This window comes from Litoreibacter albidus (assembly GCF_900107015.1).
Taxonomy (GTDB): Bacteria; Pseudomonadota; Alphaproteobacteria; order Rhodobacterales; family Rhodobacteraceae; genus Litoreibacter; species Litoreibacter albidus.
In genome coordinates this window covers 1-193,542 of record NZ_FNOI01000006.1, presented here as the reverse complement: position 1 = coordinate 193,542, position 193,542 = coordinate 1, and the positions used below count along the sequence as shown (strand labels likewise).

Annotated in this window: 198 protein-coding genes, 5 tRNA genes, 1 other RNA gene, 2 pseudogenes and 1 riboswitch; of the genes and pseudogenes, 78 read left to right on the top strand and 128 right to left on the bottom strand. The window is 60.2% G+C overall.

All coding sequences use genetic code 11. The features are described from left to right. Positions 1–154 precede the first annotated feature (154 nt). Positions 155–847 (top strand): M48 family metallopeptidase, encoded by a 693-nt coding sequence (locus BLW66_RS14320; protein WP_089947836.1) that lies wholly within the window; start codon positions 155–157, stop codon positions 845–847. Here the strand turns inward: BLW66_RS14320 and BLW66_RS14315 are convergent. From BLW66_RS14315 to BLW66_RS14300, 5 genes are all read right to left on the bottom strand, one after another. Next, positions 844–1,383: an RSP_2648 family PIN domain-containing protein gene (locus BLW66_RS14315; protein WP_089947835.1), complete on the bottom strand. Its 540-nt coding sequence runs from the start codon at positions 1,381–1,383 to the stop codon at positions 844–846. The genes BLW66_RS14320 and BLW66_RS14315 overlap by 4 nt on opposite strands. Further along, positions 1,383–2,594 carry an RSP_2647 family RNA methyltransferase gene (locus BLW66_RS14310; RefSeq protein WP_089947834.1) on the bottom strand — a complete coding sequence of 404 codons (1,212 nt, stop codon included), beginning with the start codon at positions 2,592–2,594 and terminating at the stop codon, positions 1,383–1,385. The genes BLW66_RS14315 and BLW66_RS14310 overlap by 1 nt, the downstream gene beginning before the upstream one ends. A gap of 58 nt (positions 2,595–2,652) precedes the next feature. Further along, positions 2,653–3,324 carry a DUF6778 family protein gene (locus tag BLW66_RS14305; RefSeq protein ID WP_089947833.1) on the bottom strand — a complete coding sequence of 224 codons (672 nt, stop codon included), beginning with the start codon at positions 3,322–3,324 and terminating at the stop codon, positions 2,653–2,655. A 166-nt stretch (positions 3,325–3,490) separates the two neighbouring features. After that, entirely contained in the window at positions 3,491–3,649 is a 159-nt protein-coding gene (locus tag BLW66_RS17970) for an RSP_7527 family protein (RefSeq protein ID WP_170833487.1), read from the bottom strand. A gap of 129 nt (positions 3,650–3,778) precedes the next feature. After that, positions 3,779–4,540, bottom strand: coding sequence for an HpcH/HpaI aldolase family protein (locus BLW66_RS14300; protein ID WP_089947832.1), 762 nt, complete (start codon positions 4,538–4,540; stop codon positions 3,779–3,781). A gap of 167 nt (positions 4,541–4,707) precedes the next feature. Between BLW66_RS14300 and BLW66_RS14295 the strand changes: the two genes are divergently transcribed. Beyond that, positions 4,708–5,004: an SCP2 sterol-binding domain-containing protein gene (locus tag BLW66_RS14295; RefSeq protein ID WP_089947831.1), complete on the top strand. Its 297-nt coding sequence runs from the start codon at positions 4,708–4,710 to the stop codon at positions 5,002–5,004. Positions 5,005–5,013: 9 nt separating this feature from the next. Here BLW66_RS14295 and BLW66_RS14290 read toward each other — a convergent pair whose 3' ends face one another. The 4 genes from BLW66_RS14290 to BLW66_RS14275 form a co-directional block, all read right to left on the bottom strand. After that, positions 5,014–5,790 (bottom strand): gamma-glutamyl-gamma-aminobutyrate hydrolase family protein, encoded by a 777-nt coding sequence (locus BLW66_RS14290; RefSeq protein WP_089947830.1) that lies wholly within the window; start codon positions 5,788–5,790, stop codon positions 5,014–5,016. A 122-nt stretch (positions 5,791–5,912) separates the two neighbouring features. After that, positions 5,913–6,341: a GlcG/HbpS family heme-binding protein gene (locus BLW66_RS14285; protein WP_089947829.1), complete on the bottom strand. Its 429-nt coding sequence runs from the start codon at positions 6,339–6,341 to the stop codon at positions 5,913–5,915. A 78-nt stretch (positions 6,342–6,419) separates the two neighbouring features. Further along, positions 6,420–8,576: a malate synthase G gene (locus BLW66_RS14280; protein ID WP_089947828.1), complete on the bottom strand. Its 2,157-nt coding sequence runs from the start codon at positions 8,574–8,576 to the stop codon at positions 6,420–6,422. 365 nt (positions 8,577–8,941) lie between these two features. Beyond that, positions 8,942–9,145, bottom strand: coding sequence for a hypothetical protein (locus BLW66_RS14275; protein ID WP_089947827.1), 204 nt, complete (start codon positions 9,143–9,145; stop codon positions 8,942–8,944). Positions 9,146–9,262: 117 nt separating this feature from the next. On the opposite strand from BLW66_RS14275, the gene pepN reads away from it, so the two are divergent. The 3 genes from pepN (at position 9,263) to BLW66_RS14260 (ending at position 13,555) form a co-directional block, all read left to right on the top strand. Further along, the gene (gene pepN / locus BLW66_RS14270) at positions 9,263–11,812 is read left to right on the top strand and encodes an aminopeptidase N (RefSeq protein WP_089947826.1); all 2,550 of its coding nucleotides are present in this window, start codon (positions 9,263–9,265) and stop codon (positions 11,810–11,812) included. A gap of 81 nt (positions 11,813–11,893) precedes the next feature. After that, positions 11,894–12,649 carry an SDR family oxidoreductase gene (locus BLW66_RS14265; protein ID WP_089947825.1) on the top strand — a complete coding sequence of 252 codons (756 nt, stop codon included), beginning with the start codon at positions 11,894–11,896 and terminating at the stop codon, positions 12,647–12,649. A gap of 27 nt (positions 12,650–12,676) precedes the next feature. Continuing rightward, entirely contained in the window at positions 12,677–13,555 is an 879-nt protein-coding gene (locus BLW66_RS14260; protein ID WP_244508654.1) for a DMT family transporter, read from the top strand. Positions 13,556–13,558: 3 nt separating this feature from the next. Here BLW66_RS14260 and BLW66_RS14255 read toward each other — a convergent pair whose 3' ends face one another. Together BLW66_RS14255 and BLW66_RS14250 are read right to left on the bottom strand one after the other, a co-directional pair. Continuing rightward, entirely contained in the window at positions 13,559–13,945 is a 387-nt protein-coding gene (locus BLW66_RS14255; RefSeq protein ID WP_089947824.1) for an MAPEG family protein, read from the bottom strand. Positions 13,946–14,077: 132 nt separating this feature from the next. Then, positions 14,078–14,872 (bottom strand): transglycosylase SLT domain-containing protein, encoded by a 795-nt coding sequence (locus BLW66_RS14250; RefSeq protein ID WP_244508653.1) that lies wholly within the window; start codon positions 14,870–14,872, stop codon positions 14,078–14,080. Positions 14,873–15,100: 228 nt separating this feature from the next. On the opposite strand from BLW66_RS14250, the gene gatB reads away from it, so the two are divergent. From gatB to BLW66_RS14235, 3 genes are all read left to right on the top strand, one after another. Then, positions 15,101–16,615 carry an Asp-tRNA(Asn)/Glu-tRNA(Gln) amidotransferase subunit GatB gene (gatB, locus tag BLW66_RS14245; RefSeq protein WP_089947822.1) on the top strand — a complete coding sequence of 505 codons (1,515 nt, stop codon included), beginning with the start codon at positions 15,101–15,103 and terminating at the stop codon, positions 16,613–16,615. A gap of 94 nt (positions 16,616–16,709) precedes the next feature. Continuing rightward, positions 16,710–17,357: a hypothetical protein gene (locus tag BLW66_RS14240; RefSeq protein WP_211664275.1), complete on the top strand. Its 648-nt coding sequence runs from the start codon at positions 16,710–16,712 to the stop codon at positions 17,355–17,357. Positions 17,358–17,832: 475 nt separating this feature from the next. Next, entirely contained in the window at positions 17,833–18,282 is a 450-nt protein-coding gene (locus BLW66_RS14235; protein WP_089947820.1) for a DUF4177 domain-containing protein, read from the top strand. 30 nt (positions 18,283–18,312) lie between these two features. Here the strand turns inward: BLW66_RS14235 and BLW66_RS14230 are convergent, their stop codons facing one another. Next, positions 18,313–18,570 carry a BolA family protein gene (locus tag BLW66_RS14230; RefSeq protein WP_089947819.1) on the bottom strand — a complete coding sequence of 86 codons (258 nt, stop codon included), beginning with the start codon at positions 18,568–18,570 and terminating at the stop codon, positions 18,313–18,315. A 75-nt stretch (positions 18,571–18,645) separates the two neighbouring features. Between BLW66_RS14230 and BLW66_RS14225 the strand changes: the two genes are divergently transcribed. From BLW66_RS14225 to BLW66_RS14200, 6 genes are all read left to right on the top strand, one after another. Further along, positions 18,646–19,284, top strand: coding sequence for a J domain-containing protein (locus BLW66_RS14225; protein WP_089947818.1), 639 nt, complete (start codon positions 18,646–18,648; stop codon positions 19,282–19,284). Positions 19,285–19,431: 147 nt separating this feature from the next. Next, positions 19,432–20,418 (top strand): cobaltochelatase subunit CobS, encoded by a 987-nt coding sequence (gene cobS, locus BLW66_RS14220; RefSeq protein WP_089947817.1) that lies wholly within the window; start codon positions 19,432–19,434, stop codon positions 20,416–20,418. Positions 20,419–20,480: 62 nt separating this feature from the next. Beyond that, positions 20,481–20,822: a hypothetical protein gene (locus BLW66_RS14215; RefSeq protein ID WP_089947816.1), complete on the top strand. Its 342-nt coding sequence runs from the start codon at positions 20,481–20,483 to the stop codon at positions 20,820–20,822. Continuing rightward, positions 20,819–22,699 carry a cobaltochelatase subunit CobT gene (cobT, locus tag BLW66_RS14210; protein ID WP_089947815.1) on the top strand — a complete coding sequence of 627 codons (1,881 nt, stop codon included), beginning with the start codon at positions 20,819–20,821 and terminating at the stop codon, positions 22,697–22,699. The genes BLW66_RS14215 and cobT overlap by 4 nt, the downstream gene beginning before the upstream one ends. 221 nt (positions 22,700–22,920) lie before the next feature. After that, complete coding sequence (locus BLW66_RS14205) at positions 22,921–24,684, top strand: aminopeptidase P family protein (protein WP_089947814.1); 1,764 nt, start codon at positions 22,921–22,923, stop codon at positions 24,682–24,684. An 82-nt stretch (positions 24,685–24,766) separates the two neighbouring features. After that, positions 24,767–25,108 carry a DUF427 domain-containing protein gene (locus BLW66_RS14200; RefSeq protein ID WP_089947813.1) on the top strand — a complete coding sequence of 114 codons (342 nt, stop codon included), beginning with the start codon at positions 24,767–24,769 and terminating at the stop codon, positions 25,106–25,108. Positions 25,109–25,145: 37 nt separating this feature from the next. On the opposite strand, the gene BLW66_RS14195 is transcribed toward BLW66_RS14200, so the two are convergent. From BLW66_RS14195 to murB, 10 genes are all read right to left on the bottom strand, one after another. After that, positions 25,146–26,852 (bottom strand): chloride channel protein, encoded by a 1,707-nt coding sequence (locus tag BLW66_RS14195; RefSeq protein ID WP_425283334.1) that lies wholly within the window; start codon positions 26,850–26,852, stop codon positions 25,146–25,148. 63 nt (positions 26,853–26,915) lie between these two features. Further along, positions 26,916–28,559: a DNA repair protein RecN gene (recN, locus tag BLW66_RS14190; RefSeq protein WP_089947812.1), complete on the bottom strand. Its 1,644-nt coding sequence runs from the start codon at positions 28,557–28,559 to the stop codon at positions 26,916–26,918. Positions 28,560–28,597: 38 nt separating this feature from the next. Beyond that, positions 28,598–29,473 carry an outer membrane protein assembly factor BamD gene (locus BLW66_RS14185; RefSeq protein ID WP_089947811.1) on the bottom strand — a complete coding sequence of 292 codons (876 nt, stop codon included), beginning with the start codon at positions 29,471–29,473 and terminating at the stop codon, positions 28,598–28,600. A 102-nt stretch (positions 29,474–29,575) separates the two neighbouring features. Continuing rightward, positions 29,576–30,496: a UDP-3-O-acyl-N-acetylglucosamine deacetylase gene (gene lpxC / locus BLW66_RS14180; RefSeq protein ID WP_089947810.1), complete on the bottom strand. Its 921-nt coding sequence runs from the start codon at positions 30,494–30,496 to the stop codon at positions 29,576–29,578. A gap of 244 nt (positions 30,497–30,740) precedes the next feature. Beyond that, entirely contained in the window at positions 30,741–32,345 is a 1,605-nt protein-coding gene (gene ftsZ / locus BLW66_RS14175; RefSeq protein ID WP_089947809.1) for a cell division protein FtsZ, read from the bottom strand. 356 nt (positions 32,346–32,701) lie between these two features. Beyond that, on the bottom strand, positions 32,702–33,112 hold the full coding sequence (locus BLW66_RS14170; RefSeq protein ID WP_089947808.1) for a hypothetical protein: 411 nt from the start codon (positions 33,110–33,112) through the stop codon (positions 32,702–32,704). A gap of 11 nt (positions 33,113–33,123) precedes the next feature. Then, on the bottom strand, positions 33,124–34,458 hold the full coding sequence (ftsA, locus tag BLW66_RS14165) for a cell division protein FtsA (protein WP_089947807.1): 1,335 nt from the start codon (positions 34,456–34,458) through the stop codon (positions 33,124–33,126). A 17-nt stretch (positions 34,459–34,475) separates the two neighbouring features. Further along, the gene (locus BLW66_RS14160; RefSeq protein WP_089947806.1) at positions 34,476–35,366 is read right to left on the bottom strand and encodes a cell division protein FtsQ/DivIB; all 891 of its coding nucleotides are present in this window, start codon (positions 35,364–35,366) and stop codon (positions 34,476–34,478) included. After that, a complete protein-coding gene (locus tag BLW66_RS14155; RefSeq protein WP_170833486.1) occupies positions 35,354–36,268 on the bottom strand; it encodes a D-alanine--D-alanine ligase in 915 nt (304 codons plus the stop codon). The genes BLW66_RS14160 and BLW66_RS14155 overlap by 13 nt, the downstream gene beginning before the upstream one ends. A gap of 83 nt (positions 36,269–36,351) precedes the next feature. Further along, on the bottom strand, positions 36,352–37,269 hold the full coding sequence (gene murB, locus BLW66_RS14150; protein ID WP_089947805.1) for a UDP-N-acetylmuramate dehydrogenase: 918 nt from the start codon (positions 37,267–37,269) through the stop codon (positions 36,352–36,354). A 245-nt stretch (positions 37,270–37,514) separates the two neighbouring features. Between murB and BLW66_RS14145 the strand changes: the two genes are divergently transcribed. Beyond that, positions 37,515–38,060, top strand: coding sequence for an SMI1/KNR4 family protein (locus BLW66_RS14145; RefSeq protein ID WP_089947804.1), 546 nt, complete (start codon positions 37,515–37,517; stop codon positions 38,058–38,060). Positions 38,061–38,152: 92 nt separating this feature from the next. Here the strand turns inward: BLW66_RS14145 and BLW66_RS14140 are convergent, their stop codons facing one another. After that, entirely contained in the window at positions 38,153–38,698 is a 546-nt protein-coding gene (locus BLW66_RS14140) for a winged helix-turn-helix transcriptional regulator (protein ID WP_089947803.1), read from the bottom strand. A 39-nt stretch (positions 38,699–38,737) separates the two neighbouring features. On the opposite strand from BLW66_RS14140, the gene BLW66_RS14135 reads away from it, so the two are divergent. Next, a complete protein-coding gene (locus BLW66_RS14135; protein WP_089947802.1) occupies positions 38,738–39,115 on the top strand; it encodes a VOC family protein in 378 nt (125 codons plus the stop codon). Between the two features lie 262 nt (positions 39,116–39,377). On the opposite strand, the gene BLW66_RS14130 is transcribed toward BLW66_RS14135, so the two are convergent. Genes BLW66_RS14130 through BLW66_RS14115 form a run of 4 tightly spaced genes read right to left on the bottom strand, consistent with a single transcriptional unit; the run spans position 39,378 to position 43,380 of the window. Then, positions 39,378–39,638 carry a DUF2484 family protein gene (locus BLW66_RS14130; RefSeq protein WP_089947850.1) on the bottom strand — a complete coding sequence of 87 codons (261 nt, stop codon included), beginning with the start codon at positions 39,636–39,638 and terminating at the stop codon, positions 39,378–39,380. Positions 39,639–39,693: 55 nt separating this feature from the next. Continuing rightward, positions 39,694–41,106 carry a UDP-N-acetylmuramate--L-alanine ligase gene (gene murC / locus BLW66_RS14125; RefSeq protein ID WP_089947801.1) on the bottom strand — a complete coding sequence of 471 codons (1,413 nt, stop codon included), beginning with the start codon at positions 41,104–41,106 and terminating at the stop codon, positions 39,694–39,696. A gap of 1 nt (position 41,107) precedes the next feature. Next, positions 41,108–42,211: an undecaprenyldiphospho-muramoylpentapeptide beta-N-acetylglucosaminyltransferase gene (gene murG, locus BLW66_RS14120; protein ID WP_089947800.1), complete on the bottom strand. Its 1,104-nt coding sequence runs from the start codon at positions 42,209–42,211 to the stop codon at positions 41,108–41,110. Beyond that, on the bottom strand, positions 42,211–43,380 hold the full coding sequence (locus BLW66_RS14115; protein ID WP_089947799.1) for an FtsW/RodA/SpoVE family cell cycle protein: 1,170 nt from the start codon (positions 43,378–43,380) through the stop codon (positions 42,211–42,213). Before BLW66_RS14115 ends, murG begins: the two co-directional genes overlap by 1 nt. A gap of 155 nt (positions 43,381–43,535) precedes the next feature. Here BLW66_RS14115 and BLW66_RS14110 point away from each other — a divergent pair, with 155 nt between their 5' ends. Then, on the top strand, positions 43,536–44,129 hold the full coding sequence (locus BLW66_RS14110; RefSeq protein WP_089947798.1) for a DUF6151 family protein: 594 nt from the start codon (positions 43,536–43,538) through the stop codon (positions 44,127–44,129). On the opposite strand, the gene merF is transcribed toward BLW66_RS14110, so the two are convergent. Next, the gene (gene merF / locus BLW66_RS14105) at positions 44,126–44,338 is read right to left on the bottom strand and encodes a mercury resistance system transport protein MerF (protein ID WP_089947797.1); all 213 of its coding nucleotides are present in this window, start codon (positions 44,336–44,338) and stop codon (positions 44,126–44,128) included. The two genes, BLW66_RS14110 and merF, sit on opposite strands and share 4 nt — an antisense overlap. A gap of 265 nt (positions 44,339–44,603) precedes the next feature. Between merF and BLW66_RS14100 the strand changes: the two genes are divergently transcribed. Beyond that, complete coding sequence (locus tag BLW66_RS14100) at positions 44,604–45,635, top strand: Hint domain-containing protein (protein WP_170833485.1); 1,032 nt, start codon at positions 44,604–44,606, stop codon at positions 45,633–45,635. 7 nt (positions 45,636–45,642) lie between these two features. Here the strand turns inward: BLW66_RS14100 and BLW66_RS14095 are convergent, their stop codons facing one another. The 12 genes from BLW66_RS14095 to BLW66_RS14040 all read right to left on the bottom strand — a co-directional run bounded on the left by BLW66_RS14095 (position 45,643) and on the right by BLW66_RS14040 (position 57,898). After that, positions 45,643–46,011: a VOC family protein gene (locus BLW66_RS14095; RefSeq protein WP_089947795.1), complete on the bottom strand. Its 369-nt coding sequence runs from the start codon at positions 46,009–46,011 to the stop codon at positions 45,643–45,645. A 173-nt stretch (positions 46,012–46,184) separates the two neighbouring features. Beyond that, positions 46,185–47,588, bottom strand: coding sequence for a UDP-N-acetylmuramoyl-L-alanine--D-glutamate ligase (gene murD, locus BLW66_RS14090; RefSeq protein WP_089947794.1), 1,404 nt, complete (start codon positions 47,586–47,588; stop codon positions 46,185–46,187). Then, on the bottom strand, positions 47,585–47,920 hold the full coding sequence (locus BLW66_RS14085; protein ID WP_089947793.1) for a hypothetical protein: 336 nt from the start codon (positions 47,918–47,920) through the stop codon (positions 47,585–47,587). The genes murD and BLW66_RS14085 overlap by 4 nt, the downstream gene beginning before the upstream one ends. 15 nt (positions 47,921–47,935) lie before the next feature. Then, the gene (gene mraY, locus BLW66_RS14080; protein ID WP_089947792.1) at positions 47,936–49,021 is read right to left on the bottom strand and encodes a phospho-N-acetylmuramoyl-pentapeptide-transferase; all 1,086 of its coding nucleotides are present in this window, start codon (positions 49,019–49,021) and stop codon (positions 47,936–47,938) included. A 15-nt stretch (positions 49,022–49,036) separates the two neighbouring features. After that, on the bottom strand, positions 49,037–50,443 hold the full coding sequence (locus tag BLW66_RS14075) for a UDP-N-acetylmuramoyl-tripeptide--D-alanyl-D-alanine ligase (protein ID WP_089947791.1): 1,407 nt from the start codon (positions 50,441–50,443) through the stop codon (positions 49,037–49,039). After that, the gene (locus BLW66_RS14070; RefSeq protein WP_089947790.1) at positions 50,440–51,921 is read right to left on the bottom strand and encodes a UDP-N-acetylmuramoyl-L-alanyl-D-glutamate--2,6-diaminopimelate ligase; all 1,482 of its coding nucleotides are present in this window, start codon (positions 51,919–51,921) and stop codon (positions 50,440–50,442) included. The genes BLW66_RS14075 and BLW66_RS14070 overlap by 4 nt, the downstream gene beginning before the upstream one ends. A 39-nt stretch (positions 51,922–51,960) precedes the next feature. After that, a complete protein-coding gene (locus BLW66_RS14065; protein ID WP_089947789.1) occupies positions 51,961–53,745 on the bottom strand; it encodes a peptidoglycan D,D-transpeptidase FtsI family protein in 1,785 nt (594 codons plus the stop codon). Next, complete coding sequence (gene ftsL / locus BLW66_RS14060) at positions 53,742–54,116, bottom strand: cell division protein FtsL (protein WP_089947788.1); 375 nt, start codon at positions 54,114–54,116, stop codon at positions 53,742–53,744. Before ftsL ends, BLW66_RS14065 begins: the two co-directional genes overlap by 4 nt. After that, the gene (gene rsmH / locus BLW66_RS14055) at positions 54,116–55,105 is read right to left on the bottom strand and encodes a 16S rRNA (cytosine(1402)-N(4))-methyltransferase RsmH (RefSeq protein WP_089947787.1); all 990 of its coding nucleotides are present in this window, start codon (positions 55,103–55,105) and stop codon (positions 54,116–54,118) included. Before rsmH ends, ftsL begins: the two co-directional genes overlap by 1 nt. 4 nt (positions 55,106–55,109) lie before the next feature. After that, positions 55,110–55,622 carry a division/cell wall cluster transcriptional repressor MraZ gene (gene mraZ, locus BLW66_RS14050; protein ID WP_089947786.1) on the bottom strand — a complete coding sequence of 171 codons (513 nt, stop codon included), beginning with the start codon at positions 55,620–55,622 and terminating at the stop codon, positions 55,110–55,112. 597 nt (positions 55,623–56,219) lie between these two features. After that, positions 56,220–56,660, bottom strand: coding sequence for a glyoxalase superfamily protein (locus tag BLW66_RS14045; protein ID WP_170833484.1), 441 nt, complete (start codon positions 56,658–56,660; stop codon positions 56,220–56,222). 179 nt (positions 56,661–56,839) lie between these two features. Further along, on the bottom strand, positions 56,840–57,898 hold the full coding sequence (locus tag BLW66_RS14040) for an Mrp/NBP35 family ATP-binding protein (protein WP_089947785.1): 1,059 nt from the start codon (positions 57,896–57,898) through the stop codon (positions 56,840–56,842). A gap of 337 nt (positions 57,899–58,235) precedes the next feature. On the opposite strand from BLW66_RS14040, the gene BLW66_RS14035 reads away from it, so the two are divergent. Then, positions 58,236–58,448 carry a DUF1127 domain-containing protein gene (locus BLW66_RS14035; protein ID WP_089947784.1) on the top strand — a complete coding sequence of 71 codons (213 nt, stop codon included), beginning with the start codon at positions 58,236–58,238 and terminating at the stop codon, positions 58,446–58,448. Positions 58,449–58,814: 366 nt separating this feature from the next. Here BLW66_RS14035 and BLW66_RS14030 read toward each other — a convergent pair whose 3' ends face one another. From BLW66_RS14030 to BLW66_RS14020, 3 genes are all read right to left on the bottom strand, one after another. Further along, the gene (locus BLW66_RS14030) at positions 58,815–61,205 is read right to left on the bottom strand and encodes an ATP-dependent helicase (RefSeq protein ID WP_089947783.1); all 2,391 of its coding nucleotides are present in this window, start codon (positions 61,203–61,205) and stop codon (positions 58,815–58,817) included. Positions 61,206–61,291: 86 nt separating this feature from the next. Further along, positions 61,292–61,828: a peptide-methionine (R)-S-oxide reductase gene (locus tag BLW66_RS14025; protein ID WP_089947782.1), complete on the bottom strand. Its 537-nt coding sequence runs from the start codon at positions 61,826–61,828 to the stop codon at positions 61,292–61,294. Between the two features lie 74 nt (positions 61,829–61,902). After that, on the bottom strand, positions 61,903–62,223 hold the full coding sequence (locus tag BLW66_RS14020) for a hypothetical protein (protein ID WP_139254571.1): 321 nt from the start codon (positions 62,221–62,223) through the stop codon (positions 61,903–61,905). Between the two features lie 300 nt (positions 62,224–62,523). Between BLW66_RS14020 and BLW66_RS14015 the strand changes: the two genes are divergently transcribed. Continuing rightward, positions 62,524–63,375 carry a helix-turn-helix domain-containing protein gene (locus BLW66_RS14015; protein ID WP_089947780.1) on the top strand — a complete coding sequence of 284 codons (852 nt, stop codon included), beginning with the start codon at positions 62,524–62,526 and terminating at the stop codon, positions 63,373–63,375. A gap of 11 nt (positions 63,376–63,386) precedes the next feature. Here BLW66_RS14015 and betA read toward each other — a convergent pair whose 3' ends face one another. Genes betA through betI form a run of 4 tightly spaced genes read right to left on the bottom strand, consistent with a single transcriptional unit; the run spans position 63,387 to position 68,684 of the window. After that, complete coding sequence (gene betA / locus BLW66_RS14010; RefSeq protein ID WP_089947779.1) at positions 63,387–65,054, bottom strand: choline dehydrogenase; 1,668 nt, start codon at positions 65,052–65,054, stop codon at positions 63,387–63,389. A gap of 58 nt (positions 65,055–65,112) precedes the next feature. Next, the gene (betB, locus tag BLW66_RS14005) at positions 65,113–66,567 is read right to left on the bottom strand and encodes a betaine-aldehyde dehydrogenase (RefSeq protein ID WP_089947778.1); all 1,455 of its coding nucleotides are present in this window, start codon (positions 66,565–66,567) and stop codon (positions 65,113–65,115) included. A 39-nt stretch (positions 66,568–66,606) separates the two neighbouring features. Then, positions 66,607–68,115 (bottom strand): choline-sulfatase, encoded by a 1,509-nt coding sequence (gene betC, locus BLW66_RS14000; protein WP_089947777.1) that lies wholly within the window; start codon positions 68,113–68,115, stop codon positions 66,607–66,609. Next, positions 68,115–68,684: a choline-binding transcriptional repressor BetI gene (gene betI / locus BLW66_RS13995; protein WP_089947848.1), complete on the bottom strand. Its 570-nt coding sequence runs from the start codon at positions 68,682–68,684 to the stop codon at positions 68,115–68,117. The genes betC and betI overlap by 1 nt, the downstream gene beginning before the upstream one ends. Positions 68,685–68,790: 106 nt before the next feature. On the opposite strand from betI, the gene BLW66_RS13990 reads away from it, so the two are divergent. Further along, positions 68,791–69,360 (top strand): exopolysaccharide biosynthesis protein, encoded by a 570-nt coding sequence (locus BLW66_RS13990; protein WP_089947776.1) that lies wholly within the window; start codon positions 68,791–68,793, stop codon positions 69,358–69,360. Here BLW66_RS13990 and BLW66_RS13985 read toward each other — a convergent pair. Together BLW66_RS13985 and BLW66_RS13980 are read right to left on the bottom strand one after the other, a co-directional pair. Continuing rightward, entirely contained in the window at positions 69,357–70,256 is a 900-nt protein-coding gene (locus tag BLW66_RS13985; protein ID WP_089947775.1) for a DMT family transporter, read from the bottom strand. The genes BLW66_RS13990 and BLW66_RS13985 overlap by 4 nt on opposite strands. 38 nt (positions 70,257–70,294) lie before the next feature. Then, positions 70,295–70,897: a LysE/ArgO family amino acid transporter gene (locus BLW66_RS13980; protein ID WP_089947774.1), complete on the bottom strand. Its 603-nt coding sequence runs from the start codon at positions 70,895–70,897 to the stop codon at positions 70,295–70,297. A gap of 92 nt (positions 70,898–70,989) precedes the next feature. Between BLW66_RS13980 and BLW66_RS13975 the strand changes: the two genes are divergently transcribed. Next, complete coding sequence (locus BLW66_RS13975; RefSeq protein ID WP_089947773.1) at positions 70,990–71,868, top strand: LysR family transcriptional regulator ArgP; 879 nt, start codon at positions 70,990–70,992, stop codon at positions 71,866–71,868. 93 nt (positions 71,869–71,961) lie between these two features. On the opposite strand, the gene BLW66_RS13970 is transcribed toward BLW66_RS13975, so the two are convergent. Further along, positions 71,962–72,702 (bottom strand): YebC/PmpR family DNA-binding transcriptional regulator, encoded by a 741-nt coding sequence (locus tag BLW66_RS13970; RefSeq protein WP_089947772.1) that lies wholly within the window; start codon positions 72,700–72,702, stop codon positions 71,962–71,964. Positions 72,703–72,821: 119 nt separating this feature from the next. On the opposite strand from BLW66_RS13970, the gene BLW66_RS13965 reads away from it, so the two are divergent. Further along, positions 72,822–74,603: an SLC13 family permease gene (locus BLW66_RS13965; RefSeq protein WP_089947847.1), complete on the top strand. Its 1,782-nt coding sequence runs from the start codon at positions 72,822–72,824 to the stop codon at positions 74,601–74,603. On the opposite strand, the gene BLW66_RS13960 is transcribed toward BLW66_RS13965, so the two are convergent. From BLW66_RS13960 to BLW66_RS13945, 4 genes are all read right to left on the bottom strand, one after another. Beyond that, a complete protein-coding gene (locus BLW66_RS13960; protein ID WP_089947771.1) occupies positions 74,600–75,043 on the bottom strand; it encodes a hypothetical protein in 444 nt (147 codons plus the stop codon). The two genes, BLW66_RS13965 and BLW66_RS13960, sit on opposite strands and share 4 nt — an antisense overlap. A 79-nt stretch (positions 75,044–75,122) precedes the next feature. Beyond that, on the bottom strand, positions 75,123–76,910 hold the full coding sequence (locus tag BLW66_RS13955; protein WP_089947770.1) for an SLC13 family permease: 1,788 nt from the start codon (positions 76,908–76,910) through the stop codon (positions 75,123–75,125). A 110-nt stretch (positions 76,911–77,020) separates the two neighbouring features. Continuing rightward, a complete protein-coding gene (locus tag BLW66_RS13950; RefSeq protein ID WP_089947769.1) occupies positions 77,021–77,839 on the bottom strand; it encodes a TIGR00282 family metallophosphoesterase in 819 nt (272 codons plus the stop codon). Beyond that, the gene (locus tag BLW66_RS13945) at positions 77,836–78,423 is read right to left on the bottom strand and encodes a 5-formyltetrahydrofolate cyclo-ligase (RefSeq protein ID WP_089947846.1); all 588 of its coding nucleotides are present in this window, start codon (positions 78,421–78,423) and stop codon (positions 77,836–77,838) included. Before BLW66_RS13945 ends, BLW66_RS13950 begins: the two co-directional genes overlap by 4 nt. A gap of 64 nt (positions 78,424–78,487) precedes the next feature. Between BLW66_RS13945 and BLW66_RS13940 the strand changes: the two genes are divergently transcribed. The 8 genes from BLW66_RS13940 to hisH all read left to right on the top strand — a co-directional run bounded on the left by BLW66_RS13940 (position 78,488) and on the right by hisH (position 83,305). Next, entirely contained in the window at positions 78,488–79,111 is a 624-nt protein-coding gene (locus BLW66_RS13940; protein WP_089947768.1) for a VOC family protein, read from the top strand. Further along, complete coding sequence (locus BLW66_RS13935) at positions 79,108–79,599, top strand: GNAT family N-acetyltransferase (RefSeq protein WP_089947767.1); 492 nt, start codon at positions 79,108–79,110, stop codon at positions 79,597–79,599. Before BLW66_RS13940 ends, BLW66_RS13935 begins: the two co-directional genes overlap by 4 nt. A gap of 31 nt (positions 79,600–79,630) precedes the next feature. Further along, entirely contained in the window at positions 79,631–80,320 is a 690-nt protein-coding gene (locus BLW66_RS13930) for a molecular chaperone DjiA (protein WP_089947766.1), read from the top strand. Between the two features lie 7 nt (positions 80,321–80,327). Further along, positions 80,328–81,338 carry an endonuclease/exonuclease/phosphatase family protein gene (locus tag BLW66_RS13925; RefSeq protein WP_089947765.1) on the top strand — a complete coding sequence of 337 codons (1,011 nt, stop codon included), beginning with the start codon at positions 80,328–80,330 and terminating at the stop codon, positions 81,336–81,338. Between the two features lie 36 nt (positions 81,339–81,374). Further along, positions 81,375–81,686 (top strand): hypothetical protein, encoded by a 312-nt coding sequence (locus BLW66_RS13920; RefSeq protein ID WP_211664274.1) that lies wholly within the window; start codon positions 81,375–81,377, stop codon positions 81,684–81,686. A gap of 78 nt (positions 81,687–81,764) precedes the next feature. Then, positions 81,765–81,839: transfer RNA gene (locus BLW66_RS13915), tRNA-Gly, on the top strand. Positions 81,840–82,012: 173 nt separating this feature from the next. Further along, a complete protein-coding gene (gene hisB / locus BLW66_RS13910) occupies positions 82,013–82,600 on the top strand; it encodes an imidazoleglycerol-phosphate dehydratase HisB (protein ID WP_089947764.1) in 588 nt (195 codons plus the stop codon). 54 nt (positions 82,601–82,654) lie between these two features. After that, positions 82,655–83,305 carry an imidazole glycerol phosphate synthase subunit HisH gene (gene hisH / locus BLW66_RS13905; protein ID WP_089947763.1) on the top strand — a complete coding sequence of 217 codons (651 nt, stop codon included), beginning with the start codon at positions 82,655–82,657 and terminating at the stop codon, positions 83,303–83,305. 4 nt (positions 83,306–83,309) lie between these two features. Here hisH and BLW66_RS17965 read toward each other — a convergent pair whose 3' ends face one another. Together BLW66_RS17965 and BLW66_RS13900 are read right to left on the bottom strand one after the other, a co-directional pair. After that, positions 83,310–83,465, bottom strand: a complete 156-nt coding sequence (locus BLW66_RS17965; RefSeq protein WP_170833483.1) for a hypothetical protein — start codon at positions 83,463–83,465, stop codon at positions 83,310–83,312. Between the two features lie 132 nt (positions 83,466–83,597). Beyond that, a complete protein-coding gene (locus BLW66_RS13900; RefSeq protein WP_089947762.1) occupies positions 83,598–83,984 on the bottom strand; it encodes a DUF2147 domain-containing protein in 387 nt (128 codons plus the stop codon). A 118-nt stretch (positions 83,985–84,102) separates the two neighbouring features. Between BLW66_RS13900 and hisA the strand changes: the two genes are divergently transcribed. Then, a complete protein-coding gene (gene hisA / locus BLW66_RS13895; RefSeq protein ID WP_089947761.1) occupies positions 84,103–84,825 on the top strand; it encodes a 1-(5-phosphoribosyl)-5-[(5-phosphoribosylamino)methylideneamino]imidazole-4-carboxamide isomerase in 723 nt (240 codons plus the stop codon). Between the two features lie 70 nt (positions 84,826–84,895). Here hisA and BLW66_RS13890 read toward each other — a convergent pair whose 3' ends face one another. After that, positions 84,896–85,336 carry a DUF302 domain-containing protein gene (locus BLW66_RS13890; RefSeq protein WP_170833482.1) on the bottom strand — a complete coding sequence of 147 codons (441 nt, stop codon included), beginning with the start codon at positions 85,334–85,336 and terminating at the stop codon, positions 84,896–84,898. A gap of 123 nt (positions 85,337–85,459) precedes the next feature. Here BLW66_RS13890 and hisF point away from each other — a divergent pair, with 123 nt between their 5' ends. After that, positions 85,460–86,224, top strand: a complete 765-nt coding sequence (hisF, locus tag BLW66_RS13885; RefSeq protein WP_089947759.1) for an imidazole glycerol phosphate synthase subunit HisF — start codon at positions 85,460–85,462, stop codon at positions 86,222–86,224. Next, on the top strand, positions 86,221–86,529 hold the full coding sequence (locus BLW66_RS13880; RefSeq protein WP_089947758.1) for a phosphoribosyl-ATP diphosphatase: 309 nt from the start codon (positions 86,221–86,223) through the stop codon (positions 86,527–86,529). Before hisF ends, BLW66_RS13880 begins: the two co-directional genes overlap by 4 nt. Before the next feature lie 4 nt (positions 86,530–86,533). On the opposite strand, the gene BLW66_RS13875 is transcribed toward BLW66_RS13880, so the two are convergent. Continuing rightward, on the bottom strand, positions 86,534–87,499 hold the full coding sequence (locus BLW66_RS13875) for a hypothetical protein (RefSeq protein WP_089947845.1): 966 nt from the start codon (positions 87,497–87,499) through the stop codon (positions 86,534–86,536). A gap of 237 nt (positions 87,500–87,736) precedes the next feature. Between BLW66_RS13875 and BLW66_RS13870 the strand changes: the two genes are divergently transcribed. Continuing rightward, a complete protein-coding gene (locus BLW66_RS13870) occupies positions 87,737–88,150 on the top strand; it encodes a hypothetical protein (RefSeq protein ID WP_089947757.1) in 414 nt (137 codons plus the stop codon). Positions 88,151–88,204: 54 nt separating this feature from the next. Here BLW66_RS13870 and BLW66_RS17960 read toward each other — a convergent pair. After that, positions 88,205–88,288: transfer RNA gene (locus BLW66_RS17960), tRNA-Tyr, on the bottom strand. Between the two features lie 94 nt (positions 88,289–88,382). Between BLW66_RS17960 and rlmB the strand changes: the two genes are divergently transcribed. From rlmB to BLW66_RS13855, 3 genes are all read left to right on the top strand, one after another. Next, on the top strand, positions 88,383–89,159 hold the full coding sequence (rlmB, locus tag BLW66_RS13865; RefSeq protein ID WP_089947756.1) for a 23S rRNA (guanosine(2251)-2'-O)-methyltransferase RlmB: 777 nt from the start codon (positions 88,383–88,385) through the stop codon (positions 89,157–89,159). A gap of 60 nt (positions 89,160–89,219) precedes the next feature. Then, positions 89,220–89,441 (top strand): hypothetical protein, encoded by a 222-nt coding sequence (locus BLW66_RS13860; protein ID WP_244508652.1) that lies wholly within the window; start codon positions 89,220–89,222, stop codon positions 89,439–89,441. A gap of 185 nt (positions 89,442–89,626) precedes the next feature. Next, positions 89,627–90,100: a CoA-binding protein gene (locus BLW66_RS13855; RefSeq protein ID WP_089947754.1), complete on the top strand. Its 474-nt coding sequence runs from the start codon at positions 89,627–89,629 to the stop codon at positions 90,098–90,100. Positions 90,101–90,105: 5 nt separating this feature from the next. Here BLW66_RS13855 and BLW66_RS13850 read toward each other — a convergent pair whose 3' ends face one another. After that, positions 90,106–90,519: a VOC family protein gene (locus BLW66_RS13850; RefSeq protein WP_089947844.1), complete on the bottom strand. Its 414-nt coding sequence runs from the start codon at positions 90,517–90,519 to the stop codon at positions 90,106–90,108. A gap of 80 nt (positions 90,520–90,599) precedes the next feature. On the opposite strand from BLW66_RS13850, the gene BLW66_RS13845 reads away from it, so the two are divergent. Then, positions 90,600–91,892: an O-acetylhomoserine aminocarboxypropyltransferase/cysteine synthase family protein gene (locus BLW66_RS13845; RefSeq protein ID WP_089947753.1), complete on the top strand. Its 1,293-nt coding sequence runs from the start codon at positions 90,600–90,602 to the stop codon at positions 91,890–91,892. A gap of 132 nt (positions 91,893–92,024) precedes the next feature. Continuing rightward, entirely contained in the window at positions 92,025–94,565 is a 2,541-nt protein-coding gene (locus BLW66_RS13840) for a hypothetical protein (RefSeq protein ID WP_089947752.1), read from the top strand. Here BLW66_RS13840 and mgtE read toward each other — a convergent pair. Beyond that, entirely contained in the window at positions 94,562–95,947 is a 1,386-nt protein-coding gene (mgtE, locus tag BLW66_RS13835) for a magnesium transporter (protein WP_089947751.1), read from the bottom strand. The genes BLW66_RS13840 and mgtE overlap by 4 nt on opposite strands. A 118-nt stretch (positions 95,948–96,065) precedes the next feature. On the opposite strand from mgtE, the gene guaD reads away from it, so the two are divergent. Next, the gene (gene guaD, locus BLW66_RS13830; protein WP_089947750.1) at positions 96,066–97,361 is read left to right on the top strand and encodes a guanine deaminase; all 1,296 of its coding nucleotides are present in this window, start codon (positions 96,066–96,068) and stop codon (positions 97,359–97,361) included. 6 nt (positions 97,362–97,367) lie between these two features. Here guaD and BLW66_RS13825 read toward each other — a convergent pair whose 3' ends face one another. The 4 genes from BLW66_RS13825 to BLW66_RS13810 all read right to left on the bottom strand — a co-directional run bounded on the left by BLW66_RS13825 (position 97,368) and on the right by BLW66_RS13810 (position 100,415). Then, entirely contained in the window at positions 97,368–97,844 is a 477-nt protein-coding gene (locus BLW66_RS13825) for a CAP domain-containing protein (RefSeq protein ID WP_244508651.1), read from the bottom strand. A 15-nt stretch (positions 97,845–97,859) separates the two neighbouring features. Next, positions 97,860–99,203, bottom strand: a complete 1,344-nt coding sequence (locus BLW66_RS13820; protein ID WP_089947749.1) for an 8-oxoguanine deaminase — start codon at positions 99,201–99,203, stop codon at positions 97,860–97,862. Beyond that, complete coding sequence (gene hisN, locus BLW66_RS13815; RefSeq protein ID WP_089947748.1) at positions 99,196–99,993, bottom strand: histidinol-phosphatase; 798 nt, start codon at positions 99,991–99,993, stop codon at positions 99,196–99,198. The genes BLW66_RS13820 and hisN overlap by 8 nt, the downstream gene beginning before the upstream one ends. A 65-nt stretch (positions 99,994–100,058) precedes the next feature. Further along, positions 100,059–100,415 (bottom strand): helix-turn-helix domain-containing protein, encoded by a 357-nt coding sequence (locus tag BLW66_RS13810; protein ID WP_089947747.1) that lies wholly within the window; start codon positions 100,413–100,415, stop codon positions 100,059–100,061. A 150-nt stretch (positions 100,416–100,565) separates the two neighbouring features. On the opposite strand from BLW66_RS13810, the gene BLW66_RS13805 reads away from it, so the two are divergent. Beyond that, entirely contained in the window at positions 100,566–101,525 is a 960-nt protein-coding gene (locus BLW66_RS13805; protein WP_089947746.1) for an NADPH:quinone oxidoreductase family protein, read from the top strand. Here the strand turns inward: BLW66_RS13805 and BLW66_RS13800 are convergent. Next, entirely contained in the window at positions 101,515–102,399 is an 885-nt protein-coding gene (locus BLW66_RS13800; RefSeq protein WP_089947745.1) for a LysR family transcriptional regulator, read from the bottom strand. The genes BLW66_RS13805 and BLW66_RS13800 overlap by 11 nt on opposite strands. Positions 102,400–102,522: 123 nt before the next feature. Here BLW66_RS13800 and BLW66_RS13795 point away from each other — a divergent pair, with 123 nt between their 5' ends. Next, entirely contained in the window at positions 102,523–102,726 is a 204-nt protein-coding gene (locus tag BLW66_RS13795) for a DUF1127 domain-containing protein (protein WP_089947744.1), read from the top strand. Positions 102,727–102,979: 253 nt separating this feature from the next. Then, positions 102,980–103,702, top strand: a complete 723-nt coding sequence (locus BLW66_RS13790; RefSeq protein ID WP_089947743.1) for a Bax inhibitor-1/YccA family protein — start codon at positions 102,980–102,982, stop codon at positions 103,700–103,702. Between the two features lie 76 nt (positions 103,703–103,778). Here the strand turns inward: BLW66_RS13790 and BLW66_RS13785 are convergent, their stop codons facing one another. Both BLW66_RS13785 and rpmG read right to left on the bottom strand, forming a co-directional pair. Next, a complete protein-coding gene (locus tag BLW66_RS13785; protein WP_089947742.1) occupies positions 103,779–104,348 on the bottom strand; it encodes a hypothetical protein in 570 nt (189 codons plus the stop codon). Positions 104,349–104,521: 173 nt separating this feature from the next. Continuing rightward, positions 104,522–104,689 carry a 50S ribosomal protein L33 gene (gene rpmG, locus BLW66_RS13780; RefSeq protein WP_011454349.1) on the bottom strand — a complete coding sequence of 56 codons (168 nt, stop codon included), beginning with the start codon at positions 104,687–104,689 and terminating at the stop codon, positions 104,522–104,524. A 176-nt stretch (positions 104,690–104,865) separates the two neighbouring features. On the opposite strand from rpmG, the gene ggt reads away from it, so the two are divergent. After that, on the top strand, positions 104,866–106,614 hold the full coding sequence (gene ggt, locus BLW66_RS13775) for a gamma-glutamyltransferase (RefSeq protein ID WP_089947741.1): 1,749 nt from the start codon (positions 104,866–104,868) through the stop codon (positions 106,612–106,614). A gap of 74 nt (positions 106,615–106,688) precedes the next feature. On the opposite strand, the gene rnpB is transcribed toward ggt, so the two are convergent. From rnpB to BLW66_RS13745, 6 genes are all read right to left on the bottom strand, one after another. After that, positions 106,689–107,068: RNase P RNA component class A (gene rnpB, locus BLW66_RS13770), an RNA gene on the bottom strand. Positions 107,069–107,080: 12 nt separating this feature from the next. Continuing rightward, on the bottom strand, positions 107,081–107,770 hold the full coding sequence (locus tag BLW66_RS13765) for an N-acetylmuramoyl-L-alanine amidase (protein WP_089947740.1): 690 nt from the start codon (positions 107,768–107,770) through the stop codon (positions 107,081–107,083). A gap of 4 nt (positions 107,771–107,774) precedes the next feature. Continuing rightward, complete coding sequence (locus tag BLW66_RS13760) at positions 107,775–108,494, bottom strand: hypothetical protein (protein WP_089947739.1); 720 nt, start codon at positions 108,492–108,494, stop codon at positions 107,775–107,777. A 34-nt stretch (positions 108,495–108,528) separates the two neighbouring features. Continuing rightward, positions 108,529–110,010, bottom strand: a complete 1,482-nt coding sequence (gene gatA, locus BLW66_RS13755) for an Asp-tRNA(Asn)/Glu-tRNA(Gln) amidotransferase subunit GatA (protein ID WP_089947738.1) — start codon at positions 110,008–110,010, stop codon at positions 108,529–108,531. After that, positions 110,010–110,297 carry an Asp-tRNA(Asn)/Glu-tRNA(Gln) amidotransferase subunit GatC gene (gene gatC / locus BLW66_RS13750; RefSeq protein WP_089947737.1) on the bottom strand — a complete coding sequence of 96 codons (288 nt, stop codon included), beginning with the start codon at positions 110,295–110,297 and terminating at the stop codon, positions 110,010–110,012. Before gatC ends, gatA begins: the two co-directional genes overlap by 1 nt. A 128-nt stretch (positions 110,298–110,425) precedes the next feature. Further along, positions 110,426–110,875, bottom strand: coding sequence for a nucleoside deaminase (locus BLW66_RS13745; protein WP_089947736.1), 450 nt, complete (start codon positions 110,873–110,875; stop codon positions 110,426–110,428). 53 nt (positions 110,876–110,928) lie between these two features. On the opposite strand from BLW66_RS13745, the gene BLW66_RS13740 reads away from it, so the two are divergent. Next, the gene (locus BLW66_RS13740) at positions 110,929–111,717 is read left to right on the top strand and encodes a pseudouridine synthase (RefSeq protein ID WP_089947735.1); all 789 of its coding nucleotides are present in this window, start codon (positions 110,929–110,931) and stop codon (positions 111,715–111,717) included. 24 nt (positions 111,718–111,741) lie between these two features. Here BLW66_RS13740 and BLW66_RS13735 read toward each other — a convergent pair whose 3' ends face one another. Then, positions 111,742–112,689, bottom strand: coding sequence for a hypothetical protein (locus BLW66_RS13735; protein ID WP_089947734.1), 948 nt, complete (start codon positions 112,687–112,689; stop codon positions 111,742–111,744). 214 nt (positions 112,690–112,903) lie between these two features. Here BLW66_RS13735 and BLW66_RS13730 point away from each other — a divergent pair, with 214 nt between their 5' ends. The 9 genes from BLW66_RS13730 (at position 112,904) to BLW66_RS13690 (ending at position 122,276) form a co-directional block, all read left to right on the top strand. Further along, positions 112,904–113,728 (top strand): TerC family protein, encoded by an 825-nt coding sequence (locus BLW66_RS13730; RefSeq protein WP_089947842.1) that lies wholly within the window; start codon positions 112,904–112,906, stop codon positions 113,726–113,728. A 153-nt stretch (positions 113,729–113,881) separates the two neighbouring features. Then, complete coding sequence (locus BLW66_RS13725) at positions 113,882–114,766, top strand: 5-bromo-4-chloroindolyl phosphate hydrolysis family protein (protein WP_089947733.1); 885 nt, start codon at positions 113,882–113,884, stop codon at positions 114,764–114,766. A 3-nt stretch (positions 114,767–114,769) separates the two neighbouring features. After that, entirely contained in the window at positions 114,770–115,957 is a 1,188-nt protein-coding gene (locus BLW66_RS13720; RefSeq protein ID WP_089947732.1) for a toxic anion resistance protein, read from the top strand. Between the two features lie 3 nt (positions 115,958–115,960). After that, the gene (locus tag BLW66_RS13715) at positions 115,961–116,908 is read left to right on the top strand and encodes a DUF2927 domain-containing protein (RefSeq protein ID WP_089947731.1); all 948 of its coding nucleotides are present in this window, start codon (positions 115,961–115,963) and stop codon (positions 116,906–116,908) included. Positions 116,909–116,936: 28 nt separating this feature from the next. Continuing rightward, the gene (locus tag BLW66_RS13710; protein ID WP_089947730.1) at positions 116,937–118,052 is read left to right on the top strand and encodes an SPFH domain-containing protein; all 1,116 of its coding nucleotides are present in this window, start codon (positions 116,937–116,939) and stop codon (positions 118,050–118,052) included. Positions 118,053–118,096: 44 nt separating this feature from the next. Next, positions 118,097–119,206, top strand: a complete 1,110-nt coding sequence (locus BLW66_RS13705) for a TFIIB-type zinc ribbon-containing protein (RefSeq protein ID WP_089947729.1) — start codon at positions 118,097–118,099, stop codon at positions 119,204–119,206. Between the two features lie 17 nt (positions 119,207–119,223). Beyond that, complete coding sequence (locus BLW66_RS13700; protein ID WP_089947728.1) at positions 119,224–120,144, top strand: carbohydrate kinase family protein; 921 nt, start codon at positions 119,224–119,226, stop codon at positions 120,142–120,144. Next, entirely contained in the window at positions 120,141–120,584 is a 444-nt protein-coding gene (gene dtd / locus BLW66_RS13695; RefSeq protein ID WP_089947727.1) for a D-aminoacyl-tRNA deacylase, read from the top strand. Before BLW66_RS13700 ends, dtd begins: the two co-directional genes overlap by 4 nt. Positions 120,585–120,641: 57 nt before the next feature. Continuing rightward, the gene (locus BLW66_RS13690; RefSeq protein ID WP_089947726.1) at positions 120,642–122,276 is read left to right on the top strand and encodes an AMP-binding protein; all 1,635 of its coding nucleotides are present in this window, start codon (positions 120,642–120,644) and stop codon (positions 122,274–122,276) included. A 77-nt stretch (positions 122,277–122,353) separates the two neighbouring features. Here the strand turns inward: BLW66_RS13690 and BLW66_RS13685 are convergent, their stop codons facing one another. Both BLW66_RS13685 and BLW66_RS13680 read right to left on the bottom strand, forming a co-directional pair. Then, positions 122,354–123,841 carry an inorganic phosphate transporter gene (locus BLW66_RS13685; RefSeq protein WP_089947725.1) on the bottom strand — a complete coding sequence of 496 codons (1,488 nt, stop codon included), beginning with the start codon at positions 123,839–123,841 and terminating at the stop codon, positions 122,354–122,356. Positions 123,842–123,933: 92 nt separating this feature from the next. Beyond that, on the bottom strand, positions 123,934–124,392 hold the full coding sequence (locus BLW66_RS13680) for an NUDIX hydrolase (RefSeq protein WP_089947724.1): 459 nt from the start codon (positions 124,390–124,392) through the stop codon (positions 123,934–123,936). Positions 124,393–124,604: 212 nt separating this feature from the next. Between BLW66_RS13680 and BLW66_RS13675 the strand changes: the two genes are divergently transcribed. After that, entirely contained in the window at positions 124,605–125,855 is a 1,251-nt protein-coding gene (locus BLW66_RS13675; RefSeq protein ID WP_089947723.1) for an Hsp70 family protein, read from the top strand. 3 nt (positions 125,856–125,858) lie between these two features. Here the strand turns inward: BLW66_RS13675 and BLW66_RS13670 are convergent, their stop codons facing one another. Both BLW66_RS13670 and BLW66_RS13665 read right to left on the bottom strand, forming a co-directional pair. Then, positions 125,859–126,527 carry a dioxygenase family protein gene (locus BLW66_RS13670; RefSeq protein WP_089947722.1) on the bottom strand — a complete coding sequence of 223 codons (669 nt, stop codon included), beginning with the start codon at positions 126,525–126,527 and terminating at the stop codon, positions 125,859–125,861. 3 nt (positions 126,528–126,530) lie between these two features. Next, positions 126,531–127,130 (bottom strand): dioxygenase family protein, encoded by a 600-nt coding sequence (locus BLW66_RS13665; RefSeq protein ID WP_089947721.1) that lies wholly within the window; start codon positions 127,128–127,130, stop codon positions 126,531–126,533. A gap of 74 nt (positions 127,131–127,204) precedes the next feature. On the opposite strand from BLW66_RS13665, the gene BLW66_RS13660 reads away from it, so the two are divergent. After that, positions 127,205–127,993 (top strand): IclR family transcriptional regulator, encoded by a 789-nt coding sequence (locus tag BLW66_RS13660; RefSeq protein WP_089947720.1) that lies wholly within the window; start codon positions 127,205–127,207, stop codon positions 127,991–127,993. A 44-nt stretch (positions 127,994–128,037) separates the two neighbouring features. On the opposite strand, the gene BLW66_RS13655 is transcribed toward BLW66_RS13660, so the two are convergent. After that, positions 128,038–128,922 carry a beta-keto acid cleavage family enzyme gene (locus BLW66_RS13655; protein WP_089947719.1) on the bottom strand — a complete coding sequence of 295 codons (885 nt, stop codon included), beginning with the start codon at positions 128,920–128,922 and terminating at the stop codon, positions 128,038–128,040. Between the two features lies 1 nt (position 128,923). Beyond that, a complete protein-coding gene (locus BLW66_RS13650; RefSeq protein ID WP_089947718.1) occupies positions 128,924–130,255 on the bottom strand; it encodes an aspartate aminotransferase family protein in 1,332 nt (443 codons plus the stop codon). A gap of 75 nt (positions 130,256–130,330) precedes the next feature. Between BLW66_RS13650 and BLW66_RS13645 the strand changes: the two genes are divergently transcribed. The 15 genes from BLW66_RS13645 (at position 130,331) to BLW66_RS13575 (ending at position 145,530) form a co-directional block, all read left to right on the top strand. Next, entirely contained in the window at positions 130,331–131,497 is a 1,167-nt protein-coding gene (locus BLW66_RS13645) for a CaiB/BaiF CoA transferase family protein (protein ID WP_089947717.1), read from the top strand. Then, positions 131,494–132,372, top strand: a complete 879-nt coding sequence (locus BLW66_RS13640; protein WP_089947716.1) for an SMP-30/gluconolactonase/LRE family protein — start codon at positions 131,494–131,496, stop codon at positions 132,370–132,372. Before BLW66_RS13645 ends, BLW66_RS13640 begins: the two co-directional genes overlap by 4 nt. A 4-nt stretch (positions 132,373–132,376) precedes the next feature. Continuing rightward, complete coding sequence (locus BLW66_RS13635) at positions 132,377–133,276, top strand: dihydrodipicolinate synthase family protein (protein ID WP_089947715.1); 900 nt, start codon at positions 132,377–132,379, stop codon at positions 133,274–133,276. After that, a complete protein-coding gene (locus BLW66_RS13630) occupies positions 133,273–133,563 on the top strand; it encodes a (2Fe-2S)-binding protein (RefSeq protein ID WP_089947714.1) in 291 nt (96 codons plus the stop codon). The genes BLW66_RS13635 and BLW66_RS13630 overlap by 4 nt, the downstream gene beginning before the upstream one ends. Next, positions 133,560–134,978 carry an FAD/NAD(P)-dependent oxidoreductase gene (locus BLW66_RS13625; RefSeq protein WP_089947713.1) on the top strand — a complete coding sequence of 473 codons (1,419 nt, stop codon included), beginning with the start codon at positions 133,560–133,562 and terminating at the stop codon, positions 134,976–134,978. The genes BLW66_RS13630 and BLW66_RS13625 overlap by 4 nt, the downstream gene beginning before the upstream one ends. Then, positions 134,975–136,066 carry an NAD(P)/FAD-dependent oxidoreductase gene (locus tag BLW66_RS13620; protein ID WP_089947712.1) on the top strand — a complete coding sequence of 364 codons (1,092 nt, stop codon included), beginning with the start codon at positions 134,975–134,977 and terminating at the stop codon, positions 136,064–136,066. The genes BLW66_RS13625 and BLW66_RS13620 overlap by 4 nt, the downstream gene beginning before the upstream one ends. After that, positions 136,063–136,839, top strand: a complete 777-nt coding sequence (locus BLW66_RS13615; RefSeq protein WP_089947711.1) for an SDR family NAD(P)-dependent oxidoreductase — start codon at positions 136,063–136,065, stop codon at positions 136,837–136,839. The genes BLW66_RS13620 and BLW66_RS13615 overlap by 4 nt, the downstream gene beginning before the upstream one ends. Positions 136,840–136,859: 20 nt before the next feature. After that, the gene (locus BLW66_RS13610; RefSeq protein ID WP_089947710.1) at positions 136,860–137,819 is read left to right on the top strand and encodes a hypothetical protein; all 960 of its coding nucleotides are present in this window, start codon (positions 136,860–136,862) and stop codon (positions 137,817–137,819) included. Positions 137,820–138,114: 295 nt separating this feature from the next. Further along, positions 138,115–139,416 (top strand): cytochrome c, encoded by a 1,302-nt coding sequence (locus BLW66_RS13605; RefSeq protein WP_089947709.1) that lies wholly within the window; start codon positions 138,115–138,117, stop codon positions 139,414–139,416. A 19-nt stretch (positions 139,417–139,435) separates the two neighbouring features. Further along, positions 139,436–139,909 (top strand): (2Fe-2S)-binding protein, encoded by a 474-nt coding sequence (locus BLW66_RS13600; RefSeq protein WP_089947708.1) that lies wholly within the window; start codon positions 139,436–139,438, stop codon positions 139,907–139,909. Further along, positions 139,902–142,223, top strand: a complete 2,322-nt coding sequence (locus BLW66_RS13595; RefSeq protein ID WP_089947707.1) for a xanthine dehydrogenase family protein molybdopterin-binding subunit — start codon at positions 139,902–139,904, stop codon at positions 142,221–142,223. Before BLW66_RS13600 ends, BLW66_RS13595 begins: the two co-directional genes overlap by 8 nt. A gap of 98 nt (positions 142,224–142,321) precedes the next feature. Then, positions 142,322–142,411: riboswitch (TPP riboswitch) on the top strand. 41 nt (positions 142,412–142,452) lie between these two features. Next, the gene (locus BLW66_RS13590) at positions 142,453–143,391 is read left to right on the top strand and encodes an ABC transporter substrate-binding protein (RefSeq protein WP_089947706.1); all 939 of its coding nucleotides are present in this window, start codon (positions 142,453–142,455) and stop codon (positions 143,389–143,391) included. Beyond that, positions 143,388–144,074: a thiaminase II gene (gene tenA / locus BLW66_RS13585; protein WP_089947705.1), complete on the top strand. Its 687-nt coding sequence runs from the start codon at positions 143,388–143,390 to the stop codon at positions 144,072–144,074. Before BLW66_RS13590 ends, tenA begins: the two co-directional genes overlap by 4 nt. Next, on the top strand, positions 144,071–144,796 hold the full coding sequence (locus BLW66_RS13580; protein ID WP_089947841.1) for an ABC transporter ATP-binding protein: 726 nt from the start codon (positions 144,071–144,073) through the stop codon (positions 144,794–144,796). The genes tenA and BLW66_RS13580 overlap by 4 nt, the downstream gene beginning before the upstream one ends. Beyond that, positions 144,796–145,530, top strand: a complete 735-nt coding sequence (locus BLW66_RS13575; RefSeq protein ID WP_089947704.1) for an ABC transporter permease — start codon at positions 144,796–144,798, stop codon at positions 145,528–145,530. The genes BLW66_RS13580 and BLW66_RS13575 overlap by 1 nt, the downstream gene beginning before the upstream one ends. Here the strand turns inward: BLW66_RS13575 and BLW66_RS13570 are convergent. From BLW66_RS13570 to BLW66_RS13540, 7 genes are all read right to left on the bottom strand, one after another. Then, positions 145,527–146,273 carry an amino acid ABC transporter ATP-binding protein gene (locus BLW66_RS13570; RefSeq protein ID WP_089947703.1) on the bottom strand — a complete coding sequence of 249 codons (747 nt, stop codon included), beginning with the start codon at positions 146,271–146,273 and terminating at the stop codon, positions 145,527–145,529. The genes BLW66_RS13575 and BLW66_RS13570 overlap by 4 nt on opposite strands. Continuing rightward, positions 146,270–146,944, bottom strand: a complete 675-nt coding sequence (locus BLW66_RS13565; RefSeq protein ID WP_089947702.1) for an amino acid ABC transporter permease — start codon at positions 146,942–146,944, stop codon at positions 146,270–146,272. The genes BLW66_RS13570 and BLW66_RS13565 overlap by 4 nt, the downstream gene beginning before the upstream one ends. 6 nt (positions 146,945–146,950) lie before the next feature. After that, a complete protein-coding gene (locus BLW66_RS13560; RefSeq protein ID WP_089947840.1) occupies positions 146,951–147,703 on the bottom strand; it encodes an amino acid ABC transporter substrate-binding protein in 753 nt (250 codons plus the stop codon). A 168-nt stretch (positions 147,704–147,871) separates the two neighbouring features. Beyond that, entirely contained in the window at positions 147,872–148,729 is an 858-nt protein-coding gene (locus BLW66_RS13555) for an SDR family oxidoreductase (protein ID WP_089947701.1), read from the bottom strand. 12 nt (positions 148,730–148,741) lie between these two features. Continuing rightward, positions 148,742–149,341 (bottom strand): TetR/AcrR family transcriptional regulator, encoded by a 600-nt coding sequence (locus BLW66_RS13550; RefSeq protein ID WP_089947700.1) that lies wholly within the window; start codon positions 149,339–149,341, stop codon positions 148,742–148,744. 131 nt (positions 149,342–149,472) lie between these two features. Beyond that, positions 149,473–150,075 carry a class I SAM-dependent methyltransferase gene (locus BLW66_RS13545; protein WP_089947699.1) on the bottom strand — a complete coding sequence of 201 codons (603 nt, stop codon included), beginning with the start codon at positions 150,073–150,075 and terminating at the stop codon, positions 149,473–149,475. Between the two features lie 88 nt (positions 150,076–150,163). Beyond that, positions 150,164–151,081 carry a LysR family transcriptional regulator gene (locus BLW66_RS13540; RefSeq protein ID WP_089947698.1) on the bottom strand — a complete coding sequence of 306 codons (918 nt, stop codon included), beginning with the start codon at positions 151,079–151,081 and terminating at the stop codon, positions 150,164–150,166. A gap of 101 nt (positions 151,082–151,182) precedes the next feature. Between BLW66_RS13540 and BLW66_RS13535 the strand changes: the two genes are divergently transcribed. Continuing rightward, complete coding sequence (locus BLW66_RS13535) at positions 151,183–153,618, top strand: GcvT family protein (protein WP_089947697.1); 2,436 nt, start codon at positions 151,183–151,185, stop codon at positions 153,616–153,618. Positions 153,619–153,659: 41 nt separating this feature from the next. Here the strand turns inward: BLW66_RS13535 and BLW66_RS13530 are convergent. The 12 genes from BLW66_RS13530 to BLW66_RS17955 all read right to left on the bottom strand — a co-directional run bounded on the left by BLW66_RS13530 (position 153,660) and on the right by BLW66_RS17955 (position 160,911). Continuing rightward, a tRNA-Phe gene (locus BLW66_RS13530) sits at positions 153,660–153,734 on the bottom strand. Between the two features lie 112 nt (positions 153,735–153,846). After that, on the bottom strand, positions 153,847–154,065 hold the full coding sequence (locus tag BLW66_RS13525) for a DNA gyrase inhibitor YacG (protein ID WP_089947696.1): 219 nt from the start codon (positions 154,063–154,065) through the stop codon (positions 153,847–153,849). Further along, the gene (locus tag BLW66_RS13520) at positions 154,062–155,090 is read right to left on the bottom strand and encodes a ribonuclease E/G (RefSeq protein WP_089947695.1); all 1,029 of its coding nucleotides are present in this window, start codon (positions 155,088–155,090) and stop codon (positions 154,062–154,064) included. The genes BLW66_RS13525 and BLW66_RS13520 overlap by 4 nt, the downstream gene beginning before the upstream one ends. Continuing rightward, positions 155,087–155,656 carry a Maf family protein gene (locus tag BLW66_RS13515; RefSeq protein ID WP_089947839.1) on the bottom strand — a complete coding sequence of 190 codons (570 nt, stop codon included), beginning with the start codon at positions 155,654–155,656 and terminating at the stop codon, positions 155,087–155,089. Before BLW66_RS13515 ends, BLW66_RS13520 begins: the two co-directional genes overlap by 4 nt. 23 nt (positions 155,657–155,679) lie before the next feature. Beyond that, on the bottom strand, positions 155,680–155,898 hold the full coding sequence (infA, locus tag BLW66_RS13510) for a translation initiation factor IF-1 (protein ID WP_008186030.1): 219 nt from the start codon (positions 155,896–155,898) through the stop codon (positions 155,680–155,682). Positions 155,899–156,096: 198 nt separating this feature from the next. After that, the gene (locus BLW66_RS13505) at positions 156,097–156,555 is read right to left on the bottom strand and encodes an arsenate-mycothiol transferase ArsC (RefSeq protein ID WP_089947694.1); all 459 of its coding nucleotides are present in this window, start codon (positions 156,553–156,555) and stop codon (positions 156,097–156,099) included. A 4-nt stretch (positions 156,556–156,559) separates the two neighbouring features. Continuing rightward, on the bottom strand, positions 156,560–157,030 hold the full coding sequence (locus tag BLW66_RS13500; RefSeq protein WP_089947693.1) for a UPF0262 family protein: 471 nt from the start codon (positions 157,028–157,030) through the stop codon (positions 156,560–156,562). 138 nt (positions 157,031–157,168) lie between these two features. After that, positions 157,169–158,473: a histidinol dehydrogenase gene (hisD, locus tag BLW66_RS13495; RefSeq protein ID WP_089947692.1), complete on the bottom strand. Its 1,305-nt coding sequence runs from the start codon at positions 158,471–158,473 to the stop codon at positions 157,169–157,171. A gap of 31 nt (positions 158,474–158,504) precedes the next feature. After that, on the bottom strand, positions 158,505–158,999 hold the full coding sequence (locus tag BLW66_RS13490) for a GNAT family N-acetyltransferase (RefSeq protein ID WP_089947691.1): 495 nt from the start codon (positions 158,997–158,999) through the stop codon (positions 158,505–158,507). Beyond that, positions 158,996–159,475 carry a DUF2948 family protein gene (locus tag BLW66_RS13485; protein WP_089947690.1) on the bottom strand — a complete coding sequence of 160 codons (480 nt, stop codon included), beginning with the start codon at positions 159,473–159,475 and terminating at the stop codon, positions 158,996–158,998. The genes BLW66_RS13490 and BLW66_RS13485 overlap by 4 nt, the downstream gene beginning before the upstream one ends. Further along, complete coding sequence (gene murA, locus BLW66_RS13480) at positions 159,472–160,737, bottom strand: UDP-N-acetylglucosamine 1-carboxyvinyltransferase (protein ID WP_089947689.1); 1,266 nt, start codon at positions 160,735–160,737, stop codon at positions 159,472–159,474. The genes BLW66_RS13485 and murA overlap by 4 nt, the downstream gene beginning before the upstream one ends. Positions 160,738–160,740: 3 nt before the next feature. After that, positions 160,741–160,911, bottom strand: a complete 171-nt coding sequence (locus BLW66_RS17955) for a hypothetical protein (protein ID WP_170833481.1) — start codon at positions 160,909–160,911, stop codon at positions 160,741–160,743. Between the two features lie 95 nt (positions 160,912–161,006). On the opposite strand from BLW66_RS17955, the gene BLW66_RS13475 reads away from it, so the two are divergent. Beyond that, positions 161,007–161,081 (top strand) — tRNA-Thr (locus BLW66_RS13475). Positions 161,082–161,112: 31 nt separating this feature from the next. Here BLW66_RS13475 and BLW66_RS13470 read toward each other — a convergent pair. The 7 genes from BLW66_RS13470 to BLW66_RS13435 all read right to left on the bottom strand — a co-directional run bounded on the left by BLW66_RS13470 (position 161,113) and on the right by BLW66_RS13435 (position 169,016). Then, positions 161,113–162,183 (bottom strand): OmpA family protein, encoded by a 1,071-nt coding sequence (locus BLW66_RS13470; RefSeq protein WP_089947688.1) that lies wholly within the window; start codon positions 162,181–162,183, stop codon positions 161,113–161,115. 41 nt (positions 162,184–162,224) lie between these two features. Then, the gene (locus BLW66_RS13465; RefSeq protein ID WP_089947687.1) at positions 162,225–162,761 is read right to left on the bottom strand and encodes a hypothetical protein; all 537 of its coding nucleotides are present in this window, start codon (positions 162,759–162,761) and stop codon (positions 162,225–162,227) included. 180 nt (positions 162,762–162,941) lie between these two features. Further along, positions 162,942–164,822, bottom strand: a complete 1,881-nt coding sequence (locus BLW66_RS13460; RefSeq protein WP_089947686.1) for an acyl-CoA synthetase — start codon at positions 164,820–164,822, stop codon at positions 162,942–162,944. A 148-nt stretch (positions 164,823–164,970) separates the two neighbouring features. Further along, positions 164,971–165,396 (bottom strand): peptidoglycan-binding protein LysM, encoded by a 426-nt coding sequence (lysM, locus tag BLW66_RS13455; RefSeq protein WP_089947685.1) that lies wholly within the window; start codon positions 165,394–165,396, stop codon positions 164,971–164,973. A gap of 403 nt (positions 165,397–165,799) precedes the next feature. Next, a complete protein-coding gene (locus tag BLW66_RS13445; RefSeq protein WP_089947683.1) occupies positions 165,800–167,587 on the bottom strand; it encodes an ABC transporter transmembrane domain-containing protein in 1,788 nt (595 codons plus the stop codon). An 83-nt stretch (positions 167,588–167,670) separates the two neighbouring features. Then, positions 167,671–168,699 carry a GlxA family transcriptional regulator gene (locus tag BLW66_RS13440; protein ID WP_089947682.1) on the bottom strand — a complete coding sequence of 343 codons (1,029 nt, stop codon included), beginning with the start codon at positions 168,697–168,699 and terminating at the stop codon, positions 167,671–167,673. A 242-nt stretch (positions 168,700–168,941) separates the two neighbouring features. Next, positions 168,942–169,016, bottom strand: a tRNA-Gly gene (locus BLW66_RS13435). A gap of 392 nt (positions 169,017–169,408) precedes the next feature. On the opposite strand from BLW66_RS13435, the gene BLW66_RS13430 reads away from it, so the two are divergent. Then, positions 169,409–170,806, top strand: coding sequence for an FRG domain-containing protein (locus BLW66_RS13430; RefSeq protein ID WP_211664273.1), 1,398 nt, complete (start codon positions 169,409–169,411; stop codon positions 170,804–170,806). A gap of 200 nt (positions 170,807–171,006) precedes the next feature. On the opposite strand, the gene BLW66_RS13425 is transcribed toward BLW66_RS13430, so the two are convergent. The 15 genes from BLW66_RS13425 to BLW66_RS13355 form a co-directional block, all read right to left on the bottom strand. Further along, positions 171,007–172,065: a hypothetical protein gene (locus BLW66_RS13425; protein WP_089947681.1), complete on the bottom strand. Its 1,059-nt coding sequence runs from the start codon at positions 172,063–172,065 to the stop codon at positions 171,007–171,009. A gap of 130 nt (positions 172,066–172,195) precedes the next feature. Next, entirely contained in the window at positions 172,196–173,521 is a 1,326-nt protein-coding gene (locus BLW66_RS13420; RefSeq protein WP_089947680.1) for an ATP-binding domain-containing protein, read from the bottom strand. Then, entirely contained in the window at positions 173,511–175,352 is a 1,842-nt protein-coding gene (locus BLW66_RS13415) for an ATP-dependent nuclease (protein ID WP_089947679.1), read from the bottom strand. Before BLW66_RS13415 ends, BLW66_RS13420 begins: the two co-directional genes overlap by 11 nt. A gap of 436 nt (positions 175,353–175,788) precedes the next feature. Beyond that, positions 175,789–176,667, bottom strand: a complete 879-nt coding sequence (locus tag BLW66_RS13410) for a MurR/RpiR family transcriptional regulator (protein WP_089947678.1) — start codon at positions 176,665–176,667, stop codon at positions 175,789–175,791. 25 nt (positions 176,668–176,692) lie between these two features. Next, on the bottom strand, positions 176,693–177,772 hold the full coding sequence (locus BLW66_RS18235) for an ABC transporter ATP-binding protein (RefSeq protein WP_089947677.1): 1,080 nt from the start codon (positions 177,770–177,772) through the stop codon (positions 176,693–176,695). Then, positions 177,769–178,518, bottom strand: coding sequence for a glycerophosphodiester phosphodiesterase family protein (locus BLW66_RS13400; protein WP_089947676.1), 750 nt, complete (start codon positions 178,516–178,518; stop codon positions 177,769–177,771). The genes BLW66_RS18235 and BLW66_RS13400 overlap by 4 nt, the downstream gene beginning before the upstream one ends. A gap of 20 nt (positions 178,519–178,538) precedes the next feature. Then, positions 178,539–179,348: a carbohydrate ABC transporter permease gene (locus BLW66_RS13395; RefSeq protein ID WP_089947675.1), complete on the bottom strand. Its 810-nt coding sequence runs from the start codon at positions 179,346–179,348 to the stop codon at positions 178,539–178,541. Next, the gene (locus BLW66_RS13390) at positions 179,338–180,195 is read right to left on the bottom strand and encodes a carbohydrate ABC transporter permease (RefSeq protein WP_211664272.1); all 858 of its coding nucleotides are present in this window, start codon (positions 180,193–180,195) and stop codon (positions 179,338–179,340) included. The genes BLW66_RS13395 and BLW66_RS13390 overlap by 11 nt, the downstream gene beginning before the upstream one ends. Before the next feature lie 81 nt (positions 180,196–180,276). Further along, on the bottom strand, positions 180,277–181,548 hold the full coding sequence (locus BLW66_RS13385; protein ID WP_211664271.1) for an ABC transporter substrate-binding protein: 1,272 nt from the start codon (positions 181,546–181,548) through the stop codon (positions 180,277–180,279). 564 nt (positions 181,549–182,112) lie between these two features. After that, positions 182,113–182,922, bottom strand: a complete 810-nt coding sequence (locus BLW66_RS13380; RefSeq protein ID WP_089947673.1) for a sugar phosphate isomerase/epimerase family protein — start codon at positions 182,920–182,922, stop codon at positions 182,113–182,115. Then, positions 182,919–183,878 carry a sugar phosphate isomerase/epimerase family protein gene (locus tag BLW66_RS13375; RefSeq protein ID WP_089947672.1) on the bottom strand — a complete coding sequence of 320 codons (960 nt, stop codon included), beginning with the start codon at positions 183,876–183,878 and terminating at the stop codon, positions 182,919–182,921. Before BLW66_RS13375 ends, BLW66_RS13380 begins: the two co-directional genes overlap by 4 nt. A 14-nt stretch (positions 183,879–183,892) precedes the next feature. Beyond that, the gene (locus tag BLW66_RS13370; RefSeq protein ID WP_089947671.1) at positions 183,893–185,182 is read right to left on the bottom strand and encodes a TRAP transporter large permease; all 1,290 of its coding nucleotides are present in this window, start codon (positions 185,180–185,182) and stop codon (positions 183,893–183,895) included. Then, complete coding sequence (locus BLW66_RS13365; RefSeq protein ID WP_089947670.1) at positions 185,179–185,766, bottom strand: TRAP transporter small permease; 588 nt, start codon at positions 185,764–185,766, stop codon at positions 185,179–185,181. Before BLW66_RS13365 ends, BLW66_RS13370 begins: the two co-directional genes overlap by 4 nt. A gap of 1 nt (position 185,767) precedes the next feature. Further along, positions 185,768–186,757 (bottom strand): sialic acid TRAP transporter substrate-binding protein SiaP, encoded by a 990-nt coding sequence (locus BLW66_RS13360; protein WP_089947669.1) that lies wholly within the window; start codon positions 186,755–186,757, stop codon positions 185,768–185,770. Next, positions 186,754–187,473 carry a GntR family transcriptional regulator gene (locus BLW66_RS13355; RefSeq protein ID WP_089947668.1) on the bottom strand — a complete coding sequence of 240 codons (720 nt, stop codon included), beginning with the start codon at positions 187,471–187,473 and terminating at the stop codon, positions 186,754–186,756. The genes BLW66_RS13360 and BLW66_RS13355 overlap by 4 nt, the downstream gene beginning before the upstream one ends. A gap of 299 nt (positions 187,474–187,772) precedes the next feature. Between BLW66_RS13355 and BLW66_RS13350 the strand changes: the two genes are divergently transcribed. Further along, entirely contained in the window at positions 187,773–188,768 is a 996-nt protein-coding gene (locus BLW66_RS13350; RefSeq protein ID WP_089947667.1) for an aldose epimerase family protein, read from the top strand. 12 nt (positions 188,769–188,780) lie between these two features. Here BLW66_RS13350 and BLW66_RS17805 read toward each other — a convergent pair. The 4 genes and pseudogenes from BLW66_RS17805 to BLW66_RS13335 form a co-directional block, all read right to left on the bottom strand. After that, positions 188,781–188,915, bottom strand: a pseudogene (locus BLW66_RS17805) (IS481 family transposase); the annotation flags it as partial. Positions 188,916–188,949: 34 nt separating this feature from the next. After that, positions 188,950–189,519, bottom strand: coding sequence for a carboxymuconolactone decarboxylase family protein (locus tag BLW66_RS13345; RefSeq protein ID WP_089947666.1), 570 nt, complete (start codon positions 189,517–189,519; stop codon positions 188,950–188,952). 177 nt (positions 189,520–189,696) lie between these two features. Further along, positions 189,697–190,182: a YHS domain-containing (seleno)protein gene (locus BLW66_RS13340; RefSeq protein WP_089947665.1), complete on the bottom strand. Its 486-nt coding sequence runs from the start codon at positions 190,180–190,182 to the stop codon at positions 189,697–189,699. A gap of 26 nt (positions 190,183–190,208) precedes the next feature. Beyond that, the gene (locus tag BLW66_RS13335) at positions 190,209–191,066 is read right to left on the bottom strand and encodes a cysteine hydrolase family protein (RefSeq protein ID WP_089947664.1); all 858 of its coding nucleotides are present in this window, start codon (positions 191,064–191,066) and stop codon (positions 190,209–190,211) included. On the opposite strand from BLW66_RS13335, the gene BLW66_RS17950 reads away from it, so the two are divergent. Beyond that, positions 191,065–191,247: a hypothetical protein gene (locus BLW66_RS17950; protein ID WP_089947663.1), complete on the top strand. Its 183-nt coding sequence runs from the start codon at positions 191,065–191,067 to the stop codon at positions 191,245–191,247. The genes BLW66_RS13335 and BLW66_RS17950 overlap by 2 nt on opposite strands. Before the next feature lies 1 nt (position 191,248). Here BLW66_RS17950 and BLW66_RS13325 read toward each other — a convergent pair whose 3' ends face one another. Beyond that, a complete protein-coding gene (locus tag BLW66_RS13325; RefSeq protein ID WP_089947662.1) occupies positions 191,249–191,713 on the bottom strand; it encodes a nuclear transport factor 2 family protein in 465 nt (154 codons plus the stop codon). A 553-nt stretch (positions 191,714–192,266) separates the two neighbouring features. After that, the gene (locus BLW66_RS13320) at positions 192,267–193,160 is read right to left on the bottom strand and encodes a helix-turn-helix transcriptional regulator (RefSeq protein ID WP_244508650.1); all 894 of its coding nucleotides are present in this window, start codon (positions 193,158–193,160) and stop codon (positions 192,267–192,269) included. A gap of 92 nt (positions 193,161–193,252) precedes the next feature. Here BLW66_RS13320 and BLW66_RS13315 point away from each other — a divergent pair. Further along, positions 193,253–193,542 (top strand): annotated as a pseudogene (locus BLW66_RS13315) (transposase); the annotation flags it as partial.

The window sequence follows — 193,542 nt, the reverse complement described above, 5'->3', positions numbered from 1 at the left end:
GCATTGATGCACAGCAAAACATCCCCTCTCGCGCACGCGATCACGCCGCCGTGAGAACCGGATCACGGACCGTGAGACCGGTGAAATACGCCCCCGAATCCGCCCGACTCGATAAAGCTTGCCTGCGCCCTGCCAGCGGCCCATATCTATAGGTATGTTGAAATTTACCCCGATCCTGATCGCCATCATCTACGCGCTGGTGATGTATAAATTCTCCGCATGGAACACCGCACGCACGCTGGATCAGCAGTCGACGCTGCTCAATGACCCCGATCTGGATCTCTTGAATCTCGATATGGCGCGCGCTCTGGACCTGCCCAAGATCAAGGTCCACATCTATGAGATAGAGCCGATCAACGGCCTTGCCGCCCCCGACGGGCGCATCTTCATCACGCGCGGGTTTTTCAACAAGTATAAATCGGGCGAAGTCAGCGCGGCTGAAATGGCCTCCGTCATCGCGCATGAGCTGGGCCACGTGGCCCTTGGTCACTCCCGCCGCCGGATGATCGACTTTTCCGGCCAGAACGCCATTCGCGTGGCCTTGGCCACCGTGTTGGGCCGCATCATCCCCGGGGTCGGCGTCTGGATCGCCAATATGCTGACCTCCATGCTGGCCGCCCGCCTGTCGCGCAGCGATGAATACGAGGCGGACGCCTATGCCTCCGCCCTGCTCACCAAAGCGGGCATTGGCACCGCGCCGCAAAAGTCACTGTTCAAGAAACTGGACACGCTGACAGGCAGTCTGGGGGCGGGCACACCGGCATGGTTGCTGAGCCATCCGAAAACCGCCGAACGCATCGCCGCGATCGAGGCGCGCGAGGCCAAATGGGGCGTCACAGACGCCTAGCCGATTGCCTTGCCCAAGCGCGGCAAACGCGCGCGTTTCATCAAGGCGCGTAAATCCAACGCCTCCCCCGACATCTCGCAGGCCACTTTATGGACGCCGCGCACGACCTGCTCGACCGCCTCGGGGGTGTCTAACCATAAATCCATTAAGAACTCGTCAGGGCTGAGCCGCTTTAGCCCCTCAAACGCTAAGGTCTGGCGCGGGAAGTCCTTCGCGTTCATCGTCACGATCACATCCGCCGATCCGGCAATCGCCGCCGCCAGCACGTGGATGTCGTTCACATCCGGCAAATGCAGCCGCGCCATGTCGCCCTCGCGCGGGCGCACACTGGCATTGGGGAACTGCGCTTTCAGCACGGCCACCTCGCCGCGCGCCTGCACCTCGGCCTCCGGCCCCAGTTTGACCGTGGCCCGTGCCCATTCCTCTAGAATGCGCTCGGACCACAAGGCGTCATAGAGGCCCAACCCCGCGCATCCCACCAGCACTTCACGCAGCACGGTGGGATAGATCACGCAGGCGTCAAGCAACGCCCGCATCAGTCAAGCCGCAGGAAGATGGCCTTCAGGTAGCCGCTTTCGGCCAAGGCCGGATGCAGCGGGTGATCCGCACCGGCAGAGCCCGTGTGGATGATCTGCGCCTGACGCCCTGCCCGACCGACACCGCGTAAGCTGGCTTGGCGAAACTTCGTCAGGTCCGCCGCGTGCGAGCACGAGCACAGCACCAGATAGCCGCCCGGCTTCACCAGCTTCGCCGCCATGGAGCCCACGCGGCTATACGCCGTCAGCCCGTTAGACAGCGCCTGCTTGTTCGGCGCGAAGGCGGGCGGGTCCGCAACCACCACGTCGAACAATTCGCCCTCGCTCGCCAAGGCTTCCATCACCTTGAAGGCGTCGCCCTTGCGGGTGGTGAGCTTATCCGCCACGCCGGACGCGTCCGCGCCCTTTTCCGCCAAGGCCAGCGCGGCCTCGGATCCGTCAACCGCGACTGCGGCCTCTGCCCCCGACGCCAAAGCCGCCAGCGAGAAGCCCCCCACGTGGGAGAACACGTCCAGCACGCGCCCGCCTTTGTGCAGCTTCGCCGCCCATGCGTGGTTGTCGCGTTGGTCAAAGAACAGGCCGGTCTTCTGGCCCTCAACGACGTCCGCCATATAGGTTGCGCCGTTCATCGGGACTTCGATCAGCCCCTCGTGATTGCCGATCAGGAAGGACGACACATCGTCCAAGCCTTCCAAGCCACGGGCACGGCCCGCCGCGTTCTTGTACACCGTCTTTGCACCGGTCACTTCGACCAATGCGGCGGCCAAACCTTCGCAGGCAGTTTCCGCCCAAGCCGCGTTCGGTTGCATCACCAGAACGTCGCCAAAGCGGTCAACGATCACGCCCGGCAGGCCGTCGGCCTCCGCATGGATTAGACGGTAGAACGGCGCATCATATAGATGTTCGCGCAGTGCCAAGGCGCGGCGCACACGCGCCAGCAGCCAATCCTGATCCAGAACGGCGGCAGGATCTCGGTCCATGACGCGGCAAATGATCTTCGATTCATTGTTGATGGTAACCACGGCGATTGGCTCGCGGTCGCTATCCTCCAAGACGGCCAAGGAGCCTGGCTCAAGACGCCGCGCACGGCGGTCCGTGACCAGTTCGTCGGCATAGACCCAAGGGGCGCCGCCACGGATGGTCAGGGCGTTGGCCTTAGGCTTCAGTCGGATTACAGGATAGGGCGAAACGGAAAAAGGGAGGGATGTCATATCCCTCCCTTAGTCTTTATTTTCATCGGGCGAAAGCCCGTGTGTGAGGCTTATCCGCTTATTGGATAACGCCTGTGTAGGCACCTTGTGGGGCCACAGCGGCCTTCGCCACCACGCGCATTTCCTGCCCGCCATTGAAGGCTTGGCGCATCAAGCTGGCCAAGTGGCTCTGAATGCGCACTTTTTGGGTCTCGCCGCGACGCTCCGCAGCAACCGCTTGGTCGCCGCCAAAGGCTTTCAACGCAACTTTCATCTCAATCGGGCCGTGCAGCGCCACGCCAGTGGCCGCATCTACAACAGTCAGGGTGTAGACGATGTTGTGCACCCCACCGACAGAATAGCGCGTCTTTTCGGTCAAGGAGTGGAAGCGCTTCACCGTCAGGTCAAAGTAGACAGGGCGGTCGCCGTTCAGGTGCGTCAGGCCACTGGTGATGCCATCGTCAATGATCTTCGCAACCTGCGCGTGGCGGTCGCCATACGGGTCTTCACGCCAAACGATGTCGGCAATCGGGTAATACCGGTTCGCCTCGGAAACCTTCAGATCCCCCGGCACCAGCACCCGCACGTCTTCCAAACGCCAGTCAACACTGCGCAGCGTCAACTCTGAGGCCACGATAGGTGTCAGGTCTTGCGCGTTCCGGCTGGCGGTCTCGGTCACGGGGCCGGACGCGGCGCAGGCACTCAGTCCCACGGCAACGGCAAATCCGGCGATAAATCTGGTCAATTTCATCTTCTCAACCTTTCCAGCGCACGGAGTTGAGCGCATTTTGTTTAAGATTGAGCTGAATTTGACGGTTGAATCAGGCAGAAATGAGAAAATCCCGGACCGCTTTAAAGGCGGAACCGGGATTTGTTCAGTCATTGCGGGCCACTATTGGGGCCGTTTTGCAATGAGATTAGGCGGTTTTGGAGCCGACCCAACCAGAGACAGTGAACTTGGAGGCGATCCATGCGCCGGCAGAGGACAGCAGCTGTGCTGTGTACTCAGCGCGCATTTTGCGGGCTTCAAGTTCGATAGCTTCGATATTGATGGATTTTGTGTCGTCGAAGTTCATTTCAACAGTCCTTGTTAATCTGTGCGTTGAAACAAACATAGGTCACCACTCGAAATGCTGCACCTGCCAAAAGAGGAATTTCCGCTATGCTGCAGATGCATAACTCCTCCGTAACCCCCTGACGTTAGGTCATTCGCTGTTCATGCTGGCAACGGCGGCCCGCGCCCCCGCCAGCATCCACGCGTGCTCCGACCCGATCACAAACAGCGTAAACCCGTAGCTCCCCACCGCCTTCGCCGTCTGCGCGTCGGGCACCCATGTGCAATAAGCCACACCAGCCCCGCAGGCCGCATCCCCCACGCGGGTCATTGCCTGTCTCAAGTGGTCATTGTCTGTGGAGGTCTCTCCGTATGAGACCGACAGATCAGCAGGTCCGATAAACACCCCGTCCACACCTGCAGCACCTGCGATGTCGTCAATCGCCTCCACGGCCTCGGGCTCCTCGATCTGCACGATCACCACCGTCTCCGACTTGGATTGCGCCAGAACCTCCGCCATAGACCGCGTCGCATAGCCCGCCCATCGGGTGGAGCCCGCAAAGCCGCGCCCGCCATGCCCGAAGCGCGCCGCCTTCGACACCGCCCGCGCCTTCTCGGCCGTATCCACATGCGGCACCACAATGCCCACCGCCCCCGCGTCCATGACCTTCAGGATGTCATCAGGGTTGCCCGACGGCACCCGCACCAATGTGGGCAGGTCCAGCGCCCGCGCCACCGCAAGGCAGGCGTCTAGGCGCATCCGGTCAAACGGCGCGTGCTCCGCGTCAAGGCAGATAAAGTCCAACCCCGCCAGCGCCAGCAACTCCACCATCTCGACCGAGGGCGTTTTGACGAACGTGCCCAGCAACCGCTCGCCGGACAACATCCGAACCTTAAAATCTGCAAACCCCATGACCCGTCGCTCCTTGATATGGCTCACCGCATAAAAGGCCCAAACTCCGCCACTGGCAACCGCTGAGCGCCGCAAAGACGCACACACCATGACGCAACGTCCCGCTTGCCCCAGCCCGTAAACCATCGCCAGATTGACGCGAACGTCACTTCGCCGGAGCACACTTCATGTCCACCCACCTAGACGCCCTGACCGCCCTGCTGGACGCCAAAGCCAAAGGCGCCATCAAAGGCACCGCCAAACTGGTGATCACCGATCAGGGCACAGTCCTTTTGTCCGAGACAGGCGCCGCCCCCTCTGACGCCGACGCAGAGGCCGACGTTACCTTGAAGGCTAGCGAAGCGGTGTTTCGCGCCATCCTCGACGGCTCGCAAAACCCGATCACCGCGGTGATGACGGGAAAGCTCAAAGTCGACGGCAACCAGATGCGCGCGCTGAAAGTCAGTGAAGTTCTGACGACCTAGGTCAAAGGCCTAAGCCGATTTCAGTATCTGCGGCCGCGCGCCCTCGGCCCAAGCCTGCGCCGCAGCCCCGAACGCCTCGAACAACGGGCGCGACACGGGGTCCTCTGCCGCGCGGTATTCCGGATGCCACTGCACCGACAGACAAAAGCCCGGTGCGTCCTTGATGTAGATCGCCTCCGGCGTCCCGTCAGGGGCCAGCCCGTCGATGACAACCCGCTCGCCCGCCTGCTTGATGCCTTGGCCGTGCAGCGTGTTGGTCATCACTTCGCGCGCGCCCATCAACTCGTGAAACGGCCCGCCCTCGGTGAAGGTCACGCTGTGGCGCAGCTCGAATTTTTCCTCGACCGTACCGTCGGGCGGCATCCGGTGGTTCATCCGCCCAGGAAGGTCGCGGATCTCGGGGTAGAGCGAGCCACCCATCGCCACATTCACCTCTTGAAAGCCGCGACAAATCCCCAAAATCGGCAAGCCGCGCTCAACGCAGGCGCGGATCAGCGGCAAGGCCAGACGGTCCCGTGCGCGATCAAACGCGCCATGCGCCTCGGTCTCCGCCTCGCCGTATTCCTCTGGGTGCACATTCGGGCGCCCGCCGGTGAACAAAAAGCCGTCGCACCGCGCCATCAATTCATCAACGTCAATCAGGGACGGACAAGACGGCACAATTACCGGCAAGGCCCGCGACACCTGTGCCACCGCCTCGCAATTCATGCTGCCCGCCGCATGGGCGGGAAATGTGTCGTTGATCAGATAGGAGTTGCCAATAATTCCAACAACAGGGCGCGCCATACCACTCATACTCCGTTAAACCAGTCTGACTGATCTAACCCATGGCGCGCCGCAGGTATAGACGCGCCCGCGCACAGACCCTCTGCGCGCGGGCGCACAGCCCGTTATTTGGGCAGCTGTGCTTAAACCTCGCCCGTAAGCCCCGCAGCCTCGATCCCTGCCGTGGCCGCAATCGCGTCATTGGCCGATGTGTCGCCCGTCACGCCCACAGCGCCGATCACCGCACCCTTGGCGTCGCGCAGCAGCACGCCCCCCGGCACAGGCACCACCGCGCCGCCAAAGACGCCGTTAACCGCGTTCATGAAATACGCCTGTTGCTCGGCGCGCTCCATCTGCGCCGTGCCCGACATGCCCAGCATCACCGCGCCGTAAGCCTTGCCGCGCGCAATGTCGAACCGTCCGGGCGATGCGCCGTCCTCGCGCTCGAACGCTTGCACGTGCCCGCCCGCGTCCAGCACCACCACGGACAGTGGCTTCAACTCCAACTCCCGCCCCTTGGCAATCGTCTTGCGCACAATCGTGCGCGCCTTGTTCAAAGAAACTCCAGCCATCCTGTCTGGCCTCCCATCATTGCTTCAGAAATACCTCGGGGTGTGGGGCAGCGCCCCACGCAGGCCAGCGCCATACGCTCAGCTGGCTTTCAGCTCCAAACGCCGCGCATGCAGCACCGGCTCGGTGTAGCCCGACGGCTGGACACGCCCTTTGAACACCAGATCACAGCACGCTTGGAACGCGATCCCGTCAAAGCCCGGCGCCATCGGCGTGTAGCTCGCGTCCTGCGCGTTTTGTGCATCCACCACGGCGGCCATCTTCTGCATCGCCCCCATCACCGCATCCTCCGACACCACGCCGTGGTGCAGCCAGTTGGCCAAGGCTTGGCTCGAAATCCGGCAGGTCGCGCGGTCTTCCATCAGGCCCACGTTGTTCATATCCGGCACTTTGGAGCAGCCAACCCCCTGATCAATCCAGCGCACCACATAGCCCAAAATCCCTTGGGCGTTGTTTTCGACTTCGCGCATGATCTGCTCTTCGGACCACATGCGGTAGGTCGCCAACGGGATGTCCAGAATTGTCTCGACATGGGCGCGCCGCCCCCCTGCCTTCAGCTTGTCCTGCACCGCAAAGACATCAATCTTGTGGTAATGCAGCGCGTGCAGCGTCGCGGCGGTGGGCGACGGCACCCATGCGCAGTTGGCCCCCGACTTGGGGTGCTCGATCTTTTGCTCGATCATCGCTGCCATCAGATCCGGCATGGCCCACATGCCCTTGCCGATCTGTGCGCGACCCGACAGGCCGCACTCCAGCCCGATATCCACGTTGCGGTTCTCATAGCCGCCGATCCACGCCTTGCGCTTGATGAAGTCCTTGCGCGAAAACGGCCCCGCCTCCATGGAGGTGTGGATTTCGTCGCCCGTGCGGTCGAGAAAGCCTGTGTTAATAAAGGCCACGCGCGATTTGGCGGCAAAAATACATTGCTTCAGGTTCACCGTCGTGCGGCGCTCCTCATCCATGATGCCCAGCTTCACGGTGTTGGCAGGCAGGCCCAAGATGCGCTCAACGCGGGTGAATATCTCATCCGTGAACGCCACCTCTTCCGGCCCGTGCATCTTCGGCTTCACCACATAGACGGAGCCGTGGTGTGAATTGCGCAAGCCTTCGGATTTTTGCAGGTCATGCATGGCGATCAGCGTGGTGATCATTGCATCCATCAGCCCCTCGAACACCTCGCCGCCGTCGCGGGTCAGCACGGCGGGGTTGGTCATCAGGTGCCCCACATTGCGCACCAACATCAAGGCGCGGCCTTTGACCACCAATTCGCCGCCATCCGGCGCGGTAAACGTCAGATCGTTCGACAGCTTACGGGTGATGGTCTTGCCGCCTTTTTCCAGCTCTTCTTGCAAGTCGCCGCGCATCAGCCCCAGCCAGTTGGAATACGCCTGCACCTTGTCCTCGGCGTCAACGCAGGCCACCGAATCCTCGCAGTCCATAATCGCGGAGACCGCGCTTTCCATCCGCACATCGGCCAAGCCCGCTTGGTCGTGGCTGCCGATCGCGTGGGTGCGGTCAAACACCAGTTCCACATGCAAACCGTTGTTGCGCAGCAGCACCGCGCTTGGCGCTTTGGGGTGGCCTTTATAGCCGACAAATTTCGACGGGTCCGCCAATGGCATGTCATCAACCAACAGTGCCCCCCCGCGCACATGGTAGCGCCGCGCGTCGGCGTGGCTGGTGCCGTCCAGCGCGAAGGCTTCATCCAAGAACACCCGCGCACGGGCGACAACCCTCGCCCCGCGCCCCTTGTCGTAGCCGCCTTTCGGTGCTGGCGTGCCCATGGCGTCGGTGCCGTAGAAGCCATCGTAAAGGCTGCCCCAGCGCGCGTTCGCCGCGTTCAGCGCGTAGCGCGCGTTGGTGATGGGCACCACCAGTTGCGGCCCTGCGATCGTTGCTATTTCGGGGTCCACATTGGCGGTATCGATCTCGAAGTCCCCGCCCTCCGGCAGCAAATATCCGATCTCGGTCAGAAACGCCTTATAGGCCGCGTGGTCATGCACCTGATTGCGCCGCGCCGCGTGCCACGCGTCAATCTGGCTTTGTAGGCTCTCGCGCTTCTCCAACAGTGATTTGTTCTTTGGCCCCAGATCATGCGCAAGCGCGGAGAACCCTTTCCAGAAGTCATCCGCCGCCACGCCCGTCCCCGGCAACGCCCGCGTTTCGACAAAGTCAGCCAGAAGGCTGTCCACCTGTAGGCCATGTTTCTCTACACGTGTTGCGGTGCCGTTCGTCATTGTGAAATTCCCTTCGCTGGGCGGCGCTTGCCGGATGCTGTCATTTGCTATCTAGGAAATAAGTTTCCGATAGGCAACAAGAATGGTAAAATTACCTTACCAATCTGCAGATTTCAGCCCGCCCTATAGCACCGCCCCAACAGGAGGGCCCCCATCGCGGAGCAGACCGTTCCCAAGAACAGCAGAAACATGAACGAGGCGAAGGCTGCGGTGTTACGACTTGGCATGGCCTTCAAGCTCCGCCGTGGACGTCGGGCAGAGCTTGGTCACATGGCCGCGCGTGTCAATTGAATTTGGACATAAAAAAGGGCCAGCCTGTGCGTGACAGGCTAGCCCTCAGGTGCTGTGGGAGGCGGGAGGGGCAGCTACTCCGTCTCGACCACAGAGGCTTGACCGGTGCGACCGTCAACTTGGACGTCTGCGCCCTCGGGCTCTCCGCCCATGGACACGACCCAAATAATCAGGGCAACCAAAAGGGCACCGGCAAAGGTCAGGACGCCCGCGATGCCGACCAGCGGCGCCTTGTGTTCTCGGGCTTGCTTATCGACGTTGGTATCGGGGGCGGACATAGTATCACTCCTCTTAAACGTTCCAGTTATCACGGCGCATTGCGGTTGCGCGCCTCGCTTCACAGACCTAACGTGCCCGCGCGACATTAGTTCCCTGATTTGTCGAACGGAGCCCCCATGAAAGACGCCAGCCCTGCCGCCCCTTTGGAAATCTTCCTCAGCGATTACACCCCGCCCGCCTATCTGGTGGACACTGTCGAGCTGACGTTCAAGCTGCACCCCACCGCCACGCGGGTGCTCTCGCGCATCGCCTTCCGCCCCAATCCCGACACCGCCGACCGCACGTTTTATCTGCACGGCGAACAGCTGAAACTGATCTCCGCCACCATCGACGGCCAAGACGCGAACGCCAAGGTCACGGACCTAGGTTTGACCGCGATTGCCCCAGATGCGCCGTTTATCTTCGAGGCAGAGGTGGAGATCAGCCCCTCCACCAACACCGCGCTGGAGGGGCTTTATATGTCGAACGGCATGTACTGCACCCAATGCGAGGCGGAGGGCTTTCGCAAGATCACCTACTATCCGGACCGCCCCGACGTGATGGCCGTCTTCTCTGTCACGATTGAGGGCGAAGAGACGGTGAAACTGTCGAACGGCAACGACCTTGGCGACGGCAAGTGGCACGACCCGTGGCCCAAGCCCGCGTATCTGTTCGCGTTGGTGGCCGGTGATCTGGTCAACCACCCTGACACCTTCACCACCATGTCCGGCAAAGAGGTAGAGCTGAACATCTGGGTCCGCCCCGGTGACCTGAACAAATGCGCCTTTGGCATGGACGCGCTAAAGCGCAGCATGGCGTGGGACGAAAAAGTTTACGGGCGTGAATACGATCTGGACCTGTTCAACATCGTCGCCGTGGATGACTTCAACATGGGGGCGATGGAAAACAAGGGTCTGAACATTTTCAACTCGTCCGCCGTTCTGGCCTCCCCCGAGACCTCCACCGATGCCAACTTCGAGCGGATCGAAGCCATCATCGCGCATGAGTATTTCCACAACTGGACCGGCAACCGCATCACCTGCCGCGACTGGTTCCAGCTATGCCTGAAGGAAGGCCTGACGGTCTACCGCGACAGCCAGTTCACCTCTGACGAGCGCTCGCCCGCTGTGAAGCGCATCGAAGACGTGATTGCCCTGCGCGCGCGCCAGTTCCGCGAAGACAACGGCCCGCTGGCGCACCCCGTGCGCCCGACCAGCTTCGTGGAGATTAACAACTTCTACACCGCCACGGTCTACGAGAAGGGTGCCGAAGTCATCGGCATGCTGAAGACGCTGATCGGCGACGACGCCTATTACAAAGGGTGCGATCTGTACTTCACCCGCCACGACGGCCAAGCCTGCACCATTGAGGATTGGCAGGCCTGCTTCGAGGAGGTCACAGGCCGCGACCTTGCGCAGTTCAAGCTGTGGTACACGCAGGCCGGCACGCCGCGCGTATCGGTGAAAGAGGCTTGGAAAGATGGCACTTACACGCTGACCTTCACGCAGCACACACCACCCACACCGGGCCAAGACGTGAAAGACCCGAAGGTCATCCCGATTGCCGTGGGGCTACTGAACGAGGCGGGCGAGGAAATCCAAGCGACCCGCATCTGCGAGGTCACCGATGACGTGCACGCCTTCCGCTTCACAGGGCTGGATGCGCTGCCCATCGCGTCGATCAACCGCGGCTTCTCCGCGCCGATCATCTTGCAGCAAGACCAAGACAACCTGACCCGCGCCTTCCTGCTGGCCAATGACACCGACCCGTTCAACAAGTGGGAAGCAGGCCGCGCCTTGGCGCGCGACGTGATGATCCGCATGGTGACAGAGGACGCGGCCCCTGATCAGGCCTACCTTGACGCGCTGCTGGCGGTCGCCCGCGACGACACGCTGGACCCAGCGTTCAAAGCGCTGGTCTTCTCCCTACCCTCCGGCGACGACATCGCGCAGGCGCTGTTTGACGGCGGCGTGACGCCGGATCCGACCAAGATATACCTGACCGCCCAAACGCTCAGCCAATCCATCGCACAGGCCATGCAAGACACCCTGCCCCGCATCTACGCGCAGATGCAGGTGGACGGGCCGTTCTCCCCCGACGCGGACGCCGCTGGCAAACGCGCGTGGGGCAATGTCGCCTTGTCGCTGCTGACCCGTCTGGACGGCGGCGCACAGGCCCGCACCCAGTTTGAGGGCGCGGACAACATGACCCAGCAACTCTCCGCGCTCGGTGCGCTGCTGCGCGCCGAAGTGGGCGAGGACGCCAGCAAAGCCTTCTACGCGCAGTGGAAAGAGGATCGTTTGGTCATCGACAAATGGTTCGCCATGCAGGTGAGCTTTGCCAAGCTGGACGCCGCCCCAGCGGTGGCCGAAGCGCTGACCGCGCATCCTGACTTTACCCTGACCAACCCAAACCGCTTCCGCGCAGTGTTCGGGGCGCTCGCGGGCAACACGGCCGGTTTCCATTCGCCCGACGGCTCCGGCTACGCGCTGTTGGCGGACTGGCTGATCAAGCTGGACGCCAAGAACCCGCAAACCGCCGCGCGCATGTCCACCGCCTTCGAGACGTGGACGCGTTACGACGCCGACCGCCAAGGCATGATGCGCGACGCGCTGGAGCGGATCAAAGCCGCCCCGAACCTCAGCGGCGACCTGTCGGAAATGGTGACCCGAATTTTGAACGCATAGGAGTCATAGTTCGGCCCCTTTGAAGCCCCACTCCGTGCTATAATTCCCGCGAAACCGACCTACTGAAGAAAGAGCCTCAAGATGGCGCGTAAAACCAAAACAGTTCTGATCACTGGCGCAAGCTCCGGCATCGGGGCGGCGACTGCCGTTCTGGCCTCCAAAAGCGGCTATGACGTGGGCATCCATTACAACAGCGACCTGAAGGGCGCCCAACTGGTCGCCCAGATGTGCGAGCAGGAAGGTGCCATCACCCACATGTTCCAAGGTGACGTGTCCAACCCCGAAGATGTGGAACGCATCTTTGAGGAGTTTGACGCCGCCTTCCCGCAGATGGACGCTTTGGTCAACAACGCGGGTATCGTGGATCAGCCGCAACGTGTGGAGGAGATGTCCTACAAGCGCTTGCGCCGCATGGTTGACGTGAACCTGATCGGCGCGATGCTGGTGGCGCAACAAGGCGTGCTGCGCATGTCGCGCGCCTTTGGTGGCGACGGCGGCGTGATCGTCAACACAAGCTCCGCCGCGGCGCGACTGGGGTCGGCCAACCAATATGTGGATTACGCCGCGACCAAAGCCGGTTTGGACATCTTTACCAAAGGCTTAAGCGACGAGGTTGCACCGGACGGTGTGCGCGTCACCGCGATCCGCCCCGGCTTGATCGAGACCGCAATCCACGGCAAAGGCGGCCTGCCCGACCGTTGCGACGATCTGGCGGACACGGTGCCGATGAAACGTGCAGGCGACGCGGAAGAATGTGCCCACGCCATCTTGTTTCTGATGGGCGAAGGTGCAAGCTACGTCACAGGTACCACGTTGGACGTGACTGGCGGGCGGTAACACCCCTTCGTCAGAACTGGACAGCCCATGACCCTCCGCAGCGCAAACTTGACCGGCAGCTTGCTGATGGTCACCGCCATGGCAATTTTCGCGGTGGAGGACGCCTTTGTGAAGGCCGCCGCCACCGTCCTGCCTGTGGGCCAGACGATGGTTATCTTCGGGCTGGGCGGCGCGGCGATTTTCGCCGCCGTGGCGCTGATCACCAAAGAACGCCTCTACACCGCCGACGTCATTTCCCGCCCCATGCGCATCCGCGTGGTGTTCGAGATCTTCGGGCGGTTGTTCTACGTGCTGGCCCTTGCGCTAACACCGTTGTCCTCCGCCACGGTTATTCTGCAAGCCACCCCGCTGGTGGTGGTTGCGGGGGCCGCGTTGATCTTTGGTGAGCAGGTCGGCTGGCGCAGGTGGCTGGCGATTGCCGTCGGGCTGATCGGCGTGCTGGTGATCATCCGGCCCGGTGCGGACAGCTTTTCCGCGCTGTCCATTCTGGCAGTGATCGGGATGCTGGGGTTTGCGGGGCGCGATCTTGCGAGCCGCGCCGCCCCCGCCGCGTTAAGCACGTCGATCCTTGGACTTTACGGCTTTCTGGCGTTGGCCTTTTCCGGCGGCCTTTACGCGGTTTGGCAGGGGCAGGCCTTCGTGGCCCCCGACCCGCAAACCTGCCTCTACCTGCTCGGCGCAATCGGCGCGGGCGTTGCGGCCTACGCCTGCCTGATGAAGGCGATGCGCACGGGCGAAGTCTCCGCCGTGACGCCGTTTCGCTACACGCGGTTGCTGTTCGGCATCGCCATCGGCCTCGCCGTGTTTGGCGAGACCCTGACCGCCCCGATGATCATAGGCTCCGGCCTGATCGTGCTATCGGGGCTATTTATCATGTGGCGCGGCAAGCAGGTCGCGCAGGATTAACCGCTAGTTAACCAGAGCAAGCACCGCGCCCAGAAGGGCCATGATCAGCAACACGGCGATTGGCCCCAAGGACAGCATAAAGCCAAGTCCACGGGTCGATGGATCGGTCGCATAGGCGCGACAGAAGATTATGCGCCCCACCAAGTAAATCGCGCCAATCGGGGCCACCACGACCGCCGGCCAGTATTGCCCCGCCAGCATCAGCGCGGGCAGAAAGGCGATCATTAGCTCCAGCGTGTTCATCTGCACGCGGTACATGCGCTCGAACCCGTCGTGTCCAGTCATTGCAGGCGCCTTCAGCCCGCTGATGCCGCGCTGTTTGCCGACCAGATAGCCGAAGTAGAGGTATTGGAAGACAGCCAGAACGGCGATGAGTTCGATAATTGGCATAGATCAGGTCCTGTGAGTTGAATGGGAGCAGCTTGTGCTGTGCCCATGTCTACAATCCATCCCATAACTGCAAGGCCAGACACGCGCGGGGGGCTGACGGCATAGATACAAGTTTGCGGCAGGTCGCGGAACTCACTGCCCCGTTGTGTCAGGGGTTTTCGCGATATCCACGGGCCGCTTTTGGGGCTGGCTTTTCGCAACGGATCGCGGTTCAGCGGCCAGTTGCACAATCTGCTTTGGCCGCGGGATCGGCTTGGTCGCGCTCAGCGGCTTGCAGTATTTCTGGCGGCGCAGCCAGCCCGCCATTTCCTTGCGTTTGCCCGATTTGGTCATCGGGCCCCAATCTGCCGCAACACCGCCCAAACGGCCGTTCGCCTTGCGCGCCACCGCGTTATCGCGCGGCACCGTGTGGGCCAGAATACGCACCGCGCAGCTCAGGTTGTCGGAGCCGTCTTTCAACGCCTCCCCCGACCCCACGCGGCATTTGTAGCCGCGCGCGGTCCCCGGCAAAATCTGCGTCAGCCCGTACCACAAACCGCCCCCGCCCACGGCGCGGGGCTTCCATGTGCTTTCATGTTTCGCCAGCGCGCTCAGCAGCCCGTTCCAGAACGCCGCCCGCTTGTCCAAACCGTTGCTGGCATAGGCCGGACACCAATCCGCGATGTCATGCGGCACTGTGCTCAGCAGCGGCAGGCCGTGCCCCTTGAGCGCCTGTAGCGTGGTGCGCGTCCACAACCGTCCCTCGGGCCGGAAATCCCAACGGGCGCGCGGGATGTGGTCATTGCGCGGGATCGGGCGGATCGTTTTGGGCGTGGCTATGGGGAGCGACGCCGCCACAGCCGCAGGCGCGGCGCTGACGGTCGGGGCCTGCGCGAAGGCAGTCCCTGCCGCAAGCAAAGCGGCAAATATGAGTGCGTGGCAGCGCATGGCGATCATCCAGACCAGAGAATGGCCAAGCTGACAACAAATATGTCCATCCGCGCCCAAGACTGTCGCCAATCACGCAACAATTCGCCTGTATGAACATGATTGCCAGCGGCAAGGCGCGCAACCGGCCCCGCAATCCGCGCAAACAATCCGGCACCCCAAGCCTTTGTCTGCTTGCCGCAGGCTTGGAATTTAACTAGAACGCGCACGACCTAGTGGAGATCCCCCATGCTTGATTTGACCTATGAGACCCCGAAGCCCAAAGTGATTGCTGGCGCAAAGCAAGATTGGGAGCTGGTGATTGGCCTTGAGGTTCACGCGCAGGTGTCCTCCAACGCCAAACTGTTCTCCGGCGCGTCGACCAAATTCGGCGCGGAGCCGAACTCCAACGTGGCCTTTGTGGACGCGGGCATGCCGGGCATGTTGCCAGTGATCAACGAGGAATGCGTCGCACAGGCCGTGCGCACGGGGCTGGGGCTGAAGGCCGAGATCAATCTTTATTCCGCCTTCGACCGCAAAAACTACTTCTACCCCGATTTGCCGCAGGGCTACCAAATCTCCCAGCTTTACCACCCCATCGTGGGCGAAGGTGAAGTGCTGGTCGAGCTAGGGTCCGGCGTGGCGCGCACCGTGCGCATCGAGCGTATCCACCTAGAGCAGGACGCGGGCAAATCCATCCATGACATGGACCCGACGATGTCCTTCGTGGACCTGAACCGCACAGGCGTGGCGCTGATGGAAATCGTCTCCATGCCCGACATTCGTGGCCCCGAAGAGGCCGCCGCCTATGTGTCCAAGCTGCGCCAGATCATGCGCTATCTGGGGACGTGTGACGGCAACATGCAAAACGGCTCCATGCGCGCCGATGTGAACGTGTCGATCTGCGCGCCGGGTCAGTACGAGAAGTACCAAGCCACGGGCGACTTCTCCCATCTGGGGACGCGCTGCGAGATCAAGAACATGAACTCCCTGCGGTTTATCCAGCAGGCGATTGAGGTTGAAGCCAAGCGCCAGATCGCCATCGTCGAGGCTGGCGGCAAGGTCGATCAAGAGACCCGCCTTTATGATCCGGACAAGGGCGAAACCCGCTCCATGCGGTCCAAGGAAGAGGCGCACGACTACCGCTACTTCCCCGACCCCGACCTGTTGCCGCTGGAAATTGAACAAGCGTGGGTCGACGATCTGGCCGCGCATTTGCCAGAGCTGCCAGACGAGAAACGCCTGCGTTTCATGGAAGACTTCGGCCTGTCGGATTACGACAGCTCCGTGCTGACGGCGGACACGGCGGATGCGGCGTATTTTGAAGAAGTGGCCAAGGGCCGCGACGGCAAGATGGCGGCGAACTGGGTGATCAACGAGCTGTTTGGCCGTCTGAAGAAAGACGACGACAAGGCCATCACCGAGTCCCCCGTCTCCCCAGCCCAACTGGGCGGGATCATCGACCTGATCGCGTCGGATGCGATCTCCGGCAAGATCGCCAAAGACCTGTTCGAGATCGTCTACACCGAAGGCGGCGACCCCGCCGAGATCGTGGAAGCCCGCGGCATGAAGCAGGTCACCGACACAGGCGCCATCGAGGCCGCATTGGACGAGATCATCGCCGCCAACCCCGCACAGGTGGAAAAGGCGCAAGCCAACCCCAAGCTGGCTGGCTGGTTCGTGGGTCAGGTGATGAAAGCCACAGGCGGCAAGGCCAACCCGAAAGCGGTGAACGAACTGGTGGCGAAGAAGCTGGGGGGGTAATCCTTCGAGGTTTAGGAAGCGGTCATCGACTAGCACGTTAGATGACCGCTTTGAGCCGAAAGGGGCGGATGCGAACGAATGGCCGCATTGAGATGTGAAGTATGATTTACAGGCGCTGCACGGTTGCAGTGAAGGTCCTCGCGAAATGGGAAATTATGATGCCGAAGCGTTACCGGAAAATAGTGCCGAAGTAGTTAAAGAAATTATATCACTAAATGCTAAGTTGTCCGCTTTTTGGACCTCTGCTCATGGCTGGGCACCCGACGATGCTGCAAACTTGCTCTCCAAATCACGCTTGGACTGGCAGGTCTCACTTTCAGAAACGCTTCATTTGTGGATCGATCGCGACCCAATGACCGATGGGGAATTGATCTTGGCTTGGGCTAATCTAGGGGCGCTACTTGAAGGAACTCTGAAGCTCTTCTTTTCAATTTACTATTCGGATTTTCAGGCGGACACTGAGGCGCTCGTGTATGCGAATGCTTACGACAAGAAGAAGAAGACCCATAAAGAGCCTGATGGGCTAACACTCGATATCCTGCGTAAATTTGTTGTTAAAGAGGAACTTTTCAACGAGGCACATCGAGAGATGTTTCAACTTGTCCAAAGCCGTCGAAATGCGATTCATGCCTACGAGGATCGTGAGCTGGGCACCGTAAACGAGTTTAGAGACTCTGTCCGCGGCTACAGGAAGTTTCTAACCGACGTTGATCTCACAGTTCCTTACCCAGATTATCCGTGAGGCTCGCGCCTGAAAGCCGCCATCTGCGCAACCACACCGAAAATCACTTCGCCCCGCTTAGCTGGTATTTGAACCTTGGAAACGCCATCTTTCGGTATATGCCACATAAAACACCCCCACCCGCTGACGGCTGTTGGGCCATCGCGGGGGGAAGCGTCTCGCATCTTATTAGCGAAAGGGTGGCGCCACCTGAGGCAGACGGCAGATCCATGCGGTTCCCCCGACGGGTTTCCCCGCCAGCGGCCGTTGTTTCGCGAAACTTTGGCAGCCCGAACGGACTGCCGCATGTTTCCTGTGTCTTGATCGCGAAGGGCGTCACCCCGCCGCGCGGTACCGGTGTCAGGGTCTAGCGCCAAGAGGTTAGCGAGTGGCAAAGCCACCGTCCGCCGATCCGGCCTGCGCGCGGCGGCTTTCGCTGGACACGCCTGCGGGGCTTTTGTAACAGGATGGCTTCCGGTGCAGGGGGATACGTGCCATGCCAAATTATGAATACCAAGTCGTTCCATCGCCGCGCAAAGGCAAGTCCGTGCGCAAGATCAAAGGCGTTGAAGCCAAGTTTGCCAACACCATCAGCGTGCTGATGAACGAGATGGCCGCCGACGGCTGGGAATACCAGCGCGCGGAAACCCTGCCCTGCGAGGAACGCCAAGGGCTGACCGGCAAGACGATCAAATACCACACGCTGCTGGTCTTCCGCCGCGAAATCGTCTCTGAGGACGCGGCTCACGAAACCGTGACCACCCCTGTGGTCGCAGCCCCCGTTGTGCCCGCCCCAAGCGCGGAGCGCCCCGTGGCCGACAGCCGTCCGGAGCCTGTGTTCACCCGCACCGACGGCCCCGCGTCCGAAGGGTTCATGGGCGACGACAGTGCATCCGACGAGACCGCTGGCGACACGCCGAAGTCCGGCGATGTCGCCGCGCAGTAACCCCTGCCAAAGCGCCACAGCCTTGCTGTGCTAGGCTGAGATCTCCAAAGCCAGCGCGTGAATGCGCCCGATCAGGTCGGGCCCAATCGCCGCATGCACCGCACGGTGGCGCTGGATACGGGACATATCCGCAAAAACCGGCGCGCTGATGGCCACGTTAAAGTGGCTCTCCCCGCCCTCTTGATAGCCGCCGTGACCGCGATGGCTTTCACTATCATCGACCACCTCAAGACGGCTGGGCGCGAAGGCCTCGCGCAGTTTATTCTCAATCTCTTGTGTAATGCTCATATTTTTTTCCAAACTGCCCTTCACCTCGCTGCTCAAAACTCTAAGGTGTCTTCTCCGAGTCTAAAAGGTTAAGTCATGGCGCGTCCTCCGTTTGATCCATTTGAGTTCGATATTTCAGCGAAAACCGACAAGGCACGTCGCGCCAAAGGGCGCCGTGGGATGTCGGGTGCCGTTGAAACATCCCAACGCACCTGCGAAGCCCCTGGCTGCGAAGAGCCGGGCAAATACCGTGCGCCCAAATCGCCCGACGTGCTGGATGACTTCTACTGGTTCTGCCAAGCCCACGTGCGCGAGTACAACCTGAAGTGGAACTTCTTCGAGACGCACACCCAAGAAGAGATGGAGCGCCAGATGTCCTCGGACAAAGTCTGGGAGCGCCCCACCAAGCCGTTGAAAAAGGGCGAGGAGCAGCGCGCGTGGTCGCGCCTTGGCGTGGACGACCCGATGGCGGTTCTGGGCGAAAACGCCACCCGCAACCCGGGCCGCAACCCCAACGGCGCCGGACGCAAGCTGCCCGCCATGGAGCGCAAGGCGCTGGAAATTCTGGAAGGCACCGTGCACATGAGCAAGCCGGACCTGCGTAAGAAGTACAAGGCGCTGATCAAGGAACTGCACCCCGACATGAACGGCGGCAACCGCACCGATGAGGAGCAGTTGCAGCAGGTCGTCTGGGCATGGGACCAGCTGAAAGACAGCCGCAACTTCTCGGGCTAATCCAAAGCACAAAGAACTTTCGGCGCGGGCGATGGTCAAACACGCCCCCGCCTCCACCTCGCGAAATCATTTCAGTGTCGGGCCTAGTGCTTGCCCTTGCCCAGAATTTGATGCATCCCGTGAGTGTTATTCTGAGGGAACGTAGATATGGCTGACGACACAATTGATTTGACCGCGAAACCCACTGAGGACATCTCGGTCCGCGAAGTTTTCGGGATCGACAGCGACATGAAGGTCAAAGGCTTCTCTGACCGCACCGACCGCGTTCCAGAAATCGACAGCACCTACAAGTTTGACCGCGACACCACGCTGGCGATCTTGGCAGGCTTCACCCACAACCGCCGCGTGATGATCCAAGGCTACCACGGCACGGGCAAATCCACGCACATTGAACAGGTGGCCTCGCGGCTGAACTGGCCGTGCGTGCGCGTGAACCTCGACAGCCACATCTCCCGCATCGACCTGATCGGCAAGGACGCCATCAAGCTGAAAGACGGCGTGCAAGTCACCGAATTCCAAGAAGGCATCCTGCCGTGGGCGCTGCGCAACCCGACCGCGATCGTGTTTGACGAATACGACGCCGGCCGCGCCGACGTTATGTTCGTGATCCAGCGCGTGCTGGAAATCGACGGCAAGCTGACGTTGCTGGACCAGAACAAAGTCCTGACCCCGCACCCCAACTTCCGCATCTTTGCCACGGCCAACACCGTTGGCTTGGGCGACACCACGGGGCTCTACCACGGCACGCAGCAAATCAACCAAGGCCAGATGGACCGCTGGTCGCTGGTCACCACGCTGAACTACCTGTCCCACGACGCGGAGGCCGCCATCGTGCTGGCCAAGAACCCGTTCTACAACACCGAGGAGCGCCGCAAGACGGTCTCCCAGATGGTCACCGTCGCCGACCTGACCCGCACCGCCTTCATGAACGGCGATCTGTCCACGCTGATGTCGCCACGGACCGTCATCGCATGGGCGCAAAACGCGTTGATCTTCAATGACGTAGGCTACGCCTTCCGCCTTTCGTTCCTGAACAAATGCGATGAGTTGGAGCGCGAAACAGTCGCCGAATTCTACCAGCGCTGCTTTGACGAAGAACTGCCGGAAAGCGCTGCGAGTGTGAGCTTGGGGTGACGCGTTACTAGCCATCCCAGCCGTCAAGGTGACAGTTTGGGCCTGAACCTTTGGAGACCCGCATGAAAATTTCAATGACCCTCGGCACAGACGTTGAGTTGGACCATGAAATGTTGATGACCTTCGCTCCGACGCTTCTGGCGCTGAACCTGTTGCAGAAAACAGGCGACAAAGAGCAAGACGAGGAAGACGCAGAGGCGCTGACCCACGACGTCTCGCGCGTCTTTGATCGTTGCGCGGTGGAGCTGAACGGCAAGACGTTCAGGCCCAAAATTTGCTGGGTGGACGAGTCGGGCCAAATCCTTTCCGGTGCCGAAGACTATGTTGATCTTCAGGATGGCGCATATGGCTCCTTGGAAGATCTCCACGAGGTCAAAATAGATCCAGGTTATAAAGCGCCATGAGCAAACCATCCGACAACCCCGCCGACCCGTTCAAAAAGGCGCTGGCTGAGGCCACCAAAACCCTCGCCAATGACCCTGATCTGGGCGTCGCCTTCTCCGTTGACCCTCCGGGGATGACCAACGACCAAGTGCGCCTGCCGCAAGTCACGCGGCGCATGACCAAGGCCGAGGTGTTGCTGGCCCGCGGCACGGCGGACGCCTTCGCGTTGCGCCGCCGCTTCCACAGCCCGACCACCGCCAACCGCTATTTGCCCCAAGGCAACATGGCGCGCGAACTCTACGACGCGATGGAAACCGCGCGCTGCGAAGCCATGGGCGCCCGCGTCATGCCGGGCACCGCAGGCAACATCGACGCCAAAATCGGCGCGGAGGCGGAGCGCAAAGGCTACGGCCAAGTGACCGAGCCGGGCCAAGTGCCGCTGTCCGTCGCAGCAGGCTACATGATCCGCCAACTGGCCACCGGCCGCGAGCTGCCCGCCGATGCGGCCAATGTGATGAACCTGTGGAAGGACTTCATCGAGGGCGCCGCTGGCGGCACGCTGGAAAACCTGCAAGACGTGCTGTCCGATCAGGCCAGTTTCGCCAAATTTGCACGCCAGATCATTGATGATCTGGGCTACGGCGACCAGCTGGGCGAAGACCCTGACGACATCAACGAGGATCAGGAAGACGAGGCCTCCGAAGACCAGCAGGACCAAGAACAAGACGATACCTCCAACCCCGAGAACGAAGACAACGCGGAGGACGAAGACGCCTCCGGCGAGCAAAGTCAGGAGCAGCAAGACGACGCCGCCTCCGCCACGGTGCAGCTGGATGACATGGCCGACGCCGAAATGGGCGAGGAGGCAGAAATGCCCGACGGCGAGGCCCCGATGGACCCGCCGCCCCCCGCCCCCCATTCCGACGCGGACCCGAATTACGAGGTGTTTTCAACGGAGCACGACGAGGTGATCCGCGCCGAAGATCTGGCCGAACCGGCGGAGTTGGAACGCCTGCGCGCCTACCTCGACCAGCAGCTTGACCCGCTAAAAGGCGCCGTGTCGCGGCTGGCCAACAAGCTGCAACGCCGCCTTCAGGCGCAGCAAAGCCGCTCGTGGGAATTCGACCTTGAGGAAGGCATCCTTGATGCGGGCCGCTTGGCGCGCGTGGTTGTCAGCCCGACCACCCCGCTCAGCTTCAAGCAAGAAAAAGACATGGAGTTCCGCGACACCTGCGTGACGCTGCTCATCGACAACTCCGGCTCGATGCGCGGCCGCCCGATCTCCATCGCCGCGATCTGCGCCGATGTCTTGGCGCGCACGTTGGAACGCTGTCAGGTCAAAACCGAAATTCTGGGCTTCACCACTCGCGCGTGGAAAGGCGGTCTCAGCCGCGAAGAATGGCTCGCCGATGGCCGCTCGCAGCAACCCGGACGCCTGAACGATTTGCGCCATATCATCTACAAATCCGCCGACGCCCCATGGCGCCGCTCGCGCGATAACTTGGGCCTGATGATGAAGGAAGGCTTGTTAAAAGAGAACATCGACGGGGAGGCGCTGGAATGGGCGCACAAACGCATGACGGGCCGCCCCGAAGCGCGCAAAATCCTGATGGTGATCTCTGACGGCGCGCCGGTGGACGATTCAACATTGTCGGTCAACCCCGCGAATTACTTGGAAAAACACCTGCGCGATGTGATCGCTATGGTGGAAAAACGCAAAGCCGTCGAACTGATTGCCGTGGGCATCGGCCACGACGTCACGCGCTACTATGAGCGCGCGGTGACAATTACCGATGTCGAACAATTGGCCGGTGCGATGACGGAACAGCTCGCCGCCCTCTTTGACAGCGATCCGCGCGCCCGTGCCCGCGTCATGGGCATCAAACGCGCCAGCTAGAAACGGGACCCTTCCCCAATATTGCTTCATAACCCATCATTGCTTCACAAATACCTCGGAGGGGTTCAGGGGAGGCAGCGCCTCCCCTGCGTAGCGACGCGGCGAAGCCGCGGCGCAATCCCTCACGCGCCACACCCCCGCCCTTTCGACTTGCACCGCTGCCCAATTCTTCGCACCTTGCCGCAACTTCCGACACGATCGCCCCACCCCATAGGTCTGCCATGTATCAACGCTTTGACGACACCACTTCCCCCGAGCAAGGCCCGCCGCGTCTGCGCGCGCTGCGCCAAGAGATGGCAGACAAGGGCTTTGACGGTTTCCTGATCCCGCGCGCCGATGCGCATCAGGGGGAGTATGTGGCCCCTGCGGATGACCGTCTGGCGTGGCTCACGGGGTTCACCGGATCGGCTGGCTTTTGCGCCGCGCTGCGCGATGTTGCGGGCGTGTTCATCGACGGGCGCTACACCGTGCAGGTCAAAGCCCAAGTCGCACTAGACCAGTTCACGCCCGTCCCATGGCCCAGCAACAAGCCCGGCCCGTGGTTGAAAGAACACCTGCCCCAGACCCATAAGATGGCCTATGACCCGTGGCTGCACACCAGCGCCGAGGTCGACGCCATCACCCAAGCCGGCGTCACATTGGTGCCCAGCCCCAACCTTGTGGACCGCATCTGGCATGACCGCCCCGCGCCGCCCATGGGCAAAGTCATCGCGCACCCGCTGGAGTTGAGCGGCGAGGCGCATGGCGACAAACGCGCCCGCTTGGCGGCGGGGCTGGCGGAGGCGGGGCACAGCGCCGCTGTGTTGACCCTGCCCGACAGCATCGCGTGGCTGTTGAACATTCGTGGCAGTGATATTTCGCGCAATCCTGTGCCCCATTGCTTTGCAATTCTACACGCAGACGCCACGGTTGATCTGTTCATCGCAGCCCCCAAGCTTAACGAGATCGGCGACCATCTGGGCGCGGATATCCGCATTCATGCGCCCGATGCCTTCCTGCCCGCGCTGGCAGCGCTCAAAGGGCAAGTGGGCGTCGATACCTCTTCTGCCCCCGCCATCGTGTCCCAGACCATCACCGCCGAGGTTGTGGCGATCGACGACCCATGTGTTCTGCCCAAAGCCTGCAAAAACCCCGTGGAAATCGACGGCACCCGCCGCGCCCATCTGCGCGACGCGCAGGCGATGGTAAAGTTCCTTGCGTGGCTTGATGCCCAAAAGCCCGGACTCACGGAAATCGAAGTGGTCAGCGCGCTTGAGGGGTTCCGGCGTGACACCAACGCCCTGCGCGACATCAGCTTTGAGACAATCGCGGGTGCCGGACCGCACGGTGCTATCGTGCATTACCGCTGTACCGAGAGCACCAACCGCGCGGTGCAAGACGGCGAGTTGCTACTTGTCGACAGCGGCGGGCAATATGTGGACGGCACCACAGACATCACCCGTACCGTTGTCATGGGCACCCCCACGCGCGAGCAGTGCGAGTGCTACACCCTTGTTTTGCAAGGCATGATCGCCCTTGCCATGGCGCGGTTTCCGCGCGGTGTCGCTGGCCGTGACCTTGACGCGCTGGCCCGCGCGCCCTTGTGGCGCAACGGCTTGGACTTTGATCATGGCACGGGCCACGGCGTGGGCTCATATCTGTGCGTCCATGAAGGCCCCGCGCGTATCAGCCGCCAGTCGGAGGTGCCGCTGAAACCCGGCATGATCCTGTCGGATGAGCCTGGCTATTACCGCGAGGGCGCGTTCGGCATCCGCATCGAGAACCTGATTGTCGTGCAAGAGGCGCCGCCCTTGGGGGACAACCGCGACCAGCTTAGCTTTGAGACGCTGACCTTTGTGCCCTTTGACCGCCGCCTGATCGCGGTTGATATGCTATCCCCCTTGGAGCGGCGCTGGATTGACGCCTACCACGCGGAAATTGCGCAAAAGCTGGACATTCAAGGCCCCGCACGCGACTGGCTGGAGGCTGCGACAAAAGCGCTGTGACGTCACGACTTCCCAAAGCGTCATGAAAATGCAATGTTCCGCGTTCAGCATAAAATGACCGTTCAAGAAGGGGCTTTTTACCATGGCCAACCAAATCAAATTGCGGAACGCATCCGGCAAGTATTCCATCCGTGCAGCCGGAGCCGTCTTGGGCGAGAGCAATAACGTCATCGAACTCTCGGAGGGCGATCTGACCCCCGTCCTCTACGTGCCGCGTGCGGATCTGGCGATGGCGTTTTTCGACAAGACCGACACCAGCACCCATTGCCCGCATAAGGGCGACGCAAGCTATTACACACTGGAAGCCAAAAGCGGCCCCATCAAGGACGCGGCGTGGTCCTACGAGACCCCGAACGAGGACATGACGGCCATCGCGGGGCATCTGGCGTTCAACACCAGCAAAGTGACCGTCGAGGAGGTCTAACACCCCCTCCCCACGGCATCGGCACCACTTCGGCGGGTCAGGAGTGTTCTTCTGCCGCCGTCGCCGCCAAGGCGCGGTTGTACTGCTTCAAGGCATCCACCTGAAACAGCGCGCCCAGAATGGTGGGCGCCTCGCCCTCCTTGCCCATGGTGGCCACGGGAATAAACAGATCGTTGTTGCGCTCGAACAGGGGCATGGCGTCTTCCAGCGTGGCGTTCGGGTCGATATAGACCCCCTGCTCTATCATCTTCCAGATGTCCTCCTCTGCGGCGGCGCGTTCGTGGTCCGCGTCGCGCATCACGTTGCGCACCCTGAACATCGACAAAAGATAGGCCTGCGGCCCTGCGGCCAAATGCACGCCGCGCCGCTCCAGCTGGGTCAGGAAGAATGACCGGTCGACCAAACGGCTGGCCAGCGCGGTGGACAGCGATACCGCGACCATCACGGCAAGGCCCGTTTGCCAGTCACCCGTCAGCTCGAACACGATCAGCGTGGTGGAGATCGGCGCGCCCAGCACCGCCGCCGCAACGGCCCCCATGCCAGCAAGCGCATAAAGTGTCTCGGAGCCAGACACGTTGGGGAACACGCTTGTCGCGATGCCGCCGAACGCCAATCCGGTCAGCGCACCGACCATCAACGACGGGGAGAACACCCCGCCCCCCATGCGCCCTGCCATGGTAATCGCCACCGCTGCGACCTTGATCATCGCGAAGATAATCGCCTCATGCAAAAGCAGCTCTCCGGTTAGGGCGGCGGATGTGGTGCCGTAGCCCACGCCGATGATATGCGGGAACCACAGCGCGATAACGCCCAGCATGGCCCCCGCAAAAGCGGGGCGCAACCAGCGCGGCATGCCGCTGAGGCTTTGGACGTGGTTGCCGACGTCGTCGGCCCAGAAAATCGCCCGCATCAGCGCCACGGCGACCAAACCGCAGAGCAGCCCGAGCATCAGGAAGGCTGGTAGCTCCACGTAAAAATCAAGCGTGGTGTTCAAGGGCAGCGCGAATTCGGTGACGTCGCCAAAGGCCAGACGGTTGATCACCGTCCCCGCGACGGAGGCAATAACAATGGGCGCAAAAGCGTGAACCGCGAAGTGACGCAGCACCACCTCCAACGCGAACAGCGCCCCCGCTATGGGCGCGTTGAACGACGCGGAGACCGCTGCGGCGACCGCGCAGCCCAGCAAGTCGCGCCCTGTGATGCCGTCGGCCTTGATCAGGTCGCAGACCCAACTGGAAATAACGCCGGCAAGGTGCACCACCGGCCCCTCCCGCCCAGACGATCCCCCCGTGCCCAGCGTGATAATCGACGCCGCAGCGGAGGCCAGACCGGCGCGTTTTTCCACCCGCCCGTTGTGCAGCGCGGAGCCCTCAATCACGTCAGCGACGGAGCGCACGCGCCCGTCATCGGTAAAGCGGTGAAGGATCCAGCCTGTCAGCAACCCGCCCGCGATGGGGATCAGAACGATCCAGTACCATTCCAGATCGGTGACAAATTCCTGCAACGCACGCACATCTTTGGCGTCGTAGAGCACGCCTTGGATCGCGGCGATACCTTTGCGAAATACCAGCGCCGCCAAACCAGCCGCGATACCGACCAACAGGGCGATGAACCAGAACTGAAGCTGCGACGGGCCTTTCTGGCGCATGATCCGCAGCGCATTGACCAAGGCGCAGATGCCATCGTCAAATTGGGCGCGAAGGAAGCCGCGCTCTGGATCGTGCTGTCGTGGGTGCTCGGCCATATGTCCCCGGCGCGTCGCGATGTTTCATACGGTCTTAGGACAAAGGGTTGAACGGGTCTAGGGCTAGACTTTCAACAAGGAGCGCGCCGCATCTTTGGCCGCGTCGGTGATGGTGTCGCCTGACACCATGCGAGCGATCTCGGTGATCCGCGCGGCCTCGTCCAGCGGGATAACGGTGGAGAACGTCTGCTCGTCGCGGACCTGCTTTTCCACGCGCCAGTGGTGCCCGCCCAAGGCGGCCACTTGCGGCGAGTGGGTCACGACCAGCACTTGCGCCCCGTCGGCCAGCGATTTGAGCCTGCGGCCCACGGCGTCTGCCGTCGCCCCGCCGACGCCACGGTCGATTTCGTCGAAGATCATGGTCACGCCCTCGGTCGTGCCGGAGAGGCACACCTTCAGGGCCAGCAAAAAGCGCGACAGCTCCCCGCCGGATGCGATTTTGTTCAGCGGGCCAGAGGGCGCACCGGGGTTGGTGGCGACGGTAAAGGACACATCGTCCTGCCCTTCCGCGCTTGGAGCCTCGCGGGTGACGTCGGTTTTGAACACCGCGCGTTCCATCTTCAGCGGAGCAAGCTCCGCGCCCATTGCTTTATCAAGCTTGGTGGCCGCCGCTTGGCGGGCGGCGGTAATGCGGTCGGCCTCCGTCTGGTAGCGCTCTGTGGCTTCGGCGAGGGCCTTGCGCAGATCGGCCAGTTCCACCTCCCCGCCATCCAGCGCGGCAAGGCGAATGCGCAGACCTTCGGCAAATGTCGCCAGATCATCGGCCAGAACGTCGTGCTTGCGTGCAAGGCCGCGCAGAGCGAACAGCTGCTCCTCGACCTGCTCCAACTCCTGCGGGTCGAATTGCAAACGCTCCAACACGGCTTCGACGCCCTGCTGCGCCTCATTAAGGTCGTTGGCGACACGCTCCAACGCGGCCAAAGGCGCGTCCAACTGGCCTTCGGCCTGATCCGACACACCATCGAGCCAGCGCGCGGCATCGTTGCTCATGCCCTCCGCGCCGTTCAGGCCAAGGGCTTGCAGCGCCTTGGAGATATCGTCTCGAATACGCTCCCCCGCTTGCATCTGGCGGCGCTTCACGTCCAGTTCCGCCTCTTGACCGGGTTGCGGGTCAAGGGCGTCCAGTTCCGACACCGCGTGGCGCAGGAATTCTTCCTCCGCGCGGATTTCATCCAAGGCCTTCTCGGCCCGCTTCAATTCGCGCTTGGCCGCCGTAAGGGACTGCCAGAGCGTGCCGATTTTCGTCAGATCCAGCCCCGCGAAGCTGTCGAGCATCTCGCGGTGGGCTTTTGGGTTAAGGATGCCACGGTCGTCGTGCTGGCCGTGAAGCTCCACCAAGGTTTCCGACAGCATGCGCAGCAACTCGCCCGATGCGCGGCGGTCGTTGATGTAGGCTTGTTTGCGCCCGTCGGGGTAGTTGGTGCGGCGCAGGATCAATTCGCCGTCGTGCTCAAACCCTGCGTCTTCCAACACAGACCATGCGCGGTGGCCGGACGGCAGATCGAACTGCGCGGTGACTTCGCCCTTTTCAGCGCCGGAGCGCACCAATTCGGCGCGACCACGCCAGCCCAGAACAAACCCCAACGAATCCAACAAGATAGACTTACCCGCACCGGTTTCACCGGTCAGCACGTTGAGACCCGGTTGGAACTCAAGCTCCAGCCGGTCGATGATCAACATATCGCGGATATCAAGCGTGCGCAGCATTTACACCACCCGTGGGACGGGGCTGACCCCGCCGCCTGTTACAGCCACTTGCCTCGGATTACCTGACGGTAGATGTCCTGCAACCAGCCTTTGCCCGCCGCTTCCGGCTCCAGCCCACGCCCTTGAAGCAGGTTGTAGCTGTCTTGGTAGAAACCTGTGGATTGGAAGTTGTGGCCCAGAATGGCCGCAGCGGTTTGCGCCTCGTCGGTGAGACCCAGCGACAGGTAGGCTTCCACCAAACGGTGCAAGGCTTCTGCCGTGTGCGTGGTTGTCTGGAATTCCTCGACCACGACGCGGAAGCGGTTGATTGCTGCCGGATAATGGCCGCGCTTGAGGTAGTAGCGCCCGATTTCCATTTCCTTCGCCGCAAGGTGGTCGAAGGCCAGATCAAACTTTAGCACCGAGGACTTGGCGTATTCGCTGTCTGGATACCGCTCGATCACCGTGCGCAGGGCTTGCAGCGCTTGGAAGGTCAAACCTTGGTCGCGGCCCACTTGGTCGATCTGGTCGTAATAGCTGATGGCCAAGAGGTACTGCGCGTAAGGCGCGTCCTCGTCGGCGGGATAGAAGTCGAGGAACCGCTGGGCGCTGGCGCGGGAGTTCTCATAATCACGGTCGGCGTGATATGAGAAAGCCTGCATGATCAGCGCGCGCTTGGCCCACTCGGAATAGGGATAGAGGCGTTCGATTTCGCCAAACAGGCGGATCGCCTCGTCGACGTCATTTTCCGCAAGCTGGAATTCGGCCCGCTTGTAGATTTGTTCGGGACCGAAGGTCTCGAGTGGCGCTTCCTCTTTGGAGCCCCAAAAATTCGCGAATAGACCATCGCCGCCACGGTTTCCGCAAGCGGACACACTGGCAACCAGCGCGAACGCTGTGACTGTTCTTAGGATAAACCTGCTGCGCCCTACCATTGACCGCCAACCTCTTTGCTTGACCGCCCCGGTGTCCGGTTCACGGCCTCTTCGCGTTGGTCTAGCACATCTCTTTGCAGGGCAAAACGCCTTTATGTCCGATTATGCGACGAGGGCGAGATCAGCTTTGCGCACGCCAACCCCTGGCAACCGCGCTGCTTGCTCCGGAGAGCATGGCACCATGCGGTAACAAGACGGGTTCGCAAACAGCTTGCGCAGCAATTTGTTGGTCATCGCGTGACCTGCTTTGACACCCGTGTAGCGGCCCAAGATAGGCGCGCCCGCCAAGGCCAGATCGCCCACAGCGTCCAGCATTTTATGGCGCACAGCCTCGTCCGCGTGGCGCAAACCACCCGGGCTGAGCACATCGTCGCCGTCTACGACAACTGCGTTGTTATAAGTGCCGCCAAGGGCCAAGCCGTTGTCATGCATCATGTCGATATCTGCCTTGCGGCAGAAGGTGCGGCTGTCGGACAGTTCACGCACAAAAGTTCCGTTGCGCATATCCAGCGCCATGTGCTGGCGCCCGATTGCCGCGTCGGGGAATTCGATGTGGAAATCAATTTCCAGCCCACCCGCAGGGGTCAGCATGGCCATTGCGCCGTTTTCTTCGACGATCACCGGCGACAGAACCTCAATCGCGTAGAGGCGCGCGGCTTGCTTGCGGGCACCGGTCTCAACGATGGCGCGCACGAAGTCGGCGGAACACCCATCCATGATCGGAACCTCTGGACCGTCCAGTTCAACCAATGCGTTATGGATGCCGCAGCCTGCGAGTGCTGCCATAATGTGCTCCACGGTGGAGACACCGACGCCTGCGTCGTTTGTCAGCTCGCTGCACAGGGGCTTTGCGCCCACAGCAGAATAGATTGCGCGGACCATGTTGTCGGCATCGGTCACGTCGGTACGCTTGAACCAAACGCCGAAACCCGGCTCTGCGGGGTGGACGTCCATGCGGACAGGCGCACCGGAGTGCAGGCCTACGCCGTCAAAGCTGATCGTCTGTGTCAAAGTGGCTTGCACGCAAGACCCCCGATAAAGCCGTCTGTTGGCTTCGCTGTTTCAGTTTCCCAGTCGGGCCAGAGTGGCCGTTTGGATTGACCTTAAAATATGTGCTGGGGCGCGCGGTCACAACTCACTCTTTATGACCGTTTGCAACATCTGTGTAACATTACGCTGCAACGCGGCAAGTGCTTTGATTTCATTGACTAAAAACGAACAAGGCCGGGCAATGCCCGGCCTTGTTACGACGCTAGACAGCGCTTGTTTAGTTGGCCTGACGACGCAGGAACGCAGGGATTTCGATCTTTTCCTGCTCTGGGTCGGCCTTGGCTTGTGGCTTCGGCGCTGGCGCGGAGGCAACCTGTGGCTGGTGACGCTGCGGCGCTGGTGCACGGCCTTCGTCCTCTGCGGCACCGGTCATGCGGCCGATCAGGGAGTTGATGCCGAACCGTGGCTTTTCAGCGTGGGTTTCAACAACCTCTTCGTGGTGCTGCTGCATCTGCTGCTGGTCTTGGCCAGGGTTACGGCCAACTGCGGCGCGCAGGCGCTGCATGGCTTCCGGCGTTGGTGTGCCTGCGGCCTGCTGGCGCGATTGGAACACCGGCTGTGCAGGCTCCGCTTGCGCTGCGGGTTGGTATGTAGGCTCTGGCGCAGGGGTGTAGACAGGCTGTGGCAGACCGTCTTCGGTCAGCGCTTCTGGCTCGTCGATGCCCTCGAACAAGGATGGCTCCGGCGCGGCTTGCTGCTGAGCGTAGCTTGGCGCTGCGGCCTGAGGAGCGGGCGCTGGCGCAGGGGCTGCGGCGGCTGGCTGCTCTTGCACCGGTTGCGGTGCTGGCTCGGAGCGGTCAAGCTGCAACGGGGCTGCCAAGGACCGGCGCGTGACCGGATGGGCCAGCAGCTCTTCGGAGGCTTCGATCCCTGTTGCAACCACGGACACGCGCATTTTGCCGTCCATTGTTGTGTCCAGCGTGGAGCCGACGATGATGTTCGCCTCTGGGTCCACCTCTTCGCGGATGCGGTTTGCGGCTTCGTCCAGTTCGAACAACGTCAGGTCGTGACCGCCGGTGATGTTGATCAGCACGCCTTTGGCGCCGCGGAGCGAGATTTCGTCCAGCAGCGGGTTGGCGATGGCTTTCTCGGCGGCTTGAACGGCGCGATCTTCGCCTTCAGCCTCGCCGGTGCCCATCATGGCTTTGCCCATCTCGTCCATCACGGCGCGCACGTCGGCGAAGTCGAGGTTGATCAGGCCAGGGCGCACCATCAGGTCGGTGACGCCTTTAACACCTTGATACAGAACGTCATCGGCCATGGAGAACGCTTCGGTGAAGGTCGTTTTCTCGTTGGCCAGACGGAACAGGTTCTGGTTCGGAATGATGATCAGCGTGTCGACAACCTTCTGCAGGGCTTCAACGCCCTCCTCGGCTTGCTTCATGCGCTTGCCGCCCTCGAACTGGAACGGCTTGGTGACAACACCCACAGTCAGAACGCCAAGCTCGCGGGCAGCTTGGGCGATGATTGGCGCGGCGCCTGTCCCTGTGCCACCGCCCATACCGGCAGTGATGAAGCACATGTGAGCGCCAGCGAGGTGGTCGACGATTTCTTCGATGCTTTCTTCAGCGGCGGCGGCACCGACTGTGGCGCGTGCGCCAGCACCCAGACCTTCGGTGACTTTCACACCCATCTGGATCTTCGCGGGGGCTTTGCCCTGCTGAAGCGCTTGTGCGTCTGTGTTGGCGACGACGAACTCGACACCATCAAGCTCTTTCTCGATCATGTTGTTTACGGCGTTACCGCCTGCCCCGCCGACACCGAAAACGGTGATGCGTGGTTTGAGATCTGCTTGTTCTGGCATCCGAAGATTAAGTGTCATGAGTGGGTCCGCCCGCTTAGAATAAGGTGTGTGTACTTTTCACGAATGGGCCATTCTGACCCTTATGTTTATGCCTCGTTTCGGCAAATCCTATCGACACTCTCGCCTGACGTCACGCGAAAAAGGCATTTTTGCCACAAAATATGGAAATATTTACGCTGGTGTCGGCAGCATTTCGCTTAAATGTGGATATATGGCGTAAACTATGAATGTAAGCACAAGACAAAAGGGGAACACTCTGCAAACAGGTGATTTCCGTGGAATCAGCTTTGTGTTTTCAGGGACGACTGCTCGGCCTGATTTGCCTCTTGCGGGCAATAGGTAAAGTGTAGCGCAACGCGCCGTGGCTGTCACCCCTAGCGCTGCGCCGCTTTCTTCTCTTTCAACGAGCGCAAAAACAGCCCGATGCCGCCGACCAACAGGATCAGGATGACCAGCAGATCGAAGGCGCTCATGCGGACCAGTTGCAGGTTGATGTTGGCAATCACCCCGAACACCAGCCCGATGAGCGACGCCGCCGCCAAGCCCCAGCCGAGGTAGTTCTTGGAGTTATAAAAGATCATGCCCACCCCGAAGATGAACGGCACCAAGATCATACCGGAGGTCACCGGCAGGCCACCAAGGCGGAACGCCACCATGCCCATGCCGAATTGCGGGCGCACGATGATCCCGTTGAGCAGCATGTAGCCGCCCGCGCACATCATCACGAAGCCGAGCAGGAAACTGCCCGCGCCGCCGTCTGTGCCACCTGCTCCGCGATGTGCCATCTATCCGCTTCCTACCAGTTGTCTTTGAACCACTTCACCGCGCGCTTGAGCGAACGGGCCGGATAGCCCTCCACGGGGATGTCGAAATCCCACCACTCGTCCTGCGGGTGGGCCGCAAACAGGCATGTCCCCACAGCCGACGCAAAGCCAGGCCCCGTGACGGACTGCGGCAAGCCTTGCACACGCAACGGGCGGCCAAGGCGCACCTGCTGGCCAAGAATGCGCGACGCCAAACCATCAAGCCCCGGAAGCTGGGACGCGCCGCCAGTCAGCACAATGCGCTGGCTTGGCAGATGCTCGAACCCTGCGGCGTCGAGACGAACGCGGACCTCCTCAAGGATTTCTTCCATGCGGGGGCGCATCACGCCGATAACCTCGGCGCGGCTGACGGTGCGGCGGTCGTGTTCCCAATCGCCGGTGTCGGAGCTGAGGTCGATCATATCGCGGTCATCCATGCCCGTGGCCTGAACCCCGCCGTAGAATGTCTTGATCCGCTCCGCCGTTGGCATCGGCACTTGCAGGCCTTGGGAGATGTCGGAGGTGACGTGATCGCCGCCCATGCGCACGGTGTCCGCATAGATCATGTGTTTCTTGATGAAGATAGAGATACCGGTGGAGCCGCCGCCAAGGTCAATGCAAGCCGCGCCCAGTTCCTGCTCGTCCTCGACCAGCGAGGAGATGCCAGCGGCGTAGCTGGAGGATGCGATGCCTGCCAGTTCCAGATCGCAGCGCTTGATGCAGTACAGCAGGTTCTCAATCGGTGCGCGGTCCACGGAGAGCATGTGCATGTCGACGGACAAGGAGTTGCCAGCCTGCCCACGCGGGTCCGCGAGGCCGGAGCGGTGGTCGACCGCAAAGTTCACGGGCTGCGCGTGCAGAATTTCGCGGTTCTCGCCATAGTCAGGCACGTCGCAGGAGGACAGAACCCGCGCCACGCAATTGTCCGTCACCGCACCGTCGTGCAGATCAACGCTGCCCGCCAACCCGTAGGAGCGCGGTTTCGCGCCCGCGAAACAGGCAATCACGTGATCCACCCGAACGCCTGCCATCTTTTGCGCGGCTTGCACGGCGGTGCGGATCGCGCGCTCCGTCTCGTGCATCGCGTCGATTTCACCAAAGCGCACCCCGCGCGACCGTGTGGTCGCGGCCCCGATGACGCGGAAAGACGACTGCCCCGCCATGGAGCCGATGCCGTCGCTGTCGCGGAAGCTGTCAGGACCATCAAAGCGCAACACCAGACAGGCGATTTTGGAGGAGCCAACATCCAGCACCGCGATAACCCCCCGCTGCATGGCAGCTTGGCGTTTGTTTCTCATGGCGCGTTGAGATTGGTACAGATCGGTCATGGGACGCTCGTCTCTCGTTATTGGTTGTTTTTCACTTGGATGCCTTGCATTTCGCGCATGAAAGCCAGCGCGTCAGACGACATTCTAAGTGTGGGACGGTCAGGGTTACGGATATCAATATGGGTCACGTCGCGCGCCAGCAGGTCTTGCGCGTCGTTCAGGGCCAGCACACGGTCTAGCGCGCGGGCGGCGTCGCGTGGGGGCAACATGATGCGTTGGGCACGGTCAAGAACCACATCCCAGCGACGTTCGGAAATGCGCACCACACCTATCATGCGGTCGCGGATCGGGGCAGCGCGCTCGATCAACGCCAAAGCCTCGGGGACGGCGGCGTTCGCCCCCTCCCCCGCGATGAACGGCAGGTCGGGACGCGCAGAGCGCGTTTGCAGCGCGGACACGCGGTGCCCGTCACCGTCGAGCAGCTCCAGCCCGTCTGGCCCGCGCCACACGACGGCGGGCACGCGCTCTTCTACATTGATTTGCAGCAAGCCGCCCTTGCGCACCCGCACATCAACGCGCTTCACCGCATCAAGGCTTTCGACCTGCTTGCGCATGGCCTCCAAATCCAGATCAAAGCTGGAGATCGGCAAGTCCACGGGCATCACTTCACGGATCGCGCTGTTTAGCCCAGTGGAGGCCCCGTCGATCGCCATCAGCTTGACCATGAACTCGGGGCGCTCCTCAATAGAACGGCGAATTTCGGTGTATTTATCGGCAATCGCCTGCTGGCGGTCGGCGTTAGAGAAATACAGCCCCAGCGACGCCACCACCAGAAAGCTTGGCATTCCCACCCGCACGATGCGGCGGAAAGACGGCGTGAGCCAGAGGCGCTCCATCCGGTAGGACCAACGGCTGGGCGCAGGGTCGTTACTGGGCTGCGGTTTGTTGAACGGGTTTAACGGTCGCATGACGCGTCCTCCACCATCCATTTGCACAGCTCGGCCATGGACATGCCCGACTTCTGCGCCTGCTCTGGCGTTAGTGACGTGGGCGTCATGCCGGGTTGCGTGTTGGTTTCCAGCAAGATCAGCCCTGCGGCGCCTTTGCTTTCGTCCCACCGGAAATCGGTACGCGACACGCCGCGGCATCCCAATGCATTGTGCGCGCGTAAAGCGTAATCGAGGCAGAGCGCTGTGATGTCTTCGGGGATGTCGGCGGGCACCACATGGCGCGACCCGCCTTCGACGTATTTCGCGTCGTAGTCGTACCAGCCGTCCGTCAGGATATCCGTGACGACCAGCGCACGGTCGCCCACCACGGAGGTGGTCAGCTCGCGACCGGGGGCGAATGTTTCAACCATCACGGTGTCGGGCATGTCGTCGGACAGCAGCGGCGGCGTGGCTGCGCCTTCCTCGACCAGATAGACCCCGACGGAAGAGCCTTCATTATAAGGCTTCACCACATAGGGTGCGGGGATTACATGGGCGGCCATCACGTCGGCCTTTGAGGCCAGCACGCTGTAGGCGGCGGGCAATCCGGCCTCGCGGTAAATTTGTTTGGTGCGTTCTTTGTCCATCGCCACGGCGGAGGCCAGCACACCCGAATGGGTGTAGGGGATGCGCATCCATTCGAGCAGACCTTGCACGCAGCCGTCTTCACCCCAGCGACCGTGGAGCGCGTTGAACACAACATCCGGCTTAATTTCGGACAAGCGCGCAGCCAGATCCGGACCTGCGTCCAGTTCTGCCACATCATAGCCCGTTTCACGCAACGCGGTGGCGCAATCACGCCCAGAGGACAGCGACACTTCCCTCTCTGCCGAGGGGCCGCCCATTAGTACCACCACTTTGCGAATTGTCCTGCTCGACATATCCGCCTCAAATGCCCCTTTGCGGAGCTTATTTTGTGTTGGAGTCTTTTTGACCCACTATATTTGGTTAGTGCCTGCTCAGGTTAGCGTTTACCGACCCGAAGCACCTCCCATTGTAGCTCTATTCCGGAGTGTTTGAGAACCCTTTTCCGCACCAACTCGCCCAAATCTTCCAACTCCGCTGCCGTAGCGCCACCGGTGTTGATTAAAAAGTTCGGGTGCTTTTCGCTCATTTGCGCGCCGCCGAGGGTGTGGCCGCGCAGGCCCGCATCCTCAATGACCTTCCACGCTTTCAACTCATGGGTGTCATCGTCCTTGCCTGTAGACGAGAATCCCGCCGGATTGCGAAAGGTGCTGCCTGCGGTGCGGTCCTTGGTGGGCTGGGTTGCATCGCGCTTGGCCAATTGGTCGGTCATGCGTTGGTGCAGGTCTTCGGGGTCACCCGCCGTGGCCTCCAGCGCGACCTCGACAATCACCATACCGTCAGGCAACTCCGACGACCTGTAGGCGAATTTCAGATCTTCGGCAGTCAGCGTCACCGCTTCGCCGTCCCGCGTGATGGCCTTGGCCTCAACGAACACATCCGCGATGTAGGAGCCGTAGCAGCCCGCATTCATCCGCACCGCGCCACCGATCGCACCGGGGATCGTGCGCAGGAACGTCAAGTCCAACCCCGCGTCCGCCGCCTTGCGCGCCACATGCGCGTCGAGCGCCGCTGGACCGCAAATCACACGGGTGCCGTCAAAAGAGATGCCATTAAAGCCGCGCCCCAAGCGGATCACCACAGCATCCAGCCCGCCATCCCGCACGATCAGGTTGGAGCCGACACCCATAGGAAACACAGGGATTTCGGGGGCAAGGTCGCGTAGGAACGCGGCCAGATCATCGTGGTCGGCAGGCTGGAACAGCGCCATGGCGGGGCCACCGACACGCAGCCAAGTGAGGTCCGCCAAAGGGCGATCAGGCGTCAAAGTGCCGCGAGGAGTGGGGAAATTTGTCATGGATTCCGTGCTAAATGCGAGGGGCCATTTGGGCAAGGGGAAAGCTGAGTTTCAAAGCCTGCGGCCTCCAGCACCCTCGGCTTGCGGATTTGATACGCTGGGTTAAGTTGAAACGATGCAACCCATCGGCGCTTGGCGGTATTGATGATGACGCGCTAAAGGGTTTACCCCGTCGAGCATATGAATGCGCCCTCGCTCATTAGCGGCGGCAACACGTGTGAACCCTTTAGAACCAGAGACTGTTTATGAAAATTGCTCCTGAGAAGGGCCGCGCGCCCATCCCCGCAGACCAAGCGGCCCGTGTTGAAGCTTTCGCGGTGAGCGTAGATGCGCAACTGCCCCCAGATTACGAGGCCTTTCTGACACGGCACGACGGTGGCTTTCCCTATCCCAACCTGTTTGATCAGGTCACGCCTGATACAGTTCGCTGGTCCGTGGAGCGTCAGGCGATTTGCGACCGGTTGTTTGGGTTGGAGAATGTCGCATCCCACGCCAAGGGCGAAATTTTCGGCAATGCTGCTCCCACCGGATTTCTGCTGATCGGAGAGGATCCCGGCGGCTTGATCTTTCTGCTTTCGTTACGCGCAGAAGACTTTGGCGCGGTATTCCTATGGCAGTCAAACGGCGCGCTTTGGGGGAGCGCGGAGAATAACGAGAACCATATCTTTCAACAGGCTGTCAGCTTTTCGGACTTTCTGGACAGCCTTTACGAAACTGACGACAAGATCGGATATGACCATTGGGCCACCCCGTTTGCGGTGGCGAACGCGGTTGAACTACACCTGAACTGAGCGCCCCGCACATTTGGCTGAAGCGGGTTTCAGAAGATTTTCTGCGAAGTCTATGCAAGGTGTCGGTGCTGCGTCGGGCATGGAACCGCTTCCTATCCCAGAAAACGGACCTCGCTCGCCGTGACGCGACTTATTAACTCGCCAGTGTTTACGGCAAGATATGTGGGTCTTGGCGGACGGGCGGCGCTATCAACATGGCGCTGCACCCAGTTTCGGCCTTCCATCGCTTTTAGCGACTGCGACAAGGCGCGATCCGTAATGGTTTGCAAGTTTCGCTTGATGTCGTTGAAGTGGCTCGGTCGGTGTATGGCCGTCAGCACCGGCAAGGTCCATGAGCGGCGGAGCAGGTCCCTATCTTCCTCGCCCGTAACTGTCTGAATCCTGTGGGCAATAGCTGCCGCAGAAACCCCACGCGGTGTCAGACGGAACTCAGGGCGGAGCGGATGCCCGTGGCCGGGGTTACGTTCCAATAATCCTATCGAGATCAGGTGATCCATGCTTTGCGCGAAAGCGGTTCTGCTCGCGCCGGTGGCCGCCAGCAGCGGGGCCTGCCGCCCCGCAACACCTGCGTGCAGGTTCGCCAAAATCGGCATAGCCCAAGCTTTCGACGTGGTGTTGACAAGTGCCTTAATGTCCATAAAGTATAGTTAACATATTTTTAACAAAAAGGGAAGATCATGTCGCTCATTTCATTGCAAAACACCATTACGATCGCGCTCTCGGTCAAAGATCGGCACGCAAGCGCGGACTGGTACAAGAGCATACTCGGGTTTGAAACACTCTACCACGCAGATGAGGCGGGCTGGTCAGAGATTCAAACCAACACACCCGGCGTGACGATTGGAATGGGCGAACATACCAAACCCGCGCCCGGAAACTGTGTTCCGGTCTTTGGCATCGGCGATCTCGATACGGCGCGGCAGAAGTTGGAACAGGCCAATGTAAAATTTGACGGCGAAACTGACGTCGTTGACGGCATGGTCAAGACAGCGACCTTCTATGATCCCGACGGGAATGCGATGATGCTTGCCGAAGACTTGACGGGCACAGGGTAGCGCACGCGGAGATACGTGGGCTCTCTAAAGGTGGCCGGCCTTAAGACCGGCCACTGTGTTACAGGCACAAATAGAGGTGGGAATTCGAGCCGGAATAGGGACCCGCAGTGGGTGCTTTCTAAGCTCTATCTCATTTGGTTAGATGGTCGCGCTGCTGCCGTTGAACGCCGACGCGACTGGCGGCGTAGTTTCGCACCCCAACACATTCCAAGCGCAATTATTTAGCAGACTGTGCTGCTCAAAGCGGCAGACGCGCCCCACCCTACTCCGCCGGTTCGCCGACGGCTTTGTTTCTCATCCATCGGCCCAGATAGCGGACGGGCCAGCGCAGGACGGAGACGCCTGCAGCGAGGGCGATCAGGCCGACCCATGGGCCGTTCTCATAAGTCACCCAGCCCAGCAACGGCACGCCGATGGCGATCAGCACATAGGCCCTGCGCCACAGGTTGTCGCTGGATGGCAGCATGGCCGCGACATTCGCGGCGATCACCCAAACGAAGGCTGCGATCAGCGACGGGCTCATGTGACCGCCGCCGCGCGACGCGTTGCGCATGTGGGTTGGGATGCGGTGCGGGCGGTCATTTGCCACCTGCTTTTGCGAGCTTTTCGGGAAGGCTGTTAGCCCAGCCGCTGATTGTGCCAGCGCCCAGAAGGACGACCATGTCACCGGCTGTCGCCTGCTCGCGCACCAAGCGGACCAGATCGGCCTCATCCATCACGGCGCGTGCGTGGCGGTGACCGTGGCGTAACAGGCCAGAGACCAGATCATCGCGGCCTGCCCCCTCGATGGGGTCTTCGCCTGCGGCGAAGATATCGGTGATGCCGACCACATCGGCGTCGTTGAAGCAGGAACAGAAATCGTCAAACAGCGAATGCAGCCGCGAGAAGCGGTGCGGCTGGTGAATAGCAATAACTCGGCCCTCGGTGGCGTGGCGCGCGGCCTTGAGGACGGCGGCGATTTCAACGGGATGGTGCCCGTAATCGTCGATGATAGTCACCCCGTCGACTTCGCCGACTTTGGTGAAGCGGCGGTTCACACCGCCAAAACTTGCGAGGGCGGCCCTAATTTCCTCGGCCTTCATGCCCAAGTGACGTGCAACCGCCACCGCGCTCAGCGCGTTGGAGACATTGTGATCGCCCGGCATTGGCAGACTACAGTCCTTGATCACCATGTCGTCGTTTTGCAGCGCGATGTCGAAATGCGCGACGCCAGCCTTATACGTCAGGTTGATGGCCCGCACGTCGGCCTGCGCGTTGAAGCCAAAGGTGACCACGCGGCGGTCAGTGATCTTGCCCACCAGCGTTTGCACCTCTGGATGATCGGTGCAGCACACGGCGAGCCCGTAGAACGGGATGTTGGACACGAAGTCCAGAAAGCCACGGCGCAGATTGTCGAAGTCGCCCCAGTGCTCCATGTGCTCAGGGTCGATATTGGTGACGATGCCGATGGTGGCAGGAAGGCGGTTGAACGTGCCGTCAGACTCGTCCGCCTCGACGACCATCCATTCGCCCTGCCCCACGCGCGCGTTGGAGCCGTATGCGTGAATGATGCCGCCGTTGATCACTGTGGGGTCGATGCCACCCGCGTCCAACAAGGCCGCGACCATCGTGGTGGTGGTGGTCTTGCCGTGGGTGCCTGCGACGGCGATGTTTGACTTCAGGCGCATCAGCTCGGCCAGCATTTCGGCGCGGCGCACGACCGGCAGGCCCTTGAGGCGGGCCTCGTCCAGCTCCGCATTGCCCGCCTTGATCGCGGAGGAGATCACGACGACGGCCGCGTTTTCCAGATTTTCCGCGCGTTGACCCTCAAATATCTCCGCGCCCAACTCTGCCAGCCGGTCGGTAATCTTAGAGGTCTTCATATCGGAGCCTTGGACGGTGTAGCCAAGGTTCAACAGCACCTCTGCGATGCCGGACATGCCGATGCCGCCGATGCCCACAAAGTGGATGGCGCCAAGTTCTAACGGGAGTTTTGTTGCGGATGCGTTCATTTTACTTTCCGTCGCTCTTCTTTGCGAGAGTTTCTACAATTTCGACCAACCGCTCGGTGGCGTCAGGGCGCGACACGGACAAGGCCGCATGCACCATTTGAAGCGCCCCGTCGGGGTTGCCAAGGATGGTTTCGATGCTGTCCGACACGGTTTGCGCGGTCAGCTGGCTTTCGGGGATCATGATGGCCGCGCCCGCCTCAACCAACCCGCGCGCGTTGGCGGTTTGGTGATCAGCCGTGGCGGCGGCAAATGGGACAAGGATCGACGGGCGACCAATGACCGAGATATCGGCGACGGAGGATGCGCCAGCGCGCGAGATCACCAATTGGGCCTCTGCGAAACGAGCAGGCACGTTCTGGAAGAACGGCTTCACTTCGGCGTCGATGCCCGCCTGCGCATAGGTCGCGGCGGCGGTCTCAGCGTCTTCGTCGCGCGCTTGATGGGCGACGCGCAGATGGGATTTCATGGGCTCTGGCAAGGCGGCGATTGCGGCGGGCACAACCTCGCTCAGGATACGTGCGCCTTGGGAGCCGCCGATGACAACGATGCTCATCGGGTAGTCACCAGGGGAGATGTAGCCCGCCGATGCCCGCTCCAACACCGCGCCGCGCACGGGGTTTCCGGTGAAGACCCCCTCCACACCGTCGGGCAAATCCGTGGGCCATGTGCCGCAAGCCACCGCGTCGACGCGTTTGGCAAAGACTTGGTTCACGCGGCCCAGTACGCCGTTTTGCTCGTGAATGGCGCGGGGCAGCTTCATCAGATACGCCGCCGATATGGCAGGAAAACTAGGGTAGCCGCCGAAGCCCACGACCACGGCTGGGCGATCCTTGCGAAAGCCCATCATGGCGGACATCACACCTGCGGCAAGCTTGAACGGCGCAGTCAGTTTACCCACGATTCCGCCCCGCGCGAATGTCGCGGATTTCAGCTGCTCGATCTCAACAGAATGCGGGAAGCCGCCGGTGTAGCGCGCGCCGCGCGCATCGGTGGACAGCTTGACTCGCCAGCCACGCGCCAGCATGGCCTCGGCCAAGGCCTGCGCGGGGAACATATGCCCGCCGGTGCCGCCTGCGGCGATCACCAGAAGTGGCGCATCAGACATCAGTGGCCTCTACGGCTGAGAAGGATATCGCGCATCTCGTCTTGTGGGCGTTGGCGGGTGAAGGCCAGCAGCATGCCTAGCGCAATACCGCCTGCAATCAACGACGAACCGCCGTTAGAAACGAAGGGCAACGTCATGCCTTTGGCGGGCAACAGGCGCACGGCCACACCCATGTTGATCACGGCCTGCATCGCGAACATGGCGACAAGGCCAGTGCCTGCAAGGCGAATGAACGGGTCGCGTTCCTTCATCAAACGGTGCAGGCAGCGCACCGAAAAGATCGCGTAAAGCGTGATGATGGCCAGCACCATGACAAGGCCGTATTCCTCGGCCGCCACGGCGATGATGAAATCGGTATGCGCATCGGGGAGTGACCATTTCACCGAGCCCTCCCCCACGCCGACACCGAAGTAGCCGCCTTCGCGGATGGCGTTTGTGGCATAGCCCAGTTGGGTGGTTGGATCGACCTCTGCGGACAAGAAACCGTCGATACGGCGCGCAAAGTGCTCGGACAAGGAATACGCGGTGAGGCCCGCGAAAACCACCGCCCCCGCCATGCCCGCCAGCAAGATCATTGGCGCACCGGCGACGAAGTAGACGACGCCCCAGCCGAACAGCACCAGACAGGCCTGCCCGAAGTCCGGCTGCATTGCCAGAAAGCCCACGACGACCAGCGTCAGAAGGAAGGAATAGAATTTACCGGGGGGGCCGTTGATCTCCTGCCCGCCCGCGATCAGCCACGCGGAGGTGACGATAAACACAGGCTTCAGGAACTCGGACGGCTGGAAGGAGGCGAAGCCCAGCGAGTACCAGCGCGTCGCACCCTTACCGAAGTCCGTGCCGAAGACAGGAAGCAGCACCAAGGCCACCAACGTCACCAAGAAAAACAAGGTGGCCAAGCGCCGGACCATAAGCGTCGACATCATCGACACCGCCACCATCGTGACCATCGCGAGGCAGCCAAAGAACGCCTGACGCGACACGTAATGGAAAGGATCGAGGCCGTTTTTCTCGGCCAGAGGCGGCGACGCGGCCAGCCCCAGCAAAAGCCCAATCGCAAATAATGCGAACACGCAGGTCATCGACCAACGATCTAGAGTACGCCACCATTTGGGAAGAATTGGCTCGCCTGGATGCACCAGAGCGGTGCCATACACCATCTCAGTCATGAGAATTACCGCCTTAACTGCCTCAATCGTCCGATTTTTCGGATCTATCCCATAATCCTAACGGCAAAAGCCCCAGCAATCCAGTGTCAAGTTTTGCAATTGCGCAAGAGAACGCCGGTTGCAATGGTGTGCGCAACCCAAACAGGAGGCGATCCATGACCCGTGCTTTATCTGTGGCGTGCCAATGCGGCGCGTTTCAAGCGGAGATCCACGATCCCCATGCCGCCAGCTGCAACCATGCGATCTGCTACTGCAAAGATTGTCAGGCCTTCGCGCAGCACCTTGGGCAAGGGCCGCATGTACTGGACTTCGCGGGCGGCACCGATCTGTTTCAAACGCAGCCCTCACAGGTGCGGATAATATCGGGCGCGGACAAGTTGGCGGTGCTGCAACTTGCCCCTAAGGGGCTTTATCGCTGGCACACCTCCTGCTGTAACACCGCGCTTTGCAACACGATGGGCACGCCAAAACTGTCCTTCGTGGGGTTCATGACGGCCAATATTACCGAGCGCGACGCGCTGCCCCCCGTGACGATCAAATACAAGCCAGAGCATGCCACCGCCCCCGTCCCGAAACCGCACGGCAGCCTGCTGCGATTTGCGGGGTTCACCATCAGAAACCTGCTCAAGGCGCGGATCACGGGGTCGTGGAAAAAGAACCCGTTCTTTGGTGATGACGCGCGGTCTGTGGTGAAACCCTATGTGCTGAGCGAGGCCGAACGGGACGCGGCCTACCGCCAAGTCACTTAAACGCCCCGCCTGCGCAACCGCCATAGCGCGACCGCGGTGAGCAACAGAAAGCCAGCCAAGACTGGCAGCAACACCGTGTCAGTGTAAACTGCGCCGATCAGCCCCGTTAGCCCCAACGCCGTCAAGACGATCGGCAGCAACGGCGTGACACAACACAGCGCCGCAATCACTGTGCCTGCGAGCCCGAAGGCGAGTAATTTGCTTTTCATAATAACCGCCCCCTAGGTAATGCACCCTCGCCGTCCAGCAAACCGTGCCACAAATCTGCTGAAACGGGTGCGCAAAACGCCCCTTTCACGGGGATGTGACGAGGACGCCGCCGGTGACCCTCGCAACCTGCCGTATGCCCCCCCTTGCGCGTGAAGGCGCAAACCAGATGATTTGCAACATATTGCCGGAAGTTTCCGGCCTCGCCTTAAGGCAGAATTCATAGGCTGCGCCCGAAATCCCGATGTAGAAAACGGGGGATCGAACGTGGCAACACAGCTGACCGGCACGCAGGCGGTACTTGTGTCGGAAACCGACGCGAGCACTTATTTCGTTGGCGGTCCGTTCTCGCTTGGGACGGGGCCGTTTACCGATTTGGCCTTCTCCGCCGACGATGATGAGACAGACTTCGCCTCTTTCGGGGCGCAGCACGCTGAAACCTTTGGCGCGGGGCGTCAGACGGGCAGCCTGACGAACAGCGGTGGCGGCACCTATGACCAAGGGCTTGCATCCCTTGACGACGTGTTGACCATCACCCATCCGGTGACCGGCGCGGAGATACTGGTTGGGCGCGTTACACTGCGGGTGGACTCCGGCGACCCCGGTGGTGGGGCGCAGCTGCAGGACTTTTTCATTTTCAGCGGCCCGATAGACCCGAACGTGAGTTACACCGTGACGGCTGCCGAATACACGCCCGGCGCCAGTCCCGAGCAGAGCTACGCCTACAGCGAATTTAGCGGCGGGGATGTGGTGTGCTTCTGCTCCGAGACCGCGATCCTGACGCCAAGCGGGCCAAGGGCTGTGGACGACATAGGGGCCGGCGATCTGGTCCAGACGGCGGACAACGGCGTCCAGCCGGTTTTATGGGTCGGGCGTCGGACGCTCACCGCGGCGCAGCTGGCGGCGAACCGCAAGTACGCGCCAGTGCTAATCGCAACCGGCGCGCTTGGCAACACGGCGCCGCTTGTGGTGTCCCAACAGCACAGGCTTTTGCTGGGCAACCGATTTGTAAAGGCCAAGCATCTGGTAGACGCCCCCCGCATCCCTGCCCGACTTGCGTTGGGTAAGCGCCGGATGTCCTATATTCACCTGCTCCTTGAGGACCATCAGGTGTTGTTCGCCAATGGCGCTGGTGCCGAAAGTCTGCTGTTGGGGCCGATGGCGCGCAACGCGCTGTCCGCCAACAGGATGGGACCGCACCCACAGGCCGATATCAAAAACGCCACCTTCGCTACCCCGTGCCGCCCGATGATCAAGCGGTACGAGATGCTATCGCCCAAGGCCAGTGCGGCCCCCTAAGCTGATGTTATGCCGACAGGCTGATGTTGAACTTGTTGCCTGTTGGATCGCGGAAATAGCCGCCGTAAAAGCGCGCGCCGCGCTCCCCCGGCGGACCGCAGTCGGTGGCACCATGGGCCAAGGCCAACGCATGCACCGCGTCAACGTGCGCACGGTCTTTCGCCGCCAGCGCGATCATGGTGCCGTTCCCGTGGGACGCCTCCGAGCCGTCAAACGGGCGGGTTACAATGATCATTGGCGCGTCGGGGCCGAAGCTGTAGCCGATCATCGTATCCAAGCTATAGGCGCGAGTGCCTTTCAACGCCCCGAATAGCACGTCGAAGAAAGCAGCCGAAGCTGTCAGGTCGTTTGACCCGATCGTAATGTAGGAAATCATGAGTTCTCTTTTCACGTTAGTCACCAACGTACCGAGAACTGGCGCGAGGGCCAGCTCCGGCACGAAACCAAGACCTTTTCAGGTCGAACGGAAGAGAGTTAAGCAATCATAGGAAATTTCTAACGGGTGCGACGGGCCCCGTCAATGAGCGCCGCCGCAAGGTATCCCCCCGCCTAGCCGCCAGTGACCGCCGCGACCTGCGCGATGAAATCATCGCCGCGCTTCTCGAAGCTGTCGTACTGATCGAAACTTGCGGCGGCGGGGGCCAGAAGCACCGTGTCGCCTTTGACCGCATCCGCCGCAGCGCGGGCGACGGCGGTGGCCATATCGGTGCAAACCTCATGGGGCAGATCGCCGAGTTGCATCGCGAAATTCGCCGCTTCGCGCCCGATCACATAGGCCTTAGTGACGCCGCCGACATGCGGCAAAAGCGCGGACAGGCCGCCCTCCTTCTCCAGCCCGCCACAAATCCAGCGAATGTTCTGGAAAGCTTGCAACGCCTTGGCGGCGCTGTCGACGTTGGTTGCCTTACTGTCGTTCACGAAGGTCACGCCGTTTGCCTCCCCCACCCGTTGGGAGCGGTGCGGCAAGCCGCCGAAACTGTGGAACGCGGCCTCGATCACGCGCGGGGCAAGCCCGACGCTGCGGCAGGCCGCGTAGGCGGCGCAGGCGTTTTGGTGATTGTGCGCGCCTGGAAGTCCGGGCACCGTGCGCAGGTCGATGGACGCCATTTGCTTGCCCTTGCGCCATTCCGCAAGGAAGCCCTTCTTGGCGAACACGGTCCAGCCGTCCCCCGTCAGCTTGCGCCCGCTGGAGACGCGGATGACGCGGTCATCAACGGCGTTTCCGGCCATTTGATTGGCAAGATACTGCCCCTCGTCCTCGTCCACACCTATGATGCAGCGATCCGGCCCACCTTCGGAAAACAGTCGCCGTTTGGCCGCGAAGTATCCGCCCAGACCGTCGTGACGGTCCAGATGGTCGGGGCTGAGGTTGGTGAAAATGCCCACGTCGGGCGTCAGCGATCTGGCAAGGTCGGTTTGGTAACTCGACAGTTCCAGCACGACGACTTCGCCGTCGATTGCGGGATCCAGATCCAGCACGCCGCGCCCGATGTTGCCGCCAAGTTGCGTGGGTCGTTGGGCGTGTTCCAGAATGTGGTGGATCAATGCGGATGTGGTCGATTTGCCGTTCGAGCCTGTCACCGCGATTATTTTGGGCATGCGCTCGAAGTTGTCCCACTCCGGCGTCGCAAAAGAGCGGAAGAACAGCGAGATGTCGTTATCAACGGGAACGCCCGCGTCCCATGCGGCGCGCACGACCTTGTTGGGCTCGGGATACAAGTGCGGGATACCGGGGGAGACGATCAATGTCGCCACGCCGTCAAACGCGCCCTGCTTTGCCAGCTCCCGCGTGGTGAAACCCTCGGCTGTGGCCGCGTCGCGGGCCTGTTCATTGTCGTCCCAAACGACGACATTCGCACCGCCCTCGCGCAAACCGCGCGCGGCAGAGAGGCCGGAGCGGCCAAGGCCCAGCACCGCAACCGTGGCACCGGAATAGCCTTGGACGGGGATCATGTGGCGGCCCCTTGCAGGTAGTCCGTGTGGTAGTATGGCCCGTTAAAGGCCAGTTCCAACGAGAAGGCGCAGGGCTGGTCCACCAACGCTTTCAGCCCCGCCGTCAGGTCCGCCAGAAGCGCATTCATAAACGCCGCGTCGCGGTGCGCCTTGGGCAGCAACGTGAGGGTGATCAGTACATGCGTGCTTTGAAAATCCTCCACACGGTAGGCGCGGGATTTCACCGCGCCCGCGCCGCTGTCGTGGTTGGCGACCGTGGTTTCGATCAGCCCCATCATCGCCTGCGTGTCGAGGCTCATATCGGCGGAGTATTTGATTTCAGCATGGGGCATGAGAGATGTCCTAGGTTAACGAACTTTGAGCGTTGCCAAGCCGATCATCGCGAGGATCAGCGAAATGATCCAGAAGCGGATCACGATTTGTGGCTCGGCCCAACCCTTCTTCTCGAAGTGATGGTGGATCGGGGCCATCAGGAACACCCGCTTGCCGGTTTTCTTGAAGTAGAGCACCTGAATGATCACCGACAATGTCTCAACGACGAACAGGCCGCCGACGATGCCCATGACCAATTCGTGCTTGGTCAGAACGGCAATTGCGCCAAGCGCGCCGCCCAAGGCCAGCGAGCCAGTATCGCCCATAAAGACCGCAGCAGGTGGCGCGTTGTACCACAAGAAACCCAGCCCGCCGCCGATGAGGCCGGCCATAAAGATCAGCAATTCGCCGGTGCCGGGCACGTAGTGCAGGCCAAGGTATTCGGTAAAGTCAACGCGGCCCACGGCATAGGCGATCACGCCCAAAGTCGCGGCGGCGATCATCACCGGCATAATGGCAAGCCCGTCGAGGCCGTCGGTCAGGTTCACGGAATTCGCGGCCCCGACGATGACGAACATCGCAAACGGGATGAACATAAAGCCAAGGTTAACCAGCGTGTCCTTGTAGATCGGCAAGGCCAGTTGGTTGACCAAGGCATCGGGATGGACGGTCGTGGCGAAATACCCCGCCACGGCAGCAATGGCGAAACCGATGATCAGACGGATGCGCGCGGAGAGACCCGCGTGCGAATTCGATGTCACCTTGGCGTAGTCGTCCACGAAGCCGATGGCCCCGAACCCGACGGTGACGAACAACACGATCCACACGAACCCGTTGTCGAGCCTTGCCCAGAGCAATGTCGACAGGATCAACGCGCCAAGGATCAGCACGCCGCCCATGGTGGGCGTGCCCTGTTTGGTCAGGATGTGGCTTTCGGGGCCGTCATCGCGGATTGGCTGGCCATTGCGCTGCTTGCGCTTGAGCAAGTTGATCAACGGGCGACCAAACATGAAGCCGAAGATCAGCGCCGTGAAGAAAGCTCCGCCCGCGCGAAACGTGATGTAGCGAAATAGGTTAAAGAAATCGCCGCCATCTGAGAATGCGGTGAGCCAATACAACATGTAGCGGTGTCCCTGTTAGTTACCAGCTACGGATTGGCCCAAATTTGTGATGGCGTCAACGATCAGCGCCATTTTCATGGACAAAGACCCCTTTGCCATGACCACGTCGCCCGCCTTGACCAAGGCCAAGGGGCTTGCGGCCAGCTCCGCGCTGGTGGCGGCCCACAGACCCTGCTTGGAGGATGGCAGCGCATCGTAGAGGTGCTTCATCAACGGGCCAACGCAATGGACTTGCTGGATTTCATCCATCGCGGGATGGGTGGCGAAGCTTGCATGCAAATCGTCCTCGGTCGCACCGAGTTCCTTCATATCCCCCAAAATCGCCACCCGACGGCCAGCGGTATCCGGCGGATTGGCGCTGGCGAGCACGGCCAAAGCTGCCCCTACGGAAGCAGGGTTGGCGTTATAGGCGTCATCGAACAGGTCGATTCCCTGCTCCGGCATATGCGCATCAAGGTGGATAAAGCGGCGTTGGCCGCGCCCCGATGGCGGTGCCCAATTGCCGAGTTCTACGGCGGCGCGGCCCAGATCGGCACCCGCCGCCGTGGCGGCGGCAAGGCAGGCCAACCCGTTCATGGCAAAATGCCGCCCCGGCGCGCCGAGTTTGAACACCAGTGCTGCGCCGTCATGGGTGGCGCGGCAAACGGTCGACGCGTCGCCGGATGTGGCCTCTAGGAGTTGCCAATCGGCGCCTTCGGCTTCGCCAAACGTCTGGCGGTTGGCCGGTGCTTTGGACAGCAACAAATCGGTAGTGGGCAGGTCGGCGTTGATGATGGCGGTGCCGCCTTGCTCCAGCCCCTCAAAGATCGCGGCTTTTTCACGGGCGATATCTTCGACGGAGGCGAAGGCTTCCAGATGGGCGGGGGCAACGATGGTAATCAGCGCCACATGCGGGCGGGCCATTTTGGCCAGCGGCGCGATCTCGCCCGCGTGGTTCATGCCGATCTCGATCACCGCAAAATCAGTATCTTTGGGCATCCGCGCCAATGTCAGCGGAACGCCCCAATGGTTGTTGTAGCTTTTTTCTGCCGCGTGAACCGCGCCTTGGCCCGTCAGCGCAGTGCGCAACATTTCCTTGGTGGAGGTTTTCCCGACGGAGCCTGTGACGCCAATAACGCGCGCATCCGTGCGTGCGCGCGCAGCACGTCCGAGCGCTTCCAATCCGGTTAACACATCCTCAACGACCAGCAGAGGTGCGTCCGCAGCTACGCCCTCGGGGATACGGGACACCAGTGCGCAGGCCGCGCCCGCAGCCAAGGCTTGCGCCACAAAATCATGCCCGTCGCGCACATCCTTGAGGGCCACAAACATGTCCCCCGCCTGCAATGTACGCGTATCAATGGAGACGCCAGTGGCCTGCCACGCGACCGCCGATGTGCCGCCTGTGGCGGCGACGGCCTCCTCAGAAGTCCAGAGTGTCATAGTGTGCCCTCCAACGCGGCCACCGCGACGCTGGCCTGTTCCACATCATCAAATGGCAACACGTCGTCGCCGACGGTCTGCCCCGTCTCATGCCCCTTGCCTGCAATCAGCAGCGTGTCGCCAGCGCCAAGCGCATCAACGCCGCGCAAGATGGCCTCCGCGCGGTCACCGACTTCGGTGGCGCTTGGCACGGCGTCCATGATCGCGGCGCGAATGGAGGCCGGATCTTCGGAGCGCGGGTTGTCATCCGTCACAAACACCACGTCTGCGTTGTCGCGTGCAGCGGCCCCCATCAGCGGGCGCTTGCCCTTGTCGCGGTCACCGCCCGCCCCGAACACCACAACAAGGCGGCCCATGACGTGCGGGCGCATCGCCTTGAGCGCAGTCGCGAGGGCGTCGGGCGTGTGAGCGTAATCGACGAACACGGCAGCCCCGTTCGCACGTGTCGCGGCCTTTTGCATCCGGCCCCGCACGGTGGTCAGCATTGGCAGGGTTTGAAACACGTCCTCGGGCTTCGCCCCTGCCCCAATCGCCAAACCGGCGGCGATCATGACGTTGGAGGCCTGAAAGCCCCCGATCAAATCAAGGCGCGCCTGATGGGTCTGTCCCGCAAAAGAGAACCGCAAATCCTGCCCCGTGGCGTCAAAACGCTGGCCAAGCAGTTGCAGGTCACAGTGATCAGAGGTGCCAACACGCAACAGACGGTGCCCGCGCTCGTTCGCGATGGCGGCCATGTCGACGCCTTTAGGGTCGTCCATATTGATCACCGCGACGCCGTCTTGCTCCAGCACGCGGCGAAACAAGCCCGCCTTGGCGTTGAAATATTCGTGGAAGGTCGCGTGGTAATCGAGGTGGTCTTGGGTGAAGTTTGTAAAGGCGGCAGCGATCAGATGCACCCCGTCAAGGCGGCGCTGTTCCAGCCCGTGGCTGGAAGCTTCCATCGCGGCGTGGGTCACGCCGTGGCCTGCCATCTCGGAGAGCAGCTTGTGCAGGGTAATCGGCTCCGGCGTGGTGTGGGTCATGGGCGCTGTAAACACGCCCTCGACACCAGCCGTGCCAAAGTTGACGGCCTGAAGGCCCAGCTCCAGCCAGATTTGGCGGGTAAAGCTGGCGACCGAGGTTTTGCCGTTCGTGCCGGTCACCGCCACCATGTTGCCGGGCTGTGCGCCGAACCAAAGAGCAGCGGCATAGGCCAACGCTTGGCGCGGGTCTTCGGTGACGATCAGCGCCGCGCCGGAGGCTGCGATTTCCTCTTCCGCAATCGCGGCCCCTGCGGGGTCTGTCAGAATTGCGCCCGCCTCCATGCGCAGGGCGTATTGGATGAACTCCGCGCCGTGCACATTCGTCCCGGGCAAGGCTGCAAACAAATGGCCCGGCTTCACCGTGCGGCTGTCGACGGACAGGCCGGTGACCTCGGCCTCCGCCCCACCTTGGGCGGTCAGCCCCAATTCATTCAAGCTTGCGCGTGTGCGTGCCATACTGCCCCCTGGGTAGCCGCCCCAGATTGCCTAAAAGGGCTACTGCGACGCCGTGTTTACGACTTGGCTTAATTCATCGCGATCCAGCACTGGCCGCAAGCCCAAAAGGGGGGCGGTGCGGCGGATCATTTCGGCGGCCACGGGAACGGCAGTCCAGCCGGCGGTGCGGCGCGGTTTTTTGCCGGAATTTTCCGATGGTTCGTCCAGCGTCACGATGAGCACGTATTTCGGGTCACTCATCGGGAAGGCCGAGGCGAAAGTCGCGATGACCTTATCCTTGTGATAGCCGCCGTTGTTCTTTGGCTTGTCAGCGGTGCCGGTTTTGCCACCGACTTCGTATCCCTCAACACGCGCGAAGGACGCGGTGCCGCGTTCCACGACGGCGCGCAGCATGTCACGGGCCTGCGCCGATGTGCGCTCCGAGATGACGCGCGGGCCTTTAACTGCGACCTCTTGCTTCAGCAAGGTCGGTTTCACCAACGTACCGCCGTTCACCATCGTTGAATAGGCGGCGGCAAGGTGCAGCGGGCTGGCGGCCATACCGTGGCCGTAAGATACGGTCATAGTGTGGATATCTGCCCACTTCTTGGGCAGCAACGGCTTGGCACCGGGGGCCTCTACCAGTTCCACAGGTGTGGGTGCGAAGAAGCCAAGCGAACTCAGAAAATCCTGCTGACGCTTCGCCCCGATATCAAGCGCCATGCGCGCGGTGCCGATGTTCGAGGACTTCACGATGATATCCGTCACGCTCAGCTCGGGGCCGTAGTTGTGGAAGTCGCGAATGCGGAAGCGGCCTTTTTGCATCGGGCCTTTTGTGTTGATCACGGTCGACGGGTTCACCAGCCCCAGCTCCAATGCTTGGGCCGCTGCGAAAATCTTGAAGGTGGAGCCGAGTTCGTAGACGCCTTGCACCGCGCGGTTAAACAACGGGCTGTCGGACGGGTCGCCCTTGATCAGCCCGTTCGGACGGGTGTTGGGGTCGAAGTCCGGCAGAGAGATCATCGAAATGACCTCCCCTGTGTGGACGTCCATCAGGATGCTTGTGGCACCCTTGGCGTTCATCAGCTTCATGCCGCCTTGCAACACTTCGCGGGAGGCCGCCTGAATAGTCATGTCGAGGGACAGGCGCAGCGGTGCGCCGTCCATTGCCGGATCGCGCAGGTAGTCGTCGAAGGCTTTCTCGACGCCAGCGGTGCCGATCACCTCTGCGGAGTGGACACCCTCGCGCCCGAAGCTGGCCCCGCCCAAAACGTGAGCCGCCAGCTTTCCATTCGGGTAGAGGCGCATTTCACGTGGCCCGAACAGCAAGCCGGGATCGCCAATGTCATGCACAGCCTGCATCTGTTCTGGGCTAAGTTTTTTCTTGATCCACAAGAACTTACGAGACCCAGTGAAATCTTTACTTAAACGTTCCAAATTCAGATCAGGGAAGATCGCGACCAGCTCTTTCGCGGCGCGTTCAGGCTCGATCATCAGATGCGGCTGGGCGTAGAGCGAGTTTGTAATCAGGTTGGTCGCCAGCACGCGGCCGTTACGGTCCACGATGTCGGAGCGTTGCGCAACGATGTTTGCGCCGGAGGCGGAAGCACGCGGCTCCACGGCCTCGGAGGAGGCCAGTTCGGTCATGCGGCCACCGATCATGAGGAAGGCGATCACGAAGAAAAGGCCCACGAACAGCAGGCGGCTTTCGGCGCGTTGACGCATCTTGTCGCGCATTTCTTCGTGACGGGCGCGGATGTTTTCGCGCTCAATACGGTCTGGGTTTTCGCCCTTCTGTCTTGCTTGCAGAATTCGCGCCAAGGGGCGCAGCGGGGTCCGGATCATGGATATTGCTCTCCGTCCTCTGCGAGGTAGTTGCCGCGCACATCGACCGCGCCGTTGATCTCGTCGAGGTTCAACTCTACTTCTGGCGGCGGGAAGGCCACTTGTGCCACGTCGCCGAACTGGTCGGGCGTGATCGGCAGCAATTCCAGATCGGGGAAGTTCAGATCCGCAAGATCGCGCAGGCGCTCTGGGCGGTTCAGATATGCCCATTCCGCGGCAAGCACGGACATGGTTTCACGCGAGGAGCCGATTTCGCGTTGCAAGCCGGACGCCGTGCGCAGGGCTTCTTGGGTTTCGTAGTTCTCGTAGTAAGCCCAGTATCCCAAGCCCATGACCGCAAGGGCCGACACAGTGTAAAATAGTCCACGCATTACAGTAGCTCCTGTCCTGTCAGTTTCGGCAGGCCCAAACCGGCCCGTCCTTTGTCTGCTGCGGGGGCGTCTGTGCGCCGCCCTACCCTGAGCTTGGCCGAGCGCGAGCGCGGGTTTAGCGCCAGCTCGTCCTTGTCAGCCGTCACCGCTTTGCGGGTGATCAACTCGAAGGTTGGTGCGTCGACCTGTTGTTCAGGTGCATAACGCGACCCGCCGCTGGTTTTGCCAGCGCGGGCTTGCAGATATTTCTTCACGATGCGGTCTTCCAACGAATGGAAGGTCACAACGGCCAATTCACCGCCGGGTTTCAGGGCACGTTCTGCCGCCTCCAACCCGCTGATTAACTGGCCAAATTCGTCATTCACCGCGATGCGCAAAGCTTGGAAGCTGCGGGTTGCGGGGTGGCTTTTACTGGGATTGCCTTGCGGCAAGACACTCTCAATCACCTCGACCAGCTTGGCCGTTGTGGTGATCGGGCGGGCGGCGATGATCGCTTTGGCGATGCGGCGCGAGGCGCGTTCTTCGCCGTATTGGAACAGGATGTCGGCCAACAAGGCTTCTGACCCGTCGTTAACCAGATCAGCGGCGCTTAACCCGTCTTGCCCCATGCGCATATCCAGCGGGCCGTCGCGTAGGAAGGAAAAGCCGCGCTCCGCCTGATCGAGCTGCATGGATGACACGCCGAGGTCCAGAACCACACCGTCGACCAAATCGCCCGCAAGCGTGTCCAGCTCCGAGAAAGTGCCGCGCTTCAAGGTCAAATCGGGATAGGTGCCCGCCCAATCGGCGGCCATATCGAACACCAAAGGGTCACGGTCGATGCCGATAACCTTGGCGCCCTTATCAAGGAAAGCGCGCGAATAACCGCCAGCCCCGAAGGTGCCATCGACCCACACGCCTTGCGGTGTCACCAGATCTAGGATCGCATCAATGAGAACCGGCAGGTGCGGCGCATCAGGGTTTGTCTCACGCGGCACTTTTGCAGACATGGACCTACTCCGTAACAGATGGCTCTGAGGCCATCTCCAACAACTCGAGCGGATCGAAGTCCTCGCCCTGCTCGTCCAACCAATCTTCGATATCGGCGTTGCGATCATCGAAGGCATCTGGCGCCCAAATCTGGAAGGTGTCGCCCATCGCAACGAACTTCGCCTCGTTGGTGATACCGACTTTCTCACGCAGCTTGGCAGGCAGCACGAGGCGGCCTGTGTCATCAGGCTGGGTGGGCAAGGATTGCGAGTTGAAGATGTGCTCCAGCGCGCGACGCTGCTTGGAGCCGCGCGGCAAACGCGCGATCTTGTCGTCGACTTCCTGAATGGCCTCTTGGGTGTAGGCCTCTAGGTAATTTTGATTTTTTCCGCCGTATACGATGACGACGTTGGGGCTAAGACCTTCGGTCCAGTCGGGATCAGACGCTTCCAGAACGCGGCGAAACAGAGCGGGGATGGACACCCTGCCCTTGCTGTCCACCTTGTGGACGCCTTCGCCTCTGAACCGTTGTGCCACTTCTCGCGCCACCCTTTCTCAATTCCGGCCCTTAAACGGAAAACGGCAAGTTGATCTGCTGCCACTGATCAACCTGCCGCCCTCGTTCCCGTTCAGGGAGATGTTTGACCCGCGCCACCTGGGGGGATGTCTGCTCGCGCAGGGCCAAACGTAGTTAGATAAAGTCGGTGCCTGTATGAAACCTTTTGGTCGCCTTGGGGTTCTTAGCCGCCCCTTGTTTTTTAGTTGCCGTCTTTACCATGAGAACTTTGTGCCATGGCACTACATGGTAATCAATGGGTTTTTACGGGACAGGATGGGAAATAGTATCCAGTCGTCTCACTCAACATGTAGGAACGGGGCTATTTTTAGCTCAAATGGTAACGAGAGCGTGAGCGACCACTAAATATGGTAGGCAAAATTTCTGTAAGTTTTTCCCATAAATTCCCATGATTTTTGGGTTTTTCCCTGAAATCCCACGCGCGACCCATGAATTCCCAACCGAATCACCGCCTTTTGAGCCGATTTTGATTCGCAGCGCAAGTTATCCACAGGCAAAACGTCAAAAGCCGCGTGAAGTTGCCTTCACACGGCCTCTGTTTGCGATTTCCCGCGGAATTAGGGTTGGAGCACCAGATGCGCGACCCCGTCGGATCGCTTGCCCACACTGACGCCGTGACTGTCCACCGTCGCATTGATGCGCTGGCGGAACGACGAGAAGCTGTCGAAGGTCACGACATCCACGGCCTCGTCCAAATGCAGCGTCATACGGTAGCGCCCGCCAGCAATAGCTGACAGCGACAGGATGCGCCCCGCACAGGGCTGGTCCAGATAGCGGCCCCGCACGAAATCCCCGACCGCCCAAGGCGGGCGGTGGTTGGAAAGCGCCGAGGCGCGGGCTTGTAGCGTGTTCCAGTCGCGCATGCCCATCTGCTGGGCCAGAAGCTCCAACGACTGGGAATGCGACACGGGGGTATTCAAGACAGCCAGCTGCGTGCGCAACCGCTTGGCTTGGGCCTTCAGATCTTCGACCGAAGGCATTGGGTCTAGGTTGGTCATTTGATCACCTTATACAAGATGACGCGAAATCGGCTTGATGGAGCCCGCGTTGCCATCACCCTGCGCGTCAGTTGCAGATGTGATCGTGCTGGATGCAGAATTTCACCAAAAGGACGAGCCTTGCGGGCGGCGGGCATTCTGCTGCCCTGCCGCCTCCTACTCTTATATATAGAGACCGGTCAAGCCATACCGCCTTTGACCAAGCCTTCCGCCAGCTTGGCGTAGGCTTGCGCCACAGGGCCATCCCCCGCCGCGATGGGGGTGCCGCTATCGCCGGACAGGCGCACATCTATATCAAGCGGAATTTCACCAAGGAACGGCAGCCCCATTTTGGCGGCCTCGTCCTTGACGCCACCGTGGCCGAAGATATGCGCCTCCGTCCCGCAGGTCGGGCATATATACATAGACATGTTTTCCACGAGCCCGAGGACCGGTGTCTTTAAGGTGTTGAACATATCAATGGCTTTCTTCGCATCCAGCAAAGCCACGTCTTGCGGCGTGGAGACCACGATAGCGCCGCTTAGCTCGGACTTAGTGCAAAGCGTCAGTTGGACGTCGCCGGTGCCCGGTGGCAGATCAACGATGAGCACATCCAGCTCCCCCCACTCCACCTGCCCCAGCATCTGCTGCAACGCGCCCATAAGCATAGGGCCACGCCAGACGATGGCTTTGTCGGGGTCCATCATCAGGCCGATGGACATCATCGTGACGCCATGCGCCTTCAGCGGGATGATCGTTTTACCATCGGGGGACGCAGGGCGCTTGCTGACCCCCATCATGCGCGGTTGGGACGGTCCGTAAATATCCGCATCCAGCAGGCCCACACGGCGGCCTTGCTTGGCCAGCGCCACAGCTAGGTTCGAAGACAACGTCGACTTGCCGACACCACCCTTGCCGGAAGCCACAGCCAGAATGCGGGCGACGCCCTTTGGCTTCGACGGGCCAGCTTGGGGCTCTGGATGTTTGCCGACTTTCAGCGACGGCGGTTTTTTGTCGGAATGCGCGGTCAGCAGTACGGACGCGGTGGTGACACCGTCCATTCGTTCCACGATCTGCTGGGCGGCTGCGCGCAGCGGCTCTAGGTGCTTGGCGATTTCCGGCGCCGCCTCAATGACGAAGCGCACGGTGTCCCCGTCAATCGTGAGCGCGCGCACCATGTCCTTGGCAACAACGTCTTCGCCGTCGGGCAGCTTCAGCACACGCAGGGCATCAAGAATCGTCTCGCGGGTCACAGTCATCGGGGCATCCTGTCGTCGTCAATTTCCGTTACCAACTAAGTGAGCGCCTGCGCGACGAAGGGCAACCCCACAGCGCATACCCGCGAAAATGTTTTCAAACTGATGGATAACTGTGCACCGCCCGCAGATATGCGATACGCGCTGCGGCAGTTCACAAAAACGTCATAATTCTGCTGACGTTAGGTAAGCAAAACAACGGGTTAAGCCATGCATTCGCTGCATAGCGGCATTGTAAACGTGTGACTTGTTGCGACGCAGCATTTCACTAAATTGAGGTCAACAGAGACGAACACGTCAGACCGCTGACACAAGGTCTCGCTGAGAAAAAGGTAACGATATGGCTTTTACAACTGGTACCAGCACTGCGCCATCCCTTCTGGAGCGCCTTGTTGCATTCAAAAACGATCTGGCCGAGCGCCACGCCAAAAACCGCGTCTACCGCGAAACACTGGACGAGCTGCAAGCCCTGTCCGGTCGCGAACTGGCAGACCTTGGCATGAGCCGCGGCAACCTTAAGTCCGTCGCATATGAGGCGGCTTACGGCAAATAAGTTTGCGACCCCGGCTTTTGTCCTCCCTTAGGCCGGGATTCGCTTTAGTGGCGGCGCCTTCCTCCTCCCTTATAGGGGCCGCCACTGACCAAATCGGTACAGCATCTTCCTCCTCCCTTAGATGTTGATACTGAGCAAAACGGTCCAGCTTCACCTCCTCCCGAGGCTGGCCCGTCATACGGCAACGACCTTCCTCCTCCCTGGTCCGAGCCGCACAAAGAACGGTGATGCACCTCCTCCCGCATCACCGTTTTTTTGTGTCTGGAGGTCAGGTAGATAGCGCCCAAACGCGATTGCGCCGCAGGATTGCCCCCACGGCGCAGTCGTAATTCAGATAGGTTTTGTGGCTGGTCTCTATGCGGGTCCCTAGAACGGCACGTCGCCTGCACTATCCGCTGCAACCAGAAACTTGCCGATGACTTTCTTATCGCCGGACTTGTCGAACGACACATCCAGCTTATCGCCGTCGACCGCCATGACTTCGCCATAGCCGAATTTCTGGTGGAACACCCGCTCCCCCACTGTGAAGGCCGACACGGCTTGCGCATCGATTGTCATGTTTCTGGCTTTGGGCGCGCCGCGACTGGACTGGCGTTCTTGCAAACGTCTCCATCCGGGGGAGTTGTAAACGTTAGCCTTCGCGGCGGCTTCGTGCAGGTCACTGCCGCCAAGCGCATCCAGCATGTCGTTGGCGGAGCCCGCCTGATGCCCGTAGATACCGGGCGGCGTCAGAACGTCGACATGGCGTTCGGGTAACTCATCCACAAACCGCGACGGCAGCGCATTTTGCCACTGGCCATACACGCGGCGGTTTCCTGCAAAAGAGATGGTACAGAGCTTTTCAGCCCGCGTGATACCCACGTAGGCGAGGCGGCGCTCCTCCTCCAGCCCTTTGACACCCGATTCGTCCATGGACCGCTGCGACGGGAAAAGGCCGTCCTCCCACCCCGGCAGGAACACAGCCGGAAACTCCAGCCCCTTGGCCGCGTGCAGCGTCATGATGGACACTTTCTCAGTCGCATCCTCGCTGTCGTTGTCCATGACCAACGCGATATGCTCCAAGAACCCTTGCAAATTCTCGAACTGCTCCAGCGCTTTGACCAGTTCTTTGAGGTTATCAAGGCGGCCCGGGGCCTCTGGCGTTTTGTCGTTCTGCCACATCTCGGTGTAACCGGATTCCTCTAACGCCATTTCCGCAACTTCGATGTGGGACACGCTGTCATTGCGCGCACTGGCGCTCCAGCGATCAAGACCATCAAGCAGCTTTGCCAACTCCACAGCCCCCTTGCCGCCGAGGCCTTTGGCCTCCAACAGCAGCCGCGCGCCGTCGCGTAAAGACACGCCATTGCTACGTGCCATCGTCTGGATTTTCTGGACTGCCTTGTCGCCAAGCCCGCGCTTCGGGGTATTCACAATACGCTCGAACGCAAGATCGTCGGCGGGGCTGGTGATCAGCCGGAAATAGGCCATCGCGTCGCGAATCTCCAACCGCTCATAAAAGCGCGGACCGCCGATGACACGGTAAGGCAAACCGATGCTTAGAAAGCGGTCCTCAAAACTGCGCATCTGGTGGGACGCGCGCACGAGGATGGCGATTTGGTCCAGCCCGATGGGGTCCATCCTGCGGGTGCCGGTTTGCATGGCTTCGATCTCATCGCCCATCCAACGCGCCTCTTCCTCGCCGTCCCAATGACCGATCAGGCGGACTTTCTCGCCGCCCTTTGCCTCGGTAAACAGCGTCTTGCCCAAGCGCCCCGTGTTGCCAGCAATCACGCCGGAGGCCGCCCCTAGGATGTGCTCGGTGGAGCGGTAGTTTTGTTCGAGTTTGACAATTTTAGCGCCCTCGAAGTCCTTCTCGAAGCGTAGAATGTTGCCAACCTCAGCCCCGCGCCAACCATAGATTGACTGGTCATCGTCGCCCACACAGCAGATATTCTTGTGCGAAGCCGCCAGCAGACGCAGCCACATGTACTGGGCCACGTTGGTATCTTGGTATTCGTCCACCATGATATAGCGGAACCAACGTTGGTACTGCTCCAGCACGTCAGGGTGCGTTTGAAAGATCGTCACCATATGCAGCAACAGATCGCCGAAATCACACGCGTTAAGTGTGCGCAAACGGTCTTGGTACTGGGCGTAAAGCTTGCCCCCTAGGTTATTGTAATCACCAGCCTCAGAGGCCGGCAACGCGTCCGGTGTCCAAGCGCGGTTTTTCCAGCTGTCGATTAATCCGGCAAGCATCCGTGCAGGCCAGCGCTTGTCGTCCACGCCCTCCGCCACGATCAATTGCTTGAGCAATCTGATCTGGTCATCGGTATCAAGGATCGTGAAATTCGACTTCAACCCTACCAATTCGGCATGGCGGCGCAATTGCTTCACGCAGATCGAATGGAACGTGCCGAGCCACGGCACCCCCTCCACCGCTTCGCCCAAAAGTGTGCCGACGCGGTTCTTCATCTCGCGGGCGGCTTTATTGGTGAAGGTCACCGCCAGCACTTCGTTTGGCCGCGCGCGCCCTGTCGTGAGCAAATGCGCAATGCGCGCCGTCAATGCCTTGGTTTTGCCCGTGCCCGCGCCCGCAAGCATCAGCACAGGGCCATCCAATGTCTCCACCGCCTCCCGTTGGGCGGGGTTCAACCCGTCCAGATAGGGTGCCGCGCGTGCGCCAAGTGCCGCGCCCATAGCGCGTTGGGAAAGGGACCCGCCTTGCGGAGCCGCGGCCGCCTCGAAGGCGTCTTCATCGTTGAAAGTGCTCATGGATATCAAGATAACGCGAACGACCAGATAGGGAAAGAGGTGTTCTTATTTCGTTCCACGGCTTTTCTAGCCGCCCTTACGGGAGGTTATGCGGAGGCCGGTTTGAACTCCAATGATGCACCGTTAATGCAGTGTTTCATACCGCCCGCGACGATCAACAAGTGCCCCAGATGGCCGCCGCATCGGCGGCAATGTACCTCTGTTAATGCTGTGTCTTCAGACATGGCACCATATTCCGGAACCGCACCATCGATCGCGGTTAACACCGCATCGGGTTGCGCGTGATCAAAAAACACCCAGCCCTTCTCCAACACCACCTTAAGGCGCGCATCAAAGTTGTAGAGATCGCATCCCTTGCAATGATAAGTTCCTGCGCGGGTCTCCTCCCACAAAGGACTGGATTTAGGGGCCTCGGTAAACCCCTCGCGCATGATAGCGTAGCTTTGCTCCCCGAGTTGGGCCAACCAGTCGTCAACGGATTTGACCACCTCATATGTATAGTCAGACGCGCTGCCCGCCGCGACACTTGCGTAAACGGGACCGCTCGCTACCGTCAATGCCGCCGCCCCTGAACTTGCAAAAAAAGCGCGGCGGCTAAGGCTGGAAGATGGATTGCGGGTCATAGAGCAACTCTTTCATTACTGGGACAAAAAATGTCGAACGGGGCTTCCATGGGCGAGGCCCCGCCCGGCGCAGATCAGTTTTCGTCAGAGATTTTCATCACTTCGGAGGCCATTTCAGCCGCGCTGTTGCCATCGCCGAAAAGTTTGGCCTCTTTCAGGATACGCTGACGCGACACGGTGTCGGCCTCAAAGAACGTCTCGCGTTCCGCCGCGCTCATATTACCAAGTGCTAGGCGTACGCGGGCGGATGTCACATCCCCCATGGAGGTTTCGCGGATGATTGTCTCGGCTGCAGAAGCGTTGCTCATGGCAAATAACTCAGCAGCGGATGTCTCGGCAAACGACGGGGCCGAAAAGGCCAACGTGGCAGCTGTGGTTGCAAGAATAAGTTTCATGGTCATTATCTCCGATGTATTAAAATTTGGCCCAAAGCAGATCAGGGCGGGTCCGTATCCAAGCGTCAGCTCGGAAGCGAACGCCCAAATCCTGCCCCACAACCCTATCCGTCAGGCTTTGTCTGGATAGTGCCGCACGTCCCGTTTTGCTTGCAGCACGTCCAATCCACGCACCGGCGTCGCGGAAATGTGTTGGGTGTCACGTGCATGTGTTTTGGCGCGCATATGTCCTCTCGCCAACGTGTTTTCCCTCGCAGCGACGTGTATGGCGCGTGATGATATTTGCGCCGATCAAGGGGTATGGGTGGAGATATTCAAATACATTTGGATAAGATGCGGGTGCGCGGTGCATCCTGTTCACGCGACGCCCTACACGCGCCTTGGAAGGTCCACGTGAGTGCGACGCCCCAGCGCGCCAGCTTTGTGCTGGTTCTGTCAGGAGACACATTGCTTCGTATCGGCGGGAGCCGAAAGGATCTACATCTGTGCGCCGGCGACATCGCATTATTGCCCGACGGGCGGGCGTATTGCTACGCCGACGACGGCGCCCCCCAAGCAAATATTCTGCATGGGCAGTTCAGATTTTCGGCCGATACCCCAGCAATCTTGCTGTCCCGACTTCCTGATGTCATTGTGGAGCGCAATGGCAACGACTGCCGCACACATAAGCTGGGCCTGATCGTCGAGATGCTGCGGGCGGAGATCGGTGAACAGTCACAGCCCCAGCTTTCCATGCTGAACCGACTTACCGAAATCCTATGCCTTCATACTGTTCAGAACTGGTTTAGCCGGACGGCAGGCCAAGGTGCGGCGCTTCAAGCTTTCGCTCCCCCCGCGCGCCTTAAAGGCGTAATCGACATTATTCACGCCAAACCAGATTCCCCTTGGACTGTGAAGAGCCTCGCGCGCGTTTACGGACAATCGCGAACCGCTTTTGCCGCGCATTTCAAAACCGCAACCGGACTCAGCCCGATCAGTTATGTGCGGCGCTGCCGCATCAGCCGCGCGTGCAGAATGCTGGAGCGAACCCGCCTGCCCTTGATCGAAGTCGCGTTTCAGTCCGGCTATGCAGACGCAAACGCCTTCAACCGCGCGTTTCGCCGAGAAACAGGGGCCTCCCCCGGTGCATACCGGCGTTTTCCACAGCGGTAGCACGGCTGTGGCTAACGCTGCGACGTGCGCCAGTTCGGATGTATCCAAGGCTCCGAATTGTCCGCCGGCAACGGCGTGCGGCCCAATATATGATCCGCCGCCTTCTCCCCCACCATGATAGAGGGCGCGTTCAGGTTGCCGTTGGTGATCCGCGGAAAAATGGAGCTATCTGCCAACCGCAAACCTTCGACGCCGATCACGCGGCACGCGGGGTCAACAACAGCCATCGCGTCATTGGCGCGCCCCATGCGCGCCGTTCCGCAAGGGTGATAGGCACTTTCCGCATGCTCCGCGATAAAGGCGTCAATCTGGTCATCCGTTTCCACATCCTTGCCAGGCTGGATCTCATGGCGGGAATATTCCGCGAATGCCTCCTGCCCGAAGATTTCCCGCGTGAGGCGAACGCAGGTGCGAAACTCTTCCCAATCGTCGGGGTGGGACATGTAGTTGAACTCGATCTTTGGCGCATCCGCCGGATCAGCCGAGCGCAGCGTGACCTGCCCGCGTGACTTGGAGCGCATGGGGCCGACATGCGCCTGATAGCCATGCCCTTCCGCCGCGGCCTTGCCGTCATAGCGGACAGCGATTGGCAGAAAGTGGAACTGGATGTCAGGGTAGCGCACGCCCGCTTTGGAGCGGATAAACCCGCCGGATTCGAACTGGTTCGACGCACCAAGGCCAAGCTTTGCCAGCAACCACTGCGTCCCGACCCACCCTTTGCCCGGAATGTTCCAGTAGCGGTAAAGGCTGACGGGTTTAGACGCCGCCATTTGCAGATAGATCTCCAGATGGTCTTGCAGGTTCTGCCCCACGCCCGGACGGTCGGCGACAACGTCAATCCCGTGATCCTTTAAGTGTTGCGCGGGGCCTATGCCCGATAGCATCAATAGTTTGGGGCTATTGATCGAAGACGCGGCCAGAATAACCTCCTTGCCGGCGTTGATCACCTCGGTTTTCCCGTTGCGGAGAACTTCCACGCCTACGGCGCGGCCGTCCTTGATGACAACCTTCTGGGCCAGCGCTTGTATGAGAGTGCAGTTCTCACGCTTGAGCGCGGGGCGCAGATAGGCATTGGCCGCCGACCAGCGACGCCCGTTCCTGATCGTCGCATCGAACGGTCCTACGCCTTCTTGCTGCTGCCCGTTGTAGTCGGGGGTCACTTGGTAACCGGCTTGTTGTCCGGCCTTGATGAAGGCTTTGGTCAACGGGTTTTTACCCGGCCCGCGTGTCACATTTAACGGACCGTCCTTGCCCCGCCAGGCGTGGTCGCCACCACGCCCACCATCGGACCAACTCTCCATCCGCTTATAGTAGGGCAGAACATGCGCGTAGGACCAGCCGTCCGCTCCTTGCTCCGCCCAATGGTCAAAATCACCAGCGTGCCCGCGCACGTAAACCATGCCGTTGATCGACGAGGACCCGCCCACGACCTTCCCGCGCGGGGTCACCAGTTCTCGGTTGTTCAGGTGCGGTTCGGGTTCGGATTTATAGCCCCAGTCGTAGCGCGACATATTCATTGGATAGCTCAATGCGCCCGGCATTTGGATAAAAGGGCCCCAATCCGTGCCGCCATGTTCGATAACCGTGACGCGCCTCCCGGCTTCGGCCAAGCGATAGGCCATAGCACAGCCAGCAGAGCCGGCCCCAACAATCACGTAGTCAGCTTGGTTAGATGTCATGAGGCAAACTTTCTAGAAAGTTTGGAACCAATTTCTCTCCGAGAAATTGGCGCCGTTGTTAGAATTGAGCGTCAACAGGTGTCATGGCGACGTAGACGGTTTTCACTTCTGAGTAATGGTTGATCGCCTCTTTAGAGTTCTCCCGCCCAACGCCCGACGCTTTGGATCCACCGAACGGCGCTTCGACCGGCGCAAGATTATAGGTGTTGATATAGCACGTCCCCGCCTCAAATCCGGCCGCAACACGGTGCGCGCGGGTCAGGTCATTCGTGAATACCCCCGCTGCCAAACCGAATTCGGTGTCATTCGCGCGGGCCATGACTTCTTCTTCGGTATCAAAGTCGAACACTGCCATGACCGGCCCGAAAATCTCTTCACGTGCGATGGTCATATCGTCGGTGACGTCGCTGAAGACTGTAGGCTCCACAAAGAACCCTGCCCTATCGGCGAGCTTGCCGCCTGCGACAAGCTTGGCCCCTTCGTCGGTGCCCTTGTTGATGTAGCCCAGCACCAGATTCATCTGGTCGGCGGATACCATAGGACCAAAGTTCGTCGCCTCATCCATAGGGTCGCCCATGATAGCGCCCTCAAGGCGTTCTTTTAATCGCTTCAGGAACGCCTTCTTGATGTCCTTTTGGACGAACACCCGCGTGCCGTTAGAACACACCTGCCCCGACGAATAGAAGTTACCGAGGATCGCGCCGGACACCGCATTATCGATGTCGGCGTCCTCAAAGACGATCATGGGGGATTTGCCACCCAACTCCATTGTCACATGCTTCATCCGCTCTGCGGCGGCGGCATATACTTTCCGCCCCGTGGGCACGGAGCCGGTCAGCGACACCTTAGCGACCCGCGGATCAATAACGAGCGAGCCGCCCACCGCGCCGCGCCCTTGAACAACGTTGTAGACACCTGCGGGGAGCCCCGCCTCGTGCAGGATCTCTGCCACCTTCAATGCGCAAAGCGGCGTCGTCTCGGACGGCTTGAACACCATGGAGTTGCCACAAGCTAACGCCGGTGCCCCCTTCCAGCAGGCAATTTGCGTAGGGTAATTCCACGCGCCAATTCCCACGCAAACCCCCAAAGGTTGGCGGATAGTATAGACCCAGTCCTGCCCCAATTGGATATGCTCGCCGGTCAAAGTCGCGGCCAGACCACCAAAGTACTCCAGCGCATCGGCCCCCGAGGTCGCATCGGCGACCAGCGTTTCCTGCAACGGCTTGCCCGTGTCCATCGTCTCAAGCTCCGACAGCTCGCGGTTCCGCTCTCGCATGATGTCAGCTGCGCGGCGCAGGATGCGGCCCCGCTCCGTTCCGGTCATCGCGGCCCAGATTTTCTGGCCTGCTTTGGCAGAGCTCAGGGCTTGGTCCACGATCGCGGGGGTTGCTTCGTGCAACGTTGCGATCACCTCGCCTGTGGCGGGGTAAATGCACTCTATCGGTGCGCCCTCAGTATCCTCGACGTAGGCGCCGTTGATGAAGTGGCTGGCAGTTGGCTGTGCGTTTTGCATAGGATTTATGGCTCCGGCAGGGATGTTCTGAAAATCGGTTTATTCGCCTCGCGGAAAGCGTTGACTTTCCTCGAGGGTGTTGAGGTCCATGTGATTGCGCATGTAGCGCTCTGACGCTTTTTGCAAAGGCTGGTAGTCCCACGGGTAGTATCCACCCTTGCGCAATGCCTCATAGACGACCCAACGCCCCGCTTGAGAGTGACGCACGGCCGCGTCATAGGCGTCAAGGTCCCAGCGGGCGTCGGCTTTGGCTTGCAGCGATGCGAGTGTACCTGCGTGCGCTGGCTCTGCGGCGAGGTTGGACAGCTCGAACGGATCGGCCTCCAGATCGAAAAGTTGATCGGGGTCCAGCGCACAGCGGTTGAATTTCCACCGCCCGTACCGCAGCGACACAAGCGGCGCATAGCTGGCCTCCGCCGCGTATTCCATGGCAACAGGCGCGTCGCGGCGCGCCCCTTTGCCCAGTGGCGCCAGCGACTGGCCGTCCGTCCACGGCATGACTTCCGACATATCCACCCCCGCAAGGTCACACAGGGTTGGGCAAAAGTCGATGTTTGACACGGGGTCCGTCACAAGCCCCGCTGCCATGTCAGGCGAAGACACCATGAATGGTACCCGTGACGCGCCCTCGAAGAAGCTCATCTTGAACCACAAGCCCCGCTCCCCCAGCATATCGCCGTGATCGGACACGAAGAGGATTGTGGCGTCCTGACGGGTGGCTTCCAATGCCTCCATCACCTCACCGATTTTGTCGTCCAGATAGGAAATATTGGCAAAATATGCGCGTCGGGCACGACGGATGTGGTCTTCGGTAATGTTGAAGTTATCGCGGTCATTCGCATCAAGGATGCGCTTGGAATGTGCGTCCTGTTCCTCATATGGGATCGGGCCAACCTCGGGCATCAAATGCGCGCAGTCCTCATAAAGATCCCAGTATTTCTTGCGCGCCACATAGGGATCATGCGGGTGTGTGAAGCTGGCCATCACACACCACGGGCGTTCGTCGTTCCCACGCGCCAGATCGTAAATCTTGCGTGTCGCGTGGTAAGCAACCTCGTCGTCGTATTCCATCTGGTTGGAGATTTCGGCGACACCCGCGCCCGTCACCGAGCCCATGTTGTGATACCACCATTCGATCCGCTCCCCCGGTTTGCGGTAGTCCGGCGTCCAACCAAAATCGGCGGGATAGATGTCGGTGGTCAGGCGCTCCTCAAACCCGTGCAGCTGGTCAGGGCCGACGAAGTGCATCTTGCCCGACAGGCACGTCTGGTACCCTGCGCGGCGCAGGTGATGCGCGAAGGTCGGGATGGAGGACGCGAATTCTGCCGCGTTGTCATAGACCCCCGTGCGCGACGGCAATTGGCCCGTCATAAAGCTGGCCCGCCCCGGCGCGCATAGCGGCGACGCGGTGTAGGCGTTTTGGAAGCGTGTGGACTTTGCCGCCAGCATTTTCAGGTTCGGCGCGTGCAACCATTCAGCAGGGCCGTCAGGAAAAAATGTGCCGTTGAGCTGGTCAACCATGAAGATCAGGAAGTTGGGCTGGGTCATCATGTGTCCTTTAGGTGCGGCGCTGTGAAGGCCAGAATGGTGGCAACGGGATCTTGCGAGATCGGCGCACCAAGGGCTGCGCGGATATAGAGCCCGTCAATCATCGCTGCGATCCCGTCCGCCAACGCTTCGGGGTGCTGAGATAACGGGCGCAGCGCGCAAATCAGGTTAGAGCGCAAACGGCGTTGATAGACCCGCAACAGCCGCATCGCATCAGCGCTGCTGTGCGCTTTAACGTAGAAGTTTAACCAAGCGGAGATAACTTCCGGATCAAAACAAGACCGCGCAAAACTTGCCTCAACCAGCGCGCTCAGGCGGTCTCGCGCTGTTGTGGCGACACTCAGGCGGCTATGCACTTCGACGGCGAACCCCGCCAAGATGTGGCGCATGGCGGCGAGGAAAATCTGGTCTTTGTTGCCAAAGTAGTGGTGCGCCAACGCCGACGACATGCCCGCACGTTTAGAGATGGCGCTGACGGTGACATCAAGCGATCCCGCCGCGCCTATTTCAGCGATGGCGGCGGTGACGAGGGCCTTGCGGCGGATGGGTTCCATTCCGAGTTTGGGCATGGCGTAGGCTTGCGGCTTTTTTATTGACTCGTCAATCAATAAAAATATCGCAAGCCAGTGGAACAGAGTTGAAGACGAAGCGTTAGCCCCTCAAGGAGCGGTACATTTGCCTGATACAGTTACGGATATTATCGACGGGCTTCAGAAGGTGGACGGGGATCGCGATGTCGGCGACGTCGTCGAAATGTTGGAGCATCGGGGAACTGCCCCACTGCTGATCATTCCACCCCTTGTGGAGATGTCGCCCGCTGGATTTGTTCCTGGCGTACCCTCTACGATTGCTGCGATCACCGCACTGTTCGCGGCGCAGATTGTGATGGGCCACCCGCACCTGTGGCTGCCACACCGCGTCGCGCGGCGCCAAATCCCTGAAGGCAAGCTCACCAAAACATTAAAGCACTTGCGCCCGTGGGCCGAGTGGCTCGACCGCACATTATCGGGCCATCGGTTGCACCTATTGGTCTCAGGCCCTGCGCGGCGACTGGCCGCCACGTTGGTCGTCGCCCTTTGCATATTGGTGCCCCCCTTAGAAGTCGTGCCGGGGGCCACCACGTTGCCAATGACAGCGATCTTGTGCATCGGGCTGGCACTATTATTTCGCAACGGTGTATTGATGCTTCTGGCCTGCGGCACGAGCGTCGCCGCGTTTTACGTCGTCATCAGACTTCTGTTTTAAACCTTCGTCGCTGGCACCGGCGGCGTGGTGGAGCGCTTCAAGACGGCCTCGCGCCATGTGATGAAGCTGACCGACGCCAAGATGATCAACCCACCGAAAATCACCCAACTGTCAAAGCCCTCGTCAAACACCAGCGCGCCCAGCAAAACCGCCCAAAACAGCTGCAGGAACGTGACAGGCTGCGTGACCGTGACAGGTGCCGCCTGAAAAGCGAGTGTCATGGTGTAGTGCCCCGCCGTGGCAAAGCAGGCGAGCACGAACATCCAAATAAGTTGCTCCATCGTCGGTGTCACCCAAACCATGGCCGCCAGCGGGGCGAGCCCGATGGTCACCGTAACTGAAAGCATGGCCACAACCACGGCGGGGCTGACCTCATCTGCCATAACCTTCGCCGTCAGGTAGGAGCCCGCGAACATCACGGCGGTAAACAACATAGCGAAATGGCCCGGTGACAGCTCCCTAAAGCCGGGGCGCAGGATGACCATCGCGCCGATCAAGGCAACGCCGACGGCCAAGATCCGACGCAAGGCCAGCTTTTCCCCTAGGAAGAACGCAGCCCCGATGGTGACGTAGACAGGCGCCAGATAGTTCATCGCGGTCACCTCCGCGATGGAGATTTGCGTCATCGCATAAAACCACGACGCCACGCCAAAGGTATGCACAAGACCGCGAAAACCGAACAGCTTCAGCGCGCGCGGCGTCAGCTTTGCCCTGCGCAACGGCCCGATCGCGGGGATCAGGAAAACAAGTCCCAAGAGGTACCGAAGGAAGGCCGACTGCGCGGCCGGCAGGTCAGAACCCACGTGCTTTACAATCGCGGTTACGGCCACAAACATAATGCCCGTGACCAACATCCAAAGTACGCCCGCCACCGGTCTGTTTTGTGTCTGTGCCATTACGCCAACTGACGCCGATGCGGCGGCGGGTGCAACCCCTATCCCGCGATAATCAGGCTCAGCGCGATACTCCACATCGTCAGCCCCACCAACGCATCCAGTACGCGCCACGCTTTAGGCCGGACGAAAAGTGGGGCCAGCAGCCGCGCACCGAAGCCCAACAGCAAGAAGAAAACAAAGGAGGCCGTGACCGCCCCTGCCCCGAACACCGCGCGGTCCTCCCCGTATTGCGCCGCGATGGAGCCGAGCAAGATCACCGTATCGAGGTAGACATGCGGATTGAGCCACGTCAGTGCCAGCAGGGTCGCCACCACTTTGCGCCAGTCGCTACGCGCCCGCCCCTCCACATTCAGTGCCTCGGTGCCGGTCAATGCCGAACGGATCGCCATCGCCCCGTAGGCCAGCAAGAACAACGCACCGCCGTAGCGCATGATGGGGCCAAGCCACGGCATCTTCTCGTTAAGTGCGCCGAACCCTGTGACGCCCAGCGTGATCAGCACCGCATCAGAGATCGCGCAAACCAAAACGCACAGCAACACATGCTCGCGCCGTATGCCTTGGCGCAGCACGAAGGCATTTTGCGCACCAATGGCCATGATCAGGGTGAAGCTGAGCGCGAACCCAGAGAAAAATACAGGCATATCATTACTTTCAATCCGAACGGTCCCGTTGAGGTAGGTAAAAAACGCCCCGCAAGCTAGCTAATCTTTCTAAACTAGGATTAGAATAGCTAATGCATGACTATAGCCAACTCGACGCGCTCAGCGCGGTTATCCGGACCGGCGGCTTTGACGCCGCCGCCACGCAACTTGGGGTGACGCCCTCCGCGATATCGCAGCGCATCAAGTTACTGGAGGAACGCGTCGGCACGGTTCTAGTCAAACGCGGCCAGCCCTGCACAGGGACTGCCGCGGGTCGCCAACTGGCAATGCACACAAATCAGGTGCGTTTGATGGAGAAGGCGCTGGATTTCGGCGTCCCGCAGGCTGACACGCTCACCCCCGTGCGGATCGCGGTCAACGCGGACAGTCTTGCCACGTGGCTCTTGCCCGCTTTGGCAGGGGGCGACGGGTTTCTATATGATCTGATTATTGACGACCAAGACCACAGCGCGGACTGGTTGCGCGCTGGCGAAGTCGCCGCCGCAGTAACAGGGCACCCCGGACCCGTGCAGGGATGCGACAGCCATAGTCTCGGGGCCATGCGCTACTTTGCAACCGCGTCGCCCGACTATATGGCGCGGCACATGCCCGACGGCCCCACGGCGGAGGCCTTCGAGCGCGCACCCGCCATGACCTTCAACGATAAAGACCGCCTGCAAACGGATTGGGCTAAGACCATCGCGGGGCGCGCGGTGAACTTGCCGAAACACCGCCTCGCGTCCTCGCACGGGTTTGTGGAGGCCGCACGTCTGGGCATCGGCTGGGGGATGAATCCCGAAAGCCTGTGCCATGAACAATTAGCGAATGGCGATTTGGTCGAAGTGTCGCCCAACGCGCCAATGGACGTGCCGCTCTACTGGCAGGTGTCCCGTCTGACGGCAGCGCCGCTGCGCGCGCTAACAACATCGGTGATGCAACAGGCGCGCAAAGTGCTGATCCAAGAGCCCTGACCCCGCCAGAAAACACCACTAAAGAAAAAAGGGCGCAGCCATTGGCCACGCCCTTACAAATAATCACGCCGCGCCGAAGGCGCGTCCGTTAGGTCAAAGCTGCTCCATAACCTCGTCGCTGGCTTCGAAGTTGGCGGTGACGGTCTGGATATCGTCGTCATCTTCCAGCGCGTCGATCAGCTTCATCAGCTTGGTCATGCCCTCCAGATCCAGCTCCGTGGTCATGTTGGGGGACCATACCAGCTTGGTCGATTCAGACTCGCCCAGCTCCGCCTCGAGGGCCGTGGACACGGTGTTCAAATCAGTCGCCGCACAGACGATCACGTGACCGTCCTCGGAGCTTTCGCAGTCCTCTGCACCGGCCTCGATTGCCGCCATCATCACTGTATCGGCGTCGCCCACGGAGGCGGGGTATGTCACTTGGCCCTTGCGGTCGAACATGAAGCCAACGGACCCCGTCTCGCCCAAGTTGCCACCGTTCTTGGTGAAGGTGGAGCGCACGGTGGATGCGGTGCGGTTTTTGTTGTCGGTCATCGTTTCGACAATAACGGCCACGCCGCCGGGGCCGTAGCCCTCGTAACGGATTTCGTCGTAGTTCTCTGCGTCACCGCCTTGCGACTTTTTGATCGCGCGGTCGATCACATCCTTTGGCACGGATTGCGACTTGGCCTCTTTCACCGCCATGCGCAGGCGCGGGTTTTTGTCGGGGTCGGGGTCGCCCATTTTGGCGGCCACGGTGATTTCCTTGGCGAGCTTCGAGAACAGTTTGGAGCGCAGTTTATCCTGACGCCCTTTGCGGTGCTGGATGTTTGCCCATTTTGAGTGGCCGGCCATGGGTGTCTCCCCCTAAAATGCTGTGTTGGGCTGCTTTTATGCAAGCGCCTCGCAATCTGCAAGACGCAGCAACCTTTTCCCCGCTTCCGGCGACCGCGAAAGGCCGATACACATGGGGGATGACACAAGATCAAATCACCCTGTTCGCCCTCTTCGGAGTTGTTTTCGTGCTGCTGCTGTGGGGGCGCTGGCGCTATGACCTCATCGCCTTCTCGGCCTTGATGGCGGGCGTGGTGTTGGGGGTCGTCGAGTCCAAGGACGCCTTTGCCGGTTTCGGCCACCCCGCCACCTTGGTGGTGGCCTTGGTGCTGGTGGTGTCCGCTGGGCTGGTGCGCTCCGGCGCCGTGTTCTTGATCACCCGCACCTTGGTCGACAGCGCCCGCGCCCTTGGCGCGCACATCGCGCTGATGGGGTTAATCGGCGGGGTTTTGTCTGCCTTTATGAACAACGTCGCCGCCCTAGCCTTGCTGATGCCGGTGGATATCCAGACCGCCCGCAAAGCCGGACGCGGGCCTGGCCTGTCGCTGATGCCGCTCTCGTTTGCCACCATTCTGGGCGGCATGGCCACCCTGATCGGCACGCCCCCCAATATTATCATCGCGTCGATCCGCGAAGACATGCTGGGGGAGCCGTTTCAGATGTTTGACTTCGCCCCCGTGGGCGGTGTGACGGCGGTTGTGGGCTTGGCCTTCGTGGCCCTCATCGGCTGGCGGCTGATCCCGCAGGGCAGTGACGAAGGCCGTGCAGGCAACCCGATGGACGACTACGCCGACTATATTGCGGAACTTACGGTGCCGGAGAAATCCAAGCTCGAAGGCAAACGCCTGCGTGAGCTGCAAGAGGATGCGGAGAAAGCCGATGTTGCCATTCTGGGCCTCATCCGTGACGGCAAGCGCCGCTACGGCACGGCACAGAACACGGGGCTTCGCGCAGGCGATGCGCTGGTGATCGAGGCCACGCCGGACGCCCTCGATGAATTCCGCTCCGCCCTCTCGCTCGATTTCACCGACGCCCAGCGTGAAGATCGCCTGCGCGCGGAAGGCGACGGGCTTAAGATAATCGAGGTCGTGGTGACCGAGCAGAGCCGCATTAACGGCAAGACCGCGCAGGCCATCGGGCTGTCGTGGCGCCAGCGCTCGGTTCTGATGGGCATATCGCGTCGCGGCAAAAACATCCGCAAACAGGTGCGCAAGACCGTCGTGGAAACCGGCGACATCCTTTTGCTGTTGGTGCCCCAAGACAGCGCCAATGATGTGACCGAATGGTTGGGATGCCTGCCCCTTGCGGCACGCGGGCTTGCGGTGACAGAGGACAAGAAAACATGGCTTGCCATCGGACTGTTCGCGGCGGCAGTGTTGGCGGCGTCTGTCGGGGTGATCTATCTGCCCGTGGCCCTTGGCATTGTGGTGGTCGCGTTTGTGTTGACCCGCATTGTACCGCTGTCGGAGCTCTACACCCACATCGAGTGGCCCGTGGTGGTTCTGCTGGGCTCGATGATCCCGCTCGGCGCAGCGCTGGAAGCCTCCGGCGGGACAGAGCTGATTGCGGGGGCGTTGGTCACATTGACCGAAGGCATGCCCGCGTGGGCGGTCCTGACGATCTTGATGGTGGTGACGATGACCTTGTCGGATGTGTTGAACAACACCGCCACCGCAATCGTCGCCGCCCCCATTGGCATCACCATGGCGCAAACCATGGGCGTCAACCCTGACCCGTTCTTGATGGCGGTTGCCGTCGCTGCGTCTTGTGCGTTCTTGACGCCCATCGGGCACAAGAACAACACGCTCATCCTTGGCCCCGGAGGATACAGCTTTGGTGACTACTGGCGCATGGGGCTACCACTGGAGATCCTCGTGGTCGCGGTCTCTATCCCAGCAATTCTGACCTTCTGGCCGCTTTAGAAGCCAGCGCTGCTTTCAAAGCGAAACGACTGTCCGGACAGGTTGGTAACCGTGACCACCGCCAAGGGGCGGAATGGCACGGCAGCATCATCAACGACCGCGGGGCCTAACACCTCTTGCAGGACGACGCGCCCGGGCAAGGTGCCCGCCGCTAGCACCACCTCATAGGTATAGGGGTAAGGGCACTCTGTCAGCGTGCCGGTCCAGCCGTTCGCACGCCCAGCAGCCCCTGCACTGCCCAAGCACTGCACGGTGTCGTCCATGCCAACCAACACCGCATCCGCGTCCAGCGCGACCAACACAGGACGGGTTTCACGCTCCGGCTGTGGCGCGGGGGCCTCGAATGGCGGGCTGCGATCGAAGAAGGTTTCGCGCAGGAATTCGCAACCGGACACGGAGAAAGCCAGTACAGCAATGAGACTACAAGTTGTGGCGCGCATGGGTCCTCGCAAGTTATTTTGGGCGCAACTTACACTGCCTGTTGGGGACAGGTAATCCCCAAAGCCGGAAATTGACAATTTACGGCAACGCAAGCGGCCAGATGAACGGGATCACCAAGGACGCTAGCAGCCCGATGGACAGGTTGAGCGGGATACCTGCCCGCATGAAGTCGGTGAATTTATAGCCACCGGGGCCATAAACCAACATGTTGGTCTGATAGCCGATGGGCGTAGCAAAACTGGCGGACGCCGCCACCATAACCGCGACGACAAGCGGCCGCGCGTCCAGCCCCATGGCCCCCGCCAGCCCAATGGCAATCGGCGTCACAACCACGGCCACAGCATTGTTCGAGACAAGTTCCGTCAGCACCGACGTCAGCAGGTATATCCCCCACACAACGAAAAACGGCGGCAGGTTCATCATCCAAGGGGCCAGCGCCTCCACGATCAGGGTCACCGCACCGGAGGCCTCCAGCCCCGCGCCGATGGCCAGCATCGCGAAGATCAACACCAGCAAACTGCCATCCACATGGGAAAAGGCTTCATCCGCGTCGATACAGCGGGTCAGCAGCACGATGGCCACCGCGAGGATCGACAGCAAGAAAATCGGCGCCACGCCCATGCCAGCCAAGGCGACAAGCGCCAGCAAGGCAACAATCGCCACTGGCGCGTGGGACCTGCGAAACGCTCTTGCAGAGGGGTGCGAGACGTCAACCAGCTCCATATCGCTGGCAAGGCGCGAGATGTCTTCCTGCCCGCCCTCCAGCAGTAGCGTGTCGCCCACACGCACGATCAGATCGTCCAACTGGCGGCCGATGTTTTGGTTCCGGCGGTGCACCGCGAGCGGGTAAACACCGTAGCGGCGGCGCAAACGCATAGACCCAAGCGAGCGCCCGACCATCTTGCAGCCCGGTGTAATCAGCACCTCCACCGTGGTGGTTTCCACCGCAGACAGCTGATCGACGCGCTTGAGTTCCTTATTGCGCTGCAACGACAAAAGCTCCGTCATTTCTGTGCGCAGCACCACGCGGTCGCCGGTTTGCAGCACGACATTTGCCAGATTGCGACGCAGCGATGTATCGCCGCGCACTACATCGACAAGCCGCACGCCCTCGCGCTTGAACAGTTGGACGTCCAGCACTTCGCGCCCGATCAGGTTGCTTTCCGGCGGGATCGCGGCCTCGGTGAAGAACTTCATTTTGGAGCGGTCGGACAACATCATCGCCATGCTGTCGCGCTCTGGCAGCAGGCGCGGGCTGATGTAGCGCAGGTAGATCATACCCCACGCCACCAGCACGATGCCCAGCGGTGTCACCTCGAAAATTGTGAACGGGGCCAACCCGTTAGCCCTTGCCACGCCGTCCACCAGCAGGTTTGTCGACGTCCCGATCAGGGTCAGTGTGCCGCCCAATATTGCCGCGTAAGACAATGGAATCAACAACTTGGACGCAGATACATTCAAAGTGCGCGACAGCTGCACAAAGACGGGGATCATCACCACAACCACGGGTGTGTTGGACACAATCGCCGACGACAAAACAACGAACCCGAACATACCTGCCAAGGCCAGCGCGGGGTTTTTCGCCGCGTTTCGGTCGGCGATCTGGGTGAACCAGTCCAACGCCCCCGTGCGCACAAGCGAGCCCATAATGATGAACATCGCCGCGATGGTCCACGGCGCGGGGTTCGACAGCACCCCCAAAGCCGCCTGATAGGGCAAGACCCCCGTGGCCAGCAGCACGGACACCCCGCCAATGGCCACCACTTCCGTGGGGTATGTTTCGCGCACGAACAGCACAAACATGCCAAGCACGACAACCAGTGCCAGCACGGCCTGCATATTTTGAGAAAGGTCGAGAAGGTCCATTCAGAATTCCAGTGGTTCAAGCTCTGCAAGCAGGCGCGGTCAGCCCAACGCCAGCCCACCGGTTAGTATAGCGAATGCCGCCCAGACCCAAAGCGAATAGCGCGCGCGCATTACGCCGAAGGGCCAGCCTTTGCCAACCGCCCGCCTTGGCGCACCATTTCCACTCGCGTGGCAGCACCGGAGCGGTCGTCCGTTTCGACATAAAGGCCGGAAAGTGTGGCTTCTTCCATAGCTGGAGTAAAACGCCCCTTCACCATGCCCGTCACAAAGCGGCGCATAGGCTCGGCCTTTTCCATCCCGATGACAGAATTATAGTCACCGCACATGCCCGCATCCGACTGGAAAGCGCAGCCGCCGGGCAAGATCATAGCGTCGGCCGTGGGCACGTGGGTGTGCGTCCCTACGCAGACGCTGGCACGCCCGTCGCACCAATGGCCCATGGCCATCTTCTCCGAGGTGGCCTCGCAGTGGACATCCACCAAGGACGCCTGCACCATACCGCCGCGCGGATGGGTTTTCAGCACCTGCTCCAGCTTGCCAAAGGGATCTTCAAAAGGGCGCTTCATGAACACTTGGCCCAACACCTGCGTCACAAGAATTTTGCGACCGCGCCCTGCCTCAAAGACGCCGTGCCCGCGACCGGGTGCATCTTTGGCGAAGTTGAGCGGGCGAATGATGCGCGGCTCTTTCTCGATAAATTGCAGCATGTCGCGCTGGTCAAACGCATGGTCGCCCAGTGTCAGGCAATCTGCGCCCGCGTCCAGCAAGGTCTTGGCGTGCGCGCCGGTCAGGCCCGCACCCGAACTGGCATTCTCGCCATTCACGACAACGAAATCCAAGGCCCAATCCGCGCGCAGCTTGGGCAGGTGCTCCACGATGGCCGCGCGCCCTGCGCGCCCCATCACATCTCCGAGAAACAAAATCTTCATGCGCGAGACCTAGGCCGATTGCCGTTCAGGCGCAACACGCCCGCGTCCGTCACGATGGCATCAAGGGGTTGGTCCGTGGCCTCAAGCGGCACGTTGTCCGTCTCTTGCGCGGCGAAAGCATAGCCAATGGCCATGACCTTCCCGCCTGCGCGCAGGCCTTCCAGCGTCCTGTCGTAAAAGCCGCCGCCATAGCCCAGCCTGCCGCCGCTTCGGTCAAACGCCACAAGCGGAACGATCAACACTGTGGGCACGATCACCTCTGCCTTCACGGGCACATGTGCCCCGAACGGGCCTTCAACCATGTCGCACCCCGGCTCCCAGCGGTGGAACTCCAGCGGCTGGCCCTTTTCTTTTATGACAGGCACGCAGACCGGCCCGAAGGCGGCCATCGCGGCCATCACGGGCACGGGGTCCACTTCGCTGCGCATCGGCATGTAACCTGCGAGGGCTTGCCCTTGGAACGGTAAAACCAGTTCCAACAGATGCGCGACTGCGTCCGCATCCCTCTCAGGTGATTTCACGACATTGCGGCGGGTGAAGGCCGCAGCGCGGGCGGCTGCTTTGGCTTTGGTCAATTCATCCATACTGATGTTGTTGCGCGCTGTGCCCCCCTTGGCAAGACCTTGTCCGCACGCGTAACATGGCACCATGACTTTACTTAGACTAGATCACCTCGCCCTTGCCGCCGAAACACTGGAAGCAGGCCGCGCCCATGTTGAACACGCCCTTGGCGTGGATTTGGCCACGCGCGGAGAGCACCCGCATATGGGCACACACAATCGGCTGCTGTCCCTTGGACCGGAGGTGTATTTTGAGGCCATCGCCATCAACCCCGCAGCCCCCGCGCCAGACCATCCGCGGTGGTTCAACCTCGATAACTTCGAGGGGCCACCAAAGCTGAGCAACTGGATACTCGCGACGGATGATCTTGAGGCAGCGTTGGACATCTTGCCTGCAGGCTTCGGGAAACCTGTTGCGCTGGAGCGTGGCGACTTCAAATGGTCGATGGCAGTCCCTGACGACGGCATTTTGCCATGGGGCGGCTGGGGCCCTGCCCTGATCCAGTGGCACGGCGCCAAACATCCAGCCCCCCTGCTTCCTGACCAACACATCCGGTTGGGCTCACTTGTGCTGCGCCATCCGCAGGCGACAGACATCGCCCAAACGCTGGCGCCGCTATTGCCCCGCGATACCGTCCTGTTCGAGGACTCCGAATTGCCAAGCCTGTCGGCGACCTTCGACACCCCGCACGGACGCCGCAGCCTGACATGAGCGTCATACGCTCCGCAACGGCGGCGGATGCAGCGGGTATCTGCGCGATCTTGAACCCGATCATTGCAGACACCACGATCACCTTCTCGCCCAATCCGGTCACCGGCGCGGACGTCGCCCTAGCAATCGCCACCCATGTAGCCCGATCCGCCCCCTATTTGGTGTTGGAGCACGACAGGCAGGTGCAGGGCTACGCCAAATACGGCCCCTTCAGGGATGGGGAAGGCTACGCACGCACCGCCGAAATCACTGTCCATTTGTCCCCCTCAGCACGGGGCCACGGGTGGGGGCGCAAGTTAGTCGTCGCCTTGGAGGATCATGCGCGGTCCCATGGCTTACGCAGCCTCATAGCGGGCATCTCCGCAGAGAATCGGACGGCGTTGGAATTTCACGCAAAACTCGGGTTTGCCCATGTCGGCACCATCCCTGAGGCGGGTCATAAATTTGGGCGCTATATTGACCTTGTGCTAATGCAGAAAAGTGTCTGACAAGCTGAACCGTATAGTTTAGCCTAACCTCATGTCAGTCTGGACCCGCATATCTAACGCGCTTGCTGCGCTTGCCGCTGGTGAAAGCCTGTCGGCCATCTTTGAGCACCTGCGCACCCCGCCGGAACGCCGTGTGGGCTTTACCATCGCGGTCATCGCGCTTGGTGCGAAAATGGCCAAGGCCGACGGCCACGTCACCCGCGCCGAGGTCGCGGCCTTTCGCGAGGTCTTTACGATTCCCCCGCAAGATGAGGCGCAGGCGGCCAGGCTGTTCAACCTCGCCCGTCAGGACGTCGCGGGCTTTGAGGACTACGCCCGCAAGATTGCGGCCATGTTCGATGACAACCACACAACGCTTTATGACCTTATGGAAGGCCTGTTCCACATCGCCATGGCGGACGGCAGATACCACCCTCTGGAGGAAAAATACCTCATGCGGGTCGCCAAGGCGTTCAAAATCACCGAGCAGGAATTCCGGTGCCTGCGGGCCCGCTTTGTGCCCGATGCCAAGCCGGACCCTTACGCGGTGCTGGAAGCCTCTCCCGATATGAGCATGGCGGAAATTCGCAAGCGCTGGCGTCAGCTGGTCAAAGACAGCCACCCCGACAACATGGCGGCACGCGGTGTGCCGCATGAGGCGGTGAAACTGGCGGAGCGCCGCCTGATCCGGATCAATGCCGCGTGGGAAGACATCTTGTCCGAGCGCGAGCCGGTTGCATGAGCGACCTATGAGAATAGCCACCTACAACGTCGAGTGGTTTACCTACCTGTTCGACGACAATAACGAGCTGGTGCAGGACGACAGCTGGTCCTCTCGCTATAACGTCACCAAGGAGATGCAAGCGCAGGCCTTGGGCTTGATCTTTAAATCCATCGATGCAGACGTCGTTATGGTGATCGAAGCACCCGACACCTCCCCCAACAGGTCGGGGCGTGTCGCCTTGGAGAACTTCGCTCAGCATTTTGGGTTGCGCACGACAAAGGCCCTGATCGGCTTTGACAACACGACACAGCAAGAAATCGCGCTGCTTTATGACCCGAAGGTCGTGACCGCTGTGCATGACCCGCGCACCAGCGCGGCAGCGCCAACCTTCAACACCACGTTCCGTATGGATTTGGACATTGATGCGCGGATGGACGACGTCGTCTTCTCCAAGCCGCCGCTGGAAGTCGCTTTAACCACGAAGTCCGGCAAGCAACTTCGGCTAATCGGGGCGCACCTGAAATCAAAGGCTCCGCACGGCGCGCGCAATGACGCGGACGCTATGCGTATCTCCATCGCCAATCGGCGCAAGCAGCTTGCGCAGTGCATCTGGCTGCGCGCACGCATCACCGAACATCTGACTGCAGGCGACTCAATCGCGGTGATGGGGGACTTCAATGACGGCCCGGGCCTTGACGGCTACGAGAAACTGTTTGGGCGCTCTGGCGTGGAAATCGTGTTGGGGCAATCGGGCGACGCGGCGCAAACGCTCTATGATCCCCATGCGGAGGCGGTGATGATGCACCCCTTTGGTGCCCGCCCCACAACGTCGCGCTTTTTCGTGCGCCACGAGAACCGCTACCTTAACGCGCTCTTGGACTACATCATGGTATCGGCCGATTTGGCGGCAAAAGCCCCGAAGTGGCACATCTGGCACCCGTTCGACGATCCTGACTGTTGGAACAAGCAAGAGTTGCGCGATGCGCTGCTTGTGGCGTCGGACCACTTCCCCGTCACGCTGGACATTGATCTATAATTTGAATTGTCGCGGCGTCACGCCCATATTCAAGTCATGAAACATCTGGTTTTGATCACCGCCATCGCGTTTTGCCCCCTACCTGCTGCCGCGCAAGACACATCGGACTCGTTTGGGTTCGGTGACCTCGCACCGCTCGCGGAAGGGTTTCGCGACCTGTTTGAGGGAATCGCAGAGGACATGATGCCCCTGATGGAGCAACTGTCGGACAAGATGACGGACTTAAACGCGTTCGAGGCCCCAGAGGTGCTGCCTAACGGGGATATCCTCATCCGCCGCAAACCAGAGGCAAACCCCGCCCCAAGCCCGCAACCTAAGGTCAATCCGGACGGCAGTATCGACCTCTAGAAAAGTTTTTTGCATTTCATGTGAATTCCCTCTTGCGGCCCGTCCGCACCACCGCTAAATCACGGCTCACCAAAGGAAGCGGGCGTAGCTCAGGGGTAGAGCATAACCTTGCCAAGGTTAGGGTCGGGCGTTCGAATCGCCTCGCCCGCTCCAATTGGTTTCCAGCTCACCCGGCTGGATAGCGTAGAGGCCGCCTTCGGGCGGCCTTTTGCATTTCTGGGCTTCGGACGCATAAAACCCTGAAAATCATGGCACATCCCTACGCCCCCTTGGCCTGCGCCACTGCCATGCGTATAAGGCGCAGACATCGCCATAAGGAGAGCCCTATGCGGACCGCCACAATCACGCGCAGCACGGCAGAGACGAATATCTCGGTCGAGATCAACCTCGACGGCACTGGCGCTTACGACAACCAAACAGGCGTCGGCTTTTTCGATCACATGTTGGACCAGTTGGCCCGCCACGCGCTGATCGACATGACGATCCGCGCCGAGGGTGATTTGCACATCGACGATCACCACACAGTCGAAGATACCGGTATTGCCCTTGGGCAAGCCTTGGCAGAGGCATTGGGCGACAAGCGCGGCATCCGCCGCTACGGCGAATGCCACTTGGCGATGGATGATGCACAAGTGCGCTGCGCGCTGGACCTGTCCGCGCGGCCGTTCCTGATCTGCAACCTCGACATCCCAACCCAGAAAATCGGGGCCTTTGACACTGAATTGGTGCGCGAGTTCTTCCAAGCGTTCTCCACCCACGGTGGCATCACCTTGCACATCGACCGCCTGCATGGCTTCAACAGTCACCACATCGTTGAAGCCGCGTTCAAAGCCGTGGCCCGCGCCCTGCGCGACGCGGTTGAAACCGACCCGCGCAAGTCCGACGCGATCCCTTCCACCAAAGGCACGCTTTGAGGGCGCTAACCTGCGCCCTCGCCCCCACACCCTGCCCTATTGCGGAGCACTGATATGCTGACCGTCCTCGTTGACTATGACAGCGGCAACCTTCACTCGGCCGAAAAATCCTTCCAACGTATGGCTGCCGAAGTGGACGGCGGTGAGGTCATTGTGTCGTCACAGCCCGAAGACGTGGCACGGGCCGACCGGATTGTGCTACCGGGAGACGGGGCCTTTCCGGCCTGCCGCAACGCATTGACCAAAGACCGCGCCGCCTTGTTCGAGGTGATTGTTGACAGCGTGGTCAATAAAGCCCGTCCGTTCATGGGGATCTGCGTCGGGATGCAGATGATGGCAAGCTGGGGCCGCGAGTACGAAGACACCAAAGGGTTCGACTGGATCGGCGGGGAAATCGCGAAGATCACACCCACGGATCCGACGCTAAAGGTGCCACACATGGGCTGGAATGATTTGGTGCTGGACGACGCCGCGCCAAACCACCCTGTTTTGCAGGGCATCGAGACTGGTAATCACGCCTATTTCGTCCACTCCTACAGCTTTCGGGTGGCCGACCCTGCGCACCGCTTGGCACATGTGGATTACGGTGGGGACATCACCGCCATTGTGGGCCGTGACAACATGATCGGCATGCAGTTTCACCCCGAAAAGAGCCAAAGCACCGGCCTGCGTATGATCGCAAACTTCCTAAGCTGGGCCCCCTGACGCCCTACCACGTAAGGGAAAGTACCGGCACGCCGCTGGCGCCACTGTCAGTTAGCACCTGCATCCAGCCGTCAACGCCGGATAGCGGGATGCCAACATTTATGGGGGAGCACCCCATGGACACCAAACCCAACCCGACCAAAACCAGAACAATTTTCACCGCCGCCTCCTAACTCGGATCATTGTTGATCCCAAGAACGAGATTGGCCGGTGGAGGATAAGATTGAGTGAAGACCAAACGAAAAAAGCCGGGGACGTGCCCCGACTTTTAACTAACCGCTCTAGGGCAACTTTACTTGATACGCGTCCACGTTTGTTTGGAGCACAGAAGTCCGCCCGCGATGCAGCCCGCAAGTTTCAGGCTGTTTCCGCCCAAATCAATTTTACCCAGATAAATTTTGTTGTTCGACGGACGCCAAACCTTACCCTCGTATTTGCCACCACCGAGGGGCTTCATAGAGCGTACGATCTGCTTTCCTAGGTTTGGCGATTTGTACTCGCCGGAATCGTTGAATGTGCGTGAAATGGTGCCGCAGATTGCCGCGCCGCATTTCTTCATCGTGACATGGGCGTAAGCGCCGTCATCGGTTTGCGTTTTCCACACACCCTCCGCCGGATCGGCCATCGACTGCCCTGCAAATGCCACCGCAAATACCACGGCTAGTTTAAGTGATTTCATGATTTCCTCCCTATCTCCGAATTCATCGTGCGAAATCCAACACGTAAATCAAGCGTGACGTTGGGGCGCAAATGTGGAATAGACCGCGCAATTCCAGCTTTACCGAAGGCCACATGCTATGATCCTCTACCCCGCTATCGACTTGAAAGACGGCAACTGCGTCCGCCTCTACAAAGGCGAAATGGAGCAAGCCACGGTCTTCAACGACAACCCTGCTGCACAGGCGCTGGCATTTGTAGAGGCGGGATGCGAATGGTTGCATCTGGTTGACCTGAACGGCGCCTTCGCGGGGGAACCCGTAAACGGCGCCGCAGTGGACGCGATCTTGGAGCAGACAAAAGTACCAGCCCAATTGGGCGGCGGCATCCGCGACATGGCCACAATTGAACGCTGGTTAAATAAAGGGTTGGCCCGCGTGATCCTTGGCACCGTAGCGGTGGAAGACCCTACCCTTGTGCGCGACGCCGCACGCGCCTTTCCGGGGCAAGTCGCCATCGGGCTGGATGCCCGCAATGGAATGGTCGCCACGCGCGGCTGGGCCGAGGAAACCGACATCAACGTGACCGACCTTGCCCGCCAGTTTGAAGACGCGGGCGTTGCCGCTCTGATCTACACGGACATCAACCGCGACGGCGCGATGCAGGGCCCAAACGTCGAAGCCACAGCCGCTTTGGCGCGCGCCGTGTCTATTCCGGTCATCGCATCGGGCGGCGTGTCGTCCTTGGCCGATCTGCGCGCACTCAAAGACACGGGCGCACCGCTGGACGGCGCCATCTCGGGCCGTGCCCTCTACGACGGGGCGATTGACCTGAAGGAAGCGCTGGACCTACTCAAAGCGTAGTCCCTGCGCGTATGGCGCCCCAGCTTACGCGGGGCGCCGTATGGTGGCGGCGATATGGGGCGCCAACCTCTTAGTTGGCGGCCTTGCCAGTCAACTTGCCCAACGCACCTTGCATGGTTTTCACAAATGGCGCGTCCGCTGGGATATCAAGATCGGCGAACATCTTGGCCGGATCCTCGTAGATCAGGACGGAGCCGCCGTCTGCCTCATGCACTGCTACTTTTAACGGAAGGTACAGCGACGCCTTGATATCGGCATTCATCGCAGGCGTGCCCAGCTTCGGGTTCCCGAAGATCAGCACCTGCGCCGCTGGCATCTGCAAATCAACGCTCGCCGCCCCTGCTTGGTGGTCAACACGCGCAAAAACCTTTGCACCGGCCTCGCCCACGGCAGCCTCCAACGCATCCATGGTCTCTGCAACGGGCTTACTCGATTGCACGGTGATCAGGTCGGCGAATGCAGGCATGGCGGTACTCACAATTAGGGCTAGGGACATGGCGATCGGTCGCATAATGGGTCTCCTCGGTTAGTTAATGTGGCCAAGAACACGATACCTTCGCGTGAAACACCAATCACATCGCTGGCATCGGCAAGGGATTGCCGCTAAACCGACCTCGCAAACCGGAGCGCCCATATGCTAAAAACCCGCATCATCCCCTGCCTTGACGTCAAAGATGGCCGTGTGGTCAAGGGCGTCAACTTTGTTGACCTGATTGACGCGGGCGACCCCGTCGAAGCCGCCAAAGCTTACGATGCCGCTGGCGCGGACGAGCTGTGCTTCCTTGATATCAACGCCACTCACGAGAACCGTGGCACGATGTTCGATGTGGTCACCCGCACGGCAGAGGCATGCTATATCCCCCTGACTGTTGGTGGCGGCGTGCGCACCCATGATGACGTGCGCAAACTGCTTCTCGCTGGGGCCGACAAGGTTAGCTTCAACTCCGCCGCTGTGGCCAACCCTGACGTCGTGGCAGAGGCCGCTGATCGGTTCGGCTCGCAGTGCATCGTCGTTGCCATTGACGCCAAAACCGTATCACCTGAAAAGTGGGAAATCTTCACCCACGGCGGGCGCAAACCCACAGGAATTGACGCCGTCGAGTTCGCGAAAACCGTTGTCGCAAAAGGCGCGGGGGAAATTTTGCTAACCTCCATGGACCGCGACGGCACACGCGCAGGTTTCAACCTGCCGCTCACACGCGCCATCGCGGATGCGGTGTCCGTCCCCGTGATTGCATCGGGCGGCGTAGGCACACTCGACCACCTCGTCGAAGGCGTCACGGAGGGGCATGCAGATGCCGTTCTGGCCGCGTCGATTTTCCACTTCGGGGATTTCACCATCGCTGAGGCCAAGGCGCATATGGCCAAGGCAGGACTTGATATGAGGCTGGGCGCATGACCTTAGACGACTTGGAAACCATCATCACCGCACGCAAGGGCGCTGATCCGGATAGTTCCTGGACGGCCAAGCTGCTGTCCAAAGGTCCTGAAAAATGCGCCGAAAAATTCGGCGAAGAAGCAATCGAAGCAATCATAGCCGCCGCCAAAGACGACCGCGACAACCTGACGAACGAGGCCGCGGATGTGCTCTATCACCTGCTGGTGATGCTTGCGGCCCGCGATGTACCATTGGCAGACGTTATGGCGGTCCTAGAGGCACGGACCAAGCAGTCAGGGATCGCGGAGAAAGCGGCCCGCGGCTAGCAGGTCACCGCATCCATAATTTCGCGCGCTTGATCTGGTTTCGCAGCGCCTGCTCGCGACGCGGCAGGTTGTCCCTGTCGAACATCTCGCGCACTTTATGACCCTTGCGCTGATACACCATGCGCCGGATCGGCTCGTACTGTTTGAGCACCTTTTTCAGCTTGTTCGGTGCGCTCACGTCCTCAAGGGTTTTAACCACATCGTCCGCTTCCCGCGCGTAGAGCAGCGGCAGGACGCGGTAGTGGCACGTCACCTTGTGGTCCAGCATATCGGACACCTCCGGCACACGCCCACCGCCGAATGAATGGATCGTCAAAGGCAAGGCCACCTGATCAAGCCAAGGCTTCATTTCTTGGCACACCAGCTCCTCCGGCGGATCGTCGCGGATCAGCCGTGCGTACTCCAAGAAACGATCCCCGAACTCCTTCGGGCAGCGGAAGTAGAAGAAGCCAGCGTTAAAATAGAGGTAGCGGCGCCAGTATTCATCCGGATAGCTGGTATCGAGGGAGCTTTCGAAATCCAGACCGAACTTCTTATAAAGCGAGCCCCAGATCTCGTTATAGCCCGGACCGTATAGCTCCAGCTGTGGCCATGTGTTTTCCCGCTTCATTGACGCCGTCGGGCGGTCAAAATCAAACGGCACAGTGCTCAGGTCACCGGTGATCAGAGTGTCCGTGTCGAGGAACAAAAACGGCTCCCCTTCGGGCAGCACCTGAAGCGCCTCGATCTTGTTGCCATAGGGGTAGCCGCAGCCGAATACCTGATTCTCGAATGGCACGACCTCAGCGCCCAGTGCCTCTAAGGCGTCGCGCACATCGCTATTCGCCATGCGCGGATCCGTGTCCCAGCGATGGTTCTTCTGCGGCTCAGCAACAAATACGCGGCCTTTAAAGTCAGGGTTCGTGTGGCGCAAAGAGGCCACCAACATCAGCGCCTCGAATTGCAGCCGCCCGCCTTGGCCCACCATCATGATATTGAAAGCCGTCGACGAGGGGGTCGCGCCCTGCTTGGCCTTTTTCGGCTTGGATGGTGCTTTGGTAGGTTTGGATTTACTGCTCTTGGCCATGTCGTCTCTTCTTTTCTTTGGCGACAGCATAGGGCCAAAGCGGCCACGCCGGAAGACATATGGAGGGTGGCGCGCGAAATGTTTGCGTTCTGCGGCACTCCTGCGCGATACTTCTCCACGATCCCCATCCGGAGTGTGTTTATGCGTGGTCTCCTTTTCGCCCTTGCCCTTCCCCTGTCATCGGTGGGCGCCGCTCACGCGCAAACCTTCACAACCGCTAACGGGGTCAAGCCGGTGTTGGAACTGATCCGCCCGCAATGGATCGCGATTCGCCCCTATGAGGGGCAAGACCTGCTCTACATGACGACGCTGCTAACCTACCGCTGCGGGATCGAGCAGATCAGGTTCTCTTACAACGGTGGGGATTTGCAGGTCTGGGAGGGCGAGCCATGCTACCGCGACGAGGCGTCCCCAATGGCGCTGAAGATGGACACCCATGTGCCTTACGCTGTTGCCCCATTGGACAGCCTGCAAACGGTGACGATCAATCTGCTGTTTGATGATGGCACAACAATGGAGCACAGCTATCTGCGAAAAGACGTGCAGATCGACTAACCATCCCTTGAAAACAAGGAGCTTTGCCAGTGACATATGCGAAAGGTAGTGAAGTGGTGGGCGACCCTGGAATCGAACCAGGCGTGCGTCTCCGCGAGAGAGTTACAGTCTCCTGCCACACCTTGCGGCCTGTCGCCCACTGGCGGCTGAGATATAAGCCATACACTGCCCCGTCAACACGAAAACACTCCACCGCTTGCGCTTTTCTTCTCCAGATGATCTAGACCGCCTTATGAAGCAGAAAAAACCCGATTGGGTCATCCAGAAAGAGCGCGATCGCCGCGCCGCCGCCGCCGAGACCGTTTGGCTCTTTGGTATTCACGCTGTGCGCGATGCCTTGTCGAATCCTATGCGCGAGCGCTTGCGCTTGGTCGTGACCAAAAACGCCGCCGACCGGCTGGCCGAAGACATCGCCAAGTCGGGCATGACACCGGAAATCAGCGACCCGCGTAAGTTCGCGGCGCCGATTGACCCGCAGTCTGTTCACCAAGGTGCGGCCCTTGAGGTCAAACCGCTGGATTGGGGCAACCTGACAGAGCTGTGCGCCCCGCGCGGTCAAAACAGCCGCGTGATCCTTTTGGACCGCGTCACCGACCCGCATAACGTTGGCGCGATCTTGCGTTCGGCGGAAGTATTTGGCGCGCGGGCGGTCATCGCGCCGCACCGCCATTCCGCGCCCGAAACCGGTGCTTTGGCGAAAACGGCGTCCGGCTCTCTGGAGCGCCAGCCTTATCTGCGCATCCGCAACCTTGCCACCACGATGGAGGCTCTGCGCGAGATGGGCTACCTGATGGTCGGTTTGGACGCGACCGGCGAGACGACGCTGGGCGATCTCGAAACAGATCAGCCCATTGCCTTGGTCATGGGGGCCGAAGGACCTGGTCTGCGCGATAAAACCAAAGAAACCTGCGACACCTTGGTCCGTGTGGACCCAGCGAATGAATTTGCCTCGCTCAACGTCTCGAATGCGGCAGCGGTGTCCCTATATGCAGTCGGACGCCCCAGTTAAGAGGCCCTGATGCAGCCAAACATAAAGATTGCGACCTGCTGCTATTGCGGCAGTCGCACCATGCTGAAGCCGACAGCCCGTCACGGCCACGAACTGGCCTGCGGCAGTTGCGGTGCGCCGCTGCACCAGATGAAGTGGCTCAAATCACCACAACCCCGCGTTAAGCACGCAGCCCCAAGCGCGAAGAAGTCCAAAGCCCCCCGCAAGCGAAAGCGGCCTAAACCCCTGTGGCGTCGCGCGTTGGAGGAGGTCTGGGACGAGATCGAAGACATCTTCGACTAGTTCACGATTTTGTAAGAAAACTGGAAGTTTTCGAAGCCAGCCCCATCTGTTGATCATGGGCGAGGCGCCGGAACTGCCTCCCCAATTTCACTGTCCCTCGTTCCGAACCTGCGCCTGTGGCCCCCCCGCCATGGGCGCTTTTTTATGGGCTTGCCGATAGAAACACAGGGTTCCATACATTTGGGATGGAGTATTCTGACAGCTATCTTCGAAACATCTTGCAGACCACCAAGGTGATCGCCTGCGTTGGCATGTCCACCAATCCGGTGCGGCCCAGCTACTTTGTGGCGCGCTACATGACCCTAAAGGGCTTCACTGTTATCGGCGTCAATCCAGGGCACGCTGGGAAGATGCTGTTCGGTCAACGCATTGCCGCCAGCTTGTCCGATATTCCCGAAAACGCTGGCGTGGATATGGTCGACATCTTCCGCCAGCCCGACGCAGTGCCCGCCATCGTGGACGAGGCCATTAGCACCCTCCCCGATCTACGCACGATTTGGATGCAGATCGGCGTCACCCACGCAGAGGCCGCTGTGGTTGCGGAGGCTGCGGGTTTGGCTGTCGTGCAGGACCGGTGCCCGAAGATCGAATATCAACGGCTGTTCGGTGAACTGCGTATGGGCGGGTTCAACACGGGCGTTGTGTCGTCCAAGCTTTAGCGCGCTTACCCCGCAAAAACGCCTGAAAGGTCGCGAAAGCCTTTGATCTCAATCGGGTTTCCTGACGGGTCGCGAAAGAACATCGTCCATTGCTCCCCTGGCTCCCCTTCGAAACGAACGGACGGCGCCAGAACCCATTCCGTCGAAGCCCCCTCAAGCCGGTCCGCCAAAGCGCGCCAGTCGTCATAGCCAAGGACCAGCCCAAGATGCGGCATCGGCACCATGTGCTCCCCGACCTTGCCGGTTAGATCGTTAGCAAACGGCGTGCCCAAGTGCAGCGATAGCTGGTGTCCGAAGAAGTCAAAATCGACCCAACTGTCGGTAGAGCGTCCCTCTTTGCAGCCCAAAAGGCCGCCGTAGAAGGCACGCGCCGCATCAAGGTCGGTGACGTGGTAAGCGAGATGAAAAGGTGTCAACATGATCATGACTTACATACCATTGTCGCAGCTCTGCCAAGTCACTACTGTCCGCATCAGCAAAAAACCCGAGGGAGACCCTAATGTCCGATCCAGCTAACTACGGCTTCGACACGCTGCAAATTCACGCAGGTGCGCGCCCCGACCCTGCCACCGGTGCCCGCCAAACCCCGATTTATCAGACAACTGCATACGTCTTTCGCGATGCGGAGCACGCGGCAGCTTTGTTCAACCTGCAAGAAGTGGGCTACATTTACTCCCGCCTGACCAACCCGACGGTTGCCGTTCTGCAAGAACGCATTGCAACCTTGGAAGGCGGCGTTGGGGCTGTGTGCTGCTCATCCGGTCACGCCGCGCAAATCATGGCGCTGTTCCCGTTGATGCAACCGGGCTGCAACATCATCGCCTCCACCCGCCTTTACGGCGGTACGGTCACGCAGTTCTCCCAGACGATCAAACGCTTCGGCTGGACCGCGAAATTCGTGGACATGGATGATCTGGACGCTGTTGAAGCCGCGGTAGACGAAAACACCCGCGCCATCTTCGGAGAAGCCATCGCGAACCCCGGCGGGCACGTCATGGACGTGCGTGCGGTTGCCGATGTGGCTGATAAGGCAGGCATCCCGCTGATCATCGACAACACCACGGCCACCCCGTACCTGTGCAACCCGATCAAACTCGGCGCCACCTTGGTTGTGCATTCGACCACCAAATACCTGACAGGCAACGGCACTGTCACGGGCGGTTGCGTCGTGGATAGCGGCAAGTTCGACTGGACCGCGTCCGATAAATTCCCGTCCCTGTCCCAGCCGGAGCCGGCCTACCACGGCCTAACCTTCGCGGAGACCTTCGGCCCTCTCGCCTTTACCTTCCACGGCATCGCCATCGGCCTGCGCGATTTGGGCATGACCATGAACCCGCAAGCGGCGCATTACACGTTGATGGGCATTGAGACCCTTTCGCTTCGGATGGAGCGTCACGTGTCTAACGCTGAAGCCATTGCAGAATGGCTGGAAAAAGACCCGCGCATCGACGCGGTGACTTATGCGGGCCTAAAGTCGTCGCCCTACAACAAAGTGGCGCAAAAGGTGTGCCCAAAGGGTGCCAGCGGGCTATTCACCTTCGCGGTCAAAGGCGGCTACGAGGCTTGCGTAAAACTGGTCGACAGCCTTGAGATTTTCTCCCATGTGGCGAACCTTGGCGACACGCGGTCGCTGATCATCCACTCTGCATCTACAACGCACCGCCAATTGACGCCGGAGCAGCAAGAAGCTGCCGGTGCTGGGCCAAACATGGTGCGGGTGTCGATTGGTACGGAAAACGTCGAAGACCTGATTGCCGATCTCGACCAAGCGCTGGCAAAAGCAACGGCTTAAACGCCTCCGCCCCCGTGCTTTGACGCATGGGGGCGGTTTAACTTTCTTCCGACTCGAATGTGTTATACCCTACGCGTATCAGCGGCCTTGCCGTTGGTACTGCTGGATAACTGACGAGATGGCTCGCCCCGCATGATACCAAATTTTGCCCTCAACCTTTCCGAGGACGGGATCGTCCTATTGCATCGGCACCCGTCTGGTGCGGGTTGGGTCGAGGTCGCGGATGCGCCGCTGGATAGCGCGGATTTGGGCGCGGCTCTTTCTGGGTTGCGCGACAAAGCGGAAGCTTTGGGTGGCCCTGATTTCACGACGAAACTGATCCTGCCGCCGTCGCAACTGCTCTATGCAACCATCCAAGTGGGCGACGACGTCAAAGCCGACGTGGAGCACGCGTTGGAAGACCGCACGCCCTACACGGCTGCGCAGTTGAACTACGACATATCCGGCTCCGCCCCCGAAGTGCAGGTGGTCGCCGTAGCCCGCGAAACACTGGAGGAAGCAGAGGCGTTTCTGGGCCCTTACGGGTTCAACGCGGTCGGCTTCACCGCCCTCCCCGACCCTACTCACTTTGACGGCGCTCCCAATTTGGGCGCGCTTCCGTCAATTGGCGGGAATGGCATAGAAGACAACAGCGCGCTGAAAATCCTCTCTGCCGAAGAGGTCGCCGCCCTCGACACGCCGGAGCCGGAGCCCGCAACCGAGGTTGTCGAAGAGCCCAAGGACGAAATTGAACCTGCGGTTGAGGCCGAAAGCCTCCCAGCCGATGCCCCGATTGAAAAAGCCGAAGGCCCAATCGAGGCCAAGGCGGAAGACACCGCAACGGACGACACGCCGGACTTGCCCGTGACGCCGCCCGCCGCCTTCTCCTCGAGGCGCAAGCCGGTTCTGGGGCCTGCCAAAGATGTGCAAGGCGATTTGATCAGCTCCCGTGCACCGCGCATTGCGATTGCCACCGACAAACAACAAGAGGCCGCGCCTAAGAAAACCGCCCCACGGGTGGAACCACGGGTAAAAACCGGCGAGGCCGCCAAAGGCAAAGCAACGCCCGCCATCGTGCCCCCTAAATCCGTGGCGCCTGTGGCACCGACCTCCGCGCAGACGGTGCAGTCCGGTCCCACACGGCTGGAAAACGGCATGGCCACCCTGCGTGCCACGGCCAAAAAGGCCAAGGAACGCCGCGCCGAGAAGAAGGCGAACAGCGCACAAGACGCAGCCGTAACCGCTGGGGCGAAGGCTGATCCGATAGCCGAGCTTGCAGCACGTCAGGCCACGGGAAAGCCACGCTTTCTGGGCCTAATCTTAACCGGCTTGCTTATCCTAGTGTTGCTGGCATTCGCGGCACTATCGTCCTACCTGCTGCCCGAAAATGCCGTGTCCCGTTTCTTTGGGAACGATAACGCAGAGGTTGATATTGCCGCTGCCACCGAAGGCCTGATTGAGCCGGACAGCTTTGAAAACAATGAGCGCCTCGTAACGCTTCCTGCCCAATCCGTCGCGGAGAAATTTTTGGTCCCGTCGGAGGACGAGATTGCGGAATCCGAGGTTCCAGAACCCGAGTTCGCGCCCATCCTCGAGATGTCCCTGACGGAGGCCGAGACGGCCTACGCCGTATCAGGTGTTTGGCAAATGGCGCCAAATCTGCGTCCGGAATTGTCGCGTGAGGATTTGGACGATCTTTACGAAACCTCTCTTGATCCAGAGCTGGCCTTTGAAGACGCCCCCGCCTTGGCCAGCTTCGACACGGCGGCGTTGTCACTGGACTTCCAAACGCCCGTCGCCCCGCCCTCCGCCGCGATCCTGCACACGCTGGACCAACGCGGCCTCGTCCGCCCCACTGCTGAGGGCGCGTTGAACCCCGAGGGCATTTTGGTGTTTGCCGGCAAGCCACCCGTTTTGCCACAACGACGCCCGGCTGGGCTCGCGCCGACTGTTGCCCCAGAGACTGAGGCGGCTGAGGCGGAGGCAGAAACGCCCGAAGATGCCGCCCCCGTGGCAGATCCCCGCTTGGCTGGTTTCAAGCCTGCGCAGCGCCCGTCCGACTTACAAGAACGCTTCGAGCGTGCCACCCAAGGTGGCAGGTCTAGCGCCGAACTGGCCCGCATCCGCCCGCAAATCCGTCCCGATAACGAGCTGGCAAAAGCGCGTGATGACGCCATTGCCCGCGCCTTGGAAGAAGCCGCAACCTTTGCCAAGCAGGCAGAAGCCCGCGCCGCCGCCGAAGCTGCCGCGCAGGCCGAGTTGGACAAACCAACGGCGCAAGCCGTGGCCAGATCCGCGCGCCCAGGGAGCCGCCCGCGCAACTTTGCGCGCGTCGTCGCCCGTGCCCGCAAGGCAGACAACCCAGCCGCAGCAGCCTCCACCGCCGCCATTTCCCGCGGGAATGGCCCTGCCGTCGCACGCAACAGCCGCGCCGCGCCGACAGGCACAACCCGCGCCTCCGTGGCCCGTGCTGCCACGGATAACAACGCGATTTCCTTGGGCAAGGTCGCCCTAGTCGGCGTGTTTGGCAAGTCGTCCAGCCGCCGCGCTTTGGTGCGCATGCCCAACGGGCGGTTCAAGAAGGTCGGCGTCGGCGACCGTGTCGATGGTGGTCGCGTGGCGGCGATTGGCGAAGGTCAGTTGAAATACACCAAGGGCGGGCGCACGCTCACGTTGCAGATGCCCAAGGGCTAAATCAGCAATATCGCCGCGAGGCCAAGGAAGGCGAAGAACCCGACCACATCCGTCACCGTTGTCACAAACGCGCCGGACGCCAGTGCAGGGTCCACCCCCAACTTTTCTAGGCCAATCGGGATCAATATCCCCGCCAAAGCGGCGACCACCATGTTCACCACCATCGCCACCGCGATCACAACGGCAAGCATCGGTGTGCCAAACCAAATGACCCCGACAGCCCCCATGACCACGGCGAAAATCATGCCGTTAATCAAACCCGCAGTGGCTTCGCGCCGCACAACCCGCCACACGTTGGAGCCGGTGAGGTCCTTCGTGGCCAGCGCACGCACAGCAACAGTCAAGGACTGCGTCCCTGCGTTGCCGCCCATGGACGCCACGATCGGCATCAACACGGCCAGCGCCACAATCTGCGCCAAGATCGCCTCAAATTGGGAGATCACGACACTGGCCAAGATCGCTGTGAACAAGTTCACACCAAGCCACGGTAAGCGCTGCCGCACGGTTTCCAACGTTCTGTCCGACAGACTCTCTTCGCCGCTCACACCGGCAAGGCGCAAGATGTCTTCTTCCGCCTCGTCGTCCAGAACGATCATCGCATCATCGATGGTGATGACGCCGACCAGCCGGTCGTTCTCATCAACAACAGGGGCCGAAATCAGGTGGTACTGATTGAACGCGTAGGCGACGTCTTCTTCGGCCTGCGTGACCGGAATAGTGCGGAAGCTTTCTTCCATAATCTTCGTCAGCTTGGTCGCGCGCGGGCTGCCCAACAGCTTCCCAAGGGTCACGTAGCCCGTGGGATGATAGCCGGGATCAACGAGAATAACGTGGTAGAACTGCTCTGGCAGTGTCTCGTCACGGCGCAGGAAGTCGATCGTCTGCCCCACGCTCCAGTGCTCTGGCGCGACAACCAGCTCGCGCTGCATCAAGCGCCCTGCGGAGTATTCGGGATAGCTTAGCGCGAGTTCGACCGCGACCCTATCGGCATGCTTCAATGCACCAAGGATCAGCTCTTGCTGGTCGTCCTCCAGATCCTCTACCAGATCGACCACGTCGTCTGATTCCATCTCGCGGACGGCTTCGGACAGCACGCCTTCAGGCAGGTAGCCAATCACCTCTTCGCGCAGGTTCTCATCAAGTTCGGAGAGGATTTCGCCGTCGATCCCCATGGACCAAAGCCCCAACAGCGCACGGCGTTGACCGGAACTGATCTGCTCCAGAAGGTCGGCGATGTCGGCGGGGTGCAGCGGGTCAAGCACTGCGTCGATGGCATCGGTGTCCATCGCCTCCAGCGCCGCGCTCACCGCAGAAATCACAGAGCGCTCCAGCCTGTAATCGGCTTCGACGGCGTCGGGCAGCTCTGACAAATCATCGGCCATGATGTGAAAGCTCCTGCGGCTAAAGGTGCAACTTTTCCTGTCTTAGCGAACCCAGCCCCCAAGCAACAGATGCAATCTTCGTTTCACATCCCGTGCGGGCCACGTTACCACGCGGGGTATGAATACAGTCACACATATCCTTCTGGGTCAAACGCTCAGCTTCACTAACGATCCCTTCTCCACCCCGCTGGAGGACGCCGTCAAGCTTGAGCGGCGCGGCGCCGTCGCCCTAGGCCAAGGCAAGGTGCTGGCCGTCGGTGCAGCCGATGACATCACCGTACCGCAAGACGCCAAAGTCATAGACTACGGCGACGCGCTTATCATGGCAGGCTTCGTTGATGCGCACCTGCATTATCCGCAAACCGGCATTATCGCGAGCTGGGGGAAACGCCTGATCGACTGGCTCAACACCTATACTTTCCCCGAGGAAACACGCCTTGGCGATCCCGCCTACGCGCGCGAAATCGCCGCTCGCTACTTTGATCTGGCCCTCGCGAACGGCACCACAACGTCGCTCAGCTATGCCACGATCCACCCGACCAGCGTTGACGCTTACTTTACCGAGGCACAATCGCGCGGCTTGCGCGCGCTAACGGGCAAAACCTGCATGGACCGCAATGCGCCCGACGGGCTGCGCGACACCGCACAATCCGCCTATGATGACAGCAAGGCTTTACTGGAAAAATGGCACGGCGTTGACCGTTTGGGCTATGTGATCACGCCCAGATTTTCACCCACGTCTACGCCGGAGCAACTGTCGGCACTGGGCGCGCTGTGGGCAGAGCATCCCGATTGCTTGATGCAAACGCATATCTCGGAGCAGCATGAGGAAATCGCGTGGGTCCGCGACCTGTTCCCCGACGCCCGTGATTACCTCGACACATACGAGGCACACGGCCTACTGGGGGAGCGCGCGGTCTTTGGCCATGCCATTCACCTGACGGAGCGCGAGGAAGACCGTCTCAAAGAGGTGGGCGCAGGCTTGGTGCATTGCCCGACGTCAAACACCTTCATCGGCTCCGGTATTTTCGAGACCGCCCGCATGAAGGCCCAAGGCCAGCGCGTGGGGCTGGCGACGGATACCGGCGGCGGCTCGTCGTTCTCGATGCTGCGCACGATGGCAGCAGCCTATGAACTGGGCCAGTTAAAGGGCCAGCCACTGCACCCCGCACAACTGATCTGGCTGGCGACCTGCGGGTCCGCCCAAGTACTTCATCTGGCTGATAAAATCGGAAATCTGGATGTCGGAATGGAGGCGGATTTGGTCGTGCTAGACCTCGCCTCGACACCTGCCATTGCGCAGCGTAGTGCGCGCGCGGAGGACATTTGGGAAGCCGTGTTCCCAACCATCATGATGGGCGATGACCGCGCCACCAAGGCGGTTTGGGCTGGCGGCAAACCCGTCAGCCTCTAACGCGGCTCAACATCCCGACCGACCAAAAACCAACACCCAGTAGTCGCCCGCCGCGCGGGCGACGCCGTATTCGGCCGCCTTTGGTGACAGGTTGTTTTTGCGGTGCCCGGCACTACTCATCCAGCTTTGCATAACGCGCTCAGGCGTTTCTTGGCCCTTGGCAATGTTCTCCGCCACATAGCAATATCCGTACCCTTGGGCACGCACCCGATCAGACGGGCGCGACCGGTCTGACCCAACGTGGCTGAAACCACCAGTGCGGGCCATGTCCTGCGCATGGGCGCGCGCCGCGGCGGTCAGTTTTGCGTTGGCGCGCAGCGGCGCCAATCCGTTCGCGGCGCGAGCCGCGTTCAGCAACGCGCCCACGTCCATTTGAGATGTCGCCCCGCCTACGGCCTCAAAGGGCACCGTAACGGGTTCGTCTGGACCGCAAGCCGCCAGAAAGCCCGCGCCCATGATCGCGGCTAGGATACTGCGCTTCATTCGAATTCTCCTCGGTCAGACCCGCTGGGAAAGCCTCTGCGCCAGCGTGTTTTGCCGTGCGACTGTAGCAGCAAGATCGAATTTTACGAAATGCCCGTCGCGGACCACCTCGCGGCCCTCCACGATAAGGTCGCGCACGCGGGTCGGCCCCGCCAAAAGCAGCGCCGCCGGATCCCACGAACCCGCGCTTTCCACGCCCGTCACATCCCAGATTGCGACGTCCGCACGGTACCCTGCGCGCAGCTGTCCGCACTCCCCGCCGCGGCCCAATACTTGTGCCCCACCGCGCGTTGCTATCTCCAATGCTTCGCGCGCCGACATCGCATCCGCGCCTTGCGCCACCCGCTGCAAAAGCATCGTTTGGCGGGCTTCCCCAATCAGATTACCCACATCATTGGAGGCTGATCCGTCGACCCCAAGCCCCACATTAACGCCCGCGTCCCGCATCGCACGCACCGGCGCAATGCCAGAGCCGAGGCGGCAGTTCGAACACGGGCAGTGCGCCACACCAGTGCGGGTTCTGGCGAATAAATCAATCTCCGCGCCGTCCAGTTTCACGCAATGTGCGTGCCAAACATCGTCCCCGACCCACCCCAAATCTTGAGCGTACTCCCCCGGACGGCAGCCGAAATTCGCAAGGCTGTATGCGATGTCTTCATCATTTTCCGCCAGATGAGTGTGGAGCATCACCCCCTTGTCCCGCGCAAGGACAGCCGCATCGCGCATAAGGTCACGGCTGACCGAAAACGGGGAGCATGGCGCAATACCCACCCGCACCATCGCCGCAGGGCGCGGATCGTGAAAACGGTCGATGACGCGAACGCAGTCTTCCAAGATCGCGTGCTCCGTCTCGACCAGTGCGTCGGGCGGCAAGCCACCGTCGCTTTCGCCGATACTCATGGCGCCGCGGGTCGGATGGAACCGCAACCCGACCTCGCCCGCCGCCGCGATGGTATCATCCAAGGTCGCGCCGTTGGGGTATAGGTACAAATGATCCGACGTCATCGTGCAACCTGACAAAGCTAACTCGGCCAGCCCCACCTGCGCAGAGGTGAACATTTCTTCAGGGCCAAACTTGGACCAAATCGGATAGAGCGTCTTCAACCAACCGAACAGCAGCGCATCCTGCCCGCCCGGCACCGCGCGGGTTAAGGTTTGGTAAAGGTGGTGATGCGTGTTCACCAACCCCGGCGTCACCACGCAACCGCTGGCATCAATCACCTTGCCGCGTGTCGTCAGGCCGACACCCAAGTCGATGATTTCACCGTCTTTGATCAAAATATCCGCGCCGCATAATTCACGCCGCGTGTCATCCATGGTCAGAACCGTATGGGCGTTTCTGATCAGCAGCTCAGCCATCGGAATTCAGCGCATTCATCGCTGCCGCGTGCAGCTCTGGCGTCGCCGCCGCAATAATCTGACCGCCCTGATCAGCTGCCCCCCCTTGCCAGCTTGTGACAATACCGCCAGCGGCCTCAATCACCCCGATGGGCCCTTGGATGTCATAGGGGTGCAACTGCGCCTCAACGATCAGGTCGATCTGGCCTGCCGCCAACAGCGCATAGGCGTAACAATCCATGCCGTATCGGGTCAGTTGGCATTGCCGAGCGAGCCCGTGAAACGCACGCCCCTCCGCCTCGGTCCCAACCTCTGGGAATGTGGAGAATATCGTGGCCTCCGCCAGCGCCTTTGTGCCCGACGTGCGCAGCGCGCCTTCGCCGTGCGGCCCCTTAAAGGACGCCGCACCGAACCCGCCGACAAACCGCTCGCCGATGTAGGGCTGGTCGATCACGCCCAGAATGACCCCCGCGCCGTCGTGCAGCCCGATCAGCGTGCCCCACGTGGGTGTGCCCGAAATATAGCCGCGCGTTCCGTCAATCGGGTCCAGCACCCATGTCAGCCCGGACGCGCTGTCTTTATTGCCGAACTCCTCCCCCAAAATACCGTCGTCGGGGCGCTTGGCCTCAATGAGGTCGCGCATAATGCGTTCCGCCGCGCTGTCGGCGACGGTCACAGGGTCAAAACCGTCTGCCAGTTTGTTGGCGGTCTCCAAGCCGCCGTTGCGGAAATAGCGCAGGGTTTCCTGCCGCGCCGCATCCGCCAGTTCATGGGCCAAAGCCATCACTTCTTGCTGTTGTGCACTGTCCATCAAAGGCCCCCGTTCTGCGGCCAAAGCGGCGCGTTAGCCCCTTGTCGCGTGCCCCAGCATAAGGATCAAGGGGGGACCGGTATTGGCGCCTGCATCTGCGACGCCATCTGTCGCAGGCGCATCCTTTCCTGATCAGGCATCGCGCGGTAAAAACGGATTAAAGCCTCTGCCTCCAGCAACTCATCGGGGTTGGCCTGCGTCTCCGCGTCCAGGCCTTGAAAGAAATACGCGACGTCAACCTGCAAGGCCTGCGCAATATCCCACAAGCGCGAGGCCGAGACCCGATTTGCGCCGGATTCGTACTTTTGTATTTGCTGAAAGCGAATACCCAGTGCCTCCGCCAATTCGCCCTGCGTCATGCCGATCATCCAGCGCCTGTGACGTAGTCGTTTGCCCACGTGAATATCAACCCTATGCGGCATGTCGCATCTCCCGTGTAATGGTTCCTCCACTCTGGGCCGCAGAGTCCAAAGAAATTGTTAATCGCCAATGGTACCATTGCGTCGATTTCGCAATGGCCACTTTGCAAGGGCAGCGCTAGGGTCAGGCAAACCGACGAGAGGAGCCACCAAATGCGCGCATTTCAGGTCATCGAATACGACACCCCGCCAACGCTGCAAGACACCGAAACCCCGTCGCCCGCCAAGGGAGAGGTTTTGATCAAGATCGAGGCTTGCGGCCTGAACTTTGGCGATTTGCTTATGGTGAAGGGGACTTACCAAGAACGCCCGCCCCTGCCCTTTACTCTGGGCATGGAGGTTGCGGGAACCGTTGTCGCGCATGGCGACGGTGTATCTGCCCCTGCTATCGGGGCGCGGGTCGCGGTGTTTGGCGGCTACGGTGGCTTGGCCGAATTCGGCACCTTTCCGGCGGCGCTTTGCGTGCCTTTGCCCGACGCGATGAGCTTCACCGACGCCGCCGCGTTCCAAGTTGCCTACTCCACGTCGCACGTCGCGCTGGATTACCGCGCGCAGCTAAAGGCCGGTGACACGTTGCTGGTGCTTGGGGCTGCGGGCGGTGTCGGGCTGACAGCGGTGGAGCTTGGCAAGCTTATGGGCGCGACGGTGATCGCCGCAGCACGTGGGGCCGCCAAGCTGGAAATCTGCCGCAAGGCAGGCGCGGACCACGTGATCGACACCGATACCGATGACCTGCGCGAGGTGGTGAAGGCACTGGGCGGGGCGGATGTGGTCTATGATCCTGTCGGCGGCGACCTGTTCACCGCCGCCCTGCGCGCCTGTAAGCCAGAGGCGCGGGTCCTCACCATCGGCTTTGCCTCCGGCACTGTACCGAAAATCGCCGCCAACCATCTGCTGGTGAAGAACATCAACGTCATCGGGTTCTACTGGGGCGGCTATCTTCGCTTCAAGCCCGAGGTGCTGACCGACAGCCTCAAAACTCTGTCGCAGTGGTATGCAGAAGGCAAACTGCACCCGCACATCAGCCACACCCTGCCACTGGCGCAGGCAGGCGACGGGCTGGAGTTGCTTCGATCCAGAAAATCAACCGGCAAGGTGGTAATTACGCCGTAAGCTGGGTGACCTCTTTTGGGGACCATTCCGACAGGTAGGCGTTGCGTATTAAATCCCGCAACGCCGCCAGAATCGGGTTATCGTCTGCCTGAAGATACAGCACGATGCGCGTCTGACCCGGATCCGGCAGCGCGCCGTCGTGTGCAATCGGGCTGGTTTGGCGCGGGTAGAACCCTTTGATAACGGCCGACACCGCAAGGTCGGCACTCACCACCGCATCCACCGCATTGTCCAAATCGGATTCGACCACCATTTCCCAATCGAGCCCCTCCTCGTCCAGACGCTTCAACACGCCCGACCGGAAAATACAGTTCGTGCAGAATGCCACCGGCAACGGCCGTTGCTTCCATGCCGTCCCGCCTGACGATCCTATCCAGATCAACGGAAGGGTTACCAAAGCCTCGCCACCATCGCCCGGCTGCGCCTCGGTTGTCAGGATCGCATCGCACTCCCCGCGCCCGAACATCTGACGCAACCGCCGTGTCGGGGCCGACACCAGCCGCATCTTGACGCGCGGGAAATCTGCCGCGAAGGCGCGAAGGATAGGCGGAACATAGGGATAGATAATGTCATGCGGCACGCCGAGGACGATTTCCCCCTCGTAATCCTTAGCCGTCAGGCGCGTATACACCTCATCGTTCAGCGCCAGCATACGTCGCGCATAACTCAACAATTGCTCCCCTTGGGCGGTCAGGGACACAGACCGGTTGGAGCGGTCCAGAAGCGACACCTCCAGCGCCTCCTCCAGCCGCTTCAATTGCATAGAGACCGCCGATTGCGTCAGGTGCAAATAGCCCGCGGCCTTGGTGACGCCGCCGCTGTCGGCAACAGCAACGAAAGAGCGGAGCGACGTGATGTCCAAATTACGGGCCATATCAATTCCTGTGATACTTGATCTCAAAACCATTCATTTTCCATATGAAGCACGTGGTGACATACATATCAACAGAAATGATCCAAAAATGGGTTTTCATCACAAATTACGAAAGAAAAGCAGATGACAGACTTCACATCCTCCGCCACATGCGTGGCCCCTGCCCGCCGCAAGATTGGCCTCATGGGATATATCAGCCTCTACCGCCAACGCCGCGCTTTGGCCGGCTTGGACGATACGCGCCTGAACGACATCGGCGTGTCACGTAGTGACGCGGAATCCGAGGCGCTCCGCCCTGTATGGGACGCGCCACAACACTGGAAATGACGCCCCGCCAGTGAAGACCATGTGTCCTAAGCGCCTGTTTTCACTGGTTCGGCTGGCCGCCGTCGCGCAACAATTCCCCGCAGCACCCACAATCGTCCTCGCGGCTGTGCTTGTTTGAACAGTGCACAGTAAATTATGTCGAATCTCGTGCGGAATAGCTTGAAAACAGCGGCCACCTGCCCCACCTTTAAGCCATAACCTGCCGGAAAATGACCGGCACTGTATCAACCTGCCTGAAGGGGAGTGTTTTTTCATGGCTGATTATAGAACGATGGGGACTGTCGGCGTTGGTAGCCGCTCAGCGAACATCGACGCGGGCCTCAAAGCCCACATGAGCAAAATCTACGGCCTAATGTCGATCGCCATGCTGATCACGGGTGGCGTGGCATTTGCCGTCGGCACCAACGAGGCCTTGCTGGCCGCCATCTTCGGCACGCCGCTGCGTTGGGTCGTAATGTTCGCGCCATTGGTCGTTGTTTTCGCCATGGGTGCGATGATCAACCGCCTGTCCGCTGGCGCGGCACAACTGGTCTTCTGGGGCTTCTCCGCACTGATGGGGCTGTCGATCAGCTACATCTTCGCGGTCTACACCGGCATTTCCATCGCGCAAACCTTCATGGTTACCGCGATCGCCTTCGCTGGTCTTAGCCTCTACGGCTACACCACCAAGAAAGACATCTCCGCTTGGGGCTCTTTCCTGATCATGGGTGTGATTGGCCTCATTCTGGCGTCGATCGTTAACATCTTCCTGGCGTCCCCTGCTCTGCAGTTCGCGATCTCCAGCCTTGGTGTTCTGATCTTCGCTGGCCTGACAGCCTACGACACGCAGCGCCTGAAGAACGAATACCTGCAGATGGCGAACCACGGCGAAAGCGAATGGCTTGCCAAGTCCGCGATCATGGGCGCTCTCAGCCTGTACCTGAACTTCTTGAACATGTTCATGTTCCTGCTGCAGTTCATGGGTGGCCGCGAGTAATCGCACCCACCACACGCATAGAAAAAGGGCCAGCGTTTCGCTGGCCCTTTTTGCATCTAACAGTCGCGCAGCGCGGTTAGCACTTCAGCGCGTAAACCACCTTCTGTCCAACTTGCACAGCGCTACTCGCCTTGTGGCAGCCCGTCAGCTGCGGCAGCGCAGCCTCCAGTGCCACGGACTTGGTTGATGTAACCCCACCAGCCCCCACGCTCTGAACCACCGCGTATGACTCGCGCCCGACGTCTACGTGGGACACTTTTACGATCTGGCCGTTTAGCGTCACACGTGACCCTGCGCCCGCCTGGTTGGCCGCGACGACAGCGTTCGCACTGGCAGGTGCGCCCGAGGCCAATGTGGCCCCAGCAAAATTCGCGCTAATGTATTCGCCCGTGCGCGAGGAGGCAGTCCCCACACGTGTGGGCGCGGTGCCCGAGGCTGCGGATGTGGCGGCGCGTTGACGCGCTGTGTACAAAGAATACCCGCTTGGTGCCGGATACAGGCCCGGCTCGCCGCGCTTGGCGCGTGCGTGGTACTCGGCTGCAGTGCTTGGCGCAAAGCCCGCGCCTTCCGACCAGTCCCCGTGGACGCCGTTTTGCTGCGTGCAGGCAGCTAGTCCGACCACTGACAGCAGTAATAGCTTATTCATATCAAATACCCCCAATATGTAGTGCTAGGGTAAAGAGGCGCGCCGAGTCCATCAAGCGAAAATACCCCATATCAAGGGCCATAGCGCCTAAAGCCCCGCATCCTCACCGTGCCAAACGCAAAAAACCGCGCCCTGAAGCGCGGTTTCTTTCATCAGTCACAAAGCTGGCGATCTTACTTGATCTTGCCTTCTTTGTATTCGACGTGCTTGCGCGCTACTGGATCGTATTTGCGCACTACCATCTTCTCAGTCATGGTGCGGGCGTTTTTCTTGGTCACATAGAAGTGGCCCGTGCCAGCGGACGAGTTCAGGCGGATTTTGATCGTGGTTGGCTTCGCCATCTCACATCTCCTCTGGGTCGAGCACTCAAAAAGGGCACCCGTAAATTGGGTTGAAGCCGCCTTTTACGCGCTTGGTGCGCCGAGTCAACCGCGAAAGCAGGTCAGGCCATACACACTTGCAAATCAGTGCCGCAAAGTGGTGAATGGCAGGGCTTTACCCACGAAGGAATTACCCCATGCGCCTCTTGCCCCTATTTCCACTGCTCCTTGCCGTTTTGCCCGCGTCCGCACAACAAGCTGCGGACGCCTTCGCACCAGAAGCCGCGACATCCCAGACCAGTAAACAAGCTGGCACTGCCGTAGCCGCGTCAAAGTGGATGATATCGGCCGCGAATCCCTTGGCCGTTCGCGCGGGGGCACGCCTATTGGCAAACGGTGGCAGCGCGGCAGACGCAATGATCGCTGTCCAGTCCGTACTTGGCTTGGTGGAGCCACAAAGCTCCGGCCTTGGGGGCGGGGCATTCTTGGTCTGGTACGACGGCGCAACGGGCGAGATGACAACGCTGGATGGCCGCGAAACTGCACCGCTTGCCGCAACCCCGCGCCTGTTTCAGAATGACGATGGCGAGCCGCTTAAATTCTTCGATGCGGTTGTCGGCGGGTTGTCCGTGGGCACCCCCGGCACCCCCGCGCTGCTAGAGAAGGCCCATGCAAAATGGGGCCGCGCGGATTGGCCCAGCCTCTTCGCGGACGCCACAGCCCTTGCCGAGGGCGGGTTCGAGGTCTCGCCACGCCTTGCAGCGCTCGTAGCCTCCGATCAGGAGCGCCTCGCCCGCTTTCCCCGCACTGCGTCCTACTTCCTGCCCAACGGCGCCCCCATTGCCGCAGGCAGCACGCTGACCAACCAGCCCTACGCCAAGACCCTGCGCGCGCTGGCCAGCGGCGGGGCCAAGGCCTTCTACAGCGGTGAAATCGCGCAAGGCATTATCGACACGGTCGCGAACGCAGAAGGAAATCCGGGCGTCCTGTCGATGACCGATATGTCCATCTATAAGGTCAAGCAACGCGCGCCTGTCTGCGCCACCTACCGCGCGCATGATATCTGCGGCATGGGGCCACCGTCCTCGGGAGCGCTCACCTTGGGGCAAATCCTCGGCATGCTGGACGGGCATGATCTGGCAGCCTTGGGCAAGGACAGCCCCGAAGCATGGCGTTTGATCGGCGACGCGTCCCGCCTCGCCTTCGCGGACCGTGGCCGCTACATGGCGGATAGCGACTTCGTCCCTGTCCCGACCAAGGGCCTGACCGACGCCGACTATCTGGACTCCCGCGCAAAGCTTCTGGACGGCGACAAGGCCCTCACGGAGGTCTCCGCAGGCCAGCCACCGTTTGACCACGCCTTGCTCTGGGCCGACGATGAAAGCATCGAGCTCCCATCGACCTCCCACATCTCGATTGTCGATCAGTACGGCAACGCACTCAGCATGACGACAACCATCGAAAACGGCTTCGGCTCACGCCTCATGGCACCGGGTGGTTTCTTGCTGAACAACGAGCTGACCGATTTTTCCTTCAAAACCCACAGCGACGGCGTGCCCATCGCCAACCGGATAGAACCCGGCAAACGCCCGCGCTCGTCTATGGCCCCGACAATCGTGCTCAAAGACGGCAAGCCCGCGCTTGTCGTAGGCTCCCCCGGCGGGTCGCGCATCATCGGTTATGTGGCCAAAACCATCGTCGCGCATCTGGATTGGGGGCTGGATCCGCAAGCGGCCATCGCCTTGCCCAACTTGGTGAACCGCTTTGGCACCTATGATCTGGAAGAAGGCACCGACACCGCCGCACTGGAAGAAGCATTGGCTGGCATGGGGTTCGAGACCAACATCCGCGCCCTCAACTCTGGCGTCCATGCCATCGCGGTGACGGAGGACGGCTTCCTTGGCGGTGCTGACCCACGCCGCGAAGGGATCGCGCTTGGCGAGTAAGCAAATAACCCCGAAAAGCAGTGCAGATAAGGCATGGTGGGCCGCAAAAGCGGCTCATTTTGGCTAGGTTAGATATGCGCGGAGGGCCTGTAAGCCGGATTTTGTCCAAGGGGTTGCCCCCTCTGGATGACCATTCATCTAAAGCCACGGTTGCCCGTGGCCCTCTAGCTGCCAACCCGAACCTGCTGGGGACAAAGCATCCCCGAAGGCCGAGGCCTTCACGCGGTTCCTATTTGGCATTGCTCCCGGTGGGGCTTGCCTTGCCGCCCCTGTTGCCAGCGGCGCGGTGGGCTCTTACCCCACCGTTTCACCCTCACCCCCGATATACGGGGGCAGTTTCTTCTCTGTGGCGCTTTCCGTCGGATTGCTCCGCCCGGGCGTTACCCGGCACCGTTGCCTTGTGGAGTCCGGACTTTCCTCGGGCCAAAAGGCCCGCGGCCATCCAGCCCTCCGCGCGACGTCCCGCCTACGCCCCCGCGCCCGCTTGGTCAATCCCGAACTCACGCGCCAGCGCCTCCGCCAACGCCACATCGCGCGCGCAAAGCGCCCCGCAGGCGGTCGGGTTGAACCTTAGCCTGAAGCTGGCCAAAAGAACCTCCGGCTCTGCGTCCACGGGATAGCCAAACGACACTGCCGCCGCGCGAAAGCGCGCCATGTCAGGCGCGGCAGCCTCCAGCGCACGGGGCCAGACGGCCAAGCCCTGACGGGCCAGCCGCTGCCAATCGAACCGCTTACCCGGATCAATTTTACGACCGGGTGCAAAGTCGGAATGCGCGATGATGCCCGACGCCGCAATGTCCCACCGCGTCATGATCTGGCGCAGCAAAACTTCCAAACTATTGAAAAGCGGCGCAGCAAAGGGTGCAAACCCCGTGTTCGACATCTCTATCCCGATGGAGCGCGAATTCACGTCGCCCCGCCCCTGCCATGTGCCAGCACCTGCGTGCCACGCCCGCTGGCTTTCCTCCACCATCTGGATCACATGGCCATCCGGCCCGATCAGGTAATGCGCGGAGACCTCGTTTTCAGGGTTGCACAGCGTGCGGCAAGCCGCGTCGCAACTCTCCATCGCCGTGTAGTGCAGCACAATAAGCTCAGGGACGGCACCGCCTTTGCGCGCGCCGAAGTTCGGCGACGGGCGCCAGTCCGGCGTCACGCCGCTAGCCTCGCTTGGCGATCGTACGGTACTTCACCGGCGACCAACCACAAGCGTAGCCGTCGCCGTCTGGGTCAACGCCCAGCTTGTCCTTTTGTGGGCCGCCAGCCTTCAAGAACGCATCCTGTGCCAACTCCGATGACGTGTAGCCCGCGCAAACTTTTGCGGCCTTGTTCGTCGACAAGACGGAGCGGCGGTAGGTCTTCTGACCCACAGGGTGGGTCGTTGCCAAGGCGAACTCAATCGGCGTTTGCGCGTCGCGGCCTGGGCGCGACGGGATCGCTTTGGGTGCAATCACCTCGTACTGCGCACTTTGCGCGCGGCGGCGCGCCGCGTCGCTTTCGATGCTCTGACGCGATGACACCGCTTCAAAGTTCTGCTCGTCCGAAATGGACGGGTTGTTCAGGTCGGGTGCGTTCGGTGAGGTGTTGCGGATGCCTGCGGGTACGCTTTCGCCACGCCCTTGCTGGCCCGCGCCCGTGCCGCGCACCGCTGCCACCGCGTCGCGTGCGGTCTGCTGCTCTGGCGTTGTCGCTGCGGAGGCGCTTGGCGGCGCGATGGTCTGTGCACCAGAGCGCTGCGCGCGTAGCTCTGCGTCACGCGCCTGCTTTTCGGACAGATAGGTGTCATAGTCATCAAAGCCGACGCCCGCACCGCTATCCGGCACCGACGACGTACACGCCGCAACGCCAGCCACAACCAAAACTGCACACAAACCACGCATCACAAGTCTCACTTCTTCCAAGTTGCCGGAAGGCTTACCACCATTTGGCGGGTTTCGCTACAAAGCCTGCCGCCTGCTCCAACGCATAGGCGGTGTTTAGCAAATCGCCCTCTTCCCACGGACGCCCGATCAGTTGCAGCCCCAGCGGAAGCCCTTGCTTATCCAGCCCTACTGGCACCGCGATACCCGGCAAACCCGCCAAGTTCACCGTCACCGTGAACACATCGTTGAGGTACATTTGAACCGGATCGGCTTCTGCCATCTCGCCCAGACCGAATGCCGCCGACGGGGTCGCAGGCGTCAGGATCGCGTCAACGCCTTGCGCGAACACATCCTCGAAGTCCTTCTTGATCAAGGACCGCACCTTACGCGCGCGGTTGTAATACGCATCGTAGAAACCGGCGCTCAGCACGTAGGTGCCGATCATCACGCGGCGTTGCACCTCAGGGCCAAACCCTTCGGCGCGGGTCTTTTCATACATCTCGGTGATGCCGTCGCCTTGGCCGATCTTCGCGCGATGTCCAAAGCGCACACCGTCATAGCGTGCAAGGTTGGACGACGCCTCAGCCGGTGCCACAACGTAATAAGCGGGCAGCGCATATTTGGTGTGCGGCAGGGTGATGTCGACGATCTCGGCGCCTGCGTCTTTCAGCATCGCGGTGCCGTCGGCCCAAAGCTGCTCGATCTCTTGCGGCATGCCCTCCATCCGGTATTCCTTGGGGATACCGATTTTCTTGCCGCGAATGTCGCCTGTCAAAGCCGCCTCAAAATCAGGCACGGCCAACTCTGCGCTGGTAGAATCCTTGGCGTCATGTCCCGCCATAGCGCCCAGCATGATTGCCGCATCGCGCACGGATTTGGTCATCGGGCCTGCTTGGTCAAGCGAGGACGCGAAGGCCACAACGCCCCAGCGCGAGCACCGCCCGTAGGTCGGCTTCAGCCCCGTAATCCCCGCAAACGCCGCTGGCTGACGGATGGAGCCCCCCGTGTCGGTACCCGTCGCCGCCATGCACAAATCAGCGGCCACGGCCGCAGCGGACCCACCGGACGAGCCGCCCGGTGTCAGCTTGCGGTCATCGACCTTCCACGGGTTCACAGCGTCGCCATAAACCGAGGTTTCATTGGAGGAGCCCATGGCGAATTCGTCCATGTTCAGCTTTCCCAGCATTACGGAGCCCGCGTCCCACAACTGTTGCGTGATAGTGCTCTCGTATTCCGGCTTGAAGCCTTCCAGAATGCGCGATGCCGCCTGCCCTGGCACGCCCTTGGTGCAGAACAAATCCTTAATACCCAGCGGGATGCCGCACATGTCCGGCGCGTCGCCAGCCTTGATCCGCGCGTCCGCCGCTGCGGCTTGGGTGCGTGCGATCTCAGGGGTGTTATGCACGAAAGCGTTCAACGCGCCCGAGGTTTCAATCGCGCCAAGGCAGGCTTCGGTCAGCTCAAGTGATGTCACGTCACCTTTGCGCAGTGCGTCGCGGGCATCCGCGATGCCGAATGTGTTCAGATCAGTCATTATTCCACCACCTTCGGCACTGCAAAGAAGCCCTCACGCGCGTCGGGCGCGTTCTTCAACACAGCCTCTTGCTGTGATCCATCCGTCACCACATCCTCGCGGCGGGTCAGGCGCTGCGGGGTCACGGATGTCATCGGCTCCACACCGTCAACATCAACCTCGTTGAGCTGTTCCATGAACGCGATAATGCCGTTCAGCTCATCGGCGAGCTTTGGCAGGTCGTCTTGCGGCACCGCAATGCGGGCCAGCTTTGCCACACGGGCGGCGGTCGTGATGTCGATGGACATGAAAATCTCCTTGCCAAACTTGCCCCCCGTTTAGCGCCGCCCATGGCTGGCTTCAAGCGCCAGAGTCGCAGCGCATAAGCTGTGGCGCAGCTTTTACCGCCCCATTCGCGAGTTTCAGACGCAAGGCCCTACCGGCGCGCGGCAAAAAACGCGGTCAGCAGCGCCTCGCAGCGGTCCGCGTCAATCCCGTCGTAAACTTCCGGTGTGTGGTGGGCCTGCGCGTGTGTGAAGACCCGCGCACCATGTGCCGTGCCGCCGGACTTCGGGTCAGACGCCCCGTAATACACCCGCGCCACACGGGCCGCCGCGATCACCCCCGCGCACATCGCGCATGGCTCCAACGTCACGTATAGGTCGCACCCGATGAGGCGCTCTGACCCAAGGGCGGCGCAAGCGTCGCGAATTGCCAGCATCTCAGCGTGGGCGGACGGGTCGCTTAATTCCCGCGTTCGGTTCCCGGCGGATGCCAGCACCACGCCGTCCTTCGACACAACCACAGCCCCCACCGGCACCTCACCGCGATCTGCGGCGTGTTTTGCCTCTTGCAGGGCCAGTTCCATATGCGACGTAAACATCATGTCTGTCGGATACCCCCTTCACAAGGCCACGCCAAGGGCGTAGGCCCACTTGCATGAGCACCGAGACACCCAAAGGCGATCGTATCGCAAAAGTTCTGGCCCGCGCAGGCGTCGCATCGCGACGTGGCGCAGAGGCAATGATTGAAGCTGGCCGCGTCACCGTGAACGGCAAGCAAATCTTGTCGCCAGCCCTCAATGTCACCTCCAGCGATGAAATCGTCGTCGACGGCAAACCATTAGCAGAGCCGGAGCCGACACGCCTGTGGCGCTACCACAAGCCCTTGGGCTTGGTGACCTCCGAATCCGACGAAAAAGGCCGCGACACCGTGTTTGACGCGCTGCGCGGCGCCCTGCCCCGCGTGGTGAGCGTGGGCCGTCTCGATATCAACTCCGAGGGGTTATTGCTTCTCACCAACGACGGCGCCCTAAAGCGCCAGCTGGAACTGCCCTCCACAGGCTGGATGCGCAAATACCGCGTCCGCGTGAACGGCACGCCAGAAGACCACACGCTAGAGCCGCTGCGCCGTGGCGTGATGTCCGAAGGGGAAAAATTCCAGCCTATGGAGGTCTCCATCGACCGCCAGCAAGGCGCGAACGCTTGGCTGACCGTTGGCATCCGCGAGGGCAAAAACCGTGAAATCCGGCGTGCGATGGGCGAAGTCGGCCTAAAAGTGAACCGCCTGATCCGCATCAGTTACGGCCCCTTCCGCCTGAACGACCTGAAACCTGGCGAGTTCGAGGAAGTCAAAGGCCGCGTGCTACGCGAGCAGCTTGGCATGCGCGAAGACAATGAAAAGCCGATGTTGAAAAAGAAGCCAGCCCAGTCACGCCGCCGCAACTAACGCGAATTGCGCCACGCCGCGACATCAGTACATGTTCAGGTGGCTCCCCTGCCCGACCGATTTTGCCCATTGCTTCCAGTTTTCTGATAGCACTCTCATATCGCGGTAGGAACGCCCCATGCGCTGGAACGAGGGGGTCTTCACATGGTTCCCACTCGTAAACATCTGCACCTCTTCGAACGCCTGACTTCCCGGGCGGGTCCCGCCCGCCGCATACGCCCCCGACTGCATGGCGTAGTCGGCAGCGCTGCCGAAAACAGAATCGCTGTCCGTGTCGCCCTTGTTGAGTTTTCGGAAGACCTTGCTCGCCTGCGTCACCGATTTGGAAAACTTCTCAACCTCTGCAGCGATCGTTAAATAGGCCCCCGCGATGTCGCGGGCATTATGCAAAATGATCACGCCAAGCCGCTCCCTTTCGCTATCTATCCAACGCTGGGATCGGGGCACTTCGGCCATTTCTCGTGCGGCGCGCGCGTCGGTGCTGGTGTCATCGGCATCCGCCTCGCAAAAGTCGCGAAACGCGCGCGGCAGGTTCGACGAAAGCTTGCCGTTTTCGTTCAACATTGGGCCAGCAAAGCCGTTCTTGGCGACCAGCTCTTTCACCGTCCCTTCGACCCGCTTGGAGATTTTCTCCGCGCCCTGCTGCCACTTAACTGCAAACTCTGCCTCGTTACGCCCCCGAAGGACGTTGGCCAGCAGGTCCACATGCGGTTTGTGATACCGGAAGAAAAAATTCAACACGGGCGCATTCCCGCCGTATTTATTCGCCAGCCGTTCCACACCTTCAAACGCGAATTTCAGCAGCACCGAGGAGCTGCTGGTGTTGTATTCCAGAAGATGCGACGCGACTGAATGCAGCTTGGTAATGTCATCCAGTATGCCCTTGACCTGATCTTTCTTGGCCTTGGCTTTCTTGTAGGCCGCTGCGCCATCTTTGGCGTCAGTGGCGGCTTGCTTCCAAAAATCACTCATCTCGGTACTCCGGCAAATAGAAGTTCACATAAAAAGATATTCGGTATTGGAATGCCGCAGATATTAGCACGACTGCGAAGTGGCACCTAAGGAAATGACGCCTTTCCCTGCGCGCGCCAGCGAAACCGCGCACCCAAAGTGCTTCAGAAACCTTGCCCCCGCCCCAGTGTTCTGTATCCCTAAAGCCAACGCGAACCTATGGAGGCATGATTTCATGGCCGAACTTCTAACCGTCGAAAACATCGGCAATCTTCTGGTGCTTTGCTTTTTGCAAGCAGTGCTGGGCTTCGACAACCTTCTCTACATTTCGATTGAAAGCCAACGCGCACCGGTGGCACATCAAAAGGCTGTCCGGTTCTGGGGTATCATCATCGCGGTGGCCCTGCGCATCGTGTTGCTGTTCACCATGGTCGAGCTTTTGGGATCCCTGACGGAGCCATTCTACATCTTCGAGTGGGAGGGCATCCTGACCGGCGGCGTGAACTTCGCCACCTGCGTTTTCGTCTTTGGCGGCATTTTCATCATGTATACGGCGGTCAAGGAAATCGGCCACATGCTGTCGGTGGAACACCTTGACCACGACGTAGAGGGAAAATCCGGCAAGTCCGCCGCCAAGGTGGTCGGGCTGATCGTGTTCATGAACCTGATCTTCAGCTTCGATTCGGTCCTGTCCGCGATCGCCATCACCGACGTCTTTCCCGTCCTGGCTGCCGCGATCCTGATCTCAGGTCTGGCCATGCTGGTGCTGGCGGACGGGGTCACCACGTTCTTGCAGAAAAACCGCATGTATGAGGTGCTCGGCTTGTTCATCCTGCTCATCGTTGGCGTTGTGTTGTTGGGCGAGGCAGGTGTTGCCGCCTCCCACGCGACGCACAATGACGATCTGGCGCTGATGGTTTTCGGCTACCCGATCATCCCCATGTCCAAGTCGACATTCTACTTCTCTGTCATCGTGCTGTTCGCGGTAGAGATCATCCAGTCCGGCTACGCCAAAAAGCTGGCTACGGAACGTCGCGGGACGCAAACCGGTACGCACTGACTTCTGGTAAGTTGCACGGCAAATGCCTATGTTTGCCGTGCAACGTAATTCTGGAACGGCCATCGGGGGTGGTATGTCTGCCAACGCACTACAAAAGATCTCTTACGTCCTGCTTTTGGTCCTAGTGGCCATGGCATCGGCGGGCATACTCTGATGGCGCAAAAATTCGGCGGGCAGTATAGCCCTGACGGTCGCGGCACCACCGCCCCCAAACCCTCTCCGTTCTCGGGCAAGAAGCCCGCCATCGGGCGCTCACGCGCAAACCTGCTGTTCGTCGCGGGCTTGCCGCTGCTGTTCTCCTCAATCGGGGACGGCGCAACCGATATGGCCGTGGCCATCGGCGCCTTCGCGCTGATTGCCCTTGGCGCATGGCTGACACGCGAAGGCATCGACGCACAAAACGCCTACGAGTCGCGCACGATTGCGCGCCGCCCCGCCATTCCGCGCAAGCTGTTCGGGGCCGTCGCACTTGGCTTCGGCGTCAGTGCAGCCACCTTTGACACCTCCCTGATGGACGGCGTCCTTTACGGCATTATCGCCATGGTCCTGCACCTCACCGCCTTCGGCTTTGACCCGATGCGCGACAAAGCGGTGGACGGCGTCGACACCTTCCAAACCGACCGCGTCGCCCGCGCCGTGGACGAGGCAGAACGCCACTTGAGCGCCATGACCGACGCAATCGCCACCGCAGGTGACCGCACGATGACCGCCCGCGTGGACCAGTTCCAAGCCACCGCCCGCGCCTTCTTTCGCACGGTGGAAAACGATCCGCGCGACCTGACCTCCGCGCGGCGCTATCTGGGCGTCTACCTGCTGGGCGCGAAGGACGCGACGATCAAGTTTGCCAAACTCTACGCCCAAGGCCGCGATCCGGCCGTGAAAGCCGATTACACCTCGCTTCTTGACGATCTTGAGGCAAATTTCACCGCGAAAAATCAGGCACTTCTGTCCGATAGTCGCACCGATCTTGATATTGAAATTGATGTGCTGCGCGACCGTTTGCAGCGCGAAGGCATCCGCCTGAACGAAGGGGAATAACCTATGTCTGATACTGTCCGCCAAAAAGCCGAACAATCCACCCAAGCCTTGGCCGAACTCACCGCCGTTGTGTTGAAAGAGCCGTCCACCGATCTGGTGCCACTGGCCGCCGCTGACGCACCCGTCGCCGCTGAAATTCGCCGCCGCATGGATGAAATCAACATGACCGACACGAATTCCATCGTGTCCTTCGGCTCCGGTGCACAGGCTGGGTTGCAAGAAATCAGCCAGTCCATGCTGGCCGATGTGAAAAACAAGGATGTCGGCCCCGCTGGCGGCAGCCTGCGCGACATCGTCACCACCATTCGCGGCTTCTCTATCTCCGAGATGGACATGCGCCGCGAACGCTCTTGGTGGGAAAAACTGCTAGGCCGCGCCGCCCCTGCCGCGAAATTCATGGCCCGCTACGAAACTGTGCAAGGCCAGATCGACAGCATCACCGACAACCTGCTGACCCACGAGCACACGCTGCTGAAAGACATCAAGTCGCTGGATGTGCTCTACGATCGCACGTTGGATTTCTACGACGAACTGGCCCTCTACATCACCGCTGGCGAGGAAAAACTGGCCGAACTTGACGCCACAGATATCCCCGCCAAGGAAGCCGCCGTGAAGGCCGCTGACGAGAGCGATCAGGTGATGGTCGCCCAAGAACTGCGCGACCTGCGCGCGGCGCGCGATGATCTGGAGCGCCGTGTCCACGACCTGAAGCTGACCCGTCAGGTGACAATGCAGTCCCTGCCCTCCATCCGCTTGGTGCAGGAAAACGACAAGTCACTGGTCACCAAGATCAACTCCACCCTCGTGAACACCGTGCCGCTTTGGGAAACCCAACTGGCGCAGGCGCTGACCATTCAGCGCTCCTCCGAAGCTGCGGCTGCGGTGCGGGACGCCAACGACCTGACGAACGAGTTGTTGACCGCCAACGCCCAAAACCTGCGCACCGCCAACAAGGCCGTTCGCGAGGAAATGGAGCGCGGCGTCTTCGACATCGAGGCCGTGAAGCAAGCCAACGCCGATCTGATCGGCACCATCGAGGAAAGCTTGGCCATCGCCGACGAAGGCAAGCGCAAGCGCGCCGAAGCCGAGGCAGAGCTGCAAAACATGGAAGGCGAGCTGCGCGATACGCTGGCCTCCGCCACCGCGCGCGGCACAGCCTCCGGTCACAACCTCGGCAGTTCGGCAGGTTAACCGGTGCGGGGCGCGTTTCATATTGCGGTCGCGGGGCTGATGGCGGTGACGCTGTCAGCCTGCGAGGCCCCTATGTCCAGCCCCCGCCCCGCACAGCGCGTGGCCCCCGCGCCCAAGCCTGCGCCCAAGGTGGTGGAACGCTCTGACCGCTCGAAAGAGCTGTCGGCCTATTACGCCCAAGTCCAGCGCAGCCTGCTCTCCCAAGGGTTGATGCGCACGGACGGCGGCGGCATCGACACCCCGTTCTCCAAACGCCAACTGGTCAACAACTTCATCCAAGTGGGGGTGTTCAACGAATTCACCCTCGTGGACGGGCTCTATACCAACCAACGCTCCGAAGGGCGCGTGCAGCGGTGGGAAAAGCCAGTCAACATCTCCATGCAGTTCGGCCCCGCCGTGCCAAAAGACATCCGCGCGAAGGACCAGAAAACCGTCGCTGATTACGCCAACCGCCTGTCGCGGGTATCTGGCGCTAAAGTCGGTGTCACACGCGGCAAAGGGAACTTCCACGTCGCCGTCCTGACCGTCGACGAGATAGAAGCCTTCGGCCCGGAGCTGATGAAGCTCATACCCGGACTGGACGCAGGGATCGCCGCGCAGATCACCAGCATGCCGCGCCCGATTTATTGCGCGGTCTACGCGTTTTCCGACGCCTCCACCCCCGACAGCTTCCATTCTGCGGTGGCCATTGTGCGCGCGGAACACCCCGATCTTTTACGCGAAAGTTGCTACCACGAAGAAATCGCGCAAGGGCTGGGTCTCAGCAACGACAGCCCCGCAGCCCGCCCGTCCATCTTCAACGATGACGACGAATTCGCGCTGCTCACCCGCCACGACGAATTGCTGCTGCAAATCCTATATGACGACCGCCTCCCGCTTGGCACGTCCCCCGACGAAGCCCGCCCGATCATCGAAGTGATCGCAGCAGAACTGCTGGGCGGCGAAAGCTAACCCGAAGACCATTATTTGTGAGGACCACATGGGTATTTTTGATTTTCTGACCGGTGAATTTATCGACGTCATCCATTGGACCGACGACACCCGTGACACCATGGTGTCGCGGTTCGAGCGCGAGGGCCATGAGATCAAATACGGCGCCAAGCTGACCGTCCGCGAAGGTCAGGCGGCGGTGTTCGTGCACGAGGGCCAGTTGGCCGATGTCTTCACCCCGGGCTTGTATATGCTCGAAACCAACAACATGCCGATCATGACGACGTTGCAGCACTGGGACCACGGCTTCAAATCGCCGTTCAAGTCCGAGATCTACTTCGTCAACACCACCCGCTTCAATGACCTGAAGTGGGGCACCAAAAACCCGATCATGCTGCGCGATCCGGAATTCGGCCCCCTGCGCATCCGCGCCTTCGGCACCTACTCCGTCCGCGTCACTGATCCGGCCGTGTTCCTGCGTGAGATCGTCGGCACTGACGGCGAATTCACCATGGACGAGATCAGCTACCAGATCCGCAATATCATCGTGCAGGAATTCTCCCGCGTGATTGCATCCTCGGGCATCCCCGCGCTGGATATGGCCGCGAACACTGGCGATATGGGCAAGCTCATCGCCGCCGCGATCTCCCCGATTGTTGCGGACTACGGGCTCACAATCCCCGAATTCTATATTGAAAACATATCCCTGCCCGCCGCAGTTGAAGCGGCACTCGACAAGCGCTCCTCCATGGGGATCGCGGGGGATCTCGGCAAATTCACTCAATACTCCGCCGCGGAGGCCATGACCGCCGCCGCCTCCAACACCGGTGCTGCCGGTGGTGGCATGGGCGCTGGCATAGGCGCCGGTTTGGGCATGGCGATGGCGGGTCAGATGGGCAACACGGGGCCGTGGGGCCAAGCGCCACAGGCAACGCACGCAGCCCCGCCGCCGCCCCCCGTGGAACACGTCTGGCACATCGCGGAAGCTGGCGCGACCAAAGGCCCGTATTCCAAGGCCGCAATGGGGCGCATGGCGTCCGAGGGCACGTTAACCCGCGAAACGCTGGTCTGGACCGCAGGTCAAGACGGCTGGCTGCCAGCGGACGACGTGCAGGAACTTGCCCGCCTGTTCACCATCCTGCCGCCCCCGCCGCCACCGGCCTAACCCCCGTCGCTGCCCCCTGACCATCATGCGGAATACCCAACGTCATGAGCGATAACCCCCTCGACAAAACGGCCCCCGAGATCGAGCACAGGTTCCCCTGCGACACCTGCGGCTCCGACCTGCGGTTCGACCCCGAAGACAACGCGCTAAAATGCGACCATTGCGGCAACGTCGAGCCAATGCTGGAAGCGGTGCAATCGACCATTCACGAGCTGGACTTCCAGTCCGCACTACGCGGCACGTTGCAAGAGTCAGAGATGGAGGAAACCCGCGTTTCCAAATGTCCGAACTGCGGCGCGCAGGTCGAGTTCGACCCTGACAGCCACGCCGCCGAGTGCCCGTTCTGTGCGACCCCCGTGGTCACTGACACCGGCACCCACCGCCACATCAAGCCCCGCGCCCTACTGCCCTTCGAGGTGGCGGAGCGCGACGCGCAGAAGGCCATGGTCGATTGGCTGGGACAGCTTTGGTTCGCGCCCAACGGCTTGCAGGAATACGCCAAGAAGGGCCGCAAGCTCAGCGGTATCTACGTGCCGTTCTGGACCTATGACGCCGACACTAAAACCAGCTACACGGGCCAGCGCGGCAAAATCTACTACGAGACCCGCACCGTCGTGCGCGATGGCAAACGCCACCAGCAGCGCGTCGCCAAAACCCACTGGTCCGCCGTCGGTGGACGTGTCGCGCGGTTCTTTGATGATGTCTTGGTGCTGGCGTCCACCTCCCTGCCCAAAAGCTACACCGACGCGCTGGCGCCGTGGAACCTGTCGCAACTGGCCCCCTACACGCCCGAATACCTCGCAGGGTTTCGCGCCGAGGGGTATACCGTCGATCTGGAGCAAGGCTTCGTTGAGGCCCGCGCCAAGATGGATGCCATGATCACCCGCGACATCCGTTTTGACATCGGCGGCGACAAGCAACGCATCACCTCTGCCAATACCACCGTCAAGGACGTCACCTTCAAGCACATCCTGCTGCCCGTCTGGATGGCGGCCTACAAGTATCGCGGGAAGACCTACCGCTTTGTGGTCAACGGTCAGACTGGTACTGTTAAGGGGGAACGCCCATACTCTTCCGTCAAAATTGCGATTGCGGTCATCATTGGCTTGATCGTCGCGCTGGCTGTTGGCTATGGAATGGCCCTGAACCAATAGAAAGATAGGTGCCGACCATGATCCTGTGCTGCGGCGAAGCCCTTATCGACATGTTGCCCCGCGTCTCTCAAGAGGGGGAGTTGGCGTTCGCGCCCTACGCAGGTGGCGCTGTCTTCAACACCTCCGTGGCTTTGGGGCGGCTCGGCGCGGAGCCTGGTTTCTTTTGCGGCCTATCGACCGACCTGTTCGGCGAAATGCTGGACGCCAAGCTGACGGAGGCAGGCGTTTCATCGCAGTTCGCCGTCCGCTCTTCGCGGCCCACCACATTGGCCTTCGTGCGCCTGAGCGACGGGCACGCGTCCTACACGTTCTACGACGAAAACAGCGCCCTACGCATGATGACCGAGGCGGATTTACCCGCCCTGCCCGACACCGTATCGACGCTCTTTTTCGGAGGCATCTCCTTGGTGGGGGAGCCATGCGGCAGTGCCTATCAGGCGCTTTTGGCGCGCGAGGCGTCATCGCGTGTGACCATGATTGACCCCAACATCCGCCCGACTTTCATCACCGACCGCGAGGGCTACGTCGCCCGTATCAAGTCGATGATGTCGATGTCGGATGTGGTCAAACTCAGCGATGAGGATTTGCACTGGCTCGAAGGCGACGGCGATCTCGACACGCTCGCGGGGGAGCTTATCGCGCGGGGCACCAAGGTGGTGTTAATCACCCAAGGCGCGGAAGGCTCCATCGGCTACACCGCCAAACACCGCGTCACGGTCCCTGCTAACAAGGTCGACGTTGTCGACACCGTCGGCGCGGGTGACACGTTCAACGCGGGTTTTCTGGCGGGGCTGCGCGACGCCGCCGCCTTGGACAAAGCCACACTTGCCGACCTGCCCGAAAAGACGCTGCGCAGCGCGCTGGCAATGGGCGGCCGCACCGCCGCAATCACCGTGTCGCGCGCAGGCGCTAACCCGCCGTGGGCGCATGAGCTATGAGGGCCTTGCTGCAACGCGTAACGCAAGCCTCTGTCGCCGTGGACGGCGAACAGGTGGGCCAATGCGGCGCGGGGCTGCTGATACTGGTCTGCGCAATGGCGGGCGACACGCCCGCGCAGGTCACCCGCATGGCCGCGAAAGTCTCGAAGCTGCGCATCTTTAAAGACGACACGGGCAAAATGAACCGCTCTTTGCTGGACACGGGCGGTGCGGCGCTGGTGGTAAGCCAGTTCACTTTGGCCGCAGACACTCGCAGCGGGAACCGCCCCGGCTTCTCCACCGCCGCCCGCCCAGAGGAAGGCCGCGCGCTCTATGAGCAATTCGCGGCGGATTTGGCAGGCCTCGGCATTGCCGTTGAAACCGGTGAATTCGGCGCGGATATGGCCGTCAGCCTTACCAACGACGGCCCCGTAACCATCTGGTTAGACGACGCGCAATAGCCCCCTTGGCGGCGCGTTTTTCAGCGCGTAGGCTCCCGCTCAGGGAGAACTCACACTATGACCAACAGACGCCCCATCGGTGGCCTTTCGCATGTCGTCGGCGCAACAGATGCGCCCCTGCTCGACCTCACAATTCCGGCCCTTCTGGCGCAAACCGCCAGCCGCTTCCCCGACCACGAAGCCTGCATATTCCCCAAGCAAAACATCCGCTGGACCTACGCAGAATTCGCCCGCGAGGTAGACCGTCTCGCAGCGGGTTTCCTAAAGCTGGGCCTTGGCAAAGGCGACCGCGTCGGCATCTGGTCGCCGAACCGTGTGGAATGGCTGCTCACCCAATTCGCCACGGCGCGTATCGGCGCCATTCTGGTCTGCATCAACCCCGCCTACAGACAATCCGAGCTGGCCTATGCTTTGGACAAAGTCGGCTGCGCGGCGCTAGTCACGGCGCAAAACTTCAAGTCGTCCGACTATATCGCGATGATCCGCGCGCTTGATCCCAAACCCGCGTCCCTGCGCCACCTTATCGCAATGGGCGACGCGCCAGATGGCTTCTTGGCCTTCGACGATATCAGCGACGACGACACCAGCGCGCTCGACGCCGTCACGGCGACACTTGCGCCTGAGGATGTGATCAACATCCAATATACCTCCGGCACCACGGGGCACCCCAAAGGTACCTGCCTGACGCACCGAAACGTGGTCAACAACGCCTATTTCACAACCGCCACGATGGACTTCAGCCACACCGACAGGCTCTGCATTCCCGTGCCGTTCTATCACTGCTTTGGCATGGTCATGGGCACGCTCGGCTCTGTCGCGCATGGGGCCACGATGGTGATCCCCGGTGAGGGGTTCGAGCCGCGCGAAACCCTGCAAGCCGTCCACGACGAGAAATGCACCGCCCTCTACGGTGTGCCGACCATGTTCGTGAATGAGATGGCATTGCCCGATTTCGACACCTTCGATCTCAGCCACCTGCGCACAGGCATCATGGCGGGGGCGCCCTGCCCGCGCGAGATCATGAAGCAGGTGCAGCGCGATATGCATATGACAGGCGTGACCATCGCCTACGGCATGACGGAAACGTCGCCGGTGTCCTTCCAGTCCGGCCTTGATGACCCGCTTGATAAACGCGTCGGCACCGTGGGCCGCATCCACCCGCATGTGGAGGTGAAGATCGTGGGCGAAGACGGCCAAACCACTCCCGTCGGCACCCAAGGGGAGCTGCTGACCCGTGGCTACTCCGTGATGCAAGGCTACTGGGGCGAGGACGCGAAAACCTCCAGCGCCATCCGCGACGGGTGGATGTACACCGGCGATCTGGCCACGATGGACGACGAGGGCTACGTGAAAATCACCGGACGGGTCAAAGACATGATCTGCCGTGGCGGTGAAAACATATTCCCGCGTGAGATTGAGGAGTTCTTGTTCACCCATCCAGACGTCGCGCAAGCGCAGGTCTTCGGCATCCCTGACGACACCTACGGCGAGGTCGTCTGCGCGTGGCTGGTGTTGCGCGACGGGGCGAGCACAACCGCCGACGACATCCGCGCCTTCTGCAAAGGCCAGATCGCGCATTACAAGCTGCCGCTGCACATCCGCTTCAAGGATGAGCTGCCAATGACGGTCACGGGCAAGCCGCAGAAGTTCATCATGCGCGACGCGATGCTTGCCGATCTAGGCCAATGCTAGCACCGTAAACGGCAGCCAAAAGAAAAGGCGCGCAGCCTTCGCCGCGCGCCTTATCCCGTCTAACTCTGGCCGTTTTATCAGGCCATGATCGTGTAGATCCCCAAGAAGATGATCGCCGACAAAAGCGCCGCTGCTGGCACGGTTATGACCCATGCGGCGATGATCGTCATGAAGTGCGACCGACGCACCAGCTTGCGGCGGCGGCGCTCTTCGGTGGCAAGGACTGGACGGTCAGGCATGGCCAAACGCGCCTTCTTGATGCGACGCTCCGCATCCCACTCGCGAAAGAAGCCAACGCCGAACACACCGCCCACCGCGATATGCGTGGAGCTCACGGGCAGGCCAAGCCAGCTTGCCACGATCACGGTGATCGCCGCCGACAAGGCCACACAATAGGCCCGCATCGGGTTCAGCTTGGTGATCTGGCTGCCCACCATGCGGATCAGCTTCGGGCCGAACAGGAACAACCCGAAGGAAATGCCAAGCGCACCAATCACCATGACCCACACAGGAATGCTAATGGCCGCGACAAAGTCGCCGGACTGCGATGCTTGCACAATCGCCGCCAAAGGCCCCACCGCGTTCGCCACGTCGTTGGCACCGTGTGCGAAGCTTAGCAAGGCTGCCGAGACAACCAGCGGGATACCAAACAGCACTTTCAGCGATTTGTTGCGGTTCTCCAGCCCTTCGGACTGCTTGCGGATCAGCGGGATCATCACCGCCCACGTCGCCACACCAATGGCCGCGCCGATCATCAAGGCTGTCGCCATATCAATCTTGATCAGTTTTTTCAGGCCCTTCAGCGCCAGATAGGCCGCAAAAGCTCCTGCCATGATGCCCACCAGTACCGGCACCCATTTGCGGGCTGCCGCGATTTTATCGTCTTGGTAGATGATGCGCGACTTGATCAGCCACAAGAACCCGGCGGCGATAACGCCCCCCAGAACCGGCGAAATAACCCAGCTGGCAGCGATGGCGCCCATCGTGGACCAGCTCACAGCCGCCAGCCCAGCAGAGGCGATCCCCGCCCCCATCACACCACCCACAACGGAGTGCGTGGTCGACACAGGTGCGCCAACCCATGTGGCAAGGTTCACCCAAAGCGCCGCCGACAGCAGCGCCGCAAGCATGGCCCACATGAACGTTTGCGCGTCACCCATGCTCTCGGGCGCGATGATGCCTTTGGCGATAGTCGACACAACGTCGCCCCCCGCCAGCAAGGCCCCCGCGCTCTCGAACACCACGGCGATGGCGATGGCCCCGCCCATGGTCAGTGCATTCGCGCCCACCGCCGGGCCCATATTGTTGGCTACGTCATTGGCCCCGATGTTCAGCGCCATATAAGCGCCAAAGCAGGCCGCCACGATCACGATGAGCGCGTTATTGGCTTGCCCGAAGATCATGGCCGCCGCCAAGCCCGCCAGCACGATGAACACAAGCGCGATGCTTGGGCCAACGATCGGGCGCGAGACGTAGCTCGTCGCCATTTCCAAGTTGGAATAGCGCGCAAGGTCACGGTCCAGCGTCTCTAGGTGGCGCGGATCGCCTTGTGGTTTATCTGTCATGAGTCGTCCCCCGAAATGTGGGGGGAGTAGTCGCCTAAGCGGCAGCTAAAATCAACTGTACGGTTACGTCACCCGCACTTGGGGTAAATTTGTCACCAATCGCGCAGGATCGACTTCAACTCTTGCTCTTGGACAAGCCCCGCCGCATCGGATGGGCTCACCCATTTACGCTCGCGTTCGCTGGCTTCGGGGAAGTCCTTCTTCAGGTTTTTCACCTCGAACGGATACACATGCGCCTCGACCGGCACGGGCAACCCGTTGCGTAGCGTCTTGTCGTAGGTGTACGTCCCGATGGAGGTATCCGCCATGCTGCCCTTGGACACGCCGGCTTCTTCCCACGCTTCCTGCTTTGCCGCCTGTGCGGAGCTTAGCCCGCGGATCGGCCAACCTTTGGGGATAATCCAGCGTCCGGTGCCACGGCTTGTCACCAACAAAACCTGCCGCCCGTCATCGCTTTCGCGGTAGCACAGGGCCGCCACTTGAAAGCGTTTTGGGCGCTGCAGCATGGGAGACAGGAAACTGTCCCAAAACTGACGCAAAAAATGTGGCATGGTGAAACCGCTCAGACTATTCTTTTTATTCTTATCGCTAACATAGTCATTACGCAGGGAAATTGCAACTTCACCCTCGTTTGCCACCTTCAACTCTGCGCGATCACGCCAGCACCCGCCGCTTGACGACGCCCCCCGCTGCCCCTAAAGACCCCGCTTTCATTCGAGGGGCCGTACAGCGCCCCGCACAGGACTTGGAACGGGGCCGCGCGATGACCAAACAGATGCACACATTGGGCATAGACTTCGGCACCTCGAACTCCGCTGCTGGGTATCTGCGCGACGGCAAGCCCCATCTGATCGAAGTCGCCCCCGGTCAGACAACCCTGCCCACCACGTTCTTTTTCGACTTCGACACCCGCCAAACGCTGATCGGGGAACCCGCCAACGCCGCGTTGCTCAACGGCGAGGACGGGCGCTTCATGCGCGCGCTCAAGCGCGTGCTTGGCTCCAGCCTGATGCACGAGAACCGCCAAATCCTGAACGAGCGTGTGACCTTCGTCGATATCATCGCCCGCTTCCTGAACCGGATCAAAACCAGCGCGGAGGCCGAAACCGGCCTGACATTCGACCGCGTGATCTCTGGCCGTCCGGTGGTGTTTCACGGCGCCGACGACCCGCGCGAACTTGAGGCCGAGAACGATTTGCGCGCCTGCTACATGGCGGCGGGCTTTAAGGAGGTGGATTTCCTCCCCGAGCCGGAAGCCGCAGCCATCGCCAGCGGCGCGTTGGAGCAGTCCGGCGAAGTCGGCCTGATCGTCGACATCGGCGGCGGGACGTCGGATTTCTCGCTGTTCAAATCCGGCAGCGACGGCGTCACCATTCTGGCCAATCACGGCGTGCGGATTGGTGGAACCGACTTCGACCGCTCGATCAATTTCAACCGTGTGATGCCACTGCTCGGCAAGGGCACCGAGCTGCGCAAAGCCATCGGTCCGGGGGCCACGCCAGTGCCCGTCGCCATCTACAACGACCTTGCCACATGGGAGAAAATCCCCTTCCTCTACACCGCCAAGACCCGCCGTATGGTCGAAGACATGGCGCGTATGGCCTACGAGCCGGACAAGATGAACCGCCTCGCAACCGTGTTGGAGGATGAGTTGGGCCACGATCTGGCCTTCGCGGTGGAGCGCGGAAAGATCGCGGCCAACTCCGGCGACGCGAACTCCATCATCGCATTGGACCAGATAGAGCGCGGGCTTAGCACCACCTTGCCCATCGACGTGATGGCCGAAATTCTGGACGTCCACGCCCAAGCCCTGCGCGAAGGCGCGCGCGAAACCTTGCGGATGGCCCAGATTGATACATCAAAAGTTCAGCGCGTGATCTACGTCGGCGGCTCCAGCCTGATGTCGATGGTCTCCGACACCATGAAAGCGCAATTCCCGAAGGCGGAGCATTCCTTCTCCGAGGTCTTCACCGCCGTCACCGACGGCTTGGCGCTGGCCGCCGCGCGGCGCTAAGCACTACTCAAAGAACGTCGCGTTACGGCCACCGACCACAATGTCGAAATCATAGGCCTCCTCCACATCCGCGCCGCCCACGTCGCGCGGCTTGCCCACGTTGCGCGAAAACGCGTCACCCATCAAAATGGCCATCGGGTCCGCCGCGTTGTTCGGCTCATCCGGAAAATACATCTGGGTGATCAAACGCGACGCCCCGCCACTGACCGACAGGTGAATGTGCTTTGGCCGCCAACGGCCAATGTCAGGGCGCGCCAGATAGGCGCCGGGGCTGATGGCCCAAAACCTATACGCCCCGTCCGCATCCGTGAACACGCGCCCCATGCCCAGATGGTTGTCGTCCAGTTCTAGGCCGGATTGATCCTCAATGTGGCGGTAGCGGCCGAAGTGGTTCGCACTCCACACCTCCAGCAACGCATGGCGCACCGGTGCACCGCTTTGGGTGCGTACGGTGCCCGTCACCTCAATCGGCACACCCTGCGCGCGGGGCCTGTCGGGGGCAGTGCGGGTCATGTCCCATTCATGCGGGCTGGCGCGGAACCGCGCAGGCACCACCGGCACAAAGCTTTCGCGGGCGGCAGCAGGGATCAGCCGCAGCCGTTCACGCGGGGTGCGCTGGTCAGAGGTGTTGTCAGTCGGGCCAATGCCCAAAATGCGGCCTTCGGTGCTCATGTCTCAGCTCTCCAGATCATCAAAAAACGGGGTCTCGCCATCACCGGCCATCACGATATCAAACAGGTACACTTCCGCACCGTTCGCCGTTCTGCCGTCATGACGTGCAATCAGCCTTGGCGCATCATCGCCAACCGCCAATAGCACCGGATCAGTGGCGTTCGCACCCTGCCCCTCAAAGAACAGCTGTGTGACGATCCGGCTGATCCCGTCCGAGAAGATCGTGACCGTAATATTGGGCGCACGTCCCGCCGCGGCCCCTGGCATGATGGTGCGGAACTCGTATGCGCCGCTCGCCGTGCGCAGCCTGCCAAAGCCGTCAAACCACGGGTCAATGTCAGCGTCGTCGCCATGCGCGGGCGTGCGGTAGACGCCCTTGGCGTTGGCCTGCCAGAGCTCAAGGATCGCGCCGTGCGCCAGATCCCCGTGCCTGTCCAGCACCCGACCGCGCAGGACGATGGGGGTGCCGCTGGCCTGCCCTACGACGCCCGCATCAACGCGGGTCAAATCCTCTAACGCGGGTTCGCGAAAGTAGATGGGGAAATAGGGCCCGCAGGTGTCTTCGTTGGTTGCGGGCAATGCGTTCTTGGCGTCCGGCGACATTGCGTTTCCTCCATTGTCAATTATGCGTTTTGTATATAAAACGCTGCAAAATTGCGATATAAAGTTGGTTCCAGATGGCAAAATCGCCCAATCACGACGTTTATTTTGTCCCCGGATTGCACCGTGGCCTGCGTGTGCTGGAAATTCTTGGCGCGTCTGAGGCCCCCATGTCGCTCAGCGACATCGCGCGGGCGATGGAATTGAGCCGCTCCTCCGCGTTCCGGCTGGTCTACACCCTGCGCCAGATGGAGTTCATCAAGGAGGCCGAGCAAGCCAACACCTTCACCCTTGGGGCGCGGGTTTTGAACCTTGGGTTCGCCTATCTCAACCAGCAGCCGATCACCGCCATCGCCCGCCCGCATTTGGCGGAGCTGCGCGACACCACCGGCGTCTCCACCCACCTCAGCGTGTTGGAGGGGCACGACGTCCTCTACCTTGTCAGCCATCAGGCGCGGACGGGCTACGTGTCGAACATGCGCACTGGCACCCGCACGCAGGCCTATGCGTCGGCTATCGGCTGGTGCCTTCTGGGCGCGCTTGATGATGCGGAACTGGCTGCCTTTTGCGACACGGTGGACTTCGTGCGCTTCACCGAACACACCCCCATGACCCCGCAGGAGTTGCAGGCCCGCGTGGCCCAAACACGCGCCGACGGCTACGTCGTCTCCCAAGGGTTCCGTGAACCCGGCGGCTCCAGCGTTGCGGTGCCCGTGCGCAATAACGCGGGCGCGATTGTGGCTTGCGTGAACCTCTCGGGGCCGGATGTGGGCTTTGACTTTGACCGGCTCGACAGCTTCTACATCCCCGAAGCCACCGCCGCCGCGCAGCGCATCTCGCAGGAACTCGGCTACCAATCCGGCTGAGCCGCCCGCCGCTCTAAAGCGCCGCGATATGTCGCCGCCCCGCGTCATGCTTTGTGTGCGATCCCCAACAGATCACGCGCCTCGTCAGGGGTCGCAAGTGCGCCCCCCAGGTCGTCGATCATACGCGCCGCCTTACACACCAATTGCGCGTTGGACGTGCAATGCTCGCCCTTGGCGAGATACGCCGTGTCCTCCATCCCGATCCGCACATGCCCGCCCAAAAGCCACGCTTGCGCCAGCATCGGGAACGCGGCGCGGCCAATGCCGAACGCCGCCCACTGCGTGCCCTGCGGCAACTGGCTGACAAGATAGGCCATCGTCGCAGGGTTCGCGACCGCCCCGAACCGCACGCCCAGCACCATCTGCACCATAAGCGGCGTCTGGATGATCCCGCGCGCCACGAAATCCTTAACCATATGTAAATCACCGCTGTCGAAGAGCTCGATCTCCGGCATCACCCCCGCGCGGTAGATGCGCTCGGCCATGATCTCCAGATTGCGCGGGCTGTTGATGACGCTCGCGGCCCCCGACCACATGGTGTTGAAATCGAGTGTGCAAATATCGGGGCGTAACGCCTCCACATGGGCCACTCGCGTCTCTGGCGCACATAGGGTGGAGCCTTCCGCCGCCTGCTGTGGGTCATCGTCCGACGGCACGAACCGCCCGCCCTCGCCGGTGGTGAGGTTGATCAGAACGTCGTCATTCTCCGCCCTGATCCGCGCAACCAGATCCTCGTAGAAATCCAGCCGCATGGAGCCTTTTGCCGTTTCAGGGTCGCGCACGTGCAAATGCACAATCGCGGCCCCCTCCGCTGCGGCGTCCAAGGCTTGGCGGGCAATTTGTTCTGTGGTGACAGGCAGATACGGGCTTATCTCCGGCGTCATCAGGTTGCCCGTGATCGCCGCCGTCAGGATCGTTTTGCGTGCCATGTCAGCCCCCTGTTACCGCGTCAATAGTGTCAGCCAGAAGGGTCACGATCTGGTCAATCTCCTCCGCGCTGGAGGTATAAGACGGGGCCAGTAGGACGTGATCCCCGTTGATGCCGTCAACGCACCCCTGCGCCCCGTAAACCATTAACCCACGGGCTTTCGCGTCGGCTTGAATCCGCCCCGCGAGGAGGTTCCCTGCGGGGAACGTCGCCTTTGTTTCCCTGTTCGCCACCAGCTCAACCGTCCAGAACAACCCGCGCCCGCGAATATCCCCGACGTGCGGATAATGGCCTAACGTCTGGCGCAATGCGGCCTCTAGCTGCGTGCCGCGATCCTTCACGTTTTGCAGAAGGTTTTCGCCCTCGATGACCTGCTGCACCGCCAGCGCCCCCGCTGTCGCGATGGCGTGGGACATATAGGTGTGGCCGTTCCAAAGCTTCCCGCTGCCGTCCGCAATCGCAGTCACAACGTTCTGCGCGGCGATCACCGCCGCAATCGGCTGGTACCCAGCCCCCAACCCCTTGGCCGTGGTGGTGATGTCTGCGGCGATACCTTCTTGCTCCAAAGCGAACAACGTCCCCGTGCGCCCCATGCCGCACATCACCTCATCCGCGATGAAGAGCACGCCGTGCGTGTCGCAAATTTCGCGGATACGCGCGAAGTAGCCTTGGGGTGCGGGCTGCGTGCCAAGCGACGCGCCGATCACCGGCTCCGCCACGAAGGCCATCACGTTGCCCGCCCCTTGCGCGTGGATTTCTGCCTCAAGCAGGTTGGCCAACCGCAAGGCGTAGTCATCCTCGGACTCCGCGCTGCCCCGCTGACGGTAGGGATACGGCGCGTCGATGTGCGACACATCCATGAGCAACGGCGCAAAAGGCGCGCGCCGCCCTGCGTGGCCGCCCGTGGCCAGCGCGCCCAGCGTGTTGCCGTGATAGCTTGGCTTGCGGGCGATGATCTTGGTGCGGGCGCTGTCACCGCGCTCCAGATGGTATTGCCGTGCGAGCTTCAGCGCGGCCTCCATCGCCTCCGACCCGCTGCCCAGATACATCACGCGCCCGTCGCCGGTGCCGTCGGGCATCCGCTCTATGATGAAATCGGCGAGCGCTTCCGCCGGTGCGTTGGTGAATTCGCCGGTGTGCGCGAAGGCCAGCGTGTCGACCTGCGCCTTGATGGCCTCGCGCACCTTGGGATGATCATGCCCAAGGCAGGAAACCGCCGCGCCGCCGCAGGCATCAAGGTATGCGCGCCCGCTGTCGTCGATCAGGTAGTTCCCCCGCCCGCCCACAACGGTGGGCAGGTCGGACGTGAGGCTTCGGTGGAAAACATGGCTCATGTGGATACCGTCTTGCATATAAACACATGTTTTGTATATTAGACGCACATCAAAACAGCAAGGCCTGACATCGCAATGACCGGCGCCCTACATGACATTAAGGTACTTGATCTGACCCACGTTCTGGCGGGGCCGTTTTGCACCTATCAACTGGCGTTGCTGGGGGCGGATGTCATCAAGATCGAAGACCCGAGCGCGCCCGATTGCGCCCGTGGCCGCGGACCGGACCAAGGTGGCAACGCGGACGGGCTGGGGCTGAACTACCAAGTGCAAGGCGGCAACAAGCGCGCGATGGCGCTGGACCTGCGCACGCAGGAGGGCCGTGCGCTGCTCTTGCAAATGGCGCAACGCGCGGACGTTTTGGTGGAGAACTACACCACAGGCGCGCTGGCACGGCTTGGCCTTGGCTACGACGATCTGGCAGCCGCGAACCCGTCTCTGATCCATTGCGCAATTACTGGCTTTGGCGACAGCGGTCCGATGGCTGAGATTGGCGCGTATGACAACGTGATCCAAGCCACCAGCGGTATCATGGCGCAGTGCGGCGGGCAGAAGGCGGGGGTGTCCTTCGTGGATTACGCCACAGGCTACGCCGCCGCCTTCGCGGTGACCTCGGCGTTGGTGCAGCGCCAGCAGACGGGTCAGGGCACGCATATCAGCGTCTCCATGCTGGAGGTCGCCATGCAGATGATGGCCCCCGAAGTCGCCGCCGCCCAGCACCCCAACGCGCCCCAGCGCGACAAGGAAGCCGGCATCGCCTGCTATGACACCAGCGATGGGCAATTGATGCTTGGCGCATTTCGCCCGCAACAATACGTGAAGCTGGCCGCGATGCTGGCGGGGTTGGGGCATGACGTGGCGGGGTTGGGCGGCATTCACGACTGGCCTGACGTTTGGGCAATCCCTGCTGCGACCAAAGCGGCCTTGGCGGCAGTTTTCGCGCAGAAACCTGCGGAGGAATGGGTGGTGCTTTTACATGCGGCGGACCTGCCTGCGGCGCAGGTGAACACCCTAAAAGACGCGGTGCAGACCCCGCAACTTGCCGCGCGCGGTTATTTTCAGACCACCGCCAACGCGCCGCAAACACCCCTACCCGGCCCCGCGTTCACCATGACGCAGGGCGGCGGCGGGTTGCGTAGCGCCCCGCCGAAACTTGGCGCGCACACCCGTGACATATTGGCGGAGCTTGGCACGCCGGAGCAGGAAATCGCGCAGCTCTATGACAGCGGGGTCGTGGCATGAGCGTGTTGACGGCAACGCCGCTGACGGAACTGCCCGCGCCTTTGCACCATACCGGAGAGCCGTCTGACTGGGCGAAGATGACCCGTCCGGGGCAAAAGATGCACTCTTTCCTGGAGGCCGCGTTTTATGACGAGGATGGCAACCTGTGGTTGTCGGATGTGCCCTACGGGCGGGTGTTTCGCATCAATAAGTCGGGCGAATGGACGCTGGCGCACCAGATCGACGGGGAGCCGCACGCGATGCGGCTGGCACCCAAGGACGGGCGGCACATCGCAGTTGATTACCGCCACGGGCTGATCGAACTGACCGGCCCTCAGGATTTCACCCCCCTGAGCACGGGCGGCGAGACGCCGTTTCTTGGGTTGTCCGATATGGCCTACGGGCCGGACGGGGTTTTGTGGTTCACCGATTCAGGGCGCAGCAGCCTGAGTGACCCTTGCGGGCGGGTTTACCGCTGGGACGGGACGTTGCGTTTGGTCTTGGACTGCGTGCCCTACTCCAACGGTATCTGCCTGTCGCCGGACGGCGCGTGGGTTTACGTGGCCGCGACACGGGCCAATCAGGTGTGGAAATTTTCCAGCCGCCTGCCGGACACGGCCCCCCCCATGGTGGGCACCTACCTGCAATTGTCTGGCGGCTTGGGGCCGGATGGCTTGGCGTGCAACGCGCTCGGCTGGCTTGCGGTGGCGCAGGCGCAGGCCGGACGGGCCTATGTGTATGACGCCCTTGGCGACCTCTTGGCAGAGGTCCGGCTACCGCGTGGCCTCTGGACCACCTCCGTGACCTTCCATCCTGACGACCCACAGCAATTGACCATCGTAGATGCGCAGTTCGGGGCCGTGTTCACCTGCAACATTCCGACCCCGAGGACCTGACACCATGCAAAAAGAAGATCTACACGGCTACGTGCCTGCCATTGCCACCCCGTTCAATGACAAGGGGGAGATCATGGAGGACGCCTTTGTCGACCTGTTCGAGTTCCTGCTGTCGCGGGGGGCCACCTGCGTGTGCATCGCGGGGGACAACGGTGAAAGCTGGGCGCTGTCGGCGGAGGAACGTGGCCGTCTGGTGCGCCTTGCCAAGGACACCGCACGCGGGCGCGTGCCGGTGATGATGGGCATTTCCGCCCCGACGATCGACGCCTCGCTGGCATATGTGCGCGCGGCGGAGGAGAACGGCGCGGATGTGTTGCTGTCCATGCCGCAAACCTACGTGCTGAAGGCGTCCGAGGCAGAGCTGATGGCCCGGTTTGACAAAGTGTCTGCGGCGACGAAGCTTCCGCTGGTGCTCTATAACTCGCCGCGCCGAATGGGCTTTTCTCTGACCATCGACCAGACCGAGACGCTGCTGGACCACCACAATGTGATTGGCATCAAGGAAAGCCAGCGCGACTTCTTCTACCACAGCCACCTGCTGCGCCGCTTGGGCCATCGCATGTCCGTGATGACCGGACCGTGCCACTACATCCTGCCCGCCTTTGCCCTTGGGGCGAAAGGCTTTATCGCCACGGGGCCGGAGTTCACCGACCTGAAGCCCAGCGACATGGCGACCGTCGGCACCGCAGCGCCTGACGACACCTACCGCCACGCGCATCACCAGTTGACGGTGCTCTACGAGTTGCTGATGGGCATCGGCACGTGGCCCTCCGCGTTCAAAGCGGCGCTGAACCTGATCGGGCAACCCGCAGGCGTGCCGCGCGATCCGGTGCACCCGTTGGGCGACGCGGATATCGACAAGATCAAACGCACCTTTGATGAATTGGGCATCTCTTACAGATGATCCGGCTTGTCCCGAACCACGCGTCCAAGATCAAGCGCCGCGACAAGGTGGGCTTTACCTTTGACGGCTTACGTCTGGAGGGGCGGCGCGGCGAAAGCCTTGCCGCCGCGTTGTTGCAAGCGGGACATCTGAACCTTCGCACCGCCCCGTTCGGGGATGCCCCTGCGCGCGGTGCGTTTTGCCACATGGGGATCTGTCAGGAATGCGCCGTGCGCATTGAGGGGCGAACGGTGGAGGCTTGCCGCACCGAACTCACCGACGGGCTGGTCGTGGAGCGTGTGTCATGAGTGGCGATTACGACGTGGCGATTGTGGGCGCGGGTCCAGCGGGCGGCAACGCCGCGCTGGCGGCGGCGCAACACGGGCTGCGTGTGCTGCTTCTGGACGAGCAACCCGCCGCTGGCGGGCAGGTTTGGCGGGCCAAATCCAGCGCCATTCTTGCGGCCCCTGCGACGGAAGAATCCACCGCTGGCACGTCACTGCGCAACAGGTTGGCGCAAAGCAGCGTCACGCACTTAAGCGGGGCCCGTGTGTGGCAGATGTCACAAGACGACGGGTGGAAACTGGAGGTTTTGCAAGGCGGTAGCAGCGAAACCTACACTGCAAAGAAACTGGTTCTGGCCACGGGCGCGCGCGAATATGTGCAACCCGTTCCGGGTTGGACCACACCGGGCGTGATCGGGCTGGCGGGGGCCACCGCGCTGTTCAAACAGAACCTGCGCGCCCCGGGGCAACGGACGGTGGTCTGCGGCACGGGGCCGTTGGTGTTCTATGTGGCCAGCGAAATTCGCCGCCTTGGCGGAACCGTCGCTGCGGTGATCACCCCGAACGCCCGTATGGATTGGGCGTGCGCCACGCCCGCCTTGCTGCACCGCCCCGCGCTTTTGGCACGCGGCGCGCTTTGGGTTGCGGATTTGAAACTCGCGGGCGTTCCGATCTATTGGCAACACGCCGTAACGGGCGTCGACGGCGACACAGAAGTCACGGCGGTAGAGTTCGCCCCCCTGTCGCACGACTGGACGCCCGAGGCGTCCCGCGTGGTCATACGCGCCGATAGCCTGTGCTTGGGCAACGGCTTGATCCCGCAGATCGAGGCGGCACAGATGCTGGGCGTCCCCCTCACCCACGACGCCCATTTGGGCGGCTGGGTGCCACGTGCCGCGCCGGACGGGGTCACGGACGTCGCGGGTCTGTATTTATGCGGCGACGGCGCGGGCATTCGCGGGGCGGAGGCCGCCGTGCACCAAGGCACGCTCACGGGACTGCGCATCGCCGCTGACATGGGCTTTGACACCAGCACGGCCCGCGACAGCAGCCGCGCCCTCTGGGCCCGCGCCGCCCGTTTTGGCCGCGCCATGACTGCACTGAGCATTCCGCGCGCGGGCTTGGCGCGGTTGAGTAAGGACGACACGGTCGTGTGCCGCTGCGAGGGCATCACCAAAGCCGGTATCACGCAAGAGATCACCCACGGAGCTGGCAGCTGCAACGCGGTCAAATCCGGCCTGCGCGCGGGGATGGGCCCCTGCGGCGGCAAGTTTTGCCAAACCGCCGTGGCCCAGATTATCTGCACAGAGACAGGCCAAGACGTGGCGCAAGTGGCCCCGCCCACCGCACGCCCACCGCTTTGCCCCGTACCGCTGGACGCGGCGGCGGGGGCGTTTGATTACCACGCGCTGCCAATCCCGAAACCGGCCCCGCTATGAGCTATGACATCGCCATCATCGGCGGCGGCATTATGGGATGCGCCACTGCGCTGCGCCTTGCGGAGGGGGGTATGCACCCCATCGTGCTGGATCAGGGCGATCTGGGTCAAGGCGCGTCGGGCGTGAACGCGGGCACGTTGAGTTTGCAAATCAAGCGGGTGCAACTGATGCCTTACGCGCTGCGCGGGCACGACCTGTGGGCCCAGATGGGCGACGCCGTGGGCTTTCACAAGTCCGGTGGCTACACGCTCGCCTTCAACGCCCGCGAGGCGGAGTTGTTGACTGAGCGCCAGACCCTGAAGGCCGAGGCAGGGGCGCCGATTGAATTCGTCTCTAACGCGCAGCTCCGCAGGGCGGCGCCGAACCTGACGCAAAATGTCGTGGCGGCAAGCTATTGCGCGGAGGACGGCTATGCGAATTCCTCCCTCACGGGGCAGTATTACCGCGGGCGGTTGCAAGACGCGGGCATCGCCTACCGCACGCACAGCCCCGTCACCGCGATTGACAAAACGACCGCGTTCGAGCTGGCGACGCCGCAGGGCACCGTGCGGGCAAAGCGTCTTTTGCTGGCGGCAGGCGCGTGGCTGAAGCCGGTCGCCGCGATGCTGGGCGTTGATCTTCCTGTTCAGGCGCGGGTGAACACGGTGTCGGTGACCGAACGCATGCCCCCTCTGATGTCGAGCGTGATTGGCCACGCCACGGGCCTGCTGACGATGAAGCAAAAGGCCAATGGAACCGTGCTTATCGGCGGCGGCTGGCAGGGACGCGGCACGCCGCAAGACGGGCGCGGCACGGTGGCAAGCGACACGCTGCGCCCCAATCTGGCGCTGGCCCAATATGCCGTGCCGTCGCTGGGCAGCGCGCGTGTTTTGCGCAGCTGGACGGGCTTTGAAGCCAATGTGCCCGACTTCTATCCGCTTGCTGGCGCGCTACCACACGTGGCGGGTGCCTACGTTTTGGGCTGCGTGCGCGGCGGCTACACCATCGGGCCGTATATCAGCCGCCTGATGGGCGATTTCATCTTGGGCCAAGAGCCTGAACTGCCCCTGTTCGATCCGGGGCGTGCTTACACAAAGGAGCCGACATGACAGACGACCCAGCCCGCTTGGACGGAAAACTCGCGATTATTACCGGCGGGGGCAGCGGCATTGGCGAGGCCACCGCGCATGTCTTCGCCAAGGCGGGGGCCACGGTGGTGGTGACGGGACGGCGGCGCGCGCCACTTCAAAAAGTGGCTGACGCGGTGGGTGGGCATGCCATCGCCTGCGACGTGTCCGACCAAGCGCAGGTGCGCGATATGTTCGCGCAGGCGCTTAAGATCACCGGCCGCGTGGATGTGTTGCTGAACAACGCGGGCGGGCCAGGCCCGATCGCCCCGGTGGCGGATGTTGACATGGCCGATTGGGTCACCTGCATGAACATAAACCTCGTGGGCGCAATGTACTGCCTGCAAGAGGCCGCAAAGGTAATGACGGCGCAGAAATCCGGCTCTATCATCAACATGTCGTCGCTGATGGGCATCCAAGGCTACCCGATGCGGTCCGCCTATGTGGCGTCGAAATTCGCATTGATCGGGATCACGGAAACCATGGCGCGGGAGTTGGGTCCGGTCGGGGTGCGCGTCAACGCACTGATGCCGGGGGCTGTGTCCGGCGAGAACATGGACCGCATCCTTCAGCGCCGCTCCGAGGCGGAAGGGCGGCCCGCCAAGGATATCGAGCGCGAGAATTACACCGACGTCGCCGTGCTCAAACGCTGGGTCGCGCCGGAGGAAGTCGGGCGCGCGGCACTTTACTACGCGTCGGACCTGAGCTCCGCGATTACCGGTGATAAAATGAAAGTCGACTGCGGTCGTTTTTAACGCTCCAGAGGAGAGATGATATGCCTGCACACCACCAAGTAGACCTTTTGACCCTGCCCCTGCCACACTGCTGGTTCGAGGCGGAAACCGCCCTGCCCGCGCACCGGTTCAAGGCCGCGAACCTTGGCACCGGATCGGACGCCCTGTTGGGCGTCGCGCGCCGCACGCAAGGCGCTGAACTGGCCGATAAGGCGCGGCCGGAGGACAACACGCTCGACGGGGCGCAGCGGTCTTTTGACACGTATTTCAACGTGCTACGCGCCGACGACCTGCCAATCCCGCAGTACCGCGCCGCGTTGGGGCAGACCCTGAAAGGCTGTTATCTGGACGTACAAACCGGCGTGTCCCTGACCGACCGCGAGATAGAAGTGCTGTCCTTGGGGCTGCACCGTCTGGCGGATTGGGCGCAATTCCCGACCACTGTGGATAGCGCGGATGACACCCCTTGGGAGGCCCACAGCCCGTCGCAGCTCTACCGTTGGAAGCAACAGCACCACCTGTTTTTTGTCATCGTGCACGGCATGCTCTACCTGTTGCATGTGCTGGAGGAGGCGCTGGACAAGTCCCACGCCCCTGTCGTGCGCGCCATTTTGCAGGACTTCGCGGAGCTTATGGAGGCGTCCGAGGTGGCGTTCCGTTTGGCGAGCGACTTTTCACAAGAGGCCTATGACACTGAAATCCGCCCCGACATGTTCGCGTTCGACCCGCATTTCTCTGGGTTGTTTTATGCCGACCACAAAGAGCTGATCACCCGCTTGCGGGTTCTGCGCCGCGTCGGGTCTGACTTTGGCGAGGAGTTGGACCGCATCAACGCCGCCATCACCCAGTCATATGAGGCCCACGCTCTGGTGTGTTTGCGCTTTGTCGGCGAGACCTCCAGCCTAGCCTCCAAGGATGAGACCCGCGTGGCGGCGGAAAGCATTCGCAACAAATACGTCAAACGCACCAAGACCATCGCGGGCTTCGGAAAAGACGGCTAAATCAACGCGCAAGGCCACCCCATGTCGCGCTCTGCGGCGCGGGTGGCCTTGCGTCAGCGTTCATTTAATCGTGAACGCACACGCCGCTTTTGCGGCTGGCACCCCTATGAAATATCCTGATATGACCTGTCAGCTCCGGCGCACGTAAGTCGCTGGTGCGCGAGACTATTCATCAATTTTCGCACCTCTATCGAAAACCAAGGAACCCTTTGGCCAATTGATACGTTGACAAGGGCTACGACCACAAACTCCCTGAAAGTGGGACCGGTCAAACCTAAATCAGGAAAGCTATCATATGTTAAAACAGGTGGTCTTGGGCGGTCTTGCCGTCGCCGTCGTCGGCGCGATTGGCTTCGGGATTTACGCCTACAAACCTGCATATGAACCCATTGCGGCAGACCAAAACGCGGAATTCGATCCGCTGGTTGTCGAACGGGGCCGCATTCTTGCAGCCGCCGGATACTGCGCAACGTGCCACACGGCAGCAGACGGCGAACCCTACGCAGGGAACTACGCGATGGAGACGGGGTTCGGGACGATTTACTCGACCAACCTGACGCCGGACGTTGAAACAGGCATCGGTGCCTACTCCAAGGAGGCGTTCCGGCGGGCCATGCACGAAGGTGTCGACCGCGAAGGTCGCCACCTTTTCCCTGCGTTTCCCTATGATCATTTCACCAAGATGACGGACGACGATGTGGACGCGATTTACGCCTACATCATGACCGACGTCGCCCCCGTGAAAGCAACCCCCACCGAAAATGAGCTGCCCTTCCCGCTGAACCAACGGTTCTTGCAAGCGGGGTGGAAATTGCTGTTTGCGGATTTCGGGCGCTACACGCCTGACGCGGACCAGTCGGACGAATGGAACCGTGGCGCCTATCTGGCGGAGGGCATCACCCACTGCGGCGCGTGCCATACCCCACGCAACGCCTTGGGCGCGGAAATCGCCAGCGCCCAGTTTGAGGGCGCGGAGATTGACCGCTGGATCGCCCCCGCTTTGACGGCTGATAACCCGTCGTCGGTGCCGTGGAACACCAGCGAATTCAAATCCTACCTGAAAGACGGCGTGGCCACGTATCACGGCATCGCGGCGGGCCCCATGGGCCCCGTTGTGCATGCAGGCGTGCGGGAGTTGCCGGAGGCGGATTTGGACGCTTTGAGTGTCTATCTGGCCGATAAAGTCGGGGCCGGCGACGCAGACCCTGCCCAGAGCGACGCGGTTCTGGCCAGCTTGGACAGCAACCGTCCAGACCCGAAATACCGCCGTGACCTCGGCGCGCGCCTTTATGCGACTGCCTGCGCGTCGTGCCACTACAACACGCAGCAAATCGCTCAAGGGCGCCCTGATCTGGGCATAAACTCTTCGACCAACCTCGACACCCCCAACAACCTGATCCACGTCATCCTAGACGGCGTGAACGGACCGGAAGGCATGGCGGGTGTCGTTATGCCGGGCTTCCGCACGGCGTTGACGGACACAGAGGTTGCCGCAATCGCCGCCTACCTGCGCGACGCGCGCGCGGGCCAACCCGCGTGGCCAGAGCTAGAGGCAACGGTCGCAGATATTCGGGTCAACGGACCCCAAGCACACTAAGACCCCAAGGAAATGAGACATGATAGACTTTGAGATAAACGGTCGCCCCGTCAGCGTTGACGCCGACCCCGACACCCCCTTGCTGTGGGCCATTCGCGATGAAATCGGGCTGACCGGCACGAAATTCGGCTGCGGCATCGGCATGTGCGGCGCGTGTACCGTCCACGTGGGCGGGCGCGCCACGCGGTCCTGCATCACGACCCTGTCGGATGTAGAGGGCACGAATGTGACCACTATCGAGGGGCTGGACGCCGAAGCCAAGCACCCCGTGCAAGACGCATGGCGCAACCTGCGCGTGCCGCAATGTGGCTACTGCCAATCGGGCCAGATCATGCAAGCCGCAGCCCTGCTGCAAGACATCCCCAACCCAAGTGACGAAGACATCGACGCGGTCATGACCGGCAACCTGTGCCGCTGCATGACATACCCGCGCATTCGTCAAGCTGTCCGCGACGCGGCAACCGCAATGACCGGAGACACAAACAATGGGTAACAAACTGATTTCGCGCATGACCAATGCCGCCAAGCCCAAAGATATGACACGGCGGGGCTTTTTGGTCTCGATGACGGCGGCGGGCGTGGCCTTTGGCTTCCCGCGCGCGTCCTATGCGGCGATGGATCCGGCAGCGGTTGACGGCGTCCCGATCCAAGCCACAGGCGACACCTTCGAGCCGTCGATGTGGTACTGGATCGACGCCAACGGCCAAGTGAACGTCAACATCATCCGCGCCGAGATGGGCCAACACGTTGGCACCGCCATCGCGCGTATTCTGGCGGACGAGCTGGAAGTGGCTTGGGAAGACGTCCACATCACCCATGTCGACACCGACGAGAAATGGGGCCTGATGGTCACCGGCGGCAGCTGGTCGATCTGGCAAAGCTGGCCCGTCTACCGCCAAGCCGGCGCTGCGGGACGTACCGCGCTGATCGAGGCTGCGGCCAAGATGTGGGACGTCGCCCACGACACCTGCGAGGCGCGCAATGGCACCGTGACCGACGGCACCAATACCGCCACCTACGCGGAGCTTGTGGCCGCTGGAATTGGCCGTTCCTTCACAGCCGACGAGCTGGCCGCCCTGCCCCTGAAGCCGCATTCCGAATTGCGCCTTGTGGGCAAGGACGTCACCGCGCTTGATATCGAGAACAAAACCAACGGCAAGGCCATCTATGGCCTCGACGCGAAAGTCGACGGGATGGTGTACGGCGTGCCGATGTTGCCGCCTACGCGGCTTGGCTCCTCCGTCGTGTCGATTGACGACAGCGGCGCGAAGGACGTGAAGGGCTACCTGCAAACGCTGGCGCTTGACGATCCGTCCGGCACGGTGCCGGGCTGGGTTGTTGTCTTGGGCGAAACGCTGATGGCGGCCAAATGGGCGTCCGAGGCGATAGCCGTAGAGTGGAGCGCAGGCGACACCGCCAATGTATCCGAGGAGGACATCAACGCCCGCTCCCGCGCGTTGATCGCAGACCCTGAAACGGGCGGTATCCTGCCAACCGAAACACCGGACACCACAGCCGCGTTTGAGGGGGCTGCCGACACGCTGGAGGCCGAGTATACCACGCAAACAGTGTTGCACTTCCAACTGGAGCCGGTGAACGCCACCGCCTTCCAGAACGAGGACGGCATCTGGGAAATCCACACAGGCAACCAGTGGCAATCGCTGATCCTGCCAACCCTGTCGACCGCGCTAGACGCGCCAGCGGATAAAATCATCATGCGGTCTTATATGCTGGGTGGCGGCTTCGGGCGTCGGTTGAACGGCGACTACACGGTGCCTGCGGCCCTGACGTCAAAGGCGCTTGGCGGCAAACCGGTCAAGCTGGTGTTCTTCCGCGAAGACGACGCGCAGTTCGACAGCCCCCGCTCCCCCAGTGTGCAAAAACTACGGATGGCGTTTGATACCGACAACCAAGTTGTCGGCATGGAGCACCACGCCGCCGCCGCTTGGCCAACAGGTGTGTTGGTGCCGTCGTTTATGCCCAAGGGCGTGAACGGTGCGCCCTACGACCCCTTCGCCATCGACGGCGCGGATCACTGGTACAGCGTCGGCGCGCATCAGGTACGCGCAATCTCGAACGAGCTGGCGAACAAGACGTTCCGGCCGGGCTGGCTGCGCTCTGTCGGGCCGGGCTGGACCAACTTCGCGGTGGAAAGCTTCATGGACGAGGCCGCCCACAAAGTAGGCGCCGACCCCTTGGCGTTCCGCTTGGAGCACTTGAAAGCCGAAGGCTACAACGCGGGCTCCGCGCCCAACGCTGTGGGCGGCGCATCGCGCCAAGCCGCCGTGTTGCAGCGGGTCGCGGAGATGTCGGGCTATGGGAGCACCGATTTGCCGGAAGACACCGCCATCGGCATCGCCACCACCTTTGGCCAGTCGCGCAGCATGCCGACGTGGACCGCAGGTGCGGTGAAACTGCGCGTTGACCGCGAAAACGGCGAAATCGAGGTGCAGAAAATGTGGCTCGCCTTCGACTGCGGCACGGTCGTGGACCCTGACGGCGCGCTGGCGCAATGCGAAGGCGCGGCCCTTTGGGGCCTGTCGATGGCGCTCTACGAGGGCACCAAGATCGAGAACGGCAACGTCGCCGACCTGAACTTGGGTTCTTACACGCCTTTGCGCATGATCGACACGCCGGAGATGGAAATCGACTTTGTCGAGAGCACCGAAGTGCCCGTCGGCTTGGGCGAGCCGGGCACAACTGTTGTGGCCCCTGCCATCGCCAACGCCATCTACAACGCCGTCGGCGTGCGGATGCGCAGCCTGCCAATCCGGCCTGATGACGTACTGGCCGCCTTGAAGGCCTAACACATCTGCGGGCGTCCGGACCTTCACCAGACGCCCGCGGTTCCACGCATACCCCCTTCACATGCAGATGTTGACGACGCCGCGTCACTGACCTATCGATGCCTTACCGGGGGCGCCGAAAGGCTGAGATGTACCCTTTGAACCTGAACCAGATAATGCTGGCGGAGGGAGGGTAATCGTCGCCGCATTGCGGGTCCCCTTTTTTTCGCTGCTCGGAGAAAGAGACCCAATGAAGCTGACATCCCTTACGGCCGCCCTGTCCCTGCTCGCCTCGCCCCTTGTGGCGCAAGACAAAGTGACCTTGATGCTGGACTGGTTTGTGAACCCCGACCACGGACCAATCATCGTGGCGCAGGAACGCGGCTATTTCGCGGATGTCGATCTGGACGTGGAAATCATCGCCCCCGCCGATCCCTCCGACCCGCCAAAGATGGTCGCCGCCGGGCAGGCCGATCTGGCGGTGTCCTATCAGCCGCAACTGCATATGCAGATCCATGAAGGCCTGCCGCTGAAGCGCGTGGGCACGCTTGTTGCCACGCCGCTGAACTGCTTGCTGGTGTTGGAGGACGGGCCGATCAAGACACCTGCCGATCTGGCAGGCCGCAAGGTTGGCTTCTCCGTCGGTGGCGTTGAGGAAGCCGTGTTGGGCACCATCTTGCGCAAGCACGGTGTGCCGCTGGACGACGTGGAACTGGTCAACGTGAACTGGTCGCTGTCGCCCTCGCTGATGTCGGGTCAGGTGGACGCGGTTATCGGTGCTTACCGCAACTTCGAGCTGAACCAGATGGATATCGAAGGCGTTGCGGGCCGCTGCTTCTTTGTCGAGGAAGAGGGCCTGCCCCCCTACGACGAGCTGATCTACGTCGCAAACTCCGAAACGATGGACCCCGATATGATCCGCCGCTTTCTGGCTGCCACCGAAAAGGCCACGCAATACATGGTGAACCACCCACAGGCCAGCTGGGAGCTGTTCTCCGGCACCTCCAAGGAGTTGCAGGACGAGTTGAACAAACGCGCTTGGGCCGACACGCTGCCCCGCTTTGCCCTGCGCCCCGCCGCGATGGACGTCGGACGCTATGCCCGGTTCGAGAGCTTCCTACACGATGCGGGCCTTGTTCCTGCCATCAACGATGTCGCTGACATCGCAGTCGATGTGACCACCCAATGAGCGCGCCCGAGTATGGCCGCGTCTTCGCCAAGCTGCGCGAAGGCTGCCCGACACCTTGGGCGGCCTACACCCAGCACGCATTTGTAGAAGGCCTGCGCGACGGCACGCTGCCGCGCGCGTCGTTCCTGCACTATCTGGTGCAAGACTACGTGTTCTTGGTGCATTTCGCCCGCGCGTGGTCGCTGGGTGTGGTCAAAGCCGAAACGCTGGACGAGATGAAAATCTGCGCCCGCACGGTGGACGCATTGGTCAACCACGAGATGTCCTTGCACGTCAAAACCTGCGCGGCTGCGGGCATAAGCGAGGCGGCGCTGTTCGCCGCCAAGGAGGATGTAGAGAACCTTGCCTACACCCGTTACGTCTTGGACGCAGGTGTCCAAGGGGACTTTCTGGACCTGATCGCCGCGCTTGCGCCCTGCTGCTTTGGCTACGGCGAAATCGGGCTGCGACTGGCGCAAACCGCCGTGCCGGACACGCCTTACGCGGAATGGATCGCCACCTATGCGGATGACGACTACCAGCAGGTGATGGCCGACGTTGGCGCGATGTTTGACGGTGCCGTCGTGCGCCGCTTGGGCGACGCCTTCGACACCACGCCCCGCTGGGCGCATCTGCAAACGCGCTTCACCACCGCCACAGAACTGGAGGTCGGTTTTTGGGACATGGGGTTGTGCGGGGCGTGACGCGCGCGCCTGAAATCACGCTCACCGGCAGCTACGGCCTTGAGACAAGGCCGCTGTTTGCGTCCACACAAATGAGACTGGAGGCAGGTCAGTGGACCTGCCTTCTGGGGCGGTCTGGCGTCGGGAAATCAACGATTTTGCGGTTGATCCTCGGGCTGCCGACCCAAGGCCGTTTCATTGGCACGGTCACGGCCGACGACGGGCATCCCCTCGACGGGCGCGCGGGCTATATGGCGCAAACCGATTTGCTGCTGCCGTGGCTTAGCGTGCGCGACAACGTGGTACTTGGCGCGCGGCTGCGTGGGGAGCGGCCCGATCTGGACAAGGCCCATGCGATGATCGACCGCGTGGGGCTTGGTGCCTATCACGACAAAAAGCCCGCCGCGCTGTCGGGCGGCATGCGCCAACGCGCAGCACTGGCGCGCACCTTGATGGAAGACCGCCCGCTGGTGTTGCTGGATGAGCCGTTCTCCGCGCTGGACGCGGGCACGCGGGCGGACATGCAAGACCTCGCGGCGGAGGTTTTGCGCGGTAAAACCGTGCTGCTTGTCACCCATGATCCGGCGGAGGCATGCCGCCTTGGCCACCACATCAAGCTACTATCCGAGACCGGCATCACATCATGGGCCGTGCCCGACGCGCCCCCTGCCCGCGACGTGGACGATCCGCAAACCCTACAGGCGCAAGCGGCGCTGCTGGCCTATCTGAGGGGCACATCATAATGACCCGCTTTACCTATCCTATGTTAGCGACCGCCTTCGGGCTGCTGCTGTGGCAATTTTTGGTGTGGGTGACGAACGCACCGCATTTCATCCTACCGGACCCTTTGCGCGTTGCCACCACCGCCATCAGCAGCCGCGCCCTGATCGCAGAGCACGCGCTGGTCACCGCGACGGAGGTGCTTCTGGGCCTGCTGATCGGGTCTGTGTTAGGCGCGGTTACGGCGATCCAACTGGCGGCCGCCCCACGGCTGGCGCGGCTGGTGCTGCCGCTGCTTGTGTTCACGCAAGCCGTGCCCGTCTTCGCACTGGCCCCGATCCTGACGCTGTGGTTCGGCTACGGGATGGCGTCGAAAATCGTGATGGCCGTGCTGATCATCTACTTCCCCGTCACCGCGTCTTTCTATGACGGCCTGACGCGGGTGCCCCCTGCTTTGCTGGACCTCGCCTCCACCATGGGCGCGCGAAAGTCGCAGGTCATGTGGCGGATCAAAATCCCCCACGCGCTACCCGCGCTGGCGTCCGGTTTGAAGCTGGCGGCGGTCTACGCGCCCATCGGCGCGGTCATCGGGGAATGGGTCGGCGCGTCGAAAGGCTTGGGCTACCTGATGCTGCTGGCGAATGGGCGGGCCAAGATTGACCTGATGTTCGCGAGCCTGATCGCCTTGGCGTTGTTCACCGTTGTTTTACACAAATCCGTGTCGCTGCTCGCCGCGAAGCTGGACGGGCCGCGTTAAACCACCCTGCGCAAAAACGCCTTGGTGCGCGGGTCTTGCGGGGCTTCCAGCAACTGGCTGGGGGGCCCCTGCTCCACGATGTGACCGCCATCCATGAAGATAATCCGGTCGGCGATTTCGCGGGCGAATTGCATCTCGTGGGTCACGATCAGCATGGTTTGCCGCTTCTCCGCGACGCGGCGCATCAGGTCCAGCACCTCCCCGACCCATTCAGGGTCAAGGGCCGACGTCGGTTCATCAAACAGCATCAAATCCGCATCAAGCGCCATCGCACGGCCAATGCCCACGCGTTGCTGCTGCCCGCCAGACAGGGCTGCGGGGTAGGAATTTGCCTTATCTGCCAAGCCGGTTTCACGCAGAATGGCATCCGCGCGCGCGTTGGCGTCGGCGGTGGATTTGCCCTGCACGGTGATCAGCGCTTGCGTGATGTTCTCGCGCGCGGTCTTGTTGGCGAACAGAGCATAGTTCTGGAACACAAACGACGTGCGACGGCGTAGCGCAAGAATATCCCCGCGCGACGCTTTCGCAGCATCAACGCTCAGGTCACCCACGCGGATCGTGCCACTGTCGGGCCGGTCCAGAAAGTTCAGCGACCGCAGCAACGTGGACTTGCCCGTGCCGGACGGGCCAATGACCACCACGCGTTCGCCGGGCGCGATCTCCAGAGAGATGTCCTTGAGCACATGTGTGTCACCGAAAGCCTTGTTCAGGTCGGATATGGCAATGCCGGAGGGGGATGTCATCGTGCATGCGCCTTGTTCAAATAGACCTCTAGGTGACGTTGACCGAAGGCCAGCGCCTCGACCATGATCCAGTAAATCGCGGCCACCACAAGGAAAGCCTCAAAGTACAAAAAGCTGCCCGCCGCTTCCTTCTGGGTCGCGCCCATCAGTTCGGTGACGCCCAGCGTGAAGGCCAGCGACGTGCCTTTGATCATGTCGATAAAGTAGTTCACCAGGGTCGGTGCCGCGACACGCGCGGCTTGCGGCAGGATGATCTGGCGCATCATCTGGCCTTGGGTCATGCCAACGGCCTGCGCTGCCTCCCACTGGCTGCGGTCCACGCCCATGATCGCGGCGCGGATGCTTTCGGCCATATAGGCCGAGAAATGCAGCGTGAGCCCCATGATCGTGGCCGAGACGCCGTTAATCCCGCTCATGAACGACAGGACTTGCGGCAGGCCGTAGTAGAACAGGAACAGTTGAACCAACAGCGGCGTGCCGCGAAAGAAGCTGATAAACAGCCGCACAAAATGGTCCAGCACCGGCACGCGAAACACCCGCTCTACCGCCATCGCGGAGGCCAGAACCAAGGCGAAGGCCATGCCCACCAACGCCATAAACAGCGTTAGCGGGACATAGCTTAAAAGGATGGGCACCAGGCTCCACATGTATCCGAAATCTAGTGCCGACATCTGAGGTTACTCCGCGGTTGTAATGTCTGCGCCGAACCACTTGTTGGAAATTTCGGCCAGCTTGCCGTTTTCCTGAAGTGTCGTGATCGCAGCGTCAACACGGTCGCGCAGCGCGGCGCCCTCGGCGTCATTGCGGAACGGCAGCGCGTTGCGGATTTCGCTGAACGGTTTGCCAGCCAGCGACAGTGGCAACGGGCTTTCCGCGATCAGCTGCGCAGAGGACACGCGGTCCATCACGAAGGCGTCGACGCGGCCAAGGGCGGTGTCTTGCGCGATGTTGCTCTCATAGGTGCGAATGTCGATGTCCGCAGCGTTCGGCAGCTCGTTCAGCAGCTCCTCAAAGTTGGAGCCAAGGTTGACGGCCACGGTCTTGCCGCTGAGGTCGTCGACGCTGGTGATCGTGTCCTCGTTGCCTGCTTTGACCACGACTTGTGCCCCGTCAAAAACATAGGGCTGGGAAAAGGCGAACTTGGCCTCACGCTCCGGCGTGATGGTGATCTGGTTCGCGATGGTGTCAATGCGGCCGGATTCTAACGCGCCGATCAGGCCGGAAAAGGACATGGTGACAAAGTTCACGTCGTCGCCGGTTTCGGCCGCGATGGCGTTGATGAAGTCAACCTCGAAGCCTTGCAACACGTCAAGTTTGACGAAGGTGAACGGGAAATAGCCGCCGGACATGCCCACGTTCAGCGTGTCAGCCTGTGCTGCGCCGAAGGTGGTGGTCAGCGCCAAGGCGGCGGATGCTAGGATATTTTTCATGTTTTTCTCCATTGAGTTACCCCGCAGGTAACATCCCCGTAGAAGGCTTCAATGGGGTCGCGCACGACAGGTCTAATGTGGTCATAAATTTCGCCCGCGCAGAACATTATTCCACGCGGGCGATTACTCTTGGAACGATAACCGGCGCATCATCGCCGGCGCACAGCGTCAGCTTAGAAACTGCGCGATGACCTTGCTTTGGGTTTTCTTGCCGTCGGGATCGAGGCTGGTTTTAAGCGAGGTCAGATCCTCCGCCCAGACGGATGTACGCACGCGGATTGGCGGGTCTTCTGCCTCCACGCATTTCATCACAACCGCCGAGACCTCATCAGGCGTTTGGTAAATATCGGACCCGTCTTGGCGGTTTTGCGATCCACCCACGTATTTTTGCAGGATCGGAAGGTATTCATCGTCGAGCATGCCGCCCGTTTCTTCGAGCTGTTTCATCACGTTGGGGGCAAATTCTGTGCTGATGCCGCCCGGCTCCACGCAGGTGAAGTTGATCCCGAAGCTGGGTGTGATGTAGGACGCCATCGCCTCCATATAGCCCTCCACCGCGAATTTGGCGGCGCAGTAAATCTCGTTGAACGGCTGCCCGACCAAACCGCCGACGGAAGACACCGTCACCACATGGCCCGCGCGTTGCTGCCGAAAATGCGGCATCACCGCCTTAGTGCACCGCATAACGCCCATGAAATTCACGTCCATAACCCACTGCACGTCTTCCTCGCTCGCCTGCTCGGTGGAGCGCACGAAGCCAGCGCCTGCGTTGTTAACCAACACGTCGATGCGCCCCTCTTTCGCGATCACCGCGTCGACTGCCGCATCAATCGACGCGCTGTCTTGCACGTCGAGGTGCAGCACGTTGAGCGCTACGCCAGCCTCTGCCGCTGCGGCGTCCAAGGTGTCACGTTTCTTGAGGTTGCGCATGGTGGCATAAACCGTGTGCCCCGCCTGCGCCGCTTGCACGGCGATGCTGACGCCAAGGCCAGTGGAGGTGCCGGTGACAAGGATAACTTTGGACATATGGGTTCCAATTCAATTGTGTGGGGAGGAGGACGGATTGGGCCCCGCGATGGACATCCAGACCCGCTCGAAAGTCAGGTCGATCTGCGCCGCAGGGGTCGGCTTGTTGTGCAACGCACTCACGCGCGCCAAATGCATCGCGGGGGCCACCAGCAGAGTTACGATCGTCTCGACCGGTATTTGCGCCACAGTTCCGTCGTCGATTGCGCGCTGGAGCATCGCGGTGATGTCGTCTTGAAAGCCAAGCACCTGCTTGGCCTGCTCTGGGTTCAAAACCTGTGCGGCACCTGCGTATTCAATGAACAGAAAATCCAGCGGTTGCGCCGTCGTGAACGCCAGCATGTCGCGCCACATGCGCTCGATCATCGCCTTGCTGTCCGCCTCCTCGGCGGCGGCAACGATGGCCGCGTGGAACTCGCTTTTGATGTGCAGGTACACCTGCTGAAGCAGATCGGATTTGTCAGCAAAGTGGAGATATATCGTCCCCGCAGACACGCCCGCCTCTTTGGCGACCGCGCCGATTGAGGTGCCGCCGATCCCCTTCTGGGCCACAACACGCACAAGACCTCTGCGAATTTTGTCTTTAATTGCGTCGTGGGTCGGTCGCTTCATGGTACAATGCTTTTCAGTAATGAATATTCATTACTCATATCGACCACACCGCGCCCGCGTCAATCACGCCCCGTCGACAACGCTAACACGCTTTCGTGAGAGCATGGACCACTACGCTGAAAACAGCGAGGCTATACCGTCATAAACACGTCGTAGCGCGTTGATTTTCCTAATATTTGGTGATTGCAGGGCCGCACGCCTTCAATCGGATCACCCTTGGCGGGCCATTTCAGCACCACCCGATTGCTGGCGTGATCCAGCGCCACGCGCAGCAAATCGGCCGCGTCATCGTCGGTGCCCACAATCTCTCGGACCTGCCGTAGCTCCCGCTTCACCAGCGCGGATTTCTTGCGTTCGGGATGCATCGGGTCGATCAACACCGCCTCGGCGGACAATTCAGGCAGCAGGTCTTTCGCGTCGCCCTTCAGCAAGGTCATGCGGTCGATGATCTCGCGAAACACGCCGCCTTCCTCTGCCGCCCTGTTCATCCCCTCAACCAGCAAGCCATGCATGACGTCGGAGCGCTCTACCATCGTGACTTTTGCGCCCAGCGACGCCAGCAGGAAAGAGTCGCGCCCCAAGCCCGCTGTCGCGTCGACGATCATCGGTGTTTTGCCAGCCCGCAAGCCCATCGCCTTAGCCAGATCCTGACCGCGCCCGCCGCCGAACCGCAGACGGTGCGCAACCGCACCCGTCACAAAATCGGCGCGCAATTCGCCCTCTCGCTGTGTCAAAACACGTCCACCTTCAAAGCTGTCATCGCATCTTTCCCGTCCATACAGGGTTGCACGCGGCTCTTCCACCGGCCACGCACGCGCATAGTCATACGATCAGTTTGGCCCCTTCCGGCCCGTCGAAAAACGCGGTGCAGTCGTCAATGAACATTTGCACCAACCGCCGTTTTGGCCCAGGCGCGAAGCCCAGTGAAAATGTGACGCCCGACGACGCGCCCGATATAGGCAAGCACCGGATGTCGCGCCCTGCGTAGGGCGGCACCTCGCGCGGGCGCATATTCAGCAGTGAGACGCCCAGCCCCGCCGCCACCATGGAGCGGACCATTTCGGTCGAGTTAACGGTGGCGACGATGTGCAACGCCTCCCCGCTTTGCTCCAGCAGGTCCATGTAGTAGCCGCGCGCCGCAGGTCGGTCCAAAAGGATCAGCGGTTCGCGCGCGATCTGGGACACCGACACAGACGTACCCGCCGCAAGCGGATGGTCCGCTGGGCATAGGAAATACGTGGGTGCGTAGATCAGCGATTGCGTCTCGATCTGCGGGTTGGGCAGCTCCGCTACGTAGATAATCACGTCGAGCTGGCCGTTTATCAGGTCGCGCTGCGCCGACGTGTTATCTGCCTCCCTCAGCGTCAGGGTCACGTCAGGGTGCGCCTGAAGCAATGGCGCGCAGATTTGGGGTAGAAACGCAGGCGCTATGGGGGCGTTAAAGCCAATCGCCAGATTTCCCGAAAGTCCTGACTGCAAATCGGAAACATCGCTTAGTAGCGCATCATAGCGCTCTAGAAGATCGTCGACGCGCCGCTGCACATCGTGCCCCGCCAAGGTGGGAAACACCCCCTTGGACCGCGCCCGCGTCACCAGCGCCATCCCGAAGGCGTCCTCCGCCTGATTGAGCGCCGACGCGATTGCCGAGGCCGCGACATTCATCTCCTCCGCCGCCGCCGTGATGCTGCCTTGGCGCAACACGGCCTGTAAGTAGCGCATCGCGCGAAGGGATATGGGCATCATTAACCTCTGATTTTCAGGCTTAATACCTCGTATTAAACTATTTTTCAAAGGAATGTTCTTTTGCAACTCTGCAGCCAAGGCGCAAAAGGGAGCATGCCATGAAGACTCGGACCAAGGTTGTCGTTATCGGTGGTGGCATCGCAGGCTGCTCCACACTGTATCATCTGACGCAAGAAGGCTGGAGCGACGTCGTCCTTGTTGAGCGGGACGAGCTGACGTCGGGCACGACTTGGCATTCCGCGGCGCAGGTCACGAATTTCGGCATGACACAAACGATGGTCGGGCTGAAATCCCACTCCATCGCGCTTTACAAAAAACTGCGAGACGACCCCGAATATCCCGTGGGGTATCACCACGGCGACGGTGGCATCCGGCTGGCCAACACCCCCGCCCAGATGCAAGGGTATCGCCACTTTGCCTCCATGGCGCGAGGCATGGGGGTCGAGTACGAAGTAATCGACGCAGAGGAATGCGCCCGCCGCCATCCGCTCATCTCTACCGACAATTTGCTTGGCGGTCTTTGGGACGGCGAAGACGGCGACATCGACCCCGCGCAGCTGTGTCAGGCGCTGGCCTATCATGCGCGCAAGGCCGGTGCGCAGGTCTACCGCAACACGCCGGTGACCGCGCTCACCCAGCACAAAGACGACACATGGACGGTGCACACGCTGCACGGCGACATCGACTGCGATATTGTGGTCAACGCCTGCGGCTACCGCGTCAATGAAGTCGGCGCGATGATGGGGGTACACCATCCCGTCGCGTCGATGGAGCATCAGTATTTCATCACCGAAGACATCCCCGCGATCGCGGAGGCTGGACACCGTATGCCACTGCTGCGCTGCCCGATCTCGGACTACTACTCGCGTCAGGAAAAAGGCGGGTTGCTGGTCGGCTTTTATGAGCAGGACTGCAAGACATGGGGGATGGACGGCATCAGCCCAGAGTTTTCCAATGACCTGTGCCCCGACGACATGGACCGTGTGATGGATGTCTTGGAAGGCGCGTTCGAGCGCATGCCGGTCCTGATGGACACAGGGATCAAACGCGTCGTCAACGGCCCCATCACCTACACGATTGACGGGGCCCCGCTGGTCGGACCGATCCCGAACAAGCGCAATGCGTTCTGCATCATCGGCTTACGCGCGGGTCTTGGCGAAGGCGGCGGCCACGGCTGGCTTCTGGCGCAGCAGATCGTGCATGGGGAGGCCTGCTACGACACATGGGTTATCGACCCGCGCCGTTTTGCTGGCCACACAAATGTCGAGCTAACCGCCCTCAAAGCGATTGAGGATTACCAAAACGAATTCCGCTTTCACTTCCCCCATGAGCACCGCCCCGCCGGGCGGCCCGCCAAAACCACCCCCCTCACCCCGATCATGGCGGCAGAGGGGGCGGAATTCACCGTTGTGAACGGCTGGGAACGGGTCGACTACATCAAACCCGCGCCGGACTTTCACCCCAACTTGAGCTTCGACTTTGACGAAGCATTCGACGTCATCGGGGCCGAAGTGCGCAACGTCGCGGAAAACGTGGGCTTGGCAGAGGTCAACGGCTTCAACCGGATCGAAATCACCGGTGCCGACCGCCACGCTTTCCTTGACCGCATGTTCTGCGGCACCGTCGCCAAACGCGATGGGCGCGTCGGGCTGGGCTATCTGCTCAACCACCAAGGCTGCGTCAAGGCAGAGGCCACAATCGCCAACCTCCCCGCCTCTGATCGCGGTCCGGCGCGGCTTTGGTACGGCTCCGCCGCTGCAAGCGAGAGCCATGACATGGACTGGCTCAAAGCCCACCAGCGCGACGGCGAAGACGTAGCGCTGCGCAGCTTGACCAATGACTACACCATCCTTGTCCTCGCCGGCCCCAACGCGCGCGCGGTACTCGCAAGCTGTGCGCGCGGTGACTGGTCCGCCACCGCGTTCCCATGGCTGTCGGTGCGCGAATGCTTCATCGGCTTCGCCCCCGCCACGGTCATGGGCGTCAGTTTCTCTGGGGAATTGGCGTATGAAATTCACGTCCCCAACGCATCGCTTTACGCCGTCTATCTAACTTTGCGCCAAGCCGGCGAGGCATATGACATGAAACTGTTCGGCGCCCGCGCCGTGGACACGATGCGCATGGAGAAAGGTTTTTTGCACTGGAAGGCCGATTTGATCACGGAGTTTGATCCGTTTGAGACCGGCCTGTCGCGGTTCGTGAAAATCGACAAAGGCGACTTCAACGGCAAGGACGCCCTGATCCGGCGACAGGCAGAGGGCGCGACCAAGCAGCTCGTTACACTCAAGATCAACGCAACCCACGCCCCCGCCCACGGCGGCGCCTCGGTGATGCAGGACGGGAACGTCGTGGGCACCGTCACATCGGCGGAGTGGGGGCACCGGCTCGGCATTAACCTAGCCTATGCGTTCATCGACCCTATGCTCGCCACAGTCGGGACTGTTGTGGAATTGGATATGTACGGAGACCTGATCGCCGCCGAAGTCATCGCCCCCTCCCCCTACGATCCGACGTTCGCACGGATGCGAAGCTAGCCGACTTGGGTGCTAGGTATCTATCATAAAGGGGGTAAAAGTGGTGCCCAGGGGCGGATTTGAACCACCGACACGAGGATTTTCAATCCACTGCTCTACCCCTGAGCTACCCGGGCACCGGGCGTTCGCATAGGGTGTTTGCCTGCGAACGTGGGACTATCTAGGCCAGTGTTTTCGTGGTGTCCAGAGCCTTGTGCACGAAAAATAAAAAACCTCTCCCAGAAGACGTTAATGTGGCTTCGAGCCATCCCCTGCGGGGCCGCCAGCGGCGATTTCGCCCAGCTTCTTCTCCAGCTCTTGCATCAATTCGTCATCATCATCGGGGTCCTCGCTGGCTATTGCGTAAGATCCGCTCATCCAGCGGCCCAAATCGACGTCGGCACAGCGCTTGGAGCAGAACGGGCGGAACTTTTCGACCGCCTCCTTGGCGCAAATCGGGCAGCTCATTGCGCCAGCCCCGTAGGCACTGGCAAACGTTCGCGCTTGCGCTGCAATTCATAGTGCCCAAGCGGCGTCCACCCCACCAGCGACGTTTCGATCGGGTCCGCCCTGAAGGCGCTGCGCAGCGATATTTCGAACTGCTTGCGGTCTTTCTTCGGCATCGGCGCCAGATCAAGCGTGATCTGCCCGCCAAGGCCGCGCAGGCGCAACATCCGCGGCAGGGCTTTTGCCACCGCCAGATTGGCCTTTAGTCCAGACGCGGGAGAGAAATCACCGCCGGTGTTCACATCGACCGCCACCAAGGCGCGGGTTGGCTCGATGAACATGGAGGCTTGGCCCAGCGGCACCTCCGCGCGGTCCAGCTCCGCCAAAGCGTCCAGCACGCCGTAGGCCTCGAAGCCTTCAACCGTCTTGTCTGCGTGGGGCCAGTCGCGCCACGCCAAATCATGTGGGCCGGGCGCGTCGACCAAAAGCTCCGGCGCGCCGTCCACATCCGCCAGAACCGCGTCGGCCAAATCCAGCAAGCTGTCGGCCTCCTCCGCGATGGCGTCCGGATCCAGCCCAAGCGCGCCGGTGCGAATGATCACACCGTGACCGGATTCCGGCGCCCGCGAGCGGTGCAAAGCCTCCAGAAGCTCCTCGCGCGCATCCTCGTCACGCACTTGCCGCGAGACATTCAGCCCCTTGGCACCCGGCGTCACGATTACGCTGCGCCCCTTGAAAATCAGCCGGTCCGTCACCGGAACCGCCTTATGCGTCTCCGCGTAGGACGTCACCTGAACCAGCATCGTCGTGCCGGGCTTTAGGCCCTGTGCGCCGCGAAACAGCGCAGTTTGCCCGTCGGGAAGGGTCATCATCATGCCGCCCTGCCCCTTTAAGGGGCGGTCGGCCACAGCGCGGTAGATCGCACCGGGTGCGGGTGGGGCGTTGTCGTCAGGGGCCAGCAGCAGGTCGTCCAGAATGCCGTCGACCATGCGGGCCGCCGCGTCGCGGCCAGCCAACTCCCCCAAAACTATCAATGCACCCTTCATCGTGTCGCCTCATATCCCGCTGTTTTCAGCAATTGCGCGGCCTCCGCCACGGGCAGTCCCATGACCCCGGTGTAGGAGCCTTGTATCCACGGGATCAGCGCCCCCGCAGGCCCTTGGATGCCGTAGCCGCCCGCCTTGCCCTGCCAGTCGTTGGTGGCGAGGTAGGCGTTCAGCTCTTCGTTTGATACGTTCTTCATCTTCACGACGGTTACAACATCCGCCGTCCAAATCTGGTCGCCGCATTTGGCCGCCATTGCCGTGATCACACGGTGGCGACGCCCCGACAGCGACATCAGGAACTTCGCCGCCTCATCCGCATCTGCGGGCTTGCCCATGATCCGGCGGCCCAAGGCCACCGTCGTGTCAGCGCAAAGTGCGACCTCGCCCTCCGCCAGCGTCAAGGCCTCCGCTTTGCTGCGCGCAATGCGGCGGCAATATTCGCGCGGCTTCTCGGCCGGCAACGGGTCTTCGTTGATGTCGGGGGGGCGGATGTCATCTGGGACGATACCCAGAGTCGCCAAAAGCTCCAGCCGCCGTGGCGAGCCGGAGCCGAGCACGAGCTTCAACCCGGCACCCCGGGTCAGAGCGGTCACTTGAAGCGGTAGTTGATCCGACCCTTGGTCAGATCGTAAGGGGTCATCTCGACCTGTACCTTGTCGCCTGCCAGAACGCGGATGCGATTCTTGCGCATCTTGCCTGCCGTGTGCGCGATGATCGTATGGCCGTTTTCCAGCTCGACCAGGAATGTCGCGTTAGGCAGGAGTTCCTTCACGACGCCGGGGAATTCGAGCAGTTCTTCCTTGGCCATGTTCACTCCGTTGTTGTGCCCGCCAAAGTGCGGACTGGCACTAAATGCGCCGGGACTCACGGGTTTTCAAGGGGATTGTGCGCAAACACCAAGGAACGCGGCACAAATGTCGGGGGATCGGGGGTGCAGACCGCTCTACTGGCGTGCAAAGGGCCGAATACGCGCGGGTTTTGCGCGCCCGTACGGCTGATTCTGTGCTTACAGGTTGGTCGGCGCGCCGAAGCGGCCCAAGATACGGTCTTTGATCTGGTCGCGGGCCATGCGGTAGGAATTCAGCTTTTCCTCGCGCCCCTCCCCCAACCCCGTTGGGTCAAGGATCGGCCAGTATTCTACCGTCAAATGGTAGATTTGCGTCAACTCCAGCGCCAGTCGCTGGGACGCTGGGCTAAGCGACACGATGAGGTCGAACCCCGAAAGGTCATCGCCCCATTCCTGCATTTCCTCGAAGGAGCGCGTGCGGTGACGTGACAGCTCCACATCCATCTCTTGGCACACCGCGACGGCAAAACCGTCCACGTCCAGATCGTTTTTGACCCCCGCCGACTGGATGTAGATATCCGTGCCATAGAACTTTTTCATCAAGCCCTCAGCCATGGGCGAGCGCACGGCGTTGTGGTCGCAGCAGAACAAAACCGATTGAGGTTTATCCACACCCATGCCCTTAGCCGCCGAAATGCAAAACGCAAATGAGGGTGAACAGGCGGCGGGCGGTGTCCGTGTCGATGATCGCCTTGCCCTCTAGGCGGTCCTCCAGTACGCGGGCCCCTTCGTTGTGGATGCCGCGCCGCGCCATGTCGATCGTCTCGATCTGGCTGGGGGGCAGCTTTTTCACCGCATCAAAGTAGCTTTCGCAAATCTGGAAGTAGTCCTTTACCACCTGCCGGAACGGCCCCAGTGACAGGTGAAACTCCGCCGCCTTCTGGTCGTCTTCGGTGTGTAAATCGAATACCAAACGGCGTTCGCGAATGGACAGGTCCAGCTTGTAAGGCCCCTCCGGCGCGCCGTCTTGCGGCAGCGCGAACTCATTCGCCTCCAGCAAATCAAAGATGGCGACCTTGCGCTCCTGCTCGATCTCCGCAGTGGGGGTCGGCAAGCCGCTGTCGTCAATGGTGATCTCACAAAGCTGGCTCATACCGTCACTACCTTTTGCACTTCGCACTACTTTAAGTCGCCGAAAGCCTAACCAATTCTAATATGCCGACACCTCAAGCGCCGCCCGTAAATACCGCACGTTATGCGCTTTGACGCAAGGTACCGCGTGCACACCCCGTCATACGTCGTTCAACCGGTCCAAACGGGCGCGGACCGATAGGCCGTGCGCCTCCAGCCCTTCGGCTTTTGCCAGCGTTTCTGCCGCAGGGCCGATGGCCTTCAAAGCGTCCGGCGTCATCCGCGCCATCGTCGTGCGCTTCACGAAATCCATCACCGACAACCCAGAGGAGAACCGCGCGGAGCGGGCCGTTGGCAGCACGTGGTTCGGCCCGCCGATGTAGTCGCCAATAGCTTCCGGCGTGTAGGCCCCGATGAAAATCGCGCCAGCGTGGCGCACGCGCGCAGCCAGATCGTCGGCATTTTCACACGCAATTTCAAGGTGCTCTGGCGCGATCCTGTCTGACAGGACGAGCGCCTCCTCCATGTCTTTCACAACGATCACTGCGCCAAAGTCCCGCCAGCTTGGCCCCGCGATATCGCGGCGCTCCAGCGTTTGCAAACGGGCCTCGACAGCGTCGGCCACCGCCGCCCCGAAGGCCGCGTCATCGGTGATCAGCAGGCTTTGCGCGCTCTCGTCGTGCTCCGCTTGCGACAGCAAATCGACCGCAACCCAATCGGGGTCGTTATTCTTGTCGGCGATAACCAAAATTTCTGACGGGCCTGCAATCATGTCGATGCCCACGCGCCCGAACACGCGGCGTTTGGCCGCCGCCACGAAGGCGTTGCCCGGTCCGGTGATCTTGTCGACGGGCGCGATGGTGTCCGTGCCATACGCCAGCGCCGCAATCGCCTGTGCCCCGCCCACGCGGTACACGGTCTCCACGCCCGACAGGCGCGCGGCGAGCAGCACCAGCGGGTTCGTCGTCCCGTCTGGTGTCGGGGCGCAAATCACCAGCCGCTCCACCCCTGCGACCTGCGCGGGGATCGCATTCATAAGCACCGACGACGGGTAGCTCGCCAAGCCGCCCGGCACATATAGCCCTGCGGCCTCAACGGGGGTCCAGCGCCAGCCCAGCATTTCGCCGTGCGGCCCGTCCCATGTGGCGTCTTGCGGCAATTGGCGGTCGTGATAGGCGCGGATACGGTCGGCGGCCAGCTCCAGCGCGGCGCGTTGGTCGGCGGGTACGGTCGCAATCGCGTCGTCCATTTCCTTGCGCGAGAACGCCATGGTCTCCGGCGTCAGGTCCAAGCGGTCAAATTTGGAGGTCAGCTCTATCACCGCCGCATCGCCGCGCGCGCGCACATCAGCAATGATGTCTGCAACGACAGCGTCCACATCGGGGCTGTCTTCACGCTTCATCGTTAGAAGCTGGGCGAATTTGGTGTCGAAGTCAGCGTCAGCGCTGTTGAGAAATATAGGCATGCGCCTTCCATACCGTGCGGCGCAGGCAGGCTCAACGATCCAAAAGCCGCACCATGAATAAATCGTCGTAGGGCACGCCGTCAATTATGACGGAACGCGGGACAACGCCCACCTGCTCAAAGCCGTTGCGCGTGTAGAAGCGTTGCGCGCGCGGGTTGCCCGACCACACATAAAGCTCCATCTGCAAACACCCGAGACCCAAAGCCCTCGTCACAAGCGCATCCATCAATGCCTGCGCAGCGCCTTGTCCTTGGAAAGTGGGGTTCACATAGAACGGCCCGACCTGCGCGCGGTGGCGGGCCGACGCGAAATCATTACGCCCAAGCCCCGCGAACCCCACGAGCGCATCCTCCGAGAACGCGCCCGTCATCTTGCCGCTGTCGAGCACGTGGGCCGTCCGTTCTGGGCTGGTGGCGCGCACCTCCGTCACAGACCGCAGAAAGGCGGTCGGATAGGTTTCCACGCCCTCAATATGCAGCGCGTGGAACTCCTCCGCGTCAGCGCTGGTGAGCGTGCGGAGCTTCATTCCGGATGGTTAGGCGCTTTGCGCGACGGCGCAATGTAGGGACGCGTCACGTCTTGCAGGGTGATGTTGATGCATTCGGCGTCCAGTGCGATTGTGCCGTCACCCGCCAGCGTCAACTCAAAGCGCCCTGCCCCGTCCTCCGACGGCTGCCAAGTGATCGACAGCAAGGACAACACCAAGTCAGGGTCGTTGCGGTCCAGCCCGCTGGACGTCACTTTGGTGACGTCATCAAAGGCCAGCACCGCCCGCACCCGCTCCACATCGCGCCCATGGCGTTTGGCGGCGGGCAGATCTTCCCAGCGGAAACGGTTCAGCAGCACCGCAAACCGGCGCTGCGCCGGCTTCCATGTGGTCTCCGACATCGGGAAAACCGCATCTTGGGTCAGCGCGGACAGCACTGTGATGTCCTCGCTGCCTTCGGCCTTCAGGCGCAGAGGCCGCTCCGCCCCATCTTCAAAACGCGCGTCAGTGGTCATTCCGGAACCCGTTTGATCATTGCGCCAATGCCGCCCAGTTTTTCCTCAATCCGCTCATAGCCGCGATCAAGGTGGTAGACGCGCCCCACGGTGGTCTCCCCCTCAGCGGCAAGCCCTGCCAGAATAAGCGAGACGGAGGCCCGAAGGTCCGTCGCCATAACCTGCGCACCCTTCAACTGACCGACGCCTGTGACCGTGGCGTGGCCGCCTTGCACGTCGATCTTGGCACCCATGCGGATCAGCTCCGGCGCGTGCATAAAGCGGTTCTCGAAAATTGTCTCGTGTAGTTGGGATGTCCCGTTGGCGGTGCAAAGCGCCGCCATCATCTGCGCCTGCAAATCCGTAGGAAATCCGGGGAAAGGCTCTGTTTCCACGTCGACGGGCGCCAAGCGGTCACCATTGTGCGACACCTTCAACCCGCGCGCGGTCTCGGTGATGACAACCCCCGTGGCCTCCAGCTTGGTGCAGAACACTTCGATCAGGTCACGGCGACCGCCGATCAGCTCCACCTCGCCGCCCGCAATGGCAGGCGCAATCATGAAGGTGCCCATCTCGATGCGGTCGGCGATGACTTCGTGGGTTGCCCCGTGCAGGCGGTCGACGCCCTCAATCGTGATCTCGGACGTACCCGCGCCAGAGATCTTGGCCCCCATCGCCACCAGACATTTGCACAGATCAACCGTGTCCGGCTCCCGCGCCGCGTTTTTGATAACGGTCGTGCCCTTGGCCAGCGTGGCGGCGGTGATCGCGTTTTCCGTGCCGCCAACCGTCACGAAGGGGAATTCAATGACAGCGCCCGTCAACCCGTTCGGGGCAGAGCAATGCACATAGCCTTCGTCCAGCGTGATCTCCGCGCCGAGCTTTTCCAATGCCATCAGGTGCAAATCAACCTTACGCGCACCAATGGCGCAGCCCCCTGGCAGGGAAACGGTCGCCTCCCCTTCACGTGCGACCAGTGGCCCCAGCACGTTGAAGGACGCACGCAGCTTGCGCACCATCTCGTATTCGGCCTTGCGGTTGGTAATCTCGCCAGCGGAGAGCACCATAACGTTGCCGCCATTCAGCAGCGCCACTTCGCAGCCCAGCGATTCCAGCAGTTCCGACAGCGTGCCGATGTCCGACAGGCGCGGCACATTGGTCAACGTCAGCGGCTCGTCGCTCAGCAGGGCAGCCGTCATCAGCTTCAAACAGGTGTTCTTCGCGCCCGAAACCGTGATTTCCCCGTTTAGCGGGCCGTTGCCCGTGACGATAATCTTATCCATGTGTTACTGCCCTTTATTCTCGTTATTGCCCGTATCTTCGGGTGTTTTTCTGGCGCGTGCCTGCTGCTTGCGACGCCCCATGTTCGCCTTCAGCGCGGCCTTCAACCGCGCCTCGCGCGTTTGCGCGGCACTTGGTGGCTTAGGCGGGTTTTTGGGGGTCATTTGATCACTCATGGGACCGTCTTAACCTAGGGCGCGAAAAGGGTCCAGATTAGGGTTGCGCCTAGATGGTTTTCACCCTAATACCCCGCCCACACGCAAGTGAAGATGCTGTGGTAGCTCAGTGGCAGAGCACACCCTTGGTAAGGGTGAGGTCGAGAGTTCAATCCTCTCTCACAGCACCATCTTTCCCCTAGTCTTCAGACACATCCGGCCTCACTGGGCCGCCACTGGTGCGAATTCTATGCGGCGGTTTTGTTTGCGGCCTTGGGCGGTTGTGTTGGGGGCCACGGGTTGGGTTTCCCCCGCGCCAGACGATTGCACCTGCGATTTGGAGACGCCGTTTTTCGCCAGATATGCCACCACGGACGCCGCGCGGCGCTCTGACAGCGCTTGGTTCGCCTCCAGTGTGCCTTCGCTGTCGGTGTGGCCAATGACCTGCACTGTCAGTTCGGGGCAGCGGCGCACGATATCCACGACATTCTTTAGCAAGGGTTCGCTGTCACTACTCAGCCGTGCGGAGGCGGTGTTGAAATAGATGTTCCCTGTGCGCGACAATATCTCGAAGCGCCCGATACAGGCGTCTTTGCTGAAATCCCCCTCCGGCTCCAGCGCCGCGGACGCCACACCTTCGCGCGCGGCAGGGGCTGGTGCCGCTCCGCTGTCATTGGAATTGGAATTGGAATTGAACACGATGTCGAAATTCACCGACGTTGTGGGAACGATCGTCACCCCTGCCGCTTCTTCCAGCTTTTGCAATCCACCCAGCAGGTCAAATGCCGCAAGGTCGATGCCAATCGGCTCATAAGTGGCCACGGAGACCCGCGCCTCGTCCAGAAGCGTCACCGCCAAAACCGCCTCAAGCGACTGCGTGATGCCGTGCAGGTCAAGCGTGACTGGCAGCGTCACGATCTTGCGCTGCTCGGCCCGAAGCTCCTCTATCAGACGGGGGGACAGGCGCGCTTTCACGATGGCCTCGGGGTATTTGAACGACTCGAAAAACAAGAACCGCATCCGCACGTTGCGCAGGTCGACCTTCGTGTCGACGCTATCAAGCGCGATGCGAATTTCCGCGGACCCGTTCGGGTCAATGGCGCCAGACAGCGTGGCGAAGCTGGACTGCTCCACCTTGGTTTGGTTCTTGATGGACTGAAACCCGATGCGCGAGCTTTCCGCATCCAGCGTCCATCCCGCGCCGAACGGCTCTTGGGCTTGCGCGAAGGACGGCGCGCCCGTGATCAGTAGAACAAAAGAAAGAATACGGGAAAGGCGTAGAAATCTAGTCATAACAACCTCCAATACTGTTGAGCGCACTAGCGTCGCGCGGCCTAAAGGCATCCCCCCTCGGCCCACGCCCGAAGCGCTTCTTTGAACGGGCGCCCCAACGGGTGCTCCACGTTCAACCGGTTTACATTTTCGTCTTTGGTGTAATGCGTGGCCTGCGTGCACAGGGCCTCTTGCGTCCAAGTGTGGCAATCGTTGCAGGTTTTTTCTTTCCAAAACTCCTCTGGCAACCCTTCGACCGGCGCAAATTTCGGGGACGTCTCTAGCAACTCGCGAATGCTTTGACCGTTAAAGCTGTCGCCGAACCCCGTCAGGGGTGCATTGAACGCCACCGCCCCAATCACCGGCGCGTCGCCCGTGTCCGACTTGGAAATCAGCGCGGCAAGGATCACCAACGCGTCCAGATCATGCGGGCTTCCGGGGAAGTCTTCGCGGAACTTGGTGATCAAGGCCGGATCACCTGAATCCTTGATCTGGTCCCACCGCTCCGTCGCGGCATCCGCAAAGACCGGCCCCGCAAACGTAACGGAGCACAAAAGCCCGAGAACCAGCCAAAAGTTAGATGTGCGTCGAAAGGGCATAGAAATGGCGCTCCGTTTATACGTCATATCCGTGCGGGTTGCGGCGGCCCGACACGGGGCTATCACCGACCAGCCTACAGCAAGCGCGGCGAAATGCAGTCACCCTTTTTTTCAAAAGAATAGCGCCCGCCCCAACATCTGCTGGGGCGGGCGCTAGATCGGCCTGCAATGTGGTCCGGCCTAGTCCACCCATTCCCACGGGCGGGTGAAGGCGCCAAGCACATGGCTCACCGCGTCTTCCGTGACCTCGCCACGCTTGGCAACGATGGCCACCAGCCCGCGCTTCTTGTCTTCCGACACCGACACGACCTCTGCCGCGACATCCGCCTTGGCCAGCGCCGCGTTGTAGATACGGGTAATGGCCATCTTGCGCAGTTCCGGCTTGAAGATTTTGCCAACTGCCGTTTTCGGCAGTTCGTCCATCAGTTCGATGTACTTGGGGTGCGCCGCACGCTCGTGGACCTTTTCCTTGGCAAAGGCCATCAACTCGTCAACCGTGGCTTTGCCACCGTCGACCAGCTCCACATAGACGCAAGGAATTTCGCCCGCATGCGCGTCGGGTTGCCCGATGGCCCCCGCAAACCCCACATCCGGATGACCGGCCAAGGCCTCCTCGATCTCGGCGGGGTCGATGTTGTGACCACCGCGAATGATCAAATCCTTCGCGCGTCCGGTGATCCACAGATAGCCGTCTCCGTCCAGTCGGCCCAAGTCGCCCGTGCGCAGGTATTTGCCGTCGTAGTAGAGATCGACGTTCTTGTCCGCCTCCGTGTAGGTGTGGCCCGCGTAAACGCCGGGGTTAAACAGGCAAATCTCGCCGATCTCGTCAACGGCGCATTCAGACCCGTTCGCCACGTTGCGGATGGTGACATCCGTGTGCGGGAACGGGATCCCGATGGAACCCACTTTCTTCTCCCCCGAGGGCGGGTTGATGGACACAAGGCACGTCGCCTCCGTCAGCCCGTAGCCCTCCACGATGGTCACGCCGCAGGCTTTCTCGAAGCGGTTGTAAAGCTCTACCGGCAAGGGTGAGGAGCCGGAAAACGCGATCCGCAGGCTGGAGATGTCCGCATCGACCGGACGCTGCATCAACGCAGAAATCGCCGTGGGCACGGTGATCATGAACGTCACCTTGTAGCGCTCAATCAGCTTCCAGAAGTTATCGAACACCCCGTCCCCGCGGTAGCCTTGCGGAGTCGGGAACACCACATGCGCGCCAGAAGCAATCACCGACATCAACACCACATGGGAGGCAAAGACGTGGAACAGCGGCAGCGGGCACATCAATACGTCTTCTTCGGTAAACAGCAGCTTACGCCCCAACCAGCCGTTGTAGACGACGCCGGAATACTTGTGCTGCGCGACCTTGGGCATGCCCGTCGTGCCGCCTGTGTGGAAGTAGAACGCGACGCGGTCACCCGCGCTGTCGGGGAAAGCCAGCGTTGTCGGCTGCTTCTTCATCTCCGCACAGAAATCCAGCACCTTGGCATGGTGCGAGCTTGGCACTTTGGGCCGGATGAACGGCACGATAAACTTCTTGATCCCGCTCAGGTAGCGCAGCAGGTCGATCTCCAGCACGGTTTTGACATTGGGCGCGTAGCCCACGGCCTCCGCCACCTTTTGGGCAAGGTCGGTCTTCGGGAACGCTTTCAGCGTCACTACAACCTTGGCGTTGGTTTCCCGCAGGATCGCGCTGATCTGCTCAGGCTCCAGCAGCGGGTTAATCGGGTTCACGATCCCCGCAATGGAGCCGCCGATCAGCGTAAATGCGGTCTCGCTGGCGTTGGGCAGGATATAGGCGACAACGTCATTCTCGCCGACGCCCAACTCCCTGAACATATTGGCGGCCTGACAGCATTTGCCGTGCAGCTCGTTCCAGCTCAGGGTTTCGTTCTTGTCCTTCGCGCCAGAGGTCAGCTGGTAGGAGAACGCATCGCGTTCGCCAAACTTGTCCTTCGTGGCGGTCAGAAACTGATACATTGTGCGCGGAAGATCGCGATCCTCCCAAGCGCTTTCGGCCTGAATCGCGTCCCGATCCGCCTTAGTGGCGAAGTTTCCCATATTATCCTCCCTTAGCAACCCGTTATCGGGTCGTCGTTGTGTTGTAACCAAGCGTAAAGGGAAAGCAGCGTCACGCAAGACTGACGCAACGCCAAAACGTAAAAAAGGGGCCAAACCGGCCCCCTTTTCATCATATAGTTGTGCGGCCTTAGCCTTGCGGGATGCGCAGCACCTGACCGGGGTAGATTTTGTCCGGATGTGTCAGCATCGGCTTGTTCGCTTCAAAGATTTCCTCGTAGCGCGCGCCGTTGCCCAAAGCTTGGGCCGAAATGCCCCACAGCGTGTCGCCCTTTTGGACCGTGTGGAACACGGGGTCGCCACCGGCCACCTCATCCTCGACTTCGGCCACGCCTTCGACGTTGCCCACGGCAAGGATGATCTTCTCTTTAACTTCTTGGCTCACGGCGTCGCCGGTCACTTTGACCTTGTCGCCCTCCACCGAGATATCAAGGCCAGAGGCATCCAGACCCAGATCCGAGATCTCTTTTTGCAAAGTCGCGGCATCCGGCTCGGCGGCTTCAGCGGCACCAAACAACGATTTCCCAGCGTCTTTCACAAAGCTCCACAGTCCCATGTCGTATCTCCTTAGGTAATATTGCAGTTACCCCCGACGATGATCCGCGCCGTCCGATTTGGCAAGGCTACACTTGCGGGGAATTCCGCGCGCTAAACGCCCGCCTGTGAGTAAACCGTGAAGTCTCAATTTCGTCATAAACTGGGGGGGCGGTGGTGTTAACCAAGGTTAATGAATCGTTAACATCATAGGATTACCCATTGAAACTCTTCATCTACATTGCAGCTTTGGCCGTCAGTACATCGGCCAGCATAGCCGCACAACCTGCCGTCAGCACGGCCACTCTTCTTGCGAATGAAATCCATCACGGCGGCGGGTGCCGCAAGGACTCGCCGCAGGGCCAGTGCTGTCACGCGGGTTCCAAACCCTACCACTGCCACTAAACAAGCATCGGCGCGGCGGATTATTCCGCCGCGATCCCTGCTGTGAATTGCAGCTTGGCCAAACGGGCGTACAAGCCGCCCTGCGCCACCAGCGCGTCATGTGTGCCCATCGCGACGATCTTGCCGTCGTCGAACACCGCAATGCGGTCGGCCTTCTTTACCGTCGCCAAACGGTGCGCCACCACCAAGGTGGTGCGGTCACGGCTCAGGCGGTCCACGGCGGTTTGCACCAAGGCCTCGCTCTCGGCGTCCAGCGCCGATGTGGCCTCATCCAGCAGCAAAATCGGCGCATCACGCAAAATGGCGCGGGCAATGGCGATCCGTTGCTTTTGGCCGCCCGATAGCATCACCCCGCGCTCCCCCACATAGCTGTCATAGCCGTCTGGTAGCTTGGTCAGGAAGTCATGCGCGGCGGCGGCCTTCGCGGCCTCCTCGACCTCGGCGTCGGTGGCGTCAGGGCGGCCAAAGCGGATGTTTTCACGAGCAGAGGCCGCGAAGATCACCGGATCTTGTGGCACAAGTGCTATGGACTGGCGGAAGTCCTGCCGCGCCATGTCGCGCAGGTCGTGCCCGTCCAACCGGATGGCACCGCTTGTGGGGTCATAGAACCGCAGCAGCAACTGGATGATCGTGGTCTTGCCCGCCCCGGATGGGCCGACCAGCGCGATCGTCTCGCCCGGTGCCACGTCAATCGACACCCCGTCCAACGCCGCCACATCGGGGCGCGCGGGGTAGTTGAAGGTCACGTCGTCAAACTGCACAGCCCCCGTCAGGCGATCAATCTGCGCAGGTTTGGCAGGGTCTTTCACGGTGTCTTCTGCGGTCAGCAATTCCACCAAGCGCTCCGTCGCGCCAGCGGCGCGTTGCAACTCGCCCCAGATTTCGGACAGGGCGGCAACGCCCCCCGCGACCATGATGGCGTAGATCAGGAATTGCACCAATTCGCCCGCCGTCATGATATCCGCGCGCACGTCGCGCGCGCCAATCCACAGCACGCCAACAACGCCCGTGAACACGAGGAAAATAACGATCACCGTCATCACCGCACGGGTGCCGATCCGCTTGCGCGCTGCGTCAAAGGCGGCTTCCGTGAAGCCCGCGAATTTGGCGCGGGACGGTGTCTCATTGGTGAAGGCTTGCACGGTTTGCACCGACAGCAACGCCTCCGACGCATTGCCAGAGGACGCCGCGATCTGGTCTTGGTTCTCCCGCGATAGCACCCGCAGGCGACGCCCTAGCACAATAATGGGCACGATCACCGCAGGCACGATCAACAGCACAAGCGCCGTCAGCTTGGCAGAGGTCAGCAGCATCAACACCAACCCGCCGATCAGGATCAGCGCGTTGCGCAGCGCGATGGACGCGGAGGAGCCGATCACCGACAGGATCAACGTCGTATCCGTGGTGATCCGCGACAGCACCTCGCCCGTCATTACACGCTCGAAGAACTCCGGCCCCATGCTGATGGTCCGGTCAAACACGGCGCGGCGAATGTCCGCAACGACGCGCTCCCCCAAACGGGTCACAAGGTAGTAGCGAAGGCCCGTACCCACCGCCAGCAACGCGGCAACGGCCAAAGCCGCGCCAAAATACTGGTCCAGCAGCGCCGCCTCATCGGTGCCGAAACCGTCCACCACGCGGCGCACCGCCAAGGGCAGCACCAGCGACACGCAGGCCGTCAGCGTCAGCGCCATCAGCGCCGCGACCATCAACGCAAGGTAGGGGCGCGTGAACGGCCAAAGTGCTTGTAGGGCGCCGATCCGTTTGGACGTCGCGCGCTCCGCCTCGCTGCCTAATGCCTTTGCCATAATGCCTCCTGTGATGGTCGGCTTGGCTTACCGGAGGGGGCGGGGCGTCGCAAGCGTCCAGAGGACGCAGGAAAGTCGCAGCCCTAGTGCGGTGCGCTATCCTCGTCGAAGGCCAGCAGCGATATCTTGCGTCGCGCCCGCATCTTGGACGGGGTGACGCCGTATTCATCGCGCACCGCCTTGGCCAGCGTATTGACCGAGCCGAACCCCGTGGCCACGGCGATATCCACCATCGGCATTAACGTTTCCTCGATCATCGTGCGCGCCCGTTTGGCACGCAGCTTTTTGTAGAACCGCGCGGGGCTGTCGTTGAACACTTTGCGAAACACCCGCTCCAGATGGCGCGTGGACAGGCCAACCTGCGCCGTAAGCTCCGCCATTGGCATGGGGTCGGACAAGGTCTCCTCCATCAGGCGAATGGCTTGGGTCACATGGACATCGAACAGGCCCTCATTGTCGGCGATGTCCTTGGGTTGCTCCGCGTCACTCTTGCGAATTGTGTGCAACAACAACCGGTTGCCCAGCTCTGCCACTTGCGCGGATTGCAGTTGCGGCGCGATCAACCCGATGATCAACTCCGCCGTGGCCCCTGCCCCTGCGGCCGTCACGATGCCGTCGTTGTTCTCGGAAAACCGCGTCGTCAGGTTCGGGTAATACCCGCTTTCGTTCAGCGCGGCGATGTCGCGCCAATGCGTGGTGATGCGTCCCGCAGGCGCGTTGGTTGACTTGATGTAGGCGGTCGCCGCGTCCGACAGCAGCACCACCATACGCGCTTGGCGTTGCATCGCCCGCGCCCGTGGCAACCAGCCCGGCTTGGCATCTTGGCGTCCGCCCACAACCACCATCACATCGGAAAAGCCGTAGTCGACAATCGCAGGTTCCGCGCGCACCAACATGCCCGCAGCCCCCTTCACCAACCCCGGCACATCCGAGACGAACCGCCACGAAAACTGCTCCTCCACACGCACGTCGTTGGCCTCTGTCAGGGTGTGGGTGATCGCCGCCAGTTCCAGCTCGGAGAACCCCTTGCTCACAAACAACTCAAACCTGCGACGCGGTGCGCCTGTCGCGCCCTCCAAGGGCGATGTTGCGGGCGGTGGGTGTCCTCCCATAGGGTGATCAATCCTTATTCATGGCTGAGCGTTTCTAAGACATTTCAAAGGTCTCATCAACCGCCACAGTCCAAAGGAGGCGCGATCATACGGATGGGAAAGGTGTGGAGCGGGCGGCGGGAATCGAACCCGCATCTTCAGTTTGGAAAGCTTACGCTCAAATCTCTATAAATCGTTTTATTTCAAATAGTTGACAAGATCGACAGCGTGATTTTGCAGGTAATGTGTCGGAAAAGATATTTTGGAGCGGGCGGCGGGAATCGAACCCGCATCTTCAGTTTGGAAAACTGAGGTCTTAACCATTACACAACGCCCGCGCTTCGAAAAACAACTATTCCACACGGAAAAAATGGTCAAGCAGGTATGAGCACAACGTTTACTAGGAACGGAGAGTGAGGACACAAAGTAGTCGCTCCTCCTCCAGCTCTGTTATCAGCTCGTCGTTAAATCGCCCTTTACGGCCCTTTCCGGACATTCGCCAGGACGGTGAACGCTACGGTGCGGCTTGCGTATTGCCGACTTTCATGAATTTCACAGCAAGTGCATCCCGTCGATGGTTTGGGCGAAGATTTGGCGTATCTTTTCGGTTGAGCGACCTATCTTTCAGCTCAATATAGCGGCAATGTGAGCCGCAGGTGTGATGTCGATGCGAATACCGTTCGATTAGGCGACGCGTTGACCGACTCGGCAGGCGCAAGGAATTGGACGAATGGCGGACAGCTTCAACTACATCTCATTCGGCAATTGGGAAAAAGTCGATGGGAACGTCGATGTTGTCACAATGCTCCGAGGTCGCATGTTCGAATACACGCCCTCTGACATGGAGAAGCGCCTTGAAAACCTAGATGTCGATGCCACCGCTTTTCTCGAAACACTGCCGACATTTCTCTGTAGCGAGATACAGCCAGCCGGAAACGCCGTCTCTATGCTTATCAAGTATGGTTGGATCTCGAACATCACAAGTGGGCGCAAGGAGGTCTCCATGACCTTCGAGACGCAGATCGACTTTGGCGAAGTTACCTTCGATGACATGGAGACAGCCGGATCGGTTTTCGGCGCAGATAAGTTCCAACTTTACCGCACACACTGGGCAGTCCGGGAAGGCGACGCGCAAGAAGTGTTGTCCAGATTGGCCAATTGTAAACCTGATCTTGCCGATCTAATCGCGAGTCACGAGGCGACCGCTGTCATCGGGGCAGCAATTCTGCCCCCGCCTCGTGACAAGAAGGTTCTTGGCGTAGCCGATAGCGTGGAGTCGTTCCTTCAATTGCTTTACGACTCGCCTGTAAAACCGTCGACCGAGACCTTCTTCCGTGGCCACGGAGATGTCACTTATGAACTTACACCTTCGCTTCTGCGCAAATGGGATAACGGCGACTGGCAATTCATGCCAAGCGAGGATCGCCTGTGCAAAGAACTATTGATCGCGCATCATGATGAGTTCCAGGGTGACCAGTATTGCTTCGATCGCCTTGTGCGAATGCAGCACTACGGTCTGCCGACGCGTCTGCTTGATATCTCCGGCAATCCGCTAGTGGCATTGTTTTTCGCCTGCTCCAGCAAGCCCAAGACAGATGGTGAGGTCATTGTCTTTCATGTCGCATCAAGTGGCTTGAAATACTACGATTCCGATACCGTTAGTTGCCTGTCGAACCTTTCTAACCTTACCTACGCGCAGAAGAACGAGGTTGATCTCAGCCTCGACTTGGACACGTTTAATGAGACCGACGTTGTCGGAAAGCTGCTTCACCACATCAAGTCAGAGAAGGGCTTTTTTGAGGGCCGGATCATCCCAGACGATCTTGGGTCCATCGTCTGCGTGAAGGCGAAACAAACCAACACGCGCATCAAATCGCAATCCGGCGCCTTCCTGTTGTTCGGGCAAGAGGCGACGCTGCCCGATGCGGGCCAGGACGGAATCGAAATCAGCCGGGTCACGATTCGTGAAAAAGAGCGCATACTCGCTCAGCTCGACCGGATTAATATCAATACAACCACCGTGTACCCTAGCATCGATCAGACTGCAGTTCATCTGCGGGATCAATACCAGTCGCAGCCCTCAAGAGTGGCCTCGAGCAGTGCGCCCGAAGACGCTCCAGAGCGCTGACAGAACGGTTTTGGCTGCATCCACGACCTGCTTGAAGGGGTCGGCCATTAGCTGCCGTTCATCGCGTCGCCCGCTGCCGTAGTGCAGCTCTCGCATTGCAGCCATTCATACTTTGCCTGACCTCAACAGGTGAGGCTAAAGCGCAAGAACCGGTGGGTCGTGAACGTGTTGCGTCGATAGTGTGTTGGAGCTTGCGATTGCTATGAAACTAGCCAGGTCAGAGTTGTTCCCAAAAGCTTGACTGGGACATCCAATTCCCCGTCTTCCTCTTCTGAGTAAATGCGAAATGAAGGCCCCGATATAGCGACGCGTTCATTGTGCGGAACGCTTTCGACGCAATGTATCACGCTGTCTAGTATCTTTTGGCCATGAGGGGTTTGTACCTCTGCCGCGTATTCCGTCTTAGCGCGTTCAGAGATGCACTCTCGAAGATCCACTTCATTTGCAGAAGGGATAGCGCGGACTGTGTCAACGGTAGCAGAAACAAGCGCGATGCCGACTGAGATCAGGTTATTCCGGCGAGCCAAAAATGGAATTACCGCTTCTTCTAGGCTCTCGTCATTGTGCGCAGAAAGTACTTCCAATAGTTCTCGCACATCCCCCTCCCAAACACCTGCGTCAAGAAAGTCCCCCTCATCGGAAAATGACTTCCAAAGGGTCGAGCCTAATGCTTCCTCACCCCTCGAATAACGCGGATGATCAGCTAGAGCAGGTTTTAGGTGATCCCAACTCGACCAGTGTAAATGAAAGGTGCTGATGGGCGTCGTTCCCATCCAATGGTTGCTAGGCAAAAACAAACCGACTTCCGTTTCTCCGCCGACGTAGTGGTCCCACAAGCCAACATAAACGACCGTGTTAAAACTTGGCTCTTGAGGTGCATCAATCGAAGCTATGCCAAGTGTTGTGATCGCGCGAAGAGCAACGACAGCAGCTTTAAACGAACGGATACACTCTTGAGACTTTAGATCAACATCAGGGTCGTGCTTTGACTTGTTGTATAGCTGCCGCAGTGTGTGCAGGGACGTCACTTGAGGAGCCGCTAAACCCAATGATGAAAGATTGTCAATCAGATCATTGAGATTCGTTCTGCGACTGATTGTCGGAAAAACGACGGATTTTAGGTAGTATTCAAGGCGTGATGTGAAAGGCTCGATCAGTGCCGATAGATCTGCTCGAGAAAAGGATTGATGGGTGAGAACCGTAAGTTTGTGAAGTGTATGCTCTGCATCTTCCGTGATGGCTTCGCCGCGTGTTTTCATTGATAGTCCTGCTTTGAATGTCGGTAGGTGTCGCCTAGTTGATCAGGAGGAAATTAGCCTTGCTGCTCGTCCTCCGCTTTTCTCACCCAATTCGGCGCAGGGTGCTTGGAGCGTTGGCAGAGTTGACTATTCAAGTCGCGAAAGGAGCTGAATCTAGTCGCCCGTTTCCAAGAACGATAATTGTGCAATGACTCTTCGCGCGGGTCATGGCGTTGTATAGCAATCGCCGCTTATGTTCGTCGCTTCCAGTTGCTGATTGCGGCCACAGAACGATAACCCTGTCGAACTCTCTGTTTTTTGCTCCATGGATGGACATGGCCTTGATCTTTGCACTTTTCTTGAAGCCAAGGCGTGTGTTTGTTCTGACCGCATCGGAGATAAAGGAAACTAATTGAGCCTTTTCGAATTCGCTTTGGCCTGTCACCCTGTGAAGTCTGCGGATGCGCCGGTCCACTGTTTTGACCATTGGCTGCGCCGAGTGCTCTTCCAACAATGCACAAACCTCGTCGTATGAAGCTGAGGCTGGAAATCCTATTGCTTCAGTCAGTTCGCCTGCAACGTTGTTATCTCCGCCTTCCCAACTAACTGAAAACGCTTTGTGCGGCCATGGCCCCTGCGTGTTTGCGACAGTACTAATTGCGTTCTGTATAATCGTGCTCGTTGAATCTGGAGTGAGAAGTGCAACTTCTTCAGCGCCCAGTCTCAATTGAAATGCCAGATTCCATGCGAGCAATCCTGAATTTTTTGCCGTGGCTGGAACTTCCACGAGTTCCATGCCTTCGCCGACCCAATGAACCCTATTAGTCTTCCCAATAGCTTCCTCATTCAATACGGCACGAATGTCTTCACCGTTCCTCACGGCCAAAGCTGCTGCCAGCAAACCTTCCTTGTTCGTTCGGTGACTTTGGGCCAGGGTGTGGGTGGTTCCCGCGTTTAGTAACCGATCGATGAAGTCCGCCGTTTCTTGGCCATCACTCAAGCACTGGAAACTGTCTGCGGCAACAACAGTCGTGCAACACTCCTTCAAACCAAGAATTATGCCTTGCCGATGCACATCGAGGTCTTGAGCCTCATCGACCAACACCACGGGGTAAGTTCTGGCCACCCAACGACGTACTTCTTGATCGTTCAATAGTTCACCAGCCAAGAAACAAGGACCGTGAAATTGACCCAACTCTTCGGCCTGCTGCCGCACTTCGTCGGTTAGTTTAGCGTCTCGTCGCCTGACCAGTGTTTGGGCGAAAGAGTCAAAAGTGAGACAGTCGAACTTCCGCCTGAATGAAGCTTCGGCGTTTAAACTTTCTGTCAGCCTTCGTCGCGCACCATTCATGAAGGTAAGTGCAAGCATACGTTGACCTTCACCCAACGCATCGTTTGCGATCAATTGACGAGCGTGAGCCACCATGCTGTAGGTCTTTCCTGACCCAGCAGGCCCTTCAAAAAAGTCAAACGTCATCGGGAGGCACGAACCGGAAGGTCGGCATAGCAGCACCGTCTTCGGTCTCTCGGACGAAAAGTGGAGAACTCTGGACTGATGGCTCAAGCAGAGTATCACAAAGTGCATTGAGCAGCTGGGCCGCCCGCTTGCGGCATGCGGCTTCACCCATCAGAATTGCCGAGGTGATTTCTTGTGTGGGGGCGTAGGACTTCTTACCTTCCAAGAAAGCAGAAAGCTCCTCCGCATCGCCGATGGCGGTGTTATTGGCCTCAGCTAACTGGGGCAAAACTTGTGCAAGGCTTGCTTCCGCGATCCAAGTGACCACGTGTTCAATTTTCCAATCTGTTGGCCATATGATTGCCGCGCTAGGCGATGGATCCGCCTCATTCAATTCCGTTAGGTAACCCCTTCCGGCTTGATCTCCATCAACAAGGATTGCGCAATTATGATGGACACGTCTGACCACTTCATGCGTCTCAGCGATCTTTGCGTCGTCTGTCGGCACGACCCCAACAAACGTCGAGAACTTCGACTGTTCGACCTCAGGCGAGTCCCAACTTTGCCTAAGTTCCAAAGCGGTTTGGAGCGCCTCTAGCCAAGCTACATCGCTGATACCCTCTGGTATCAGAACACGCTGATGCATCAGCGCGGCAATTAGCTTTTGTCGCCAAGCAAAAAAGAGGTGTTGCTTGTGATTGGTCGGACCAGCGGGTGCTGTCTTTGACAATGGAGAGACAGAAATCTGACCATCGTCGTTAGAAACAAAATAGGTTGCTTCGACAGGGAACATCGCTGCAACCAGCGGTGAGTGGGTGGTGACAATCGTCTGATCGCAGAGCGCGTTTAGCCTGTTGACGAGCCGTTTTTGTTGAGAAGGTTGAATATGCAGCTCTGGCTCCTCTACCGCGAGGACAAATGACTTGTTCGCATCTGCTCTGGCCTTGCCGAATTGCATCAGTAGCAGAAGACTTTGCAAGGAAGTCAAACCAGTTCCTTGCCGGGCGGAAGGGAGGGTTGGACCGTCCCCGTGGGCAAAATGTGGTACGACGCTTTCGAGGACTGAATTGCTGTCCGTCCCTGTTATACGAAGCTGAAGCCTTGGTGATGATGGCATGAGCTTTCTAAGTTCATCATTGGCCTGCTCAACAATCGTTGTAAGGCCGTCTTGTTCTTCTAGTTTCTGACCTGCTTCCGGTTCCCAAAGGCGTTCTCTTGCATCGCGTACAGCAGTCGCAGGGAGGCCACCCAATGTTGCAACGAGACGCCGAAAAAGCTCAGAAGTGAACGAAATCCATTTGTCCCATGTTCGGGACGCGGGGACCATGAAGAAGCCAAGTTCTTGAAGCGTCTTCGAGGAAATCGGCGTAACAACAGTGTCTTCGTGGAATGGATCACCAAGAGTTGCTTCGTCATCCACAAAGAACCTGACGGTCTCGGCCTCGAGTTCCTGGAGATCAAATCGGGCCGAAAAAGCGATCTGAACACTTAGCTCAGTGTGCTGATCGTCTGCTGATGCGGCAAGGCTGCCTGTATTTGGGTTGAGCCACTTCTCAACGCCTCCGCGACCAATCGCAAACCAAGATGGGCTATGCTGCGGGTCATTCTCTGGGAATCCTGTGACGGTGGCAATGATTAGGATTCGAGATGTCTCGATGGGTCTGCTTTTATGAAAGTCATGTTCAGTCAAGCGCCGAACCAATCGGTCTCTTCCGAGCAGTAAGGCAAGAGCCTCAATAATCGTTGTCTTGCCGTTGTTGTTCGGCCCCACAAGAACGGAATGTTTTCCAAAAGTAATGTCTGCGTTCTGCACCCCACGCAGGCCTGAAATCTTGAGACGCTGAATATACAACTAGAATTCCTGTTTCGGCCAAAATGATGAGATAAATACACGCTTAGGGCGAGGATACAGGGGTTAGTGCCAGTTGAAAATGCCATTTGTGTTGGTTGGAACGATTGAAGCTGTGAACGGCTGCTTTTGCTGCGCTACAGCTCGATCTTTGCACGTGCAGCGAATGCACACTTTCCGCCCTTCATGTCGAATGCTGCACTGCAATGGTGGAAATACCTGCCTACCCTAACGATCACACAAACCGAGTTCTAGACATCGCCGCCAAGCACGAGGTCTAGCGGTTCAGGATCAGCCAGTTCTGCACCCGATTTATGCACCGCCGCTAGGGCCTTGTTTTCATAGCTGGCTCAGATTGGTGCAAAGATCATGATTTTAACAACGCCAATTGGATAGCAGGCGTTCGTACAGGATAGGGAAACCCTGTTGGGAAAATCGCTTAACTAGATGCGCTTCGATAACTTTCTCTGACCCGTTTGAAGGCATTTAGCGAACGCATCGTTTTACCGGCGTCAATGCTCGCTAGGTCGAGGATAATGGTGTTCGCGATGGTCATCGGCACGACCAAAGATTGCGATTCTCCTGCCCCCCCACGGGAAACGCAAATTTGTTTGTTCTTCTCCCCCTTCAAATAATCTTCATCTACGTCGCATAACAAAAGGCATGTGGCACCGCGCTCAGCTGCGATGTCTGTAAGATGCCTAAGTTGCTGCGTCGTCCCCCGAAAACAGCTCAGGAATAAAACATCACGATCCGTCATGGTATAAGCCCACTCAATCTGATGTTGTCCGACACCGCCCAAATCGACCGCATCATACCCCGATCGGCGTAACCGCATTGCCATAAGTTTCGCCAGTGCGGTGCCATGACTTGTGCCCGCGGTAAAAATCCGCCGTGCGCCCAATAGCACCTCAGCAAACTCCCGTATTTGTGCATCGCGGACACTTTCGCGTAAATGTTCCAGCGCAGTCACTTCGCTGTCTATAAGCGATGACAACAATCCACCCTCTCCGGCGCGCGCAATCCGTGCGGCGATCCGTGCTGTCGGGTCCGCATACTCCCCCTGCCCCTCCATCAAACTGTTTTGCAAAAACGACCGGAATTCAGGATAACCCGAGAACCCCAAACGACGCGCAAGACGCACTGCAGATGCAGGATGCACCCCCGCTCGCGATGACACTTCTGTGCTATTCTCGAATGCGCCACGGATCGGGTCACTGGTTAAGACTTTCAAAATTCGCGTATCGGCATCGGTTAATTTTCCGAAGTTTTGCGTGATGATCTGTGAGATATCAGAAGCAAGATTGGGGTTATTCATATGTCGTTATTAATCCTGCTGTGCGTTAGGCCGTCATTGCGGCAAATGACTTCGGTGCCCTTTTGGTGGGTCGAGTACAATGATCGGATCGGTCGCCCGTCTTCGCGTCAAAACAAAGCAGTTGGGATGGATCCAGGGATAGCCATACTGTTTCGCCATCTTGCGGCAGATCCCCACCCCGCGCAACAACCGCCGACAACCGGCCAGCCTGACTTTCGCAATGAACGATAAACGTCGCGCCCGTCATTTCAGACAGCACAACCTGAGCCTGAATGGTCGGCCCCTCGACTGCGGAACGATGGACGCTCAGTGCCTCGGGGCGAAAGCCGACATCAACGTCGCGCGGCCCTTCCCAAGCTTTGATACAATCTGCGGGTACGATGTTCATCGCTGGCGAACCCAGAAAACCCGCTACAAAACGGTTAACCGGTTGATCATAAATCATGTCCGGTGTGTCGAACTGCTGCAAATGCCCGTCTTTCATGACGGCCACTCGATCTGCAAGCGAAAGCGCCTCGGTTTGATCGTGAGTGACATAGATGATCGTTGCGCCAAGTTGGCGGTGCAGGTCTTTGATCTCTGTACGCATGGCAACGCGCAGCGCATTGTCGAGGTTTGACAACGGTTCATCCATCAAGAAAGTAGAACAATCGCGTGCCATTGCACGGCCCATCGCGACGCGCTGCCGCTGCCCGCCAGACAACGCCCCGGGCTTGCGGCTTAGGTAGGGAGTGAGCTGTAGAGTATCCGCTACAGCACGTGCCCGCGAAAGGCGCTCTGCCTTTCGCACTTTGCGCAATTCCAATCCAAAGGCGATGTTTTCCAACACCGTCATATGTGGATAGAGCGCATAGTTCTGGAAGATCATCCCGATATCACGGTCTTGCGGCGCCATATCATTGGCGCGCTTGCCATCGATATAAAGTTCCCCGTGCTCGCAAGGATCAAGCCCCGCCAAAAGCCGGAGCAATGTCGACTTTCCGCAGCCTGAGGGCCCGACAATTACAATAAATTCGCCATGTTGGATATCCATCGAGATGCCGTGCAAAACCTGTGCCCCACCGGGATAGGATTTGCGGATGTCGGTGAAGGTGATCGCGCTCATTTCGTCGCCTCATGATTGAATGTGTTGCGGACCTCGATGGCCAAATGGGGGCGGTCTGTGGTGAAGACCTTGACCCCCAACGTCAAGGCCTTGCGAATTTGGGCACCGCTATGGGCCGCCCAACATCCGAAGTCCAAGCCGGCTCCGGTGATCTGCGCCATGGCGTCGGAATCTGTGTGGTCGATGTTGAGGCCGATTTCGGGGATGCAGTGGTTTTGGGCCAGTTCAATCACCGTTGCGATGCCAAGTTGCTTTTGCACTGGCGGGCTGACGAGCCACAGAAAGGGGCGTGAAGAGTGACGAGCGATTTCATCAAGGTTGGCCACCAAGAAGGACGAAAATCCCGTACGTTCTAACAGGCCACAACGCGACAGCTCTTCGATCACTTTTGGTACGAAATCACTATAAGGTATGCCATTTTGATCCGGTTTGAATTCGCATCTTAAATTGACAGTGCTGTCTTGATAAATGGCGCAAAGTTCAGCCAATGACATGGGGTGCTCGTCTACACCATAATTAATACGGGCAGCGCGTATTTCGGCCTCTGTTGAATCGATCAATGCACCGCTTCGATCTGTGGTGCGATCCAGCGTTGCATCGTGATGCACCATGATAGCACCATCGCGGCTCGGATGAACGTCGAATTCCACTTCTTCCAACGGAAGGGCTGCGGTTGCGCGAAAACCGGTTGGTGTGCTGTCACCATAATTCAATGTGCCGCCACGGTGGGATGCAATGCGTGTCATATGTTTTGTCCTAGTCTGTGTCATTTCACGGCACCCATCATCATGCCGCGGATCAAGTGACGCTCGACCAAAACAAAACCGACAATAACCGGCAAAATAGTAATGGTGGAAGCTGCCATAACGAGCGGCCAATTAATGATGTCTTCGCCCGGATTCACCCGGTAGAGGCGCGCCAAACCGATTTGCAGGGTGTAGAGGTCCTCTCGTCCGATCGCGACAAGGGGCCAGATGTAATTGTTCCATTCTGATATGAAGATATAGAGACCCATCGACAGGATCGCAGGTTTAGACAGCGGGATAATCACGCGCCACAAAACCTTAAGCGGGGACGCCCCATCCATATAGGCCGCTTCGTCCAGCGCGCGCGGGATCCCACGAATATACTGACGCAGGAAGAAGGCCGCGAATCCGTTGGAAATCGCAGGCAAGACCAGCCCTGCGTAAGTGTCCAGCAACCCCGCTTTTGCCAAAGTCAGGTAATTGGGGATGAGCGTGATATGGCTGGGAATCATCAAAGTCGCCACAACCGCGCCAAACAGCAGGTTGCTGCCCCGAAAAGTGTAACGCGCAAAGGCGAACGCCGCGCAGGTGGCCACGGCCAAACCAATGAGTGTGACGAGGCCTGAAACAATTATCGAGTTCAGCAGATAGCGCGCAAAATTGTACTGTCCGATGGCCAGTTCAAAGTTGCTAAGCGTAAAATCTATGGTGCCGGTATAATAGGCGTCCGCCGTTTGGAACGACATCCAGATGGAATAGAGCACCGGTGACAGAAACAGCAGCCCAGCGGCAAGCGCCAGCCCTGAGATGAGGGGGTTACTAGGCTTCATAGTGCACCTTTCGACCAATAACGCGGGATTTGATGACCGCCAAAGTAATGAGGAGGATGAAAAGCAAAACTGCCAAAGCTGAACCAACACCGATGTCGAACAGGTTGAAACCGACCCGGTAAAGCATGTTAACCAACATATCAGTCGCACCCGCAGGGCCACCTTTGGTCATAACGTCGACAATGGTAAAAACCTGAAACGCCTCGATCACAGAGATCATCAGTAAGAAATACGTCGTCGGCATCACCAACGGCACCGTGATCCGGCGGAACACATGACCCTTACGCCCGCCATCCACGGCGGCGGCGTCGTATAGTTCGGGCCCGATCGCTTGTAGCCCCGCGATGTAGATTATGATGTCATAGCCAAGCTGCTTCCACGTGTTGACAAATATCAACACCCACAACGCGACATGTGGTTCTTGCAACCACGCGATTTTAGGTAATCCGATGCTCTTTAACAGAGCGTTCATCATGCCGTAGTCCGTCGAGAACACCCAAGAGAACACCACACCAATTGCAACCGTCGATGTCACCGCCGGTAAAAACAACGCCCCGCGCATGATGCGTGAAACCCACGTCTCGCGCAGCAGTTGGGTTGCGATGAACAACGCCAGAAGCAAGCGCAACGGCACAGATATAATTGCAAAAACAGCCGTCACACGCAGCGCATTCCAAAACTCGCGACTGTCTAACAGCAGCCGATAGTTGTCCAACCCGACAAAGGGCTTGGTCGGCGACAGAAAATCCCATTCACGAACGCTAAGATTCATGCTTTGGACAATCGGGACGTAGGTAAAAACCGCGATAAACGCGAGAAGCGGTAGGACGAAAAGGTATGGTGTCATACGGCGGAGCATGCATCTACTTTCCAAATAATGGTGTGAGGCCCCAACAAGATGGGGCCTCACACCATAGGATAATGACGGTTATCGCTCGAGGCGTTCTGCTTCAGCACGGGTGCTCTCGGCGAATTCTGTCAAGACTTCAGACGGGTCACGCTGGCCCAGTGCCATGGCCTGCCACAGGTCATATTCAGACGCGCGCATCCATGTCACCACCGGAGGACGCGGACGCCCGCGAGCGAAATCAAGCTGATTGATCGCGACATCAATACCCGGCTTTTCCGCCAGAGCTTCGATCGCAAGCGGTTGCTGTGCCGTTTGCTGATTGATTGGCATGTACCCTGTTTCGGAGAACCACAAAGCGTTGGATTCAGCCGATGCTGCAAAACTGATGAACTGATACGCGGCATCTTGAACTTCGCTGTCAGAGGTCGACAGAATCCCGATCCCCGCGCCACCGATTGGCACAGCGCAGACCTTGTTGCAGGGCATTGGCACAACAACGGCATCGTCGCCCAAAGAAGACGCAGCACGCCCATAATTACCGGTGGAATTGATCATCATACCAACACGGCCAGCCAAAAACGCATCACGACCGTTGTTTTCCTGCGTCACACCATCCGGCGATGCGACTTCGTGTTCATGCACAAGCGAGGCCATGAATTCATAGGCTTCGATCGTATTTGGTGCATCTAGCAAGATCTCGCCAGAAACGCTGTCGATCAGATCACTGTCATTGCCCATAATCAGGCCCCAACGCGCGAACTGGCCCGGCGCAGCAATGCCCGTGATGCCCTCATCGCCAAGTGTGTCTGTGATCTGCTGCGCCGCAGCCAAAAGATCATCGTATGTGTTCAACGGGGTATCTTCACTCAACCCGGCACGTTCGAAGATCGCCTTGTTGAAATATAGGACCGGCGTCGAAGAGTTGAACGGAACAATGTAGTTCTTGTCTTCGTAAACGCCGACCTCACGCGCAAAACCAAACAAATCATCTTTCAAAGGATCGGCATCCACATAGGGAGTCAAATCCTTCAATACCCCGCGATCCGCGAACAGACCGTAACGCGTAACCTCCATAATCACAGCATCCGGTGCACGCTGCGCAGGGATCGCCGCCTGAAGCTTGGTCACAATGTCGTTGTAGTTGCCGATCTCTTGCGCATCGATCGTGATGCCATCGTTTTCGGCTTCAAAGTTCTCGATAATTTGGGCCAGCGCCTCGCCAGAGCCCCCCCCAAAACTATGCCAAAATTCTACAGTAACATCAGCTGACACCAACATAGTTGACCCCAACAGCGCCAGCAGTCCTACGCCAGACATTTTTCCGACTTTTGCAATCATTTTATCACCCATCTTGCAACTCCAGTTGCAGTTTCGTTCGGGCACTAGCTAGGACCATTTTGTAAATTATATTATACAAGACGATGACAATCAGGTAATTCATCAACTTCTTTTTTTTGAACACGCGGGAACATTTCACAGCACGCAAAATGAACTATGCAACTAAAATTGCAGGCAGTTCTCGCATATACGATGTCGTCTAGGTACACATCAGCAACAACGTTCTGGTGAGCAAGCCCATCGTTTTAGCCCCTGCCTTCAGTTACAGACTGCTTGGTATTGGCAATATCACGGGCAATCGTTCCTCCGTTTCAGTCCCATAGTCCAACTCACTTATTGCAGCAAATGCCATCAAGGGAACGGTAACGATCCGCTACAGGTCCAAAAGCCCGAAAAGGCTCCCCGCGCTCTGCCATTGCGGAGCGCGGGGACATCGTGAATGGGAGTTACTGGTCCCGCTTATAAACTATCTTCGGATCTCTTTTTCGCCCTTTGTCCCGCAACTTAAAGGAGCTAAGCGCAGCAATCGCACAAGAAGCACTCGGCGCCAGTGAAAAGCAAAAACGCTATGCGCTTTCAGGGCGATTGAACCGAAGCTTTAAGAACTTTAACGCTTTGGTTCGTCCAGTTATGTTCGGCCTTCCGCGCGGCATCAAATGCCCCGGGCCAATGCAGCCAATGTTCATAGATTACGCTCATGTCACGTCGCCCGACAGCATCTAGAACAGCCGCAATATCTGTGCGCCCGGTGCCCAGTGGTGCCCCGTGGATGCTGAACCCGACACCGTAGGGGTCTGGCTGGATAACATAATCCTTCAGATGCAGATTGATGGTATACGGCGCAAGGATTTCCACCGTCTCCATCGGCCATTCACCGGCACAGATCGAATTAGCCACATCAAGACACACACCAACCTGTTCGTCATCAATCTGCTTCAACAGCTCCACAACGCGTCGCGACGGAAAGTTAAAGTGGTTCTCAATCGCCAAGCGAATATTGGCGGCTTTCAAGGCGGGCAACAGGGCCACAAATTCAGCCGCAAGTTCTGGAACAGGTCGTTTGGCGTCAGGCGCATCGAGGGCTACACGCAAAATACCGGCCCCGATCCGTTGCCCGATTTCGATATAGCGGCGCACCTCTTCGGCGTCAAAGGACTGCGTCCCAAGTTCAAGCGCGATGCCCTTTGCACGGGCAGCAGTCGCAAGTGCGTCAAGCTCGCCCTCCCCCAGCTTATGCAGGGGGAGGTTGTCGGCGTATTGAACTACGCCAAGATCGTGTTCCGCCGCGACATCTAAAACGTCCATCGCGGTCATCGGCGCTTCGGGGCGGCGATCTTTGTGACCGACAGACCAGCGAAACGCGTAGCTACCAAGTCCAGCGATCATAGCAACGCCTTGATCAAATCTCGTGTGGTCAGAGCGCTATCACCGCTTTCGATCATTTGCTTGATCTTTTTCGGCCCAATTTTGGCAAGCAGCGCGCGCAGATTGTCCATGGTTTCGAACGTGTATCCAACGGCCTCGGGCCCGTTGCCTGCGCGGGTAAATACATCATACGCAATCCAACCATTATAGCCGAGAGTATCCATGTAATGGATTGTCTCCAGCGTTTCCCAAAGGTTGACGGAGGCCACGGGCATATCCCAGTCCGCTTGGCGGTTGTTGTCATTGAAGTGTACATAGAACAAACGGCCAGCATCAAAGGCGACTGCTAGCTCGGATGCGGGGCTTTCGTGTTCGATCAGGGCGTGGCCGAGGTCCATCGTAACGCCCACGTTGTCTGCGCCGACTCGGTCACAGAAATGCAAAGTGCGCCCCATGGATGGCATGATGATCCGGTTGCGGACTTCGTAGGCTTTGTATTCGATTGAGACTTTTACATCAGGATTATGGGCAGCAACCTCTTCAAAGGCTTCAATCGACCAACGCCATTGTGCCATATGATCTACGTGAAAGGCATGATCGCTACCATCAATCAGTGGGCAAACGGAGATCATGTTCGCCCCGAAATCGGCTGACATATCCATCGCCCGCTTCATATAATCTACGGCCCGACGGCGCACGCCAGCGTCCGGGTTGGTAAATGATCCCGCGCGAAATACGTCTTCGCCTTTCAGGTTTACGTTGACGGCAGAGACATCAAGACCGGAGTCCTTAACGATTTGCACCTTCTCACCCTCATGCCCGAGATCCTGCGGATAGACTGGTTCGACACCATCCGCGCCAACAGTTTTTTTGGAAATAGCCAAACGTTCTTCGAATGTGCGGGCGGGTTGGTAGGTGTGAAATCTGTCGGAGTATTTGCCGAGCGTCCCCATGAGGATTGAGTTCTTAGTGGCCATTATTGGTTCCTTTTTTAGTAATTGTAGAGTGCTTGCGGGATCGCCAGCACAAGTTGCGGGAAGAAGGTAATGAGTATGAGAACAGCAAGGTGAACCGCGATAAACGGCAGGATTGCCTTGCATATTTGCAGGATCGAAATGTTGGCGAAGCCACACGCTATATACAAGGATAGGCCCACGGGCGGCGTCACTGTGCCAATCATCAGATTAACTGTCATCATCACGCCAAAGAAAACGGGATCAATCCCGAAGGCCTGCGTGACAGGCAACAAGACAGGTGTGAACACGATGATCGCGGACCCACCGTCCAAAAAACACCCAGCGACAAGAAGCAGGACATTGATCACCAGCAACAAGACGAGCGCATTGGTGACGTGATCGGAGAACCAGTTTGATAGGGCAAGCGGGATCTGTTCAACTGTCAGAACGTAGCCCACCAGATTGGCGACGCCGACAATCATCATAACAACACCCGTATTAAGCGCAGCAGAGTGGAAAAGCGCCGGCAGCTGCGAAAACTGAAGTTCGCGGTAGATGAATAGCCCCGCTATCAAAGCATAAATCGTGGCCACGACAGCGGCCTCTGTTGCTGTGAAAATCCCGCCCAAAATCCCACCAACGATGATGAGAGGCATTACAAGCGCCCCGATGGCTGAGATGAAGCTTGTGATCAAGCCAGACATCGAGAACGGCTCTGTTTCGACTTCCCAGTCGCCGCGGCTCGCTTTCATGTAAATGACGACCATCAGGCCTATTGTCATCATCAGCCCAGGCACAATGCCGCCCATGAAAAGCGCGCCGATAGACACACCAGAAATGACACCGTAAAGCACAAGCGGGATGGACGGCGGAATGACGGGCCCATTGACGCCGGACGCCGCAACCACAGAAGCTGCAAAAGCAGGATCAAAACCGCGCCGCACCATCATAGGGATCATGGTTGATCCGATGGCGGTAGTATCCGCCACGGCAGACCCGGAAATACCCGCAAAAATGGTCGAAGCAATGACGGCGACATGAGCTAACCCACCGCGAATCCACCCCACCAGATAAGACGAAAAGTTAACCAGTCTACGAGAAATTCCGCCGCGTTCCATCAATGATCCGGCAGCCATAAAAAACGGAATTGCCAACATTGGAAAGCTGTCCAGCCCCGCGTAAATACGCTGTAAAACCAACTGCGAAGACAGCAAGTCATTTGATTGCAAAACGACCAGCGAAGCGCCCATAAGAGCAAAGATGATTGGCGTGCCAACGAGCAAAAGTAGGAAGAACACACCGAAAAGGATGGCGAGTGATATCATGTGTCCGGCCTTCCGTTCGGGTTGATCTCGGGGGAAATTTCAGGATTGGCTCCAGGCCCTCCACCCGTATGGGGAGCGTTGATTGCCGCGTCGCGAAGACTGATTACCAAATTTAGAAACAGCCAGAACACGAGCAGAACGCACGAAATCAGAAGCAGACCGTAGATGGTGCCCATCGGAAACTGCAGGGCGGGCGTGCGCTGGTCCCACTCCCGCAGGAACGTATCCCATGCTCCGCGCAGCAGAAAAGTGGAACAGATCAGTCCGACCAAGCTGGCCAGCGCATCCGCGATGTGGCGGCCGCGCGGTGGTAATAAATCCGTCACTATTGTGACCGTCAGGTGTTCGCGGCGGCGCGCCAAAACAGCGGCACTTACGAATATCAGTGAAATGAAGAACAGCCGTGCGACTTCCTCCGACCACGTAAGCGGCCAATCAAACAAGTAGCGCGTCAAAACTTGGAGGGCGACGACCCCGATCATACCGGCCAAAAACACGATTAAGAGCCTGCCAAGCGCCGCTAGGATAAAGTCCTCGGCACGCGCAAGCGCACCGAGGGTTGTATTTGATTGACTTTGCGACATGTCAGTTCGCGGCTCGCGCTGCGTCGATCATATCAAGGATTTCTTGTGCACCCTCACCAAACTCGGCAACGGCATCGTTGCGTAACGGCGCAACTGCCGCTGCAAGTACCTCACGATCGGGGCGTGTTACCTGCATACCTTTGCTTTCAAGTTCTGCCAACAGGTTGGCATCATCCTCGGCTACTTTGGCACGCTGAACTTGCGCGCTGTCCAAAACTGCTTGGCGCACGATTTCTTGGTGCTCTGGTGAAAGGCCTTCCCAGAGATCCGCGGAATACATAACCATATGTGTCAGGTGCAAATGCCCTGTGAGCGCAAGGTGATCGTTCACCTCATAGAATGCCGCGTTGTAGATGTTTGAAAGCGGGTTCTCTTGCCCATCCACGACGCCTTGCTCCATTGCAGTGTAAAGCTCGTTGAAAGCCATCGGAGTTGCATTGGCTCCCATCAACTCCAACGTGCGTAGGTGATAAGTGGCGCGTGGCGTACGGATTTTCAGGCCAGCAATATCCTCTGGACCTTCGATGGCGCGTTGGGAGTTCGTCAAATGGCGCATACCAGCCTCATAGAACCCAAGCAATTCAACGCCCTGCGGCTCAACCAGCTCAGCAACGCGTTCGCCCAGTGGGCCTTCGAACGCGCGAAACGCATGCTCGCGGTCATCAAATATATACCCGATTTCGAGTGTGCCCAGCACGGGTTCCCAGGAGCCGAAGAAACCTGTGGTGACCCAAGTTACCTCAAGCGTACCAGAGCGCAGCTGCTCTACCATTTCACGTTGATTGCCGAGTTGAGCGTCGCTAAAGACCCTGACGTCGATTTCTCCGTTTGAACGCTCTTCAACAAGTCGCTCAAATTCGTGTGCGCCAACGTTTTCGGGGTGGTCGCCTGACACCACAGTGCCGACCTTAATCGTCACATCTTGTGCCAGCGCCTGTCCGCCGAGTGTGGTTGCAGCTAGCAAAGCCAGCGTTGAGGTGAAATGCTTCATTTGGTTTCCTCCCTTGGTGAAGCTTCGATTGGCATGGTGTTTCCATACCGCCGGACAAGATCGAGAAGTTCGTTGGTCGTTCTGGTCCAGTGTTCGTTGTACAACTGGTTCAGACGCGCTGTGTCGCGTGTCCTGATTGCGTCGTACATTTCGCGGTGTTCTTCTGCTGACCGCGTGGGTAAAGGCCTGAGATGCAATGAAAAGTAGCGGGCACGATCCGTAAGAACGCGCTGACTGTGATACATTCCCGCGAGGCGCGCATTGCCACAGTGATCAACGATACCGAAATGGAAACGCGCATCGGCTTCGACCCAGGCATCACGATCTTCGCACGCAAGCGCCGCATCCATATCGCTCAAAGCATCTGAAATCGGTGTAAGCTCTCGCTCCTCCAGCTGCGCCAGCTGCAACGCTGCCTCAAGCTCGAGCGCCTTGGCGATTTGATGGATTTCGCGCACATCGTCGGCCCGCAAGGGAAGCACGCGGGTGCCACGGCGCGGCAAGACCTCTACAAGCCCCTCGGCAGCAAGGCGTTGAACCGCTTCGCGCAACGGGGTCCGCGTAAACTTCATCTCGGCAGCAAGCTCCCGATCCGACCAAAGAGTTCCACCTGGAATGGTGCCTTCGAGAATGCGTTTGCGCAAATAGTCATAAGCTGCGTCTGCAAGGCTTCGATTTGTCACGAGCAGAATCTCCTGTGTCACTTGCTTTAACATACCATCTGATATATCAGTTAGTATGTCAACGCACCTAAGAATTGCCGCCTACCTGCCAGGCAACAAAAAATGATCTATGTCATTGATTATTGGTTAAATTTTCAACCTCTTTCTGCGCGACTCGATGGACAGATCTCTACTTTCATCGCGCAAAAACCGGGCGAACGCGCATGAATCGGGGGAACGATTGGTGAGATCAACAGTAAGAGCGGGCGTGTGCCAGCTCGTTGAATGAGAGGATTCTTAATGAGCATATTGAGAGAAAATCTGTCGCACGTGAGCTGGAAAGGCAGCTTTCAATGACAGAGCTAATCACCACAGCCAACTTTAAGGCCATTACGATTTCTGGCTCTGGAATGACGGCCCGCATTTTGCCGTTTGGTGCGAGCCTTGTGGATCTTCGGCTTGAAGGCTGGGCGCACCCTCTCGTGATAGGGTTGAAAGATGAGGCCTCTTATCTCGAAGAACGCCATCTTTATCTTGGTGCGGTGATTGGGCGGTTTGCAAACCGCATCGCCCATGGCCGCACGATCGTAGATGGGCAGCCGGTCTTGCTGGATTGCAACGCACCACCGCACCATTCCCATGGGGGCAGCAATGGATTTGCGAGCAAATTTTGGAAAGTCAGTAAAGCACAAGGTGCCAGCGCGACCCTAAAATTGCGTAGCCCCGATGGTGAGGCAGGCTATCCAGGTCGCGTGGACGTTATTGCAACCTATGAGTTGGTCCCGCCGCACACACTTCGCCTGACGTTAGAAGCTACCACGACCCGCAACACGATACTTAATCTTTGCCACCACCCCTATTTCAATCTCGACGGGCGCGCACGAATTGACAACCATTGCCTTCAGGTCGATGCGGAGCGCTACCTACCGTGCGATGAAACTGTTCTGCCAACGGGGCAAATCAACCACGTTGCACATAGCGATTTTGACTTTCGCCAAGCTGTACGTATCGGTGACAAAATTGAAGGCGGAACCCTCTACAACAATAGCTACTGCCTTTGTGACGAGCCAAGTCGGGTACTCACTTACGCGGCAAGGCTATCTGCGGATCGCGGGCCTCAGCTTGAAGTATGGACAACTCAGGCCGGGCTTCATGTCTATTCTGGCCATAAGCTCAAGACAGAAAGCAAAGGGCAAAATGGGCGTGAGATCGCCGCGTTCGGCGGGCTATGTCTGGAAGCCCAGAACTGGCCCAACAGCGCAAATATGCCAAACTTTCCATCGCCGTCGCTGGCAGCAGACGAAACTTACCGGCAAGTAACAGAATATCGCTTCCAGATGACACGCTGACCCACTCAGGTCAGTCTGACCGTTATGCGCGCCGTGGGGTCTGGCGAAGTTGAAGAACCGCTCCCCTTCGTCAAGTTTAGCCTCCAGATCGACGTCGCCTTTGTAGCTAAGAAGTTGATAGAACTTTTGCTGATCAGATTGGTGAGTCGAAAACATACAAAGGTTTTGACCCACCAAATATTTAATCGGCTATCTGTACAGTGGCGCTTTCCCATGCATTTTGAGCGAACGCATCGTCAAGGTTCGTTTCCGCTACATGGTTCGTGTAATTCGATAAAACCTTTAGCGCGGTCCCCAAAATAACTTCCATTACCGTTTGCCGTGAATAGCCTGCGAGTAGGAAAGCGTTAATCTGCCCGTCTGTGGGCCAACCGCGGCTTTCGTTGATGGCAATTGCGAACTGACGTAGCGCTTCAAGTTTGGGATCAGCGATTGGCGTGTCGTTGCGCAGCGCTGCGATCACATCAATTGAAACACCGCCTATTTGAGACAGCGTGGTATGGGCCGCCATGCAGTATTTGCAGCCGTTGAGCCGATTGTTTGTCATCAATATGATCTGACGCTCTGTTTCCGACAAGTCAGCCTTGCCGAAGATGTTCGAGAGGGTCGTGTAGCCTTCAAGGATGGTCGGGGCTTCGGCCATGGTGGCGTAAAGGTTGGGCACAAAGCCGTACCCCTTTAGTGCTTCCCGAAGAATGGGCTTGGCGGCCTCTGGGGCGGGTTCAAGGGTGTGTGTGGTAAAGTCAGTCATGTTCGTATCCAATTGTGGGCTTCTGATTACGCTCCTGAACGTCGATTGATCAGCAGCTTGGGGGATTGAGTGACGGCGAGGGAAAGGACCCAAGGAAAGGTCCCAAACTGCTCCGTGTCCGCCGAAAAAATCGATCGCGGCGACCACGTGAGCCGCCGCATCTATTCATTTGTTGGATCAGAGCTCGCCTACTGGCGTGTTAACGATATCGGACCATTTGTCCTTGGCGCCTGTTAGGACGGCCTCTTTGTCTTCGAGGTACTTGTCGAAGATCGCGGAGTTGACGAAGAGATAGAGCTTCCCATCGACAATGTCGGCGTACCGGACATCACCGTCCAGTTTCTTACCGACGAAAACACCAAACGCGCAAAAGCCACCGAACTGGGGCAAGTGGTCAGATGGTCCTGCGTCGAACTTTGCCTGAGCATCAGCAGACGCGAAGTAATAGTCCACACCATCGTGCTCGGACGTAAAGGTCGCATTCCCTTGAGCTGGCTTCATGTCTTGGAACATCGAGACCGGATCGACACCGTGCATGCCAAGCGGATTGCCCGTAAGCGTAAAGCCATTGTTTACGTTGTATTCGTCAGCAGCAAACGCGGTTGACGCCAAGACCACAGACAACGCCGTGGCAATGCCAGAAATAGTGCTATTGAGTTTCATGATTCTTCCTTTCGAAGTAGGGGGGATCAGGCGGCGTCGCCAATCCGTTTGACTGCGTCGTCTGTCCACCAGACGCCGTTCGCAACCATGCGGAAGTTGATAAGGGCTGCGAGATACCCGTCGCCTTCCGGCACTTTGGCACCAGCGGTCGCATCGCGGACGACAGCAACTTCGTACCCCAGCTCAAGCAGATCATAGAGGTGTGCTTGCGTGCAGAGGTTCGCGGACATACCTGCAAGGATCACCTTGTCGATGCCGCGCTTGCGCAGCTGCAGGTTCAAGTCGTTCTGCGCAGGGCTGTAGACCTTATGGGGTGAACATACGATGGTTTCGCCATCTTCGATGTACTTCTTGTACTGCGGCATCCAGTCAGCGCCAGACCCATCGAAGTTGTCAATATTGAGTGGCCCAAGGCGATCAAACATCCCAATACTGTGCATTGTGGCTTCAAGAGTGCCTTCGAAATTCCACTTGTGATCATGCGGGTAGTAGTAGTGGGGAGAGATGAAGACAGGCATTCCAGCGGCCTTAGCAGCAATGAACAAGTTTTCGATGTTATCGACCGTTCCCTGTTCGGTAACGCTCTCGCCAACAACGCCCCAAGTGACACCGTTTTCTGATAGGAAGTCGATCTGCGGATCGGTGACGACAAGGGCAGTGCGCCTGGGATCAATGGTCATGTCGATCTGGGGCAGCCCAGGGGTTTCCGGGTCAGCGTACTCGGTTTTTGCTTCGTCGGTTGCAGCTTGCGACGCAGTGCCAACGACAGACGCAGCACCGGCTGCGCTAGCTGCCGCGACACCTGCCAGAACGCGGCGACGGGCAAGGTCAACGCTTTCTTCTGTGTGGCCACATCCGCAGTTATCATCGTGGTCGGGGTTCATGATAGTCTCCTTGGTTCAAAGTTGTGCAGAGCTGAACGCACTGCGTTGGCAGGACCGCGAAACTCAAAACACAGCTTCTCCGTTCACGGCTGATTGGACCGTGTTGAACCTGTCTGGTTTCGCTTTCCTGAGTTCCGGCGTGGCGAAGGGGTCTGCCGGTATTTACTGGGGCTTTCGCTGAGCTAGAGACCCAATTCAGTCAGACCTTTATGGTCAGGTGGCCGGGTCGATTCGCTCCAATGAAACAGCCGCTCCGACTCTTCTATCTGCAGGTCATTGATTGACGCGATGCGCCACCGCATCAGGCCATTCTCGTCAAATTCCCAGTTTTCGTTCCCATAGGACCGAAACCACTGGCCTTCACCATTGTACCATTCATAGGCAAAGCGTACGGCGATCCGGTTTTCCGTGAAGGCCCATAGCTCTTTGATGAGGCGGTACTCCATTTCTGCCAACCACTTCTGAGTCAGAAGATCGACGATGGCGGCACGGCCCTTGATAAAGCTTGAGCGGTTCCTCCAAAGGCTGTTGACAGTATAGGCTTGCGCTACTTTCTCGGGGTTTTTGGAATTCCAACCATCTTCGGCCAAGCGGACTTTCTGCTTAGCCGTTTCTAAGGTGAACGGAGGACACGGAGGGCGAGACATATTCAGGTACTTTCTGTACTAGGTGATAGCGACTTAGGCGGCGGGCAACGCTGCTATTGAATATCGGGCTGAAAGTTTGGTTGTGATTGCAGAACGAAGCCACAGGCGCCGGACGGCGATGCGATATCTTGGAACAGGTGCGCAGACGGGCCTACGGCGGATTGAGATGAACGGAGTTCCGCAATCGTCGAGGCAAACACCAAGGCCGCGCAGGTTAAAACAACGAATAGACCCGAACGGCGGACGAGCTGTTGCTCAGACCCACCTTTGGCATTTGATGCCTCCCACGAAGAAGCAGGAATGGATCCAAATGAGATGTGTTCACTGTAGCTGGGGGGATAGGCCACTTGTGGTAACGAACACCTGCCGGGACAGACAGTCTTATCTGAATAACTCATTCCTACTTCTCCGTTCGGAGGTCTACTTCGGCATCGTCAGGCATGTGACTGATGGGAACCGAAGGCATTCCTCGTTGGCTTGGTGAACTAGAAGTAGGAGTTGTGCTGCTTAATGTATTGGCCAGCCCTGCCAGCGTTTTGGCATTACCTGCCAATCAAGGCTGTGATCTGATGTCTAACTGTGAAACCTGCCGAAACCGTGCGGGGGCTTCCCCAACCCATCGCTTGAATGCCCTGCTGAAGGTGCTTTGTTCCGAAAACCCCGTCAAAAAGGCAATCTCGGCGATAGACGCGGTGCTGTCGCGAAGCAGCTCCTTGGCAAGCGCGGATTGGGCGCGCGCCAGCACGTCGCGAAAGGTCAACCCCTCGGCGGCAAGGCGGCGGTAAAGCGTGCGTTCGCTCATACCCAGCTCCTTTGCTAAATCTGCTGCATGTGGCACTCCGGCGCTTAAAGTCGGAGTGAGACGATACACGAGTGCGTTGCTGAGCGATGCGTCTTCTTCAACAGAGCTGAATTTAGCATCCAGATGACTGGTCAAATAATCTGACACACCCTTGTCGCCGAGTACATTTGAAAGTCTGAGCATAGATGGGTCGAGTGCAATTGCATCAAGATCAGCCGAGAACCGAACAGGGCAGCCAAAGAGTTCCGCGTATCGCTGCGGATCACCACGGCAGGTATGACGAAACGTGACGAACTCCAACTTAAGCTCAGGTCCAACAATCCGTTTCAGGTTGCTCGCAAAAGCACCAAGAGCGCATTCGTTTCGGAACTCCAAAGCTGTGTGGTGCGGTGTCTGGACTTCGAATATCCAAAGCGCCGGATTGCCGGAGTCATCAAGACGATAAATCGCCGTATCGGTAACTAGCCGATAATAACGCTCTACTCGGTGTAGTGAATCTCTCAACGTGGGTGCCGTCTTGATCGCAAGTCCGAGTATTCCAAGGTCATCGACCTTAATCATATTGGAATATGTCGCGACAAGCTTCACCTCGTCGGCCTTACTCTCGCGGATAAAGTCGATAAGGCCAAAATAGTCGACATCCAAAAGCTGCCCGTCCGCGGGGCTGGGCAATCTGGACCTGTCGCGGTTTGATGCCGGCCCTTTGATAGCATTTACTTCAACAAAGGGGACTGACTATGGGACTGAAACGGACGGACGAATTCCGCCAGGATGCGGTGCGGATCGCGCTGACCAGCGGGCTAACGCGCAAGCAGGTGGCGGATGATCTTGGCGTCGGCATGTCGACGTTGAACAAATGGATCACATCGAACCGAGACACGGATGTGGTTTCGAAAGAGGATTTGAGCCTCGCCCACGAGAATGACCGGCTTCGACGTGAGAACCGCATTCTCAAGGAGGAAAGGGAAGTGTTAAAAAAGGCCACGGTGTTCTTTGCGAGCCAAAAGCCGTGAGGTTTGAGTTTATC

What these genes read in the sequence shown, in the direction of transcription:
- BLW66_RS14320 (WP_089947836.1), top strand. Translation starts at nt 155, where the DNA reads ATGTTGAAATTTACCCCGATCCTGATCGCCATCATCTACGCGCTGGTG.
- BLW66_RS14315 (WP_089947835.1), bottom strand. Translation starts at nt 1,383, where the DNA reads ATGCGGGCGTTGCTTGACGCCTGCGTGATCTATCCCACCGTGCTGCGT.
- BLW66_RS14310 (WP_089947834.1), bottom strand. Translation starts at nt 2,594, where the DNA reads ATGACATCCCTCCCTTTTTCCGTTTCGCCCTATCCTGTAATCCGACTG.
- BLW66_RS14305 (WP_089947833.1), bottom strand. Translation starts at nt 3,324, where the DNA reads ATGAAATTGACCAGATTTATCGCCGGATTTGCCGTTGCCGTGGGACTG.
- BLW66_RS17970 (WP_170833487.1), bottom strand. Translation starts at nt 3,649, where the DNA reads ATGAACTTCGACGACACAAAATCCATCAATATCGAAGCTATCGAACTT.
- BLW66_RS14300 (WP_089947832.1), bottom strand. Translation starts at nt 4,540, where the DNA reads ATGGGGTTTGCAGATTTTAAGGTTCGGATGTTGTCCGGCGAGCGGTTG.
- BLW66_RS14295 (WP_089947831.1), top strand. Translation starts at nt 4,708, where the DNA reads ATGTCCACCCACCTAGACGCCCTGACCGCCCTGCTGGACGCCAAAGCC.
- BLW66_RS14290 (WP_089947830.1), bottom strand. Translation starts at nt 5,790, where the DNA reads ATGGCGCGCCCTGTTGTTGGAATTATTGGCAACTCCTATCTGATCAAC.
- BLW66_RS14285 (WP_089947829.1), bottom strand. Translation starts at nt 6,341, where the DNA reads ATGGCTGGAGTTTCTTTGAACAAGGCGCGCACGATTGTGCGCAAGACG.
- BLW66_RS14280 (WP_089947828.1), bottom strand. Translation starts at nt 8,576, where the DNA reads ATGACGAACGGCACCGCAACACGTGTAGAGAAACATGGCCTACAGGTG.
- BLW66_RS14275 (WP_089947827.1), bottom strand. Translation starts at nt 9,145, where the DNA reads ATGTCCGCCCCCGATACCAACGTCGATAAGCAAGCCCGAGAACACAAG.
- pepN (WP_089947826.1), top strand. Translation starts at nt 9,263, where the DNA reads ATGAAAGACGCCAGCCCTGCCGCCCCTTTGGAAATCTTCCTCAGCGAT.
- BLW66_RS14265 (WP_089947825.1), top strand. Translation starts at nt 11,894, where the DNA reads ATGGCGCGTAAAACCAAAACAGTTCTGATCACTGGCGCAAGCTCCGGC.
- BLW66_RS14260 (WP_244508654.1), top strand. Translation starts at nt 12,677, where the DNA reads ATGACCCTCCGCAGCGCAAACTTGACCGGCAGCTTGCTGATGGTCACC.
- BLW66_RS14255 (WP_089947824.1), bottom strand. Translation starts at nt 13,945, where the DNA reads ATGCCAATTATCGAACTCATCGCCGTTCTGGCTGTCTTCCAATACCTC.
- BLW66_RS14250 (WP_244508653.1), bottom strand. Translation starts at nt 14,872, where the DNA reads ATGCGCTGCCACGCACTCATATTTGCCGCTTTGCTTGCGGCAGGGACT.
- gatB (WP_089947822.1), top strand. Translation starts at nt 15,101, where the DNA reads ATGCTTGATTTGACCTATGAGACCCCGAAGCCCAAAGTGATTGCTGGC.
- BLW66_RS14235 (WP_089947820.1), top strand. Translation starts at nt 17,833, where the DNA reads ATGCCAAATTATGAATACCAAGTCGTTCCATCGCCGCGCAAAGGCAAG.
- BLW66_RS14230 (WP_089947819.1), bottom strand. Translation starts at nt 18,570, where the DNA reads ATGAGCATTACACAAGAGATTGAGAATAAACTGCGCGAGGCCTTCGCG.
- BLW66_RS14225 (WP_089947818.1), top strand. Translation starts at nt 18,646, where the DNA reads ATGGCGCGTCCTCCGTTTGATCCATTTGAGTTCGATATTTCAGCGAAA.
- cobS (WP_089947817.1), top strand. Translation starts at nt 19,432, where the DNA reads ATGGCTGACGACACAATTGATTTGACCGCGAAACCCACTGAGGACATC.
- BLW66_RS14215 (WP_089947816.1), top strand. Translation starts at nt 20,481, where the DNA reads ATGAAAATTTCAATGACCCTCGGCACAGACGTTGAGTTGGACCATGAA.
- cobT (WP_089947815.1), top strand. Translation starts at nt 20,819, where the DNA reads ATGAGCAAACCATCCGACAACCCCGCCGACCCGTTCAAAAAGGCGCTG.
- BLW66_RS14205 (WP_089947814.1), top strand. Translation starts at nt 22,921, where the DNA reads ATGTATCAACGCTTTGACGACACCACTTCCCCCGAGCAAGGCCCGCCG.
- BLW66_RS14200 (WP_089947813.1), top strand. Translation starts at nt 24,767, where the DNA reads ATGGCCAACCAAATCAAATTGCGGAACGCATCCGGCAAGTATTCCATC.
- BLW66_RS14195 (WP_425283334.1), bottom strand. Translation starts at nt 26,852, where the DNA reads ATGGCCGAGCACCCACGACAGCACGATCCAGAGCGCGGCTTCCTTCGC.
- recN (WP_089947812.1), bottom strand. Translation starts at nt 28,559, where the DNA reads ATGCTGCGCACGCTTGATATCCGCGATATGTTGATCATCGACCGGCTG.
- BLW66_RS14185 (WP_089947811.1), bottom strand. Translation starts at nt 29,473, where the DNA reads ATGGTAGGGCGCAGCAGGTTTATCCTAAGAACAGTCACAGCGTTCGCG.
- ftsZ (WP_089947809.1), bottom strand. Translation starts at nt 32,345, where the DNA reads ATGACACTTAATCTTCGGATGCCAGAACAAGCAGATCTCAAACCACGC.
- BLW66_RS14170 (WP_089947808.1), bottom strand. Translation starts at nt 33,112, where the DNA reads ATGGCACATCGCGGAGCAGGTGGCACAGACGGCGGCGCGGGCAGTTTC.
- ftsA (WP_089947807.1), bottom strand. Translation starts at nt 34,458, where the DNA reads ATGACCGATCTGTACCAATCTCAACGCGCCATGAGAAACAAACGCCAA.
- BLW66_RS14160 (WP_089947806.1), bottom strand. Translation starts at nt 35,366, where the DNA reads ATGCGACCGTTAAACCCGTTCAACAAACCGCAGCCCAGTAACGACCCT.
- BLW66_RS14155 (WP_170833486.1), bottom strand. Translation starts at nt 36,268, where the DNA reads ATGTCGAGCAGGACAATTCGCAAAGTGGTGGTACTAATGGGCGGCCCC.
- murB (WP_089947805.1), bottom strand. Translation starts at nt 37,269, where the DNA reads ATGACAAATTTCCCCACTCCTCGCGGCACTTTGACGCCTGATCGCCCT.
- BLW66_RS14145 (WP_089947804.1), top strand. Translation starts at nt 37,515, where the DNA reads ATGAAAATTGCTCCTGAGAAGGGCCGCGCGCCCATCCCCGCAGACCAA.
- BLW66_RS14140 (WP_089947803.1), bottom strand. Translation starts at nt 38,698, where the DNA reads ATGGACATTAAGGCACTTGTCAACACCACGTCGAAAGCTTGGGCTATG.
- BLW66_RS14135 (WP_089947802.1), top strand. Translation starts at nt 38,738, where the DNA reads ATGTCGCTCATTTCATTGCAAAACACCATTACGATCGCGCTCTCGGTC.
- BLW66_RS14130 (WP_089947850.1), bottom strand. Translation starts at nt 39,638, where the DNA reads ATGAGCCCGTCGCTGATCGCAGCCTTCGTTTGGGTGATCGCCGCGAAT.
- murC (WP_089947801.1), bottom strand. Translation starts at nt 41,106, where the DNA reads ATGAACGCATCCGCAACAAAACTCCCGTTAGAACTTGGCGCCATCCAC.
- murG (WP_089947800.1), bottom strand. Translation starts at nt 42,211, where the DNA reads ATGTCTGATGCGCCACTTCTGGTGATCGCCGCAGGCGGCACCGGCGGG.
- BLW66_RS14115 (WP_089947799.1), bottom strand. Translation starts at nt 43,380, where the DNA reads ATGACTGAGATGGTGTATGGCACCGCTCTGGTGCATCCAGGCGAGCCA.
- BLW66_RS14110 (WP_089947798.1), top strand. Translation starts at nt 43,536, where the DNA reads ATGACCCGTGCTTTATCTGTGGCGTGCCAATGCGGCGCGTTTCAAGCG.
- merF (WP_089947797.1), bottom strand. Translation starts at nt 44,338, where the DNA reads ATGAAAAGCAAATTACTCGCCTTCGGGCTCGCAGGCACAGTGATTGCG.
- BLW66_RS14095 (WP_089947795.1), bottom strand. Translation starts at nt 46,011, where the DNA reads ATGATTTCCTACATTACGATCGGGTCAAACGACCTGACAGCTTCGGCT.
- murD (WP_089947794.1), bottom strand. Translation starts at nt 47,588, where the DNA reads ATGATCCCCGTCCAAGGCTATTCCGGTGCCACGGTTGCGGTGCTGGGC.
- BLW66_RS14085 (WP_089947793.1), bottom strand. Translation starts at nt 47,920, where the DNA reads ATGCCCCATGCTGAAATCAAATACTCCGCCGATATGAGCCTCGACACG.
- mraY (WP_089947792.1), bottom strand. Translation starts at nt 49,021, where the DNA reads ATGTTGTATTGGCTCACCGCATTCTCAGATGGCGGCGATTTCTTTAAC.
- BLW66_RS14075 (WP_089947791.1), bottom strand. Translation starts at nt 50,443, where the DNA reads ATGACACTCTGGACTTCTGAGGAGGCCGTCGCCGCCACAGGCGGCACA.
- BLW66_RS14070 (WP_089947790.1), bottom strand. Translation starts at nt 51,921, where the DNA reads ATGGCACGCACACGCGCAAGCTTGAATGAATTGGGGCTGACCGCCCAA.
- BLW66_RS14065 (WP_089947789.1), bottom strand. Translation starts at nt 53,745, where the DNA reads ATGATCCGGACCCCGCTGCGCCCCTTGGCGCGAATTCTGCAAGCAAGA.
- ftsL (WP_089947788.1), bottom strand. Translation starts at nt 54,116, where the DNA reads ATGCGTGGACTATTTTACACTGTGTCGGCCCTTGCGGTCATGGGCTTG.
- rsmH (WP_089947787.1), bottom strand. Translation starts at nt 55,105, where the DNA reads ATGTCTGCAAAAGTGCCGCGTGAGACAAACCCTGATGCGCCGCACCTG.
- BLW66_RS14045 (WP_170833484.1), bottom strand. Translation starts at nt 56,660, where the DNA reads ATGACCAACCTAGACCCAATGCCTTCGGTCGAAGATCTGAAGGCCCAA.
- BLW66_RS14040 (WP_089947785.1), bottom strand. Translation starts at nt 57,898, where the DNA reads ATGACTGTGACCCGCGAGACGATTCTTGATGCCCTGCGTGTGCTGAAG.
- BLW66_RS14035 (WP_089947784.1), top strand. Translation starts at nt 58,236, where the DNA reads ATGGCTTTTACAACTGGTACCAGCACTGCGCCATCCCTTCTGGAGCGC.
- BLW66_RS14030 (WP_089947783.1), bottom strand. Translation starts at nt 61,205, where the DNA reads ATGAGCACTTTCAACGATGAAGACGCCTTCGAGGCGGCCGCGGCTCCG.
- BLW66_RS14025 (WP_089947782.1), bottom strand. Translation starts at nt 61,828, where the DNA reads ATGACCCGCAATCCATCTTCCAGCCTTAGCCGCCGCGCTTTTTTTGCA.
- BLW66_RS14020 (WP_139254571.1), bottom strand. Translation starts at nt 62,223, where the DNA reads ATGAAACTTATTCTTGCAACCACAGCTGCCACGTTGGCCTTTTCGGCC.
- BLW66_RS14015 (WP_089947780.1), top strand. Translation starts at nt 62,524, where the DNA reads ATGGGTGGAGATATTCAAATACATTTGGATAAGATGCGGGTGCGCGGT.
- betA (WP_089947779.1), bottom strand. Translation starts at nt 65,054, where the DNA reads ATGACATCTAACCAAGCTGACTACGTGATTGTTGGGGCCGGCTCTGCT.
- betB (WP_089947778.1), bottom strand. Translation starts at nt 66,567, where the DNA reads ATGCAAAACGCACAGCCAACTGCCAGCCACTTCATCAACGGCGCCTAC.
- betC (WP_089947777.1), bottom strand. Translation starts at nt 68,115, where the DNA reads ATGACCCAGCCCAACTTCCTGATCTTCATGGTTGACCAGCTCAACGGC.
- betI (WP_089947848.1), bottom strand. Translation starts at nt 68,684, where the DNA reads ATGCCCAAACTCGGAATGGAACCCATCCGCCGCAAGGCCCTCGTCACC.
- BLW66_RS13985 (WP_089947775.1), bottom strand. Translation starts at nt 70,256, where the DNA reads ATGGCACAGACACAAAACAGACCGGTGGCGGGCGTACTTTGGATGTTG.
- BLW66_RS13980 (WP_089947774.1), bottom strand. Translation starts at nt 70,897, where the DNA reads ATGCCTGTATTTTTCTCTGGGTTCGCGCTCAGCTTCACCCTGATCATG.
- BLW66_RS13975 (WP_089947773.1), top strand. Translation starts at nt 70,990, where the DNA reads ATGCATGACTATAGCCAACTCGACGCGCTCAGCGCGGTTATCCGGACC.
- BLW66_RS13970 (WP_089947772.1), bottom strand. Translation starts at nt 72,702, where the DNA reads ATGGCCGGCCACTCAAAATGGGCAAACATCCAGCACCGCAAAGGGCGT.
- BLW66_RS13965 (WP_089947847.1), top strand. Translation starts at nt 72,822, where the DNA reads ATGACACAAGATCAAATCACCCTGTTCGCCCTCTTCGGAGTTGTTTTC.
- BLW66_RS13960 (WP_089947771.1), bottom strand. Translation starts at nt 75,043, where the DNA reads ATGCGCGCCACAACTTGTAGTCTCATTGCTGTACTGGCTTTCTCCGTG.
- BLW66_RS13955 (WP_089947770.1), bottom strand. Translation starts at nt 76,910, where the DNA reads ATGGACCTTCTCGACCTTTCTCAAAATATGCAGGCCGTGCTGGCACTG.
- BLW66_RS13950 (WP_089947769.1), bottom strand. Translation starts at nt 77,839, where the DNA reads ATGAAGATTTTGTTTCTCGGAGATGTGATGGGGCGCGCAGGGCGCGCG.
- BLW66_RS13945 (WP_089947846.1), bottom strand. Translation starts at nt 78,423, where the DNA reads ATGGATGAATTGACCAAAGCCAAAGCAGCCGCCCGCGCTGCGGCCTTC.
- BLW66_RS13940 (WP_089947768.1), top strand. Translation starts at nt 78,488, where the DNA reads ATGACTTTACTTAGACTAGATCACCTCGCCCTTGCCGCCGAAACACTG.
- BLW66_RS13935 (WP_089947767.1), top strand. Translation starts at nt 79,108, where the DNA reads ATGAGCGTCATACGCTCCGCAACGGCGGCGGATGCAGCGGGTATCTGC.
- BLW66_RS13930 (WP_089947766.1), top strand. Translation starts at nt 79,631, where the DNA reads ATGTCAGTCTGGACCCGCATATCTAACGCGCTTGCTGCGCTTGCCGCT.
- BLW66_RS13925 (WP_089947765.1), top strand. Translation starts at nt 80,328, where the DNA reads ATGAGAATAGCCACCTACAACGTCGAGTGGTTTACCTACCTGTTCGAC.
- BLW66_RS13920 (WP_211664274.1), top strand. Translation starts at nt 81,375, where the DNA reads ATGAAACATCTGGTTTTGATCACCGCCATCGCGTTTTGCCCCCTACCT.
- hisB (WP_089947764.1), top strand. Translation starts at nt 82,013, where the DNA reads ATGCGGACCGCCACAATCACGCGCAGCACGGCAGAGACGAATATCTCG.
- hisH (WP_089947763.1), top strand. Translation starts at nt 82,655, where the DNA reads ATGCTGACCGTCCTCGTTGACTATGACAGCGGCAACCTTCACTCGGCC.
- BLW66_RS13900 (WP_089947762.1), bottom strand. Translation starts at nt 83,984, where the DNA reads ATGAAATCACTTAAACTAGCCGTGGTATTTGCGGTGGCATTTGCAGGG.
- hisA (WP_089947761.1), top strand. Translation starts at nt 84,103, where the DNA reads ATGATCCTCTACCCCGCTATCGACTTGAAAGACGGCAACTGCGTCCGC.
- BLW66_RS13890 (WP_170833482.1), bottom strand. Translation starts at nt 85,336, where the DNA reads ATGCGACCGATCGCCATGTCCCTAGCCCTAATTGTGAGTACCGCCATG.
- hisF (WP_089947759.1), top strand. Translation starts at nt 85,460, where the DNA reads ATGCTAAAAACCCGCATCATCCCCTGCCTTGACGTCAAAGATGGCCGT.
- BLW66_RS13880 (WP_089947758.1), top strand. Translation starts at nt 86,221, where the DNA reads ATGACCTTAGACGACTTGGAAACCATCATCACCGCACGCAAGGGCGCT.
- BLW66_RS13875 (WP_089947845.1), bottom strand. Translation starts at nt 87,499, where the DNA reads ATGATGGTGGGCCAAGGCGGGCGGCTGCAATTCGAGGCGCTGATGTTG.
- BLW66_RS13870 (WP_089947757.1), top strand. Translation starts at nt 87,737, where the DNA reads ATGCGTGGTCTCCTTTTCGCCCTTGCCCTTCCCCTGTCATCGGTGGGC.
- rlmB (WP_089947756.1), top strand. Translation starts at nt 88,383, where the DNA reads ATGAAGCAGAAAAAACCCGATTGGGTCATCCAGAAAGAGCGCGATCGC.
- BLW66_RS13860 (WP_244508652.1), top strand. Translation starts at nt 89,220, where the DNA reads ATGCTGAAGCCGACAGCCCGTCACGGCCACGAACTGGCCTGCGGCAGT.
- BLW66_RS13855 (WP_089947754.1), top strand. Translation starts at nt 89,627, where the DNA reads ATGGAGTATTCTGACAGCTATCTTCGAAACATCTTGCAGACCACCAAG.
- BLW66_RS13850 (WP_089947844.1), bottom strand. Translation starts at nt 90,519, where the DNA reads ATGTTGACACCTTTTCATCTCGCTTACCACGTCACCGACCTTGATGCG.
- BLW66_RS13845 (WP_089947753.1), top strand. Translation starts at nt 90,600, where the DNA reads ATGTCCGATCCAGCTAACTACGGCTTCGACACGCTGCAAATTCACGCA.
- BLW66_RS13840 (WP_089947752.1), top strand. Translation starts at nt 92,025, where the DNA reads ATGATACCAAATTTTGCCCTCAACCTTTCCGAGGACGGGATCGTCCTA.
- mgtE (WP_089947751.1), bottom strand. Translation starts at nt 95,947, where the DNA reads ATGGCCGATGATTTGTCAGAGCTGCCCGACGCCGTCGAAGCCGATTAC.
- guaD (WP_089947750.1), top strand. Translation starts at nt 96,066, where the DNA reads ATGAATACAGTCACACATATCCTTCTGGGTCAAACGCTCAGCTTCACT.
- BLW66_RS13825 (WP_244508651.1), bottom strand. Translation starts at nt 97,844, where the DNA reads ATGAAGCGCAGTATCCTAGCCGCGATCATGGGCGCGGGCTTTCTGGCG.
- BLW66_RS13820 (WP_089947749.1), bottom strand. Translation starts at nt 99,203, where the DNA reads ATGGCTGAGCTGCTGATCAGAAACGCCCATACGGTTCTGACCATGGAT.
- hisN (WP_089947748.1), bottom strand. Translation starts at nt 99,993, where the DNA reads ATGGACAGTGCACAACAGCAAGAAGTGATGGCTTTGGCCCATGAACTG.
- BLW66_RS13810 (WP_089947747.1), bottom strand. Translation starts at nt 100,415, where the DNA reads ATGCCGCATAGGGTTGATATTCACGTGGGCAAACGACTACGTCACAGG.
- BLW66_RS13805 (WP_089947746.1), top strand. Translation starts at nt 100,566, where the DNA reads ATGCGCGCATTTCAGGTCATCGAATACGACACCCCGCCAACGCTGCAA.
- BLW66_RS13800 (WP_089947745.1), bottom strand. Translation starts at nt 102,399, where the DNA reads ATGGCCCGTAATTTGGACATCACGTCGCTCCGCTCTTTCGTTGCTGTT.
- BLW66_RS13795 (WP_089947744.1), top strand. Translation starts at nt 102,523, where the DNA reads ATGACAGACTTCACATCCTCCGCCACATGCGTGGCCCCTGCCCGCCGC.
- BLW66_RS13790 (WP_089947743.1), top strand. Translation starts at nt 102,980, where the DNA reads ATGGCTGATTATAGAACGATGGGGACTGTCGGCGTTGGTAGCCGCTCA.
- BLW66_RS13785 (WP_089947742.1), bottom strand. Translation starts at nt 104,348, where the DNA reads ATGAATAAGCTATTACTGCTGTCAGTGGTCGGACTAGCTGCCTGCACG.
- rpmG (WP_011454349.1), bottom strand. Translation starts at nt 104,689, where the DNA reads ATGGCGAAGCCAACCACGATCAAAATCCGCCTGAACTCGTCCGCTGGC.
- ggt (WP_089947741.1), top strand. Translation starts at nt 104,866, where the DNA reads ATGCGCCTCTTGCCCCTATTTCCACTGCTCCTTGCCGTTTTGCCCGCG.
- BLW66_RS13760 (WP_089947739.1), bottom strand. Translation starts at nt 108,494, where the DNA reads ATGCGTGGTTTGTGTGCAGTTTTGGTTGTGGCTGGCGTTGCGGCGTGT.
- gatA (WP_089947738.1), bottom strand. Translation starts at nt 110,010, where the DNA reads ATGACTGATCTGAACACATTCGGCATCGCGGATGCCCGCGACGCACTG.
- gatC (WP_089947737.1), bottom strand. Translation starts at nt 110,297, where the DNA reads ATGTCCATCGACATCACGACCGCCGCCCGTGTGGCAAAGCTGGCCCGC.
- BLW66_RS13745 (WP_089947736.1), bottom strand. Translation starts at nt 110,875, where the DNA reads ATGATGTTTACGTCGCATATGGAACTGGCCCTGCAAGAGGCAAAACAC.
- BLW66_RS13740 (WP_089947735.1), top strand. Translation starts at nt 110,929, where the DNA reads ATGAGCACCGAGACACCCAAAGGCGATCGTATCGCAAAAGTTCTGGCC.
- BLW66_RS13735 (WP_089947734.1), bottom strand. Translation starts at nt 112,689, where the DNA reads ATGAGTGATTTTTGGAAGCAAGCCGCCACTGACGCCAAAGATGGCGCA.
- BLW66_RS13730 (WP_089947842.1), top strand. Translation starts at nt 112,904, where the DNA reads ATGGCCGAACTTCTAACCGTCGAAAACATCGGCAATCTTCTGGTGCTT.
- BLW66_RS13725 (WP_089947733.1), top strand. Translation starts at nt 113,882, where the DNA reads ATGGCGCAAAAATTCGGCGGGCAGTATAGCCCTGACGGTCGCGGCACC.
- BLW66_RS13720 (WP_089947732.1), top strand. Translation starts at nt 114,770, where the DNA reads ATGTCTGATACTGTCCGCCAAAAAGCCGAACAATCCACCCAAGCCTTG.
- BLW66_RS13710 (WP_089947730.1), top strand. Translation starts at nt 116,937, where the DNA reads ATGGGTATTTTTGATTTTCTGACCGGTGAATTTATCGACGTCATCCAT.
- BLW66_RS13705 (WP_089947729.1), top strand. Translation starts at nt 118,097, where the DNA reads ATGAGCGATAACCCCCTCGACAAAACGGCCCCCGAGATCGAGCACAGG.
- BLW66_RS13700 (WP_089947728.1), top strand. Translation starts at nt 119,224, where the DNA reads ATGATCCTGTGCTGCGGCGAAGCCCTTATCGACATGTTGCCCCGCGTC.
- dtd (WP_089947727.1), top strand. Translation starts at nt 120,141, where the DNA reads ATGAGGGCCTTGCTGCAACGCGTAACGCAAGCCTCTGTCGCCGTGGAC.
- BLW66_RS13690 (WP_089947726.1), top strand. Translation starts at nt 120,642, where the DNA reads ATGACCAACAGACGCCCCATCGGTGGCCTTTCGCATGTCGTCGGCGCA.
- BLW66_RS13685 (WP_089947725.1), bottom strand. Translation starts at nt 123,841, where the DNA reads ATGACAGATAAACCACAAGGCGATCCGCGCCACCTAGAGACGCTGGAC.
- BLW66_RS13680 (WP_089947724.1), bottom strand. Translation starts at nt 124,392, where the DNA reads ATGCCACATTTTTTGCGTCAGTTTTGGGACAGTTTCCTGTCTCCCATG.
- BLW66_RS13675 (WP_089947723.1), top strand. Translation starts at nt 124,605, where the DNA reads ATGACCAAACAGATGCACACATTGGGCATAGACTTCGGCACCTCGAAC.
- BLW66_RS13670 (WP_089947722.1), bottom strand. Translation starts at nt 126,527, where the DNA reads ATGAGCACCGAAGGCCGCATTTTGGGCATTGGCCCGACTGACAACACC.
- BLW66_RS13665 (WP_089947721.1), bottom strand. Translation starts at nt 127,130, where the DNA reads ATGTCGCCGGACGCCAAGAACGCATTGCCCGCAACCAACGAAGACACC.
- BLW66_RS13660 (WP_089947720.1), top strand. Translation starts at nt 127,205, where the DNA reads ATGGCAAAATCGCCCAATCACGACGTTTATTTTGTCCCCGGATTGCAC.
- BLW66_RS13655 (WP_089947719.1), bottom strand. Translation starts at nt 128,922, where the DNA reads ATGGCACGCAAAACGATCCTGACGGCGGCGATCACGGGCAACCTGATG.
- BLW66_RS13650 (WP_089947718.1), bottom strand. Translation starts at nt 130,255, where the DNA reads ATGAGCCATGTTTTCCACCGAAGCCTCACGTCCGACCTGCCCACCGTT.
- BLW66_RS13645 (WP_089947717.1), top strand. Translation starts at nt 130,331, where the DNA reads ATGACCGGCGCCCTACATGACATTAAGGTACTTGATCTGACCCACGTT.
- BLW66_RS13640 (WP_089947716.1), top strand. Translation starts at nt 131,494, where the DNA reads ATGAGCGTGTTGACGGCAACGCCGCTGACGGAACTGCCCGCGCCTTTG.
- BLW66_RS13635 (WP_089947715.1), top strand. Translation starts at nt 132,377, where the DNA reads ATGCAAAAAGAAGATCTACACGGCTACGTGCCTGCCATTGCCACCCCG.
- BLW66_RS13630 (WP_089947714.1), top strand. Translation starts at nt 133,273, where the DNA reads ATGATCCGGCTTGTCCCGAACCACGCGTCCAAGATCAAGCGCCGCGAC.
- BLW66_RS13625 (WP_089947713.1), top strand. Translation starts at nt 133,560, where the DNA reads ATGAGTGGCGATTACGACGTGGCGATTGTGGGCGCGGGTCCAGCGGGC.
- BLW66_RS13620 (WP_089947712.1), top strand. Translation starts at nt 134,975, where the DNA reads ATGAGCTATGACATCGCCATCATCGGCGGCGGCATTATGGGATGCGCC.
- BLW66_RS13615 (WP_089947711.1), top strand. Translation starts at nt 136,063, where the DNA reads ATGACAGACGACCCAGCCCGCTTGGACGGAAAACTCGCGATTATTACC.
- BLW66_RS13610 (WP_089947710.1), top strand. Translation starts at nt 136,860, where the DNA reads ATGCCTGCACACCACCAAGTAGACCTTTTGACCCTGCCCCTGCCACAC.
- BLW66_RS13605 (WP_089947709.1), top strand. Translation starts at nt 138,115, where the DNA reads ATGTTAAAACAGGTGGTCTTGGGCGGTCTTGCCGTCGCCGTCGTCGGC.
- BLW66_RS13600 (WP_089947708.1), top strand. Translation starts at nt 139,436, where the DNA reads ATGATAGACTTTGAGATAAACGGTCGCCCCGTCAGCGTTGACGCCGAC.
- BLW66_RS13595 (WP_089947707.1), top strand. Translation starts at nt 139,902, where the DNA reads ATGGGTAACAAACTGATTTCGCGCATGACCAATGCCGCCAAGCCCAAA.
- BLW66_RS13590 (WP_089947706.1), top strand. Translation starts at nt 142,453, where the DNA reads ATGAAGCTGACATCCCTTACGGCCGCCCTGTCCCTGCTCGCCTCGCCC.
- tenA (WP_089947705.1), top strand. Translation starts at nt 143,388, where the DNA reads ATGAGCGCGCCCGAGTATGGCCGCGTCTTCGCCAAGCTGCGCGAAGGC.
- BLW66_RS13575 (WP_089947704.1), top strand. Translation starts at nt 144,796, where the DNA reads ATGACCCGCTTTACCTATCCTATGTTAGCGACCGCCTTCGGGCTGCTG.
- BLW66_RS13570 (WP_089947703.1), bottom strand. Translation starts at nt 146,273, where the DNA reads ATGACATCCCCCTCCGGCATTGCCATATCCGACCTGAACAAGGCTTTC.
- BLW66_RS13565 (WP_089947702.1), bottom strand. Translation starts at nt 146,944, where the DNA reads ATGTCGGCACTAGATTTCGGATACATGTGGAGCCTGGTGCCCATCCTT.
- BLW66_RS13560 (WP_089947840.1), bottom strand. Translation starts at nt 147,703, where the DNA reads ATGAAAAATATCCTAGCATCCGCCGCCTTGGCGCTGACCACCACCTTC.
- BLW66_RS13555 (WP_089947701.1), bottom strand. Translation starts at nt 148,729, where the DNA reads ATGTCCAAAGTTATCCTTGTCACCGGCACCTCCACTGGCCTTGGCGTC.
- BLW66_RS13550 (WP_089947700.1), bottom strand. Translation starts at nt 149,341, where the DNA reads ATGAAGCGACCGACCCACGACGCAATTAAAGACAAAATTCGCAGAGGT.
- BLW66_RS13540 (WP_089947698.1), bottom strand. Translation starts at nt 151,081, where the DNA reads ATGCCCATATCCCTTCGCGCGATGCGCTACTTACAGGCCGTGTTGCGC.
- BLW66_RS13535 (WP_089947697.1), top strand. Translation starts at nt 151,183, where the DNA reads ATGAAGACTCGGACCAAGGTTGTCGTTATCGGTGGTGGCATCGCAGGC.
- BLW66_RS13525 (WP_089947696.1), bottom strand. Translation starts at nt 154,065, where the DNA reads ATGAGCTGCCCGATTTGCGCCAAGGAGGCGGTCGAAAAGTTCCGCCCG.
- BLW66_RS13520 (WP_089947695.1), bottom strand. Translation starts at nt 155,090, where the DNA reads ATGAAGGGTGCATTGATAGTTTTGGGGGAGTTGGCTGGCCGCGACGCG.
- infA (WP_008186030.1), bottom strand. Translation starts at nt 155,898, where the DNA reads ATGGCCAAGGAAGAACTGCTCGAATTCCCCGGCGTCGTGAAGGAACTC.
- BLW66_RS13505 (WP_089947694.1), bottom strand. Translation starts at nt 156,555, where the DNA reads ATGGGTGTGGATAAACCTCAATCGGTTTTGTTCTGCTGCGACCACAAC.
- BLW66_RS13500 (WP_089947693.1), bottom strand. Translation starts at nt 157,030, where the DNA reads ATGAGCCAGCTTTGTGAGATCACCATTGACGACAGCGGCTTGCCGACC.
- hisD (WP_089947692.1), bottom strand. Translation starts at nt 158,473, where the DNA reads ATGCCTATATTTCTCAACAGCGCTGACGCTGACTTCGACACCAAATTC.
- BLW66_RS13490 (WP_089947691.1), bottom strand. Translation starts at nt 158,999, where the DNA reads ATGAAGCTCCGCACGCTCACCAGCGCTGACGCGGAGGAGTTCCACGCG.
- BLW66_RS13485 (WP_089947690.1), bottom strand. Translation starts at nt 159,475, where the DNA reads ATGACCACTGACGCGCGTTTTGAAGATGGGGCGGAGCGGCCTCTGCGC.
- murA (WP_089947689.1), bottom strand. Translation starts at nt 160,737, where the DNA reads ATGGATAAGATTATCGTCACGGGCAACGGCCCGCTAAACGGGGAAATC.
- BLW66_RS17955 (WP_170833481.1), bottom strand. Translation starts at nt 160,911, where the DNA reads ATGAGTGATCAAATGACCCCCAAAAACCCGCCTAAGCCACCAAGTGCC.
- BLW66_RS13470 (WP_089947688.1), bottom strand. Translation starts at nt 162,183, where the DNA reads ATGACTAGATTTCTACGCCTTTCCCGTATTCTTTCTTTTGTTCTACTG.
- BLW66_RS13465 (WP_089947687.1), bottom strand. Translation starts at nt 162,761, where the DNA reads ATGCCCTTTCGACGCACATCTAACTTTTGGCTGGTTCTCGGGCTTTTG.
- BLW66_RS13460 (WP_089947686.1), bottom strand. Translation starts at nt 164,822, where the DNA reads ATGGGAAACTTCGCCACTAAGGCGGATCGGGACGCGATTCAGGCCGAA.
- lysM (WP_089947685.1), bottom strand. Translation starts at nt 165,396, where the DNA reads ATGGGACTGTGGAGCTTTGTGAAAGACGCTGGGAAATCGTTGTTTGGT.
- BLW66_RS13445 (WP_089947683.1), bottom strand. Translation starts at nt 167,587, where the DNA reads ATGGCAAAGGCATTAGGCAGCGAGGCGGAGCGCGCGACGTCCAAACGG.
- BLW66_RS13440 (WP_089947682.1), bottom strand. Translation starts at nt 168,699, where the DNA reads ATGGGAGGACACCCACCGCCCGCAACATCGCCCTTGGAGGGCGCGACA.
- BLW66_RS13430 (WP_211664273.1), top strand. Translation starts at nt 169,409, where the DNA reads ATGGCGGACAGCTTCAACTACATCTCATTCGGCAATTGGGAAAAAGTC.
- BLW66_RS13425 (WP_089947681.1), bottom strand. Translation starts at nt 172,065, where the DNA reads ATGAAAACACGCGGCGAAGCCATCACGGAAGATGCAGAGCATACACTT.
- BLW66_RS13420 (WP_089947680.1), bottom strand. Translation starts at nt 173,521, where the DNA reads ATGACGTTTGACTTTTTTGAAGGGCCTGCTGGGTCAGGAAAGACCTAC.
- BLW66_RS13410 (WP_089947678.1), bottom strand. Translation starts at nt 176,667, where the DNA reads ATGAATAACCCCAATCTTGCTTCTGATATCTCACAGATCATCACGCAA.
- BLW66_RS18235 (WP_089947677.1), bottom strand. Translation starts at nt 177,772, where the DNA reads ATGAGCGCGATCACCTTCACCGACATCCGCAAATCCTATCCCGGTGGG.
- BLW66_RS13400 (WP_089947676.1), bottom strand. Translation starts at nt 178,518, where the DNA reads ATGACACGCATTGCATCCCACCGTGGCGGCACATTGAATTATGGTGAC.
- BLW66_RS13395 (WP_089947675.1), bottom strand. Translation starts at nt 179,348, where the DNA reads ATGAAGCCTAGTAACCCCCTCATCTCAGGGCTGGCGCTTGCCGCTGGG.
- BLW66_RS13390 (WP_211664272.1), bottom strand. Translation starts at nt 180,195, where the DNA reads ATGACACCATACCTTTTCGTCCTACCGCTTCTCGCGTTTATCGCGGTT.
- BLW66_RS13385 (WP_211664271.1), bottom strand. Translation starts at nt 181,548, where the DNA reads ATGGGTGATAAAATGATTGCAAAAGTCGGAAAAATGTCTGGCGTAGGA.
- BLW66_RS13380 (WP_089947673.1), bottom strand. Translation starts at nt 182,922, where the DNA reads ATGATCGCTGGACTTGGTAGCTACGCGTTTCGCTGGTCTGTCGGTCAC.
- BLW66_RS13375 (WP_089947672.1), bottom strand. Translation starts at nt 183,878, where the DNA reads ATGGCCACTAAGAACTCAATCCTCATGGGGACGCTCGGCAAATACTCC.
- BLW66_RS13370 (WP_089947671.1), bottom strand. Translation starts at nt 185,182, where the DNA reads ATGATATCACTCGCCATCCTTTTCGGTGTGTTCTTCCTACTTTTGCTC.
- BLW66_RS13365 (WP_089947670.1), bottom strand. Translation starts at nt 185,766, where the DNA reads ATGTCGCAAAGTCAATCAAATACAACCCTCGGTGCGCTTGCGCGTGCC.
- BLW66_RS13360 (WP_089947669.1), bottom strand. Translation starts at nt 186,757, where the DNA reads ATGAAGCATTTCACCTCAACGCTGGCTTTGCTAGCTGCAACCACACTC.
- BLW66_RS13355 (WP_089947668.1), bottom strand. Translation starts at nt 187,473, where the DNA reads ATGTTAAAGCAAGTGACACAGGAGATTCTGCTCGTGACAAATCGAAGC.
- BLW66_RS13350 (WP_089947667.1), top strand. Translation starts at nt 187,773, where the DNA reads ATGACAGAGCTAATCACCACAGCCAACTTTAAGGCCATTACGATTTCT.
- BLW66_RS13345 (WP_089947666.1), bottom strand. Translation starts at nt 189,519, where the DNA reads ATGACTGACTTTACCACACACACCCTTGAACCCGCCCCAGAGGCCGCC.
- BLW66_RS13340 (WP_089947665.1), bottom strand. Translation starts at nt 190,182, where the DNA reads ATGAAACTCAATAGCACTATTTCTGGCATTGCCACGGCGTTGTCTGTG.
- BLW66_RS17950 (WP_089947663.1), top strand. Translation starts at nt 191,065, where the DNA reads ATGATAGTCTCCTTGGTTCAAAGTTGTGCAGAGCTGAACGCACTGCGT.
- BLW66_RS13335 (WP_089947664.1), bottom strand. Translation starts at nt 191,066, where the DNA reads ATGAACCCCGACCACGATGATAACTGCGGATGTGGCCACACAGAAGAA.
- BLW66_RS13325 (WP_089947662.1), bottom strand. Translation starts at nt 191,713, where the DNA reads ATGTCTCGCCCTCCGTGTCCTCCGTTCACCTTAGAAACGGCTAAGCAG.